The following is a 230,686-nucleotide window of genomic DNA, read 5'->3' on the forward strand; positions in this document are numbered from 1 at the left end:
TGGTGTCAGTCGATCCTCGGACGCATTTTGTGAAAGCGATGGTCGGCGGGGTTGATTACGAAAAAAGTAAGTTTAATCGGGCAACCCAATCGCGACGCCAGCCAGGATCTGCCTTTAAACCTTTTGTTTACTACACGGCGTTCGCGACTGGCAAATATTCGCCCTATTCCACTGTCTACGATTCGCCAGTGAGCTATCGAGATGGTGGCGGCTATTACTCTCCCAAAAACTACGGCGGCGGCTACTCCGGTGCGATGAGCATTCGCCAAGCCCTCACGGTCTCCGCTAACGTACCCGCTGTGAAGATTGGGCGGGCTGTGGGGTTGGATAAGGTGATTGAAACCTGCCGGACGATTGGCTTTAAGAGTCCGATTGAGCCGGTGATTTCTTTGCCTCTGGGAGCGATTGGTGTGACGCCTTTGGAAATGGCTGGCGGCTATGCCACGTTTGCCAGTAATGGCTGGCATTCTGATACCACGTTTATTGTCCGGGTAACAGACAGTAGCGGCAATGTGTTGCTCGATAACACTCCTAAACCCCGTCTGGTTTTAGACCCGTGGGCGACGGCTTCTCTAACCCAAGTGCTGCAAGGGGTGATAAATGGCGGTACGGGGAAAGCGGCACAGATAGGTCGTCCGGCTGCTGGTAAGACGGGTACGACTTCTTCAGAGAAAGATGTTTGGTTTGTGGGCTATGTTCCGCAGCTGGCAACAGCTGTTTGGATTGGGAAGGATAACAACCGCAGCTTAGGTGGTGGTGTTACAGGGGGTCACTACGCCGCTCCGGTTTGGCGCGATTTCATGTCAACCGCTATGGCTGGTGAACCCGTGCAATACTTTCCATCGCCTTCCAAATTTGAACGACCCCGCTCATAATTTGAGATTTTGGATTTTGGATTCAATCCAAAATCCAAAATCTTTAGGTTTGCTTGGACAGTTCGGATTTCATCCGCTCTAGGGTGAGGTTCATTTGGTCAAACATTTGAGCTGGAGTGATGCCAAATTGACCAAGCTGGGTATGTAGCTGCTGCACTGTCATTTGAGCCATGAAGTCATCAGATAGCTCGAATCGCTTCATAAAGATGCGATAGCGATCCATCATGGCTTCCATTTGCTCAATGAAAATCTTTTTTCCTTCAAGATCAAATTTGCCGTAGTCGCTTCCCAGTTGGATCAGGGATTGATAATCTTCAAACAGCTGCTTGGCTTCTTGCTGAACAATTTCTGAATCAAAAAATCCCATAGCCTTTTCTTTTCCCCGTTAATGGGCTTCCCCGCCAAGGGGAAGTTTACTGCTTTGAGTATCATTTTAGTGCAGCCCAAAGTTTCCGTTATATTCGGTTTTCCGTATTAACGGCGATCGCGCTCTAAATCTTCGATCGCTTTTTCCCAATACTATTCGTCCGATCTCCCAGGATGCCTCTGTTTTGCCAGACGGCATCTAATCACCTAGCTTCCATTGACGATCTTTTAGTAAAGCCTATCCAGTTTCTGAGTAATGTCAGCGCCAAGCATCTACAAGCCGTACCAAGGGAAAAAATCAATATTATGGAAGAAGACAAATGCTTCCATCGCAAGTAACGTCTCGACAGGAGAATCCTCTGCTTTCCCTAAGCTTTTTTCGGGAAAATATGGCAGCGGCATCGGGAAGCAGGAAGTCAGTCTGCAAGGAGGAGCCAAGGGGTCATAAAGTGGTGCGTTTCATGTTAACAAAGGCAAAAAATCGAAAAGTTGCAGCTATCTTGGCGTTGGTGGGAACGGTGATACCCGTGGCTGGATTTCATAAATTTTATCTCGGACAGCCGCTGTGGGGTCTCGCTTATTTGCTCTTGTCGTGGGGAACACCGATTCCTCGGATTGCCAGCGCGATTGAAGGGTTTTGGTATTTAGTCCAAGACGGGGATGAGTTTGACCGTAATTTTAATTTGGGCGTGGAACCGGCTGTTTCTTCCGTTGGCGTCGATCCCGATCGGGTAGGTGCGATCGCAGATGCCTTGCGCCAACTGGACAGCCTGCGGGAAGAGGGACTGATTTCAGAATATGAATTTGAGCAAAAGCGCCGTCAATGGCTCGATCGCATAGCTTGATATCTATGGCACTTTTTGAATGGCTACCACCGACAGCTCGATTAAATGTGAATTTGCAGTCAATTCGGGGCAAGATTTTGAACGATCCCTACTACCGCCTGCAATCAACCCAAGAAATTGCGATCGCAGCTGAACTAGGTATCAAGATTGATGCGAATCAGGCAAGTGTAGACGATTGGCTGAGATTGCCGGGGTTATCGATTCATCAAGCGCGATCGCTTGTTTCCTTAGCTCGATCTGGCGTTAAATTTTTCTGCATAGAGGATATTGCGGCAGCACTAGGTATGCCGCCAGCTAGGCTAAAACCTCTAGAGGCAGTCATCCGATTTTGTTACTACGACGACTCTAGTTTGGCGACGCCGCAACTCATCAACCCTAATACGGCGTCTGTAGAAGAGTTGATGCAAATTCCATTTATTGACTCGGTTCTCGCCACCACAGTAGTGCAAAATCGTCTCGTTGCGGGGTCTTACCGCAACCTAGTTGATTTCCAGCAACGGCTGTCGCTTCCAGGAAATCTAACTGCCCAACTAATGCATTATTTGCGATTTTGAGTAAGTTATTGGGAAGAGTTATGAGTTTTAAGTTTTGAATTGAAAACATATAAAACTCAACATTCATAACTCTAAACTTTGACTTAAGTGAGACTAATCCGACTAAGAGGCCAGAAGCGGAAAAAGGCGCGACCAATGATATTTTTCTGGGGTAAGAAGCCCCAAACGTGGGAGTCGTTGCTGTTATTACGGTTATCTCCCATGACTAATACCTGGTCTTCAGGCACCAGCGCTGGCCCCCACTGATATTCTGGGGGTTCTGCGATGTAGTCTTCCTGGAGGGGCGAGTCATCCACGTAGACCTTGCCATTTTGAACTTTAACGACGTGACCCGGTGTGCCAATCACCCGTTTAATAAAGGCTTGGTCTTTAGCGTAGCCTTGAATTTGCAGTTTCTGGGGAGGGTCAAAAACTACGATATCGCCGAGGTGAGGTGCCTGAAAGCGATAAGAGATTTTTTCCACTACCAAGCGATCGCCCACCTGCAAGGTCGGCAGCATAGAATCAGAGGGGATATAGCGGGGTTCTGCAACAAATGTTCGGATAAAAAGTGCTAAACATAGGGCAATCAATAGAATTTGCAGATTTTCTCTTAATTGTTCCCATATTCCGCCTGCTACTGCATTTTTCCCTTTGTTTTCGCCAGGATCTACACGTTTAGGTTGCCCTTGTTCTGTCTTCTCAGCAACAACTACCTCAGTTTGATTGACTCCATCCTGGGAAGAAGCATCTGCCTGAAGCTCAGGCGGAAGTCCCAGTTGGGTCGAGTTTGAAGTAGCAAATTGTGGAGACTCGTTGACGGCTGCCAAATCCTTTTCCTCAGATGCCATAGAAGTTTCAACTAAAAATATCTGGCGTTGTTAGCCACAGAGACAGTCTTGGCTTGTTTCAGCTCTCAGCCAAGATACCACGCGACCTCCGGTTTAGATCCATTGGATTCCAGCAGGCTGTAATATTTCTCAATTTTTAAAGATTCTTCTTGTTCTTGTTTAACTAGATTTACTGAGTCTAAAAAGTAACCTCTATATTTTTATAAAAAAGTACTGACTTATATATACACTTTTATAATATTTTTTCGTTTTTGGGGTTTTGGCAAAACCTCAAAGTTCCGAGAAATTATCTAGAGACAATCAATAAGGTTACTGTTACAAATTAGGGAGGGACACAAATTTAGGGCAAAAAGGAGTTTTCATAATATGAAATTGCGTAATATTGCAACCTTAATAGCTGGTGCTACGGCAACTCTGTGCTTGATGTCTGCGACTGGGCAGCAGGCTAACGCAGGAACGATCTACAAAGATTGGAACTATGGAATTGATGCCTTTAATGATGGCTCTGGTGGCTCTGGTTATGAAATTAAGGGTATGGCAATAAGGGAAACCAGTGACAGCATTTTTGTAGCTCTGACTGGTGGTACGCCCTTGACAGGAACTTACGCTAGTGGCGCTGCTGACAAAAACATTGGTTGGGGAGATTTATTTTTCAATTTCACCGATCAAACTTTTAAAGCTGCCAGTGATACAAACAGTTTGTTTGGGATTCGCTTTGCTGGAACTAACGATTCAATGGCTTCCAGCACTGGCGTCTACAAAAATGTCCAAGCCACTACCGTCACTGGAGCGAACCAGGGATATAGTACTTTGAAGCAATACTATGATTATGGATGGAATCGGGAGAATACTCAAGGCACAGATATTGCCACCAAAGCTGATGCTTATGCCTACTTAGGTCAAGGCTCCATTCTGAATGTAATTGGCTCAGGTACAAAAGTGGGTGACATTACCATGCTCACCGCCTCTGCATTGAGTGCCGCTGGACTTGACTTTAGTCACTTTTTGGCAAGTGGAGAGCAAACCATTGGGTTCCAGTTGAACAAGTCTCTTCTTGGCTTTGGAGACTACGTTGCTAATATATTTCTTGAGTGTGGCAATGATGGCGTTGCAGTTGCTGGAGCAATTTTGCCACCAGCCCCAGCGCCTCACGAGGTGCCAGAGCCTACTGGAACTGCGGGTATGGCTTTAGTTGCTTTAGCGTTTGTAGGCAGTCAACTGCATAAGCGTTTTCAGGAGAAAGTGACGCTAGAGTGAGACTCTTAGAAAAATGTTATAGCTATTGAAAGCAACTAACAGGAACTTAACCAGGAACTGGAAACCGTCTTCTACTATCTGCGCTAGCGTAGATAGTGAAGATGTGTTCTCCAGTTTTTGCTGTGTTATTTTCTAAACGTCCTGTTATACTTACCGGATTTATCGGTTGCCTGCTGATTTCCTTAAGTGCTTGCGCTAACAGTCCTAATGGTGAAGCGCTAGAGCGATCGCTCGCAGCAGACCCTAAACTTAAAGACAATCCCGCTACGTTTGGTTTGCCATCTCAAAACAACTCTCAGAACGAAACGCTTGTCGCACTCCCCTCTGATTTCCCATCTGAGATTCCCGTCTATCCAGAGGCTCAGCTGCAAGAAGTCACGCCACCAACAGCCGATTCTAATCAAGGACAGAGCCTCCGTTGGACGACTTCTGACCCCAGCAACTCTGTCCAAACCTTTTACCAGAAGGAATTTCAATCGAATAACTGGGAAATTGTGAGTCAGCCAACTGAGACTGCCGAAGGTACTGCTACCCCGACAGATATCTTAGTAGCTCACCGGAATAACCTGAAAGTTACCGTATCCATCCAGTCGGGTTCCGGTAGTAATAGTTTTATCTCAACGCCCTCGCCGACTCAACCTACTGCCGCTAATAATGCAGCTAGTACCACACAATTTACCATTCAGTATGTCCGCGACGGCAGCGAAGCAACAGCACCGTCACCGAGTAATTCAGATGTCGCCAGTCAGCCAACTACTGAGGCAACTACCGGCAAGCCTGAGTCTCCCTCTGAACCCTCTGTATTTACAGATATCAACAAAGCACCCCAAGAATTACGTCAGCACGTAGAAAACCTGGCAGCATTGGGTGTACTTTCGCTCAACTCTGGTGGTTCCAAGAGTAATTCCGCCGCAGGCGAACAGTTTGAGCCAAATAAAACCATCACCCGCCGCCAGTATGCGCGTTGGCTGGTAGCTGCGAATAATCAGATTTATGCCAATAGTCCGGGTAAGCAAATCCGTTTAGCATCAGCAGATGTCCAACCGGCTTTCCAGGATATTCCCCGCAGCGAACCTGATTTTCCAGCAATTCAAGGTTTAGCAGAAGCAGGTTTAATTCCCAGTCGGTTGACGGGTGATGCTACCGCTGTGTTGTTTCGCCCCGATGCACCGCTTACCCGCGAAAACTTGATTCTCTGGAAAGTGCCCCTAGATACGCGCCAGACTTTGCCCACCGCTTCGGTTGACGCAGTGAAGCAAACGTGGGGATTTCAGGATGCAGGCAAAATTGAGCCGAAGGCGTTGCGGGCGGTATTGGCAGATTTCCAAAATGGAGAATTGGCAAATATCCGGCGGGTTTTTGGGTATACGACGCTGTTCCAGCCGAAAAAACCCGTGACGAGGGCTGAGGCGGCGGCGGCGGTCTGGTACTTTGGCGCTGAAGGTGAAGGGGTATCTGCTCAAGATGCTTTGCAGAGCCAGCGTCAACAGAGCCAGCCATCAGCGACATCTACGCCGGAGCCTACACCGTTAAGTTCTCCGAATCAATAAGCTTGACAATCAAAAGCAGTCAATGAAGCGATCGCAATTAGGCAAAGCCCTTGCTGGAGGTAAGCGATCGCTTCGTGCATTCTTTGGAATACAACAGCTCCCCTTTGAGAAGCGTAGGTGGAGGCAGTGTCAGAATCTATTAAAAAAATCTTAAAAAATAAATTATAGTACTGCCCCTGTGGGTTTTCACTGGAATTAGCCTTAAATTCACATAAACTTTACATTATTTGGCGATAAATTTGCAAGAACTTCATCCAAAACTCTATAGAGTTGGGGAAAACGTAGCAGAAAATACGGAGAAAAAGATAACCATGAAAAAGCAAGTTCTAGCCACAGGATTTGTGCTTTTTTCTTTCCTATTGCCACTTAAAGCAGTAGCGGCGTCCTTTGATAAAATTTACGTCTTTGGTGACAGCCTCTCAGATACTGGCAATGTGTTCAATCTTACGCAAGGATTCTTTCCCCAAACTCCACCCTACTATCAGGGACGTTTTTCTAATGGCCCGCTCTGGGTGGAGGCTTTAGCCGATAAGTTGGGATTAGCTCCGGCTCTGTTCACTAACCTTGGAGGAAGTGCTAGCTCTAGCGACGGCATTAACTTCGCTTTCGGTGGTGCTACCTCAGGAAGCAGTAACGTCGCTGGTTCGCTTTTACCGGGATTGCAGACGGAAATCAATTTCTTTAAGAGTGGTTTGGCGGCAACCAATCAATCTGCTGACTCAGAAGCTCTATATATAGTCTGGGCAGGTGGCAATGATTACCTCGGTGGTGGCGTTACAAATCCGACTGAGCCAGTCAAGAATATATCGGCGGCGGTGACATCGCTTTTCAACGTTGGCGCTCGAAATTTCCTCGTGGCTAACTTACCAGATTTGGGAAAGGCTCCCATCGGTCTTAGTGGTGGTAGTAATGTGTCCAACGGTCTCAGCCAGTTGACCGGATTACATAACTTGGGCTTGAGCCAGACTCTTGCTAGTTTGAGCCAGTCATTAAACGGAATCAACCTCAAATCTCTCGATATCAATTCTTTATTTAACAATGCGATCACAAATAAAGAGAAATTTGGTTTCACAAATGTGACTGGCTCTTGCCTAACCAACTACAATTTTCCCTTTGATTTGAACTACGATGTATGCGATAACCCAGACAGTTTTTTGTTCTGGGACGACATCCATCCCACAACCGCTGGTCATAAGCTAGTGGCAGACTTAGCATTTGCAGCGCTGACACCAGCGCCCGAACCTCAAAAAAGCGTTCCGGAACCGGCTTCTGCATTGGGGATATTAGCCTTCGGTGCTTTAGGGGCGAGTTCGCTGAGGCGGCGCAAACAGAAAAAAGCCAGCTCAATAAAGACTGAAGTATAAAGGATGAAGGCTCAAGGATGAAGGAGTTCATGTTAAGGCTAAATTTCACCGTTCATCCTTGATATTTCACACTTCATACTTTTAAGCATGACTTTGTTGGATTACGACAATCTGTTTAACACTATTGAAGAGTTAGTGCTGCACCATTCTCCCAGCGGTGCGGAGGAAGAAATTGACCAATTGTTGATGAGTCGATTTAAAGCGCTGGGAGTGGAAGTTTGGCAGGATAATGCCGGAAATATCATTGCCAAAATAGCCGGTCAAAAGCAAGAGAGAGGCATCGCCATCACTGCCCATAAAGACGAAATTGGCGGCATTGTCAAACAAGTCGGCGACGAGGGACGGGTGGAAGTACGGAGGCTGGGCGGCGCGTTTCCGTGGGTTTATGGCGAGGGCGCTGTAGACTTACTGGGAGACGAGCAAACAATTACTGGGATTCTCTCTTTTGGATCGCGCCACATCTCCCATGAATCCCCCCAAAAATCCCAGCAGGAAGACAAACCAGTGCGCTGGGAAGATGCTTGGGTGGAAACCAAATGCACGCCCGAAGAACTAGAAATAGCGGGAATTCGACCGGGAACCCGAATGGTGGTGGGGAAGCATCGCAAGCGTCCCGTGCAGTTGAAGGATTGGATTGCCAGCTATACGCTGGATAATAAGGCGTCTGTAGCGATTTTGTTAGCGCTGGCTGAAACGGTAAAGCAGCCTCCAGTTGATATTTATCTGGTGGCTTCTGCGAAGGAGGAAGTTGGCGCAATTGGGGCAATGTACTTTACTCAGAAGCAACGTGTGGATGCTTTGATTGCGCTGGAAATCTGTCCTTTGGCTCCCGAATACCCAATTGCCGATGGGATTGCGCCGGTGTTGCTTTCCCAAGATGGCTATGGAATCTACGATGAAGCTTTAAATCGTCAGTTGCGGCAAGTTGCCAAGAATCTGAATATCCCTGTGCAATTGGCGACGTTGAGTGGTTTTGGCAGCGATGGCTCAATTGCTATGAAGTTCGGTCATGTCGCCCGTGCTGCGTGTCTGGCGTTTCCGACGCAAAACACGCATGGCTATGAGATTGCACATTTAGGCGCGATCGCTAACTGTACACATATCCTGTGCGCCTACTGCGAAACCGACTTTAGCCATTCGTCAACAGCACCTGATAACTGACAAAGGACAATTGATCCCTGCAATTCCTTACAATTAAGCCAGTGATCCTGTGATAGCAGTTAAGCCTTGTATGCCCAAAACTGTAGCCGACGTTATGAGCCGCGACCCGATCGTGGTACGGACTGAAACACCTCTCAAGGAGGCCATCCAAATCTTGGCGGAACGACACATCAGCGGTCTGCCAGTAGTCGAGCAAACTGGCAAATTGGTGGGCGTTATCTCGGAAACTGACTTGATGTGGCAAGAAAAAGGGGTGACTCCCCCGGCTTACATCATGTTTCTAGATAGCGTGATTTACCTGCAAAATCCAGCCACCTTTGAACGAGACTTGCACAAGTCTCTGGGGCAAACGGTTGGGGAAGTGATGACCCACGATGCGATTACCATTACAGCGGACAAACTTTTACGGGAAGCCGCTGCGCTGATGCACGAGCGAAATGTTCGCCGCTTGCCGGTGATTGATAAAAATGGTCAGGTGATTGGTATCCTCACCCGTGGGGATATTGTGCGGGCAATGGCATCTGAGATCGATTAATCCTGGTCATTAGTCATTGGGAGGAAGCCGCAAAGGACTAATGACTAATGACTCATAACGAGTGACAACTGAAAACTAATCAATAATCAAATAATAATGAGCATTACCCCTGAGTCTGTTAGAGAATTGCTGGGTTCAGAAAATTTTGGCGATCGCATTCGTGGCATTAACCAGCTGCGCCAGCTGGAACGGGCGATCGCATTTGAGCTGGTACAACCAGCCGTGACGGACAGCAATACCCGCGTCAGATATGCCGCTGTCAGCCAGATGGATACCCTGGGACAAGAAGATTTACAAAAATCTTTGACCGTTTTGCGCGATCGCTTGTTCAATGACTCGGAAGCAGATGTCCAAGCTGCCGCTGCTGATGCTTTGGGAGCGCTACAGTTAAAAGAAGCCTTCGATGACTTGCAGCAAGTTTACAACCAAACCCCTGAGTGGCTCGTCAAGTTCAGCATTGTTGCTGCTTTGGGAGAAATGGGCGACAGCAGAGGGTTTGAACTACTAGAAGAAGCTCTCACCTCTGGTAACGACTTAGTACAAACTGCTGCTATCTCTTCTCTGGGAGAATTGGGAGATCCGCGTGCAGTTCCCCTCATCGTTCCCTATTCCACCCATTCGGATTGGCAGATCCGCTACCGGGTGGTACAGGCGCTCAATCGCCTGGGTGGAGCAGAAGCACGCTCGACATTAGAAGCTCTAGCGAATGATCAAGTCGAGCAAGTAGCCCAGGAAGCACAAACTTGTTTAAAATCCGCTTGAATAGCCGGTTAAAGTAACCCTAAAATTTCCCTAGTCTGATAGAATCCGTTTTCTTTGCTGGAAGTTGAACGGGCGAAGCATTCCTCTCCTTAACCAGGGGTTTATCCCCAAATTGGGAAAGGCTTCGCCCGTTTTTGCATCCATTTTTTTAAGTATTTTCTCCTACTAACTATTAACTCCAGCCGTTTTCAAAGCCATTTTCTCAGTATTTCCCGCAGTTAAACTATTCCGTTGTCAGTAATTTCTCGGTTATTTTATTTGGCTCTTCCGTAGTTGGTATGCTAAATTTATAGTCAAGAAGCGCCACAAGCTATACTAGCCATGAATTTAAGCCAATTTAGCGTTTATTAAATAGAAAATACAGTCCAAAATCGTTATACCTTGCTAGGTAAGCCTTTCAAGTTTTGGAATCAACTTTTTAGCATACCAAGTAATGAAGAGCCTTTTATTTTCTTTAAATAATAGAAATTTAGTAAGCCGTAGTTTCCCGGAAATTTTATAGATTGTTTTTATTTAATCGTAAAAAATCCGGATACATATATATTCTTAGCCCCAGACCTTTACTTCACTCCAGCTTTACAAGTTTCTGTAGAAACTACGGGTGATGTTAAAGAGTCAGTAAAGATACGTCCGAATGATTGCTATCCGCTCGGAGGATTCCCTATATTAGGAATAACAAAGCCAAGCATATTTACGCGGTCTCCTGAGTTTGCTACTAAAAGCTAGAGTCATCTCTTAGATAACCATTCTTCGTTCATCAGGTGCTTAAGTAGTTTCCAACAAAATCATCCGGAACACTCAAGCAAACTACTAGGTTCAACTAAAAAATAGCAACAAAACTCAAACGCTGAATATGCGGAAATTTAAAATCCTAAACTTCGGATCAATTAAGGTGAACCAGATGAAACTTCAACAGACTTCAGCCTTCATCAGCTTAATGGCTGGCAGCCTTCTAGCTTTTGGTGCAACTTCGGCTCAGGCTTTTGCTCCCTTCACGTTCGATACCACCTTTTCTCCAAATCCTGCTGACCCCAAAAAGGATATCAAGCTAGAGGCAGTTACTTTTGATTCCACTACGATCAAAGACTTCTCTCTAGTTACAGGTGCCAAAATTATCCAAAATGACCTGAAAAATTTCGGTCCTGGCAGTTCCGACCACGGAGATGATACTGTAAGCGATCCGTATCTGCCGGAGGGACCTAGAAAGGAACACCCCGCTGCTGCTGATATCGTTGCTAGCCTAGGCAACTTGAATCTCAACAGCATCATTGACACTGAAGATGACTATGGAACATCTATAATCGAAGTTTTCTTCGGGAAGGCAACAGACACATTCTTCTTCTTTGAAAGAGGCAATCCGAAGCCTGGGGCTACTCAGACAGCTGGGAACAGCGATCTAAAGGTTGATTCTCTGGATAAATTTGGAAACGTGCTAGAAACGTTCACGATTACCAGAAATATGTGGACGGATGCTGGCTACAGTATCAACACCAAAGAAATCAACGAAAATCAGAAGGTTGGTTCTTTAGGTCTGAAGGGGTCACAGAAGGCTGTTGGTCTCCGGCTGTCAAGCTTCAAGGGCTTTAACGGTCCTGACTATAAGGTAGTAGCTACCAAAGACGTGCCTGAACCAGCAACCTTGGCGGGTTTAGGAATGGTAGCAGGTGCTTTAGTGGTTTCTCGCCGCCGCCGTCAAGCTGCTAAGGTTTCCTAATTCTCAATTTTTTAAACAACGCACATATTAATCGGGATTAGATGCTGAACAAGCCTTCTAGTCCCAATTTTTTTTGCCAATTTAGAGAGGATTGGGGTGAGGCAGATTGGTACACCCCAGATATTGTCATTTTGAGATCAGCCTAGACAATTGCTGGTAGCGACGACAGATGTGTTGCTGGATGAGTAGATTTTAGCGATCGCGTTTCTTCTAGCCGCTAAACTATCAGACACTGAATAGTTTAGATGCATGAAAATTCGAGATATTGGAGAACAAGGTTTATTAGAAAGATTGCAGCGCTTTTGTCCGCCGGAAGTTGTGGGGGATGATGCGGCGGTGATGACCATTCAGCCCGGTCAAGAATTGGTAGTGACGACAGATTTACTGGTAGATGGAACTCATTTTAGCGATCGCACCACTTCCCCAGAAGACGCTGGTTGGCGTGCCGCAGCTGCCAATTTATCCGATCTAGCCGCAATGGGGGCACTTCCTCTAGGCATTACTGTAGGTTTGAGCGTCACTGGTGATACACCTGTCACCTGGGTTGAGCGACTCTATCAGGGACTCACCGAATGCCTGCAACAATACAACACAGCCATCGTCGGCGGCGATATTTGCCGCTCATCGGTGATTACCGTCGCGATTACCGCCTTTGGTCAAGTTTCCCCAACTCAGATCCTTCGGCGCTCAAATGCTCAGGTAGGGGATGCCATTGTCGTCACTGGCGTTCACGGAGCCTCACGAGCTGGTCTAGAATTACTGCTTCACCCAGAGTTGGGTCAACACCTCAGTGACACTGAGAAAGCATCTTTAATCGAAGCTCACCAGCGTCCCAAGCCCAGGCTAGATGTGTTGCCGCTTTTGTGGGAAATTTTAGATTCCCCATCCAAAATCCAAAATCCAAAATCTAAAATGCTAGTGGCTGGCATGGACAGCAGCGACGGTCTAGCAGACGCCATTGTGCAAATCTGCCGGTGTAGTCGAGTGGGCGCCTATGTCGAGCGCGGTGAGATTCCCCTGACTCATGCCCTTACTCAGCTCGTGCCTGCCGAACAAGCTCTGAACTGGGCTTTATACGGTGGTGAAGACTTTGAACTGGTGCTGTGCTTACCTCTAGAAAAAGCCCAGGCGTTAATAAAACGACTGGGCAAAGGAGCAGCTGTGGTCGGCAAAATTACTACCGGCTCAAACGTCTTATTAGTAGACTCCACCGGCGTCTATCCCGACCAACAACTCACCCTAAGCCAAGGATTTCAGCATTTTTAAGCTTTCCACTTCTGACCCATCAGTTCAGCCAAGTCTACAACCCGCTGACTGTAACCCCACTCGTTGTCGTACCAAGCGATAACTTTAACCAGGTCTCCGCCCATAACCATCGTCAGACTGGCATCCACAATGGAAGAAGCATCGCTACCCCGATAATCGCTGGAGACTAGCTCCAGTTCGTTGTATTCCAGAATGCCTTTCATCGGGCCTTCAGCAGCAGCTTTCAGCGCTTGGTTCACTTCATCAGTGAAGGTCTGCTTCTCGACTTGAATCACCAAATCCACTACGGAAACGTTTGGAGTTGGCACCCGCAAAGCAATCCCATTCAGCTTGCCCTTCAGCTCTGGCAACACCAAAGCTACTGCTTTGGCGGCACCCGTTGAGGTGGGAACAATGTTGAGCGCTGCCGCCCGTGCCCGCCGCAAATCCCGGTGAGAAGCATCCAGTAAACGCTGGTCGCCGGTATAGCTGTGGGTGGTGGTCATCGTGCCTTTGATAATGCCGAACTGTTCGTGCAGCACTTTGGCAACGGGCGCTAGGCAGTTGGTGGTGCAGCTGGCATTGCTGATCACAACATGCTTGTCGTGGTCATAGTCTTTATCGTTGACGCCTACCACAAAGGTGCCGTCATCGTTTTTACCGGGAGCGGTAATCAGAACTTTCTTAGCTCCAGCGTTTAAATGCTTGGATGCCCCTTCCTTGCTGGTAAAGACGCCAGTTGATTCGATAATTAGGTCAATTTCCCAATCTTTCCAAGGCAAGTTTTCTGGGTTGCGATCCGATGTGCATTTGATCGTTTTGCCGTTAACAGTGATGGAGTTGTCATCGTAACTGATATCAGCGTTAAACTTCCCCAGCATGGAATCATATTTCAGCAAGTGGGAGTTGGTTCTTGGGTCAGAAGTGTCATTGATAGCGACGACTTCTATATTGCTATTTTCCCGACCCAGCCAGCATCGCATAAAGTTACGTCCGATGCGTCCAAAACCGTTGATCGCTACTCTAATCACAGCGTCTTGCCCTCTGTCTGGTGACCTACAGTATTTTCCTGTTAATGACCCCAATCATATCGCAAAGGCTGAACAATTCTACCTAGTGGTTTGCAGCGATTCTCCTCAATCGAATTTGGTTGGGATCTCGCAAAGGAGCGTTTTTACCGGGGAGAGGACAAAAGTTGGGGCAAGAGGGCGACGAGCAGCGTGTTACATAGCATCTCGATCGCATACAATTTTGCGGCAGTTCTGAAATCCCATCGCCAGAGATTAGGGGAAGCGTAGCAAGTCGAGGCTCAAATTAACCTATTCAGAAGCTTTTGCAGATTAAATTTTGGTCAAAACTATTATTTTGTTAGTTTTTTCTCGCATTTAAGCGATTAAGCTTTTAATTTCATTGCGTATTTTCTTGTTAGTCTCTACAAAAATTCGTAGCTATTTTTAGAATGAATAGCACCTAAAAGCATACGATGAAGAATTTCAATTTTTTGCTGGCGGTAGCATTAGGAACTCTGATAAGTACAGAAATGGCAAGCAATCGGGCGCTGGCTTAGATGCCAAAATCTAATATTACCCGCCGTTCAACACCTACCGCGAAACTTGTTACTTAAGGTAGAGGTGCTGATGAGTTGTTTAAGCTACCTAGCAAGTTGCGGCGACTAGGTAAGTATAAACAAGCGAATGCGAGTAGAGCGCACGCTTCGCTATCGCAGCTTTTGACTAGGGGCTAAAACTAAAGCCAGATTATTCGCTAGGTATTTGTGAGGCTACACGCTTAGTAGCTTAGGACAGTATCCAGAAGCGATCGCCTCCCTGCTATGACGAAACCATATAGCTCCAGCCTAATTACCCGATCTTGAAGCACGATTGGTGAGTAATCCGATTCCGATGCAGATGGCGAATGTGCTATCAAATCATTTGAAATGATATCAAGAAGCGATCGCCTTCTATGACTTAGTGCTTAAAAGTGAAACTCAATGACCATCAAGTTGAATTCGCCAAATAAATAACAAAAAACGGGTTTCGGCAGAAGATCTACGGGCAATGTAAGCCCAGTATTGTGGAATGCAAGAAGAGCTGAGTGCAATGGAGGTAAGAGTTCGCCCATTCAGAGGGACGCGACAGGCATCAGACACTGTTCAGCATTGTCTATGCAATAAAAATAAAAAATAATTCATTCTTAATTTTTAATTCTTAACTCCTCCGTAGAGGTTGTGGGTGGAAATATATACTCTGACGGCTTCTGGGACTAAATAACGAATTGAGTGTCCTTGGCGACAGTAGTGGCGAATCAAACTCGATGAGATGCCCACTTTTGGCATTTTCAACAACTGCCAGCGAATAGTCAACCCTTGGGCGGCAAGCTGCTCTTGCACCTGGTGGCACAAATTCTCCTGAGGATCATCCATTGAGGCAAGTGATTTTGAACGCGGTGCTACTAACCATTCACAAGCTGGTACAAGTTCCTGACGCCGATACCAACGGGGTAAGTTTCCAAAAGCGTCCATGCCAATAATCCAGTACCAGTGGGTACTGGAGTAGAGATTTTGTAGGTCAAGCAGTGTATGAATGGCATAATCTGGACGGGTACAATTTGGCTCCACAGGCAAGAGGACAAAGGCTGGATGGTCTGCGATCGCCTGTTGCACCATTTGAGCGCGATGCTCAAATTCCACCGCCACTTTGTAGGGAGGACAACGACTCGGTACCCAAATGACCTGGTTCAGAGACGCTTGAGATAAGGCAGTTTCCGCCATCAACAGGTGTCCCCAGTGAATGGGATCAAAGGTGCCACCCAAAATTCCCAAGTTTTGCATACAAGATCCGTTGTGGCTTGTCTCCTATTCTCCAGCTTAAGCAGTAAAAATGCGGATGATCTGCTACTGTCTTGGTGTTAGTCTTTGCAAGAAGTTTCCGGACTGAAATGCATTTTGACGTGTAAAGATAAAAACCATCCCATGATAGAAGCCGCTCTTTTTAGAAATGACCTAAAGTGCAGTTAAGCGAAGAAAAGTGCATTCTGCGATCGCGCTTTTGGGATTGTGCTGTAAATCTTGACAAGGTTGTATCAGGAAAAATCAATTCTTGATATGATAGCGCGTGTTATCCGTGCAGCCTGGTGTGTGTGGTGTGTAAGGAGTTAAGATGCCGAATACTGTTGATTTTACCGGGAGGCCATTTCATTTCATCGGCATTGGTGGAATTGGAATGTCAGCTCTCGCCTACGTTCTAGCCAAGCGTAAGCTGCCTGTATCTGGATCGGATATTCATTCCAGCCATATTACTAAACGTTTGCAGGCCGTTGGCACTCATGTTTTTGGAAGTCAAGACGCCTCAAACTTGGAATTTTTTCAACCAACCGAGGACTCAGTCTACGAAGCATTACCAACGGCAGTTATTGGTATAAGCGATCGCCAGGAACCATCCTGGGAACCTGTAGAAACTGGAGCTACCCGGTCTAGTCGAGGGTCATCTGCAAAACTTAGAGCAATGGCTCTACCCCAAGTGATTTGTTCAACCGCAATCAATCCGGCAAACTCTGAATATCGGGCAGCCATTGAATTAGGCTGTCCGATTTTTCATCGTTCGGATTTATTAGCAGCTTTGATCCAGCATTACCAAAGTATTGCTGTCGCTGGTACTCATGGGAAAACCACAACCAGTAGTTTGATTGGGTATTTACTGCTACAAGCAGGATTAGACCCAACAATCGTGGTCGGCGGTGAAGTGAATGCCTGGGGAGGCAACGCGCGGTTGGGAGACGGCCCCTATCTGGTCGCGGAAGCGGATGAATCAGATGGGTCTTTATCGAGACTCTCAGCCACAATTGGCGTGGTTACAAACATTGAACTGGATCATCCAGATCACTATGAATCGCTCGAAGAGGTGATTACCACCTTCCAGATATTTGCCAAACGCTGTAAAACCTTGGTGGGGTGCATTGATTGTGCTGTAGTCAGAGATTGTCTGCAACCCACGATCGGCTACAGCTTGCGGCGAGATTCTGGGGCTGATTATACAGTCGATGAGGTGGATTATCGGGCTGATGGCACAGAGGCACAAGTCTGGGAACGGGGAGAAATTTTGGGGAAGCTCTCCTTAAAGTTGCTAGGAAAGCACAATCTCAGCAATGCCCTAGCAGCCGTGGCTGTGGGTCGTCAGCTGGGGATGGATTTTGAGGTAATTGCAGAGGCGATCGCTACTTTCGAGGGTGCCCGCCGCCGATTTGAGCTGCGGGGCGAGCGCAATGGTATCTACTTTGTGGATGATTATGCTCACCATCCCAGCGAACTTCTGGCAACACTGTCAGCGGCGCGCTTGCAAGTGTTGCCGCCGCGACGGCTTGTCGCTATTTTCCAACCGCACCGCTACAGCCGGACGCTCGCTTTTTTACCGGAATTTGCTCAATCTTTTAAAGATGCCGACATTGTGGTTCTGTGCGATATTTATAGCGCCGGAGAACCCAATTTGGGGCAAATTAGCGGTGAACAGGTCGCGGAATTAGTTGCGGCTAATCATCCGAACGTGCATTACCAACCGTCTCTGCCGTCAATCTGTAAGTTACTTACAGAAATCCTCCGACCGGGCGACTTGGCTCTGTTTTTGGGGGCGGGGAACCTCAATCAGATTATTCCTGAGGTCATGGCGTTCTATCAAAAAACTGACGAAGCCAGCCTCAAGTAATCGGTGATGACTGAATCCGTTAGCTGAATTGAAGTCGTACTTGTGAGTAAAGTAAGTTCCCAGCTAACAGATTCATTCAAAATTACTCAAAACTCATGTTGTGGCCTCAGATGTCTCGGCATTCAAAATTGTGATATTGATATGACTCTCTCTTATGATCCACCCAGCGTTGTAGACGCTTCTTCCCCCCAGAAAAAATCCCCCAAGTCTTCTTCACCCCTTTACCTACCTGGAACCGATTGTATTGTGCGATCGCAAGCTCCCCTCTCTAGCTTGACCTCTTTTCGGGTCGGAGGCCCAGCCGAATGGTATGTAGCTCCCCGCCGCACCGAAGAACTGCAAGCCAGTTTTGAGTGGGCGCGGTATCAAGAATTGTCGATCACTCTCTTGGGAGCCGGTTCAAATTTACTGGTGAGCGACAAAGGTCTTCCCGGTTTAGCAATCTGTACTCGCCATCTCCGCCACACCCACTTCGATCCGGAAACGGGTCAGGTGAGTGCAGGTGCCGGAGAACCCATTGCCCGCCTCGCATGGCAGGCAGCAGAACGCGGCTGGCAAGGGTTGGAATGGGCAGTTGGCATCCCCGGCACAGTCGGCGGCGCAGTGGTGATGAATGCAGGCGCTCACACCAGCTGTACCGCTGATATTTTAGTCAACGTCCAAGTCCTCTCACCCAGCAGAAAAGCTGAGATTTTGACACCCCAACAACTGGGATTTGCCTACCGCACCTCAATCCTGCAAGGAGGCGATCGCTTGGTGACGCAGGCAACCTTCCAACTCCAACCGGGAGCCGACCCAGCCCAAGTTATGGCAACAACCGCCAAACATCTAGAGCAACGGCGAACCACTCAGCCCTACCATTTGCCAAGTTGCGGCAGCGTTTTCCGCAATCCTGATTCCCACAAAGCCGCCTGGTTGATTGAACAAACTGGACTCAAAGGCTACCAGATTGGCGGTGCCCAAGTCGCCCAGCGCCATGCCAACTTTATTCTCAACTGCGGCGGTGCTACAGCTAGCGATATTTTCCATCTGATTCGCTATGTTCAGCAGCAAGTGGAACAGCATTGGTCTCTGTGCTTAGAACCAGAAGTGAAAATCTTAGGTGAGTTTCAGCCTGCTTAAAGGTGTCGCCAGACGCCAAGGATACTAAGATTGAAATTGGCTTGCAAGTCTATCGCATACGGCATTAATAGTTATGACACAAAAAGGATTTGGCTTTGGCTTAGGCAAAATGAAAGAACTAGCCGAAGCTTTTAAAAAAGCGCAGCAGGTTCAAGAAGGTGCCAAAAGGCTTCAAGAAGAATTGGAGCAAATGGAGATTGGGGGAGAGAGCAGCGGTGGAAGCGTTAAGGTGTTCCTCAGCGGCAATCAAGAACCTCTGCGAGTGGAAATTTCAGCAGACGCCTACAATCAGGGAGCAGATGCTCTGGCTGAACTTGTAACAGCGGCAATGAAAGATGCCTACGAAAAGTCCACTGCAACAATGCGATCGCGCATGGAAGACCTCACCAGCGGACTCGATCTGCCACTGTAACCCCTAAAGGATTTCCCAAGAATCAATCGAACGATCTTGTAAGGCAGGCGTCTCGCCTGCCACCCAGTTAATCGTAGGCAAAACGGCGATAAATAGTTCTTGGGTTGGCAATCTTTTAAGATAGGCAGAGAAGCTTCAGGAGCAGAGGAGAATTTGGCTCTACACTCTTGTTTTCTCCCCCGTTCCCTTGCTTATTGCGGTGGCTTTGCGGGCTTTATCTGTAGCTGCGGTAACTCCAAAAACGTTTTGTAGAGTCGATCTGCCAGCACCGTATTGGCTTCATCCGTCAAGTGAATGGCGTCTGAAAAAGCCTGACCGGGAAAATTCTGGTAAAGCTTGTAAAAATTCAGCACTTTCACATTTTGCGGAAAACTTCGCTGTAACTGCCCAGTCGTTGTTTCTAATTGTCCATAACCGGCTTGCACTCGCTGAGTATAGGTTGAACCGAGTTCGTTTAAAAGCTCTCGTTCTCTTAGGGAAAGATTATTCGTTGAGCGCCCGGTGATTTCTGGCTGAACTACCAAAACCAAAGGCATCTGTGCCGCTGCTGTCAGACGAATCATCTGTGTCTGGTGATTTTGATAGCGCTTAACTCGACGCTCCAGCTCAGTTGTGTTAGCTGCCAGACGTTGTGCTAAAGGGACGCTTTCCTCACTCACTGCCATACTAAGCCGCTCCACAGACGGTTGCGGCTTTAACAGCCAATATTGTGTTGCTTTCACTAAATAGGTTTGATTGAGCCAGCGCTTCATGTCCTGATTCAGCTCAAACCATAGATGCCCTGCTGCGTTGTTCAGAAAGTTTTCTACATGAGGGATATTTGTTTCGTTTTCAGTGCTGGGTAGCATTAAATCTGCATACCCATTCAAAACCACAATCGCATCGGGCTGGTAAGGCAAAATCTGGAGGGCAAACTCAGCCAGTTCGTTCCCGGAAGTATAGCCGGGAACCGCCGCATTAATGACACGATAGTTGCCTTCCCGAATCCGTAGTGGCAAGGCAAGTGCTTTCACCCGTTCTGGTTTGTAGTAGGGCAAGAAATCCGGGCGAAATTTCTCTGGGGAAGCTTTCTGCTGCTTTACCCGGATATTGAGGCTACCTTCCAGTTTATTGGCAAACGTGGTGGGGTTATTGGAACTCATTTGACCAAAAGCTGTGGAACCGCCCAAAATGAAAACCCGAATTTCATCTTTGGGTTTCGCTTTGGAAACCGGCTGGTCATCACGAAAACCCTGTTCGTTAATGCGCCAGAATTTGCTCTGCTGATTTCCTGCCAGCTGATATCCCACTGATAAACGCCGTTTGGCAACCAGACGCCCGTCATTCGGTAACCCCCCGTAGGGTTGCTGGTTTTGATCGAGGAATTTAAGACCGTAGGCGGTAACTTCTGCTGGCTCACCTTCATAGGCTGTCAATTCAGCATTTTTGCCCGCAACGCCCACAACAATCCGTGCAAGCAGTTCCAAGAGAATCAAAATCAGGGGCAGAGCCAGGAGTAGGATCAGAAGCGAAGGCGGCTGGCGGCGTTTTTGGTAAGGTTTGTAGCGGGACTTCTTAAACATTAAGTAATGAACCTCAAATGACCAACGAACAAAGGAAGTAAAAGGCGAAAAAGGGATGATTAAATGTTTGCCTTTCGCTTTCATGAGTTGCCGGTGGAGTAAGGCGGAATAACAAAGCCAAAGATTAGCTCGATCCCGGCATCCGTTATTCCACCGCGATCGCAGTATGCAACAATTTCGTTGCTAAACTTAACACCGGGGTAGATGACCACTTATGATGAATGGGTTATACCGATTGACTTTTCCCTAAATGCTGGTGCGGAATTAGGGACTTGTGAGTGGGGAAGTGTATCAATCATTAAACGTACAAAACTAGACATCTTATCATCAAATGTCCTACAAGTTATTATTCGTTTGCCTGGGTAATATCTGCCGGTCGCCTGCGGCAGAGAACATCATGAACCATTTAATTGAGCAAGCAAACTTAGAAGAACGCATTGTCTGCGATTCTGCCGGTACCGCAGGTTATCACATTGGTCGTTCCCCCGACCGACGCATGACAGTAGCCGCAGGACATACAGGAATTAAACTCCAAGGTCGGGCGCGGCAGTTTCAAAAGTCTGACTTTGAGGATTTTGACTTGATTGTGGCAATGGATCGGGAGAATTACCGCGATATCCTCTCCCTTGACCCATCTGGGAAGTATCGGGACAAGGTGCGGCTGATGTGTGACTTTTGCACCCGCCATACTGCGACTGAGGTGCCTGACCCCTACTACGGTGGCCCGGAGGGGTTTAACCAAGTCATCGATTTACTTTTAGATGCCTGTGAGGGTCTGCTACAACACGTTAGTCATGTTAATAACTAATGCCTAATCAAATTCAACAATTAGCGATTAGCGATTGACTATTCCACTAGATGATGCTCTAAGGCAAAACGCACTAGTTCGGCTCGGTTGCTAGTTTCCGTTTTTCTCAGCAGGTTGCTGACGTGCTTTTCCACTGTCCGAGGACTGAGGTGCAGCTCGTTGCCGATGTCGGCGTTAGATAAACCCTTGGTGAGTAAATCTAGAACTTCCTGTTCTCGCGGAGTCAAGTTGAATGAGTTTGAAGGAGTATGTTGGGGAAGCCGAGGAGCTTCAACTTCCTTCTCTGGTGTGGCAACAGCATGAATAAGCGATCGCCATTCGACTTGAATCATCTGCGATCGCTCTAAAAGATTGCGAATCACTGCCCCTAACTCATCCAACTCAAACGGCTTGGGCAGATATAGATCGCAGCCTAATTGGTAGCCCCGAATCCGTTCTGAGGTACTCGCACGCTCCGTTAAGAAAATCACTGGCAATAAACGAAACGCTGGGCGTTGACGGAGACGCCGCACCAGTTCATAGCCATCCATCCGGGGCATCATAATGTCTGTTACCAGCAAATGAGGATGATATGACTCAACTAAACTGAGAGCTGCTTGACCATCCTCAGCTGTAATGACTGAGTAGCCAGACATTTCCAGATAATCGCATATAGAAAGCCGAATTCCTGGATCGTCATCGGCAACCACGATGAGCAAAGGCATGGGCACAGAGGAAGAGCGTACATAACCCCTAGAATAGGTCAAGTCCATCCTAAAAGTGGGAACACTGTTCTGCCTCTTAAGGTGAAAACTGACCAATGCGTGAAAACCAACTAAAACGAAAACTCAAGCGAGGTGAGGTCGTCCTCGGCCCGTTCATCAACTGCGCCTATCCAGCGTTTATAGAAATCTGCGGACACGCAGGATTTGACTTTGCCGTGATTGACATGGAACACGGTGCCCTCAACACACTGGTTGCCGAAGACCTGTGCCGTGCAGCCGACTGCGTGGGATTGGCACCGATTGTACGCATCCGCAAGAACGACACACCGCAAATTCAACGGGCACTGGACATCGGCAGTGCCGGTGTCCAAGTGCCTCAGATAGAAACTCAGTCCGACGCGGCGGATGTTGTGCGTGGTGCCAAATATAGCCCTCTTGGTTCGCGTGGACTTTCATTTTACACCCGTGCTGGCGTGTACGCAGCAGCAGGGACGCAAATTACAAATCAGCTCAACGAAGAGTCTCTGATTGTCATTCACGTCGAAGGGATTCGCGGCGTCGAAAATATCGAAGAAATTGTCAGCGTGCCCCACATTGATGTCATTTTTCTCGGTCCCTATGACTTGTCGCAGTCCTTGGGCATTCCGGGGCAAGTGCAAGACTCGCGGGTGCTTGAGCTGATGCAAAAATGCGTCACCACTATTCGCAATGCTGGGAAATCTGCGGGCACATTTGCCGATAATCCTGAAACGGCGAAGCAGTGGATTGATGCCGGGGTTCAGTACATCGCGCTTGGTGTGGATGTCGGTATTTTCCTGCGAGCTTGCGAGGCGTTGGTAAAAGCAGTGCGAACTTAAGGTTGCCGATTCAGTAAAATCCCAGAGAAGGAAGGAATATGTAAAACTATATCTAAATTTTTACATTTCACCGAGTCGTGGGGAGGGAATATTTATCAAAAATTTGCATTAAGTTTGTATCATGAACAACCAAATTCAAAATTCTAAGTTTATGCTTAAAGAATAGTCTTCCTTAAGTAGGAAGAAAAACTGGGGATCGAAGCGTATTGGAGAAAAAACAATGCAAACGCTACCGGGATCGACGGATTTGGCTTATGCCATGATGTTTACCTTACACAAAGTCCATTCCGTAAAAATAGAAGGTTTTAAGCCATTCTTTAGCGATCTTCCTGTTGACCCTTACATCAAAAATAATTATCGTTTCAGAAGACTATCTCGGTTCAAAGTATTTGGAAATGAGTTAATCAAGCTACCGCATGGTTACTTGTTTCAAAGCAAGCAATACAATCCCTTAGTGGGTGATATCAAGCGAGAGTATGCCGAACTAGATGACGCCATTACTAAGCTTGAAGATTTCAAAAAACTTGTTTTGGCATTTATTGATTACTGCCAACTCGACTCAGAAGCCGTTGAAATAGGAGTTCATCAAATTAGAACTACCTGTTCGCCAGATAATTATGGAAACCCAGCGCCTGAAGGGATTCATCGAGATGGGACTGATTTTGTCGGCATATTTTCTGTAGGACGGGAAAATATTCAAGGTGGAGAAACCCATCTTTACAAATCCAAAAAGCATGACGCGGTTTTTTCTAAAGTTCTCCATCCGGGCGAACTGCTATTAGTCAACGATCGGGAATTTTTTCACTATACAACTCCCATTCAGCCGCTATTTCATGGTGAAGGAACAAGGGACGTATTTGTTCTGACTTGCCCCAGTTTATTGACAAATTAAACAGGAGAAGGATTTAATTTCTCAGTTTCAGATGCTGAGTGGGGGACGCCTAGGGGAATTGTTACCGCGATTGGAACCTATGGGATAGCGATCGCTTAAAGGAATGTACTGATAGCATCGGCGCGAGCAACACTACCAGCACAAAACTCCCTCGCACTACCAGCATTGTTTCGTGACTGGACTGAGGGGATGTAAAACTCAGCCACTCCCCTCTTCACGGAAGCTAGCGGACGGATCTCAATCCCCTTGATTAGAGCCATATTCAGGATCCTTCGAGTTGAAGGTTTGTCTTCGCTCTAAAATGCCAAATTTAGGATATTTGTCAGAGCCGTTTAAGTGGCGGCAACCATCAAACTGCTAGGTTCGCCCAAATTACCTTTTAAGACAACACTCCGCTGATTGGCATCAAGATGGCGCAGAATTTTGTAAATTGCCTCAATTTGATCGGAGGCACCCGCTTTCTGGGCCAAGTCAGTCAAAGAAAGGGGAGCGCCTTCCTCTTGTAGCGCCATCAATACTCGTCTTTGCAAGTCGAGAATGGCGGCGGCAGCTTTTTTACCCGCTTCTACCCCTGGCTGGTGATAAGCATTAATATTGACCAGGAAACCATAAAGTCCTACAGCCCGCTCATACAGAGCAATTAACGCACCAAGCACACGGGGATTTACCTGAGGAATCGTCACGGTGACAGAATCTCGATGGTTTTCATAGAGAGCTTGTCGGGTTCCCTGGAGTAAACCAGAGAGATAGTCGCCGGATGTGACTCCCGGCTCGACGACGGGGGAGTCACCCTGCCGGTCTTCTAAGACTTCAATGAAAGTGAGGAAGAAATTCGGGACACCCTCTCGCAGCTGCTGCACGTAAGCGTGTTGGTCGGTTGAGCCTTTGTTGCCATAGACAGCAATCCCTTGGTAGACAATATTTCCATCAAGGTCTTTTTCTTTGCCCAAAGATTCCATTACTAGCTGTTGCAAATAGCGGCTGAATAGCAGCAGGCTGTCTTTGTAGGGCAACACCACCATATCTTTTTCGCCCTTGCCGTTTCCCGCGAAGTACCAGCTCATCGCCAGTAGTGCGGCTGGATTTTTCTTAACTTGGGGCAGGCGAGTGGCAGCGTCCATTTCTTTGGCACCGGCAAGCATGGCGCGGATATCAATGCCCTGCAAGGCGGCTGGGAGCAATCCTACCGCTGACATCTCCGAGGTACGTCCTCCCACCCAATCTTCCATCGGGAAGGTTGCCAGCCAGCCTTCTGAGTTCGCCTGCCGATCTAATTTGCTGCCTTCCCCAGTGATGGCGACAGCTTGAGGGGGAAAGTTCAGATTCCGCTCGGCAAAGGCTTTTTGCACTTCTACCATGCCATTGCGGGGTTCTGGCGTTCCCCCAGATTTGGAGATGACTAAGATGAGGGTGCGGTTAAGCCGATCTTTGAGCTGGGTGAGGATACGGTCAATGCCCGCCGGATCGGTGTTGTCAATGAAGTGGATTGCTAGGGGTGGGAAGTCTGGGGCGATCGCTTCGGCGACAAACTGAGGTCCCAGCGCCGACCCGCCGATGCCAATCGAAACAATGTCGGTAAATTTTGGAGCATTGGGCGGATGAATTTCGCCACTATGGATTTTTTGGGCAAACGCTTCAACCTGCTCTAAAGTTTTGACAATCTGTTGTTTGATTTCCGGTGTGGGGGCTAAATCAGAGTCGCGCAGCCAGTAGTGACCCACCATGCGGTTTTCATCAGGGTTAGCTATTTCGCCTCCCTCCAATGCCTCCATATTCTTGAACGCCTTCTCAAACCTCGGCTGCATCGCCTCGACAAACTGATTATCAAACCGCATCCGGCTGACATCAAGGTAAAATTCTAACCCCTCATGGTAGTAGAGCCATTCCTGGTAACGTTGCCAAAGTGCAGCAGCATCCATAAGTAAATCTCAATAAGCGTGTTTTCAGTCAACACAAGTTTAAGGTAAGCTTCAGCATCACTTTTGACGAATTAGCCTGTGAATTCAGCAATTGTGCAATTCCACTCCTACCAAATCGAGATTTAGAATGGCTTTAGACTCCTGTACGGGCAGATTTATCTGGGAAAATCCACCCGATCAATCCACCCGTTACAACGACCGACTTCTACCACGTAAGCCTCCTAAAGACGCGGTTTGGGCAGAACCCGCAGAAATTTAACGAGATGCCCTGTCACTTCAATCGCAATCAGATAGTCATCTATCGTAAAGCGGTAGAAGATATTATCAGACCCGATTCCCCTGAGTTCCGGCAAGTCGGTAATTCGATCGATCCGCATGAACTCCTCAAAGACGAATTCATAGATCCGCTCTCTAGCTGCGTATTCTAAGTTCTTCAGGTCTCGCAGAAAAGACCGGGCATAGCGCACTTCTAGTTTCACAGGGCAACTGGCTCTTACTCCAAATGGCAGATACTTTTTCTTTTTACTGTGAAATTTGGATAAAAGCGCTTTTTACCAGTTGATGCCACTGGCGAACAGGAGAGAACTTAGGGGAAGTGCAACATCCGGAGAGCTTCTTCGCGGGTTAGGGTTTCCCCAGGCTGTACGGTATGCTTCGACTCTTGGATGGCTTTGAGGATATACAGGTCATAATAAATCTGTTGTAGAACTTTCCAGGCGTCATCCAAGTTGTCATCAGCGAGTTGATCGATTAACTCAGGCAGCTGAGCGGTTAAGCGTTGTAATCGACCTCTGAGAAAATTCATAATTAAACACCAGCGAACAAAGTAACATTCCCCAGAGCCTTCTTGTTAGAGGGATCTTGGACAATCTAAAGTTTAGAGTTGATAGTTTATAGTTTATTGAGTCTCACAAGCGTGGCATGGCTGGCTATCTGATTTTTTTGACAATTTCTACGACAATTTTTGCCCTGTTTAGCTTGGGTTTAAATTTACAGTGGGGGTTCACAGGACTGATTAATTTTGGGCATATTGCCTTTATGACAGTGGGTGCATACACCACTGTGTTGTTGAGCTTGCAGGGGGTTCCCCTGATTTTCGGGGTGGTTATCGGTGCTGTTTTAGCAGCGCTGTTAGGACTGTTGATCGGTTTATCAACTCTGCGGTTGCGGGAAGATTACTTAGCAATTGTGACCATCGGCGTTTCCGAATTGCTGCGTTTGGTTGTCAATAATCAGCCGTTGCCAATGGGCAAAGAATTCCGGCAAGGATCGTTTGGGGTATATGGGTATGCCTTGCCACCGGGAGATAAGCTTGGGTTGATGGTGTTGTCGCTGCTGGTATTGGGGCTGACGTTTTGGCTGCTGGAGACGTTGGTGCGATCGCCTTGGGGTAGAGTGCTAAAAGCTATCCGAGAAGATGAGCAAATTCCCAAAGCACTGGGAAAAAATGTCTTTTGGTACAAACTACAATCTTTTATGCTGGGAGGAGCGATCGCCGGTGTCGCTGGTGCTTTTTTAGCATGGCAGACGACAACGGTTTACCCGAATAACTTTGAACCGCTGACCACTTTCTACGCCTGGACGATTGTTGTATTGGGCGGTGCTGGTAACAACGTGGGCACGATCCTGGGGGCGGTGATTTTCTGGGGTTACGATAGTTTAACTCGCTTTTACTTACCTCAGTTGGTGCATCTCGATGCCTCGCGGGAAGGGGCATTTAGAATCATGGTGATTGGTTTAATCATGATGGTGCTGATGGTTTGGCGTCCACAGGGTATCTTAGGGAAAAAAGAGGAACTGACCCTTGGCAAATAACTCGCACATTCCGCCCAATCGGTTCTCTGAGGGGTCTTTAAACGGTGGCGGCAAGCATCTCGAAGCAAGCCCAAATTTAGTGGAAGCAGACCAAAAACCCCAACCCTCAGAAATCTCTTTATTAGCTGCCAGCGGACTCTGTAAAAGCTTCGGCGGAGTTCGGGCTGTCGATAATGTTGAGATTATGGTTCCTCTTGGCAGTATCACGGGACTGATTGGCCCGAATGGTGCTGGCAAAACGACGCTGTTTAATCTCCTATCAAACTTCATTCATCCAGACAAAGGGCGGGTGATTTTTGACGGCGAACCGATTCATCAGTTGCAGCCATATCAAATTGCTCAGATAGGAATGGTTCGCACATTTCAGGTAGCGCGGGTGCTATCGCGGCTTTCGGTAATGGAAAATATGCTGCTGGCAGCTCAAAAACAAACGGGGGAAAACTTTTGGAAAGTTTGCTTTCAACCCCATGTGGTGGCGAAGGAAGAACGGCAGCAGCGAGAAAGAGCCACGATTCTGCTGGAATCGGTGGGGTTGGCAGCGAAGGCGCAGGATTACGCTGGGGCGCTATCTGGAGGGCAACGCAAGCTGCTGGAAATGGCACGGGCGCTGATGACGCAGCCGAAGCTAATTTTATTGGATGAACCGGCGGCTGGAGTGAATCCGACGCTGATTAAACAAATCTGCAACTACATCACCCAATGGAATCAGGAGGGCATGACCTTTTTGATTATTGAACACAATATGGACGTAATCATGTCCTTGTGCGATCGCGTCTGGGTTGTCGCTGAAGGTCGCAATCTTGCTGTGGGGACTCCCATTGAAATTCAGCGCCATCCACAAGTTTTAGAAGCTTACCTGGGGCAATAGAGCAGCCTATCATGTCCCATTGGCTTGCGGTAATTATCCAGACGTTAGTATTGCTCTTGAGTGGCGCGGCACTTTTCTTGAGTTCCTGGATTGTGGTTCCAGCGCCCACGATGTCCCTACTGCCATTAGGGGTGGGGGCACCAGAAGTGAGTCCTTGGTTGGTGGTGCTAAACGCGATCGCTAGTCTGTTGGCACTGGTGATGATACGTCGCACTCCGTGGCAATTTCTGGCTTTGGGTGCTAGTTTGTTGGCACTGCTTTTGAGTGTCTTGCCACTGTTGCAGATGCCAGCAACACAACAGCATCTAGCAGTGGCAATGCAAAACGGTCTCGGCGATTACAGTGTAAATTTGCCCAATCGTCAGCAAAAAGGGATGCGCGAACAACCGTTCGTGCTGGCTGATGTGTTTCGAGGCATCAATCCGGGTGAGAGTCGCTATACCTCTGGCATCGTCTTTTCAAAACCAGACGGTGTCCCGTTGAGCATGGATCTCTACCGACCGCCACAAGTCGGCAATTATCCAGCGCTAATTATCATCTACGCTGGGGCATGGCGGAGCGGCGACCCCACCCAAAACGCTGATTTTAGCCGTTATATGGCAGCGAGGGGCTATAGTGTCTTTGCCATTGATTACCGACACACGCCGCGCTACCGTTTTCCGGCGCAGCTGGATGACGTGCGTGCTGCCTTAGCCTTCATCCACCAACACGCCGCTGAGTACGAGGCTGACCCAGAACGGATTGCAATGGTTGGACGTTCTGCTGGCGGACATTTGGCAATGCTGGCGGCTTATGAGCCGGATGCACTGCCTGTAAAAGCAGTGGTTAGCTACTATGGCCCGGTTGATCTGCCTGGAGGCTATGCTAACCCGCCACGTCCCGATCCCATCGATACGCGAGCGGTTTTAGAAACATTTATGGGTGGAACGCCTGCTACAATGCCCGATCGGTATCGTCTTGCTTCACCGATTAGCTATGTTAGGCGATCGCTACCGCCAACTTTATTTGTACATGGAAGTCGCGATCATCTAGTGCAATTAAAATTTATCCAGCAAATGCATCAACGCCTGCGTGCAGATGGAAATATATCTGTTTTGCTTGAAATTCCTTGGGCTGAACACGCTTTTGATGCTGTCTTTCAAGGGCTTAGCAGCCAGCTAGCGCTCTATCATACTGAGCGATTTTTAGATTGGGCACTGCGTTAATTAAACAATGACAATGTTCGCTAATTTTGATGTGGCTAAAATTGATACCACTGAAGCTAGAATCAATTTGGTCAAGGCGGGATCTGGTCCGGCGCTACTGATGCTGCACGGCTATCCCCAAACCCACGTTATGTGGCATAAAATAGCACCTCGTCTAGCTGAGAATTTTACAGTAGTGGCACCAGATTTGAGAGGCTACGGCGACAGTTCTAAGCCGGAAGGCGAACCGGAGCATCGGAATTATTCAAAACGAGCGATCGCGCAAGATCAAGTCGAGGTAATGTCAAAATTAGGTTATGAAGAATTTTATCTAGTCGGTCATGACAGAGGCGCACGAGTCGCTCATCGCATGGCTCTCGATCATCCTAACCGAGTTGAGAAACTGGCATTATTAGATATCGCGCCCACGCATAAAATGTACGCGACTACCGATCAAGATTTTGCCACGGCTTACTACCACTGGTTTTTTCTCATTCAACCCGATGACTTACCGGAAACTTTGATTGGAGCTAATTCTGAATATTACCTACGCACCTGTTTAGAAAGATGGAGTCAGGATTTTTCTGCCTTTGTTCCTGAAGCCTTGGCTGAGTATATTCGGTGCTTTAGCGATCGTGCTGCGATTCATGCCACCTGCGAAGATTATCGCGCCGCTGCTACCATCGATCTGGAACACGATAACCTAGATATAGAACAAAAAATTCTCTGTCCGGTGCTGGCTCTTTGGGGTGGAAAAGGAATTATTGGACGCAAATATGATGTTTTAGAAACCTGGCGCGAACGAGCAATTGATGTACGCGGTAAGGCTATCAATTGCGGTCATTTTCTACCCGAAGAAGCGCCAGAAGAAACTTATCTTGCCCTCTATGAATTCTTGGCAAGTTGAAAAACAATTTCCGGCTCTATAGCACTCCTAAATGATTCTTGAAGGCGAGATACCCGACTTCTCTAAAAAGTCGGGTATCTGAAGCGCTGGCTTACAACTAAAATAGGATTGCTATAGTGCAAATTTATATTCTCATCCTGCAAGAATTGCTACATTGATTCCCAAATATTTAAAGAACTTATGCAAAAATTAGTTGCGGGGCTGGTTTTCGGAATGCTTGTCCTTGGCGCTGGAGGCTGCGATTTGATCCCTAATCCTGATGGCTACATTCCGCCAGCCGAAGAATCGCTAGCCACCCCATCCCCCAGACCGGCTAGTTCTCCCAGTACTTTCCTAACCTTGGAAGAGTATACTCACCAACTGATCAATCAATATCGAAAGTCCCAAAATTTGCCACCTCTGACGCTAGATGCTCGAATTAGCAAAGAAGCGAGGGCACATAGTCAGGCAATGGCAAATGGTGAGGTTCCTTTCAGTCATAATGGGTTTGAGCAGCGAGTTAAGGCAATTGGTAAATCGATTTCTTATGGCGCTGCTGCTGAGAATGTGGCGTACAATCAAGGCTTTAGCGATCCAGCCAAGCAAGCAGTTGAAGGTTGGCTAAAAAGTCCCGGTCATCTGAAAAATATTCAAGGTCAGTATGATTTAACTGGGGTGGGTGTTGCCAAGAACGCAAAGGGCGAGTATTACTTAACCCAAATTTTCATTAAACGCCGCTAAGGAGAGAGAATTGGAAGATTTTCAGGTATGCGATCGCGACCTTTCCGAGGAGATATTGTCTCAATATCTGCAAGAGTCAGCGATCGCTGTGGATACTGAAACGATGGGATTGTTACCCCAGCGCGATCGCTTATGCTTGGTGCAACTGTGCGACGCCCAAAACCGAGTTACAGTCGTGCGAATCGCCAAAGGACAGATAGACGCTCCCAACTTAAAACAACTCATGGAAGCCACCAATGTCCTAAAACTATTTCACTTTGCCCGTTTTGATGTCGCCCAACTACGGCACAATTTGGGCATCCACGTAGCTCCCATTTTTTGTACTAAAATTGCCAGCAAGCTTGCTCGCACCTATACTTCCCGCCACGGTTTGAAGGATTTGGTGCAAGAGCTAGAAAAGGTAGAACTTGACAAAACGGCTCAAAGTTCAGACTGGGGAAATGCGGCAAATTTGTCCGAAGAACAACTCCGCTATGCAGCGAATGATGTTCGTTATCTACTCAGCGTGCGACAAAAACTAATTGCAATGTTGCAACGCGAAGGACGCTGGGAAGTGGCTCAGCAATGCTTTGAATGTTTGCCCACGGTTGTCACTTTGGATTTGCTGCAATATAAGGATATTTTTGAACACTAAGAAATGAAAATTAAATAACTTACACTCATTCACGTCCTGTTGGGGCATGGTACTGCCCATTAGTGTCAACTTAAGCTTTGGTGACTGGAAGTCGCGGCTAAACAAACTAAGTCCGCTTGGCGGGGACTAAGGAAAAATCATAAGTTTTAAACCTGTTCTCGGTAGGTGCGAGTCTCTATAGCTGCGGTTTCAACCGCCAAGCCAACCTTAAGTTGACACCAATGGGTACAAACACGCCCCTACACAAGGAATAGGGGGTTAATAAATCCACGTTCCTAAGCTATTGGCTATTAGCCATTCACGATTCGTTAACAACTAGTACTGAGAATCGTCTCAACTGGATAGCCTACTGCTTTCCATGCCGCCACACCACCTCTGATTTCAGACACTTCTTGATAACCAGCTGCACGCAGTTTTGTAGCACCAATTGCTGTTTCTTCATCGGTTTCACCGTAAATGTAGATATCGCGGGTGAGTTCCAAATTGGTGAGGGCGCGATCTACTAATTCGTTCATCGGCATGGGGATGGCTCCCATGATGTGGCTAATATTAAATTGGCTGCGATCGCGCACATCAATAATCGTCAAAGCCGGTTCACCCCAATCTAGCCGCGCTTTCAGGTCATAAACACGAGATTGGGCTTGCAGCGTTGGCGGTGACGGAATAATCCAAAAGAACTTATTCATCGTTGGCTATCATCTTCTATGGCGTTGTCTGAAATCTAACAATAAGTTTTAAGATTTGCAAATTTTTATAGATGAAGTCTTTACACTTATCAAAATTTATGCCTATTTATATAGGTGAAATTACCTAAAAAGGATAGGCGTCAAATTTGGCGATAAATTACAGAAAGAAACCTAAAATTTTCTTTCTCCGTATTTACTGATTACCAAGTATTTTTTAAAATGTATGTTTTCTATAAAATTTTAATCTTATTGAACGCCAAATAACCTTGAATAAAGGCATTTTAATAGAGTTATAGGAAAATTTTTCACAAAAACCTGAAATCTTTAGCCGCGATTCAAAAAAAAGAGCGGTTTAGGCAAATATTCTTGATGTAAAACGCTGCAATAAGATTTAAAATATAGGATGTTTAAGGATTGCCATAAAGTAAAAACGTTAAATTATATCAAATCCGTTTTATTATAAAATAACTTCACCCCGCTTGCGGAGTGGGGTTAGGTTCCAAGAATTGCCGGTAATCAACCAAATTTGATATTAGAAATATTGCCGGAAGAATCTAATAATTTAGCAAACATTAAATTTAAAATATTTAATGTTTGCTAAATTATTAGATTTTGAAATTATTATTCATTCTGCTTATTGCTTCTGAAATCACGGTTGCCGTGTTAAGATCGCTATCGGCTAGATGAGCTTTAGTAGTGGTGCAATAAAATGGAACTCAATGAACTGTTAACCTTAGCGCTGATGCTCAGTCCCGGTCTTTTACTGTCAATTTTGATATTGGTTGCCTTTGCGGCTGGCGGCTAAGACTATGCGTGGATTTTAGATGGGAAATCTGAAACCGGAAGCCACTTGACTGGTTGCTAACTATGCGATCGCAAGTTGGTAATGGAATGGACAAGTTTAATCGAAGCGATCGCCTAAAATGCCAAAAATAGGCGATAACTTCTCATAAAGACAAGACTCTCTCTTGAGCTAGAGACAGAAGTGCGGTGGATGACATATCGCTGATAAGTTGACTGGATTTAATCAGCGAATTTTTCGCCGTTAGAAGGTTTGTGAGACAGGGAAGAAGAACCAGTCAACGCTTCATCCAGATGCATCCGTTGTTCGAGCTGACGTAAGAAATAGCCAGTCATCATTGCTGACGCCAACAGACCTGCTAAATTTTCTCTGTCGGTCGTAATTTGAACGTTAAAATTCTCTGAGGGAAGCATTCCCACCAGTCCCTGAACGTTCTGCGAGATGATTTGCTTAATGTCAGGCGTGACAGATTTTGCAACCCGCGCTAAAACTTCTGGAGATTGGTGCTGAATATATTGGAGGAGCTGATTGACTTGTGCATCTTCAGGCTCGCGGTCGAACAATTCAGGGTTAAACACCATTGGAATAAAAAGATTTGAGTAGCTTCCTTTCTACTGTAAACGATTGTGTTGTTTGGCTACTCCCTACTATTGCTTATCAGATGTAAGCCGATAGAGAGATTTTAAATAAAAGATGCTTTCTTAAACATCAAGTGGCTGGTTTTACGGTGCATCCTGCTGAGTCAGTTGGGGGAGTTGTTCGACTTCAAAATATTGATGAAATTTTTCTGTAACCTGTAACCAGTAGGAGCGACCATCGGCTTGTGGGCGCTTGCTGATAAAACCCCGTTCGACAAGTTCCTGAACGTGCTGATAAGCTCCCGAACCGCGCAAATCGACCAACTCAGATTGGGTAATGGGACCTTTGAGGGCGATCGCTGCCAGCGTCCTCAAGGCTCCCACACCTAAGTCTAGCGGAACTAACGCCTCCACCAAACCTTGAAAGGGCGATCGCAATTGTAAGGTAAAGCCTTCGGGCGTTTCCACCACTTCCAGGGCGCTATCCCGATGGGCATAGTCAGTCATGAGTTCAATGAGGGCATCTTCGGCGTTATGGCGATCGCATCCAGCATATTCGGCAATTTCGCTAACCGAGATCGGCTTACCCTTGAGATAAAGAATGGCTTCAATTTTCGAGGCGAGGCGAGGCATCATTAGTCATTCGTCATTAGTCAGTGCATTCGTCATTCGTCATGGGTAAGAGACTCTGAACAAAAGACGAATGACTAAATTGGTTAGTCTAGCTGGCGTCCTGTGAGTTCAACGAAAATATCTTCTAGATTGGACGGGCGAACCATCATACCAGTTTTATCGGGTGCGGCGTCAAGATAAGCGTTGGCTTGTTCCAGATTGGGGAAGAATTTGTATTCCCAGCGATCTCCTTGTTGTTTCATTACCAACCCTTCGCCGTGTTTAGAGCGCAGCTGTTCCAAGGTACCTAGTTCAATCAACTGACCGGCATCCATGATACCAATGCGATGCGCCAAAGGCGCTACCGCTTTGCTACCGCACAAATATTCAGCGACCTCAATTTGACCCTTGCTGGGTTTTGTCAATGTGGTCAGCATCCGAATTGTAGTGGATTTTACCGCACCGTTGGGACTGAGGAGTCCAAACATCTCTCCAGATTTAATCGTAAAGGAGAGGTCGTTGACAACGGGGACTTTGTTGTAGAGTTTGCGGACGTTCTCAAGGGAAACAGCAGTCATAGGAATTATTAAAAATTAAAAATTAGGAATTATTAAATTTTCAAGATTTAATTCGCTGTTTTCTTCATTTTTCTCCATTTCTTGTACAGATTGCCAACCAGCTTGCCACTGCGAGGGATTTTTTAGCAGCTTGGCGTTGACCCAGAAACGCACGTTTGGGTCGCAGGAAGCGACCATTTCTGCAAAGACAAACTTGCCTTGATTTTTGCGATTAACTACTTGAAAATGTCGCCATCCCCACGTTTTTTGCTGGGCTGTCCATTTGGAACCAACTAGGTAGGGAAACTTCTGCTTTTTCTGCATTTACTATTCAATCAAATATTTTTCCAGCCAAACCCACCAAATCATCTTGCTAATTTTTTGGCGCTTCTAAATTAGGCGTTTTTGCACAGCGTTATTGGGACAAATTTGCTCTTAATTTTATGCAAGCAACAGACGGATGAAGAAGGGAAGGGTGCGATCGCTTTCCCCACGCCTCACAAGCGCGATCGCACCCTACTACTGGCTTTACTCAATGGGGTGTTTTGAATCACTCTCAGCCAAGTAAACATTTTCAAGAGATTCTCTAGTCGGGTCAAGCTGCTCTTGTGTCGTTTCCGCTGGCGATTCGACTTCGCCTTCTTCAATTTGCTGCTGGAATTCTAGCAACGTCTCATACATTTCTTCGTTAATGTTGAATATCGGTTCATCTGGCATGAATTAATCTCCATTTAAAAATTGTGGCTTTAGACTGTTCCCGATTCTCCCTGAGAGGTAAGCTGGGCGATCGCTTGCTGGAATTCTTCCACAGAGTTAACGGTAATTGCCTGCTTCAGAAGCTGTTTTAGCAAAGCTGGATCTTCTATGCTATTGACGCTCTCGACTATTGAGCTAGGCACCGTTTCAAACCGCGTCTCCAGAACTTCGATGACATTCTCTCTAGAAGTTTGTACGATTCCCTTGCGGATGCCTCTGCGCTCAATTGGCGTGATAAATGGCATTCTCCTTTCCTCCTCGTAACGATTCAGTGTTTCTTCAAAACCAAACTGCAATTCCTCTGGTAGCACCATCATCCACTCAATCAACCGGAACAACTCTAGAATGTTTTCCCGGCTATACCCCCGTTCGTACAGACCTCGAACTAGGCTCAATTTCCACTGTAACCGTCCTTCGGGATTGCGGCGCGTTGCCTGTGCTTTTAGATGAGCCATGATGATGACGGCAAAAGGATTGGTGCTTTGCTCTAAACTTTGCCACTGTGCTTCATAGTCCAACAGTTTGACAGTGGGAAACTGCAAACTAACTCTTGCACCCCAAATTTCATAGTGATAACTCTGGGGACGCCAAGACGCTTGTTCGTCTGCTAAAACTGCTAAGCTGGCAACTTGCCGCCGGTATCGGTCAAAAAGGCGGTAATTATAGACATACATCCGTTCGGCAAAATTAGCATCGACTTTGCTTTGAATTTCGATGTGAATCAGTACCCAAGTTTCTTCGCCGTTTTGTCGCCAGACTTTTACCAGTTTATCGACTCGCCGCCGCCCCAGTTCTGCATCTCGGACGACTTGTTGCAGTTCGGTATCGAGAAATTCGTAGCCCTGCGACCAGTTAATGTCAGCATGAGCTTGCGGGAAGAAGAAAGCCATGAAGTCGGTAAAATAGTTCTCCAAGGCTTCCTTCCAAGGGCTATCGTAATCAGCCTGGGGGTTGGTCATGATTCAAGGTCAAGATTAGCGATCGCAACTGGCTCAACTGGATCGGCAAGCTCAAACCGGAAGACGCGAGAATAAAAGTAAAATTCCCCATCAATAGCGCGTTTGATATTCTCGGCGCGGCGAAAACCATGCTGTTCGCCCTCAAAAGGAACATAGGCGACAGGCAATCCTTTGGCTCGTAGCGCTTCTACCATCATCTCCGCTTGGTTGGGCGGGACAACTTTATCTTCTAGCCCTTGAAAGAAAATAACCGGACAAGAGAGACTGTCAGTAAAGTGGATAGGCGATCGCTCTTGATAAATATCTTGCCGCTGTGGGTAAAGACCAATCAGCCGATCCAGATAGCGCGATTCAAATTTGTGGGTATCTCTGACTAGCGCCTCTAAGTCGCTGACGCCGTAGTAACTCGCACCTGCCTTGAAGACATCGCGGAAAGTCAGGGCGCACAGAGTCGTGTAGCCACCCGCACTCCCACCAGCGATCGCCATCCGGTTTTCATCCACCAAGCCTTGCTGCGCCAGATACCGCGCCCCATTCACGCAATCATCCACATCCACAATCCCCCACTGCCCATCCAGCCGCTGATGGTAGGCGCGTCCATAGCCGGTGCTGCCGCCATAATTGACATCTAGATAAGCAAATCCGCGACTTGTCCAGTATTGAATCCGCAAGTTCAGCTGGCTAGAGGTGGCTGCTGTCGGTCCTCCGTGGCTTTTTACGACTAAGGGCGGCAATGAATCTTCTGGTGCCGTATAGTCGCGGTTTTGGGGCGGATAGAAGAAGGCGTGAGCGGTTAATCCGTTCTCGGTAGGAAATTCAATCGGTTGCGGGATAGACAAATATCCGGCGTCAATTTCTAACTGACTCGATCGCTGCAACACTTCTATCTGCCGCGTAGCCATATCCATTTGGATAATCGAGCTAAATTTGGTCGGTGAACCCGCAATGAACCCCACACGACCCGCAGATGCTTTTAGAGAGGAAATCTCAGTGTAGTCCGTCTCAATTTGCTCCAGCTTTTTTGTCTGTGTGTCGAGACTCGCCAGATGCCAAATGCCTTGCTGAGTGTAGGTGCAGATAATGCGATTAGCAGATTCAAAGGCATAGGTGGACATCCCAAAAACCCACTGCGGAAGCCCAAATTCAGCCTCCATCTCGCACAGCGGTTCAACGTCTTTGCCCCCCTTACCAAGGGGGGTTAGGGGGGATCTGGATTGCCATCTGTAGAGATTCCACCAGCCACTGCGATCGCTAACAAAGTGTAAGATGCCATCCGGCGACCATTCAGGCTGAAAAATCGACTCATCAACGCCACCAGCAACCCGTTGGCTTTCACCCAAGGAACCATCCGCCTTCATCTGTGCAACCCATAATTCCGTCCCATCCCAAGGCAGATTCGGATGATTCCAAGTTAACCAAGTCAGCTGAGAACCGTCAGGACTGAGGCGTGGAGATGAGTAAAAGTCGTTTCCAGACACCAACACCCGAATATCGTCACCATCTTCCAAGTTGATGCTAACCAAGGTATTGACTGGTTCGCGATCGCTACTGGTGTAGTCTTCGCGCACAGCATACATCCGCCCCTGTTTCCGGTCAATTACTCCATCTGCATAGCGGAAAATTCCTTCTGGTGTCAGCGGTTGCGGTTCTGCACCTAAAGTCTGCCGATAAAGGCGCTGATCCGCAAAATTGGAAAAATAAATAGTGCCATCAGCGACGCAGAAGGCACCGCCGCCGTATTCATTGACGCGGGTGCGGACGTTGAAGGGAGGTGGCGTGACATCAATGGTTTTCCCCTCTGGGGTACGTCGCACAATCACACTCCGTCCGGCTTCTGCGGGTCGCCCCTCAATCCAGTAAACATCCTCGCCATCAAGGGCAATCTGCCCCACTCCAATTGTTTCAGAAACAATTAAGTCAGAGGTGATGGGCGATTTCCAGGAACCATAAGGTGCTACTTGTGCTTGGGTCATTTTTTTACTCCAACGGGGAAATATCGATGAATGTGTTTACTTTAGGGCAAAATTACTTTCTTCCTAGTATTAGATTACTGGAGTTTAGTAGGCTGGTTCCTGGGAACGAAACCCAGCAAAAGGGTTGGGTTCCGCTATCTTTCAACCCAAGCTACAGATTCAGTAATTTGGGTCAGAAAGAAAGTTTGCCAAGAGACGAAATGTGGCATCTCTATCACAATCCTATTTGAGTTTTGAGATGCTATCGGTTCAGATACCCGACTTCTTAAAGAAGTCGGGTATCTCGTATTCACGAATTATTGAGGACTACTCTACAAAGTCTATATAACAATCCTATTTAAGTTTTACGCAAGTATTCGCCTTAGTGTAGAAGACTTGCGGTTATCGCGTCTCTACAGGAGTTCTCGAATCATTTAGGATTGCTATAATCCCAAGAAACTCTAGTGAAATTTTATCTCCAACAGCTTAACTTCTATTCAGGAGGAAACTGCTGCTCATTGACGATGGTAAACTCCGAAGAAACTGAGCCGTAGGAACGAACTTTGTCAAGGATTTTTACTAATTCCCTTGAACCCTTCCGGGTAGAAATCTTCTGTCGAGACCTTTTTTGAAAATTAAATACTTCTATGGGACCTGGTTCGCTAGGATTCTCGCAGGCAAAAACTATCTCGGAAGATGAAATAAATCCTAAATAGGAATTGCTTTCAAATCCTTCACAATTAGAAAAAGCCAATATTTTATAACTGTTAAGAGTATCTACAATTAGATGATTAACCCAAGAGTTATTCAATCCATCGAAAACATCTAATCTTAGCACTAAATATCTATCGTCTGGGGAAAAAGAAACCGGATTGGCAATAACGTAGTTATGAATATTGTTACTTAAGCCAAGAATGTCTCCTAGCCTTTTTTCACTCAATATCCCCTCCTTTTCAATTACTAATTCTCCAATAACTTTATCGGCCGTGTTGGGATTACATTTAATCAACAAGTTGTCGTTTCTCCGACTGTTGAATTGACCAACTCTGCTAATATTCATATTCAGATAAACTGAATTGATGCCATTCGGTGAGGTCAACTTCTGGGATTGATAGCTAACTTGCGTAGAACCCTGACAATTTCCATTCAATCTGCTAATAATTTCCCGACTTAAAGTGGCAAAATCGGAATCTTGAGCCGATAATTTATTAACATAGCTCGAAAGAAATCCCAGAATAATTGCAATATAAATTAACGTTGATTTTAGCGATCGCATCCGAAATTCTCTCCAAAAGCAGCTAAGTCGTTCGCAGACGGCTATCATGCTGCCAGTTCTAACTCTAAAACGATTATCCTGACAACCGGATGGCAGAGCATTGCGGCGATCGCGCGTTCGTGAAAGCGGGTGTTCCTCTAAATGTGGCTCAAAGTGGCTCAAATACCATCTGAGGAACCAGCAGATAGCCAGTTTCTGAGGCAAGCAGGCAGCCTATACCCAAAAAACGACCATCTTCATCGTGAAGCCGCAACTTTCCCTCTTCAGCGCCCGTCAAGGCAGGAAAGGAAAGGGGGCGAAAAGGAATGCGCTGACCTTGGCACCAGGCTTTAGCGTCTGTTGCTTGTAAGGTGACAGCTGGGAGATGCCCCAAAGCCGCCGACGCTAGAATTGGGTGAAACGTTCCTTGTTTGAGCTGTTCTTCCAATTCTTCAAAAGTCAGGCTATCTGCTAGCTGGAAGCCGCTACTCTCAGTGCGAGTCAAGGCAGCCAGGGTGCCGCCGGTTGCACACGCCGAACCTAAATCGCGAGCGATCGCTCTAATATAAGTTCCAGGGCCACAAGCGATCGCTACATCTAATTCGGGAAAATCGCGATCGCGCCACTCCAATATTTCTAGCTTATAAACTTCCACTTCTCGCGCTGGAACTTCAATAATTTCACCCGCCCGTGCCCTATCGTACAGGCGTTTTCCCTCAACTTGAATGGCGCTGTAACTGGGCGGCACTTGCTGAATTTTCCCCTCAAATTTCTTTAGCGCTGCTTTCACTTGTTCTAAGGTTAATTCTGGCACTGGCTGGGCGCTGATAATTTCCCCTTCCAAGTCATCAGTCGCCGTGCTTACCCCCAGTCGAATCGTCCCCCGATAAGCCTTATCCTGCCGCAAATATTGCAACAGCCGCGTCGCCTTACCCAGCGCAATTGGTAACACCCCAGTCGCAGCCGGATCTAAAGTTCCCGCGTGTCCCACACGCTTGAGGCGCAAGAGTTTTCGCACCTTGGCGACACAATCGTGAGAAGTGAATCCAACTGATTTGTTTAAGTTAAGAAATCCTTGCATTTAATCCTATAAGTTTTTAATTAGTGGCACTGCCACAGAAAAGCAACTTGTTCCTTATGTTTGGGGCATTGGATGAGATATCCTGCGCCCATATCTCCCCATGTATAAAGAATATTATCTTCTGAATCAATTTGAAAAATAAATTGATTCATTTTGTAGTTACAGCTAGGACATGGATATTTAGAAGATTGTACCCAACCAGGATCTGTGTAGCCGCAATATTCCATTCGCAAAGGTGCTTTGTGTTTTCCTTTGTGTCTTTGCGTTTTTGTGGTTCATTCTTCTTAAACTTTAGCGCTATAAGGTTCGCTCGACATACTTTAAGGGGTGGGAGATGGGATTGGCTGAGCGGCAGAAGTATTGCTGACTCCCTTCAACTGTTCCTCTGTCAAGGACTGAATCAAAATCAAAGGGATCTCATCTTTACTGATAGATTGAGCGTAAGAAGCATTCAGATATCGTTGATATTCTGGCTCGTTAGAAACATAGGTTTTAAAAAAAGCTAAACTCAATGCTTTCACATATCCAAAAGCAGTCACGGGATTTGGTCCCGCAACTTGCGGAGGAATCTTGACTATACCAGTACCTTCAAACGCTTCTCCTAAAGTGGAAAAATGCGTTGCCTTTTTCATCAAAACCAGATATTTGTTGGGTGTTGTCAACCAGGTGAAGGGTTGAATTTGTTCTGATAAAGCGGGTGCAGCGGTATCGTTACTGCTGGAAAATAACATCACCGGAATTTTGATGTTGCTCAGCTCAGTTTTTCCGAAGATGCTACTATCAACTGGATTGATCGCGATCGCTGCCTTAATTCGCTCATCCTGCAACTGATAATCAACTTGCGGCAACAGCAGCGCCCGACATTGGAGCAACAGCGACAGATTCAAGGAATTATCTATGGCAGCGCAATCTTTTTGGAGTTTCTCAAAATTAATTTCTGCACCAGCCAGCGCCAACGCCGTGTAGCCGCCAAACGATTGACCAAGGACGCCGACTTGTTGCATATCCAGTCGCCCTCCATAAGTAGCTGCCAGTTGATCCAGCAAATATTTCATATCCAGAGGACGGTCAACCGCCTCGCTGGGAGGAGCCGCATCGCTCGTCAGACCGCTAATCAGAGCCTGCAATTGCTCGGAATTACTGCCTGGATGCTCTGGTAGAGCCACTGCAAATCCATAGGAAGCTAGGTGTTTCGCCAGATAGCCATAGGATAAGCGATCGCTTCCCAGCCCGTGAGAGATTACAATTACGGGTGCGGCTCGTCCGCTCAACTGAGGCAGATAAACATCGACTGGGAAGGTACGGCTGCGGCTGAGGTCATTGAGCGTCAGCGTTTGCATTTCCCAGCTTAGGGGTCCTGGTTCCTGTAAATCTCGCCCTGCGGGAATATTAGACGGTATTGCCAGTGGTGACGCCTGAAATGGCAACTGAGTTGATGACTGAGTTGAGATTTCAGCCAAGGCTTGCTGTTCAACGGCAGCGATCGCTCCTTGCGTTTTCCCGATCAGGTTGCTCAGATCGTCAATAATCTCAAACCCCCGATCCGAATTAATCCGAATTGCGTAAGTCGGGAACTTTCTCAGTACATTCAGTGGCGTCAACCCTTCCGGATCGGCAGCAGCTTGAATTAAAGCAGCTCGAATTGCATAAAAACCCGGTTGAAACGCTTTTGTTTGAATAATTTCGCCCACTCGTCGCAGCAGAATTTCCCCCTGCGGCGTGTAGAGAAATTGAGCCACTGCCACCGGATTCACATTCGCACGAGTTTGCAAAATCCTCCGTAACTGCTCCATTTGTTCTGGCTTGAAAAATTGAGCATAAAACCCTAAATCCTGATTAATTTTGCCTTCTCTGGCATATTCTTCCAGCGCCGAAACGGGAAGAGATAACTGTATAGGTCCATAGGAAATAAATATTTCTTCAGCACTCAAAACTCGACTCGGCATCAAAGTCGTTACAGAAGGTAAAACCATTCCCAGGCAGAGACTTGGAAGACTTAAAAGCAGGCGTTTAATCAAAGGATTGGTAATCCGGGGTGCAGGCTGTCTTTGCACCCCACTTTCCCAGCCTTCTTCCCTTTTCCTTTGCCTAAAATGCCTCCTCGAAAGACTCAATCCCGTCCCATCTTTCATCTGTTTCCCGTTTTTGTAATCTCTGACAACGTTTAACATAGAGGCTAGCCGCTTTATCCTGATTATTTTGCTCTAAGACGTTCTTGAAAATTTGCTCCGCAGAGGCATACTTTTTACTGTAATAGAGATGGATTCCCCATTCAAAGGAGCTTCTGGTTTTGCTTTTTAGTTCTAAATTCTCTAAGCTAACACCATCGAAAACTTCAAAAATAGGCGATAAATCTTTACGACCTTTAATATGGACTTTATCCAAAAACCTATAATTATATTGGGTGGGATCTTCTAAACCCAGCAAAGTCTTTTCACTAATAATAATAGAAGCTCCGTAGACTTTGGTCAAATCTTCCAGGCGAGACGCCAGATTCACAGCATCTGAAATCACTGTCCCTTCCATACGCTGTTCATCTCCAATCGTGCCCAGCATCAAACTGCCGCTATGGACGCCAATGCCGATAGCAATAGGCGGTAAATTGTTTTTTTGGCGTTCCACATTATACTGCAAGACTTGTTTTTGCATTTCAATCGCTGCCCGCAAAGCATCTTCAGCGCTTTCCGGAAAAAGCGCCATCACCGCATCTCCGATATATTTATCTATAAAGCCATTATTATTCCGGATAACTGGACTCACCCGACTCAAGTAAGAATTAATAAAATTAAAGTTCTCTTTGGGTGACATCGCCTCTGAAAGGCTAGTAAAGTCACGAATGTCAGAAAAGAGAATTGTCATTTCTTTCTGTACTTGGTCGCCCAGCTTTACATTAACAATACTTTCTTCTCCCAGTAAACTAATAAATTGCCGAGGCACAAACCTACCATAAGCAATATTTATTTTGGAAAGCTCAAGATGAGTCTTTATTCGCGCTATCAGTTCGTGTTTTGAAATAGGTTTAGTTAGATAATCATTGGCTCCAGAACCAAAAGTTTCTAATAAATTAGCAACGCTATGCGCTTCTGTCACAATCACAATCGGTAATTCATTCGCGGGGAAAGTTTGGCGAATTATTTTGCAAACTTCATAGCCTGACATCTTTGGCATCATTACATCAAGTAAGATTAAGTCAGGCTTTAAACCTTGCTCAATGGCTTCTAAAGCAGCTATACCATCCCTTGCTTGAAAAACGGTATAATTTTCCAAATAGAGATAATTGTTAAGAATCTGAAGATTAACCGGATCGTCATCTACAATTAAAATTTTAAAGTTTCCCTCTTGGGGTGCAGGTTGTAGGTAATTTTGTAACCTTTCAACCTGGAAGTTTTCAATCTTAAACTCCTTCAAACTGACCTCTTGGAAAGGAGTTTGTTGTACAACTTCTAACTTTTCTGACAGCGGTAGCGTAAAAGTAAACCGCGAACCTTTTCCTAGGGTGGACTCTACGCGAATTTTGCCGCCATGCAACTCCACCAGTTGTTTGGTAACTGCAAGCCGGATGCCCGTTCCCACGTAAGGTCTAATAATAGATTCTTCGGTAAGTTCAAAAGCATCAAAAATGGTGTCCAGTTTACTGATTGGAATACCGCTGCCGGTATCTGCAACCGTAATTTCCATGTAATTATCCACAACCAATGACAACACTTCTACACCACCTAGATCAGTAAATTTAATCGCATTACTAACTAGATTATGCAAAATTTGTTGAACTCGATTTTCATCGGCATATACCAGTGGGGCTGTAGGATCAATTTGATTAATCAAATGCAAAAATTTGATATCTGCGAAAGGTTTAGAAAGAGTTAAAACAACATCAATAACTTCTCGCATTCCCACTGGCTTGAGTTTTAATTCCAGCGTTTTATGTTTAAGTTTTTCTAAGTCAACAATATCGTTAACCATATTTGCTAGCCGCTGACCGCTTTGAACAATCATTAACAAATTTTGCTCTTGGATTTCCGATAGTTGTCCAGCCGCTCCCTCTAAAAGAGAGTCGGCAATGCCGATTATTCCATTTAAAGGGGTTCGTAGTTCTTGGGAAGTATTGGCTAAAAATTCATCCTTTAGTTGGTTTATTTGCAATAAATCTTTATTTTTAGATTCCAGATTTTGGGCATAATCCCGTATCTCAGTTACCATCGAATTAAAGGCATCTGCCAGTAGTCCCAGCTCATCTTTGCTTTTAACATCTATAAAGATGTCAAAGTTGCGATCGCATACTTTCTGAGCACCTTCTAGTAACTGTTCAATCGGGTATCCCAACCAACGCGCCAGCAAAAATGCGACTAGCAGTGACAGAACTAAACTAATACTGATAATACTAATGCAAATATACCGTAATTTCTGGACTTGATTGATTTCGTTGGTACCGTCGTACTCCAAAACTAAAACAGCGATTACTTGCTCTTGCTCATCTTTGATGGGAATTGCTGCTTTCAGAAAAGTCCCAACTTTATCAGTGTAAAATTTTTTCCCTGCTTGTGCTTCCCCTTCAAAAGCTTGTTGCAGTTCTTTTTGATCAGTTGCGTATATATTACCAATAGAGTTTTCTTTCTGAGCTAGTGTGTTTTCGTAATCGGTATGAGCTAGAAATTTTACAATTTGATATTCAGGTGATTCTGGTATGCTAACGATAAGATAGGTTGAGCGAATGAGCGGAATATCGACTGTGGCTTCCGGTTCCTGTCTCAAAAATCTCACTGGAAATACTTTTCTCCGGCTGCTATTTCTGATTTTTATCAAAATTTTCACAAGGTCTTGATAATCCTGGGATTTTATATATTCTTGGGCAATTTTAGGCAGCAAGGAAGCAGTGATTTCTCCAGGTTCTAGCGTCCTTATTTTTTCGCTGACAGGCAGAGAATTTTTTTCAAGAGACTGGCGAAGCCGCTGAATTCTTTCTTTTTCGTCTTGCTCTAATAAAGATGCTCCTTGACGACCTACATCTTTAAGCCGTTCTGACATCTGGTTCAAAACAATTTGGTTTGTTTTTGAGTAGAAAAAATAAACGCTAGTGCTAGTGACTCCAACTGAAAGAAGCGAGATAGCCAGTCCTATTTTCACCGCGAAGGGAAATTTCATATTCGGGATTCTAGAAAAGTTATATTTCTGTGATATTTCTAATCATTTTTCTGAATCACCCATTACCTTAGTAAATATACTTAATCGGCTTAAGGTTATACTAAAAATTTTAAGTGTAATCAACCTAACCGACATACATCAGTTTGTTAATTCTTGCAACCTAATTTCTGGGTAGGGGAAACAGGCTGAGCATTCCGCTCACTTTTTTGACTGGGAGGAGACAAAGCGAACCTTTACCATACCGACGCCTTTATTGTGGTTGATTTTGTCTTTATTGTGGTTGATTTCTAGGTTGAAAAGATATTTTTCGAGAATTGGGGGTGAAAGAGACTGGGAAGCATAAATTTGGGATTTACAACTCTTTATTAAGCTGCTGAGCAGAAAAAACATTTACCCTTGAAACCCGTTAATTTCTGCAAAAATGGGTTGCTAGCCCGAAGGTTTTACCCCAAATGTCGCCGGGAACCCGCCTAGTTACTCATGAACTTGTCCTTACAATTGACAAAACTCCTGAACCCTTGAAAAATCGTAGGTTGGGTAACGCGATCGCGTTACCCAACAAACTGCACCAGTGCTGAGTAACGTTGCCTCAAAGGGAGCCTACACATCCGAGATTTGGATAGTCTTTCAGCTACAATCCTCTGCCACAGCTAAGTCGATAAAAATCTGGTAGGGTTTTAAAACGGTATAACAAGAGCCAAGTTGAGTCAAAACGACGCGATACGTTAGGACTCACGCTACAAGAACGCATTTTACTTCACTCATCGGGGATAAAAATGGAAGCATTGAAAGGACGAGATTTCCTAAGTCTGGCAGACCTCAGTGCTGAGGAAATGAAAGAACTTTTGCATTTGGCAACCCAGCTGAAGACGCATCAGCTAAGTTGGCGCTGCAATAAGGTGTTAGGGCTGTTGTTTTATAAAGCGTCTACACGGACTCGCGTCAGCTTTTCAGTGGCAATGTACCAACTGGGCGGTCAGGTGATAGACCTTAATCCTAATGTTACCCAGGTGAGCCGGGGAGAACCGTTGGCGGATACAGCACGGGTGTTGGCTCGGTATCTAGACATCCTAGCGATTCGGACATTTGAGCAGCAGGATCTGCAAACTTTTGCGGACTATGCCAGGATTCCGATTATCAATGCGCTGTCGGATTTAGAGCATCCCTGTCAGGTTTTAGCTGATTTGTTAACTGTTCAAGAATGCTTTGGAACGCCAGATGGGCTGACTTTGACTTATCTGGGAGATGGCAATAATATGGCTAACTCGCTGCTTTTGGGCGGCGCGTTGATGGGGATGAATGTGAGAATTGCTACACCTGCGGAGTATCAACCCGATGCGGCAATTGTAGAGCAGGCGAAGAAGATTGCACAGGGGAACACTGAGGTCACAATTACTAACGATCCCGAAGCTGCCGCCAAAGGTGCCCACGTGCTTTATACCGATGTTTGGGCAAGTATGGGGCAAGAGGAACAGGCGGATGCCAGAATTCCCATTTTTCAACCTTACCAGGTGAACGAGCAGCTGTTGAGTATTGCCGATCCTGATGCAATTGTGCTGCATTGTTTACCTGCTCATCGGGAGGAAGAAATTACCGATGCTGTCATCGAAGGTTCTCAGTCGCGGGTTTGGGATCAGGCAGAAAACCGAATGCACGCGCAGAAAGCTTTGTTGGTCAGTCTTTTGGGAGCAGATTGATAATTTGTTAATCGCTAATCGCGAATGGCTAATAGCTAATTGTTTAAAAACCATGATTCTATTAACCACTGGACAGACGTAGATTTTAGTAGTACGAATGTTCTATAGGACGTAGATTAGTATCCCCCTATTGTTTTATGGAACCCCTAACTGATGCTCAACAGCAACTTTATAATTGGCTGGTGGAATATATCGGTCAATATCAACACGCGCCTTCAATTCGGCAGATGATGTGGGCAATGGAACTGAAGTCGCCAGCGCCGGTTCAGAGTCGCCTGGAACACTTGCGTGCGAAAGGCTATATTGACTGGACGGAAGGAAAAGCCCGCACGATTAGAATTGTGCGCTCTGGTGCGGGTGGAGTGCCGGTTTTAGGAGCGATCGCTGCCGGTGGTCTTGTCGAACCTTTCACCGATACTCTCGAACAGTTGGATTTGTCTTCCCTGTTTCGTCAGCCAGATTATTATGCCCTTCGGGTGGTAGGAGACAGCATGATTGAAGACCAAATTGCCGAAGGCGATATGGTGATCATGCGACCCGTACCCGAACCGGATCGGGTGAAAAATGGCACGATTGTGGCAGCACGAGTCGAAGGACACGGGACAACTTTGAAACGCTATCACCGTCAGGGAGAGCAAATTACGCTCAAACCCGCGAATGCCAAATACGACCCCATTAAGGTAAAGGCTAACCAAGTGGAGGTGCAAGGTGTCTTGGTAGGCGTCTGGCGCGGCTATGATGCTGCCATAAAATCGGTATCTCGAAGGCGATAGCACTGTTCGCGTTACCATGCCGCTAAGTCTCCGGGAAAAGGTTTCTCTCTATGGGATGATGTCTCAAGTCACAGGAGTTATCTGAGCTAGGGAGCAGCCTTTTTAGTCGTGAAAGCAACTCAACCCTTCTTGCAAGTTTTCCAGAGTCGCAAGCTGGCGTCTCTGCTGTTATTAGGTTTTTCGTCAGGTTTGCCCCTTTATCTAACTAGCAGAACTCTGCAAGCTTGGATGCAAGACGAAAAAGTGGATTTGGCATCAATTGGGTTGTTCAGCTTAGTTGGCTTGCCTTATTCGCTCAAATTTCTCTGGTCGCCGTTGCTCGATCGATTTGTACCGCCTTTTTTAGGACGGCGGCGGGGTTGGCTAGTTTTAACTCAAGTAGGGCTGTTGTTCGCGATCGCGGCAATGGCCCTCCAGCAGCCACGAAACGCCCTGCAATTTCTCGCCATCAATGCCTTAATCGTTGCTTTTTTGAGCGCGACTCAGGACATTGCCGGTGATGCCTACCGTACCGATGTGCTAGAAGTACGGGAATTAGGTATAGGTGCATCAACTTGGGTTTTAGGCTATCGAATTGCCATTCTGGTGACGAGTGCCGTAGCGCTGATTTTGGCAGATCGAATCCCTTGGTCAGGGGTGTATCTACTGATGGCAGCTTTAATGGGAGTCGGGCTAATTACCTCTTTCTGGGCACCTGAACCGAAAGGAAATAGCGATCGCCCACCAACCTCTTTGACTGATGCCGTATATCTACCTTTTGAAGAATTTTTTCGGCGACTAGGACTTGGTGCAGGTAGCCTCACTCTGCTGTTTGTCTTGCTCTACAAAGTGGGTGATGCCTTAGTCGGAAATATGGCAACCCCATTTTTGCTAGCGATAGAATTTACCAAAACTGATATTGGGGCAATCCAGGGCGGCATGGGCTTCTTAGCCACAACCGTTGGTGTAATCGGTGGCGGACTCATCGTGACTCGGATTGGCATCAATCGCTCCCTTTGGCTCTTTGGTGCCCTGCAAGCATTCAGCAATCTCGGCTATTTTGCCCTAGCAACCGCAGGCAAAAATTACTCTTTTTTAGTGCTGGCAATTAATCTCGAAAATTTATGTGCCGGATTGGTAACAGCCGCCTTTGTTGCCTATTTAATGAGTCTTTGTAATCAACGCTTTTCCGCCACTCAGTTTGCTTTACTCTCCAGTTTGATGGCAGTATGCAGTATCATTCTTGCTGCTCCTGCCGGACACTTAGCAAAGGCGACAGGTTGGCCTGGGTTCTTTCTAATTTCTTTAATTGCAGCTTTACCTGGATTATTGCTGTTGCCCTTTGTTGCTCCCTGGAATCCGCGCTTTGTGCCAGAAATACCTAGAGAGGCACTAGATGATGAAGACGATGACTCTCAACAGTTGTAGGATAGAAACAGAAAGCTTAACAAATCTTAAGCACAATTCTTAGAAAAGTCTTTTGCTATGACTATCCTTCGTCAGTACATTGCTCCATTGATTGCGGTGTTGATCTTTTTTGTGGCGCTGGTGGCAGTTAGCGCCCGCATCTTTTTACCATCTGATATGGCAGCACCCGCACCTATTGAGGAAGTCGATTCCCCAGGGGAACGCGCTCAGGCACCGGCATCTGATTTTAGCTTGGGAATGATGGATTTAGGATTCATCTCTAATCTAAAATCGATAGTCTAAAATGCCCTGTCTGTTATTGCCTGGTTATCAGCTGCGCGAAGGATCGAGTCTGAATCGAGCAAGTCTCGTGAAATTCATGCAGCTGACTTACCAAGAGCTTTTTCCAGAACAAAAAGATTTTTCTCATCTAGCGGAAACGGTTGAGCAATACTTTTCTAAAAAAACACCTCTGTGGTGGGTTGAACTAAAGGAGGAAGGAGGAATAAAAAAGGAGGAAACAGATTCTTCGATTCCTGGCTCATCCGTTCATCATCCTTCCCAAGTGGCTTGTCTTTGGCTGGGGAATGCCGTGGATCAGGTAACAGGCGATCGCCATGCCCACATTTTTTTGCTCTATGTCTTGCCAAAACACCGTCGGCGTGGTATAGGAAAAGCTTTGGTCAATCATGCCGAAGACTGGGCGCGGGCAAGAGGCGATCGCCAAATGGGTCTGCAAGTCTTTCAAACCAATCAACCCGCTTTGAATCTTTACCGCCGCCTCGGCTACCAAACCCAGTCTTTGTGGATGCTGAAACCGCTGTTTCCTGAGACACCGCAGCCATAAGGAAGACCAACAAAGCTATTTTCTTTTGGGCCGTCCAAAGCCTTTTGCCTGTTTCTTACCTTTGCCCTTAGAAGCTTTTTCAGGCACACCAGGAACGCTTTCCGTCTCTGGCAATTCCTGAGCTTCAGATGTTAAAGAAGGGTTTATTTGCGTCTGCGGCTCGGCATTTTCCTCAACAACATCAGCGGCAACAAACTGTTTCCCACAGTCTTTACAAACATATCTTTGCTTGTTTTTATAGTGCCCATTTTTCCGAACCTCAGTAGCGCTGCATTTGGGACAGATAATCTGAGGCGTCTCCATTTCTGGGGCTTCTGAGGCGGTTGCGGGTGCTGATTCTACAGCAGGTTCGTTCTGGTCGTCTGCTTCTGGCTGCTGGTTGAAAACAGCTACCACTGCCTCAAACGCCGATGCTGCTCTATCTAATAGAGTAGGCTGAGGGGCGTCTCGTTCATCGTTGGGAGCGATCGCCTCCTCCGGCGACTCACCAGCAGCCATCTCCTCATCTGGTTGAGCTGACACTGGAGCTTCGGCGGTTGGTGTTTCGGTTTCGACTTCCGATTCCCTGGGGATATCTTCGACTGGAACGGGTGTAGCCGCTGATGTTTCGGCTTCGGCTTCTGGAGGTGCTGGTTTTAGAGCAGGCTCTTTTTGGTCGGCATCTGGTTTGTCGAAAACAGAAACCACTGCCTGAAGCGCCGCCGCCGCCCTGTCTAATAGAGTCGGTTGTTGGGGATCTTTTAGTTCCTCTTTGGGAGCGATCGCCTCCTCTGGCAACCCAGCCTCAGCAGCAGTCGTCTCCTCAGGTTGAGCTGACACTTCCGGTGCCGCCGTTGGAGTTTCAGAGATTGCTTCAGAGATTGTTTCTGGGACGGCGCTGGGCGTCTCCTCGACTGGTTCGGGTACGGGTGCTTTAGCTTCCGTCTCTGGAACTGAACTGGGCGGTGGCTCAACTTCCGGTGCCGCTGCTGGAGTTTGGGCTTCTGCCTCTGGAACTGAACTGGGCCGTGACTCTACTTTCGGTGCTGCGACAGCTGAGGAAGCCGTAGAACTCGCGTCTACTGGCTTCTCCCAGTCAGATACTGGAGTGGTAGGCTGCCAGTTGGGGTCAGGCTGGGGAATTTTGAATGCTATAATTTCCGGCGGTTGCGATCGCGTTAGTTTGGCAGGAGCCAGTCGGCTGATGCGATCGCCGAGATTTTCCGCGATCGCATAGGTCACGGGAAGCACCGTCGCTTTCGAGACTGCCTCCCGCACCAACCCGGTAACGTGTTCGGACGGATCGGGGGCAGGTCCAGAAGCAGGTGGAGGAGCAGATGGCACTGACGGTGATAAATTGACCTGCGGCAATGGCATCACCGGCTGCTGAGATGGGTGGGTTGGTCCCAAGGCGGGAACGAATCGAATGGAACGAACCATCCGGCGATATGGCTCTAGGTGGTCTGTCACATTACTCCCCCTGTTATCAAGCATCACAATAGAAGGCTCTTGGTGTCGTGTACTATACCAAATTCAACTTTTTGATCGGGTCTAGCAACTCATAATGTTAGTTTTCTTAACTTTCGTGCCTCTCTCAAGCAGGCATTGCCAGTAGAGACTAGAGGAATGGGAGCGGTAGTGGTACTTTATTCAAATATGTATGACGACGATGACGATTTGAGCTTACTCGATCCAGAGATAGAGCTAGAAAGCCCCCTGGATCAAATAGAGCCGCTCGATGCCGACGGGGAGAGCCAGCCTAAACCAGATCCAGAAGCGATGCTGGCACTGTTGGTGGCTCCTGAAACGCAGCAACGGATGCTAGCAGCACGAGCTTTCTGCGAACTACAGGATGAACGGGCGATTCCTCATTTAATCCGCTTGCTGAGCGACCCCTGCCCGTTGGTGCGGGTGAGCGCTGCTTATGGGCTGGGGCGCAATCCCAGTTCTACAGCCGTAGTGCCATTGATTACCCAGCTCAACCACGATTGGAATGGCTACGTCCGCAAAGGCGTTGTTTGGGCTTTGGGAAACTGCCGCGATCGCCGCTCCTTAGAACCCCTCACTGACGCCTTAAAAACCGATATTTCTGCCGTGCGTCTGTGGGCAGCCAGTGGGTTAGCTCAAATGGCTGAACTGGGCTACGAAGCCATTGTGGCATCAATTCCACCCCTGATTGAAGCTTTAAGGCAAGACGCGATCGCCGCAGTCCGTAGCAACTGTGCCTGGTCGTTAGGACAACTCTGCCGCGAAATGCCTTCTAATGCCGTCTACGCCGGTGCCATTGATGGATTAATTGAGGCATTCGCAGAAGATGAAGAGATGGGTGTCCGAGAAGATGCTAAAGCGGCACTTTTGAGAGTCGGCGATCCACGAGGTCTTCAGCTAATTGAAACCTTAGAACAGGAAGGACTGGTTTAAGCGGACAAAATTACGCTGGAGAACTGCGGATTTCATCCAACTTTGCCCGCACCGCTTGCATATCCTGCCACATCAACCATTTGGGGCTGCCCGGTTCGCGGGCAGGATTCCGCAGCAGGTAGGCTGGATGGAGAATCGGCATACACAGGCGTCCTTCCCACTCGATCCAAGTGCCGCGAATTTTAGTAATGGCTCTTTTATCGCCAGTCAATCCTTTCACTGCTGTAGCGCCCGTTAATAGAATAATTTTCGGGTCTACCAGGCGAATCTGTTCCCACAAATAAGGTTTGCAAGCGGCGATTTCATCGGGGGTGGGTACCCGATTGGCGGGGGGACGGCACTTATTAATATTGGCGATGTAGACATCCTGTTCTGTATTTAGCTGCACCGACGCGAGTATTTTCTCTAGCAACTGTCCCGCTTTCCCGACAAATGGCAAGCCGGTTTCGTCTTCATTTCGACCGGGCGCTTCCCCCACAATCATGATGGGTGCCTGGAGATTGCCGCGTCCAACTACAGCGTGTGTACGGGTGTCTCCCAATCGACAGCGATGGCATTGGTTGCAATGCTCACTCATCTGAGCCATTGTTTGATAGGTGCCAGCAGGAATGGGAATTTTGGCACTTGTAGGAATCAGTTCTGGTGCTTGAGGCTGGGGTGTGGCAGATTCGCTAATCCCTGAAGTGTCAAAAAGGCTGAGTTGGTCTTCGCTGGGCATGAATTTGGCGGCTAGTCTATTGTTTTTCCGAAATAATCTTAACAATATTGACACTCCGCTGACCTAAGCCGGAAGGTCGCCCTTCCGACTTAGGTCAGCATGGGGCTTCCGCCCTCTGAGCTTCCGGTTATTCTCAGGCTAAAGGTGGCTTCACACTTTCCCTTTGATAGTTCATACTTTGGATGGACTCTCGATTCCTGACTTATTTGGCGAAAATCAGCCATTATAGAGGCGAGCGCACTGCCAACTTCTGGAGGGTGCCATGTCATCTGTCCCCATTTTTCGCGATCGCATTACTGCCGGTGAGCAGCTAGCTCAGCCTATTCTGGCAGAGATTAACCAGCTCCAAGCTCAAGGATTGAGCGTTCAGCCTATCGTTTATGCACTGCCTCGCGGCGGCATTCCTGTGGCTGTGCCGGTGGCACGCTGTCTGGGTTGCCCGGTGGATATCATTGTCGCTAAAAAAATTACTCGTCCCGAAAACCCAGAACTGGCTATCGGTGCTGTCACGTCAGATGGGCACGTCATCTGGTACCAGCCAAAGCGATCGCGTAAAGATGAAGAAAATAATCAGCTGCGGGAAACGGCGCTGCACCAAGCCCAAGAAAAAGCTGCGGCGCTATACAGTCAGCTTTCTCCTAGCTGCTTGTCCGTGAGTCCTCGCGGTGCGATCGCTATTTTGATTGACGATGGCATTGCTACCGGCATGACAATGGCAGCCGCCGCTTATGCTTTGAAAGCCCAAGAACCCGCTGCTGTTTGGGTTTGTAGTCCAGTGGCACCGATAGGATTGAGTGATTGGCTATTATCTTGGAGCGATCGCGTTATTATCCTCCAGACGCCCGATCCTTTCCTCAGTGTCAGCCGCTTCTATGAAGAGTTTCCCCAAGTTGAGACAGAAGAAGCCCTCGCTGACTTGCAGCAGCACAATCAGCAGATTTTCCCCGGCACTCTCCCGCCAGATGCGCCTCTGAGCAGATAGCCAAACTGTTTAATTTTGATTATCTTAGCTAGTAGTCCGGCATTGATAATTTTTTTATTAGCGATTAACTAACAGTTAATTGCTCATCGTTAATGGCTCTTTTAACAACTAACAACTGATCGATGAGACCTTTACAATTTTGGTGGCGCACTTTAGTTTTTTCTAGCCAGTACAATCCACCTTGGTTCGTTGAGTTGCTGATGACTGGGTTAGCCATCGGTTTACTGATGAGCTGGGAAATTACCAAAGACTGGCCTTATTTGGTTTTAAGTTCAAGCTACGCAATTGGAGCTGCTATGTCAATGTGGGTACGCGAAAGTCTCATGCCCTCGCCCCATTTACGGATAATGCAGGTTCTCGCAGTCCTGTTACTAATCTATAGTTTTTGTAGCTTTTCTGACTTAGCTGTTTACCTAAAGTAATCTGGGGCTTAAATTTAGATTCTAAAATCTAAATTTCCACACCATTTAATATTTTAAATTATGCAAATTCAAAAAACTCAAGCGATGCACCCGCCTAAAAAATCAGCTAAGAGTCAAAGATGCTAACAAATAACAAATGCCTGGTGAAGAATTAGCCGATTTCCTAGGGGATCGTAGGCATAGATTTCTCTGCCATGAGAAGCTATAAAAATTTCTCCTGGTGGTGGGTATCCGAGGGCGGTTAGGTGAGAAATTGTCCCTTCTAAGTCAGTCACTTCTAAACACAAACTCATTCCATTTTTAGCTGAGTTTTCAAACTCTGAGAAGTGCGTTTCCTTGGGTCTAAAGATTCCTAGTCGCAATCCAGGTAACTGAAATTCAGCGTAAATATTTGGGATGTATGGATTCGGGTTTTGGCTGAGCAAATTGGTATAGAAAAGCACCAAAAGTTCAATGTCAACGGTTGCCAAAGTGACGAGTGCGGTGGTGCATTGGAAAATCATATTTGCCAGTAATCGCTTGGAAAAAAGGCAGGGCTGTTTCATTCTCTAAAAGCTATAATCTGCCAGCCAGGGGTTGAAACCCCTGTCTCATAGCTAAAGTCGTCTAAAGACGACTGTACATTAGTATTTGAGTCGTCTTTAGACGACTTGGGCTTTTAGCCCGTGGACTTAAGTCCCTGGCGGGTTTCAGGAGAATGAAATAGCCCTGGAAAAAAGGTTAAGCCTTAATAAAGTAAATAACCTATCTAGAGACAGGTGAAAATAAACTAACAAAAATATTAATTCTGAGAAGAAATGAGAGAAATCAGCCGGGTAAGCCCATGCCAGATGCACATGATGATAACGCAGCGGAGAATCGTCGCCAAGAGATTCTGAACTGGAAGCGCAGGCAGTTTCTGCAACGACTCGGCGTTTTGGGAGTCGGAGTAGCGATCGCCGATCGGATCTTGCTACACCCACACCAACAAGTCAATGCTGAGACGAATCTATCGCCAACCTCTCAGGCGACACCGATAAAACCAGGCGAAATCCCGCGCCGAAAACTCGGACGTACTGGCGTAGAAGTTTCGGCGCTGACACTTGGCGGCTTTCATCTAGGGGTTCCGAAGGACGAACAAGAAGCGATCCGGATTGTTCAGGAAGCGCTGGATGCTGGTGTCACCTTTATGGACAACGCCTGGGAATATAACGAAGGCGTCAGCGAACAACGGCTGGGTAAGGCGCTGCAAGGTAGGCGGGATAAAGCTTTTGTGATGACAAAAGTTTGTACCCACGGACGCGATCGCCAAGTCGCCATGCAGCAACTAGAGCAATCTTTGCGGCGTCTCAAAACGGATTATATCGACCTGTGGCAAGTTCATGAAGTCGTCTACGACAACGACCCGGAAAGGCATTTCGCTAAAGGGGGTGTCATCGAGGCTTTAGATGAAGCCAAGCGGCAGGGTAAAGTTCGGTTTGTCGGCTTCACAGGTCACAAAGATCCGGCAATTCACCTGAAAATGCTTTCCTATGATTATCCCTTTGATACTGTGCAACTGCCGCTGAATTGTTTTGACGCCAGCTTTCGCAGCTTTGAGAAGCAAGTTCTCCCAGAACTCAACAAGCGCGGGATTGCCGCTATTGGCATGAAAAGTCTCGGCGGTGGGGGCGAACCGATTAAAGCAGGCGTTGTCACCGTTCAAGAAGCGCTACGCTATGCTATGAGCCTTCCCGTGGCGACGACGGTGAGTGGGATTGACTCGCTACAAGTGCTGCGCCAGAACTTGAATATTGCCAGGGGTTTCACGCCGATGACGGCACAGGAAATGCAAGCAGTGCGATCGCGTTATGCGACCTATGCTGCTGATGGGCGCTTTGAACTTTACAAAACCTCAAAGAAGTACGACGGGCCACCGGGTAGAGAACAGCACGGATTTCCACCTAAAGAGCAACTCGAAACTTGAAGCGTTACGCTAGCTTTTAGGAGGGTTCTCTGATTGATTAAAGACAGGTGGTAATTGGAAAATTTGGAGTGATGAGTTTTGAATAAAGCATTTTAAAATCAAAATTAAAAACGCGCTACGAAGAGCAAAACTCTCTATTTACTACCCCTCTTGCCTGCATCAGCACTGCCCACCAAAACTAAAGTTTTGAGGAAAACTGCTATGACTGCTACGCTATCTATGCCCAGTTTTCTGGAGTCGAATCTTGGTAAAGAAGCAGAAGACCTCCTGACTCACAAAGCGAAGGTTTCCAAAGATTTACTGCATCTGCCGGGACCTGATTTTGTAGACCGAATTTTTGCCGCCAGCGATCGCAACCCGCAAGTGCTGCGGAGTCTCCAGCAACTGTATTCGAGTGGGCGTTTAGCCAATACTGGCTATCTTTCCATCCTGCCAGTAGACCAAGGGATCGAACACTCAGCCGGGGCTTCTTTTGCACCCAACCCGATGTATTTCGATCCTGAGAATATCGTCAAACTAGCGATCGCTGCCGGTTGCAATGCCGTTGCCACCACTCTGGGCGTTTTGGGCATGGTTTCTCGCAAGTATGCCCACAAAATCCCCTTCATTGTCAAAATTAACCACAATGAATTACTCACCTACCCCAATCAATTCGACCAGATAATGTTTGCCTCCATTGAGCAAGCTTGGAATTTGGGGGCAACTGCGGTCGGGGCAACGATTTACTTTGGTTCGGAGGAATCCACCCGCCAAATTCAGGAAGTCAGCCAAGCTTTTGAACGCGCCCATGAATATGGGATGGCAACCATCCTTTGGTGCTATCTCCGGAACAACGCTTTTAAGCAAGACAAAGACTATCACGTAGCAGCGGATCTCACGGGTCAGGCTAATCACTTGGGCGTGACCATTCAAGCAGACATCATTAAACAAAAGCTCCCTGAATGTAACAACGGATATGTGGCGGTTGCCAAAGTCACGGGTCAAAGTTACGGCAAAACCAACGACCGGGTTTACACCGACCTGACGACCGACCATCCGATTGACCTCACCCGCTACCAGGTGCTGAATTGCTACTCTGGTCGCGCTGGATTGATTAATTCTGGAGGTGCGTCGGGTAAAAACGACTTTGCCGAAGCCATCCGCACCGCCGTAATTAACAAACGGGCTGGGGGTACTGGATTAATTTCCGGTCGCAAAACCTTCCAGCGTCCGTTTGAGGAAGGAGTGAAGCTATTTAACGCTATCCAAGATGTTTATCTGTCACCAGATGTAACCATTGCTTGAGCGAATAAGCCCGGAGTCTGTTAAGGTACAACGACACTAAAATGGAAAACTTTGTGTTTCCTTAGTGCCACCCGTGCCTTGGTGGTGAATCGTCAGGATGCAGGTAAGAACCAGGAATCAGTTGAAAAAGTAAAAAAAATGGCAACAGTAGAGCCTGATTGCAGGATACTCTGAAAGACTAGAGAGTTACCAAGTGCGATCGCGATGAGCTAAGTTACTTTGGCAACAGCTCTCTAAGTTAGTCTCAAGAGTGGGGTAAGGATGAAGCTGGCAGCACGAGTGGAGCAAGTACAGCCTTCTTTAACATTGGCGATCGCCGCCAAAGCCAAGGCAATGAAGGTGGATGGAATTGATGTTTGTAGTTTCAGCACTGGGGAACCAGATTTCGACACCCCGACGCATATCAAAGCCGCTGCCCAAAAAGCTCTAGACGAGGGCAAGACCAAGTATGGGCCAGCTGCTGGGGAACCGAAGTTAAGGCAAGCGATCGCTCACAAGCTGCAAACTGATAATGGACTCGGCTACACGGCTGAAAATGTCATCGTTACCAACGGTGGCAAGCATTCTCTCTATAACCTGCTGATGGCGCTGATTGAGGCGGGGGATGAGGTGATTATCCCCGCTCCCTACTGGCTGAGTTATCCGGATATGGTGATTCTGGCGGGTGGGACTCCGGTGATTGTCCAGACGGATGCCTCCAGTGGCTATAAAATTACGCCGGAGCAACTGCGCTCATCTTGTACGGATCGGACTAAGCTATTTGTCCTCAATTCCCCTTCTAATCCTACCGGCGTCGTCTATACGCCAGCAGAGTTGGCAGCGCTGGCAGAGGTGGTGGTGGAGAAAGATATTCTGGTTGTCTCTGATGAGATTTACGAAAAGATTATCTATGAAGGAGTGCAACAGATTAGTATTGGTTCGCTGGGGCGAGAAATCTTTGAGCGCACCCTCATTAGCAACGGGTTTGCTAAAGCTTACTCAATGACGGGTTGGAGAATCGGCTATCTAGCGGCACCCGTAGAATTGATTAGAGCAATGAGTATTATCCAAGGGCACAGCACCTCGAATGTGTGTACGTTTGCACAATTTGGCGCGATCGCTGCCTTGGAAAGTTCTCAAGAGTGTGTGGAACAAATGCGCCTCGCCTTTGCCGAACGGCGACAGGTTATGCTAAAGCGCCTCAACGCCATTTCTGGACTCAGTTGCGCCAAGCCTGACGGTGCTTTCTACTTGTTTATCAATATCGGCAAGACGGGTTTAACTTCTCTAGAATTCTGTAATGCCTTGCTAGAATCTCAGCAAGTTGCTGTCATTCCGGGGATTGCTTTTGGTGCCGATGACCACATCCGCTTATCTTATGCGACGGATATGACCTCGATTGAGAAAGGAATGGATAGATTAGATAAATTTGTGCGATCGCTAGTTTAGTCTAAGGTTGGCGACAAACGATCTCGTAACTCAATGACTGACAAAATCGGCAAAGTGGCACCCGCGAAACCCTGAGAATCGCGGGTAACAATGGCATCAAGACGCTCGGCGAGCGCACAAGCTAATTGGAGTGCATCTTCAAAATCTCTCAAATTAGATGCGATCGCTCTCTCCAGTCTCAGACGGTCAACAAGGCACACTTCCATAACTTCTATAGCAATCCTAAGTGAGTTTTAATTTCTCTTTTCTTTCTCTGCGCTCTCTGCGTCCTCTGCGGTTCGTTATTCTTCACTAATCAAATAGGACTGCTATAGTGTCTCAATTACAGCAAGTCTCGCCCGTTCAAGGTTCTGTGTCTGCTTTCTAACAATGTAGAAGATATCAGTTACAGTGGTTGCTGTCACATACCCCTGAATCTGCCCTGAGTAGATAGCCTGGAATAAAGCGTCGGCATCCCTGATAAAAGGGTCTCGCTCTAGCAGAAAATCTAGAACAATGTTGGTGTCCACCAAGACCATCATTTTAGATATTTCTCCACTAGACGTTCTTCTAACATTGCCTCAACTTCGGCATCAGTCGGGGGTGGCGCATCGGTTTTCGCTAGTCCCCGCATCCGCTCTATTGCGCCTTTGCGATCGCGGGGGGGTCGGAGTTCGTGTCGAAGCGACTCGACGAGCGCACTCACCAATTCCAAGCGATCGCTCACCGATAATTGATATGCTTGATTTTTTAATTCTTGCAAAGACATGGTTGATCTTTCCTCAAATATTTCCTGACAACTTTAGTGTAGGCGGAAGATAGCGATCGCGTCCGGATGTTAACGCTGTTCGGCAATTTAATCTCTAAAAGCGATCGCTTTGTCTAGCATTGGGTACGGGCAAAATACGGGGACGCTGCTTCTTGTGATTTGCATCACATAAACGGAAGATAGCGATCGCATTCTATTTAGATTGTCGTCACTCAGCCGAGTGCGCCTTATTACTCTTATTTATTAGTTTCATCACTCATTAGGCTGATAAATGTCACTTTTTTTGCAGACAGTTATCACTTATTCCGACATAAGCCGTAGTGCATAGTAATAATAAGAATACAGAATCTCACAAACGGAGATAAATAAAATGTTAGCTACTTCTAATTTTTTATATTCTCACAGCCGCTACCACGGTGATGTAAAACCAGAAAATTTGGTTTTTAATGCAAATCTACAGGAATTTGCTCAACGAGTGACTTATATCAGCTGTCTGGCAAGTAATGGAAAAATTCCTCTAGAGAAAGCCTTCCAAGACGTTGAAATGCTTTGGAAACAGTTGGAAGATTCAAAAAAACAACTGGGTGTGGGCGAACATCCCTTCCCAGCAGGAGAAAGAAACACTTAGTTATTAGTATCGGTGAGAGTACTTTCACCGATATAGCAATCCTATTTGATTTGCGAACCCCTGTAGAGACGCGATTAATCGCGTCTCTACACTTAGGCGAATACTCGCGCACAACTCAAATAGGATTGCTATACTAAAAGCGCCTGCGATCGCGAAGCGCTCCAAAAAGTCAGTTCGCACTCTCAAAAAACTGTTTTTTTTATTTTAGTTTTTCGTAGGCAGCTAAAATAATCTTTTCTGTTTCCTCCCAACTAATACATTTATCCGTCACCGAAACCCCATATCTTAATTCCTCTAATTGGCTGGGAATGGGTTGATTTCCTTCGTACAAATTCGATTCTAGCATCATGCCAACGATCGATGAATTCCCCTCCAATATTTGTTGAATAACATTTTCAAAAACTGCCGACTGTTTTTTGTAGTCTTTATTTGAATTTCCGTGACTACAGTCGATGACAATTTTTGGAGGTAAATTAGCTGCTTTTAATTTTTCCTCCGCAATTTTTACATTCGCCGCATCGAAGTTAGGCTGTTTGGCACCGCCCCGTAGAATAATATGACCGTAAGCATTTCCTTTCGTTTTAAAAATGCTCACCTGTCCCATCGGATTAATCCCTAGAAAATGGTGAGGTTTTCTAGCTGATTCCAGAGCATTTAAAGCTACTTGAACGCTACCATCAGTACCATTTTTAAAACCCACAGGCATTGAAAGTCCGCTTGCCATTTCGCGGTGAGTTTGCGATTCGGTTGTGCGTGCCCCAATCGCCGACCATGCAATTAATTCGCCAATATATTGCGGGACTATAGGATCGAGAGCTTCTGTAGCAGCGGGTAATCCCAATTCAGTGATTTTGATTAGCAAACTCCGTGCGGTTAATAAACCCTTTTCTATGTGGAAAGAATCATCCATATCCGGATCGTTAATTAATCCTTTCCATCCCACAGTAGTTCTGGGTTTTTCAAAATACACTCTCATGATCAGCAGCAGCTTATCATTGACTCGGTCAAAAAGATTTTTTAGCCTATAGGCATATTCTTCAGCCGATTTTATATCATGGATAGAACAAGGGCCAACAACAATAAATTTTCTACTATCTTTCCCATCTAGGATATTCTCTATTTCATTCCTAAAGTTTAAGACGGTTTTTTCTGCCTCATCTGTTAAAGGTAATTTTGATTTAAGTTCATTTGGAGTTAAGAGAATATGTGACTCTTCAATATGAGTGTTGAATAATTGGGTTTCCATCGGGTAAAATTCCTGATTTTTGTAGGCGCTAAGGATTGAAGTCCAAATGTAATGTTATAGAAAGGCTGAAAAAATTTATCTAATTTAGATAAAAAAATTAATAAAAACACGGAACCCTAGTTGCAAGCATTCCCCACAGCACACCCTGCTGAAGCGATCGCTACCTGGACGTACCCGCACCCAAGCTGAGAGCGATCGCTCTGGATGCCCTAAATTAGGGTAATAAAGCCAAGATTAGGATAGTCAAATGACGCCTGAACTCAAAAAGCAAGCGCTTTCAGTGCTGAGGCGATCGCTCAATAATCCAGCAGCAGACTTTCGGGATGGTCAATGGGAAGCTATTGCAGCCCTAATCCAACAGCGATCGCGTTTACTTGTAGTTCAACGCACTGGCTGGGGCAAAAGTCTCGTCTATTTTTTAGCGACTCGTTTACTGCGCGATCGCGGTGCAGGTGCCACTCTTCTTATTTCACCCCTGCTTGCCCTCATGCGGAACCAAATTGCCGCTGCTGAACGAATAGGAATTAGAGCCGCTACCATCAACTCCAGCAACACAGACGAATGGGAACTTGTAAAAACTCAGTTGCTAGCAGGAAATGTCGATATTCTGCTAATTTCCCCCGAAAGATTGGCAAATGAACAATTTCGGGAAACAGTTTTGTTACCAATATCTCAACGAATTGGGTTATTTGTAGTCGATGAAGCACACTGTATTTCAGATTGGGGACATGACTTTCGCCCTGATTATCGACGCATTGTGCGAGTTTTACAAGCACTTCCCCAAAACATTCCCGTCTTAGCTACAACCGCCACGGCTAATAATCGTGTCGTCAATGATATCGTCACCCATCTGGGACAAAACATCAGGGTTTTTAGAGGACTTTTAACCAGAGAAAGCTTACATCTGCAAAACCTTTATCTGCCACAACCAGCTGCGAGAATAACATGGTTAGCCCAACATCTTCCCACCTTACCTGGAAGCGGTATTATTTATACTCTTACTGTTAAAGATGCAGAACGAGTTGCCACTTGGTTACAGTCGATGGAAATTCCTGCTAAAGCCTATCACAGCGCTCTGGATAATGAAGAACGTTTAAAATTAGAAGACCAACTGCTCAAAAACGAAATTAAAGCATTAGTCGCAACTACAGCACTGGGAATGGGTTTCGATAAACCCGATTTAGGATTTGTGATTCATTATCAGCGCCCTGGTTCTGTAGTTCATTATTATCAACAAGTCGGACGTGCTGGCAGAGCAGTAGATCAAGCTTATGGCATCCTCCTCAGCGGTAGTGAAGACGAAGATATTACTAATTATTTCATTCAAGCAGCATTTCCTCCCCAGGCTCACGTCCAGCAAGTTTTGAGTGCATTGAATCAGGCAGAAGATGGTCTGTCTGTGCCAATGTTAGAGCAACAACTAAATCTTTCTAAAGGACAAATTGACAAAATATTAAAAATCCTGGCGCTAGAGTTTCCCTCACCAATCACTAAGCAGGGAAGCAAGTGGTATGCTACCGCAATTACCTATCAACCTGACACTGAAAAAATTGCCCGCTTGACACAAATTCGCCGCAATGAACAAGCGCGAATGCTGGACTATATGCAGAGTCAGGAATGTTTAATGGCTTTTCTGGCTAGAGAGTTAGACGATCCAAATCCAGTTGCTTGCGGCAAATGTGCTGTATGTTTGGATAAACCTCTGTTGCCAGAAACTTACTCGCAAGAAATCGTCAATCAAGCGATTTTATTTCTCCGTCGTAGCGACCAAATTATTGAACCCCGCAAGCAAATACCATCAAACGCTTTGTCATCTTATGCTTTGAAAGGAAGAATTGCAGATAATCTTCGAGCAGAACAAGGAAGGACTTTGTCTTTGTGGGGTGATGCTGGTTGGGGAGAAATGGTCAAGCAAGGCAAATATCGGGATAATAAATTAGATGATGCCTTGGTGCAAGGTGCTGTAGAGATGATTCAGAGATTCCAACCCGAACCTTTTCCCACTTGGGTAACTTGTATTCCTTCCCTCAATCGTCCAAACTTAGTGCCGGATTTTGCCCAACGACTGGCAGATAAACTAGATGTGCCTTTTGTGCCAATTGTGAGGAAACTTCGCCAGAATAGACTCCAAAAAGAAATGAACAACAGTTATCAACAAGCTCACAATTTAGACGGGGTATTTGCAGTTGATAGCTGGACAAGAATGGGCAAAGCTGTTTTCTTGATTGATGATATAGTTGATTCCGGTTGGACTTTCACTGTAGTAGCGATGCTCTTGCGTCGTGCTGGCAGTGGTAAGGTTTTCCCACTCGCACTAGCTCTTAATTCACTTAGCGCAGAAGCTTAACTGATGTCAACTCATGTGCTGATGCCAGATACTCAAGCGATTTTGTTGTTGTGTGCCAGCTTTGGTCAAAATCGACAAACAGAGCCGCAACCTTTGACGCTGAGCGAGTACAATAACTTAGCTAGTTGGCTCAAGGAAAACAAGTTGCGTCCAGCTGATTTGCTAACACCAATTGGTAAAGACCAATTGCCAGAAATTACAGGGATAAAGTTAAACCCTAACCGTCTTATCGCTCTGCTAGAAAGAGGTGTCATGTTAGGGTTAGCTGTGGAAAGTTGGATTAGTCAAGGACTCTGGATATTAGGGCGTAGTGACGCTGAATATCCCAAGCGTCTGAAAAAGCATCTGAGGCATTTAGCACCCGCAATTCTCTATGGTATTGGCAATATAGAATTACTCTCGATTGGAGGGCTAGCGGTAGTCGGTTCTCGTGATGTGGATGAAGAGGGAATCAACTATACCCATAGAGTTGCCCAGACTTGTGCCCAACAAGGCATTCAGATTGTTTCTGGTGGAGCGCGAGGGGTGGATCAAGTGGCAATGCTAGGCGCTTTAGAAGCAGCCGGGACAGCTTTGGGGATGCTGGCTGATAGCTTGACTAAAGCTGCTGTTGCCAGCATGTATCGCTCAGCTATCCGGGAAGGTAGACTCACGCTAGTTTCTGCCTACGATCCTGACGTTGGCTTCAATGTGGGTAATGCAATGGGGCGAAATAAGTATATTTATGCCTTAGCTGATTATGCCCTAGTTGTTAGCTCCTCGTTTGCTAAGGGTGGCACTTGGGCGGGTGCTGTCGAAGCGTTGGAAAAGCAAAAGGATCTTCCAGTTTTTGTCCGGCTAGAAGGAACTATTCCTGAAGGTAATCAGCAGTTAATTAATAAGGGGGCAAAGTCGTTTCCTAAACAACCCTGGAATGATTCATTGAGAACGCTTTTGGATTCGGCAATTAAAGCTAATAAGACTGAAATAGAATTAACTACAACTAATATAACAGTATCCCCGATTGATGAAACCAAATCTATAAGGGCATTGCAGAATGATGTAGAAGCGATCGCTATCAACGATCTACCCTCTGAACCAGCTACAACTGCTCTGGGTGAAGTAAATCAATATTGCCCTCAAGACATTTATGAAGCTGTTATACCATTCATCTTGAAAAGCTTAGAGCAACCAAAGAGTGCAAAGTCTCTGGCAGAATGTCTGGATGTAAGACCAGGGCAGATACAAGATTGGTTAAAAAGAGCTGTTGCAGAGGGGAAGGTACTCAAAACAAAAACCGGGTATCTTGTGAATCAAGAAGGCTTTCAGTTGTCTTTATTGCCTTAAACCAACTGATTAGGCTATGATTAATAATCTATGTATTGATAGCTGAATCTATTCTGTATTTTCTACTAACTTTATACAAATAACTTTTATATCAGATGACTAAAAAAACTCACGGGGTGATTGCTGCTGGACATCAAAAAACTGCCGAAGCTGGAATTGAGATGCTCCGATTAGGGGGGAACGCATTTGATGCGGCAGCGGCGGCAATCCTAGCCTCTTGCGTTACTGAAACTGCCCTGACATCTGCCGCTGGTGGTGGTTTTCTTTTAGCCCATACTCAGGATAACCAAAATATTTTGTTTGACTTCTTTTCTCAAACGCCACGGCAGAAAAAAAGTCAGGAACATCTTAATTTTTATCCAGTTGGAATTAATTTTGGCGATGCAGTCCAAGAGTTCCATATTGGTCTTGGCTCAATGGCGGTGCCAGGAAACCTCAGCGGCGTTTTCCACGTTCATCAAAAATTGGGTAGATTACCTTTTAAGGTAGTTGCTGAACCTGCCATTCGCTATGCAAAGACTGGTGTCGAACTAAATGATTTTACCTATTACTGTTTGACAATCCTCAGCCCCATTATGCTTGCCTCTAAAGAGATGCAGCAAGTTTTTGCCCCAGATGGCAAACTTGTGCAGCCTGGAGGAACAGTCTTGATGAGTAATTTTGCTGATACCTTAACTTATTTAGTTGAAAGTGGAATTAGAGAATTTTATGAGGGTGAAATTGCTCAACGTTTAGTCAAAGATTGTCAAGATTATGGAGGTTACTTAACCTTAGAAGACCTTAAAAATTATCGAGTAATTGAGAGAAAGCCTCTTGTTATCAATTACCGGGGGAACACCTTCTTAACGAATCCTCCACCCAGTTCTGGCGGCATTCTGATTGCTTTTGCTTTAGAACTGCTTTCAAAAGTTAATTTGGCTGATATGGAGTTTGGCAGTTCTCGCCATTTAGAAATATTAGCTCATGTGATGCGTCTAACAAATGAAGCGAGAAAGGATAGATATAACGCTTATACTCATACAGAAGATATTGCCGATACTTTTTTATCATCTGAACATTTAGCTATCTATGAAGATCAATTAACTGAAGTTGTCAATAAATGGGGCAGCACTACTCATATCAGTGTGGTCGATAGCGAAGGTAATGCGGCGAGTGTTACCACTTCCAACGGAGAGGGGTCTTCTTATGTGATTCCGGGAACTGGCATCATGGTTAATAATATGCTAGGAGAAGCCGATTTAAATCCGCATGGATTTCATAACTGGGAAGAAAATACTCGGATTTCTTCAATGATGACTCCGACTATCGTGCTTAAGAATAATCAACCAGAGATTGTTTTGGGTTCTGGTGGATCGAATCGGATTAGAACCGCAATTTTACAGGTAATTTCCAATATTATTGATTTTCAAATGGACGTTGATACAGCGGTGAATAATCCTCGCGTTCACTGGGAAAATGATATTTTTAATCTTGAACCAGGCTTTAGCGAAGAGGAACTTAAAAAGCTGATGCTTCCGGGTAGTAATGAATTAGTTTTTTGGAAACAGAAGAATATGTTTTTCGGTGGCGTTCATAGCGTCATGGAAAATTCGCAAGGATTGATAACAGGCGCAGGCGATCGCCGTAGAAGTGGAGTCATCGCCACCTGCTAAAATTGTCTCTATCGCCACATTTCACACCCGCGCAATCCTTGTGGCGTTTCGTACTCAACCGCCACATCTTTCACCACAGCAGCGGCTGGCCCTTTGTGACACCATTGAATTATCTCTTCAACATCTGCCTTGCTTCCTTCAAAAACAGCTTCTACACGCCCATCAGAGAGATTCCGCACCCAGCCGCTGACGCCTAGCTGGATCGCTTCATCCAACGTTGAAAACCGAAAACCAACTCCCTGAACGGTTCCTGACACGATTACGTGGACGCGGATTTGCCCTGGCGGGGGTGATGAATTCTGCATCAATTTTTCCCTGTCTACGACAGCTTTTTAGCTCAAAACTATTGCCTGGGTTCATTTTAAACAGGAATGGCGTCAGCTATTGAGCTAATGCTATTTAATTTTTTGACTAACAATATGTTTTTCAACGCCAAGGGTGCAAAGGTTTACGCAGAGGTACGCAGAGTTTAAACTTACTTGTATGTACCTTTTGTGCTACGTTTTTCATTTAGACAAATTTTTTTATGCTATTGGCGATTTTTGACCTTTCCGAGAAAGCTACTTAACGAAAAAGGCTCTCGCTAGCAGAATTTTATTTTAGAAAAATATCTATCTGAGGAAATATTTTTAATGGTTGATGCGTATATTAGTAATGTGCCAGCGATCGCAGCGCTATTTGAGTTTTCGGTAGATGCGATCGCGCTTTCCCCAACTCTAGGAATCGTCCATCGCTTAATTACAGCCGTCTCTACAATTCCTGATGCCCAGGCTTGGCTATATTCCGCTGCATTGGTACTGATATATGCCCTAATTTCACTACCTATCGGATTCAAACTGGGTTTTCTAAAACTTGATGTAGAAACATCTTGGCAAATCATTGTCGGCGTAATGGCACGTTGTCTGTTGTCTCCCGCCATATCTGAGGAGTTATTTTTTCGCATCTTACTACTCCCTCATCCCACAGAAAATGCTACCCCTGCTACTCTGTGGTTGTGGGGATGTATCAGTTTGGTAATGTTTATTATCTACCATCCCCTCAATGCTGTAACTTTCTACCCAGATGGACTCCAGACTTTTTTTAATCCGATTTTTCTATTCTTGGCAGCACTTCTAGGCGTTATTTGTACCCTTGCCTATTTTCAAAGTGGTTCTCTATGGATGCCGGTGGCAATTCATTGGCTAATTGTAGTGGGCTGGCTACTTTTATTGGGAGGATATAAGAAATTGAATCCTTAACATCTTCGTCTTGAACATTTATCAACGACAACATCCAATTTGCAACAAATTTAAAGGCTCCCTTTCTGATTCCCCATTACCCTTACTAGCCCCAAAAAGTATATAAATTAAATGGGCGACAGCTTATGATAATGCTGTTGGTTAATCTTGGGTTAGTTTATTTAATCTTTTAAGATTGTTTGTTCCTAGGGATATCAAAATTATTGTTGCTAGTATCTGGACCTTAACGGAATTTTTATGATATAATGAGTTTGATAAGGAAGAACTAGGTAGTAATAATTTATTGGAAAAATTTGTATTATTTAAGTAAATCCCGAACAGCGCCAACCTTTAGTCACTAAAACCTAATTTAGATAAAAAAATGAGTGTACAACCTTGACATGAGGCTTTTTTTCAGCATGATAGAACAAGTCTCACACCCTGAAGGGTAGGGCTTGCGCGTGCAAAGCCTGCCTACACAGCCTGAAGAATTTTAGCCTGCTTCCGGCGCAAGTTTATGTAGCCCCAAGCTTCAAGAAAGTGCGGGCGTGTATTTGCAATTTCACGGGATGCTTCCGTAAGGAAATCTAGTCTGCCTGCGGTACTCCGGTTAGAGTTGTCGTAACTTAGAAGATGAAAAGAAGCTAAAGGGTGTTCTGCTTGTCACAAAGGTATCGCTAGAAACAGTAGGAGAGATTCGATGAATCTGCAAGACTCCAGTGTAGATAGGCGTACTATTCGCCAGTCAATTGCAAAAAGTCTAGCAAAAGTTATTCAGATGCTGAATAAGCAGACGATTCTGGTTTTGACACTCCTATTGTGTGCTGGAGTAGCGGGAGCTTTGTGGAATATGTCTCATCTCTCGTCAAACCTAATTAAATCACAAGCACTTCAGAATGCAGCCTTGTATGCCCAAGCGATCGCAGAGGCACGCACCCTCTACAGCTCGGAGGTTCTCAATCGTATAGACGCAGTTCCTGAAATTACGATTACCGACAACTACACCGCTAAAGAGAAGGCAATCCCCGTACCAGCGACATTTTTGATAGAACTCAGTCAGCGCCTCGTTCAAAAAAACCCTGGGATGTCAGTCCGACTGTATAGTGAGTATCCCTTTCGCCAGCGGCAAGCTACAGGTGGTCCTAAAGACAATTTTGAGTGGGAAGCGCTTCGCTCATTGAGGCAAAATCCCGATAGACCCTTTGTGCGCTTGGAGAATTTTCAAGGACGCCTGTCATTGCGATATGCACAAGCCGATCTCATGAAAGCTAGCTGCGTTGCTTGTCACAACACTCACGTTGATAGTCCCAAAAAAGACTGGAAAGTGGGGGATGTCCGAGGGGTTTTGGAAATCTCCAGTCCTCTGGATGAGTTCATGGCAAAGACTCATGCAGGACTGCGAGGAACTTTCGTAATGTTAGCGCTACTGTCTCTATTGGGGCTATTAGGAATTGCCCTCGTGATCGGCAGACTGCGCCAAACTTCCAAGGAGCTAGAGTTGCGCGTCATTGAACGCACGGCGCAATTGCGGGAGGCAAATCAGCAACTAATGGTGGAACAGGAAAAGTCTGAAAACCTGTTACTTAATATCTTGCCAGAGCCGATTGCCAGACAACTCAAAGACGGGCAAAGTAACATTGCCGATGGATTTCCTGAAGTGACGATTTTATTTGCCGATTTGGTTAACTTCACTCAGCTTTCAGAAAAGATATCGCCTAAAGAACTTGTCTGGTTGCTTAACGAAATTTTCTCCAGCTTCGATCGCCTCACCGAACAGCATAACTTGGAGAAAATCAAGACAATTGGCGATGCCTATATGGTAGTAGGAGGTCTTCCCAAACCCCAACCCGACCATGCAGAAGCGATCGCCCAAATGGCAATCGATATGCAAAAAGAAATTGCCCAATTCAATACCAAACATCACCAAGCACTCAGCATCCGCATTGGCATTAATACTGGCCCGGTGGTCGCTGGAGTCATCGGCACTAAAAAGTTCATCTATGACCTCTGGGGGGATACGGTGAACATCGCCAGCCGGATGCAATCCCACGGGTTGCCAGGTGAAATTCAAGTAACGGTTACAACTTACGAATGCTTACGTAGTCGATATGCGTTAGAGCCAAGAGGCTCGATTCACGTCAAAGGCAAAGGGGAAATGGTAACTTACCTTCTGAAGGGCAGAAAGCGTGAGGTTTCCCTTACTTAAAAACTTGCCGTTTTTGAATCACCGCTTGCCGAAATCCCAGCACAATCAAAATATTAGAAAGCGTCAGAAAAACCTCTGCGCCACCGTGCAGCCAATCGACATTTGCTAAGGACTCACCATAGGCAACTTTGGCATAAATTCCAGCCGGAATCGTAACGCCGACAAAAACCAAGGTCATGTAAAAACCAATCAAGGCTAAACGCGGCATCTGCCCACTTCGAGTCAGAAACCAGAGAAAGCCTAAATAGGGGAATAGAGAGAGTGCAAAAAGGGTTTCTTTAGAAATCATTACCGTGATTTAGAAGAGACAATTGGCGCATCGTCTTTTTGATCGGCAACGGGCGATGAACGCCAAATCCACCAAGCAGCTGCCAAAAGGGTGAAGTTACCCAGCAAAGTCATCGCCGCCTGAAGCGTAACCAGCCATTCTAAAGATTCTGGGTTGTCAAAATAGTGCCAAGTGCAGGCACACATGGCGCTGACTAATGCCGGTAGCATGGCGAAGGATAACGCCCACCAAGCCCGGTTGCGAGTCACTTCGCCGTAGATCCAGATCAACCAAATGGCGGCAATCCACTCGATGACGCTGGAAACGTGAATAATCCAGGTAGGAATTGAGAGTGCGTGCATAAAGAAGTTTTTGAGGGTTGAAGAATGAAGTTTTGAATTAGAAGTCTTAACTCAACCCTCAAAATTCAAAACTGATCGCTCTTTTTCTTATAGTACCGCTCGGTTTTGCTGGTAAAGTTTGAGCATGGGACAGATTCGAGCAGTTTTGTGCGGATATTATGGGCAAGGCAATGCAGGTGATGAGGCATTGCTAGCATCGCTGCTGCAAATGTTACCGGCTTATGTGACGCCGATTGTGCTTTCTGGGAACCCCAAAAAAACGCGCGATCGCTATGGCGTTGAAAGTTGTTCGCGCAAAGCTTTCTTGCCAGTGCAGCAAGCACTCCGCAAATCGGATGTTTTCATCTGGGGCGGCGGGAGTCTGATGCAAGACGCCACCAGTGCCCTAAGTCCCCTCTATTACGCAGGATTGATGGGATTAGCCCAGCAGCGAGGATTGAAAACTATTGCCTGGGCGCAGGGAATTGGCCCTTTGAACCGCAATTTGACTCGCTGGATAACGCGAAAAGCGATCGCCGGTTGCCATGCCGTCAGCGTCCGCGATCGCGCCTCTGCTGCCCTGCTAATGAAGTGGAAAATCCCCTATATCCAAGCCCCAGACCCGGTTTGGGCGTTAGACTCGAAGCCAGTGAAGGGACTGTGGGATTTACCGGCACCCAGAGTCGCCGTCACCTTGCGATCGCATCCCCAACTGACTCCCGCGCGACTTGCCAACTTAACTCGCGCCTTGATTGACTTTCAAAAAGCCACTCAGACCTGCATTTTACTGGTGCCATTTCAAGCGAGTCAGGATCTAGCGATCGCTCAGTCAATTCAACCGCAATTACCGGGTGCCAGCCATATTTTTTCTCTCAAAGACCCTAGAGAATTGAAAGGATTATTTCAGGGCGTCGAAATGGCAATCGGGATGCGCTACCACAGCTTAATTATGGCGGCGGCTCAAGAATGTCGCTGTTTCGCCCTCAGCTACGACCCCAAAGTTAGCTTGCTGATGGAAGAACTCAATATGCCAGGGTGGGACTTAACTCAATTGCCTGACGACCCCAACTCGATTAGTCAAACTTGGTTAGAACACTACGTCAACGGCGACCCCCTCTCACCCCATCAAATACAGTCTTTAGTTGACCGGGCATTGATGCATCAAGATTTGTTGAGTGACGCTTTAGCGAAGGAATAACCCCTTCAGGCGGACTGTATTTGTGTAGCCCCATTCAGAATTTTGTTAGTGAATTCCACCGAAGCCATTACCGAAGGGAGGTGCGGCAAGAATCAACCAAGGCATATACTTCTTCTGCGTGTCGCACCTCAAGTAATTTGAGTTCGATTTCCTCGTCGATGCGAAATTTGAAAATGGTAGAGTGACTCCGAGAGCGTCGTGGAATAATCTTATTAGAATTATTGCCATCTAGGCGCAAATAAAGCTGTGAATTGATAAAGCTACAGCAAGTCCATTCCAAGCACCCATGACCTTCTCTTAAATCAGAGCAATGAGTGAAGCTGACACCCCCCAAGAAGCTAACCAGTCCCAGTCCTTCCCCGAATCAACCGATCCTCCAATGGACGATCCTTTGCAGGATGAAACAGATTCTGACCTTCATCCTGCACAGGAGGAGCCTCTCGTGCAAGCAGAAGTCGTCAGCTTAGTGCATCGCCCGCCTGCGCTAGTGGGCAATGAGGCTGGTGCAGTAAAGACAACTGATGATGGGGTGCATCGGGAAAAGTCTGAGCCGCTTTCGTCGCCAGCAGAGGCGGGAAATTTGTTTCCACTCATGGCTGAGTTGCGTCAGCGCAATCGGGACTTGCTCAAGCGAGTGAATCACCTAGAGAAAACACTGGGGGATTGTCAGGAGGCGTTGCAATTGCAAAGACAGCGATCGCAAGCTCAAGAAACTATCCTCACCTCTACAACCCAGGAACTCAATGGGACTCAAGAACAAGTTACCCGTCTGTTCCGAGAACTGGAATCGTCTCATCAAGCAGCCCAGCGCCAACAAATCTTAATTGAAACCGTAACAGAACAGCTGGAAAGCAGCCAAGAACGCATCGCCCAGCTTGAACGGGAATGTGCCTTCACCCAGCAACGCTACAACGAACAATCTCATGCTCTGTTGCAAAGCGAAAATACAATCCGCGAACTCCGCACCCGCTTGCAACGCCAGCAGCGCCAAACCCTGCAATTCAAGTCGGCGCTAGAAAAGTGTCTGGAAATGCCTCCCCCCACCCAAATCAATCCAGATACCAGACCTTCCTCTACCTGGGCGCACCGCCATCTCAAAAACGCCCACGATTCCCAATCTCTCCTCCCCAAAGCGCCGCCGATTCAACCTTGGTCAGCGCAACCGGCATTTCTGGAAGACCCTGCCCAGAGTGAGGAAAACTGGGAGATTTCAGTACCGTCTCCTGCTTATTCACCGATTACAGACGCAACCGCCTTCGTTTCGACGGAATGGGAGCCGTTAGAAGAAATACCCGCCTCTGAAAGCCTCGGAGCCACCGATGAAGAGGAGATATGGCAATGGGGAATGCTAGAACCAGACTCCGATCCGGTCATGGATGATTTTCTCATGCCCCCTGAGCTGGAAAGTTCTGGCAATGACGATTTCACCGATGAATTAGCGATCGCTTCTGCCCAGGAAAGTATCGCAATTGAGAACGAATTGGAAGAACTGCTGCTGGCTGTAAGTTTCGATCCAGATGAGAACGATGAACCTGGAACGATGTATGCCCCAGAAGATGCCGAATCAACTTCTCCATCCTCTTTCATCTTTGAGCCTTCTGAACCAGAGTCTCTCTCAGAGGATGCCAGTGCGAACAACGCTGAACAAGAGGAGGTATCCCGCCGAGAATTTCCGGCTGCTGTGCCCGCCCAGCGCCCTGATGCCATCCTCTCTCAACCCAACTGGCCCTCACCCCTGCTTTATCCAATGCGTCCCCCCAAAGGGCGGAAATCGTTGGCGTCGATAGAATTGCCAACGTTTCCTAGAAAAACGGGCGCGTAGAAATTAAAAATTAAAAATGCTTGCATTAAAAAAGAACAATTTTTAATTTTGCATTTTTAATTTTTAATTGAGGACGCCCCATCCCAGCAGTGAGAGCATAGCTCTGAGTCAGCAGCCACAACCACAAAGCGGGATAGCGTTCTTCCAGCGAGGGTTGTAGACGCCGGATAGCACCCGGAAACCAACCCCCCAGCAACCAAACAAATAGGGCATGGCGTGTAAAGTTGAAATAGCTGCCCAGCCAGCGGAGGATATCTTTAGCACCCGCGAGTTCCCAAATCCATAGCAGCAAAGCTGGATTGATCCAAGCGGCTTTCAACGCCAGCCGATTGAAGGTTAGCCAATTCACTCGGTCTTTAATAAACGTGTCTGCCACCTCTGGGGGTTCTGTCGCCAAAAGCCCAAAAAAGGTATTCAGCATTGAGTTAATTCGCTGCGGCGGTAAGTAGGTGCCAGTGGGAACCATCATGCCTTTAGAAAATAGCCAGGTAACGGAGACATTGCTTTGATAAGCGCGAATTTGGTTTAAATGATGGGCTTGGAGCAAGTCATGTTTGAGGGCAGTATCTAGAAGGTTGGTTAAACGGGAGAGATTGCGAACCAGGGAACCAAAGCCGGTAAAGACGAGGGGAGATTGGAGAGAGGCAGCATCGCCAATGCCAATCAGCCGATCGAAGGCGACAGTGCGATCGCGACTTCCAACACTAAAGTGACCCGGAATATACCCAAATGTAGGCTTTTTCCACACCAGCTTCTCCATATCGCAGCGGCGATACTCCGGCAAAATGTTGAAAAAATCTTCATACATTTCTAACAATGAGCCGGGGTTATCGGGATGCACTTGATGATAGTGGAACAAGTAGAAGGTAACTTCTTCACCTTCGGCGGGGAATAACTCCCAAATCAGCTGCCGCCCCCGCGAAATATCGCCGTGACTGTTCAGCACATCCCCGTATTGGGAATCCCACACTCCCGGCTCAAACCCGCTGGCAATCACAGCCCCGACGGTTGGGCAAACACTATCAAAAGTGCGATCCCCATTCAACTGCCATGCAATTGGCGAAGCGGTTCCCATCGCATCTACCAGCAGGCGTCCGCTGGCTTGGCGTTGAGCTTGGCTGGGCAGATGCTTGGCTTGCACGGTAACTTGCTCTTGCCCAATATCAGCCCGGATAAACTCCGTCTCATCCCAAATTTCCCCACCCGCTTTGGTGAGCTTTTCCCCACACAGACGCAGCAGTTTCTCGGCGTCCAATCCCACATTCAGCACCGTTGGCGTATGCAATACCTGTGCTTTTAGCTTGGGCGGATTATTGGCATCGAAGAATTTGTGAAACCCATCTACATACTCCGCTGCAATAATGCTTTCAAACTCCGCTGGGGTAAATAAGCCCAAATCAATCAAGCTTTGAAATTCATCGCGGGAAATATTCCATTCCCGGTTCATGCGCCCGAAAGGTAGCCGTTCCAGCAATAGCACCCGGTAGCCGAGTTGAGCCATGACGGCGGCGTGGATGACGCCCAAGGCACCGCCCACATAGATAAGGTCGTAGGATTGAGGACTGAGGACTGAGGGCTGAGGGCTGAGGGCTGAGGACTGAGGACTGAGGACTGAGGGCTGAGGATTGAGGACTGAGGGCTGAGGATTGAGGACTGAGGACTGAGGGCTGAGGGCTGAGGGCTGAGGGCTGAGGGCTGAGGACTGAGGGCTGAGGGCTGAGGGCTGAGGGCTGAGGGCTGAGGGCTGAGGATTGAGGATTGAGGACTGAGGGCTGAGGACTGTAGGCGCTTCGCCTTCCCGAAGGGTGGATTGAGGACTGTAAGCGTTGCGGTGCGAAGCACGGACTGAGGACTCAGTGAAGGATTCGTCTCCCTTTTTATTACCTATCTCTTTCTCTGCTAGGAACACAACCTGCCTTGGCTGCTTCGGATTGCGGACACTCTCGCGCCAACGTTGCTCCCACCAATAGACGCGATTGAGGTCATATTCCCCGTTTGGCATTTTTTGAAAGAAGCGGACTGTTTCCGGGTAATCGAGAGTCAAAGCTTCAAAGATAGATTGCTTTGACAAATCAATCGCCGGTGGTTCTGGATATTGTTGGGGAAATCGGCTTCTCAGACTGGAGCTGAGTTGTTTGAGGATTTTTCTTTCACCGGGGACAGCCTTCTGTGTCCAACGGAAGACCTTCAGATACGTGGTTCGCTGCACCGACCAAATAAAAATCGAGAGTTCGGGTTGCGGAATCGCGGGATTTTGGGTTGTATCCGTTTTCCTAAGGTTCCCAGGAGCGGGAAATTGCAGCCTGATGCCGTCGGGCGTGAGCATTTTCTCCCCTGAGCCTGGATCGTACTCCTCGTGCAACCAGGCGAGGACGGCGACTATATCCGAGGTAGGAACTTCTAAGTAAAGTATTTCTCTCATATTGGCGATCTGCATTAGGGAACCTATTCCTGACAAAGACAGAGTGAACCGTGGTCAAAGTACGCTAAACTTCCGGATACGAATTGCTTAGAATTGATTAAAAAACTTTACACAATTCTCATTTTCTGAATGTACAGGGGTGCAACTGTTGGACGGGCGGGGAACCGCTCACGACGAAAGCCCTGAGCGATGAATCCTTTAAACCCGCCCATAGGCTATGACCTACGCCATGAATTATCCCATCCCAGCCAGTCCTCAAGAAATTGTCGCCCTGCGGCAAAAGCCCGTTGATGAAGAATTAGTCGCGGCAGCGATCGCTGGAGTCGTTCAAATTGCCCGTCGAGAGGGGCAGTCTTTAGACGAATTAACCGCCCAAGTGCTAGAAGAAGATAGTCTGCTGGATCAGGCACAAAGACACTGGCTTAGCGACATCGTTGCCCAAGCTTGGGCTAGCCTCTAGGAAGTTAGAACCACCAGATCATGCGCGAAATTGCCAAGCGAATTATCTCCGCGTTGCCGCAGTGGTGGCGATCGCACCTGTTGCCCCTGTTATTTACGATTCGAGCGGCGGGTCTATTACTTGCCGCCCTAGGGCTGTGGGGATTTGCCCAAATTGCTGACGAAGTCTTAGAAAAAGAAACCCAAGCCATTGATACGGCAATTTTACTGGGTATCAGAAGCCTGCACGCGCCGCTGCTCGATCGGATAATGCTGGGATTCACATTTGTGGGAGAACCGACGGTGTTGCTGGTCATTTGCTTGGGCTTCGGGTTTTGGCTGTACCAACGCGGTCAGCGATCGCAAGCCATGACACTCGCGATCGCTGGAGTGGGTGCGATGGGCTTAAACTATTTACTCAAAGTGCTATTTGGTCGCGCCCGTCCAGCACTCTGGGATCGGGTCGTTGATGTGGGTCAATACAGCTTCCCCAGCGGTCATGCGATGATTTCGATGGTGGTTTACGGCACGATTGGCTATTTGTTGGTCAAGCACTTGGGTAGATGGCGGATAGCGATCGCCAGCGGGACACTGCTATTGGTTACGGGTATTGGTCTGAGTCGGCTTTATCTCGGCGTCCATTGGCCTACGGATGTCGTCGCTGGATATGCAGCAGGGATTGTGTGGTTGATGACCTGTATCCTCAGCCTGGAAATTTGGCAAGAATATCGCCAGCCAGCCAGTCGAAAAACGCCCATTCCTAACGATGAAAAATCCAATATTACTAACCGCAGGTAAGGGGATAACACACCTAATTCACGCGGTGTAGAACTTTCTGTATTTCTCCCCCAATTCATCGGGCGGTTCATACGGCAAACCTAAATCAGTGTGTGTAGAAATGAAATTAATGAGCAGCACAGTTTCTGACATCGCAGTGAAAACTATCAACGGTGAAGATAAGCAACTTTCCGAGTATGGCGGAAACGTAATTTTAATCATGAATGTGGCTTCCCAGTGCGGCTACACACCTCAATACAAAGGATTGGAGCAGTTAAACCAATAAGTATCGGGATAAGTGATTGCACCTACGGGAAATGTTTCTTGTTTTGAGAAATTCTTAGCCAGCAAGCAAGGTGAAGTAGTGGCTCGATTTAATAGCAGCGTGAAGCCAGATTCACTAGAATTGATTGCAGCTATTGAGCGGGAATTAGCCAAGTAAGGCAAGAAATTTATGTCTATCCAAAATTCGTCAAATTTAACTGTTCAACAAGCGCATAAAATTCTCAAAACTTTCGACTGCCTGAAGATAAATTCAAGTGAGAATGCACCAAATAAAGATTCAATTCGTCAAGCGCTACTTTTGGTAACTGAGCTTTCTGATAACCAAATACTAGGAATTTGTGCCGATACAGCAGAGCAAGGCATTGGAGTTTTAAAAACCTATGCAACTGCTTTGGGTTATGAAGTTAATCAGGATTTAGCTACTATTGATGGCTCTGTTTATATCAAATTTAACCCCAAAACTAACTTGTGTTATCTCGATTCTTACATAGGAGAACATCGCGGAGTTTTGGTGTCCTGCCAGTCTGCGGATGAAGACGGAATTAACGAGATGTACGGTCATTTGCCCCTAGATTTATTTACATCGGAATCTTCATGAACGTTGCAATTATTGGCTGTGGTTATGTGGGTAAGGCAGTTGCCCAATATTGGCGTCAAGAGTTGGGATTTACTGTCGCCGCAACCACAACTTCTCCCGAACGAATTTCAGAATTAGAAGCAGTTGCCCAACGAGTCGTAGTCGTAAAAGGCGACGATTTCGCAAGTCTACAATCGGTGCTGGAAAATCAGGATACTGTACTGCTGAGTATTGGAGCAAAAAATGCCCATGTTTACGAACAAACTTATTTAAAGATTGCCCATAACTTAGTCTCAGTCTTGAAACAAACTCCTTCGGTGCGACAGCTAATCTACACAGGGAGTTATGCTGTCTATGGCGATAAAAATGGGGAGTGGGTGGATGAAGAATCACCCGTTGCACCTGCTAACCAAAATGGTCATATCCTCTGCGATACCGAGCAAGTATTGCTATCAGCATCCACTGAAAAGCTAGGCGTTTGTATCCTCCGTTTAGGCGGGATTCATGGGTCAGGTCGTGAATTATCTAAAATATTTAGTCGAGTTGTCGGTACAACTCGTCCTGGAAACGGCGAGGACACAACAAATTGGATTCACCTGGATGACATTGTTGCTGCTATCGAGTTTGTCCGCAAGCACCAATTGCAAGGCATTTACAACTTAGTGGATGATGCACATTTGACCTATCGGGAACTTCTTGACCGAGTGTGCGAACAACATAAGCTACCCAAAGTTTTTTGGGATGAATCCCAGAAAAGTGTTCGACCTTACAATGCGCGAGTGTCAAATCAGAAGCTAAAAGCAGCCGGGTTTGAATTAAGTCATCCGGAAACGATATGAATGGAAAGTTGGTGATTGATGCTATGTGAAACTTTCCGGGTTCCCTCCTTTTAAACTGGATTAGGTGGATTTAAGTTTGTGTAATTGACATTTTGATCCCTCCAACCCTCCTTTTTAAGAGGGATCAGAAAAACGTAATTATCGAATTTTGAATACTATGCAATATGCACAATAAACCCTAAATGATGAGTTTTTTATGCTTACTGAATCTTCTCGGATGCAGGCGGTACAGTCGCCAATTATTCCCGTTATTGGAGAATTGATTCGTAGCTGTCCGGGAACGATTTCCCTGGGACAAGGCGTTGCTTATTATAGTCCGCCGCCAGAAGCGATCGCGCAACTGTCCCATTTCCTGGCAGATCCGGAGAATCACAAGTACAAACCCGTGCAAGGTATCTCGCCGTTGCTGGAGGCGATCGCTCAAAAATTAAAATTTGAGAACGCTATTGACATAAATGCTGAGAACTGCATTGTGGTCACGGCTGGTAGTAACATGGCGTTCATAAATGTGGTGTTAGCGATCGCAAATCCTGGCGATGAGATTATTCTCCAAACGCCTTATTACTTCAACCAGGAGATGGCAATTACAATGGCGAGTTGTCGTCCGGTTCTTGTAGCGACGGATGAGAATTATCAACTACGTCCGGAGGCGATTCGGCAAGCAATTACCGAAAAAACGCGGGCAGTTGTGACAATTTCACCCAATAATCCCACAGGAGCCGTGTATTCGGAAGCAGCATTGCGGGAAGTGAATCAAATTTGCCGCGATCGCGGCATCTATCACATCAGCGATGAAGCGTATGAATACTTTACTTACAACGGCGTGCAGCATTTTTCGCCAGCAGCAATCCGAGACAGCAACCTCCATACAATTTCCCTCTTCTCGCTGTCTAAAGCTTACGGTTTTGCATCCTGGCGCATCGGGTATATGGTCATCCCAGAACACCTTCTCATCGCCGTCAAGAAGATTCAGGATACGATTTTGATTTGTCCGCCGGTTATTTCCCAGTATGCCGCATTAGGGGCATTGCAGGCGGGAGTGAGCTACTGCAAGGAAAAGTTGGAAGCGATCGCCTCTGTGCGAGAAATTGTCCTCAACGAATGCGATCGCATCCCACATTTATGCACCATTCCCCCAGCAGATGGAGCTTTTTATTTTCTGCTGAGAGTTTATACAAAATTGCCCGCAATGGACTTGGTAGAACGACTCATCCGCGAACATGGCGTCGCTGTCATTCCAGGTACAACCTTTGGCATGGAAGACGGGTGCTATCTGCGCGTTGCCTATGGTGCCCTGCAAAAAGAAACCGCATCCGAGGGAATTGGGCGATTCGTGAGGGGTTTGCAGGCGATTTTAGGCGCATAATCGTCAAGGGGGCATTTAGCGAAGAATTACACCTTGCTCACGGCGGCTGGCAACCTGTCTTAGACAGGACTTACGCAACATCACCAGGTCTGCCACCGCAACCACAGGGGGATTGAACCCGAAAAAACGCTATATGTATAAGCTTTGCGTAAGTCCTGTTAAGAGATGCTAGACACGTTGACCCAAGTAGCGAAATATGAGAAAACAATTTCTCAGGTGGCTTTAAACTGGGTTAAGCAATACCAGGCTGTTGCTGCTGTCATCTCAAGCTTTACTCAAGATCGTCAGCAGATTCAAAAGAACGTAGAAGCTTTAAGTTTCCAACTAGACAAGGAGGATCTGCAACTGCTTTCAGATCGTTCATCTACTCTATTCAAGCAACCTGGAGATATTTATTCTTACGAGCGATAGATGAGCTGAGCTTTGCCAGGAGGCACTGTTAAGTTAACTCAAAATTTAGCTCATCAACCCAAAAAATGAGCAGAGTGCATCCCATTTTTCTAAATATAAGCCTACAAGCTGAAACCGGCTCTCGTCAGGCTTCGTTTGTATAGCCGCAACTTTAGTCGTCAGGCGTTTTTAGTCTCATTGGGATGCTCCTAACCTTAATTTCTTTCTGGATAACTATGCAACCCTTATCTTCAACTCAAAATTCACCAACTTCTGAAACTGAAACCGTAACTACCCCGCAGTTTTACACTTGGAAAAACTATCGCTGCGCCTACGAAGTTCATAGTGCAATTAATCTGAATACAAATGACGGTACTCCCCTATTATTGATTCATCCCATTGGTGTAGGATTATCCCGGAAATTTTGGCAGCGATTCTGTCGAGAATGGTATGAAGCGGGTCGCCGGAATCCAATTTACAATCCAGACTTACTAGGATGTGGTGAGAGTGATATGCCTCATGTAGGTTATACTCCCCTTGATTGGGCACAACAATTGCAACATTTTTTGCAGACTGTAGTACAAAAACCTGTAATTGTAGTAGTGCAAGGTGCTTTGCTGCCGGTAGCAATTGAGTTAGTTCGTCTACAAACTAATTCTAATTTTATTCGAGCCTTGGTGCTGGCTGGTCCTCCCGCTTTGGCGTTGATAAGTAAACCTAGAGCAAATTGGCGGCAAAAATTTACCTGGAATCTGTTAAACTCTCCTTTTGGGAGTGCCTTTTATCGCTATGCGCGGCGCGAACAGTTCTTACGTTCTTTCTCAACTAAACAACTCTTTGAAAAGGCTGATTCAGTCGATCGGGAGTGGCTGAAAACTCTGGAGAAAGGTGCGACAGATCCAGAGACTCGCCATGCTGTTTTTTCTTTTCTAGCGGGGTTTTGGCGGCAAGATTATCAAGACGCGATCGCATCTATCTCTCAACCCACTCTGGTAGTCGTAGGCGAGACGGCATCAAGCATTAGTCAAGCTGGCAAAGGCGAAACTCCCGATGAACGCTTGGCTGACTATCAGAAGTCTTTACCCAATGCTGAGGGAATCAAAATGTTAGGTCGTAATGTTTTACCCTATGAATCAACGGTTGAATTTGTCAATGTAGTTACCAATTTTGTCGCTAAACATTCTTAATTAATTACATCAGAGGATGCTATCTAATGTCCGATGCAATAACGTCTGAAATAAGCGATCGCATTTGCGCTCACATGAACGACGATCATGCTACTGCTGTCGTTCTTTACGCCCAAACTTATGGCAATTCTCCCGATGCAGCAAAGGCAGAAATGGTTTCAGTAGATCCAGAAGGCATGAATCTCATGGCACAAGTCAAAGGTTCGGATGTGCCGATACGCATTCACTTCGATCATATTCTCAAAGATGCCGAAGATGCTCACCATACGCTCATTGCAATGGTGAAACAAGCGCGTTCTAATTCAAAATAAAACCAAAATAGAACATTGAGTAGGGTGGGCATTGTCCACCTTACTTCTATCCCCGTACAATTTAAACTTGTTGATTAATCTGTGACTTATCTAGTCCCTCTTTGATCCAGTTAATACACTCTTGTTCACTTTCAAAGATTTTTGGCGCGGCAACATTATTCAAATTCTCCGGTTTATAATGATCGTAAAAATATTTACTTGCTAATTGATAAACAATAATTAAATTATCTTGATAAATATATCTATTTTTAAAATAATCGTTTTGGCTGACAACATCTGAATTCTCCTCAAGATGTTCTTTTGCAACCTCAATAATCGTCTCAATATAACTTGAATAAATACAAGCCGGATTTTCCAATTTATGAAATTTACCTTTATGTCCTAACTCAGAAAGTAAACTATAAGAGTAAATATTTTGCCCATCCGCCATTCCAAAAATAAATGGGACGATCAGATATCCTTTATATGAAACTGAATTTTCGTAGAGTAACCGACTCATTTTTATCCTCCGTACTGACTATTTCACGCTTCATTTCTTCAAAACGGTGTTTTCCTTCTTAATGGGATTGTATCATTCGGCTTTTTCATATACGTCAGCGCGATCGCACTAAAGACTCTTGTAGTGGCAAGTTTAACCATGCCACCTAAAGACATGGCAAAAAAACCGTCCGTCCGTACCTTTAGCTAAAACTGACTGATTGCTAGTGCCGAAATATTGCAACTTTTAGCACAAAAATTATTCAGACTTAGCTGTATCTGGCTGAAAGTAAAGAGCCGATTTATACAAATCTTGTTCTTGGTGGGTTAGCAGCGTGCAATCCGACAGCGGATAAGCCACACAGGTAACAGTGTATCCAGCCTCTAGTTCTTTTGAACGTAGAAACTTTTGTTCGCCTTGATCGACTTCACCACTCACCAGCTTGGCGATACAAGCCGAACATTCCCCTTGTTTACACCCAGAAGGTAATCGAATGCCCGCGTCTTCAGCCATATCTAGAATATACTGATCGTCTGGCACTGAGATGGTACGGTCAAGCGCGATCGCTGGATTCACCAGCCGGACTTGATAAACTGCCATTAAAACGACTCCTTTAAAATTCGTATCTTCTGCCAAGCCAATAGTCCCAGTCTGCTATTGCTTCCAAGTGTTCTTCGTCGTTATAGGCATCGACGATTATCTCCATTGCAATGCGATTCTCTCGGCTTTCGTCTTCCTCAACATTAGGCATAAGACATTGGCTCAGTATAATTAAACTTTGAATATAATAAATCTTTTGAGCGATCGCGTTCTCAATTCTTCTCAAACATTGTCGTCACGATGCTCTATTTGCTGTCTTACCCAAGCGCGAAAAGACCGAATCATAGGGATTTCCCCAATTCTTAAGCTTTCTTCCAAAAAGTGTGGAATTTCTGTTGTTAAGGGTAGATTTGCAAAAGTATAAGAAACAGCGCCAGGAACATACACTCCATCTCGCAATTGATAAATTTGCATCACTGGTTCGTCATAACGCCAAACCTCCGGAACACCCAAAGCAAGATAAATTGAGAGTCTGTCAACCGAAGCGCTAGTGTAGTCCACCTCTATTGCTAAGTCAGGAGGTGGGTCAATCGTTAAGTCAATATCCCTTTTCTGTCTGATTAGCGGTTCATTCTGGATGTAAAAGCAAGAATCCGGTTCAACACCCCGCTGTAAGTCTGGACGCTTACAAGTGAGAGATCCAGCGCTTCTGAGGTTGAGGTGAAGTTCCTCAGCTAAAGCATCAATCATCTTCTCTACCAATCTTTTATTGCTCTCATGTGGCATTAAAGGGGTCATAATTTCCAGCATTCCGCGATCGTAAGCCAGTCGAGTGTTACGATCTTCCCCCATCTCTGTAAGTATTGTTTCAAAAGTTTGCCAACTGATGTTTCTAAGTACACCCCGCCCTTGAGTAGTTTTCGCTGTCGTCACCATAGAACTTAACCCCGCGTTTTCTACCACGATATCAAGTTGAGTGGGTAATGTGGATGCGTGAAGCGAAGCGGCTGTCTTCAGCGTCGCATTAATGAGGAGAGAGCGATCGCATTTTTTAGCTACAAGCTTGCACCTCTACCATTGATACAGTTGCAGGTTTAATTCCTTGCTTACGTCCCCTTGCTTACGTCCTCAGAATAGAAAAGACTTCTTGCACAAACTGCTTGTATTTTGTTGAGTCTTCGCTCACAATTTCCGTCAAGTTAAAATAGGTAGAGATTGTTGAATCATTCTGAATACGAGTATGCACCTCAGAGGTAATACAGCTAGCAACGAGAATAGTTTTAACTTGACTATTCCTGCGAAAAGCTTCCTCAAAAGATTTTTTTGCCGCACCATAACGCTCAAGTGCGCCAGCGGGGTCAGCACCTCCTTTAACCTCAATTACACCAACTGTTGTACCCTGATTACCCAGCAGTGAAATATCAGGCTCACTGGAAAAGAGCATTGAGGTTTGATTAACTAACATCACACCCCGATAGCGCTCAATATTTCCTAACTGTTCCTCAAGCTTCTCAGGATTGTATAATTCAATTGCCGTACCCACTCGTGGGAGCAGAGCCGCAAGAAAGTTGCGCGCTTTAGCCTCTTTCACGAGAAGACGTTGAACAACTTTTTCTGCTTCTTCCCCAATAGCATTACGCCAGGAGCCGTCAATTTGCGTCCCCGTTGATGCTAGCAATATTCCATATAATTCATCTTCTGTAATACTTTCTATAGAACTGTCAATGATGAGCGAGATGTGTTCATTAAAAAGCTGGGCAAGTCTCTTGGCTTGGTCTTCCTTTAGAGAATAATGATTTTCTTCATTAATTTCAATCTTCTTAACATCTATACCTACTAAATACTTAACCGCTTTCTGGGAAAGCGCAGCAATATTACGATAGTAGCCTATTAGTATAGAGTGTTCGCGAATTAACCTGGGGTGGCAAAATACTTGAATGAGCTGTAAGTTATCATGCCCGTTGATGTAGGCAAAAGCATCCTTGCCAATGCCCCAATCAGCCCAACCTTGCCAACTGTATAGATGCTTTGCGGGTAATATTTCATCAATTTTATTGCGGAAAGATAGCGTCTTGTATTCCTTTAGTTTGCGATAAAAAAACGTTGATCGTAGTCGATAGTTTATACGGTTTGATTCAGCTAAGAGTGAGGCTTCATCTGATGTCATGGAATCGCTTCTTTTTCCCAAATATATACACATTTCCGAAGCTCAGACCGACCTCTATCTCTCATTTGCTGACTACTATTGCCCTTGCCACGATCCAATGTCCAAATGTATCGAGTTGTCAACCCGAAAGACTCTGCCATATCAGATAAAATAAGGTCTACAGGTATCTCCTCACCAACATACTGAACGTTGTCATTTACTATTGCCACTATGCCCCCCGGCTTAAGGCTTCGAGCTAATTCATAAGTGACAAAGCACATTTCGTAAAAGTAATTATACACCATTCTGGCAATGTTGACGTTATTTAATTTTCCTTCTTTTTTAGCAGTTTTCAAAATTGTCAAAACTTCTTGTAACGCTGTCTGTTGTTGGAAAGTGGAATCGATTTTCAAAAAATCCTGAGCGCGTCCTATACTTGTGTAATACTGCTCTAGTTGAGTGCGTTTATCTCGATTCTCTACAGTGCATGAAAGCATTGCCTGACGTAGCTGCTTTACTTTCTCTTCAGTGCATCCCAGAAAGACTAGCTCAAGTGCATACGTGCGAGTGTAATCATATCGGTTCAAATAGGGCGGCGAAGTTATTACAAAATCAATAGTGCTTTCTTGCAGAGTGGGAAGAATTTCGAGGCAAGAGTTTTGGTAAAGTATAGGCTCCGGATTTTCAACATGACCAGGCTTTACGGTTGCCAATCCAGATAATAGACTATCACCAAATAAATCTAGTTGGATTGAGCAGACATCTAAATCTGATGTTATCTGCTTAAGTTTTTGGTAAATTGCATCAGAAAAAGTTAATATTTCTCCTTTATTAAAGGTTTTCTTTCCCTGAGAACGACCAGAACGGCCATCCCAACGCAAATATTGTCCATCTTTCCTGGTATAGCTAATATCCTCAAGTATACAAAAAGCAGCATATAGAAGTAAAGTGCGAATATCGTCATTCGTGACCAACTTGTGACAATAGGAAATATAACCAACCAGTTGTTTTTCTTCTAATGAAGGAAATGCCCCACGAGTAATCGCAATATGATGAATTTGGTAGCAGGGGTTATAGTAATCTGCAAAGTTGATTTTTATTGTTTCAGTAACTACAAAATTAAACTCTTTAATATTGATTTTATTAGCTAAAATTCGAGATTGTATTGCATAAATGCCGACAGGCAAAAGTTCAATCCCTATATTTTGCCACCCCAAGGAACTTGCAGCAAATAAAGCTGCACCACATCCCGCAAATGGATCGAGCAAAATACCCGGTTGTCGCTTGAAGTTTTGCAGGAGATAGGTAACTAATCGTTCTGAAAATCCTTCTTTATATTTAAACCAGCTATAAAATGGAGTTTCCTTATTGGCCTGAAAACTAACCAGCCTTCTGTTCAAACAAGGATTAGGAATGATTTTTGTCTTGAATTTTTCATAGAGAGCCGTTCTTGCTACTGAAGAATGAAGGGCTTGTGCAGAGTTAGTAATAGTGGAATTATTAACCCTATTCCCCTGTATCATCTGTTTCATCACTTATCAAGGCTCTCGCAAGGCGGAATGATAATTGTAATATTGTAGGGCAAAAGCTGCGTATCTCTGGTGAAAAGCGATCGCATTCCCAGCAAAACGCGATCGCGCCCCAAACAGCCTATACTACCTAATAGTATGACTCTGCGTAGGATATGGCTAAAATCTCTATCTCATTGCCAGAGAAATTGCTGACTTACCTTGACCAAAAAGTTGAAAATCGCAGTGCTTTAATTGAATCTCTCTTGCAACAATGGCGACAGCAGCAAGAAGATGCAGCATTGGCTCAGGCTTGTTCCCTGGTAGATGAACTTGAATTAGGTTGGGAGTACGAATGGCAGAAAGCAGCGATTACAGATCGGGAAGCATCTGGATTCAAGCCTTCGATCCATCCGTAGACATTAATCTAAGCACAGCACAATATAACATAGCTAAGGTAGCCAAATATCCGGTAAGAATGTTTTGCCGAAACCGCGTAGTGTTTGGTTAATTGACCGACCAATTTGAATATGCGCCTCATCTGCTTCAACAGGTAGAATCAAAGCTTTACTCCCACGTCCAAAGCGTGAAATCACCAAATTTGCAGTCTCCAAACCTGTCACATAAGCCTTTTCTTGCGACCAGGAACCGTGACGGGTAACAATCCAATCACCGCTCATAAAGACATTCTTGATAGTCGTCTCTCCTGGCAACATATACTGATAGCTACCAGGGAAAAAGTGAGTCACCGCACGCGGTAGGCGGATTACACTACTGTCGATTACTTTCGCATCCCGAAAAGCTGGGATACAAGTTGCTAAATCTTGTTGTACAAGCGGCACAATTTCCTCATTACTTAAAGGAAGAAACTGATTCGCGTGATAAAAATCTGCCTCAATAACTGTCCCTGGTTCATTGCGGTACTCATCATGCAAGGCATTTAAATTGAAAAACGTCCATCCAGTTGTTGCATTAAAACCAAAACAGGCATTAGAAGGACGAGGAATATTAATTTTGCGGTCAAACCACAGGCGAGTTGCTAACACATCAACCGCGCCCAAGTTGTGAATGTCCCGAAATTCCTTACGGTTTTGTAAGCTAGGGCTACCTGACACAATCTTCTTCATGCCGCTAATACCAACGGCAAAAATAACCGCATCTGCCTCAAACACTTCATCTCCACAGACAACCGCTGTCGCTTGATTATTGCTATCAACAATTACGTCACTGACTCGTCGGTTGGCGAGTAATTTTCCCCCAGCTTGTTCAATTCGTTCCACCCAAGGACGAAATATCATTTCTCCGACCGTTCCCCGGCACCAGACGACATCAAAATCCGGTTGGTGAGCCAAAATGAAGTAATAAAGCATACCCAGCGCGGCGGCGGCTGAACACTGCTCTCCTGGTGCAAACAAGCCCACCAACAGCATTGGCTCAAAGGAATCGCGGTAAAGTCGCGCCGAAACCCCAAAATCTTTGAAGAGTTCTCGTGCCGTTACAGAGTCATAGCGTCGCCAAGCTTCGTCGCTATTGTCAAAATCAATAACTGCGTAGAGTAGAGGTAAAGCTGAGAGGCGATCGCTTAATGGCAACCGCTTAAATTGCGTGTAGAGAAAAGTCCCCAGCGGGGTGGGAAGTCGCGGTAAGTCTTGGAAAATGGGCGATTCTACTTCTAAACCAGCTGGAGAATACTGGGAGGAACGAGTCCAAGGCGTGAACGGATTCAGCCCTAATTCTTTTACCAGGGAGAAGATATTTCGGTAAGGATACCAGAAACCATGAATACCCGCTTCTACAGAGCGCCCCGCTGCTGTCTTCCAGCCTGCCACCAAGCCACCCGGATAGGAACCAGCTTCTAGAAGAGTTACGTCGTAGCCTTGACGCGCTAAGTGGTAGGTAGCCCCCAACCCTGCCCAACCAGCACCAACGACTACTATTTTTGGGGTTTGTGTTTCTGTTGGCATCGCGCACATCTCCATTCTTTGTTCAGGATGAAAAGAACCCCACCCCCAAGCCCCTCCCCGCAAGCAAGGAGGGGGCTAAGAGAAGCTTTATCTCGTTACCAGACTCAGCCTGGTAACGAGATAACGATTCTTGCTTTTCTCTAGGGGCGAACCGATTGAGGAGGGTTTTACTCTACACCGAGCTTCTCAGTTCGTTGAGTTTGGCTCTAATGGTTTCGATTCTGTTACGGTTCACCCCCAAATCCGACTGTCCCAAGCGGGAGGCTGAACGAACCTGGATGACTTTTGCGCCTTCATCCAGATAAAATTCCACATCATCGACAAACCCCATAAGCGCACTGGTGAATTCCGCGTAGAGGTAATTTTCAGTTTCGGTGATAATTCTGGTTTTCGGGAGGGACTCGATAACTGTCTTGAGGTTAGCGATCGCTTCCGCTGGAGAAGAGTTGTACGTCAAAGGCTCAATTTTATTCTGGGCATCTTGGCTTTGGCTGCTGACACAGTTGGGCGTACTAGGACAGGGCGCTAGTTGACCTGACTGGACACCGAGATTAGTGGGTGGTTTTCCGGCAAACACGATCGTTCCTCCTGACAAAGCGGTAGTTGCCCCTATCCAACAGATAGCTGCTAAACATAAGGATAGAGAGATTAGAAGCCAACGCGACCGACTGGAAGTGATATTCATGAATGAATTCTCTATTAATTCGTTACTAGAAGACCTAAAAAATCCTGATGAAAACGTCCGCTATGAGGCTACAGCAGAGCTATGGCGCGTCTGGTTTCATCAAAAGGGAGCGGTGGGGTTTGAACTGCTTGGGCGATCGCAGACAATGCTGGAGGCAGGAGAGCTTGCCAAAGCTGAGGAGTTACTGACTGACCTGATCGAGACTCAACCAAATTTCGCGGAAGCCTGGAATAGACGAGCCGTTCTTTACTATATTCTTAGGGAGTACAAAAAGGCGCTCCAAGACTGTCAAATGGCTGTTAAGCTCATCCCGTTCCACTTTGGGGCGCTGCATGGGATGGGGTTGTGCCATGCCGCACTGGGAGAATACAGCGCTGCCATTCAAGCTTTTCGACAAGCGCTGGAAATTCAGCCTTACGCCCTAGAAAATCAAAGATTGATTCTTGAATGTACAGCACAGTTGAGCTGAGGAATTTTCAGCAACAAGCAACAGCACTTGTCACTCAAAAAACCCATACAATAAGAACTTTGGCAGCAAATGGCTACCTGACGGGGAGTAAATCAACTCCAAAAAAAATCGGTCGCCTTTGCTGAGACGACCGAGCCAAGATGCTATGCGTTCAATGAAGCTCGTTTTCAGGCGATCGCTTGTTGCACCGGGAAGCAGCACCGAATCTCTTCTATGACTGGGTCATCAGTCCCCCAAACAGGGACAAGAACTTGCCACGAATTTTATTCACCGCCACTCTTTTGTCTCAAATGGTGAACTAGAGCGTGTAACCCCAAGCGGTAACTCTCTGCACCAAAGCCACTGATTTGCCCAATTGCAACGGGTGCGATATAAGAATGATGTCGGAAAGCTTCTCGTCGGTAAATGTTACTCAGATGCACTTCTACAGTCGGAAGGTTAACAGCCGCGATCGCATCCCGTATCGCTACGCTGGTATGAGTATATGCCCCAGCGTTCATTAAAATTCCTTGGTGCTGCCCAAAGGCATTCTGAATCGCATCCACTAAGACGCCTTCATGATTTGACTGTAAAGTAAATACCTTACAGTCGAGCGTTTGCCCTTCTTGTTCTAACAGGCGATTAATCTCATCCAACGTCACAGATCCATAAATCCCTGGTTCTCGGAGTCCCAATAGATTCAGGTTTGGTCCGTGCAGCACCAAAATAGTAACTGTGCCCAAGGTTTCAGCAGCAACTCAATAGACTAACTACGACGGCGCGACGATCTCTCATTCACTGGAATTGGAATCGGTTCGGGTTCCGGCTCAGCTTCCGGTCCCAGGAGCGTTTCGATGAGCTTGCGTGCCCATTCTTTGAGCTTTTCCAACACATTTTCTATATAGTCCATTGAATTGAAAACTCCTGCAATACAACCAGGATGAGTACTTAACAACAGGGCAAACGTGAGAGTTTATGAATCCTATTGTAGTTAAGATTTATTCTAACCCTAGCACATTGGGAAAGAGGTGAGTAGTCTCACTATGGATGTGTGTGCCTATGCAGCGTCTATCCGTCTTAAGATAGATCCGTAGTTAACTTTCTGGTTAATAATTTTCGCCGCAGTTGGTCAAGGGCAATACAGGCGCTGGCGTACCGAATAGAGTCTCGCTCTCGATTTTGACCCAGATGCTGCCTAAAACTTTCTACCGTGTCATCCGGCCCCGCTAGACCAATATAAACTAATCCCACCGGCTTGGTTTCCGTACCGCCTCCCGGTCCAGCGATGCCTGTGATACTGAGTCCCCAGGTGGTCGAGAGGCGCGTCTTTACGCCCACAGCCATTTGCTTGGCTACCGTGTCACTCACCGCTCCCATTTGGGCTAAGTCTTCTGGATTGACGCCCAAAAGGGAAATTTTCACCGAGTTGTCATAAGAAATGACGCCGCCCAAAAAATAATTGGAACTCCCGGCGACACTGGTTAGCATCTGCCCCAATCCGCCACCCGTACAGGATTCTGCTACCGAAAGCGTTTCACCGGCTTCTTGCAACCAAAAGCCGACAACAGAAGCTAGCGTGTCAGTGTCGGTGCCATAGTAATCCAGCCCTCCTATCTGTCGTAGTTGTTGCGCCACTGGCTCAATCAGTCCTAGCGCTTCCGGTTCTGACACCGCTTTTGCTGAGACTCGCAGCCTCACCTCTCCCTGAAGGGCATAAGGAGCAACTGTGGGGTTGGGTAGGTCGAGAAAGGGCGCGACTTTTTCAGCCAGAGCCGATTCGGCAATTCCCCAAAATTTTAACATCCGGCTGTAGATGATTTCTTTGCCCCAGCCTTGACTCTTGAGATAGGGGATGGCAGTTTCTTGCCACATCCGCTTCATTTCTGAAGGGACGCCGGGAAAGGTGAGAATCGTCAGACCCGTGCGGGGTTGCCAGATGATACCGGGGGCTGTACCGCCTGGATTGGGTAAAATTGAGGCGTCCTTGGGAATTAGCGCTTGTTTTCGATTGCTGGGGGTCATTTGACGCTCGCGCATGGCGTATTTGCGAGTAATGTCTGCGACGATTTCCGGTTGTTCTACCAAGGGAACGCCAAAAAAATCAGCGATCGCTTCCACTGTCAAGTCATCGGGAGTGGGACCCAGACCGCCGGTAAAGATCAGTAGATGGGATCTGCCGCTGGCAATTTCCAACACCTGCTTGAGACGCCCAGGATTATCTCCCACCACCGTTTGATAGTAGTGGGGGATTCCCAGAAAGGCTAGTTGCTGCGCCAAAAATTGGGCGTTGCTATTGAGAATATCGCCGAGTAGCAGTTCCGTACCAACACAAATAATTTCAGCACTCATGCAAAAGTTTTTTATTTTTTAATTTTGTATTTCTCCTCATTCCTCACTCCTCATCCGCGAATTTCGCCAAACTTGCCAGCTGGTATACCCCAGTAATAACGTTGCACCCATCGCATAAGCCACTCCGCTTGGTATTTTAGCCAACGCTAGCGCTAAACTTCCCACCCAGAGAGTCAAAGCGTAGATAAATAAAACTATCAAACGTTGCGGCAGACCCGCTTGCAGCAGCCGATGATGCAGATGGAATTTATCGCCAATAAAAGGCGAATTGCCGCGCCACAGCCGTTGCACAATCACCGCTGACATATCCACAATTGGCACAGCCAGAATCAGGTAAGGCAGCAGCACCGCAGTGACAGCAGTGCTTTTTACTAAGCCAATCACCCCGACACCGGCAAGGGTAAAGCCCATGAAATAGGCTCCGCCATCCCCCATAAAAATCTGAGCGGGGTTGAAATTATATCGAAGAAATCCCAATGCGCCACCGGCAAGCGCTGCGGCAATCAGTGCTGCCGCCGGTTGGTTCATAAACAAACTTACAATCAGCATCACCACGGCAGCGATACCAGAAACACCAGCAGCTAGACCGTCTAGACCATCAATCCAATTGATGGCATTAGTCATACCTACTAGCCAAATGACGGTAATGGGCCAGCTAATTGTGTCTGGCAATGTTACCAATCCAGCGAAGGGAACTGTGAGGAAGTCAATTTGGACGCCGAGGTGCCAAGCCCAGCTGGCAATGATGATTTGCATAAACAGCCGCAAGAAAGGCGACAAACTAAACAAATCATCGGCTAAGCCAACCAGGAAAAAGCCAAGACCACCCACGGTAACGCCCCAAACTTCTAAGGATTTATCTGCGCTTAAAGCGCCAAATCCCCCGGTTCCCCAAACAATCAGTAGGGCAATAATGGTGCCTGCAAAGATAGAGACACCTCCCACCCGCACGATAGGATGCTTATGGACTTTGCGTTCGCTGGGTAAATCAACCAGTCCCTTTTGGAGGCCAATTTTGTTCACAACGGGTGTTGCCCAGAGGACAACACAGGCAGATACGAGAAAGGCAACCAGGTGATACAGCTGGGGGGGCATCTGAAATTAAGTAGGGTACTAGACATCAGAAGGCAGAAATCAAAAAAAAGCTGTTAGCTGATTGCTAATCGCTATTGATCTTTCATCCTTCAAAACCATCGTCAGGCAGAGTCTACTACATTTCAGACGGGAAGAGGCACGTTTGGTGATGGGGAATTGGCAGTGGGGAATGGGTAGTAGGGGCATGGTCGCCCCTACTATTTCTATGCCAAGGCTGGTACGGGAATTGTCAGGTGGGGGTACAGGGGGAAGCGATCGCACAATGCTGCCACTCGCCGCCGACATTCCGCCGCCACTGCTTCATCTTCTGGATTCAGCAGCCGTTCGGCAATAATATCCCCAATTTCTGTAAATTCAGTAGTGGACATCCCGCGCGTCGTCATGGCTGGCGAACCCAGCCGCAAGCCGCTGGTTACAAACGGCGACTCTGGATCGAAGGGTACGGTATTTTTATTAGCGGTAATGTTCACTCCGCTCACTAGCTGATCGGCTCGCTTGCCAGTCATGCTGATAGAGCGCAAGTCTACCAGCATCAAGTGATTGTCAGTCCCGTCAGAAACAATCTTGAAGCCGCGTTTTTGCAGCTGGGTTGCCAAGGCACGAGCATTTTCAATCACTTGCGCCGAATAAGTTTTAAATGCGGGTTGCAATGCTTCCCCAAATGCCACCGCCTTACCGGCAATGACGTGTTCTAAGGGACCCCCTTGAGTACCGGGGAACACGGCTTTATCTAGTTGCTTGCCGAGTTCCGGGTCGCTGGTCATAATTAAGCCACCTCTGGGACCGCGCAGGGTCTTGTGGGTGGTGGTGGTGACGACGTGGCAGTGGGGGAGAGGATTGGGGTGATGACCTGTGACAACTAAACCCGCAATATGGGCGATATCGGCTAATAGATAAGCGCCGACTTCATCAGCGATCGCCCGGAATTTCTCAAAGTCAATAATGCGCGAATAAGCTGAATAGCCGCAAATCAGTAACTTAGGACGGTGTTGTAGCGCCAAATCCCGAATTTGATCGTAGTCTAGCTGCTCGGTTTCCTGACTGACTCCATAGTGACAAACCTTAAACCACTTCCCCGACACATTTACCGGCGAACCGTGAGTTAAATGCCCCCCGTGGGACAAATCCATCCCCATAATCGTGTCTCCCGGCTGCAACAGCGTCAGGAAAACGGCAAAATTTGCCTGTGCCCCCGAATGCGGTTGCACATTCGCGTGAGCCGCCCCAAATAGCTGTTTGGCACGGTCAATCGCCAATTGCTCAATTTTGTCGATAAAGTCACAGCCGCCGTAATAGCGTTTCCCCGGCAACCCTTCGGCATACTTATTCGTTAATACCGAGCCTTGTGCTGCCAGCACCGCTGGGGAGGTGAAGTTTTCACTAGCAATTAGCTCCAAGTGGGCGCGTTGGCGCTGGAGTTCTTCTTGGACAAAGCTGGCAACGGCGGAATCGGTTTCGGCTAGAAAGTCTAAGTTTGTTTTACTCACAAAGTGAACCCCTAGAAATAGTGTCAGTCTTCCTTTCAAACTTTGATTCGGGTGCGCTTTCGGTCAACGCCATGTCCGCGATACTAGCTCATGCCAGTATTTTCTGGAGTCTTCAATCTTAACGCTGTTGGAGTCGTGTCTATCCCAACTTTTCTGCTAACACTTGAAGCTGACAACTTTTGGCAACCTTTAATTCAAACTACCTAACCTGGCGCGGTATGCAACTTTCTGTATTTCTCTCGCCCATTGATGGAGGGCTAGGGGGAGCTAACAAAATTTGCTTGACATTTGATCCCCAACCCCCGATAAATTGGGGCTTAGAAAAAGTTGCACATGACGTTAATCTTACCCACTTGGCAACCGATGCAATTACAAACTGCAAGACTTTAGAGGGATTAGACGCCCATACTGTTCAGATCCCAAACTTAGGTGCCAAATTTATTTCCTTCCCGCCTTTCTTCTAGCACCCGCAAAGCGCTGCTCCGCTAACAATCCTCAGTCCTACTTTTAGCAGAGGACATTAAGCTGTATGTTAATTTACCATATCTCGCCGAAAACCTAACCTAGAATGGATGAGGGCGGATTAAAGCTCTCGCGGAGGTATTAAATGTTAGTCATTCTTACGGATGAGCAGATACTCTCCCCCAAGCAAGTTTGTCAGACCTGTTTACTTGCCGATCAAAGCGGTCAACCGCGCTGGCGTCATGGGCGACTCCGCTGCGCTCAAGCGATTCACAAGCTTACCGAAAATCAACCCGATCAATACGAGTGTCTAATGGGCTTCCGTATTGCCAAGATTGAGTAATCTCGTTTTGCTCAAGTTTCAAGTTTGCTGAGGGGCTATCTGCGATTTGCCGATCAATAGCGATCGCTACTTTCTCTAACGGACAAGGCTACGCTACAGGCTCTATGCATCTGGTGGGACACGCCTGACCCAGGGGTGTCCTGGTTGACATAACATCTGCGTTATCCTGAACTTAGTAATAACTTGCGATAAATACATTATTTCAGGAGAACGCACGATGACTTGGCGTGGTTCAGCGACAACGAAAGACCGGATTTTCGCTTGCCTTCCTTATTTGCTCCCTTTGCTTTCTGTGCTTCCTTTTGGGGCGTATCTGTTTAGACAATTTCCTGTCTTGGCACTAATTTTATTGCCGCTACAACCGTTGCTAGCAATTTACACTATACCGTTTGCAAGTTTAATAATTTTCTTTGTCTTGTTCTTAGGCGTAGTTAGAAACGAAAAGATTAGCCATTTTATTCGTTTCAACACGATGCAGGCACTCCTAATAGACATTGCTCTATTTTTGTGTACTATGGTATTGAGCATTTTGACTCCAGCGCTAGGAACTGGCTTGGTAGGACAAACGCTATTTAATGTTGTTTTTCTGGGCACGCTTGCTGCCTGCGCCTATTCAGTTGTGCAGTCAGTGCTAGGACGTTACGCAGAAATTCCTGGGATTTCGGAGGCAGTTTACAGCCAAGTCCCCTAGTTTCTTTCTTGCCGCAGGCAGGGCTGGGTTAGGGCGCTGCTGGGGTGGGGCGTGCCACAATTGTGTTTTCCATGTGACCGATGCCTTCAATTTCGATGCGAACGCGATCGCCCACCTGCATAGGACCAATGCCTTGGGGCGTTCCAGTCAGCACCACGTCTCCCGGCAACAGCGTCATCACCTGAGAGATGTAAGACACCAGAAAATCGGGCGCAAACACCATCTGATTAATCAGTGCTGACTGCACTGGCTGGGGATCGTCGTTGAGAAAAGTTTGCAAGCGGGCAGCAGGACTCAACTCGCGGACAATCCACGGTCCCAAAGGACAAAAAGTATCAAATCCCTTTGCCCGCGTCCATTGCAGATCCCGCTTTTGCAAATCGCGGGCGGTGACATCATTGGCAATGGTGTAACCCCAAATTTTAGTTTGTGCCTCCTCTGGCGTGCAGGAATGAGCGCGATCGCCAATGATTAAAGCCAATTCGCCCTCGTAGTCTACTCGCTGCGACTGCGGGGGGTAGTGAATTTCTGTTCCCGCTGCGGTGACAGAAGTGGGCGGCTTGAGAAATAGTAGCGGTTCTTTTGGCACATCCGTCCCCATTTCAGCGGCGTGGCTGGCATAATTTTTGCCCACCGCGATAATTTTAGACGGGGCACAAGGAGCCAGAATCTGATAAGTATCTGGTTCTAACTGCAAATCCGTAGGTTGCCCGTGTAACCAGGGAGGCGCATCAAGCACCTGAACACCTCGGCTTAGTTGCAGTAAACCGTAGTAAGTCTGCCCTTTTGCGGTTCGGACTCGGACGTAGCGCTGCGCCATAATGTTGACTGGTGTTTGATTATGCTGATGTGTGGTCTGGACGGTGATGTGAATTTACCCTGGTAACTTTGTACAATTGATGGACTGGTAGTAAGATTTTAATTCCTTGCTTCTTCATCTTTAGACGCTATAGGCTAGCGATTTGAGATTTTCAAGGGGCGACTTCCATGAACCTATCCCAAACTTCCTAGCCCCAGTGCTAGAAGAAGCCGTCTTGTCCATAAGGAGATTAACAGCAATGCAGATCGTTTATGAAACTATGTACATCCTCCGTCCCGATTTGGGCGAGGAACCTGTAAACTTGGCGATCGCCAAGTATCAGAGCATCTTGAGCGACAATGGGGCACACGACATTGAAATCCAGCATCGGGGTCGGCGGCGTCTGGCTCAAGATATCGGCAAGCATCGGGAAGGCATCTATGTTCAGATGAACTACAAATGCAATGGCAGCCAGGTAGCGCCGATGGAACGGGCAATGCGTCTGTCGGAAGAAGTGATCCGCTACCTCACCATCAAGCAGGAAGTGCGCGAACCGAAGCCAGAGCCAGTTGAGGCAGAAGCATAAGCTGTAGGGGTGGGGTCTCTCCGCCCGTGCTGAGTCACAAGGTGGGCGTTCATCCTACCCTACTTTCCCTCCCTCCCAATGGGGATGGAATTTTTTTTATTAGCAATCTTGCAATTAGCCATTGACTACAGATTGTTATACTGGCGTGTGAGACACGGTATTCGACTGAGATTCGTTTTATAAAATGCAGCCTACTGACCCTGCCAAGTTTACCGAGAAAGCCTGGGAAGCCATCATCAAATCTCAAGATGTGGCGCGTCGATTCAAAAATCAGCAGCTAGAGGTAGAGCATTTAACGATCGCGCTTCTGGAAGACCCAGAAGGGCTGACAAATCGGATTTTGAGTCGAGTCAATGTAGACATCCAGGCGTTAAAGTCGCAACTCGAAGCCTTCACCCAACGCCAGCCCAAAGTCGCTGTCGTTGACCAGCTATACCTGGGTAGGGGCTTAGATGTCATGCTAGACCGGGCTGAAGCCTCAAGAACTACCTTGCAGGATGAATTCATCTCGGTAGAACATCTATTAGTCGGCTTCGCCGAAGATGACCGCATCGGACGCCGGTTGCTCAAAAGCTTCAACTTCGATCGCCAAAAGCTAGAAGCAACGATTAAAGAGGTTCGGGGTACCCAGAAAGTAAAAGACCAAAATCCAGAGGCACGCTATGAAGCCTTGGAGAAGTATGGGCGCGACCTGACAGAACGAGCCAAATCCGGTAAGCTTGACCCAGTGATTGGGCGAGATGAGGAAATCCGCCGCGTCGTGCAGGTGCTATCCCGCCGGAGTAAGAACAACCCGGTGCTGATTGGGGAACCCGGTGTCGGGAAGACAGCGATCGCAGAAGGTTTAGCCCAGCGCATCGTCAACGGCGACGTACCCGAATCTTTGAAAAACCGCCGCTTAATTGCCCTAGATATGGGTAGCTTAATTGCGGGAGCAAAATATCGGGGAGAATTTGAAGACCGCCTCAGATCGGTGCTAAAAGAAGTCATCGATTCAGTCGGTCAGATTGTCCTGTTTATTGATGAGCTGCACACGGTGGTTGGTGCTGGTGCCACGCAAGGGGCAATGGATGCCAGTAACTTGCTCAAACCGATGCTGGCGCGGGGAGAACTGCGCTGCATTGGGGCGACGACCCTAGACGAATACCGCAAGCACATTGAAAAAGATGCGGCACTCGAACGCCGGTTTCAACAAGTCTATGTCAAGCAGCCCAGCGTAGAAGACACGGTTTCGATTCTGCGGGGGCTGAAAGAACGCTACGAAGTCCACCACGGCGTGAAAATTACCGATTCTGCCTTAGTTGCCGCCGCCAGCTTGAGCGATCGCTACATCACCGAGCGGTTTTTGCCAGATAAAGCAATTGACTTGGTAGATGAAGCCGCTGCCAAGCTGAAAATGGAGATTACTTCCAAGCCTGTAGAACTAGAGGCAATTGACCGACGGGTGATGCAGCTTGAGATGGAAAAGCTCTCCCTGCAAGGAGAAGGTCAACGGACGGGTTTAGCAGTTGTGGGTGCCTTCCGTTCTTCTCAGGAGCGCTTAGAGCGCATCGAACAAGAGATTGCCTCCCTGAGTGAAAAACAACTTCAACTCAGTTCTCAGTGGCAATCAGAAAAACAGCTGCTGGAAGACATTAACACGGTGAAGGAGGAAGAAGATAAACTCCGGGTGCAAATAGAGCAGGCAGAACGCGCCTACGACCTTAACAAAGCTGCTCAGCTGAAGTATGGACGTTTGGAGGTTTTAGGACGCGACAGGGAAGCCAAAGAAGCCCAACTGTTGGAACTGCAATCTCGCGGTGCTGCCTTGTTGCGCGAAGAGGTACGCGAAGAAGACATCGCCGAAATCGTCGCCAAGTGGACGGGCATCCCGGTTAACCGACTGCTAGAGTCGGAACGGCAAAAGTTACTCCAGCTGGAATCTCATCTCCACGAACGGGTCATCGGTCAGCAAGAAGCCGTTGCTGCCGTTTCCGCCGCCATCCGTCGCACCCGTGCGGGGATGAAAGATCCCGGTCGCCCGATCGGTTCTTTCCTGTTCATGGGACCAACAGGAGTGGGCAAAACAGAGCTAGCCCGCGCCTTAGCTCAGTTCCTGTTTGACAGCGATGACGCCCTGGTGCGAATTGATATGTCCGAGTACATGGAAAAACACGCCGTCTCGCGGCTGATTGGTGCCCCGCCAGGGTACGTCGGCTACGAAGAAGGCGGTCAGCTATCCGAGGCAATTCGCCGTCGCCCCTACTCGGTCGTGCTGCTGGATGAAGTGGAAAAAGCTCACCGCGATGTTTTCAATATCTTGCTGCAAGTGCTGGATGATGGAAGAATTACTGATTCCCAAGGCAGGACGGTGGATTTCCGGAATACGGTGATTGTGATGACGAGCAACATCGGCAGCGAGTATATTCTCGATCTGACAGGCAACGAAGACCAATACGAATTGATGCAAAAGAAGGTGACGGATGCCTTGCGATCGCACTTCCGCCCCGAATTCCTCAACCGCGTGGACGACATTATTCTCTTCCACAGGCTGGAAAGATCCGAACTGCGCCAGATTGTCACCATTCAAATCAAGCAGATTGAGAAGCTGCTAGCCGATCAAAAAATCACCATCGAACTATCAGCATCAGCCCAAGACCACTTGGCGGAAGTCGGCTACGATCCGATCTATGGTGCCCGTCCTCTGAAACGTGCCATTCAGCGTGAATTGCAAAATACACTTGCCACGGCGCTGCTAGAAAACACCTTCGTGAGTGGCGACACCATCTTGGTTGATTGTTTGGACAATACTCTGACTTTCAGTAAAAAACAGCCCGTCAGCCTCCTCGAAGCTCAAATCATTTAAAAATCATCAGTAGAGACGTTGCCTCCACACGTCTCTACTGTTAGTCTGAAAGCAATACAACATCCAAAATTGATGCGACAACGCCAAGAACATATCCGTGGACTTTACTGTAGCAATTTGCACATATAACGGTGCAGAACGTCTGCCCGAAGTTCTAGATCAACTGCTTCATCAAGTTGGGACAGAGGATATTGGATGGGAAGTGCTGGTTGTTGACAACAATAGCAATGACGATACTGCTGCCGTTGTTGCTCGCTATGCGGCAAACTGGCGTCAAAATAGCCAGTTGAGATATGTTTTTGAAGCTAAACAAGGCGCTGCCTATGCGCGATATCGAGCCGTGCAGGAAGCTAGAAGCAGCGACTTGATTGGATTTTTGGATGATGATAATCTACCAGCAGACAACTGGGTAGGTGAAGCTTATCGCTTTGGTTGCGATCGCCCCCAAGTGGGAGCCTACGGTGGAATTATTCATGCCAAACTCGATGAACCACCACCGCCCTACTTTGAGCAAATAAAAGGGTATCTTACTATTTATAACCGAGGTTCAACGGCTTTCCACTACAAGCGTTCGGATAAACCGCGCCGAATTCCTGCTGCACCCGGTTCAGTCATCCGAAAGCAGGCATGGCAAGACGCCATTCCTCCTCCAGAAAAACTTCTAATACCTGGCAGAGACGAGAAAACAATGGCTGCCGGTGAAGATGCAGAAATAATGTTCTATATTCAAAATAGTAAGTGGGAAGTTTGGCACAATCCCAAATTGGAGATTTGGCACCATATTCGCCCAAATCGCTTAGAACAAGCCTATCTACTCAGACTGGCTCGTGGATATGGTCTTTCCAATCATCTAACACGAGTCGCTCGCTTTTATCGCTGGCAGCGCCCCTTCCTACCTTTTTTGATACCATTCTTTACATTACGAGATGGTTTCAAACTATTAACTTACTACCGGCAAAATAAAGATTTTCTCTCTAATGATTTTGTTCAAGCTTGTGAATTTCAGTCCCAATTAGGTCGATTTTATAGTCCTTTTCCAAAATTTTATAAAATATTTGTTAAAAATTAGTCGCTGAAAACTTGATAAGAATAGCACAAGCTACCAACTAGAATATTTTTCATAGTTATATTCGGTCTAGAAAATAATACTTTATTAGGGACAATTACTGGAGAAAAAAGCATTGGGATTTAGGTCTAACCCTTGTAATACATAGGCGTCAAGCTGAAAAAAGCAACAAGTCTATATCAACTGAAAACCAATACTAGAAAACAGGCAATGAAAATAGCATTTGTCACTCAATATGACTTTCTAAAAAAAGGAAACGTTCCTCCTCATCTACTAGGTCACTTTGGAAGTAGCTGTTATATGTCTAAAGCGCTGGAAAATCAATTTGATTTTTTTGAGTGTTTTGATGCTTTAAAAGAAAAACATTCACTACTAGCAAAGTTTAAAAATCGCCTATATAAATATATAACTAAAGCTCCTTATCATTATTGGGCAGAACCATCTGCTAGCAAGAATTACGCTAAGCAAATTTCCCGGAGGTTATTAAATAGCAATCCCGATGTAATTGTGTCTCCAAATATCAACTTGATTGCTTATCTAGAGTCCAAGCAACCTATTGTTCTATGGACAGACTCTCTTTTCTCTGGAATTATGAATTCTTTTCCGGATGGAGTTCCTTGTAGGGAATCAATTAAGAATTTAAATACTATGGATGTATTAGCTTTAAAAAAATGTGAATTAGTTATATTTTCATCAGAATGGTCTGCTCAAGCAGCAATGAAAACTTATAAGGTTAATCCATCAAAAATAAAAGTAGTTCCTAGCGGAGCCAATATAGAATGCAACCGAACGTTAGATGATATTAAAAATATTTTAAAAGAAAAAACTTCAAAGATATGTAAATTACTTTTTTTAGGCATTAATTGGTTTAGAAAAGGCGGTGATATTGCTCTAGAAATTGCTAAAGAGTTAAACAAATCAGGCTTAACTACTGAATTAATTATAGCAGGCTGTCAACCTATCAGTGATGAACCTTTACCAAAATTTGTGCGATCGCTTGGTTTTATAGATAGATCGAAAAAGGATGGTCAGCAAGTACTGGAACAATTATTTGTAGAATCACATTTTCTTATTTTACCTTCAAGAGAAGATTGGACCCCCGCTGTTATTCGAGAAGCAAGTTCATTTGGATTGCCATCCATATCAACAAATGTCGGTGGTATACCAACGATTCTTCGAGACAATTTGAATGGTAAAATATTTGCATTAGATGCTAGTATTGCAGATTATTGTAGTTATATTTTACAAACATTTACTCAAGTTTATGAATATGATAAAATAGCAATTTCTTCATTTAACGAGTATCAGTCTCGGTTAAATTGGAGCGTAGCCGGAAAAACTGTCAAAAGTCTGTTAACAGAATTACTGTAGCTTAAGTGATAAATCAACTTGGTTTCATATAGCATAAAAGTAGGATAGAATCATGAAAGTTGCTTATGTAACAACTTTTGAACTAACCAATTATTCTAAGCCTCCCAAAAATCATGTAGGGATATGGGGAGCAGCTCATTACATTTCAAGAAATTTAGAATCTCAATCTATCATATTAAATCATATTAGTCCCTTGAAGAAAAAGTTTACACTCATAACCAAAATTAAGTGGAGCTTTTATCGATATTTATTTAAGAAAGATTATTATAGCTGGTCAGAACCATTAGTGGTAAGAGATTATGCGAATCAAGTTTCAAAAAAAATATCTGGTTTAAACCCAGATATTGTGTTGTGTACAGAAAATGCACTGCCAATTGCCTATCTTAAATGTGAGCAACCTATTGTGCTGTGGATAGATACAACTTTGGCAGGATTGATTGATTTTTATCCTTATTTGAGTAATTTATGTGATAAAACCAGAAAAAATATATATGATTTAGAAAAATCTGCATTAGATAGATGCAAGCTAGTAATATTTTCATCAAACTGGGCTGCTCAAATAGCTATTAAACTTTATGGTATTAATCCGTCTAAAGTACAAGTAGTTCCTTGGGGAGCTAATATAGAGTGTAATCGAACAAAGGATGATATTCACAAAATAGTGGAATGTAGAATTCCCCGCCCATGTAAATTACTATTTGTGGGTGTTGACTGGCTCCGGAAAGGGGGTAACATTGCCCTAGAGGTAACAAATCAATTAAACCAAATGGGTTTGAATACAATATTAACAGTAGTTGGATGTAAACCGACCCTTAATGAGCCTCTGCCCAATTTTGTTGAAGTTCAAGGATTTATTGATAAATCCACCCAAGAAGGATTAAATAAATTGAATAGACTTATGACTGAATCTCATTTTCTAATTTTACCTACTGTGGCAGATTGTTCCCCCCACGTTTTAATTGAAGCAAATTCTTTTGGAGTACCCTGTTTGGCAAGTGATATAGGCGGTATTACAACTATTATCACAGAAAATGTGAATGGTAAAACTTTTTCAATAGATGCTAGTATCTCAAATTACTGCAACTATATAGTGTCTATTATGGAAAATCATGGAAATTATAAAACACTAGCTATGTCAGCCTTTGATGAGTATCAATCTCGGTTAAATTGGGCTATTGCTAGCCAAATCGTTAAGCAATCATTTATAAACTTAATTTACTAGAGAGGATAAAGTGAAACTTAAATTATATTGAGAGTTAGGCTGCGTTGATGTTCGTCATCAACAGGTCTATGTCTATAATGAACAGCAGTGAATATTTAAAAAGAACAGTTCATCTATCATAGCAAAAAAGCTTTGACGGATGAACAATACTGGCAGATGAAGCTAAAAGTTCACTTGAAAAAATAGGTCTGACATTTGAGAAAAAAATATCGCTCTCTTGAAACTCTATAACTACTTTTTCGTACTGGAAAAGAACACGAACAATTAGCATTCTGAGTGGGGATTGAGCGATCGCGCCCAGTTACAATTTCCCTTACTAAACTAGAAAGTAGGGAAATCCGCATCTCCGGCGGGTGGGAATCCCGTAGGTTTAGACATCCCTTACCCCTACTCAGAACCAACAGCGATCGCTCACAATCAATATTTAAGATACTCGAAGCAAGCGAACTAGAGACTCATAACTATGCTGGAACAAGGCACAATCACGATTCATACCGAGAATATTTTCCCGATTATCAAGAAATCTCTCTACACAGACCACGAAATCTTCTTGCGGGAACTGGTTTCAAACGCCGTGGATGCCATCCAGAAACTCAAGATGGTTTCCTTCGCAGGCGAATTTACCGGCGAACTGGGCGAACCAGAAATTAAAATCGCACTTGACAAAGACAAAAAAACCCTCTCCATCTCGGATAACGGTATCGGCATGACCGCAGAGGAGGTTAAGAAATACATCAACCAAGTTGCCTTCTCTAGCGCCGAAGAATTTATCCAGAAGTATCAAACCAGCGCCGAGCAACAGATTATCGGTCACTTCGGTCTTGGCTTCTACTCCTCCTTCATGGTGGCGCAAAAAGTCGAGATTGATACCCTCTCTTACCAGGCAGGGGCACAAGCAGTTCACTGGTCTTGCGATGGTTCACCCGTATTTCAGTTAGAAAACTCACCGAAAACTGAACACGGCACCACCATCACCCTCACGCTTCAGGATGAGGAGATGGAATATCTGGAACCGATGCGGATTCGGCAGTTAGTGAAAACTTACTGCGACTTCATGCCAGTCGCTATCCAACTGGATGGGGAAGTCATCAACCGGCAAAAGGCACCTTGGAAGGAATCGCCCCAAAACCTGACCAAAGAAGATTATCTAGAATTTTACCGTTACCTCTACCCCTTCCAAGAAGAGCCGCTGCTGTGGGTGCATCTCAACACCGACTATCCCTTCATCCTGAATGGGATTCTCTACTTCCCGAAGCTCAAGCCGGATGTGGATACCACCAAAGGGCAGATTAAGCTGTTCTGCAATCAGGTTTTTGTCAGCGACCACTGCGAAGAAGTGATTCCCAAGTTCCTGCTGCCGCTGCGAGGCGTCATTGATAGCACGGATATCCCCTTAAATGTCTCACGCAGTTCCTTGACCAATGACCGGACGGTGCGGAGAATTGCCGATTACATTGCCAAGAAAGTGGGCGATCGCTTGAAAGAACTTTACCGCGAAAATCGCGACGAGTACATCCGCTGCTGGCAAGACGTGGGCACTTTCGTTAAATTCGGCTCCCTCAACGACGACAAATTCAAAAAGCAAGTCGAAGACATACTGATTTATCGCACCACTGCCAACCTTACACAAGCAACTCCAGAAACTCCCCAAACCGATATCCCAGCCGTTGAAGTGCAATCTCAAGAGGGCGATGTCTGGCAAGAAGTCACCCCAACTCAAACCCCGGCTTCACCACTCAGTCCTCAGTCCACAGTCCTCAGCCCTAACTACACCACCCTCAAAGAATACCTGGAGCGCAACAAAGATCGCCATGAAAATCGAGTCTTTTACTGCACCGATGAAGTCTCCCAGGCGACCTACGTAGAACTACACAAAAAACAGGGGCTGGAAGTCCTGTTCATGGACTCCTTCATAGACTCCCACTTCATCAGCTTCTTAGAGCATGAACATCCGAATGTCAAGTTCTCCCGCGTAGACTCCGACCTCGACAAAACCTTGCTTGACCAGGATAAAGCAGGAGAAATTGTTGACCCCAAGACCAACAAAACTCGCTCAGAACAGATCAAAGAGTTATTCCAGAACGCCCTCAACAAGCCCAAACTGAACATTCGTACCGAATCGCTAAAGTCAGATGACCCGCAAGGAACCCCACCAGCAATGGTACTCTTGCCAGAAGTTCTGCGGCGTCTGCGGGAGATGAACGCGCTGATGCAGCAGCAAAATGTTGAATTTCCGGAAGAACATACCTTAGTTGTGAATACCGCGCATCCACTGATCCAAAATCTGGTTCAGTTGAGCCAAGGCAGTATTATTCAAGGTGAGGGGCGATCGCCTACAGGCGATTTGGCTAATCTGATGTGCCAGCATATCTATGATTTGGCGCTAATGGCTCAGAAAGGATTTGACGCTGAAGGGATGAAATCCTTTGTAGAACGGTCGAATCAGGTGCTAACTCGTCTTACGGAACGCTAGGCGAGTATGGGTGGGCAATTACCCACCCAAGCAATAGCTTAGGTACAATAGACTTCTTGCAATACCAGGGCGACTGAAGTCGCGGCTACACAAACTAAGCCTGCCAGCAGCAGGCTACTACTAATCAGTCCGCGCAGGCGGACTTTGTTTGTGTAGCGCCAGACTTTAGTCTGAGCGTATTAACGAAACCAAAATCTGGAGACTAGACTATGTCGCGCAAATGTCAGCTAACCGGCAAAAAGGCTAATAATGCCTATGCAATTTCTCACTCTCACCGGCGTACCAAAAAGCTACAGGAAGCAAATCTGCAATGGAAGCGGATTTGGTGGCCTCAAGGGAATCGCTGGGTGAAGCTACGGCTTTCCACAAAGGCAATCAAGACCCTAGATTTAAAAGGTCTACAAGTGATGGCTAAAGAAGCGGGAATTAACCTGAATCGTTATTAGTACAGCTTCTAGAGAATCCCTGAGTGCTTATGGCTTCTAGTAGAGACGTTGCCTGCAATGTCTCTACAGTTTGTTATTTATGTGCTGCCTGATACCCCACTTCTGGTACGGGTTGGGCAGTTTCTTTATTTTTTTTACTAGAGGTGATAGGTTTTTCGCAACATCTGGGTATCCTAACTACAGTGAATCTACCCCAAATATTCGTTAAGTTGTGTTAAAGCTAAACGCTATTGCAAAGACAGTTTATAGAGATTCTTAAATCTATCCCTTGAGGGAAGCGCACACCTAGCCTTTGTTTCACAATACGGGACGGACGCCTCTGCTCCGGAAAGGTACTGAAAGATTTAACAAGCGGTTGAACATCTGAGTGCGTAGTTTCCCGGTTGCCTATCAGAACTTGGGTTGTTAAGACAGAGGAGAAGTGCCAAACTATAAATTTTTGATGAAGCTTCCCCTCACCTCATAAAAAGCAAAATTTCAGGCAATCAGCCTTTTCTCAATCCTTTCGACGCCAGTTCTTAATTTTTTAAGTTTTACACTCTTTATTCCACCTATCTCTCACCTTTGCCAGGAAAGCAGCCATGTCATCCCGCAACAAGCTAGTTAAAGCTATCCAGAATCTTTTCCGACAAATGATGCAGCTAGCAAGAGTGATTACCAAAACGCTCATGAATTGGCTCTTGCGGAGCTTGCTGATCATCGGTCGTCGATCAAAGCTTACTACGGCAGGATTTCTGCTGCCAACCGTCACAATGGTGATCTTGGTGGTCATATTGCTCACCACTGCCATGATGTTCCGAGCCTTCGATCGGTCTAAAAACGCCAGCAATATTCGGGTAGATACAGCTGTTCTGGCGGCTGGGACTCCGGCAATTGACCGCGCTAAAGCTAAGATAGCAGCTTTATTTACTGACCCCACCCTGCCGCGCTCAACGCCTGGAGATAGCCCACTATACGAGGCTTTGACCAGCAATATTAAAGCATATACGCTGGGTGATGAGGTTCCGTTGAAGCTGGGTTTTGATATAGATAAAAATGGCGGTGCGTTAAATGAAATAGGTCAGCTGGAAAAGCAAGAAACCTTAAAAACTGCATGGAGATATCCAGTAGATACAGATAACGATGGTAAGTTTGATAGTTTCACACTATACGGCATCTTCTTTCGGAGTCCTACTCGCACCTCTGGGAACTTTGATCGACCCCGAAAGCCTCTAGAAGCCAGAACCCCGCCATTGGATGATAGCTCAAGCAGCGCTCAATGTCCGGCAGCCCAAGGCACTAGCGCTAGTTTAGTAGGGGACACGAACTGGCAAAAACTAGGCTCGAAGCTGAAGAAAAGCTTCTATGTTTTCACTGCTACTGTACCGATTACAGATAAAGCGAAGGTGGTTCTCGGTCCGGATACGGATACGAATAAATATCAAGAAGCAAAAACCAAAGGTTTTTCAGCTCTGGAGTTTCAACAAGATCAAACTCGCATTCCCCTCACTAACAATGCGGTTGTGTATGAAGACGACCTAGAGATTGCACCAGGCGCTGGTTTAAAGCTGAATGGACGTATCGTTGCGAATGCTAACTTGCTAACTGGTAAGGTTTTTGAGGATATCAAGCTGTATCAGGTTAGTAGTCCAGATTCTTGTTTTTTTGAGGAAGAAAATAGCCGAATTGTTGTGGGTGGTAATGTAGGCAATGGTCGTATTACTGGTGAGGGAGAAGGGAATGCGGTTCAGGTAGATTTATTTAACCCAGATGCTAAGGTTGGTGCCACTCCGGTTAAAGTTGATATTAATAGTACTAATAAGTCTGTTACGGAAGCAGCAACTGACATAGCCTATAACAGTCAAGCGTATGCTGAGCGGTTGAACTTATTAGTAGTTGCACAAGTTCCTAAAGCTGATACAACAGATCCATCGGAAGTTAAGAATAATATTAGCAAGCGCCAAACAGCGGCTGGCAACACTTTAGACCCAGTCAACTTACGGCGAGAAGAACTGGAAATCTACTTTGGGAAACGCCTGCGCCGCGTTCCATTTAAGGAAGTTGCTTTTGGTGCCAGTGGGGTAGGTACTGAAACGGCAGGCACTGTGCTGCTAGGTAGCGGCGATTCTTTAAGACCCCTGGATAAGTGGGTATATCCGTTTGATTTCACAAATAATAATACTTCTAATACGGGTTTGACATTGCAGCTTAATAAGCTAGCGGCGACAGAACCGCAAAAACAGCAGGAGGTTTATAAGGGTCGGGAAGATAAGATTGGCGATCGCATTTTGGTCGGTAACAACCTGCCTTTCCTCTGGTATGACACCGCAACAACAAAGTTCATCGGGAAAGACTCGCCTCAAAAAGTTCTACCTACGAACAACTGGGATGACGTGGGTAACAACCCCGCTACTCAGGCTCGTACCCGCACCACCCGCGTCGATAAGCTTACGAATCTAAATGCGGCTGTCACGGAACGGGACGGTTTAATGGAACAAAAAGCCGCTGAGGCAAAGCCGAATCCGCTGGATAATCAGGGTGGGTTGCGTATAGTCACGGGTGCAGGAATTTATGTCGATGATGATGGGGTTGTTTTAAAGGGAGTACCCATTAAACCACGCGTCCCAAACTCCTTTTTGCCGACTCCTGCTCTTAATACAGGTGTGACTCCGCCGCTTAACCTTAATAAATCTCCTGCTTTTCCAAACATCTATGTCTGGCCTGATTCCATGCCCATGACAGTTGGAGCTGTAGGGGCAGTAGGGGTAAAGGGCGACCTGCTCATGAGAGCCACGGCTGTTTATCACTACACGCAGGGAGCGGGAGCTGCTCAGCTACCAATTGCCTGTGTGAGTAGCTACTACAATCCTACAAATGCGATTACTGCCCAAAACGAAAAGGCTCTGTTAGCAAACTGGATAAATCCTTCAGCTGACAAAACCGCAGGCACACTCGCAAGTCCGGGTGGATTGGAGAATGGCAAGTCCAACAACGGCATCGTTTATGCTTTTCCTGGCAGAAATATCGCCGCCAATTTGCCTCAGTTAAACCGGCAGGCACAACTGGTATTTCCTGATGGGCGGATTGCTAATGAACCATTAAGAAATGCTTTGGAAACAAATAGTCTGGGTAAGGCACTGTCGCTAGCTGAAAATTCAGCAATTGATACAGCGATTTGTGCTATAGAGCTTTTAAAGAGTCCTAGCCCCGCGCCGATGGGCGCTCCGCCAGTCCCTCATGGAGCTATCTACGAAACAACATTCCTTGACGCCAGAGAGATAAAATCCATTGGGACTGCCGTAGACCCATTCAGTACAAACTACGATCGCAGCCTTGAATTGCGTCAGCCTCTAGAAGTTCGGGCTACGGTATTAGATGTAAATTTACTGCGGACAAAAACAATTGCAGGTGGCCCTGGTGGTCAAGAGTATCTGATACCCAATAGCGGCATTATTTATGCTACTCGTGATGACGCATTACTAGATAAAAGCGACAACAGCAAGCTAGTAAGCCCAACTGACTATAAGCTCGACCCAACCCGCCGTCCCAATGCGATTGTATTAACAAATGGCAGCAATTTAAGCCGCCAGACGGGTTACAGACCCGAAGAAAAAGGGTTTATCTTGGCTAGTAATTTGCCCGCTTACGTAAAGGGGGACTTTAATTTACATAGCAGCGGCGAAGAGTTTAAAGGTGGCAGCTTGTTGGCAGATACTTGGAGCAATTTCTACGCTCGTACCGCTGCGACTATAAACGACAACTTCGCCTGTCGCACGGGCGATCCTAGGCTTCCTAACGACAAATGCACAACAGGTGATACGTGGCGTTCGGCAACAGTTTTAGCAGATGCTGTCACCCTGCTTTCTAATAATTACAGGTTTGGTTTCCGGAATGAGGGAGACTTTGACCTGAGAAATAATGTAGGCAACGCGCCTGTTGGCTACGACTTTAATGGCAACGGCAGTATCTCCCCAGCAGACCCAGTAAATGAGACTGTCGTTGGCTTTGACCTCAATGGGAACAAGAACAGTACTGACATTAGCGTTCTTGAGACACAAATAACAGCCACAGCAGTTCAGAAACTAAATGGCTTCTTTGACAATAACTTTCTCAGCAGTGCTGATTGGTTTCAGCCAGCAGATGGCTTTCCTAAAGACTTTGATATAGCTGCTACTGCTACTGGAATTCAGGGCAGTTCCTATGTCAACAACTTTGTCACCCCAATTCAGCGACGGGTGGTAGGTTTCCCAGAGTATTTGATGGAAATGTGTACGAAAGTGCCTGTTTCGAGCTGTACACCTGCTGACTGGAGTGTTGATGGTGCAGGAATGAAAGCATCAATTCAAATAAATGCGTCGTACGACGTCATAGGAATGCATAAGGCAGGCACAACAGCGGATCTTGCCTACGACTCAGACTTGGCTGATTCAAATCCAGAATTCCGACGATATGCTCGTCGCGTGGCTTTTCAAAGGACTGGCGGTAACCTAAACCTTGATGCCAATAAGCATCCGATTCCTCTGGGAATTGATGGTGTAGGTAAAATTCAGGCATTTCCCGGTGCTGGTGTCCTACCTCGGATCAAACCTAATGCCCCGACTCTGTGGTATCAAACGACTCCTAAAGCTTCGTACAGTGGTATCCCGCTACCGGCAACAACTAATTACGCTGCAACTAATCCACTGTTTTACAAAACAGCTAATGGACTAAAATTAATCGGAAACGATCCGAAAGAACAGCCACTGTTAGTACCCGTTCTGCAAATACACACACCGACTGGTACCCCCGGTAGCTCTAGCTTCAATCCACTGGGTATATCTACAGATACGGGCAAAAACTGGATGCAGACAGCTACTGAGACAAAATCTAATTTAGTAGCGATCGCTGGCGATACACCTGCACGTCCCACAGAATCAAACGGCGGTTTGGAAAACTTTGTGCGTTTCTTAGAAAACTGGGAAAACGTTAACAGCCGGATTAGTGGTTCATTGATCCAGTACAAACGCAGTGCCTACGCTACAGGTCCTTGGCAAACAATTCAACTAACTGGTTCTACCCCCAAGGGAGAAACAACTTTGTTCGGCACAGACTACCGACAGGTTTATAGAACTAGAAATACCCCACTCTCCGGGAGCAGCACTGAGGGGATGTCGCCCTTCTACTACCCACCTAACCGCCAATGGGGTTATGATGTGGGGCTGCTGTCTCAGTTGCCTGACTTGATTACGCAACAATTCACGCAACCGCCTACCACTCCCCCTAGCGAATACTTTAGGGAAGTAAATCGGGACGATCCGTGGATTGAAACATTATTGTGTGCGGCAACAGCCGATGCTCAGGGTAAAGCTGCGGGAGCAGCCATTAATGCAAACCAGCGTCCCAGTAACTGCCCCACCATTCCATAACAACTGACAGAGCCTTGTCCAGAACCTATGTGGATCTAGCTAACCATGATTAAGCGCAAGCACAAGCAAGTTTCCTCACCGTCAAGCGAGACTGGTTTCACCCTGATTGAGTCGTTACTGGCTATTATCGTGGTTGCGATCTTGATGACAGCGATCGCGCCAGTCATCGTTCTCTCCACAGCAACCAGGCTACAGGCTAAACGGGTGGAATTGGCATCTAAAGCCGCCTCAACCTACATTGATGGTGTCCGTTCTGGAACTGTTAAGGCTCCAACTGTCAGCACAACTATGAAGTTAGAGGCTTTACCTCCTCCCACTTCCGGAACTTTGACCTGCACCAATATCGTAAATGTAGGTTATTGCACTTCACCAGATAACTTATACTGCGTTAATGGTGACAGTGTTGATAAACCTGGCTGTACCACAGATAGCCTTCAAGACATGATAGTTCAGGGATTTGGGTACTCTAATACAAGTGATGCCAGCAAAGGCTACAGCCTTGGTGTGCGAGTTTACAGAGCAGATGCCTTTAAGAGCGGTACGACGTTGGAAAAAGGTCAAACCCAATCTAGTTTTGGTGGGGGAGTCACAGCTACAAAACCACTCGTAGAAACAACCACGGAAATTGCCCCAACAGGTAAATCCTCTTTGAATGATTTGTGCGCTCGCACCAACGGTTGTAAGTAGAGGCTGGTTTGGAGTAAACAAAGCGAATTTCAAATTCTTTGACTGCTCTATATTGGTCAGCAAAAGGGGAAACAGCAGCATGATTAGTCCACTCGAATTTATTCTTAATACTCAGCTAAAACTAAAGCGCTCTTATCTGGGTCGGAAAACAGGCGGCTTTACCCTGATTGAACTGCTGGTAGCTATGATTATGGCAGCTCTAGTAATAACGCCTTTGCTAGGGTTCATGCTCAACATCTTGGAAACAGATCGCAAAGAACAGGCAAAGGCAAACACTGAGCAAGAAATTCAATCAGCGCTTGGCTACATCGCCCAAGATTTGCAAGAGGCAGTTTATATCTACGATGCCGATGGGTTAAATAAAATCAAAGCCCAATTACCACCCGCATCTGGCACCTCCCCTGGTTGTGCTACTGGTAGCAACTGTACCCCTGTCGTCGTATTCTGGAAGCGGGAAGTAAAAAAAGGTGTGATCCCTGTAACGGGGGCAGCTAAAACTCAGAGTGATGATGCTGTAGTCTATTCTTTGGTTGGCTACTATCTAATTAAAACTTCTGACAATACGTGGTCTAATAAGGCTCGGATTGGGCGATTTCAAATTGAGGATAGAATAAAAAATCCCAAAAATACTGTGGCTCTGGCTAGTAATTCCTCAGCGTATCTTGGTACTGAAAAGGCTGAAAATAAGGGTTTTAAGATGTTTGACAGCACCCTGTCGGGTGGCATCACAAGCATCATGACTCAGTGGACAAAAGGCGCTGCTGCGTATGAGGCTCCTACACGCATCCTAGTTGATTATATTGACTCCGATTCAGCTATAGGAATTTGCCAACCTACTACAGGACAGCCGACAGTTAAACCTATTGGAATAAACGGCTTTTATGCTTGTGTCGTAGATCCAGCTCAAGCCCTAGCACAAGTGTTTATCAAAGGAAATGCCACAGCTCGATTTAAACCAGATGCTACTTGCGATACCAGCACGCCTGGTACATCTTGTCCATCTGTAAGTGTCCAGGTAAAAGGTCGAGGTTCGCTGGGTCTTTAATAAGCAAAGAGGAAATTATGAAAAGCTTAGTTATATCAAAGATATTACAGCGATCGCGTCTAGTAGAAGTAGCAAAGAAAGATTGGCGTAGGGACAAGCCAACTGCCTCTAACTCTGGATTCACGATGATCGAGTTACTGGTAGTAATTATAATCATCGGGGTTTTGAGCGCGATCGCAGCTCCTGGCTGGCTTGCTTTTGTGAACCGTCAACGGATGAATGCAGTTAATGATAGTGTCTTGCGAGGGCTTCAAGAAGCGCAACGAGAAGCTAAGAGGACAAAACTCAGCTATAGCATTAGTTTTAAAACCCTGCCCAATCAACTCCCAAAATTTGTCGTTTATCCTGCTGGCACTACCCCCCTTACTGCTAGTACTCCCCCTGCTGACAATGACCCTCGATGGAAGACTTTAGCAGAAAATCAAGACATCAAGCCCGATCAAATTAAAGTTATTGCTAGTCCAAACTCATTCACATTTGACTATCAGGGCAGAGTCAGCGATCTAAACAATCTACCTGCCCCCGAACCAGATCCTCTATTGAAAGTCACTGTATCTGTTGCCAACAGCTCTAGTGTAAAGCGATGCGTCAAAGTGAGGACTCTTGTAGGGACAATTCAAACTGGAAAAGATGCTGCTGAATGTAATTAGTTAAAAAACTAGGGTTATCCCAAAAATCCGTGAAGCTACGGAACTCAAAAGACACACCGAAAGAGGAAACTTGAGAAGTTGGGTGCGTCTTTTTTAGTTCTAGCTAATGCGTAAAAAGTTATCTAATTGCTCCAGCGGTGGGTTCACGCTGATAGAGAGTTTAGTCGTAATTTTAATAATAGGGATCTTGAGCGCGATCGCTGCCCCAAGTTGGCTAGCATTTTTAAATGCTCAACGCCTTAGAGTCGCCCAAAACCAAGTTTACCGCGCGATGCGAGAAGCCCAAAGCAATGCCAAGCGAGACAAAGTTGCTTGGGAAGCCAGCTTTCAACAACAAAATGAAGTCGTTCAGTGGGCAGTTCACCGTGCCGGTATCAACCCTAGCGCCGGACAATGGCAGAATTTTGAGCAAAATATTCAAATAGACGCTCCTAATACCACCTTAGCTTCACAGTCATTAGGTAGTCCGCGCCGAGTCCGGTTTGACTACAGAGGTTGCGTGATTATGAATCCGCAAGAGAACTTATATCTGGCAAGGCTAACACTGAACATTAAGAATGGTGGGGAAGTCAAACGGTGTGTATTTATTTCGACCATTCTGGGAGCGATGCGAACAGCGCAAGATAAAAGTTGTAAAGTGTAATCTGTGCGATCGCGATGATGGCTCAGTAGTAGAGAATGCGATCGCGATGATGGCTCAGTAGTAGAGAATGCGATCGCAATTATGGCTCAGTAGTAGAGAATGCGATCGCGATTATGGCTCAGTAGTAGAGAATGCGATCGCATCCAGATTTTCGTTCCCAGAACAGTTATCTGGGAACGAGAAACCCTATTATGCCTGAGATAGGCGAAGCTGCATCGCTGTTGCGGTCTTTTCTCGGTCGAGCTTCAAAATCAGCACTCCCAGCGGTGGCAAACACAAGTCTAGCGAATAAGGACGATTGTGGAACGACCACTCATCCGTCCACTTACCGCCTAAATTGCCCATGTTACTTCCGCCGTACTCGCGGGCGTCACTGTTAAACAGTTCGGTGTAGAATCCTGGTTCGGGGACGCCTACACGGTAGTGGCTATGCGGCTGAGGAGTAAAATTGCACACAGTGACAATAAACTCTTCCGAATCCTTCGCCCTACGGATAAACGACACCACACTATGGCGGTTGTCGGTGCAATCAATCCACTCAAAGCCTTCTTGAGCGAAATCCTGAGTAAAAAGAGCCGATTCGCTGCGGTAGACATGGTTGAGTTCACTCATAAACCGCTTCAGCTTTTGATGCGACTCATGCTGCAACAAATGCCACTCCAAGTCACCCCAGACATTCCACTCACTCCACTGCCCAAACTCCATGCTCATAAACAGAGTCTTCTTGCCAGGGTGAGTAAACATAAAGGTGAACAGACAGCGAACATTAGCGCACTTCTGCCACTCATCCCCCGGCATCTTGCCAATGATATTACTCTTGCCGTGAACTATCTCATCGTGAGATAGCGCCAGCATGAAATTCTCGCTGTGGTTGTACCACATACTGAAAGTAATATTGTTCTGGTGAAACTGGCGGAACCAGGGGTCCATGTGGAAATAGTCCAGCATATCGTGCATCCAGCCCATGTTCCACTTCAAATTAAAGCCCAGTCCCCCTACGTAGGTAGGCCAAGACACCATAGGCCAGGAAGTTGACTCTTCCGCAATCGACAGGGTGCCAGGGTAATAGTTGAAAATCGTATGATTTGCCTGACGCAGAAAATCAGCCGCCTCAATGTTTTCTCTGCCGCCGTACTGGTTAGGCAACCATTCCCCATGCTCACGGCAATAGTCTAAGTAAAGCATCGACGCCACAGCATCCACACGAATCCCATCAATGTGGTACTTGTCAAACCAGAACAGGGCGTTGGCAACCAGGAAGTTCCGCACTTCATGGCGGTTGTAGTTAAATACTAGAGTGCCCCACTCTTTGTGTTCGCCTTTGCGGGGGTCGGCGTGTTCGTAAAGGTGGGTGCCATCAAAGAAGGCGAGACCGTGACCATCTTTAGGGAAGTGACCCGGAACCCAGTCCACTAGCACCCCAATCTCGTTCTGGTGGCACTGGTCAATAAAATACATTAAGTCCTCAGGTGTCCCATAACGGGAAGTGCAGGCATAGTACCCTGTTACCTGATATCCCCAAGAGCCATCATAAGGATGCTCAGCGACTGGCAATAATTCAATATGAGTAAATCCCAGCTCTTTAACGTAAGGAATCAGCCGTTCTGCCAGTTCCCGGTAGGTGAGGAAACGCGCCCCTGGTTTGTAGTCAGAGACGACTACAACTGGCTCTGTTTCTCCATTTGGCAACCGCGCCGGTTCAGCGGAGGAAGCGTGCAGCCAAGACCCTAGATGCACTTCATACACAGAGATAGGATGGGCTAGCGGGTCGGTGTGGCGGCGCTTTTCCATCCAATCTTGGTCATTCCATTGGTAGGAATCTAAGTCAGTGACAATCGATGCTGTTTTAGGACGCACTTCATGTTGGAAGCCGTAGGGATCGGATTTTTCGTAAATGTGACCGTCGGCGTTTTTGATTTCATATTTATAGTGTTCCCCAATGCCCAAACCGGGGATGAACAGTTCCCAAATGCCGGTGGAACCTTTACGCATTTGATGTTTGCGACCATCCCAGTTGTTAAAATCCCCCAAAACAGAGGCGTTGCGGGCATTGGGTGCCCAAACGGCAAAATAAACTCCTGTCACCCCATTAATTTCCGTCGCATGGGCACCTAGTTTCTCATAGATGCGATGATGATTCCCTTCTACAAACAGGTGCAGGTCAAAGTCTGTCAGGCGGGGAGAACGGAAGGCGTATGGGTCGTAGATAACACGCTCGTGTTCCCCTTCTTGAATCCGCAGCTGATAGTTTGCCAGTTCTGGCGTCTCAATGGTGCATTCAAAAAAATGAGGGTGATGCACTGCTTGCATAGGATATTCTGTCCGTTCTTGGGGGCGAACTACCCACGCGGCGTTGGCATTGGGTAGGTAGGCTCGCACTGCCCAGACGGTTTTGCCATTTTGCTGAATGGGATGGGCACCCAGGATTTCAAATGGATCTTGATGTTGATTCCAAACAATCCGCTCAATCTGTTCGGGGGCGATGGTCATGGACATAAACCTACTTATCCTAAAGGTCTTGAATGAATGGGTTCTCGATAGAGCTTTTTGGACGCGCCAGCGCGATCGCTCGGATCATTGGCAAGTGGGCGCGTAGCGTCTGCCCTGTTCCCGTATGGTAGGGCTATAGCAGCTAGCGGTTGAAGATAGAGCATCTCCCTCTGGTTAACAGCACTTTAATATTTATATACATTTTTTGATTTTTGTATATTTTGTCATCGGTAGCAGGACACAGTTGTTTCTCTTACCTGGGACAATGTAAATAAAAGTGCATCGTCATCTAGCCTGAAACTGACCGCTTTTAGAATTACCGCGATCTACGTCTTCATCAGAGTACTGAGTTAAGAGTAGGAGCAAGCAAGTAGGTATAGCAAACAAAGGCAGATTTTAAGTGGGGTGTACGCAGTTTATAATAGCGACTTACTTAGGCAAACGCTTTTCTCGTTGCTATTACCATCACCAGGAACGCGAATATCTATAGTAGTTGCCGCATTTACTTGGGAGTGGGGATACCAAAGGTACGCAGCAGTCGCCGCACGCGGAGCAGAAAAACTAATTCTCGCAGTTTGGGATTCACCTGGGATGTTGCAGAAGGGCGGGTTTGCAGAGAGTTCTGCAATTGGGCATACTCAGCAGCAGTGAGTCGCTTGCCGTCGATAGGCGATCGCGCCTCGGTAATAATCTCTGTCCGCAATACTTCCTCAGGGATATCCTCCGGTGGTGGCAATCCCCTAGCAGGCATCACCCCCAGCAGTTGAAATGAAAATTGCAAAATCCATAGTGAAAAAATGGGCTTTTTCATTTCTATTTTTAATATTTAGTGTATTTTTAATTTTTAATTTCTAATTTTTAATTTCCCAGTCCGGGGGGTAGCTGTTCCCGGCAAAGAACGTGAATCTGCTCAATGCGCTCAAATAACCAGGGATAATCTTCGCGGTATTGAGGAATCAGCGCCAGAGGACTGAGTAAAGCTGCGGCGGCGATATCTGCAACGCTTAAGCGATCGCCCACCAGGTAGAGGTTATTGAGCCACCGGCTGGACAACACTTCCATTGCCACCTTCAGCCGATTTGCTGCCAGTTCCACTGTTGCCTGGTTAATTCCATATTGCCGCCGCACCACCTGGATCACCAGCTGACTAAACGGTGAAGGGTCGATTTGCTTACCAGCACCGGCACGAAAATCATAGTATACAAAGCGAGTCGCCGTACCGATGCTTTCATCCAGCCAATCTTCCAGCATCAAGGCTTCTACCTGTAACTGGCGCTCCGGTAGTGATAGTGTTGGTTCTGGACGATAGCGATCTAGAAATTGTAAAATCCGCGTCGAGTCAGCGATCGCTTGCAGTTCATGCCGAGTCTCTAACGCCGTAGCTTCGCTGACTGCCTGCATATCTTCTACCTGTGGCAGAAGCACCGGCACTGTCGTGAGTCCGGTGAGTGGCTTGAGTTTGAGGATATGTAGCCCTGGGGTTAAATTTTCAACTTGATAAGCAATTTGCTTGTAACCTAGCCCCAGTCTGGCTTTTCGACAATAGTGAGAAGTACTAAATTGCAGTAGTCGCATTTTATGCCAAAGCCGCCTACCGCAACAACATATAAACATAGTCAGCCATTACCCAGACTCTAGGTAAGCCAACCAATGCTTTTGACGCCAGTTGTCTTCCCCAGTCAGTTGTTGCCAATATAACAGTTGTCTTGGGTGTCAATATTCAGAGATACCGAGTGAATGTGTGAGGAGCAATTACCAGATCGGCGGTTCAGGTGCGTCAGAACCCCATCCCAGCTTTTATTCCCATTCAGGGATGAATTCCCTTAAGGAAAGTCAGGCTGGAAAACTAGATCGCTAAGGGGATGTAGTGGGAGAAGGGCTGGGAGAAGTAGCAGCAGGCGAAGGGCTGGTAGTTGTTCCACCATCGCCCGTTCCTTCCTGACAAGCTCCCAAGGTGGTAGCTAAGCCGAGAACTAAAAGCAGACTCACTATTTTTTTGTTCATACACTCCTCTTTAAGAGATTGCAATCAAAGGAATCGTTTGCTATTTAATCACAATATTGCGGTTTTTGCTTGGACGCTCCCGCCGGTGAAACCTGGGATTCTTGGTTTTACCTGTCCTCTTAGCTAGTTTTGGTTATCCCAAACGACTAGAGGTTCCTTTCTCCCCAAGCCTGAATTCCGTGCGTCCCACCGGATTCTTCAGGTTTCGTACTTAGGAAAGAATACTCTCGCTCTACTGGATTCACACTCACTCCTGAGAGTGATATTGCTTTGGGTTTTTTCAATTTTTTTTTAGCAGAATCCCCAAAGAACCCTTCTGAAAAACTCTACCAGTTAGGGGAGATTCTGTCTATGCGATAATTTTCGATAACTTCCACATTGAGGAGCGAATTCAGTTTTCTCAGTCAAAGCAAGCCAATGAAACTAGAAAATCAACCTTTATGGAGATGTGGAGGCTCAGTATCAGTGATTCTGAATACAATTTATGACCGAAGTGACTGATAAGCTAACAAAGCTTACGAGTTGCTAATGACTTGACAACAGGACGATTGACCGCTGCCTAAAATTTTAAGCAAACTAGACGCGCAAGAAGATTTCAAGGGAGGCGGCGTGTTTCCTCTTGTGGCTTATATCAGCAAATTACTTCCAGCCTGGATTCAGTACCCGCGAAAGCATTGGGCACTGCTACAGAAAATCGTGGATCGCATCCGCAACTCGTTGGAGTTGCAAGTGGTGCTACAAACGGCAGTGGACGAAATTGCCACGTTGCTACACCTAGATAGGTGTTGTTTTTTGTGGTATTTCGAGGATACCAAGCGGGTACAAGTTGTCTGCGAGCGGATCAATGGGCAAAAGAATTCGCAACTGGGATACCATCCATTAGAAACTTTTGGCGCACTGGAGAGTGCGATCGCTGCCGGAAAATTAATCATCAACAGCCAAACAGCGGGTTCTCAGCCAACGACAGTAGGGATGATGAATCGATGGCTTTCCTGGCTAAGGCGGAGCAATCGGCAAATCGAGAGCAGTGGACGCTCCCAAGGTGCGTCCCCTTGGGACATGGCTAACTTATTCGTTCCGGTTAAGCGAAAAGAAGGGTGGGTGGGCTTTATTGTCTGTATTTCAGAGCAACCCCGCACCTGGTCAAACTCCGAAATTGAATTTCTGCAAGCCATTGCCCAGCAGCTAGAAATTGCCATTTGTCAAGCTCAGCTTTACGAGCAAACCCAGAAACAAGCTCAAAGAGAGCAACTGGTGAATCAGATTACCAGTCAAACCCGGCAGAGTTTTAACTTAGAAACAATTCTGAGTGAAGCGATCGCTCATCTGATGCAGGCGCTGTCAGCAGATCGGTGTCTAGTTCATCTGGTGGAACATAGCGACACTTTGGAAGAGGAGTACAGAAGCCGGGAAGCTGGGAAGCAGCTTGTAGAGACAAGAATTATCGCGTCTGGAGCCGGGGAGCAAACGGATAAAACTTCCTTGCTGCACCCCTTGCCCGCTGACGGTGCCGCTTTTAGGCGGAAATACCTCTTTGAGGTGTGTCGGAAGCCTTTTCCCTCTACCATTGATGACTTTGATACTCACGGGCCACTGACCCAATGGGCGATCCAGCATCGTCAACAAGTGAGCATTCCCGACATCAAGCAAGATGCCCGAATTGGGGAAGCAAACGAAGAGTATCAAAAAGCCCAGATAAAATCTTCTCTGGTAGTGCCAGTGCAGGCGAACGGGACACTCAACGCAATTCTTTATCTCAATCAGTGTTCGCAGATCCGGTATTGGTCGAAAAATGACCGGACACTTGCCCAAGCGGTTGCCGATCAACTGGCGATTTCTATTCGACAAGCCAACTTATACGCCAAAACTCAGCAGCAGGCAGTAGAAAGCGCCGCTCAAGCTAAGGAACTCGCCCAAACGCTGATCGAACTGCGGCTAACGCAATCCCAGCTGATTCAAAGTGAAAAAATGTCAAGTCTGGGTCGGATGGTGGCTGGCGTTGCCCACGAAATTAATAATCCAGTGAACTTTATCTACGGCAATATTTTTTATGTAGAAAAGTATGTAGATGACCTGATTCGGTTAGTGCGCGGCTATCAAACGCTTTATCCCAATTCAGATGCTGAATTACAAAAGCTAACTGAGGAAGTAGAGCTAGATTTCCTCCTGAGAGATTTACCACGCATTTTGAATTCGATGCAGACAGGTGCCCAGCGGATTCACGAAATTGTTAAATCATTGCAGAACTTTTCGCGCCACAATCAAGCGTCCCTGAAACCAGTAGATATTCACGTAGGGCTGGAAAATACGCTGTTCTTGCTGCACAGTCAGCTAAGCAATGGGATACAGGTAGTGAAAAACTATAGCGACTTGCCCTTAGTGGAGTGTTACCCGAAGCAACTCAATCAAGTCTTTTTGAGTATTCTGATGAATGCGATAGAAGCGCTCAGTCGGGGGTCATCAGAAGACAAAAAAATCGTCTTGCGTACCGAATTGGTGCCGAACTGCTCTCAGGGAGTCGCTGGCGTGCGGATTGCGATCGCTGACAACGGGCCAGGAATTCCTTCAGAAATTCAGTCGAAAATCTTTGACCCCTTTTTTACGACGAAAGACGTTGGTCAGGGCAGTGGATTGGGTTTAGCAGTGAGTTATCAAATCATCGTTACCCAACACAAAGGCACGCTACAATGCCACTCCCAACTCGGTCAAGGTGCAGAGTTTATCGTTGAAATTCCCCTGATGCCGCCCAAACCCTTGTCACGGGGTGAGGAGAAGGACGCTACCATTCAGGAGTCAGCAGCCAAAAACTCGGAAGAAGAAATTCATCCCTCATCCTATCCTGTAAGTAATGCGAGCTGCTCCCCAGCCGCTTCCCTAAGCATCCCAACGCCCTACATCCTTCATCCCGCTTCACCCGTTCATCTCAAAACAATGGCGACGACTTTACCAAAAGACGCAATGGGAGAGTGATAAGCTGTGGTTGCGTTGAAGGTAGCTTACTAGGTCAACCTTCGCTATCGATGAGCCATCTCGACAAGAATGCTGCATTCGATGCGAGAAAATATGGACTATGGACAGCTCTTGTGTCTAGAGTTTAAATTGATTGGTTTATTGTCCTTTGTCAGTGCAGTGACAGTCAGTGGCAAAGCAAACTGACCTTGAGCGGCGAAAAATCTCGTCTCTAGCAACTGACAACTGATAACTAATAACAAGAACTACTTATGGCTGCTGCCCCTCACTCCCTGACTCCAGATCGTCACCGTCCGGATAGAAGAAGCGCTGTTTCTTCGCGGCAACCCAGAGGGAACGCGATGCCGTCGCGTTCCGCAAGCCGTTCATCGTCTAGAACCCGTAACAGAAGCTCCCAACAGCGGGAATTTCAGGCACAAACACCCGCATGGCTGCGATCGCTGGTGACATTGCAGCGCACCTCCAACCTGGTATGCTTCTTGCTGATTGCCAGCACCCTGGGAGTTTATGCCTGGACGGTCTATACTCAGCAGATGTGGAGCCAGGAGTACCGCAAGTTGGAAACTTTGCAACGCCACGAGCGGCAAATGACGGCGGCAAATGAAGCCCTGAAAAACCAGCTGGCTCAAGAAGCTGAACTTCCGGGTACGGGTCTGGTTGCTCCCAATCCAGCCAACACCATCTTTCTGCCGCCAGCGCCCCAGCGCCAGTCACTGCCCAAACCAGCCGCGACTCCTAACTCAGAAACATCCCCAACTACGCCACTGGGCTATTAACGAGGAATGGAAAAGTCAGGAGTCAGCAATCGTAGGGCGCTGCCTACGCAAAAGGTTTCTGGAACTGCCAAAGGGACGGGCGAGTTGAACCAGAATGGAAGTGGAATGCCAGAGTCAGTGAAAAAACTGCCTCGAAAACCCACTCGGAACGGCAAAAGTCGTCAGTCATCAGAACCAAAGCAAGGCGGCGAAAATTGGCAAGAGGAGAAGACATCGCCACAGAAGTCTTTTGATTGGAGCCTATTGCGCTCTCCATCCTTGCTGCTGGGTACTTCATCCTTGCGGCTGCTGCTTGTTTGGCTAATCATGTCTCTGGGCGGGCTAGGACTGGCGATGAATTTGTATCGCCTACAAGTGGTGCAGGCACCGAGCCTGCTGCAAAAAGCGCGACAGCAGCAGATGGTCTATCTGCGCCCGTTTGTTCCCCGCCGCTCGATTGTGGATCGCAGTGGTAACGTTTTGGCGACTGACCGTCCCGCCTATACGCTGTACGCCCACCCAAAGCTGTTTAAACAATCTAAACAGGCAATTGCGGCGAAATTGGCGGTGATTTTGGGAATTTCTGCCGACGATTTGGTTAAGCAGTTCAACCAGCGGGAAAGTGGAATTCGGGTTGCCTACGCCCTGACGGAAGAAGAAGCTGACGATATTTCCCATTTGCGAACCGATGGCTTAGAGCTGATTCAACATTACGCCCGCCTCTATCCTCAGCAGGATCTGGCAGCAGACGTGGTGGGCTATGTGGATGTCGATCATCGCGGTCAGGCGGGTGTGGAATATAGTCAGGAAAATTTACTCGTCCGCGCTGTCCGCACCGTCCGACTCAGTCGCACTGGGAACGGAACGTTGATGCCGGATCGCGTACCTGCAGGATTGCTGCATTTTGATGAGCTGCAACTCCAGCTGACAATTGATAATCGCCTGCAACGTGCGGCTCGTTCTGCCCTCAAGCAACAGATGGAGTTGTTTAGTGCCAAACGGGGCACTGTTATTGTGATGGATGCGCGGGATGGTGCGGTGCTGGCACTGGTTGCAGAGCCGACGTACAACCCGAATGAGTATTCTAAAGCTGACGTGGGTTTGTTTAAGAACTGGGCGCTGGCAGACCTTTACGAACCGGGTTCGACGTTTAAGCCGCTCAATGTAGCGATCGCGCTGGAAGCTGGAGCCATCAAACCCGACACTGTATTCTATGACCGAGGTCAGATTCAGGTGGCTGGCTGGCAGATCAAAAATGCTGAAGGCGGCGGTCACGGTGCCCTGACGATTTCTCAGATTCTACAACAGTCGAGCAACGTCGGCATGGTACAAGTCATGCAACAACTGAAGCCGAGTATCTACTACGGTTGGCTGGAACGGCTGGGACTTGGGCAAGCGGTTGGCATCGATCTGCCCTTTGAAGCACCCGGACAAATGAAAAGCTCTGAGCAGTTTACGTCATCTCGGATTGAACCAGCTACCACCTCCTTTGGTCAGGGATTTTCCCTCACCCCCATCCATCTCGTTCAGTTGCACGCTGCTCTCGCCAATGGCGGCAAACTGGTGACTCCCCATCTCGTCCGGGGGCTAATCGACTCCCAAGGGCAGATGTACTGGCAGCCAACGCTACCCACGCCGCGCCCCGTCTTCTCTCCAGCGACTACTCAGACGGTGTTAGAAATGATGGAAACGGTAGTCACGAAGGGTACGGGGAAAGCAGCACAAATCCCAGGTTATCGAATTGGGGGGAAAACGGGCACTTCCCAGAAAGCCAGTTCTACAGGGGGATATTCTAGCTCTGCCAGAATCACTAGCTTTGTTGGCGTTTTTCCGGTGGATGCTCCCCGCTATGTCGTTCTAGCTGTTGTCGATGAACCGAAGGGAAAGGTCTATGGTTCCACCGTAGCCGCACCCCTAGTGAAATCAGTGATGGAAGCCTTAATTAGCCTTGAGAAAATTCCGCCTTCTGAAATTAAAAATTAAGTAGGTGAGTGTAAAGAAACCTATGTTGAGGCTGTCATTAGTTATTGGTAATAATTCAGGGCTAATAACTAAGAACAACCACCCGTTACGGTTAGTTCTGCAAATCTACTGGTTCTGGCATTTTTAATTATGACTGAGGACAACTGCAAGCACAGGCGATCGCGCAAAATTTATATTAAATATTACTTTCTTAATTGGGTTCTTCAAGGTATACTTAAATAATGGAAATATATCCAATAAAATTATCAAAGCCTAGTTCTTCCTTATCAAGTTCATCATAACAGAAATAAAGCAGAAAGTCTATATAGCATTCCTAAATAATTTGTGAATGCAATGCAAGATACCCGACTTCTCCTAGAAGTCGGGTATCTGAACCACTGGCATCTCACAATTAAAACAGGGGAGATGCGCTACATTAACGATCCCCGAACCGCCCCTTTTAAAGGAGGCTAAGAAGTCTATATGTTGCAAACCAAAAACAAAATGGGATAACGACGAAGGTGAAATTAAAAATTAAAAAAGAAGAACTGAATCTTACATTTTTAATTTCTAATTTGGTATTGTTAATTGCGAATTTGACTTCGCTGCACTTGTTCCCACATTTGGTCGCGGCTTTGGGGAGGTTCCAGACAAGATAGGGCTTGGCAAACTAACCCCACCGCCCCCGATGGCAGATTCGACTCTGGCATAGATACGGTTGTAGGCAGATATTGAGCAACCAAAGAAGTAAGGTGGTCAACAGTGGTGCGAACCAGCGTACAGTGATGATACCAATCCAGGGCGGTAAACAAACTGGGACAAGCTTGAGGTGACTGATGCATGACGCTGCTGAAGGCTTGCAAAGCTTGTTCGCTGCGGTCGAGATAGGTAAGATTTTCGGTGAGTAAAGCCAGACGCACCAAGTTAGCGATCGCTACCCCATTCGCCGCTGGTGTGGCATTATCCACATAGCTGCGTTCTCGCACTAACAGATCGCTACTGGCATCGCTGGCGGTGTTATAGTATCCACCCAGTTCCACACTCCAGAGGAATTCGTCAAATTCTTCTTGAAGGGCGATCGCTTTCTCCATCCAGAAACTAGCGTGAGTCACTTGGTACAAATCTAGCAGCGCTTTGATAAACAAAGCATAATCTTCCGACTGCGCCAGTACCAAAGGTTTCCCGTCGTAGTTGAGACGGTGGAAGCGCCCTTCCACCCACTGACAATCCAAAATGAAATTAGCAGCCTTTCCAGCTAAGGACAGATATTCTTCCTTCCCAAATACCCCGTAAGCTCTAGCTAAACCTGAAATCATCAGGCTATTCCAAGCCACAATCATTTTAGTATCCGTCACGGGCGGAATTCGACCCGACCAATTGCCAGTTTTTGCCTCCTGGTTATTGCGGGCAGGAGGAAAGGTTTCTAGGACAGCGGGTGGCGTACCGTAACGGGCTTCAAATAGCTTTGCGAGTGCCGTTTCCACTGTTTCGCTCAAAATCCCCGGATGGCGGCGCTGCAAGACGTTGAGACCTTCAAAGTTGCCCCCCGGCGTCACGGTAAATTGCAGTTGAATTTCCTCTAACTCTTCTGGAGTCAGCAATTCTACTACTTCAGGGTAAGTCCAGACATAAAATGCCCCTTCCTCTGGTTCTGCTTCCTCTGGATGGGTAAAATTATCCGCATCTTGGGCAGCATAGAAATAACCCTCCGGTGCCGTTATTTCTCGCTTTAGCCATTGAAATGTACCTGCGATCGCTCTTTCAAATGCCGGTTCTTGTATGCCAGCACTCCACAAATCAGCCAAATACTCGACAATCTGCCCATTGTCATAGAGCATTTTTTCAAAATGCGGCACCGTCCAGGTGGGATCGACCGTGTAGCGGTGAAAGCCGCCGCCTACATGGTCGTAAATACCGCCCAGTGCCAAATCTAAACCGCGCTGGGTACACGCCTGCTTAGCGTCGTATTTGGATTCAAAATTAAATCGAATTGCTCGCAGCGCCAACTCGGCATAGGGCATCATGGGGAAACTAGCGCCACGTTCGCTAGAAGTCACTACCCCGGTATTCATTTCTAACCCCTGCTGTAGCAAATCCTTGTTTGTCAGGGCAGGTTTTAAACCCGTCCCCAAACCAGTTTGCAGAATGGCTGCTTGCTGAAGATGACTGAGAAGTTCTTCTTTGACAGCGTCCAACTTCGTCTTGTCTGTATCGTAGTAACGACGAATCGCTTGCAGCACTTGTAAAAATCCGGGACGCCCGTAGCGCGGTTCTACCGGAAAATATGTACCGCCATAAAACGGCACCCGATCCTCAGGAGAGAGAAAGACATTCAGGGGCCAACCGCCTTGACCGACCATCATCTGTAACGCCTGCATATAAATACTATCAATGTCAGGTCGTTCTTCCCGGTCTACCTTGATCGGGATAAAGTTGGCGTTCATGTACTCTGCGATCGCCTGGTCGGAAAACGCTTCTCCTTCCATCACCGTACACCAGTGGCAGCTGGAGTAGCCAATTGATAGGAAAATTGGCTTATTGTCACGCTTGGCGGTTTCTAGGGCTTCTTCACACCAAGGCCACCAGTCGATGGGATTTTCGGCGTGTTTGCGGAGGTACAGGCTTTCAGCTTGATTCAGGCGATTGGTCATGGGGCTAATAGCAGAACTCGATATGAGTACGTTTTCACCTCTAGCAGTTTAGCGTGAGGAATAAAGCGATCGCTCCATCCGACGCTAGATTCTGGTCAATCGTGACCTAGCGACTGCATCAGTTAACCGAACCTTTGATCGAAGCGTTATTTTCTTTAATTTCTATATCGTTTATTTTTAAGCGTCCCAGTTCAAGTTCCAGTTTCAATCTTTGTTCAATCTTCTCTTTAGGAATTCCCAGTCGCTGGGAAAGTTCTGATGTCGTAAAACTCAAATTCCCCACTTTAATTTTTGTTTCTTCCTCAAGTTTTAATTGACCGTCTTCTACCCTTGGCTTACCTTCCACGCCAATATAAACTTCCTTGTCTTCTAAGAAGGGGAATGTTTCGATTACCTTTTCTAACAATTCTTTCTCTTGTTGATTCAGTTCCTCTTTTGGAACATCTGAGATATTGAAGACAAGTCCACTTTCTAAATGTCCATTTTTGATAGTTGTATTGATATTGGTAGATGCCAGTAACTTACTATTGTTTTTATCTTTAGCAATTGTTGAAATTACCAAATCATTCACTTCATTTTCGCTCAAATCAATTTCTATATTTTGACTACCTAATTCCGCTTGAGTATTTTCGGGAATTTTATCAATAGCAGTCTTCTCATCGCCTCCATTCCGCCTGCCTAATTTTGGTTGCAACCCTTGGCTAGCCTCAATACTATTTTCTATTTTGGTATCAACCTTGCTTTGCAACCTTGCTTTAACTGTTTTGACTTCAGCTTCATTGCGAAAGTCAATTTGTGTAGTTTGAGTTGTAGTTTTTTCTTTGCTAGTATACCACTCAGGAAGTTGGGTCGCCTGTTTCCAATAGTAATAAACTACTGAGAAAGATCCTAAGGCTAATAGCAAAAATAGAAAAATACTTTTTTTCATGTTAGATCAACTTTCTTTCGTCATAAAATATGACATTGATATAGCAATCCTAAATGATTCGCGAACCCCTGTAGAGACGCGATTAATCGCGTCTCTACACTAAGGCGAATACTCTCGCACAACTTAAATAGGATTGCTATATATAAAAATTATACGATCGTTCATGAAATAATCAGTTGCTCTTTTTTCTTCTTTATCTTTAAATTGCACGGTCAGATCGGGCGACTCCTTTGTTAATCAGGACGCAGTTGTGCAGAAGTCGATCCAAATCGCCTCACCATTGGTGTTGAATTTGGCTGTTGAGAGCGATCGCGCTGGCGTCTGAATTGCTGTCGGTACGCTAAGTGCTGCAAGTACATTGAGCAAAAAGGTAATCGTGACAGCTTGCAGAAGTCTTTTAGACATGACTCGGTTCCCTCCATCCCAGGATAGTTTTAACAGTACGATTTGCTGTAGCGATCGCACTTCGTCCCATTGATTCACCCAGTCGGGCGATTGTTTCCTGACGAGGACAACAAGCAATATGCGATGCTTTGCCCTTTTTCGCTGAAGAAAGTAACAAAAGAGGGCTAGGGTTTTATCGGTAGTATTTCCAGCACCCGGTACTTTCTCCTACAATCGCTAAAATTAAGAAAAATCACCCGAAAAAGCAGACTCCATGATTCCTACCGTTATCGAACAATCAGGTCGTGGCGAACGTGCCTTTGATATCTACTCCCGGCTCCTCCGGGAGCGCATCATCTTCCTGGGACAACAGGTTGATTCCGACCTTGCCAACTTAATCGTGGCTCAGCTGCTGTTTCTAGACGCCGAAGACCCGGAGAAAGACATTTACCTGTATATCAACTCTCCTGGCGGTTCCGTCACCGCAGGTATGGGCATTTTTGACACCATGAATCAAATCCGCCCCGATGTCTCCACCATCTGTGTCGGATTAGCGGCTAGTATGGGCGCTTTCCTCCTCAGCGCCGGTGCCAAAGGCAAGCGGATGAGTCTGCCCCATTCCCGGATCATGATCCACCAGCCTCTAGGCGGCGCTCAAGGTCAAGCCACCGATATTGAGATCCAAGCCAAGGAAATCCTGTACCACAAAAAACAGCTGAACGAATACCTGGCTAAACATACAGGTCAGCCCATCGAGCGGATTCAGGACGATACCGAGCGCGATTTCTTCATGTCATCAGAGGAAGCCAAGGACTACGGCTTGATCGATCAGGTGATTAAACGGAGTCCCTCAGCTATCAGCACCCCCGTCGCCGCTGTATAAATAAAAATTAACGGGATGTGCAACTTTTTGTTAGCCCCTCAATTGATAGGGGGTTGGGGGGAGCGAAATGTCAAGCAAAGTTTGCCAGATCCCCTTAGCCCCCATCAATTAGGGAAGAAATACACAAAGTTGCACATCCCATAAATAAAAAATGGAGCATTCCCCCATTTTTTATTTTCAATTTTGCCCAGTTACTTTTCTGGTGTTGGTAGAGATTCAAGATAACGCAGGAAATCCAGCAATTGTTCCTGATTCAGCTCCGAACGACCTCGCTTACCGTAGGTTCGCTTCAGATAATCTTTTCCTTGCTCGGCAGTCCAGCGCAAGCGCTTAATTTCTACCGTGGTTCTAGCCATCGCTTCCGACAAGTCCATCTCCTCGGCAGCAGAACTCGTGCCACCGATGGTCATATCCATCGGACTCGGCTGAATGACCTCTTCGCTGGCGTGATAACCAGGCGATGCGGTCATTGACTGATTGTACTGACTGCCAAAGAAGCCTCCCGATATTTCCTCTGGTGTCTCGCTTGCAGCATCGTCCCCATAAAGCTCGGTATCGGCAGGGGAATACTCCTCAGCAAACGGGACATCCTGATTCGAGGGCACGACGGGAGGTGGTGAAGCGGCTGCTTTTTGCCCCCGATCTGAGAAGGACATTTCAGCCATGTCATTGAAGCTGGCTGGATCGGAAAACATCCGATTTGAGCTTGGCTGTGGAGAGCTTTCTGACGGAATGACGGTTTCGCGTTTGGGGTTAGCGATCGCCCCCACTGGCACCTCAACCGCAACAGTCTGTGTAATCTGAGCATCAGACTGCGTGACCGGAGCGTTGCTTTGGGTAGAAATTCCTGCTGGAATTCCCAAACAGTTCAACGCTCTGGTTGTTGCCTTGTCTTCTGCCAGCTCAATCTCACCTGCCGCTGCCAAACCTGTCGCCAGGATAACACCTTCGACTTGAACAGCGGCTTTGACCACGTACTTTCCTTCATGAATGGTCAGTAACTCGGTGGTCAGGCTGCCTAAGGGATAACGAACTCGGAATTGAGAAAACATAATACTCCCACCCCCTAAACCTAGTGGGATTTTTTGGCTCCCATCAACGTTAAGTATAGTACGCTCCCTGAAAAACGATTTTAGAGAAGGTACCGCGAGAAACTAAAATAATTAGAGACTGTTCATCGGTATGGTATAAAACCATTCGCTACTGCCCGCTACGCTTGCAAGTCACCGAGTCCGTTTCACAGCGGTTGACTTGAAAAAAGGCAGTAAGACAAAGTGCTTGTCGTCAAGCACCTGAACAGAGAAAGCACTGGTTGCTGCCAGTCGCTGGTTGCATCCGGAGTTCTTGTTCGGGACATCTGCTTGATACTAGCAAAGGCGGGGTGAAGGAGGGATGGTTGCCTGACGATGTTCCCTTGACGCTCAACTGTGGACTGTGGATTCAAGACTAAAAACCGTGGACTAGAGACTCCCAAACGCAGCCGTCTGTTGTCCAAAATCTGTAAAGAGACAAAATTTTGCCTGTTTACAAAGTCTAAAATCGATAGTCCAAAATCTTCCGCTCGCGTAGCGTATGCCGCGATTATCTGCGACTCCTCGCATAGCGTATATCGCCATATGTGTCTCCTCGCGTAGCGCTAAGGCTAGAGCATCGCCGTTCGGTGACGATGACAATGTTTCGCTTACTGTAGGGTGAGAAACGCGCCACCAACGTAGCAGCGAGGCAGCTCTTAAAAAGGCGGCGAATTTGGCGCTGCCACATCAGGGTAAAAATACCCATGCTTTCCGGGCATGGCGTCAGGATAACAAGGAGAAAAGTCGCTTTCAGACGTCAGCAGTCAGCAGTCAGTGGTCGGTGGCAAGAAAGAAGCAACTGTCGTAGAGACAAGGTTATCCCGTCTCTACCAACTGACAAATTTAGACAAACAGAATTGTTTTTATGGTGGAGGCAAACTCATAGCTGCATGGAATTTTCAATCGCTACACTACTTTCTAATTTCACGGATGACAAATTAGTAGCTCCCAAGGTTTTGGAAAAAAAACTGCATTGCCAGGATGAAGAGAGCTTAACTAAACTACAAATTGCCTTGGATGCCTTAGAAAAAATTGGCATTTTGGTCAAAGAGCGCGGCAAGTATCGGCGCGTCCAAGAAGAAGATGTCGTCGAAGCAAAACTGCGCTGTTCAAGTAAGGGGTTTTGCTTTGCCATTCAGGAGGTAGAGGGAGCGGAGGATATTTACGTCCGGGAGAGCCATCTAAGTACAGCCTGGAATGGCGATCGCGTTCTGGTCAAAGTCACCAAAGAAGGAAACCGCAAACGCTCTCCAGAAGGGGAAGTGCGGCTGATTCTGGAACGAGCCAATCCCTCAGTCTTGGCAAGAGTTAAGCAAGCCGAAACCGGCTTTAGAGCCGTCCCTCTAGACGATCGGCTGCTATTTGAACTGAATCTGGTGCCGAACGGTCAAAACTTGGCGGAAGCTATCGATTACCTGGTTCACGTCGAAGTTTTGCGCTATCCCCTGGCATCCCAGCCGCCGATTGGCAAAGTCGCTCGCATTCTCGGTAGCAATGCAGAAGCAGCCGCAGACACCGATATTGTCTGTTGCAAGCACGACTTGCCTCGCAACTTTCCGGCTGAGGTGCTGAGATCCGCAGAGGAATTGCCCAAACAGCCGAGTCAAAAAGATTTCAAGCACCGGCTGGATTTGCGTAATTTGTTAACCCTTGCCTTTATTCCTGAGCCTTCAGGAGCCAGAAGTGAGAACGAAACCACTCAGCACGTTACAGAAAACGCTCTGACTTTGAACAAAACACAGGCTGGACTGTGGCAGTTGGGCGTCCACATCACGGATGTTGCCCACTACGTCGAGCCTTCAGAAGCGCTGGATCGGGAAGCTCGCAAGCGAGGAAACACCGTCTATCTGGGAGACATGGTGCTGCCGATGCTGCCGGATGCCGTTGCAAGTTGCTGCTCTTTGGTACCCGGTGAAGCTCGTTTAGCGATCTCGGTACTGCTAACCCTAGATTCCGCCACCGGACAAATGGTGGAGTATGAGATTCAACCCACCGTGATTCAGGTGGATCGCCAACTGAGTTATGACGAAGCTACGGCAATTTTAGAGCGTCATCAGGATGCCGAACCGGCAGTGTTTGAAATGCTCAGTCAGTTATTTTACGAGCTGAGTCCGGCAGTAAAAGCACAGCGCTTAGGTAGGGGAGGATTTGAACTAAATCTGCCCGGTACTCAATTGCACTACAACGATGAAGGCATCCTGGGAGCGATTGTATTTTCGGGAGGAGTGCGTTCTTTAGTCATAGAGTTGATGCTCCTGGCAAATCAAGCGATCGCTACCCATTTGCAAGCGCTCTTTCTGCCTGCAACGTATCGTATTCAGCCTTCTCCAGACCCGGAGGATGTGCAGGAATTGATGAAGTTGGCGAGTAATCTGGGAATGGAACTGCGCCTAGAGCAGGAAGAAGCGGTGACATCGCGGGATTATCAACGTTTTACCCAAATGTTCGCTCAATCCCAGTCGGAGCGAGTCTTGATGTATCTGTTGCAGTCCACGCTGAGATCGTGTGCTTACAGCACGGCTCCAGGCTCTCACTTTGGTTTGGCTTTGGGGATAGGCGATGACGAAAGCCCCTACACCCACTGTTTATCCCCGCTGCGACGCTACGCAGATTTACTGATGTCGCGGGTATTGCTTGCCGTGTTTGAGAAAGGACGCGATCGCCGGACTACTCGTACCAAAGAAAGTGTGAATCTGCGTCATAGTTCCTCCCACGGAAATATCAACTGGAATGTCTTGCCGCCAGACGTGCAAGAAGATTTAGAAAGCCAGCTACTGGGTATCGTTGTGCATCTCAACGAGCGTGAAAAGCTGACCTCAGATGCACAAGCGGATCTGGAAGGACTCAAAAAAGCCGAGCTAATGAAGGAGCGCACGGGGGAAGTCTTCCAGGGGTTAATTACCGGCGTCCAGTCTTACGGTTTCTTTGTGGAAATTGAGGACTTGCTAGTGGAAGGACTGGTACACGTCAGCTCTCTTAAAGATGACTGGTACGAGTTTCGCTCCCGTCATGCTTGCTTGGTAGGACGGAAAAGCCGCGTTTCCTATCGTCTAGGCGATCGCGTGGAAGTCCAAGTCAAGAGCGTTGATTACTACCGTCAGCAAATTGACTTGGTCATTGTCGGTGGTGGTAGCGAAGCTAGCAATGAGGATATAGAGGCAGATCCTTCTGTTGATACTGAATTGGATGACTAGCTAATGATTAATGGCGAATGGCTCTTGAACAATTCGCCATTAATCATTAGCCAATTACCCATTACCCATTACCTAATGACCAAACCCCTTATCCTCGGCATCACGGGTGCCTCCGGCTTAATTTACGCCGTGCGTGCCTTAAAATTTCTGCTCCAAGCTGAGTACAGCGTCGAACTGGTTGCCTCCAAATCTACTTATATGGTTTGGCAGGCAGAGCAGAATATCCGGATGCCTGTAGAAGCAGTGGCACAGGAACTATTTTGGCGACAGCAAGCTGGAGTGGAAACGAAGGGTAAACTTTACTGCCATCCTTGGGGCGATGTGGGAGCCAATATTGCCAGTGGTTCCTTCCGCACCCTAGGGATGGTAATTATTCCCTGTAGTATGAGTACCGTGGCGAAGCTGGCAGCTGGCTTAAGTTCCGACCTTTTGGAGCGGGCAGCAGATGTACAACTCAAGGAAGGGCGTAAACTGGTTATCGTGCCCCGCGAGACACCCTTCAGTTTGATTCACCTGCGTAACCTGACCGCTTTGGCAGAAGCCGGTGCCAGAATTGTCCCAGCAATTCCCGCCTGGTACCACAATCCCCAAACAATTGAAGACTTAGTGGACTTTGTGGTGGCGCGTGCCTTAGATCAGCTGGATATTGACTGTGTCCCGATTAACCGATGGGAAGGAAAATGAAAAATTAAAAATGTAAAATTAAAAATACAAGCAGAAATTCTGCATTTTTAAGCTTTAATTTTTAATTTTTAATTGATATGCCTGCGATTCGGATTTTACTGCTGATGTTGGTGCTAGGCTCCGTAGCACTACTTGCTTTACAAAATTTGTCGCCGGTGCTAGCGCTGGTGTTTTTGGGCGCGAAGACGCAAGCGCTGCCTGTAGGGGTTTGGATTTTGGCAGCGATCGCAACGGGTGCCCTGACTGGCAGTTTCTGGCAATTGTTGAGCTATCTGCAAAGGCGTCCCTTGCAAGCACGCATCCGCAAACTAGAAGCCGCAGCGCCTCGTTCTAGCCAGTCGCGGCGTGAAACTGCCCAATCTACCTCTACCACTCAACAAACCAGTTACACACCTCCCCCGCCGCCGGAGACAACTAATACCGATGCGGATGGAGATGACTGGGAAGAGGAGGTTGCGGACGACGATGACTGGGATGAATCGGAGGAACCACGCGATCGCACTCCGAGTCCGCAACCGTTGGGAAAAGAATTTGTAGAAGAAAATCGTACAACCTACGAGCGTCAGCAAGAACCGAAAAGCGCCTCTCGATCGGGTTCCGTTTATTCTTACAGCTACCGGGAACCGCGCAATTCTGGGGTTGGAAAAACTGAAGCGGTTTATGATGCCAGTTACCGGGTGATTACACCGCCCTATCAGGAACCTGAACCTGTACGGAAAACCAATCAGGATGAGGACGACTGGGGATTTGAAGACGAGGACGACGAGTTTGACAAGGATTGGAAAGAGCAATAAGCCTAGAGAGTGACTTTTTTTGCTAGGATTTGCCTCAACCCCGCTCCTCAGAACCATTCACACTCTTAATTGTCAAGTCATTGACTCTAAAAATTAACCCCGAACCACTGCTTATAACCGCATCAGTTCGCGCGATTGCTGCTTGACACGACCTGCCATTGCGGCTTGCTGCAAGGTCATGAAGGCATTAAAATCCTCGTGGTCATACTTTTTTCTTAATAACTGTCGCAGTTGATCTTCAGCTTCAACTGTTAAATATCCGATAGTAAGTGCTTGTTCGACAAGTTCGCGGATCAACATCATAATTTTTTATCAACTCGCTCAACGGCAGGAGAAACCATTAGGTTTTGAAATACGGAAATCACTTCAGTTTATTTACGGATGCCTTCTCTGAGGGCAGGGCAATATAATTAAGCCGCAGGGTAGGCAGATGCCGTTAAAACCTTGGAAAACCATTGCTTCACCTTCTTTTCCCTCCAAAAAAACTGTGAAATTTTAATGAAATTTAGATGAAAGTTTCATGAAGTCTTCCTAAAATTTAAGGATAGCCAAAATATTCAGAAAAATTCGCCTAACAATCGTTATTAAATTCGTTATAACTTCATCGTAACTTCGTTAGTATTTCATAATTAATCCGTTAGAATCAGGCGTTGATAGCCTTTATTAGGGATAGCAATGCAAGGGAATGGCATCAACTGTTGAGCGGCAGGACGACGAGTTTGCAGAAGCAGCAAATAATTGGCATTTAGAGAAGCTTTACATAGATTTGGGATCTGCCAAAGGAAGGAGTCTGACACCTGTTGAGAAGAAATTCTTAAGAGGATTGCTGTGTGGCTACAGTCCAGCAGAAATAGCAGACACTGTCTACAAAAGTCGCACTAGCAGTGCCGTTAGAGTTTACTTATCTAATGGGCTGTACAAATACATTCAAGAACTCCTGATTCGCCAGACGGGTGACGTAATAAAAATAAAGAACTGGAGCCGCGTCACCAACTTGCTCTCAAAAGCTGGATATAAAAAAGATTCCGCTAACTTACCCGAAGAAAGTCAAGCTGAGACATCTGCCATCGGGGCAGCGATCGCTTCCCAAGATTGGGAAGAAGTGATTGATGTAGCAGCTTTCTACGGCGGCGAGGAAGAACTGGCAACCTTAGAGCAGTGGATTGTCCACGACAGCTGCCGCTTAGTGGCATTGTTGGGGATGGGGGGAATCGGAAAAACTGCTCTCGCCGTGAAGCTGGCAGAACAGATTCAGCAAGATTTTGAGTTTGTCATCTGGCGATCGCTACGTCATGCTCCATCAGTTCAAGATTTGGTGGCAAACTTGGTTCACTTTCTGTCTCAAGGGCAGGAAATAATCGGCGACGCCACCGCAGATGAGGGAATTTCCCAACTGATGGCTTATCTGCGATCGCACCGCTGTCTGATCATCCTAGATCGAGCTGAGGAAGTTTTGTCCCCCATCCAACACGCTGGGTACTATCGTCCCGAATATGAGGGATATGGGGAACTGTTCCGGCGTCTGGGAGAAGAACGCCATCCCAGCTGCCTGGTTCTCACCAGTCGGGAGAAACCGAAAGAAATTGCCTCCCTGGAAGGAGAAAACTTACCCATTCGTTCCCTAGAACTGAGGGGGTTATCAGCATCCGATGGACAAGAGTTACTGCAACTCAAAGGTTTAGTTGGCTCAGCCGAAGAATGTAGAGTCCTGATCAACCGCTATGCCGGAAATCCGTTAGTTCTGAAAATCGTGGCAACGACGATTCAAGATGTCTTTGACGGGAATATTACCGACTTTTTAGCAGAAGGTCTGGTTGTTTTCGGGGATATCCGCGACCTATTAGATGGGCAGTTCAATCGCCTCTCGGATTTAGAAAAAAAAGTCATGTACTGGCTGGCAATTCGTCACAAGTTAGTTCCCATCCGTTCCTTGCCAGACGAGGGGGTACCGGGAGTATCGAAACGACAGCAGCTAGAAGCAATGGAATCTTTGCGACGGCGATCGCTGATTGAAAAAACCTCGACTAATTTCACCCTGCCGCCTGTCGTCAGGGCATATCTCGCTGACAAATTAGTTGAGCAGATTTGTGAAGAAATGACTACCAAAGACGTGGCTCTTCTATTAAGCTTGGGGCTAATTAACGCTCCATCTGGGAGATACGAAACAAGCCGTCGTCTGAGCTTACCGGGTTAACAGGGGCTGGAAAGGACGATTTTTCGCTGACGCTTGGCTTAGCCGCTAGCATCACGGCTTTTCGCATTCCTGTCCGGAGTAGGCAGCTATATTATAGGGAACTGAAACTCCCACAGGAAAGCCGCTGGGAAAGGGCGAGTTCGCGAGACTCTTGCCTCACTTGGCCCAGCATTGCCGCTTGCTGCAACTGCATAAAGGCCTTGAAGTCTTCCATTCCATACTTAGTTGTTAAAAATCCCCGTAGCTGCTCTTCTGCGGCAACAGTTAGGTAGCCTGTACTCAAAGCTTGTTGGACGACTTCGCGGATATTGCTGAGGTTATTTTTCATGGTAGAACACCCAACCTTGATAAACCTAAGTGAAATTACCCGTGCTTTACAATTTAACCTTATTAGGCAACCGTAGCATTACTGAAATTGAAATAAAGCAATTCTAAGGTAATTTCAAAGTAATTCAAAGCCAATTTGGCCGCTCAAATCAGCAGTTGGCAGGAATTTTTGACCACAAAACTCCAAATTTGGTCTGAAATAAGCAAAAAGGTCTATCGGTATCTATATGGCTGGTGGATTTGAACTCAGAAGAAATAACAGTAACGTTTTTTTGCCCGCAAGCTTAAAGAAAAAGCTACATGAAGAATTCAACAGAAAGTACAAGCCTGAAGGCAAACGTGCCCTAATGCAAGACTTTTTGAGCGCGTGGCGTAAACAACTCCATACACTTGAACCCTCACGCCAAGCTTTACAAGCGATTTTGAACTTGGATAGCCGCCAAACCTGCGAGTATCGGATTGCTAACGGCTTATGTCATCTGTTACTGAACTGTTCCTATGATGAATGGAGCGAGTTTTCCAAGAATGCTCCAGACACTTCTCAGGACTTGCTGTCCTGTCCAACTGTCGGGGAAGGGGTTGTTACTCAAGACTGCTTGTCTACCACTCTTGTCGGATGCTGGGAGGCGAATCAAACCCTCAGCGCCCCAGCCGATGCGCCACCAGATCGGGACGAAAAACGCCATCGGGGCTTATTTATCCCGAATCCTCGCTGTCGGATGGTGTGGGGGCGAGAAAGCTTCATTCAAGAAGTATTGAACCGTCTGGACGATCCCGCCGAACTTTCTATTTTTTCCCTCAGCGGCACTCCGGGGTATGGGAAATCCGAAGCTGCAAGCCAAATCGCTAAACAAGCACTTGACAGAAATCTGTTCGCGGATGTGCTGTGGGTGACAGCGAGGCAAAGCGAGTGGGTGGATGGTTACATCAGCCAGGAAAAGCAGTTTGAGGCGCTGACGTGGAAGAAATTTTTAAATGAAATCGCCCATCAACTGGATTGTCCCCCTGAGCGAGTTCACCAGCGTTTGAGAGCAGAAAAACTGCTCGTCGTCTTAGACAATGCCGAAACTGCACAAGTTGAAGATATTCTGGCGAACCTCGTCAAAATGCTCAACCCCAGTCGGGCGCTGATTACCAGCCGACACCGCACCAAACCTCCCTATGTGGGATTAATTGAAATCCCAGGACTCGAAGCAAGATGGTCGTCTAAATTGTTGGATGACGAGGCAAAATACAACAACATTTCGGTACTAAGACAGGCAAGCAACGAACAGCTCTATCAAATGCATCAATTATCTCGCGGCGCACCCTTAGCACTGCATTTCCTGGCTGGGCGGGTATTCCACGATCAAGCACTTGAGCCAATTTTGTCGGAATTAACGCTTGCCAGCCGACAAGTTGAGACATTCTACCGCTTCTGTCTGGAGGCAGCGTGGCAGCGAATCGATGTGGCAGCACAAAGTATACTGCGTTACATGGGTGGGGTGGATGCAACGATTAGCAGAGCCGAGTTGTCTAAAGTTGGGAAATTGCTAGATTCAGACTTGGACGCAGCACTGGCGGATCTGAGACGATGGTATTTGATTGAAGACGTACAAGATGAGCTAGGCAATCCACGCTACGATCTGCATCCTTGGGTGAGAAGCAGCGTGCGCGGGGGATTGGTGGAGAAGTGGCAATCGTCGCTTGAAGACCTGGAAAAGATATAGCAATCCTATTTAAGTTGTGCGCGAGTATTCGCCTTAGTGTAGACACAAGGGTTATCGCGTCTCTACAAGGGTTCGCGAATCATTTAGGATTGCTATAGCTACCTGGAAATTTGATATCTAGGTAAAGAGTCAATTTCTTCAGTTGATGGCTAAACTAGGACGAATGACACTGACTTAACGAGAATTCAATTCTATTCTTTGGTTGGGTTAAGGTCACGAAATCCAACCAAAACAAGGAAATCGTTGGGTTTCGCTTCACTCAACCCAACCTACAAGTCTTCAGTTGATGGCTAAACTAGGACAGCGATCGCTCCTGCAACTGTAAATATGGAAAATAGCAATCAGAACGTGCGCGACCGACTCAAGGGCATCAATGTTTATCTGATTGGCATGATGGGTGCTGGGAAGACAAGCGTGGGAAGCTTATTGGCACAGCATCTAGATTATCGTTTTTTTGATACCGATGCTGTCATTGAGCAAGTTGCCAAAAAATCGATTAATGATATTTTTGCTAGTGACGGCGAAGAAAGCTTTCGGAAGTTGGAAAGCCAAGTGCTGTCGGAATTGTCGGCTTATACGAAGTTAGCGATCGCTACTGGCGGCGGTATTATCCTGAAGCGAGAAAATTGGAGCTATCTACAAAACGGTCTAGTTGTATGGCTGGATGTGCCGGTGGAACTTTTAGTCGCCCGTTTGCAACACGATACCACCCGACCTCTGTTAAAAAACTCTGACATAGCTACCGAATTCCCAAAGCGTTTTGACCAACGGAAGCCACTTTACGCCCAAGCCGATTTGCACATCACCGTTAGCGAGGGACAAACTCCCGAACAAATTGCTACGCAAGTAATCGAAGCAATTCCCACAGTTCTGAAGTCACGAGGCAATAACGGTCAGTGAATCTTAAAACAGTCGCCGCCAATCGTGCCACAGATGCCAGTATGCACTAAACTTCTAGAAAACCATAACTGGCACCATTCTGCTAAGTAATGTTCAACGATAGCGAATACCTCAAGAAAGCTGAAGCAACTCGCGTTCGAGTGCTAAGCGAAGCACTACCCTACATCCAGCACTTTGCCGGTCGCACCGTTGTCGTCAAATACGGCGGCGCGGCGATGAAAGACGCTTCGCTCAAAGATAAGGTAATGCGCGACATTGTATTCTTATCCTGTGTAGGCTTGCGTCCCATCGTGGTACATGGTGGTGGCCCAGAAATTAACTCTTGGCTGGCTAAACTAGGAATCGAACCACAATTTAAAAACGGCCTGCGCGTGACCGATGCCGCCACGATGGAGGTGGTGGAAATGGTTTTAGTGGGTCGGGTGAATAAAGAAATTGTCTCCTTAATTAACCGTGCAGGCGGTTCCGCCGTGGGACTTTGCGGCACAGACGGCAATTTGATCAAAGCCCGCCCAGAAGGGGCTGAGGGCATTGGGTTTGTGGGGGAAGTCAACAGTATTGATATCAAGCTTTTGCAGTCGCTGGTCAGTAGTGGATACATCCCCGTGGTGTCTAGCGTGGCAACAGACGAAACAGGACAAGCTTATAACATCAATGCTGATACTGTAGCTGGGGAACTCGCGGCGGCTTTGGGGGCAGAAAAGTTGATTTTGCTTACGGATACGCCAGGGATCTTACAGGATTACAAAGATCCATCCACTCTGATTGCCAAGGTCGATATCGCAGAAGCACGGCATCTGATTGAGAAGGGTGTAGTGGGCGGTGGGATGATTCCCAAGGTGAAATGTTGCGTGCGATCGCTTGCCCAAGGCGTTCGGGCTACTCATATTATTGACGGTCGCATTCCCCACGCACTGCTATTAGAGATTTTCACCGACGCCGGTATCGGCTCGATGATTATCGCCTCCGAATATGACTTAGGCGTGCGCCTTTAGCGAATAATAATCCGCCTTGGCTGGTTGAAGTGTCTGCGATACCCTTGCGGTCTCACAATCACTGGATTAATCAGGATGGAATCCCGAATCTGGGGATTGATCAGGGTGGGGTTGATCAGTGTCGAATTGTTTACTCTCCTGTTCGATCCTATCGGGTAGCTGGGATAACTGGGATAGGAGTTGGGATAACCCTGGTAGTAGTCAGGATAACTAGGATAGGAGTTGGGATAACCCTGGTAGTAGTCAGGATAACTGGGATAGGGGTTGGGATTAAGTCGATAGTAATTGCTCGATCCGCGATCGCTCATCCCCGTCGTTGGGTTTATCGGAATCGGACTGGGAATCGGACTGCCATAAATAAAGCTACCCACTGACTGCTGGGGAACTCCATAAGTAGGCACGCCTTGCTGAATGATTAATTGTGCCTTGGCTGGGGAAATCGCCCCAGTTAGTACCGTAACGCCCAGCGTCAAGGGTGCTAAGGCGGTGGCAAGGCAAAACCGCTGAAAACGATGCAGCGACAGAGGTAGTGTTTTGAGCATAGTTTTACATCCTGATATTTTGGATGGTACTAAGTATGAAATTTTGAATTACTTCTTAAGGTAAGCCCTGGCAAAGCGAGGAGAATTCCCCTCGTTGATTCACCTGAAAGGGTGATGTTGAAACAACGAAACCGAAAAAACCCTTTACTGACTGCTGACAACTTCTGTCTTCAGATGCTCGCTAAAACCCTGGAAAAAGCAATTTATCTCAGCCGTCTTGATTTCAGGATAATCCGCTTCGCTAAAATTTAAAAGGGCTGTCGGTGTTGACGTACAGAGCGAAAAAAAGTTCTCTTTAAATTCGATTGGCAAAGTGAATTCAGAAACCCACGACATTATTAAAACCGAGTACCAGACTGGCAAAGCGGCATTTGAGCGTGGAGATTACCGCCAGTCAGTGCAGCATTTAGAGAAGGCGAGTAGCTTGGTTACTCGTAACTCCCGATTGGGAGGAGAAATACAGATTTGGCTGGTGACGGCTTACGAAGCAGCAGGACAAACAACAGAAGCGATCGCTCTGTGTAAACAGCTGCGGCGTCATCCCGATCCAGAAACCAGCAAGCAAAGCCGTCGCTTACTCTACATTATGGAAGCCCCGCAACTCAGCAGGCGTCCAGAATGGCTGACTGAAATTCCCGATCTCACAACTCTCGCTGACAGCGAAGCTGAATTTCGCCGGGGTAGCAATGTTAAGAGTGCCACGAAAACTCCTCAAAAGCGTCCAGAACCGGAACCTATCGATCTGGGCCAAGTAAATACCAAGGACAATTTGTTTATTTGGGTTGCCTTGATTGCCATTGGTTTGACACTAGGCGGATTGGCTTGGTTTAATTTTTGAACGCCTAATTTTATACTTGATTTGGTTTTTGTTTGGCTTCTCGTCAGCCTTTTCTCTATGACCAATATGGCGTGACTGGATGAGCTTTTCTGGCTCGGTTCTTCATGTTGCGTTTAGTGCTGCCAGATTAGAAAACACTTGATGTCTTGGGATGCGACGATTGTGGCGAACCTTGAGGCTAGTGGCATCTTAAATTAGTTGCAGATCAAATATTCAGGGGTAGGCACAAGACCTACCCCTGAATATTTGTAGCGTTTCACCCATTATTTCAGATTTAGAAAGGGTGGGCAATGTCCACCCTTTGTCTAAACGTGGTTAGATGCGATCGCGATCGCTGCGGATATTTTGATCCTGAATTGGAAGATCGTTGTTCTTCACATCCAGCTCTTCTCGACGAAGCTGTTCTTCGGCATTAACCGTGTCACGATCTACTTCTTTTCTGATTCTGACTTCCTCACGCACAAAGGCTTCCTTTTGAATGTTAGGAGTCTCTTCGTAGATTTCCATCCGTGCAGCTTCCCCTTGCTGGAAAGCAGCCTCGCCAGGAGCAACTGCTCTTCCTGCGTCTGTTGGAGTCACGCGCTCAACAATCACTCGCTCCTTTTCAATGGGAACTGAAACTCGTGCCGTTTCAGTTTCAACGCGCTTGCCAACCGCTACCTCACCAGTTTTCTTGCGAGTTTTATTGGCAATCAACCGTTCTTCGTACAATTTCAGGGTTTGATGATCCCGATCGTTCATATCGTACAAAGATGGCTCTTGCTGATAATTGTAGCGATCGCGATCGTAAGCTGCATAGTTATCCTCAGCCGGTACAGCGCCTGTCATCGGAGCCGCGTAACTAGGTTCCACAGCAGGTGCCCCTAAAGGTGCAGATGCGTCCAAAGGTGTTGCTGTGTTGATAGGTGCCGATGTTTCCACAGATGGCTCTACCGCCGAGTTGCGATAAACTCCCCTTACCTGCTCTTCGTAATCGTAATCAACCTTCAGGTCGTCGCCAAACTCCGGTAAATTTTCTACTTGCTCTTTGCTAAGTCCGATAGCGGAAACACGCCGATTGTCATAGTCGATTCGAGAACGACCCACTGGTAGCAATACTTGCTTACCAAAAACCCAGAAGCCCGTATCCACAACCAGATACCGGAAATTTCCGGCTTCATCAACTAAGATATTTTTGACGCTGCCAACCTTGTCATCACTTGTATCTGAATAAACATCAAATCCTTTGATGTCTTCACCGCCAAAAGTGTCCTGATAGTCTGTGTCAAAATCCTCAAGCTTGTAAAGAACCATGTTTTTCTTTTCCTCCAATATTCCTTGCATCTCTTACTATCTACGCTAAAAATCTCTACGTTCGCTCCATCTAGCTAGCGACTGAGTTCAATGAATTAAATACATAACTCCTAAAGAGGATGCAAAATAATGGAGCATTTCCTCAAACTCTGTAAATTAATTGTAAATGTTGATAAAAATAAGTTTTTTGTAACTGATAACCAATAATTCTTGTATATCTGCTATAGCAATCCTATTTAAGTTGTGCGCGAGTATTCGCCTTAGTGTAGAAGACTTGCGGTTATCGCGTCTCTACAGGGAGAGTGCAAATCATTTAGGATTGCTATAGATGTGTAGGCTCTCTTTGAGTTCACGTTCCCCAGCACTGGTAGAGTTTGTCCTAGTTACTCTCCCTTGAAGGCTAAAGCCTTACGGCATGAACGCGCCTACGCTTCCGCTCTACCATTCCCTACGATTTTGCAAGGGTTTCAGGAGTTTTGGATAGTCTTTCAGCTGATAACCAATGATTCTTCTATATCTGCTAGTAAAAACAGCAACTTTTAATTTTTTCTTTCTTCAGATAGGCATTTATATATTTCAAGGGATAGATGTTAAATTTTACAATGAACAACTCATAAATTTAAATTCTTCTTAACCTAAGACTAGCGTCTAAAATTTGTTGAATGAATTACTCTGAGCAATCTTAAATAAGTTGTGAAACCAACAAACTGCTTCTTATCTTTCCTGGAAACTATTTGCGTCTAAAACGAAGATCGCGTATGGCAACGCTTACGCGGTTTTTTGAATTTCACAAGTCGAATAGAATTGCTATCAAGACTTACGCAAATATCACCACATAGTAAGGGCAACCACAGGGGGATTGAACCCGAAAAAACGCTATATGTATAAGCTTTGCGTAAGTCCTGACAATGTTCGTTGTTTGTTCCATGATTCCTTTCTCCAGCCAGAGCGCGATCGCTTCCACTTTATCGCCAAAAAATGCGATCGCTAGACTCTTTCGCCCCTCTCCGTTGACGGACAGGGGTTAGACTTTAGGTTTATGTTTATGGAGTTAAGCGGATTCGAACCGCTGACCCCCTCAATGCCATTGAGGTGCTCTACCAACTGAGCTATAACCCCTTACGGTGCTTTATGATTATGCCTTAAAAATTCGCAACTCGTCAAGTAGAATTTCAGCAAAGCAACTTTAAATTATTAAAACGAGCAGGGGTGTTGAGCAAGATGGCTGATATAACCCATGTAGCTGTTCATCAGGAAATATACGACTAACATGGCAGCTGCCGATAGCGCTACTAGGGTGCCAGCGAGCATTAAGGAAAACTCCTGTTGGTCGAACGCTTCCTGCATCAGGTGCAGCGACCAAGCCACCAGAGCCACATCAAAAATTAAAATACTAACTAACATAATTTACGATTTGTAACACTTCATTTATTCTAATATATACAACCGAACAGATTGATGCTACAAAGCCAAAGCCGCTTCTTCCAGAAGGAAGAAGTTGCCCCTTTACAAGAGCCGTACTGGTACTTGATGCTCTACGAGATAGTTTTTAATTTCTGATACAGTGAGTTCTCCGTAATGCAGGAGGGAAGCCAACAGGGCGGCTTCCGCTTTGCCTTCCGTTAAGGCGTCATAAATGTGACTCGTGTTGCCAGCACCACCGGAGGCAATCACGGGAATTTGTACCTGTTCCGCTATGGTGCGTATAAGCTCTAAGTCGTAGCCTGCCTTGGTTCCATCGGCATCCATACTGGTGACGAGCAATTCGCCCGCGCCGCGTTGCTCGACTTCTTGTGCCCAATTAATCGCATCGATGCCTGTGTTTTCCCGCCCGCCCCGCACGTAAACATCCCAACCAGGATTGCTGGGATCTTGGCGTTTGCGTGCATCAATTGCTACAACGATACACTGATTCCCGAAGCGATCGCTCGCCCGATTTATCAGCTCTGGATCGCGTACCGCCGCCGAGTTAATGCTAACTTTGTCTGCGCCAGCCCTTAACAATTGTTTAATATTTTCTAAGGATTGAATTCCCCCGCCCACGGTTAGGGGAATAAACACCTGCTCAGCCGTGCGGTATACCACATCCAGAATGATGCCCCGGTCTTCGTGAGTGGCAGTAATATCCAGAAACACCAACTCATCCGCACCCGCCTGATTATAAGCTTGTGCCAGTTCCACCGGATCGCCAGCATCCTGAAGATTGACAAAGTTAACCCCTTTGACAACTCGCCCCGCTTTTACATCTAAGCAAGGCAGTATTCTTTTTGCAAGCATGACAATCCTCTAAGTTAGCGATGTAATGATAATGAGAGCCTATACACTCTAAACCTTCTGTGTCTTCCTGCCATAGTGGTTTTTATTAAAATAAATTTTTAATCATGGCAATAATTTCTTCTAAACAACAGCCTCAAGAACCCAACAAGCAACCTCAGGAACGCCGAAAGCCAGCGGGACGCCGCAAGTCTCAGCCAGAAGAGACGGTTGAAGAATTGTTGCAGCCAACTGTGGCGATGGATGAAACCGACAAGCAGGAAGAAGGTCTTCGACCCCAGCGACTGGCTGACTATATCGGGCAAAAAGACCTCAAGGGCGTTCTAGAAATTGCTATTCAAGCAGCAAAAGGCAGAGGCGAGACGATGGATCACTTGCTGCTGTATGGCCCGCCAGGTTTGGGAAAAACCACGATGTCGCTGATTTTGGCGACGGAGATGGGAACTGCTTGTAAAATTACCTCTGCACCAGCTTTGGAGCGTCCCCGCGATATTGTGGGGATACTGATGAGTTTAAAGCCTGGAGATATTATATTTATTGACGAAATCCACCGCTTGGGTCGGATGACAGAGGAATTGCTTTATCCGGCAATGGAGGACTTTCGCTTAGATATTACGATTGGTAAGGGTCAAAGTGCTAAAACTCGCAGTTTGCCGCTACCGCCGTTTACTCTGGTGGGAGCAACGACGCGGGTAGGTTCGCTGTCGTCACCGTTGCGCGATCGCTTTGGTTTAATTCAACGGTTACGCTTTTATGAGTTGGATGAACTGATTTTGATTGTGCAGCGGACTGCTGAAGTTATCCAAGCCCCGGTTACGCCTGATGGTGCTGAAGAAATTGCCCGTCGTTCCCGTGGAACTCCCCGAATCGCCAATCGCCTTTTAAAACGGGTGCGAGATTTTGCTCAGGTAAAAAAGGTTGGGGAAATTACCCAACCTGTGGCGGTGGAAGCTTTAGAAGTCTTCGGTGTAGATCCGATGGGTTTAGATTGGGCAGATCGTTTGATGCTGAGTGTCATGATAGAGCAATTTAATGGGGGACCTGTGGGTTTGGAAGCGATCGCCGCAGCGACTGGGGAAGATGCCCAAACGATTGAAGATGTTTATGAGCCGTATTTATTGCAGATTGCCTATTTGCACCGAACGCCTCGCGGTCGCATTGCTACTCCAGCAGCCCGAAAGCATTTAGGATATGACTCCTCATTATTCTAAGGACAATGAGCTAAAGACGAATGACGAATACAGCAGTAGGATGGGCATTGCCACAGATTAGCTTTCTGCTGGACAGCGCCGATGCTACCAAATTCTAAAAGCCAAAATAATATGATTCGTTGGATTCTGACTTTACTGAGTGTTCTGCTTATTACTGTTTCAACTGGGTTCGTGAATGTGCCGCCAGCGATCGCCCAACAACAACCTTCCACTTACACTGAAGCTGAGTTGCAGCAAGGAGATGAACTAGCGGCTAAAGCGTTTACCGCTACGAATGCCGGTGATTTTGTCACGGCTGAAGGGTTTTGGACTCAGCTGATTGAGCGATTTCCTAGTAATCCGGCTATTTGGAGCAATCGGGGAAATTCTAAGGTAAGCCAAAATAAATTGTCAGATGCGATCGCCGACTTTAATAAATCCATTGAACTTGCCCCGAACGCCACCGATCCCTATCTGAATCGCGGTACTGCATTAGAAGGACAGGGGAAATATTTGGAAGCGATCGCCGATTACAATCGGGTGCTAGAAATCGATCCCCAGGATGCAATGGCTTACAACAACCGGGGGAATGCCAAAGCGGGATTGGGAGAGTGGGAGGACGCGATCGCTGACTACAAAAAAGCAGCCGATCTGGCTCCCAATTTTGCGTTTGCCAGAGCCAATTGGGCGATCGCCCTGTATCAAACGGGTGAGCAAAAAGAAGCGATTCGCAATATGAAGAATATTGTTCGCAAATACCCCCAGTTTCCTGATATGCGGGCTGCCCTAACCGCTGCTCTTTGGGAACAGGGAAAGCGGGGTGAAGCCGAAAGTAACTGGGTTGCCGTTGTCGGAATGGATCGCCGCTATAAAGATATTAACTGGGTAAAAAATGTCCGTCGTTGGCCTCCAGTCATGGTTGCCGCCTTAGAGAAATTTCTGAGTTTACAATAAAGGCGATGGCAATTAGCGCCAAGGTTTGTGCAACAAAAATCAGAAACCCACGCTTCCCCCTCGCTAGCGCCAGGTTAAAAGGAATCACCCATTCAGGTTATCGATCGTGGAGCGATCGCATATTTTCTGCACAATCTTAGAAGCAGTAGATGCGATCGCCTTTTTTAACAGTCGATAGACGCCGGAGGAATCATCAGAAAACTCAAAAGCTCAAAGAAAGAACTTTTACCTTTTGTCTTTCTACCCGATCCCCGCCATGACTGGGTGGAAGTAGAAAGCCAACCCCAAAATTGCATAAGCAGCCAATAGCAGCGTGCCTTCTAACCAGTTCGACTTGCCATCAGAACTAATCGAATTGGCAATTAATACTGACACTGCCACTGCCACCAATTCAAAGGGGTTGAAGTCCAAATCCATTGGTTTATGCAGCACCCAACCTGTCAGAACTAGAACCGGAGCCACAAATAAGGCAATTTGCAAGCTAGAACCCACCGCCACCGAGATAGAAAGATCCATCTTATTTTTCATCGCCACGCTGACAGCGGTGGCGTGTTCGGCAGCATTGCCAATAATCGGCACCAGGATCACCCCCGTAAACAGTGTCGTCAGACCCAGTTGGGAGGTGGCTTCTTCCAGCGAGGCAACCAATAGTTCCGACTCCGCCGCAACCAGTAGCGTTGCGCCTAATAGCACCCCAATCCATAAGGGCAGGTTAACTTTGTGTTCGGGATCTTCTGGAGCGAGATTCGACTCAGCTAACTCAGTGAGTACCTCCTGTTCTGCCACACCTGCATCGTAGAGATAGCTGTGGGTCTTCATAGAAAATAGCAGCGTCAACCCATAGACTCCGATTAACACTACGGCAACGGCGACCGAAAGTTGCTGGACTACAGCTTCGTCGATCCCAGTGGAGGTATAGTCCATCGCAGTTGGTAGCAGCATCGCAATCACTGCTAGATTCATTGCAGAGGCATTTACCCCGGCTATCATTGGCTGAAATTGCTGCTCTTTGTAGCGCAAGCCCCCCAACAGCATGGAAAAGCCCATGACCAGCAGTAAGTTGCTGATAATAGAGCCGGTGATACTCGCTTTGACGACATCCACCAGCCCCGCGTTGAGGGCGACTAGGGAGATAATTAGTTCGGTTGCGTTGCCAAAGGTGGCATTCAGCAATCCTCCCAAGGAGGGACCAAGAACAACCGCGATTTCCTCCGTAGCGGTGCCCATCCAAGCGGCAAGAGGAATGATCCCCAGACAAGCGGTGATGAAGACAACTGACGATCCCCATTCCAGAAAATGGGCCGTAATGGAAATGGGGATAAACAACAAAAGAATGGAAAAAAACGTGTTTAGAGACAGCATCCAAATTTTTCGTATTTAGCTCGTGTCTAGGATAGCCGCTTGTTGGGTGTTCTGACTTCTTTCAGTTTTTGAGTATGTAACGGAATATTTCTTTAGATGCAGGATTCCTTAAGCAAAGTTAATTTACTATTCATTTGCATGAAGTTAGTGTTCCAAGCATGGGAGCATTGCGCTTGAATCATGTAAGTAACAAGTAACTATCCTGGCTTTTCAATTTTGTTCATTGACCGTCACCTGCATGGGGCACAGGCTGTTGCTCATCGGTACGGGCAAAATATTTGGATGTTAAACTGATTGCTTTGATCCCCCAATTCAAGGAGAGAAGGCTTCGCCCCCAAGAGTCTTTGCCATGTTTGGGTGGCTAGTCTTCGCCTTCTCCAGATGGACTGAGTTAACCTGCTTTTTCCCTGGCGTCAAAGTAAACGCTGGGATGTTCAGTCTGGCTGGATAAGTTATTGACCCTAATTTTTTACTAATTTTGGATGCGATCCTATGACTTCTGCTGCTGATAGACCGGCTTCACAGTATTCTGGTGAGGGAACAGCAAACACCAGTGTGGCGACCGATCCCCTGCAAACGGCTACCGGCGTTTATGTCACCGTTCACGGTCATTTTTACCAACCGCCCCGCGAAAACCCTTATCTAGATGCGATTGAACGCCAGCCGAGTGCGTCTCCGTTCCATGACTGGAATGAACGGATTTACCATGAATGCTATCGCCCGAATGCCTTTGCCAGAGTGCTAAATGACCGGGGCGAGGTTGTGGGAATCGTGAATAACTATGAGTATTTCAGCTTTAATATTGGTCCCACATTGATGTCGTGGCTGGAACGCTACGACGTGGAGGTATATCAGCGAATTCTGGAAGCAGATCGTAAAAGTAGCGATCGCCTGAACGGACACGGCAATGCGATCGCGCAAGTTTACAATCACATCATCATGCCGCTTGCCAACGAGCGGGATAAATACACCCAAATCCGCTGGGGCAAAGAAGACTTCCGCTCCCGATTTGGACGCGATCCCGAAGGAATGTGGCTGGCTGAAACTGCCGTAGACTATGCAACCTTAGAAGCATTGGTTGCAGAAGGAATTAAGTTTATTGTTTTAGCACCTTCTCAAGCTGAACGTTGCCGACCGCTCCCCACAGACGAGCAGCCAGTGACTCAGTGGTTGGAAGTGGGCGGTTCTCAGATCGATCCTACCCGTCCCTATCGCTGTTATCTGAAACCCACACTCAGCAATCCAGATTCACCCCTCAGCACTGAGTATTCATTCCCCACCAACCAAACCCCAGATAGCCCTTACATCGATATCTTTTTCTACGATGGCCCCATCTCGCGGGACATGGGATTTAACGATGTACTGGGCTGGGCGGGTACGCTGGCTGGGCGCATCGGTTCAGCAGTGCGCGGCGATCGCCGGACTTCGCAGCTGATCTCCGTTGGCACTGATGGCGAAACCTTTGGACACCACAAAAGCGGTACAGAGAAAACCTTAGCCTTCGCCTTTGTGGAAGAGTTTCCCCGGCGCGGCTGGACTGTCACCAACTATGCCCATTACCTGAGTCTGAATCTTCCCACCTGGGAAGTGGAACTGAAGCCTGTCACCGCTTGGAGTTGCGCTCACGGGGTGAATCGATGGCAGGATGATTGCGGCTGTGGTGGCGAAGGTGGAGTTTGGCACCAGCAATGGCGGCGTCCGCTGCGGAATGCCCTGGATTGGTTGCGGGATCAGTTAAGCAAAGTCTATGAGGAAACGGGACGCCAGTTTTTCCGCGATCCTTGGGCTACACGGGATGAATATATCCAGGTGATTCGCGATCGCTCTCCTGCCAATGTAGAGCGCTTCCTTGCCCGCCATCGCACCCGCAAACTAACACCATCGGAACAGGTAGACGCCCTGCGCCTATTGGAAATGCAGCGCCATAGTCTGCTGATGTACACCAGTTGCGGTTGGTTCTTTGAAGAACTCTCAAGACCCGAAGGAACGCAGATTCTCCGCTACGCCGCTAGAGCCTTGGAACTTGCCGGTGATGTCTCTGGCGTGCAGTTGGAAAAAGGATTTATCAAACGCCTCTCCCAAGCTCCCAGTAATGTTGATTTATTCAAGCACGGTGCTGAGGTGTACCGGCAGCTGGTGGTAAGTGCCCAGATCGGGATGGAGCAAGTGGCAGCACACTATGCCATCAGTTCCCTATTCACCACCTATCCCCAGCAACAGCGGGTCTACTGCTACGATGCCCATCAGTTGGATTATCAGATGCAACGCATGGGGTCGCTGACTCTGGCTGTGGGGCAACTGCGACTGACTTCAGAAATTACCTGGGAAAGCAGTCATTTAGTCTTTGCCGTTCTCCATTTGGGCGGCTGGGATTTCCACTGCTGCATTCAACCGTTTGCCGGTCGCCGCACTTATAGCCATCTGAAGGAAAAGCTGTTTGCGGCGCTGCAACAGGCGAGTGCTGCTCACGCGATCCTGACGATGTCCCAACTGTTTGGGGGTACTTCATTCAATTTGCAGAAATTATTTGCTGAGGAACGGCACCGGATTATGCGGTTGCTGAGTCAGAAAACTTTAACGCGCTTAGACCAGCTTTATACACAGGTTTACCGCGATAACTACGGTATCTTGATGGCATTCCAGCGGGATGAACTGCCGGTTCCGCAAGAGTTGCAAGTAGCGGCAGAAGTGGCAATTTCTAACCGCGCCCGGATGTCTCTACGGGCACTAGAGCAAGAAAACGGCGAACCCCAGCAAGGTTTGAATCAACTGGCAGAACTGGAAGCGATCGCCAAAGAAGCGAATCAGCTGCGCTGTCAGCTGAATATCCCCGATGCCAAGCAAACTTTAGAGCAGTTGATCTTGCGATCGCTCTGGAAGCTTCTACACGACTCTAACCCAGCCACCCTAGAGGCAGATATTCAACGTTTAGAGCGGATGATTTCTGTGGGCAATCAGCTGCACCTTGGCTTATCTTTGCACCGCGCTCAAGAACTCTACTTTAGCTGCCTCCACAGCAAAATTGTGCCTCTATTGGCATCAGAAACTAACGGCAATTTATCTCAGCTACGTCAGTTGCTACTGCTGGGTCAAAAGTTAGCCGTAGATGTCAGTCCTTGGTTGAACCAACTGCCATAAAGGGAACTGGGTCATGGGTAATTGGAAATTGTCTATTGACTAATGACCAATTACCAATACCCAGAAGAAATTAACGTGAGTTCGGGCTAACTCTTTTTTCAGGACTCGCCGCACATCACCACATCTGCCACCGCTATATTCGGGAGATAATCTTCGGCAAAAAGCGCTCAGTACAATACTGGCAAATCACCAGAATTAAGCCATCAGTATCTGAAAGCGATCGCACCTTTTAAAATTTATTTCTCAAGTAGACTTGCTCAAATTTGCTTGGTTCACGGACACTAGAAAATTCCAGCATCAGTCGTAGAACAATTAGCAGCAGTTGGTAAAATTCCTATCTGTATTTACGGCGGTATTGCAACGAGTCCCTCTGGTAGCTTTAAGATGAGTATGGGTGAAGCTGGAGAACCTGAGATGGTGACTGATGCGACGCTGGAGCAGATTCTAAAATTGGCGAAGGGACGAACCGACTCCGCTGAGGTTTACTATCTATCAAGCCAAGACACACCAGTTGAGTTTGAAAACAATCGCTTAAAATCTCTGCAAACCAAAGCCCTGCAAGGAGTAGCGCTGCGAGTGCTACACGAGGGGAGGCTGGGTTTTGCCAGTTCCACTGACTTGACGCGGCTAGAAGATTTGGTGGATGCTGCCGTACAAACTTCAGAAATTGGCGACAAGGCTGAGTTTGAATTTGCTGCTGATGTACAGGTGACGGAACCAGAAAAAAAATACACGCCGCCAGCAACCCAAGAATTAGTGGAAGTTGGCGATCGCTTAATTTCCCAAATCCACGACTACAACTCCGATATTCTGGTAGATGTGGGGTTTCACGTCCGCACGGGTAACGTAAAGATTGCAACCAGTGCGGATGTCTACGCCTCGCGCACCAGCCAAGTTGTCAGTGCCAGCCTTTCTGGGAATTTAGTACGGGGTGAAGATTTTCTCCAGGTTTATAGCTACGATATCGCCCGTGAAGGTGTCCCGGATTTTAATCGCCTGCTTGAAGATTTATTACAAAAATACGCTCTAGCAGAGCAGCCAGCAACCATTGAGAGCGGATATTTCCCCGTTTTATTTAATCCTACCGCCGCTAGTGCCATCGGACGCTTATTTAAGACAGTTCTCTCCGGTCAAAGTATCGTCCAAAAAGCCTCTCCCTTGGTCGGTAAACTAGGCGAAACCCTATTTGACGAACGCTTAAATTTATTTGAAGACCCCAGCATCGGGTCATCTGCCTGTGCTTTTGACGATGAAGGCACGCCCACCCATCGCAAAATGTTTATCGAGCAAGGCACGGTGAAAGGATTTTACTGGGATCGGCGCTGGGCAGCAAGGGCTGGCTGTGAGTCTACAGGGAACGGCTTTCGGGGTGGTTTGTCTCGCCCCAGCCCGGATTTGGTGAATCTCTGCTTTGCGCCTGGGAAGACATCGAAGGCGGATTTGATTGCCAGCATGGATGAGGGTGTGATTGTGGATCAGGTTCTCGGTGCTGGACAGTCGAATCAACTGGCTGGAGAGTTTTCTGTCAATCTGGATTTAGGCTACAAGGTAGAAAAAGGTCAGATTGTCGGTCGAGTGAAGAATACGATGGTGGCTGGTAGTATTTTTGAGGCGTTTAAAAATCTGGTGGATTTGGGAGATCAGCCGGAATGGGTAGGCGGGGGTAGTTTCTTGCCGAGTTTGTTGTTCCAGCAGTTGAGTGTGGCGGCGCGACAAGGGTAACGAACTGCTTCCGGCAAGAGAGAACGCAACCAGAGGAGTAAGGAGGAGACAAAGGCGTGAAGTTAGCTGTTTTGAGTCGGAGTTTGAGGGGATTTTTCGGTGAGGTATTGCCGAAAATGCGGGTTCTCTGGGCGATGCTGTTAGCGGTAGTGTTACTGTCGGGCTGCGTTCAGTATGATGCTGGGGTGAGGTTCGAGAATCCGAACCGTGGCGAGATTGTCCAGCATATCAAGTTGGGCGAACAGCTGACGGCATTGAGCAGCGACCAGGCACAGGAATGGTTAGATAGCCTTCAGAGTCGGGCGCGACAATTGCAAGGGAAAACGAAGCGCATCTCAAACCAGGAAGTTGTGGTGACAATTCCGTTCGCTAGCGGCGCGGAACTGGAGGAGAAGTTTAACCAGTTTTTTAATCCCCCTGCAAAGAAAGGTTCTCAGGCGGCGACAGATACAGATTTACCGAAGATTAACTCCCACCTGAGTCTGAGACAGGGGAATTTCCTGTTCTGGATACGGAATCGCTTAAGCTACGATTTGGATTTGCGATCGCTCGGCGTTCTTTCTACTAACGGTAACGTTATCGTTAGTCCCGGTTCGCTGTTCGATCTGGACTTTAGCTTGAGAACCCCTTGGGGCGCGAGGAGTGTTGAGAAGGCGGAGAATGCTATCAACCCGGTTGTCTCTGAGAAAGGACATCTGCTAATTTGGACGCTCAAACCAGGTGAAGTGAACCATATTGAGGCAGTCTTCTGGCTTCCCAGTCCCCTCGGTATTGGTACTCTCGTGATTATCTTGTTAGTAGTGGCAGGGTTTTATTTGAAATACAACCGAGGCACGGGAAGCGGTATCAGTTCTGCATCTCCATCGGTGCCAGTGCAGTAGAAAAGCGATCGCGCGCGCTTTGTTCGTAGCTATTCTTAGCTAACAGACTGGGACTCTAGGACAGCTTACTTGCCATTAGGAAGCCTCTTCTGGGAATCCCAGTCTGTTAGATTGCTATCAGGCTCAGTCGGCGATTTGCGGACTACCAATGTATAAATTTCGGTGGGTATCTCAATCTCCGCCTTGTGCAAGGCTTCTTTAATCGCCTCATTTGCTTTGGAAGTGGTTTCTAAAAACTCCAGACGCCGGGAACTCACCCAAAAGCGGATTTCCAAATTCACCTTCCCAGCATCCAGTTCCCGCACCAGGACTTCTGGTACTGGTTTTGACTGCACGCCTTTGACTTTGAGAACCGCATCGGTAATTACTTGTTTAGCAGTAGAAATATTGGCACCATAGGCAATGCTAACCGTAACCGAACTGCGGCGGTGCTTGAAAGCCGTGTTATTGATAATGCTGGCGAGGAAAACTTCTTGATTGGGGATATACACCTTCCGCCCATCATAGGTATTTAGAGTGGTTGCCCGCAGTTGAATTTGGGTGACGGTTCCCTCAAAATCTTTGATCGTCACTTGATCTCCTAACCGAAAAGGTCGGGCGGCAAGTAAAATCATCCCGGAAATGTAGTTACTGAAAACCTCTTTGAGGGCGAAACCAATCGCTACGCTGGTGAGTCCCAAGGCTCCCAGCAAAGCTCCAATGTCAAGCCCCAAGACACCTAGAGCGATGACTGAGCCAATGACCCAGACTCCGCCGTATCCCACCCGCCCCATCAGAATTTCAGTGCTGCGATCGCCTTCTGTCTCTTTCTGCGCCCATTTCAAGGCAATGTAACGCACGCCTCTAGCGCCTACCCAGGTGATGCCAACGACTACCAGCGCCCCTAAAATGGAGGGCAAGCTGCTGATGGCGTCCCGTACCAGATCGCGCACGGTAATATAAAGTCGTTGTCCGACATCAATGGCTAGAGGCGGTTTTTTGAAAGCTTGATTTAATTGGTTCGCCCATTTCTCGCCAAGCACCTCTACGGACACACCAAAGTCGCGGGCGTCCTGTTGAGTTACGGTCATTAATACTCGGTTATTTAGTTGTAAGGTGGCTATCTTCCGTGGATTGTCTGGTTTAACGGTAACTTGCCCCAAAGCCTCCGATTGCAGGAGTATGCTGGCAATCCGCCGATTGATAATTTGCGATCGCTCTTGGGCACTGATTCCAGATAAACTACCAACTTGAAAAACTGGACGTCCTCTGACAACAACATCAGCAAAATATTGTTCTTCAGTTGAAATCCTCACGGGTGTAGATTTTGGCGAGGCAGTCTCCTGGGCGAGTCCCGATGGAATGTTAACGAAGAAAATACTTGTGATGACAATTAAAATCTGGACTCGCTGTGAGCCTTGCTGCCAAGTGGAACGATGAAAAAGGGTTTTCATATCCATTCCCAAGGACAACCAAATCTAGCATAATTCGCGCATTTGGCATCTGAATTCTGACTGGAGATAGGTAATCTTACTCTAAATTTCAGTTGTTGCATTTCTCTTACCCATGCTTGACTTGTTTTGCCTCTGTAAAATTTGATGAGCGATCGCGCTTGAGTTATTTATCCATCATGTATCTATCTTTAGGCAGAAAAAACTTGCTAATTAACAATTTCTATTTTTAGTAAACGGCAACACTGAATGGTATTACCAGTTCTGCTACTCTGTTTAAACAAAAATCATTTCAATGGAGAAGAGCAGTGCAAACTTCAACCAAATCCTATCTTCCAGAAGAGTTATGTAAGGCTCCAGATTATCATTTAGCTGAGAATTATCCAAAAGATTTACCAGAAGTTGAAACGGGTTCTACTAAATCTAAATATTTAGATTCCTTAGCACCCATTAGCGCCGTGCAAGTTTTTGAAGACATACCAGGTATAAAAAAATCCACTTTCTCACTTGATACAGAGACTTCCTTTGAAGTTTGGACTATCCTACCCAATCGGGTATTACTTCCAGAAGATTTAGAGTTTCTCAAGCAAGACAAGCATCGGGTAGAGTCAATCGCGAAACAACTGGTTGAGATTGGTGATTCCTGGCTGAATTCACAAATATTCGACAAAAAGCTAAAAGTTCAGAACTGGGAAGATATTCTGAAAATTTTGGGCAAATATGATTACGGCTATGAGTTAATAGATATCGTTGAATTACCTTATAAAATTAGTAAAACAAATTTAACAAACACATGTAGTGAGAAAGCTAAATATTGGAGTGTATCGCCACCGAGTTGGAATATTTCCCTTAAGAAAACTCGCGGTTTTAATGGATGTTATATCGTAGATGACTACAATTCATCTTATAATTTTTCGATAGAAGTTTGGATAGGAATTCCCTTTTTGAGAAATATTCAAACGGGAGAAGTAATTACAAGGGAAAATTTACAGTGAAAGCGCGATTCTCCTGGAGAGACGGTAGACTCCAGCACGGCAGATGTTGAGAGAACACCATCTAAGGCGCGATCGCCTCTACTATAGAAATCATGCGCTACTCTCTCTTAAGTCGGTTTCGCGGCACCTTATTGGGGGCTGCATTCGGGGATTTCACACCTCAGGGCAAAAAACAGTCACATCCGTCTACTAGCTGGGGAAAAATGGCGGTTTGGGGTGCAGAAAGCTTAATTGGGCAGGGTAAATTTGATTTGGAAGACTGGCGTCACCTCACGGAAAAATTCTTAGAGGAAAAATTCTTAGATATAGACGCGAACAGTGCTGACGCGCCTACGCCAGGAGCCATTATTGCCACACTGCCGATTGTGCTGTTCTCCCACGAATATAAAGCCAAACTGCGGCAAAATTTAGAACAAGTTGTCAGCATCTGGCAGGATGAGCCAGAGTTGAGAGATGGGGCGTTAGCAGTGGGATACGCGATCGCCCAATCCCTCCGAGAAAAACTCAATCCCGCCACTTTGATTCCCAAAATCCTTGCCTTCTTAGGAGATTCCCAGACGCCTCTAGTGCAACAATTGGAGCAAGTCCAAATTTTATTAGAAGAAAATGCTGGCTTAGAATTGGCGATCGCTCAGCTATGTCGGAATGCCCAGCCTCAGAGTACCCCCATCGCTCTCAGCTTTTATTGCTTCCTGAGTACGTATGAAGATTTTCGCCTGAGTGTCGCCCGTGCTGCCCGTAGCGGCTATCAACCGCCGATTACCTGCGGCATCACGGGTGCTTTGTCAGGAGCGTATAACAGTACAGTGGGCATTCCTGCGGGATGGCGGCTATCTTGGAATCAACCGAGGTGGGGAATTACCTCAGATGCCCAGTTGTGTCAACTAGCAGACAATCTCCTCGCTGTTTGGTCTGGTGTTTATGATGCCTCAACAGCAAAGCCAGTCCAGCAAATGAGCGCCGTAGCAGCTCCCCATGTAATTCAACCGCGTTAATCTTTTGTTAATGCCTGCGATAGATGCCCATGTCAGCTGGTCAGATAAATTAAATCTAATGGGAGAAATCCCCCAGGGGGGATAGGCATTTTGGGCAGTGTTTTGTAAGGTAGGATGAAGCCAAGAACTGGGTGCCGCCAAGGGTAAAGATTGCTGTAAGGTGCCTTTTATCAATGCCAATCTGCTTTTCGCTCCTATCACTCCTGTCGCCTAAAACGACAGCCATACTATAAACATGAAGACGCTTCAGTCATTGACACACCAGCTTGATCAATGGCGGCGAACGTACCAGCCCCTTCGCAGTCTTTTACCATCCCGACTTTTTGATTCGCCTGCCGCTACACCGGCGCAAGGTCTAAGATTAGGTCTTAATGCGACTCTCCAAAACCGCAGAAACCGTCCCCGGATTGTTTGGCTGCTGGCAGTGGTGTCCCTCACCGGAACGATGGGGCAGCGCTACTACAATGCGCCAAAGCTCGCCGTAGGCAAGATCGCACCGCAGACCATTCGGGCACCGTTTGACGCTAGTGTGGTAGATAGTATCACCACGGAAGAAAAACGGAAAGCAGCCCGCACGGGTGCCGTACCCGTCTTGACGATCCAGCAGGACGTAACCGAACAAGTTTACGAGGATTTGGAGCGATCGCTTCGTACCGCCGAAGACCTCCGACAGCTCGTCGGTTCTTTCCCGATGGTTTCGACTGCCATATTGTCTGCTGCGACTCAGATTGACCTCCGCAAGTGCGCGGAGTGGGAGTGGCGCTCCATATTGGCAGCGGTTGACACCGACATTAAAGTGAATCAATCCCAGTCAGTGTCGTTGCCGGATGCTAACGGGCAAGCGAATATTTCAGCAACACCTGCTGTTGTCGAACTCCAAGCTTACCATCAGGTCGCAAGTCCCCAAGAATTTTCAGCCCTGATTGCCACCATTAACCAAGCCCGCGAGCAATACGCCAAAGCTGTCGCCGCCTTCTCAGATGGCAATCCAGAAAGGCGCTACGATGCCTCCCTGCTTGACTTGTCGAATGAAACTTGGCAGCAAACAAAAACCGGCATCCCCCAGATTGCCGAACGAATGCTCACCCAAGGCATTCCCCCAGGCTTGCCTGACAGTATCTTGCAGGAAGCGCTGAGAGTGCAGATGAATTTGCTCGTTCCCCCGGAGGCTGAGTCGGTGGCAACCCAAATGTTGCTCTGGGGACTGCGCCCCAACTTAACAGAAGATCAAGAACAAACGAAACAACTGGCAGAACAGGCGGCAAAAGCGGTGGAACTGCAAATGATCGCAGTTCGGCAAGATGAGGTGATTGTCGGCGCTGGCGAAACCATCTCTCAGGCAGATTTTGTGCTGTTAGAGTATTTTCAATTAAGTCGCCGGAGCCTCAGTTGGTCTGGATTGCTTGGTTTTGGAATTCTCGTCACGGGTGCCGTGGGTACGTTCTGGCTGGTGGAACGGCGATTTCATCCCCAAATCCGGCAACGAGATCACTTGCTGATATTGCTGCTGACTTTGAGTACGCCGGTGCTAGTGAGTTTGGGTGTTCGCTATACGAATTTGCCAGCAGTTGGTTTATTGGTGGGCAGTTTTTACGGTTCTGCGTTGGGTGTCACCGTTGTGGGACTGCTGAGTGGCGTGTTATCGATTAGCCTGCCCATCACTTGGGATTATTTGCTGGCGGGTGCTGCTGGTGGAATCATGATGAGCTTACTGGCGGGGAAAATGCGATCGCGCGAAGAACTCGCTTTCCTTGGCGTTGGCGTCGGATTAACTCAAGGCACTGTCTACCTGATTGTCAATCTGATTCTTAGTGCCGCAACGGGTTCAATTTGGTACACCGTACTCCAAGAAGCTGCCTTATGCGGTTTTTCCGGTTTAGCCTGGAGTATTGTGGCACTGGGCTTAAGTCCCTATCTAGAACACGTATTTGACTTGGTGACGCCGATTCGTCTGGCAGAACTCGCTAACCCCAACCGTCCCCTGTTGAAACGTTTAGCCGCTGAAGCTCCCGGAACTTTTCAACATACGCTGTTCGTTTCCACCCTAGCAGAAGCCGCAGCGCGGGAACTAGGCTGTAATGTGGAACTCGTTCGAGCTGGTACATTATACCACGATATTGGGAAGATGCACGATCCATTAGGATTTATTGAAAATCAGATGGGCGGTCCCAACAAGCATGATGAAATTGATGACCCCTGGAAGAGTGCCGAGATTATCAAAAAGCACGTTACTGAGGGCATAGTGATGGCGCGGCGATGCCGATTGCCCAAGGCAATTCAGGGGTTTATCCCAGAACACCAGGGAACAATGTTGATTGCCTATTTTTATCACCAAGCGCAGCAGATAGCCCAGAAAGACCCCACTAAAATCGTGCGGGAGGAAGATTTCCGCTATGACGGGCCGATTCCCCAGTCGCGGGAAACGGGGATAATGATGTTGGCAGATTCCTGTGAGGCAGCATTGCGATCGCTTAAAGATGCCAATCCAGAACAAGCCCTTTCCATGATTAACAAAATTCTCCGCACCCGTTGGCAAGACAACCAGTTAGCTGATTCTGGGTTAACACGAGAAGAATTATCCCGCATTGCTGAAGTTTTCGTCCAAGTCTGGCAACAATATAATCACCAACGCATTGCTTATCCCAAATTAACGGTTAGCTCAGAAAAAGGATGTAAAGCATCCGTTTAATAGAAGACTATTCGTGTAGCTGCGCTCTACTTCGCAGACCGAGAAAAACACAATTAGCAATTAGCTGCTAATAAATACCGTTGAAGCAGTCCAATCACCACTTCTGGTTGCTCCAAATGGGGTAGCACTCCCGTTCCCACAATTGGCTGAAACCCGCGAATTGCTTTTGGATTCAGTCCAGCCAAACGCTTCCCCAGATTCACACTGGTAAATTGTGCCTGTTCGCCCCACAGGATAAAAGTCGGCACCGTTAATTGCTGGATATACAGGGCGAGATCAAAATAAAGGTCGCTCCGCAAAAACGCCAGCGCCGCATATTCTGCATTCGGCTGCTGCGCTGACGCCAAATAAGCCTCTACTATCTCTTCAGACAATCGTTCTCGCTTAGCAAATAGGAACCGTTCCAGAAAATTCCGCACCGCCACTTCGTTTGTCGCCCCCAGCGTATAAATTAGCTTATCTAACAGCGGAGTTCCAATTACTTGAAGCGGTAATCTGCGCCCAGCATCTTGCCCAAAATCAGCAAACCCAGAGGGACATACTAAAAACAGCGACCCAAATAACTCCGGACGTTCAATAGCGAGACGAACTGTAAAAGCCGCTGTCAGCAAAGATGCCACCACTTTTACAGGAGTAAAGCTTTGCTCTCCTCCAGAAATAGCAATTTTTTCAATAAACTCCGTCAGCGTCTTCAAATAGTCTGCAATTTGATAATCTCGGACTGGATGATCCGACTCTCCCCAACCAATTAAATCTGGGGCGAATATGCGGTGAGTGGTCGCAAAAGCCGGGTACACCTTCGACCACTCGTATGCCGAGGCTCCGCCACCAAAGCCATGCAGGAAGATTAACGGTGGCAATTCAGCTTGTAGTTGCCCTAACCACGGTTCCTCTACTGCGGTGTAGTAAACCATCGAACCCAGCGAGGTTTCTATAACTTTTTGCCCAAAACCAGGCGGTTGAAACTGAAGCATAGGCACTAACAAATAACCTTAATCTTACATCTTTCTTTGCGTACCATTGCGCTTACCTTTGCACCCTTTGCGTAAAAAAAAACAGCCTATTTTGGGCTAAAAAAAATAGTAGCCTAGAAATCTGCATTTGCTGGAGCAAAATCAATTGTAATTACAGTTGCGTAAGCATCGATAACTGATTTTGGCATAGTAATTGTTAACTCACCCAGCGGATCGGGATTGAAAAGCGAGTCAGCGATCGCACAACGAGTAGTGTAGTCTAATTCGCGTCCGTCCGCTAAAACTTGTACTGATTTCACCTGTTTTATCGGCACCCCACGCACCGAAACCGTTTCATAAGGCTTCATCAGCAAGTGTAGATAAATTCTGTCTCCCTTGCGCGTAGAAGTTCCATAAAACTGCCAAGGCTCCAACCCTGCCTCAGTTAAATTTATGACGCTAATTTTAATGCCAAGCTGGAAGAAGATTTACTTTATTTGATAAAATTCAACTTACAAGTATTTTCATCTACTAAATAAACGTGCGAACTGATAAAATATTTTATAGCCTATTCCAGGCATTTCCCAGAATTTTCTTTGAACTGATTGGCAATATGTGGATGCCAATGTCTATGAATTCGCCTCTATTGAACTCAAAGAAACAGCTTTTCGGATTGATGGGGTATTTCTGCCAAGTCGCAACTCTACCAACCAACCAGTTTACTTCGTCGAAGTCCAGTTTCAGCAAGATTCAACGTTCTACCGACGCTTATTTTCAGAAATCTTTATTTACCTGCGTCAAAACGAATCGGTTAACTTTTGGCGGGGTGTCGTCATCTATCCTACCCGAAGTTTGGAGCCAAGCGACGTAGAGCCGTATCGATTGCTTCTAAACAGTACACAAGTACAGCGGGTGTATTTGGATGAGTTAGGTGAAGCAGCAGAAAACTCTCTGGAAGTGGCAACTGTACAGTTAATTGTAGAAAGTGAAGATACAGCCATCGAACGAGGCAGAGAATTAATTTTGCAAGCGCGACAGGAACTTGAGGATGAAGCAACCAGACGGAAAGTTTTAGAATTAATAGAGACTATCTTGTTGTACAAATTTACCCAGTTAAGCCGCCAGGAGTTAGCAGCAATGTTAGGAATAGACGACGAATTCAGACAGACAAGAATGTATCAATCCATCAAGCTAGAAGGCAAGTTAGAGGCAGTACCCCAGTTATTAGCATTGGGGTTGAGTGTGGAACAGGTAGCACAGGGGTTGGGTTTGACAGTAGAGCAAGTTCAGCAAGCGCAACAGAATCAGTCTAGCTGATGGCAATACGCCTTTTTCCAGTTAAGCCGCCAGGAGTTAGCAGCAATGTTAGGAATAGACGACGAATTCGAGACGGACAAGAATGTATCAATCCATCAAGCAGGAAGGCTTGGAAGAAGGCAGGCAGGAAGGCAAGCAGGAAGGCTTGGAAGAAGGCAGGCAGGAAGGCAAACTGCAAGCTAAGTTAGAGTCGGTGCCTGGGTTGTTTGCATTAGGATTAAGTGTCGAACAAATAGCCGGTGCGTTAGGTTTGACGGTAGAGCAAGTGCAGCAAGCCGCTCAAGATCAGTCTAGCTGATGGCGATCGCATTCTCATTCCCATCCCTTCAAACCTCAGTATCGCCATAGGTTTGTCTCCAGCTTTCTGCTTGCTGAAATTTGATACCTGCGGCTTTTGCTGCATTCCTGTCATCAGAGCGATCGCCAATCATTAAAACCTTGTCTGGCAAGTGCTTTTTTATCGCCAAATTCAGCATTCCTGGATTCGGTTTGCGAAACTTTCCAGATTCAGGGTGCTTGCTGTGGTTAACAACATCGCTGCGAGTTACGCAAAAACACTTTTTTCCTTCAAAGTCTGGACAGAAATAAATTTCTTCTATCTGTGGTAATAATTCCAAAGTGTACTGCTGCTCTTTGATGCAACTTTGCAGAGATTTTTTGCCACTGGCGACACCCGCTTGATTGGTGACGCCGACAATTTTCCAGCCAGTCGCGGAGAAGTAAGCGATCGCTCTCTCCGCGCCTTTAATAATCTGCTGATCGCCGGGACGCTCGATAAACTTATTATCTGAGAGTGGCGATCGCACTGTGCCATCGAGATCGAGGATAAGTAAATTAGTTTCAGCATTGACGGCTGAACGATCTTGCTCCATTAGAGAGTTGTTTGGAAGTCAGTTAGCTATTAAAAAATATAAGGGGAAAAGTAAGATAAAAACGTGGTTACAAGAAGATGACGAATCAAAATAACCGATCTAAATGGGATTTCGGCAGATTTTTGCAAACGCTGACCTATTTCGAGGTAATTCCTTTCTTCAACTGCCTTCAGCGGTTGCTGCAAGGTCGTGCCAAGGATAATAAAGACAAACCTATTGGAGGAAAGCGCGTGGGAGTGATACTGGTCGCTGGGGCAACGGGTGGTGTCGGTAAGCGAGTCGTGCGGCGACTGGTTGAACGGGGATATCAAGTGCGTGCCCTCGTCAGAAATACTCACAAAGCGCGAGAAATGCTTGGCGACAACGTAGAACTCTTTGAGGGAGACATCACCATCCCAGAAACCTTGACTGCGGAAATGATGCCGAACGTCACTGCTGTAATTTGTTGCACTGGCGTTCGGGTGCAGCCAGTCGGGGGAGATACACCGGATCGGGCTAAGTATTATCAGGGTATCAAGTTTTATATGCCCGAAGTTGTAGACAGTCCGGAAATCGTGGACTATCAAGGCATCAAGAACTTAGTGCAAGTTGCTGCTAACTACTTTACCCCTCTTACTGAGGGGGGATCTGACGAAAAAGTGGTATTTGATTTTACTAATCCATCAGATGACATCAAAAATACTTGGGGTGCGGTGGATGATGTCGTTATGGGTGGTGTAAGCCAGAGTGGGATGCAACTGGTGGAAGGCACAGCGCTGTTTGCTGGCAACGTGTCAACCGACAACTCTGGTGGCTTTGCTTCCGTTCGCACCCGCAACTTTGACACTCCGATTGATTTGGCAGGATACAAGGGTGTGGAATTGCGCGTTAGAGGCGATGGAAAGCGCTACAAGTTCTTCATCCGCACAGAAGCCAGATGGGATGGCGTTGCTTATTCTTATTCCTTTGATACCGTAGCAAATACCTGGATGAATGTTCGCGTTCCCTTCGCTGACTTAATTCCCGTGTTTCGCGCCAAAACTTTGCAAGATGGCGAACCAATTAATCCCAGCAAAATTTGCTCGTTCCAGTTGATGCTGAGCAAGTTTGAATACGACGGAGAACTAAATCCAAAGTTTTCACCAGGCGGCTTTGCTTTGCAGGTGGAATTTATCAAAGCTTATGGCGGCGCGATGCCTCAATTTATCATGGTCAGTTCGGCGGGTGTGACTCGTCCCGGTCGTCCCGGCATTAATTTAGAAGAAGAACCGCCAGCGGTGAGAATGAACGATCAACTAGGAGGAATCCTTACTTGGAAATTGCGCGGGGAAGAGAGTGTCCGTGAAAGTGGTATTCCTTACACAATTATTAGACCTTGTGCTTTGACTGAAGAACCGGGAGGCAAGGCGTTAATTTTCGAGCAAGGTGATAATATCCGGGGCAAAGTCAGCCGAGAAGATATTGCCGAATTGTGCGTGCGATCGCTAGAACAACCCAAAGTGTGTAATCTTACCTTTGAGGTAAAAGAGGCAGAAGATACTCAAAGTTCTCCCGACTGGGAAAGCTTATTCTCCAGCTTGCACGATCGCATCGCCGCAATCAAATCCTAAAACAAATAGACTTCTTGCATCTGCGGTTTCATCAGAAAATCAACTGCGTGCAAGAAGTCTACTAATCTTCACAAATATTTGCCTCTCCCTACTTTATTCCCTCAAATTGTCCTAGAAAAGTTGGTTGAGGACGGATAATCTTAACCTCCAAAACGGCTTTCACAGTCGCTAGTGCTTCCCGCGTCGTATAGGATTTCATCACCCGATCTCCATACCGTCCCCAATCGGGTGTGCCCAAGCCGATCGCATTTACACCTAATTGACGGCAAGTATACACGGCGCGTGACAGGTGGAACTGCTGCGTGATGACAACCGCCTGCGTCACACCAAAAATCTCTCGTGCGCGATAACAACTTTCATAAGTGCTGAAACCAGCGTAATCCAGAGTAATATCCTTAGCAGGTACACCGCGATCGCTTGCGTAACGCTGCATCACGCTCACCTCATCGTAGTCGGTGCGACTATTATCCCCCGTCATCAAGAGTTTTTTGACGCGACCCATCTGATAAAGTTGGATAGCAGCTTCCACCCGATCGGCTAGCATCGGCGTTGGGCTACCGTCGGGCAACACTCCTGCACCAAAGACAATGGCGACGCGCTCAGCCGGAACTTGGGAGGCATCGGTGTAGCGATCGCTTCTGGTGACTGCACTCACATAGTAGATCGTCGCGGGAGCGATCGCGGCACTTCCCAACACTAGGAGCAGGAAAACACGACGCCAGTTAGACAAAAACCATTGACGCACGCTCAATCAAACTCCCCCCAAACGTTATCCGAAATCTGTTCTAGCTAGCCTCAAGGAATTGCATCCCAACTCCGGAAAACATCAATAGGTCAAAAAACCCCTCAAAAAGAAAAACCCCTGGCTTGTCTCCAGGGGTAAACATCAGGGTGCATCTACTAATCTTTGTTTTACATCAGCAAGGTAGCTGTATCCGGAAGAAATCTAATTTCTATGCTCCTATGTCTTAAGTTCAGGACTTACGCAGAAAAGATCCCCCAACCCTCGATAAATTGGGGGCTTTAGAGGTTCCCCCCAATTTATCGGGGATCAAGGTTTGAAGGTTTCAGTGCGTAAGTCCTAAAGTTGTTATTCTCATCAGAATCAGGACTTACGCAAAGCTTATACATATAGCGTTCTTGTCGGTTCAATCCCCCTGTGGTTGCGGTGGCAAATGTGGTGATGTTGCATAAGTCCTGAAATCTCTCGTGCGCGATCGCTTTCGGGTCGAATTCAGGAATCTTAGAACTGAAAATAAAGCCAACAGTGGCACCGATCTGTTTCTGGCTGGATAGCGTGTTTTTAGAAATCTTTGCGCGATCGCCCTGTTCCTGAAACGCCACTAACCTTTGACGCCGCTACCTGTATCTGTCGGCACAATATATCGCTGCAAAAACAGGAAAACAAGCAGCACTGGGGTAATGGAAATGACAGAACCCGCTGCAACCAGTCGCCAATCCAGGGATAATGCTCCGGCAAGGGTGGCGACGCCTAAAGGCAAGGTGTAATATTCGGGTCGGTCGAGGACAATCAAGGGCCAGAGGAAGTCACTCCAAGAACCGATAAAAACAAAAAGAGCCAAGCAAACCAGTGCTGGGCGAATTGCCGGAAGCATGACGTGCCACCACAAGCCTAGCTCAGAGCAACCATCCATTCGGGCGGCTTCTTCCAGTTCTTTGGGAACACCCTGAAATGCTTGCCGCAGCAGGAAAATCCCAAAGGCAGAGGCGACGCTTGGCAAGATAACTCCCAAATAGGTATTTCTCAAACCCAGCTGCACGGTCAAGATGTACAGGGGAATCATCACGATTTGGAACGGAATCATAATCGTGGAGACGACAGCTGCAAAAACCATGTCTCGTCCCCGAAAATCTAGCCGTGCCAACGGGTAAGCGGCAAGCGAGCAGAACAGCAGATTTAAGCCCACAGTCAGCACTGCCACCAAGGTACTGTTGAACAAATACTGACCAAAGGGATTGGTTTGCCAAACTGTGATGAAGTTCTGGAATGTCGGCTCTCGTGGCACTAGCTGGGGTGGGAACTGAAAGATATTTTCATTTGGAGATTTTAAGGAGGTACTGATCAGCCAAATTAGGGGAAAGAGCATCACTAGCGCGATCGCTCCCAGTAACCCATACATCCAAAGAGTTTTAACTTTTGAGTTTTCAGTTTTAAAAAGGCGATAAATCGCGTTTGAGTTTTGAGTTTTGGAATTCATCATTTGGCGACAGTAGCTAATTTTTTGTAATTTGAATTAATAAATAAGAAAATAAACAACTATCACTGTTTTTGCCAACCATTTATAATGTTTATTTTGAAAAAATACTTGACTTTAATATTATTAGGTCATATTATAGTAATTGTATTGGTCTAACCAAATGCTTGCTAAAAGTAGGTGGTTGGAGCGCAGAGGACATTGTCCTCTGCGCGGAAATTAAAAATTTAAAATTGAGGATTTGATATTTCATCGCATCATCCTCAATCCCGTTTCTGTACAAACAGCCTGCAAAGATTTATCCCAATTATCAATCGGCAACTCTTGGTAGCAAGCAAAGTCAAAGATAATGCCGATAGTTAATTTGGTCGCCCATTCACCTGAACTGAGCAAGCGATCGTAATAACCTCCACCATAACCTAAACGATATCCCCGCACATCACAAGCTACAGATGGCACAAGAATTAAATCTACCTCAGTTGGCTGTAAAATGGGGGCATCTGGGTGCGGTTCAAGAATACCATAAGCACCCTTTTGTAGGGATTCTCCGGGTTTCCAGAGATGCCAGATGAGAGTATCGCCAACACAGCGAGGAAATCCCCATTGGCGACGATCGGTAATTAGGGGGCTGAGGTCAGGTTCTTGTCGAAAACTGAAATAAGCTAAGACAGTTTTCGATTGGGTAAATAGGGGCGAAGATTCGAGGTAGGTACAGATGCGATCGCTCTTTTCTCTCCATTCTTCCACAGGCATCAATTGCCGTGCTTTGAGAAGCGATCGCCTCAATTTCAGTTTATTCAGTTGATTATCGACTTTGTTCACAAGCCTTATAAATATAGGTTTATTACGAGGTGATGCTAGCGTCTATCCCCTGGTCTCGATATCCTGGGGACTTGTTTTGCGATCGCTAACGCGATTTTCGCTCCTGAAAACACAGAAACCCGTTTTGCTAAACAAAACGGGTTTTTCACACTTGCGAGTTTTTCACATTTACTCAGCGTGTTGCCGATACCAATCGATCGTATTCTTCAGTCCTTGCTTGAAGTCAACTTGGGCAGTGAAGCCAAACTCTCGGCAAGCCCGTTCTGTATCTAAGCAGCGGCGCGGTTGACCGTTCGGCTTATCAGTTTCCCAGATAATTTCGCCCTGATAATCCATCAGTTCGCAAATCAGTTCTACCAAAACCTTGATAGAAATTTCATAACCCGTTCCCAAATTGACGGGTTCTGCGCCATCGTAGTCCTGCGTACCCATGACGATACCCAAAGCAGCATCCGTTGAGTAGAGAAACTCGCGGGTAGGACTCCCATCGCCCCATACAGGTAGATGCTTGTCGCCTCTAGCTTGAGCTTCGTGTACTTTGCGAATTAAAGCTGGGATCACGTGGGAACTATTGGGATCGAAGTTATCTTCTGGTCCGTACAAGTTCACTGGCAACAGGTAAATGCCGTTAAAGCCGTACTGCTGCCGGTAAGATTGGAGTTGCACCAGTAAAGCTTTCTTAGCAACGCCATAGGGGGCGTTGGTTTCTTCCGGATAGCCATTCCAGAGGTCATCTTCTTTGAATGGCACTGGCGTGAACTTGGGATAAGCGCAGATAGTGCCCACACAAACAAATTTTTGAACCCCTGCGTGATAGGCAGCATGAATCAGTTGAGCGCCCATCATCAGGTTGTCGTAGAATAATTCAGCGGGTTTTATCAGATTCAGACCGATGCCACCGACGTGAGCGGCGAGGTGAATCACGACATCCTGCTGCTCAACGGCGCGTTGACAGTGTTCTAAGGAGCGGAGATCGGACTCGCGCGATCGCGGTATTGTAATCTTGTTTTGATCGGCTCCGGCTTTACACAACCGATCTATCACCTGACGTCCCAAAAAACCAGCTCCGCCAGTGACGAGAATCCGTTTATCGCTCAAATCTAAAGTTGCCATATCTCTTGCCATCCTCCACTGGATTCAGGATATCTCCAAAAATTGATGAGTGATGAGTTAATTCAAAACTCATCACTCATCACTCAGTAGGGCACGGGGATCGCCCTTGCCCCTACAATTCAAAACGATTTAATCGTGCATACTACCTACATTCTGGCGAATCGTGGCAAGATCCAGAGGCGAGTGCAAACCGTTGCCATTCGGACAAGTCAAGCCCAAAGCTTGCATATCCGCTTCCACCATCAAGCGAACTAATTCTTCAAAAGTAACCGATGGTTTCCAACCCAGCTTTTGGTTTGCCTTAGTGGGATCGCCAATCAGTAAATCTACTTCAGCTGGGCGCAGATAGCGTTCGTCAAACTCCACGTATTCTTGCCAATCTAGGTTGACGTGTTCAAAGGCAATATCCAGAAACTGACGAATTGAGTAAGTTTCTCCCGTGGCTACAACGTAATCATCCGCCTCCTGTTGCTGTAGCATCAGCCACATTGCTCTTACATAGTCTTTTGCATAGCCCCAATCCCGCTTGGAATCGAGATTACCCAGGTAGATTTTTTTCTGTTTACCAGCAATAATGCGGGCGATCGCTCTGGTAATCTTGCGCGTTACAAACGTCTCTCCTCTCCGTGGACTTTCGTGGTTAAACAGTATTCCGTTACACGCAAATAGTCCGTATGATTCCCGATAATTCACCGTTTGCCAGTGAGCGTAAAGCTTCGCACAGGCATAAGGACTGCGGGGGTAAAACGGTGTGGTTTCCTTCTGAGGCACTTCTTGTACCTTACCAAACATCTCAGAAGAACCCGCCTGATAAAACCGTACCTCAATGCCGGTACGCTGCTGGTAGTCCCGAATCGCTTCCAAAAGGCGCAGCGTCCCCATCCCGACTGCATCAACCGTATATTCCGGCGAGTCAAAACTAACGCGGACGTGGGATTGGGCACCTAAATTATAGATTTCTACCGGCTGGACTTGCTCTAAAATCCGGCGTAGCGTCGTGCCATCGGTTAAGTCGCCGTAGTGCAAAAACAACCGCACACCCTCTTTGTGAGGGTCTTCATACATATGATCGATTCGGTCTGTATTAAACGTAGAAGTCCGGCGAATGATCCCGTGAACCTCATAGCCTTGCTCAAGCAAAAATTCGCTCAAGTAAGAACCGTCTTGTCCCGTAATGCCCGTAATTAGCGCTCGTTTGCGTTGCGTCATACTTAATATTCCCTATAGCCTGTGACGAAACAATCGTCTTAACAGTAACTGGTAATTCTCCTGTGAGTTTTCTCTCGCTAATGTCGCAGCAAAAGTCACTCGCACCCAAATTTATGAAAAATCCCTCTGTAAGCAGAGGAAATTCTTAAGTCACTCCTTACGTTAACTCAAAATCTCTGGCGCAACATCAGGAATATACGTAGATTCTGCTAAGCATCGGCAATAAGACTTACGTATTTCAACGGTGGACTGAATGTTAATCAAACAGGAGGAGAAAAGCTTCTTGCAAGAGTACGTACAACATCTGCTGCATAAGTTCCGAGCCACACACATTGATTAATCGCCATCACGGCAACCCACTTATCTAGACCGTGAAATTAGACATGAAGAGTTTACCCGCTGTCGAGGCAAGCGTAACTCCCACTCTTCTACAACTCATCAAACAATGACTGGCAAAGTACTACAGCTCTCTCCACGCCTGGAGGAAAGCTGTAGGAGTCGTTCAAAGAACTTTATTTGAGGGATGGATTGCCGAACATCGGCTATGTTTCAGTAGGCACCATTGTCTTTGGGAGAAACGACAACGCCAATTGTTTTTACAACCAGCCACAAATCCAGCCAGAAATTCCTGGCATTGACGTAATAGACATCTATCTGCACTCGGCGCGGATAAGGGATGTCATTGCGCCCAGAAACTTGCCACAATCCGGTGATTCCAGGTCGAATCGTCAGCACTTTGTCAATGTGATGCCCGTATTTTGACAACTCCTCGGCAACCAGAGGTCTTGGTCCGACAACGCTCATGTCCCCTTTAAGAACGTTCCAGAATTGGGGAAACTCATCCAGGCTAGTCACCCGTAGGAATTTACCAATCCATGTAATTCGAGGGTCGTCTTTGAGTTTGAAATTATCCTCGAATTCCTGACGCAGATGGGGTGAGGTTGCCATCATTTGCAGCAACACTTCGTCTGCATTTGGCACCATCGTTCTGAATTTGAGACAGCCAAAAGGCTGATGATTTTTCCCTACCCGTTCCTGGACATAAAAAATCGGACCTCGTGTGCTAAGAGCAATCAGCAAGGCCAACAGCAGGTAAACGGGAGAAAACAAAATCAAAACCGATAGCGAAAACAGAACATCAAAACATCGCTTAGCGAAATCTCGGTCTAGACGCTGTAGGGGGAGGTCTCGCTGTTTGCTCAAACCTCTGGGCCTACCTGTCGGCGCGAGTGGTTGAAAACCTCGCTTCACGAACGCCCACAACATCTTGCCGGAGATAAGTTGGCTTTCGGCAGTCATCTTACTCCTTCACTTCACACCACACAGTCCCGATCATAAAGCCACAAGACGCCTGAAGACAGCGAATGGAGTCCCAGAAAGTAGAATTCGGTCATTAGTCATTGACCATTGGTCATTGGTCATGGGTTTTTAGCAACCGGCTAACATACCATGACTGATGATTAGGAACGAATAACTGAGGATGACTGAAATTCTTGATAACAGCGCTCTAGAAAGGCTAGATAGCGCTTCTGGAAAATTTGAGGGGCGAACTGAGAAGCGCGTACTCTAGCAATCTCTGGATTAAACAATCCTTGCGACGCCTCAAAGGTTTTTACCGCTTCTATCAAAGCCGCTTCTGTTTGGGCTGGAAAAAATAAGCCAGTCCCCTGTGTCGGGTGTTCCCGAATATCCAGAACGGTTTCTAGCGCCCCACCAGCACCATAGGCGATCGCAGGAGTGCCACAAGCTTGGGCTTCTACCAACGCCATGCCAAAGTCTTCACAGGCTGCATATACAAATGCTTTTGCTTGAGCCATATACTGCTCAACAACATCATCTGGTTGTGACCCTAGCACTTTTACATTGGGTTTCGCTAGTTGGCGCATTTCGTCAAGTTCCGGACCCGTGCCAATCACCACAAGCGGGCGTCCCAGTTGGTTAAAAGATCGGACAATTAAAGATACTTGCTTGTAACTCACCAGCCGGGAAACGGTGAGGTAAAAATCTTCTTTTTGGGGCTGAAAGGAAAACCGCTCGATATTGACGGGTGGATAAATGACTTCTGCTTGACGCCGATAGCAGCGCCAGATACGACGTGCGGTGTGTTGGGAGTTGGCGATAAAATAATCAACACGGTTTGCGGAGAGGACATCCCACTGACGCAGTTGATGGAGGAGATACCGCGTCAGGATGCCTGGGAGACCCCGTCCTAGTCGGCTACTGTCTAGGTAATCAAAAGTTAAATCCCAGGCGTAGCGCATGGGCGTATGGCAGTAGCAGATATGCAGTTGTTGCGGACTGGTGAGGACTCCTTTGGCGACGGCGTGGGCAGAGGAGAGAATTACGTCATAGTCGCGTAAGTCCAGCTGTTCAATCGCTAGCGGCAATAGGGGGAGATATTTTTGGACGCCATTGCGGGCTTTCGGGAAGTGTTGCAGGAATGTGGTGCCAATGGGGCGATTGAATAGATAACTTTCGGGATTGGTGGATTCAAAGTCAATTAGGGCATAGAGGTCGGCATCAATGTGCTTGAGGATTTCTCGGACAACGAGTTCTGACCCGCCAGTAGCTTGGGGGGTCAACCATTCATGGACGAGGGCATACTTTAATGACAAAGCTGACTTCACAGTTGCGCGTACTTAAGGGCTGAGTGTAAATTTTACTCACTCCTCAGCCAGCGATCGCTCACCAGAAGCGATCGCTTTCGATTTGCCACTAATTATTTCCCTTGCTGGCTTTGCCCTTTGAATAAATCAGCACCGTTGAGCATGGGAATAATCCCGTTGCCGCTGAAGACAGGCAGCTTGCCGTCCCACTTTTGCATTTGTTCGTAACGAATTAAATCGGCAGTGATGCTACGCGATAAAAGTTGGTTGGCTTCCGCCTGTGCCTTCGCCCTTACTTTGATCGCTTCTGCTTCTCCCTGGGCTTCTACTTTTACCTGCTGGGCTTTGATTTTAGCTTGTTCGTAGGCATAGTTCTGCTGTTCTGCGGCTTGTTGCGCCTGAATTTTGGTGTCGAGAGCTTGTTGCAAAGAAGCAGGCAGATGAACTTCTCGAACCCCGAAGGAGACGAGTTCTAGATGGCGTTTGCTAAATTCCCGACTCAGTTGTTCAGAAACTTGTTGGGCAATCTCGCCGCGCTTACTAGCGGTGATTTGTTCCCAGCCATGCTGAGAGACAATAACGGGCACCTGCGATCGCGTGTACTGTCGCACTACCCGATCTTCCACTATTTCGATTGGGGCACCTCCCCAGTCTTGGTACAGTAAGTTGGCTTCGTTCCGTTTTACTTGATACTGAATTACCACATCTAAATTCAGCTGTTGCCCTTCGTTGCTTTGCACTTTAATCGAGTCATCCCCTTCCATCTGCCCCTCAGTACCTTTTTGCACCATTGAATAGGTTTGAATAGTGATGGGATACTCTTGGATATCCTGGGAAAGCGGGTTAATAAAAGCCCAACCAGGCTCTAAAGCATTGGTGACGACTCGGTGGGATGCTTTATCAAACAAAATGCCGACGTAACCGGGGCGAATGGTGCGCCACACGGTTTTTAGCAGCATTAAACCCATAATTAGAGCCAGAAAGGTAAGTCCGGCGACAACGACTGGCCCGGGGGCAATGGGCGTAACAAATCTAGGAGGTTTAGGAGAGCGATCGCTCTTTAACGGAGGAGGAATGTCAGGACTGTTTGACGACATAAAAGTGAAAATCCCAGTTGATTGATTAGGGATGTATTCCGCCGATTGCTACAATTCTGCCAGTTCCAATGCAGTAATCCTGGTAATTTGTAAGGATATTTCAAGAAATTGCCGTAATGGTCAGTGGGTAGGTTAGCCCGACCGTGCTAACCTACTTGTCAGTTGTTGGTTGTTTCTTTCTTTCGCTACTGACCACTGACACTTGAGTGATTCTCCAATCCCCAACACTTTTTCGGGCAAAATCTGGAGTTTGAGGCGGAGGTGTCGGTGGCAGTTGGGGAAGCCTGCCAGAATATAACCCATTCTCACTTGTTTGATGACACCTCCGGGACACTCTTGCTGCCGTGTCTCTACGAGGATTTGTATTGCACGCTCCTAAAAGAACCGCTTCATAGCAATACTAAGTGATTCGCCTTCCAACTAAAAATGTCCGACGACTCGCATTCGCGGCTAAACAAACAAAGCCTGCTCTCGTCAGGCTTCATTCTTCTAGCCCCAGGCTTCTAGCCTGTGGGTGTATATTTGCTGCCATCGGGATGCTCCCGATGGGTTTCGCTTATGCTCTACCCATCCTAAAAATATTAGCTCCATCTACTTACCAGAACAGTAGCTATTAATTGCATTCACTAAATCTTTCTCTGGACTATAGGCTTTTTGCAATTTTTTAAATCCGGCATCAACTGCTGGGAAATCCCTTTTTTTAAGAGCTGCAACATATTCGCGGGTTGCTTTACTACTATCTCGATACATTCTAATAAAATCAGCTTGAAACTTTTTAAGCTTTGCATCGTTGACTCTGATATTTGTCATTCCTTGAGCTGATTTATCCCAAATATCGGCTGTTTTGACTAGCGCTTCGGGAGAGCTATTCTTACCTCCATTGGTAACGGTTTTGGTTTCATTAACCGTTTCGTTGGTAATCTGGAATATCTTTTGACACTGAGTGATTTTGCTGTCGCTGCAACTGACGCTCAAGAAACTGACGGCGGCGATCGCGGGAAGGATGACAGCATACCGACGAAGAAAGTGCATGAAAACTCTCCTGATGAGTTGATGGGTACTTCCACTTTATTTCCCTGGGATTGACAGCCAATCGGGATACGATGGCGGCGCGAGAGACTGAGATTAAGATTCAGTCTCTTCGGTTGCTTCGATGGCATCCACAAGGCGTTGTAAAGCTTCTGTCAGTTGCATCAACCGCACCAGAGAATCATCCTGGGTTTCTGCCAAGGTTTGCACCGCATCGCTTAAGGCAAAGATTTGGTAGTGTTGCTGTTGGACTTGATGCCCCTGTTCTTGTACTTGAATGGTGAGGGCATCCACTCGGTCAGCAAGGCGGTCAATTGTCTCATTGGTGGCAAGTACTGCCTCTCTAAGATTTCCCTGTTGTTGTACTTGAATGGTGAGAGCATCTACTCGATCGGCAAGACGGTCAATTGTCTCAGTGGTAGCGAGTACTGCCTCTGCAATTTGTTCAACAATCGATTCTAAACGACTTAATCTAACTTCCACTCCAGAATTATCCATGACGATGCTGATGCCATTGCCAAGCGTCAGCAACGATTTTACTCAGGTCTGCGTATTGCGGACACCAACTGAGGATTTTTTTGGCTTTGTCGCTGCTGCCGACTAAAATAGGGGCGTCCCCGGCACGGCGATCGCGTTCTACTGCGGAAATCTCTCGACCCGTTACTGCCTTGGCTGTCTCAATCACTTCTCTAACTGAGAAACCGTTGCCATTCCCTAAGTTAAAGACATCGCTCATTCCCCCTTGCAGGAGATACTCTAACCCTAAAACGTGGGCATCTGCCAAGTCGCTGACGTGGATGTAGTCCCGAATTCCGGTGCCATCAGGTGTCGGGTAATCGGTGCCGAGAATGAAGATCGATTCCCGTTTGCCCAAAGCTGTCTGGAGTACCAGGGGAATTAGGTGCGTTTCTGGTTCGTGATCCTCACCTAGCAAACCGTCGGGATTCGCACCAGAGGCATTGAAATAGCGGAACGCCACGGACTTGAAATCGTAGGCGACATCAAAATCCGCCAGAATTTTCTCTACCATCCACTTACTCGTCGCGTAAGGACTGAGGGGATTTTGGGGATGGTTTTCGGTCATGGGAACTTCCTGCGGCATCCCGTAGATAGCGCAAGTAGAAGAAAAGACAAATTTCTTCACGTTTGCCGCCACCATTGCTTCTAGCAGTGTCAGAGTGCCGGTGACGTTGTTGTGGTAGTATTTCGCGGGATCGGTGACGGACTCTCCTACAGCAATATAAGCAGCAAAGTGCATGACTGCCGCAATGTTGCGAGTGGCAAAGAGTTGGTCAAGTAGAGCGCGATCGCTCATATCTCCCACTACCAGCTCTACCTTGAGTACGTCATCCACCAATTCCCGATGTCCGTACACCAGGTTATCCAATACCACCACCCCATAGCCTGCCTCGATCAGCGCCAGTACGGCATGGGTTCCAATATATCCAGCTCCACCCGTCACCAGAATGGTTGGTTTGACTTGCGACACGTTCAATCCCTTCTCAAAACTTTGATATCAATGCTTTATAAGGATAGCTAACTGAGGGCAAAGCGTTCTTCTAAGTAAGAGAGCCTGTTTTCCTCATCAACACTTTCCTTCACCAAACTAGCGATCGCCTACCTCTTTCATCTGAAAATCGCCCAGAAATGCGGAAGCATCCGTATTTCTGGGCGATTCAAAATTATATCTTAGAGATTTTTGAGGCTGGTGAGGTTACAAACAAGCGCTTTAGCGACATTGATTACTTTTGATGGAGTGCGCGATCGCTTTGTGGGTGTCGTGGCAATACCGCTTTAGAGGTTTCTGCTGGCTTGTCAGGGCGTTCTTGACAGCGAGGCAACCTGTGTAAAATCGGCAGCTTTTCATCTTCGAGACTCTCTACCGTACATAAAATCGGTCTTTTATTGTCCGCACCTTCTACTGGTACGGGTGAGAGTGTATTTCCTTGAAAGTCTGTCAGAATTTCTGTCTTGGGTGGTTGGTTCCCGGTTTCCGGTTGGGGATTTGAACTAGGGACAGGGGTAGGAGTTGGTGCGGGAGTTGGCGCGGGAATTGGCGCGGGAATGGGCGGTGGAGGAGTGGTGTTGATGGTAATATTGCCCCGAACAGTTCCACCTGGGAAAGATTCGGGGGGCGAAATCGTAGAAGTGCCCGTGGTGATGGCTTGGGCAGTTCCATTCGTTGTGGGATCGCCAACGACAAAAGGAGTTGCGGGGACTGGGACTCCCCCGTGATGGTTGATATTAATGGCTCCACCCCCACCCGTCCCCGTAGTGTTAATGCTGGGGTTGTTGTAAGTAAAAGTTACGAACTTATTATCTACGGTGAGATTTTGTCCCGCCGCGATATTTACATCACCGCCTTTGCCACTGCCAAGACTCTGAGCATCGATGATTTTGGCGGCGATATCATTGCCAGCAATCAGCGTGATGTCACCGCCATCGCCAGAGGAAGAGCAAGAATTGCACTTAGAACTGGAATCTATCGTTTCAGTCTTGATATTGCTTCCTGCTGTAATAGCGATCGCGCCGCCAGTCCCAGAAGCCGTCGTGCCAAAGTTATCAGAAGAGGAAAATATATCTCCGGTTGTGATATTTCCCGATGGGGCGCTGAGGGTAATTGCACCCGCGTTACCGGGGCGATTCCGGGAGTCTAAATTGTAAACTTGATTGACTGGATCGGCGGCATTGATAGAACCATTAGTGCTAGTGATACTAATATTTCCCCCAGACGACTGAATCGTTCGGACATTAATATCACCCGGTGCTGACAAGGTAACATTTAATGGTTCGGCTGGCCCAAATAAATCATCAGATTTGATAGTTCCTGCAACCGTAATCGTTCCCGGCGAGGCAGGAGATTTCACAAATGTTGTGTAGGAGGGATTTGCGCCTGCGTCGTCAAAATATTCGGGAGATGCACCCGGAATAGGTTCGGTGAAGAGTACGTTATCGGTTGTACCAGCCGCACCCGCTTGTAAAATCAAGGCACGGCTAGAAGGGTCTACCTCTGGATCGATCGCATTAATGACGACATCTCCACTAATCGTAATTTTTCCGGCTGCTATTATCTTGAGCGAAGCACCCGTATAAGAATCCAGCATGACATCGCCATCGGAAGTAATGATGGGATCGTAGATACTTTGAAACTTGCCGCCTGCTCCCGATAAGTTGAGAATTGAGAAATTCCCACCTGCTGAATAGTGAGCATCTCCAGAAATCACTCCATCACTGATTAAACTGAGGTTGCCGCCACTTTGAAAGGGTGTTTCTGGGTGATTCAGCGCCAAAATATCAACCGCTTGATTGCCTTGAACGGTAAGATTACCTCCCGCCTTCGCCACAAAAGGAGTCGCTACGCTATCTCGCACTCGCACGGTATCTTTTGCCAGCAAATTCATATCTCTAGATGTCTGCATCTGGCTTTCAACTAAGGTTAAATTGTGGTTTGCTGAAAGAGTAGCTGTTCCCGAATTGAGTTGACGGACTACCACGTCCCCCGCTTCTACTTTGATACCAGAACCCGTTAGTTCCACCTCTCCTTTGCTATTTGTAGTGAGTCCACTGGCATTTCCCGCTTTGCTACCCGTTAGTAGCTGAGGTAGCGAGGAAACTGTTCCGGTTGAAGACTGACTAGCATTAGGAGAAATGGGTTGAATCTCTAAACTTAGCAATTGTCCGGGTTGACTAATCCGTAATGTATTCTGTCCTGGTACCGCTGCCACAATCAGTTTACCGCCTGGTGCTGACAGAGTTCCCTGACTGACAACAGTGCCACCCAGCAGGGTGAGATTTTGTCCTGTTTTAACAGCTAGTTCTCCAGAGTTGACAATGGCACTCGGTTGAGCAGTATTAAATGAAAAACTGCTGGGTGTTCCCTTTAATGCTGCGTAATTATTATCGCCGATAGCATTAAAAAAATTAGAGCCAAAATTAATACTTGTAGCACTGGTTGCGGTGAAGCTTCCCGGCACATCCAATCTGGCATTGGCACCAAATATAATCCCCGAAGGATTCATTAGGTATAAATTTGAATTTCCTCCGCTGACTTTAATTAAGCCATCAATTGTAGAGGAATTGCCACCTACCACTCTGCCTAAAATATTTTCAATCTTGGGATTAGAAATAAAGTTAGCTATTTGGTCTGCATTAAGGTTAAATTGCTCAAAGCTGTGGAAAAGGTTTGCTCCATCACCAGAGAGTTTTCCTCCGCCAATATCGATTGTATTGCCTTCGGGAACGGCGATAGTGCCTGTACCATCTTGAGCTGGAACAATCGTTTCTGCCTGTGCCGGTTTCACAGCGATCGCTGGTGCAACGGCAAGTAACCCAAGCAATACGCCAGAACTTTTAAAAGCTAATTTCATCTGGTGTTAACCCATCGGAGTCATGATTTATCCTGCTCCTCATTACCAGGATTTATGGAACCATCAGGATTTCAAAAACACCTAATCAATAGATAAATAAAATATTTTTAAAAGCAAAATATTTGAAGATTTATTTCCGTAAATTTATGGGTAAAATTATTTTTACCTACGCATAAATACGAATCTTTTACCCAGTTTACGGTCAATCATTATTTTTGCTTTTGAATAAAAATAAATTTTTGATTCCGCGATACTTTAGCACTATAAATTTTGTGTAAATTTACTGAAAATTGAACTACTTTCCGGATTAACAGCCAAAAACCACGAACTATCTAATAAGGATTGTTCTAGGGCAATTTTGCCAAATAAAAGTTACGTATATTCTCGGAGGATTAAATTGCTCAGTTTTGGTAAAGAGTCTATCTCTGGTTACAACTCTTTTCCTAATTTCAGTATTGCCAGATTTTTTAGGAACCCGATAAATGTTTAATTTGCCAAACATCTAGGTTAGAAGCTAAGCTAACAATCTTTCTAATTCCCGACTCATTTTTGCAATTGCACAATATTTAGTATCTAAAAAAAATAAGTTCATTTAGATACCACTTAGCTGAGAAATTGCCAACACGAGTATCTGCTTTAATTTTGAACAATGAGGTTTTTGGTATGAAACAACCGCTCTATTTTTTCACTCTCGCTTTCTGCGTCGCCTTAACGATCTCCTCCCATCAAAAAGCTGATGCGGCTGGAATTGTCGGGAATGGAACCGCTGCAAGTTGTACTGAAGCTGCTTTAGATACTGCTTTAGTTGGCGGTGGGACTGTAACCTTTAATTGTGGCTCCAGTCCGCATACGATTGTAGTTAAAGAAAAGGTACTTTCCGCTAATACGGTAATCGATGGACGAAGTGTAGTGACTCTCAGCGGAAATGGAACTAATCGGATTTTATCCACTGATAGTCTCGTTCAACTGACACTTAAAAACCTCACCATTGCTAATGGTTTTAGTACCGAAAATGGCGGCGGTATTTATAGTGGCTATAGAGGTAAGTTAGTAGTGCTTAACTGTATCTTTAATAACAATAAATCAACGAAGCCAGGAGAGGCTGGAGGCGGTGCAATCTATAGTAAGAGTGAAAGTACAATTATTATAGATAAAAGCACTTTTACAGGAAACCAAGCTAGCCTCGGCGGTGCAATCTATGACTTGCTCAGCGATTTAACCGTAACTAACAGTACTTTCACGGCAAATAGCGCTGGAATTGTCGCTCCTGGTGGGGCGGGTGGTGCCATTTATAATGATGGTGCTAATGGCAATCTTGGCAAAATTATCCTGCGGAATAACACCTTCACAAACAATACTGCCACCAATCAAGGTGGTGCTTTCTTTAACCAACTTTATAACAACAATACGACAGTAATCGAAAACAATACCTTTTCTGGGAACAGCGTTACGGGGACTGGGGATAAAGGATTTGGCGGTGCTATTTTTGTAGTTGGTGGCACTACGACTGCTCCTAATTACAGTGCTGGGACAAACAGCACTGTTTTTGTGGTGAGAAATACTACTTTTTCTAGCAACATTTCTGCTAATCAGGGCGGGGGGCTTTGGACTGGAAATGACGTAAGCGCAGAAGTTACTAATACTACTTTTTCAGGCAATCGAGCGGTGACTCCAGACGCGAAGGGAGGTCTGGGCGGTGCAATTATGAGAACTAGTGGCAAGATGACCATCAATAATGCCACGATTGCTAACAATTATGCTGGGTTTATGGGCGCTGGTATTTTTGGCGGCAAAACAGATGTAACGGTGAAGAATACAATTATCGCTAACAATAAGGCGGATAATGGGGGGAATACCTGGAATATTAAACAGAATTGCTCTGACGAAATGATCGACGGCGGCAACAATATCCAATTTCCCGCCAAAAACCCGAACGATCCCAGCGACAAAAACTGCACGGTTGGCATCACTATTGTTAATCCAAAGCTAGGTGCGCTTTCTGCGACTGGTGGTTTGACTCAGACTCTACCACTATTAGCAGGTAGTCCAGCGATTAATACAGGAAACAATGCGACTTGCTTGGCAACCGATCAACGGGGTGTTGCCAGACCGCAAGGTGGTGTTTGTGATATCGGAGCATTTGAAGCAAAATAATCAGATCGGTAATTGGTAATGGGATCTAATTTACCAATTACCGATTTTTTTTTAAACTATCTGTTGCCCAGAGCAAACAAGAAGAAGAAAAAGCGTTTTTTTCTTCTTCTTGTTTTTGGCTCCTGTATTTTTATGTATAAGCTTTGACATTTGGGGATGTTTGCTGAGTAGTCAGCTCAATAAGTGCAAGACTAGGAGATAGTTAAAGGTACGGGTCTTCTCTAGTCAAGATTATGCTAGATACGCTGGATTTGGATCTTTGTCTCGATAAAAATACTTATGAGTCTCAGATTGAGACGCTAATGCGTCAAATGCGATCGCTCCAAAAGGCTTGCTGGGACAAAAAGCTACCCATGATTGTGGTGCTGGAAGGTTGGGCGGCGGCGGGGAAAGGTGCTTTAGTCAAGAAAATGGTCAATTACATGGACCCGCGAGGTTTTACGGTTCACCCGATTTGGCCTCCCAACGAGCAAGAGCAACAATACCCCTTTTTGTGGCGCTTCTGGCGGAGACTGCCAGTAAAGGGCAGTATTGGGATTTTTTATCACAGCTGGTACACCCATGTTTTAGAAGACCGACTGTTTGAACGAATCGAGGACTCAAAAATCCCAACGGTGATGGCGGAGATTAACGCCTTTGAGCGGCAACTGGTGGATGATGGAAATGCGATCGCTAAATTCTGGATTCATCTAAGCCGCAAAGAATTAAAGCACCGGCTAAAAGAATATGCCAAAGATCCGTTAGACTCCTGGCGAGTGCGTCCGGAAGACTGGAAACAAGAGAAACACTACGGCAAATATGTAGATTATGCCGAGGAAATGCTCGTCCAAACCAGCACTGGCTCCGCCCCCTGGACATTAGTTGAGGGCAACTGCCAACGCTGGGCGCAGGTAAAAGTCCTCACCCAGCTCGCTGCCACCCTCACAGAAGCCCTCGACCGACTCCACATTCGGACGCCAATTCTCCCCCCAGCATCCCCTCAAGAACGCCTCAACCCAGCAGAACCGGATCTTTTAGCTCAAGTCGATCTCAATCTCGCTCTCTCCAAGGATGAGTACAAAAAGCAGTTACGCGACGCACAAGTAGAACTGCTGAAACTTCAGATGAAGATTCACAAACATCAGGTGCCCGTCCTGGTGCTGTTTGAAGGCTGGGATGCTGCCGGTAAAGGAGGAGCCATCAAACGCTTAACCGATGTTCTCGACCCCCGCAGTTATGCCGTTCATCCCTTCGCAGCACCTACGGATGAAGAGAAAGCCCATCACTACCTCTGGCGGTTCTGGCGGTGGTTGCCAACAGCAGGGACAATTGCCATTGATGACCGCAGCTGGTACGGACGAGTGTTAGTAGAGCGCATTGAAGGCTTTGCCACAGAACTGGAATGGCGCAGAGCCTACCAGGAAATCAATGAGTTTGAGAGCCAACTCACTAATGCTGGCTACGTTTTGGTCAAGTTCTGGCTGCATATTAGTCCTGAAGAACAGTATCAGCGGTTCACAGTGCGTCAGAATGACCCCTTTAAACAATACAAACTCACCGCCGAAGATTGGCGAAATCGGGACAATTGGGCTTTCTATGAGGTGGCAGTCAATCAAGCGATTCAGCGTACTAGCACTCCTAACGCTCCCTGGACAATTGTTGCCGCGAATGATAAATACTATGCCCGTGTTAAGGTAATTCAAACCGTAACCGAGGCGATTCGAGCCGAATTGAAACGTCGATAAGAGCTAATCGGTAATCGGTGGTAAATAGTCATTAGTCAATTACCCGTTACCCATTACCCATTACCCATTAGCAATTACCTACTATGTTTTTACTACTAACGCGAGTTCTGCTGTGGCTGCTGATTGGCACTTTAGTCTACTTTTTGTTGGTGCGATGGATTCCCAAACAATATCTAGCTTGGTTGGGCGGGCTGCTGTTATTTGTCATCATGGTGATGGCGTTTTACAACCCCAACGAGAGGCTGGTGGCAAGTGCCTGGAACATTCTCTCCTTTCCGCTCAAACCGCTGGGGTTGTCGATTATGCTTTTGTTTTTCGCCATCGGCGGGGTGAAAAAGGGAGGGATAGCAGGCGTAGCTTGGAACCAACTTAGGATAGCCTTCATAGTTTTGCTGTTGTCCAGTTTGCCAATTGTTGCCTACTGGATGGCTCAGCAAGCGGAACTGGAGGCGATTCAACTGGAACAACGACGCCAGCTAATTTGCCAAACTCAATGTCCTGCTGATATTACGCCAACCGGATCTCAAATTGTGGGAGCAATTGTGGTGCTGGGACGAGGGACGACACAACCAAATCTTCCCTACCGGACGCAGATTCAATTGACTGATACGGGCGATCGCATTCTATACGCCGCTCAGCTGTATCAAGAACAGCTACAAAACGGCAATGACCCCTTGATAATTGTCAGTGCAGGACCCAGAGCGGAGCTGACAGGAAATCAAGATAGTATCACCGAGGCTAACGATGTCGCTACGCTGCTCGTCAGGATAGGCGTGCCCCGAAACCGGATTGTGATTGAACCTCGTGGAGTTGACCTCCGCACCAGCGCGGTCAGGGTTGAGGAAATCTTGAGGCAGCGCGGTATTCGATCGCGCCGCATTATCCTCGTTACTTCCGGTTTAAATATTCGCCGTGCCAACCTATCATTTGCAAATTTGGGCGTCACGGTCATTCCCAGAGCCACAGATTTTTATACATTTCAAACGGGGGCAGTGCCCTCCCGACGCCTCCGCATTACAGATTTTGTTCCCAGTGTGGAAGCGCTAGTCACGACAACGCGAGTGGTAGAAGAATATCTCACCTTCATCTACTACTTCTTACGCGGCTGGTTGACACCCCTCGTTTTATAGAAGCAGTACGAGCAACAATTCGTCTACGATGGTTGAGGGTTGGGTGTTAGGCTAGAGCCTCTTGCAGGTTGCAAGGAAGTTTTATTGCCTGTCGCCTTTTCTCTGTCCGTGCTTCGCACCGCAACGCTTGACAGTCCTCAATCCTCAATCCTCAATCCTCAATCCTCAATCCTCAATCCTCAGTCCTCAATCCTCAGTCCTCAGTCCTCAGTCCTCAGTCCTCAGTCCTCAATCCTCAGTCCTCAATCCTCAATCCTCAGTCCTCAATCCTCACAGAATGGCTCACTCTCGACTGCAAAAATTGGGTGCTTATCTGCGTCCCCACTGGCGGCAGGCTACCTTAGGCGTCATCGCTCTGTTTGTTGTGAATGCAGTGGGCGTTTATATCCCTTTGCTGATTCGAGATAGCGTTGACGAACTCCGCCAAGCGTTCGACTTCGCTCAAATCTGGCACTATGTAGCGCTGATCCTGATTCTGGCTTCGGCGATGTGGGTAGTGCGGATGGTGTCGCGCATCCTGCTGTTTGGAGTCGGGCGACAAGTAGAATTTGACCTGAAACAAAAGATTTTTCAGCATCTACTCACCCTGGAACCGGCTTATTTTGCTAGCAACACAGCGGGAGATTTGATTAACCGGGCGACTAGCGATGTGGATAATATCCGGCGTCTCCTGGGATTTGCTGTGTTGAGTTTGGCGAATACGATTTTTGCCTACGGACTGACATTGCCGGTGATGCTGTCGATTAATTTGCGGCTGAGTTTGCTGGCGATCGCAGTCTATCCGTTTATGCTAATCTCTGTGCAGCTGTTTAGCGATCGCCTGCGGAACGAACAGCTGGCGTTGCAAGAGGAACTCTCCAGCGTCAGCGAACTGATTCAAGAGGATATGAGCGGGATCGCTCTGATCAAAATCTATGCTCAGGAGGAGAACGAGCGCCGCGCCTTCTCTCGGTTAAACAACCGCCTGTTGCAAGCAAATATCAAATTGGCGAAGACGAGAAATACCTTGTTTCCCATCATTCAAGGGATGGCTTTTATCAGCTTACTGATATTGCTATGGGTAGGAGCGCGGTCAATTGTGGCGGGTGCAATCACGATTGGCGATTTTCTGGCGCTGATTCTATATACCGAACGATTGGTTTTCCCCACCGCTTTACTAGGTTTTACGATTACTGCCTACCAACGGGGTGAGGTGAGTATCGACCGAATTGAATCGATTCTCATGGTAGAAGCCAAAATTAAAGATGCCCCGACGGCAATTGCATTGCCAGTTGAACAGGTAAGAGGTAAGTTAACGGCACGTTCGCTGAGTTATACCTTTCCGGGAGCCGCAACTCCCGCGCTTAAGAATGTTAGCTTTACCATTGAACCAGGGGAAACCGTGGCGATTGTAGGGCCAATTGGCTCCGGCAAATCGACGCTTGCCAATGCCTTGCCGCGATTAGTGGATATTCCGAGCGAGACTTTGTTCGTAGATGGCAATGATATTACGCAGATCAAATTGCCCGATTTGCGGGGAGCGATCGCTTATGTCCCTCAAGACAGCTTTCTGTTCAGCACCACCATCAAAAACAACATTTGCTACGGCAATCCTCTGAGCGAACAGCCAGAGATTATGAATGCTGCCAAGCAAGCGCAAATTCACCCAGAAATTCTCAATTTCCCCCAACAATACGAAACCATTGTGGGAGAGCGAGGTATCACCCTCTCAGGCGGACAGCGACAGCGGACTGCTCTCGCCCGTGCGTTGCTGATGGATTCCCCGATTCTAATTTTGGATGACGCTCTCTCCAGCGTCGATAATCAAACTGCCACAGCCATTTTGAATAATCTCTCGGAAGGCATCCAGCGCAAAACGGTTATTTTTATCTCCCACCAACTCTCTGCCGCTGCGACTGCCGATCGGATTTTTGTGATGGATCGAGGTCAGATCGTGCAGTCTGGTACTCATGCCGAACTTTTGCAACAACCTGGACTTTACCGTTCGCTTTGGAATCAGCACGAGCTAAAGGAAATCCTCAGCTAAGTCAATCTAAGGTTGGCTTGGCGGTTGAAACCGCAGCTATACAGACTCGCACCTGCCTTCTCCGGTTCAAAACTGATGATTTTTCCTTAGTCCGCGCTAGGCGGACTTAGTGTATAAATGCGAAGCAACTTCTGCCCCCCTTCTTCTTGAAGGGGGGTAAGGGGGGTTGGCGTAGCCGCGACTTCCAGTCGCCAGGGCTTAAGTTGAGTGCCATGTCCCTACTCAAAGGTGAGAAGAGCTTAGTGCAACCAGCCCCAATTCAAGCTTTGGACTTTCGAGGTAGCAGCTTTTTGACTTTTATTTGGACTTGTTTTTACCTTTAAACCCTTAATTAGCTGTTCGTTGTCATCAACGATCAGAATGTCTTCCAGCGCCTCATTGATTTCACCCGCGTTTGGAGCGGCAGCGATGCGCTGAGATAAACTGGCTAATTCAGTATCGAGAATGTCTTGTGCTTCCGCGTCATTTTTTGCCTTGGCGAGTTTAACTTGCAAATTTCCTAGTCCATCTCGCAGGACGAGAGTTTCTGAGGAATTTGGCAGATTTTTAACTAACTGAGCGATCGCTACTTGGGTTTCTTGAGCCAATGCAACTTGATTCGCCGAGTTGGATGGCACTTCGGAAACGCTGGGTGTAAAAAACATTAAAGCCGAAACTAGCAGACAATTAACGCACATTTTCCGATTCCTCCTCAAATAAAGCGGCTCTTAGAGTTAGCTATTTGAGGTTCATTTTACCCATACTTTTTAAAATGCCAGCACTGAAGTGATATGATTGCCCTACTCAATCGGTTCTGGTGGGGAGCAGCCACCAGAGGCAACGGGGAAAGTTCGGTGTAGAGCCGTCGCTGTCCCGCAGCTGTAATGAGATCGGTCGTTATGGTCTCAGAGCCAGAATACCCGCCGCGAGAAATTAATTTGCGAAATCTGCGAGGTACAGAATATGTCTAAAGATAGACGCTATGCTTTCTTGAATCTACTACTAAGCCGAGCGGTCATTGCATTTTTTGTTTTAATTAGCACTTTGCTATGTGCCCAACGTGCGATCGCTCACCATGCGACGGGTGGCAAGACGCCGTCTAATTTCTTTGAAGGATTCCTTTCAGGGCTAGCCCACCCCTTGCTTGGACTGGATCATTTTGCGTTTGTGGTGGCGATTGGATTACTGGCGGTTGGGCAAGTACGAGGCGCATTTATCCCCGCAGGGTTTGTGTCGGCAGCACTGGCGGGAACTGGGATTCATTTACTCAAGCTAGATTTACCGGCATCTGAGATAGCGATCGCCGGTTCCGTCATTGTCTTTGGCGCGCTGCTGGTGACGCCAAATAAACCAAACTGGCTGATTCTGACAGCGCTGGGAGCGATCGCTGGTTTATTTCACGGCTACGCTTATGGCGAGGCAATCGTCGGTGCTGGCATGACGCCGCTAGTTGCTTACCTTCTGGGTTTTACTTTAATTCAGTATGGCGTTGCCTTAGTTGCCTTGCTGATTGGCAGTGCAGTGAGCCGGAAATCTGCCACCCAACCTTTATCCTGGCAGCGATTTGCCGGTTTGGTTATCTGCTCGATTGGAGTGGTTTTCTTGGGTAATTCTATCCTCAGTTAATTTTATTTCGGGCAAAGACGCAAAGTTTTTCTTAGCGTCTTTGCCCGAAATTTAACCGAAAATCATCCTGATTGGGCAACACCAAAGTTTAACTGTGAAACGGTATAGTTACCAGAGGCAGAAACCCCAATATTATCCAATGCCAAGACCATAAACTTGATGAAGCTGACTCTTCTGGCACAGCCAGAAGTGCATCTATACGCTCCTGCAAACGGTTTCGAGGGGCAACCGAGCTGAACGCCGCACAGAAACTTTCAGACTGTACTGGCGGGGCACTCACCACCAACAGCAGTGATTCCGCCAACAACAAAGGGTCTACTTGTTGCGCCGCCCAACGATCCGCACGTAGTTCGCGCAATAATAAAAGTTCTTGCCATAAAGCTTCTGTATTTGGCAACCAAGCTGTTATCCGGCGCACCCAACCGAGCCAGAAAAACCAAAACGTATCCCGATAATAGTAATGCGCTTGCTCGTGGGCGAGAACTGCCTCCAGATGATCTCGATCGAGGGTTTGTAACAAACCCTGGCTGACGACTAATTCAGGCTGCCAGAAACCAATCTGGGCACTAAATAGAACGCTGGCATTGAGAAGGCGGCTTTGTCTACCTTCAAGCTCGATTTGGGGATAAGTGCGTGTCTGTTGCACGGCAAGCCATCCCTCACTTGCCAGCTTCAGACATAAAATTCCGGCAACGCCTAAAAATACCCAGGCAAGAGAGTAACTGAACCATCCGGCTTGCAGTCCTCCCATTTTTCCGTTGGCACCCATACAAATGAGAGCGATCGCTGTCACGATCAATAGCAGCGGTGGAAACAAAAATAATCCAAAGGCTCGTTGCCAGCGTTGCGTCCAATTTCCAGATGGATCTGATCTTGTGCATCTCAGACACCACGCCAATCCTAACGCCGTCATAATCATCGCTAGATGCATTATTTTCCCTCCTCTCTCGCTTTGCGTGCGGATTGAAGACGAAGCGCGATCGCTTCTATTTGCTCTACGCTAGCGCTGTCCAGGCTATCTGCAAAGGCGGCGACGACATCCGGGTTCCCCACTGCCAGAAACTGGTGTAACTGTTCGTGAGCTTTAATGACTTGCGCTTCTTCCCGCGAAACTAAGGGTTGCCAGCAGAAGCTACGTTCTTGTTTATCGCAAGCCAGCCAACCTTTCTGGGTCAGGCGACGCAGCACCGTTGTTACTGAAGTATAAGCTAACTCCCGATCTGGGTCAGCCAGAATGCGATCGTGTACATCCTTAACCGTGGCAGAACCGAGTTCCCAGACGATATTTAAAATCTCCGCTTCCAAAGGGCCAAGGGAAAGTTGTTTGGGACGGTAGTTAGGTAGAGGAACCATACATCTAAACTTTATGCCTTGTGCAATCTTTGAATAGCTTACACTCCAAACTTGAACAAGAGTGCAAGTTTGACAGCTTGTCTTTTGACGCCGACTGCGACTCAACTCAAAATGATTGGCGTATCCGTGCTTTCTAAACGTCTATGTTATGAGTCGCCTTTCCCGCATTATTATCATCTTCAGCATTGTAGTGGCACTGCTGAATTCGCCACCGATGGCTCAAGCTCAGGCATTACAAATCATGCCAACGGCGAGTACCTATACAGCTCAAATGAGTGCTGAGGACTTCTTCAAGCGCGGAGTTTACAAGGTATTGAGCGGAGATTACAGTGAAGCGATCGCGGATTTAACCCAAGCAATTCGTCTCAATCCCGATAATGCTCAAGCTTACACGAATCAAGGTCTTGCCCGCGCTGCCGCTGGAGATACGCAAGGAGCGATCGCTGACTTTAGCCAAGCAATTTAGATCGATCCCAGCCTTGCTTTAGCTTACTATAACCGGGGTTTTGTCCGCTCCCAACTACAAGATTATCAGGGAGCAGTAGAAGACTTTAACCAAGCGATTCAACTCAATCCTCAGGATGGCGACGCCTATCACTGTCGATGTCTCGTCCACTACACGCTGGGAGACAAGCAGGGAGTAAGGGAGGATTTTGAGAAAGCCGCCGATCTCTACTTACAACAAGGTAAGCGAGAGCAATATCAAAGTTTACTCCAAGTGCTTAAAGAGCTTCATTCGTCAACCCATTTTCCGGTTTCTTAATCATTTGTTGCATTGAATCATCAATGCGATCGCTAAACCTCGAATCAATTTAACAGAGATCAAATAAAAAAGTTAGAGGAACCCCTTTTTAACTTAACTTTTGTCAGGAGAAAATATCGTGAGTAAACAAGTATTATTCAATAGCTTTTTGATAGCGAATACTGTAGCATTATTCGTTGCACATCCAGTTCTAGCTGAAGTTACGCAAGTCACTAACATTCGGTTAAATCCAACACCCAGCGGCATTCAGGTAATTTTAGAAACTACGGGTGGCACGCCTTCTCAAATTTTGACATCCAGCGATAACGATATCTTTGTCGCTAACATCATAAATGCTCAGTTGCGTTTACCTTCTGGTAATCGTTTCTATCAGAATAACCCTACTGATGCAATTACTGCTGTATCTGTTACTCCTTTGGATTCTAATAGTATTCAGGTAGTCATAATTGGAAAAGCCGGGATTCCGGCAGGAGAGTTTACTCAAAGTAATTCCGCGCTTATTTTCAACTTAAATGCTACTACTAATGCTATAGCGTCTGAGCCTGACAACGAGGCGGATGAAACGCCTGAAGCAGTTGAATCGAGTGAAGTGACAAATGAGCCAGAAGTTCAAGTAGGAACAAATGAGGAAATTAAATTATTCGTGACAGGAAAGAGAGAAATTTTCCCGGAAACGTCTACTCCCGTATATACAATTAATCAAGAACAAATTCAAAAGCAAGGCGCTAATAGTGCAGCAGAAGTATTGAGAGGACTCCCTGGATTTGCCATTAACGATGCTGGTTTTGGCGCAGATATTCATACGGGTACTTACTACAGAGGACATTCAATTAATCAGTCTGTTTTTCTCCTCAATGGCAGACCTATCAACACGAATATTAATACTTATCATGGTGCTACCGACCTCAATAGCATTCCAGTAGAAGCAATTGAACAAGTGGAATTATCCAGCGGCACCAGTTCTACTTTATATGGTTCGGAAGCCTTTGGAGGAGTTGTTAATATCATCACCAAACAGGGGCAAGAAGTTCCTATACTCAATGGTTTAGTGGAATATGGCTCTTTCAATCAATCTAACTATCGGATTAGTTACGGGGGTTCTGCGGACAATCTAAGATTTAATCTTGGCTATGAAGAGTACAAGGCAGATAACCGTTATGCTGTCCCGAAAGGTGCAGCAAATCGGGATTCTGAAGGTCTTTTATTTAATGGAGATACCGCAACTAGCAACTACTTCGGCGGGATTGCACTAGATTTAGGTTCTAGAAATACCCTTAGTTTAGATGCTTCCAAAATTAGCAGCCGTCGGGGGTTACTTTATTTTGGTTTTCCTCTGCAAACAGACAGATTAGACCACGATGCTTTTAATATTGGTTTATCTTGGAAGACCTTGCTAGGAGAAGGTGAAGATTCTGTTCTAAGAACTACACTTTCGTACAATCAAGATTACTTTAACACGTATGGCCCGACTCAAAATATCTTCTACCGGACTGGTAACCTGAATTCCCAAGCTCTCAATGCTAGGGTAGAGCATCAGTGGCAAACATCTCCTCGCAATACTCTAACCTGGGGGTTAGATGTGCAAAATAGCTACTTAAATGGGGATATTTTAAGTACAGCACCTAATCAGCTTGCCCTTAACGAAACTGAAAATAGAGATAGGTTTCATACAGCAATATTCGCCTTAAATACTTGGAAGATAAGTGACTCATTACAGGCAGATTTTGGTCTGAGACAAAACTTTAATAGTGACTTTGGGAGTTATTTGAATCCCAGTGTCGGGGCACGGTGGGCTATTACTCCAGCGGTGGCTGTGCGGGGCAGTTGGGCTTCAGTGCAGCGCAATCCTGGATTAGATCAATTGTATGTTTTTGATACGGTTCATAATTGGTTGCCAAACCCGGATCTAAATCCAGAAACCGGATCTTCTTGGACGGCTGGAGTCGATATCCAATTTTTAGAAAATTTGACAGGACAGTTTACCTATTTCGGCAGTCGTTTAAACGATCGCCTCGGAGTTCTATCAGGACGCTGGGCGAATATTGGTTTGGTTAATACAAATGGTTTAGAGGCGGCACTGCGGTGGCAAATGACTCCGCAATGGTCAACTTTCCTCAACTATACTTATACAGATGCGCGAATTGAGACAGGCTTGGAGAAGGGATTTCAATTAGGTTTAATTCCTTATTCAGTAGGACAATTCGGTATCGGTTATGCTAGTGGAGGATGGCAGTTGAATCTATTTGCAAGTTACCACGGTGGGGCACGAAGAGCTTTCTTTAATAATCCTGGTGAGAGTAACCAAGATTTTTCACCGTCTTTCTTAAATTTGGATTTGAGCGGTCGGATTCCGATTACTAAAAATTTTGGTATTACAGTGAATTTAGAAAATTTGGCTGATGTAAGGTACGAGAAAGCCAATCGAATTTATCACCCCGGTTTAACTTTACGAGTTGGTTTACAGTCCAATTTCTGAAAATTTTGGATGGAGTAAGAGTAAAATTTTACTGCTTGTTGTCAGAGCGATCGCTCTGACAAGGGACTTTTAACGCAGCTGCATAGCTGTCACCTTCAAGATTTTCGCAGCTTAATGACAATTATTGACAATAATTCCTTTTGCAGCTATATTCAAAGATTATCAATACGTTACTAAAAATAGTGTTGATAACACAGGCTGTAGAAGATGGCTTCAAAGGAGAGCAAACCTATGTGCAGGTAGTGGTTTGAGAAGTTGTTTGTGGTAAGTTGAGAAACTGTTCTTAGTTACCTAGTTAAAAAATATTGTCAATATAAGATTTTATTGAGGAGTAATCTGGTGAAGCGTCGAAAGTTTGTGTTTTTAATGGGACTAGCAACTGCGAGTGGTGGGTTAGCGATCGCCTGTTCTGACAACCAGAGTGCCACTACTCCCAATGCAACCTCCCCAACCAGCAGCCCTGCCAGTACAACTGCCAGTCCAACTGCCGCCAGCGGCCCATTGGAAAAAGAACTGGTGGTCTACTCAGGTCGCGAAGAGAAACTGGTTAGCGACCTGATTAAACAGTTTGAACAGGAAACTGGGACGAAAGTACAAGTCCGCTATGGCGACACCGCTGAGTTAGCAGCAGCCATTCTGGAAGAAGGCAAAAATAGTCCGGCTGACGTTTTCTTTGCCCAAGATGCCGGGGCACTCGGAGCAATGCAAAAGGCAGGTAGGGCATCTCAGTTGCCAGCGTCACTGCTCAATCGGGTAGAAAGCCGCTACCGCTCACCCGATGGGAAGTGGGTAGGAATCACGGGTCGAGTGCGGACAGTAGACTACAACACCCAATTAGTCAAGGCAGCAGATTTACCCGAATCAATCTCTGGCTTTACCGATCCAAAGTGGAAAGGAAAAATTGGTTGGGCACCCACGAATGGCTCTTTCCAGTCCTTTGTCACCGCTCTGCGCGTCTCACAAGGGGATGAGAAAGCCAAACAATGGCTAGAAGGCATTAAAGCCAACAACCCCAAAACTTATCCCAAAAATGCGGCAATTGTGGAAGCCCTATCCCGTGGAGAAATTGAGGTTGGATTTGTCAATCACTATTACCTGGAAAAGTTCAAGCAAGAAAATCCCCAAGCTCCCGTGGATCATCACTTCACCAATGATGTTGGTTCCCTGGTTAACGTGGCGGGCGTGGCAATTTTAGATGGTGCAAAACATCCCAATATTGCCCAGAAGTTTGTGGAATTCATGTTGGCTCAGGATGCTCAGAAATACTTTGCAACCAAGACTTATGAGTATCCACTGGCTTCGGGAATTGCTCCGGCGGGGAACTTAAAAGCACTCAATGGGATTCCCAGCCAAGCGACTGCCATTGACTTGAGCAATCTGAACGACTTGGATGCAACGTTGAAGCTTTTGCAGGAAACACAGGTAATCTAAGCCGTTTTTAAGCAGGTATGGGGAATTTGAAATTAAAAAGAAGTTTTGCTAACTCAAAACTCATAACTCTCATGAACCATGACTATAGCAATCACAAATAAGTTGTAAAATTCTCTTTCCTCAGTTTCCTCTGTGGTTGGTTGATTTTCACAAATTAAATAAGACTGCTATAACATTCAAAAGTGATGTTTATCTCCACCGTTTTGCTGAGCGATTGATGGTTAATTAAAACGTCGATGAATTGATTGGAGAAAGCAGCTCGACCCCCTTTATTTCTGACTTTAACCGCAGCGGCAGTAGCGATCGCGATCGCTCTGCCTCTGACTTATTTGGTCATCCGCACGGCTGGTGTAGGCGGGGAAGCGTTCTGGGAATTAATTTTCCGTGCGCGAACTCTCACCATTTTGCTCAACAGTGCAGCGATGGCGGCAATTGTGACCCTGTGTTCGGCATTGATTGCCGTGCCACTGGCGTTTTTAACCGTGCGAACCGATTTACCCGGACGCCGATTTTGGCTGATAGCCACTACCTTACCCTTGGCAGTTCCCAGCTATGTAGGGAGTTTTACGCTGATTGCCACCTTTGGGCCACGAGGTAGTTTGTTGCAGTTGTTGTTGGAACCTTTGGGGGTGCAGGAATTACCTTCCATTTACGGTTGGCCTGGGGTGATTTTAGCACTTACCTTATTTACCTATCCTTATTTGCTGTTGAGCGTGCGTTCTGGATTGCAAGGGATTGACCCAACCTTGGAGGAAGCCGCCCGGAGTTTAGGTCAAAGCGGTCAATCTACTTTCTTTCGCGTCATCTTGCCGCAGTTACGCCCGTCATTGGTTGCTGGGGGTTTATTGGTGGCTTTGTACTCGCTGCGGGACTTTGGAACGCCGTCGCTGATGCGGTTTGATGCGTTTACGCGAGCGATTTTTTTGCAGTATAAGGCAAGTTTTAACCGCAATTCGGCAGCGGCTTTGGCGTTGGTATTGGTGGGACTGGTGCTGTTGATTTTGTGGTTAGAGTATCGGGCGCGATCGCGTGCGGCATACTACAGTCGCGGCTCCACCTCCCAGCGACCCCCTAAAGTCGTGCCACTGGGTCGTTGGAAGTGGCCTGCGGTGGCTTTTTGCGCGGTCGTGACGGCGATCGCTTTAGTGCTTCCTGTTGGCATCACCGTGTTCTGGCTGATTCGCGGACTCCATAACGGCTACAGCCTTCCGAATCTGGTACCGGCTGCACTCAATTCCATCTTGGCGTCAGGAATTACAGCAGGTGTCGCCACTTTTTTTGCCTTACCTGTCGCAATTTTATCGGTGCGGTTTCCTGGGCGAATCACCTCCATGATTGAACGCTGTTCTTACATTGGCTTTGGTTTGCCTGGAATTGTGGTGGCGCTGTCACTGGTATTTTTTGGGGCGAACTACTTGCCACAGTTGTATCAAACTTTGCCTATGTTGGTGTTTGCCTATCTTGTTTTGTTTCTGCCCCAGTCGGTGGGAACTGTGCGGAGTTCGCTTTTACAGGTGAATCCGCAGCTGGAAGAATCGGCGCGGAGTTTGGGCAGAACTTCCTGGCAAACCCTCAGAGAAGTTACGCTTCCTCTGGTGCGTCCCGGCGTCATTGCTGGCGCAATGTTGGTGTTTCTCACAGCAATTAAAGAATTACCCGCTACCCTGCTGCTAGCACCGATTGGGTTTGAAACCCTGGCTGTAAAGATTTGGAAAGCCACGGAAAATGTTGAGTTTGCTGAGGCAGCAACTGGCTCCCTATTCATGCTGTTAGTTTCGATTGGCTCGACTTTATTACTGTTATCTCAAGAGCGTGTAAGGAGCTATAGCAATCGGAAATGATTTGTAAGAGGTTTTTTTAACGAACCGCCAAGGACGCTAAGGACGCCAAGAGAGAGAAGGCAGAGAATTTTATGAATTGCTTAAGATTGCCATAGAGTTTTATAAAATTATTTGTCATCCCAAAAAGATATTTGATCAAACTGCCCCTTTTAAGTTTTAAATTTTGAATTTTGAGTTATGCAACCACAGGCAATTTTACGCTTACAGAATGTAACAAAGCAGTTTATTCAAAATACAATTCCTGCTGTTGAAGATGTAACATTGACTTTGCATCCAGGGGATTTGTTGGGATTGCTGGGGCCATCTGGCTGCGGTAAAACTACCTTGTTGCGGCTGATTGCCGGTTTTGAACGACCTTACAGAGGAAGTGTGGAGATTGCGGGACGAATGGTTGCAGATTCTCGTTGTTGGGTGCCGCCAGAGCATCGGGACGTGGGAATTGTCTTTCAAGATTATGCCCTGTTTCCTCACCTGAGTGTGGCGGAGAATGTGGCTTTTGGGTTGCAACAGTTGAGTAAACAGCAGGTAAAGGAACGCACGGCAGATGCGATCGCCCTCGTCAGTCTGCAAGGATTAGAAAAGCGTTACCCTCACGAACTCTCTGGCGGTCAGCAGCAACGGGTTGCCCTCGCCCGTGCCTTAGCGCCGCGACCAAAGCTGGTTCTCTTAGATGAACCTCTGAGCAATCTTGATATCCAAGTGCGTTTGAGGTTGCGCGAAGAAGTGCGAGACATTCTTAAGGCAATCGGCACTTCGGCAATTTTTGTCACCCACGACCAGGAAGAAGCACTTGCCATTTCTGACTGGGTCGGTGTTATGCGTCAAGGACATTTAGAGCAATTGGGCACGCCGGAAGAAATCTACACCCACCCCACCTCGCGGTTTGTTGCCGAATTTGTCACCCAAGCGAACTTCCTTCCCGCCCAACGCCAAGGCGATATGTGGGAAACAGAAGTCGGTTGTTTTGATGTCGCAATTAACCGACGGCAAGACCCCATTTCTAGCCTTACCGGCGAACTAATGATTCGCCAGGAAGACTTGATCCTACAGCCATCTCCTGATGCACCCGTTATCATCCGAACCCGACGCTTTTTAGGGCGCGAGTACCGATATTGTCTCCAAACTCCCTCTGGCAAGGAACTGCACGCTCGCACGATGACTGACACTGCCTTGCCGGTGGGAATGCGAGTGCAGCTATCGATTGCCGGTGATACTGTTCGAGTTTTCCCCAGTTAAAAGTGGGCATTGCCCTAATCCGGTTCTCTTAACACATTGCATCCAACACACATCTTCAGGACTTACGCAACATCACCACATCTGGGGGGCAACCACAGAGGGATTGCCCCTACAAAACGCTATATATATAAGCTTTGCGTAAGTCCTGATCTTACACCAGTTGCAATAACCCGCCAGAGATTTTTTTAATCTCTAGCTAATAGCCAAAGTCCTCTTGCATAGGACTTGTATGCTGACTAGATGAAAATTTCAGTCTATTTTAATAGACTTTTGCTATTAGCCAAGAAATTTATTTCTTGGCGGGTTTCGAGGCTGACCCTTGAATGGTGCAAGATGTCAGATTCAACACATTTGATCCCCTTTAAAAAGGGGGGGAATTGCTCATAGCCCCCTTTTTAAGGGGGTTGGGGGATCTCCAAATAAAACGTCTGAAAGCAACTTAGTCTCAACAGCGACGCAAGCGAGTGAGTAGCAGCACAATTTCGTCCGTCGCCTGCCGTATTATCGGGGCAGATTGGTCGGATTGATTGACGAGAATGCTAAAAACAATCGTTTGATACTCTGGGTGACTCATATACCCAGATAGAGAAACGACTCCACTCATGGTTCCTGTCTTCGCTTGCACAATGCCTTGGGCTGGGGTATTTTGAAAGCGACTTTTCAAAGTGCCGCTGACACCCGCAACAGGTAGAGAGGCGCGATAAATTGCTGCTTCTTTAGTTTGCGCGATCGCTTCGAGAGTTTGCACCAGTGCTTTTGGACTCACTAAGTTGTGACGAGACAACCCCGAACCATCAGCCATCACGTAACTATTGGGATCGATTCCTAATTCAGTTAAAGCCTGTTTAACAGCAGCCAACCCCATTGCAGCAGAATTCTGTGAAGACGGGGTTTCCTCGCCCTTACTGGTGGCACCCAGGGTTCGCAATAAAGCTTCTGCATAGAGATTATTACTGTTCTGATTCGTCTCCACCAACAGAGTCTCCAACGGTGGCGACTCCACAGCAGCTAATTCCCGTTCGTCCCCGCTTTCTTTGCCAGATCCCACCTGTGACTGTGCTACAGGAATCCCCGCAATTACTAAAGCACGTCGGAAGTGCTGCAAAAAATACTTGGCGGGATCGAGAACTGCCACACCCAAGGATGCAGGTTCGGCATCCGCAGGCAGCTGACCTTTAATTTGCAAGACTGGTTTCCCCAGTACAGCGCTAACTTCAATCGATGCTGGTGATTTCGCTTCAGATGTCACCGCATTATTTTCAATTCGCCATTGCGCGATCGCTATAGGATCGATCCAAGCGGTTTGTAGAGGTTGCCCAGGCGATCGCGGTGATAGGGTCAGCACGGTGGCATTTTGATTCAAAATTAAACTATTAACGGGTGCCCCATAAGGTGCTTGAAGGTCTCCCCATTCCCAACTGGGATTTATTGCCTGTCCTTGAAAGTAATCATCCTCGACAATTAGCTGCTGCACCTGACTAATTCCCTGGCGCTTTAGCTGTTGTGCCAAACTTCTGATCTGGGTATCGCTGAAACTGGGATCGCCTCGTCCCACAACGCGCAATTCCCCACCATTTGTGCCATAAACAGAAGTGCGAATCCGAAATTGAGAACCTAATTTGTTTAAAGCAGCTGCTGTTGTCAGCAGCTTCGTATTCGATGCGGGGATAAAGTAACGCTCTGGTTCGCGGCTGTAGAGGTTGCGTTCTGGCAGTTTTGAATTTGTAGATAATGGTTCTATTAAAATTCCCCAACGAGTGCGGGAAAATTCCGGACGGTTGGTAACAGCATCAATCGCGTTTCCTAGTTGGGCGGGACAAATCAACGCAGAAGATTGAGGCTTTTGGGCTTGAGAAACCTGCGTTGAATTAATCGAACTCTTCGGAGAAACAGCGGGATTATTTGCCTTCGCCTCTTCCTGCCAGAATAGCAATTGTGTTAGGAGCAACAGGAAGCTAAGGCATTTACTGATTTTAGTAATTTTTAAGAATAAGTAGGGGCGCGGGGAAAATCTAAAACTAGCAGGACTTACGCAAAGCTTATACCTATAGCATTTTGTAGGCGCAATCCCCCTGTGGTTGCCCCCAGATGCGGTGATGTTGCCTAAGTCCTGAATAGATAAACTTGTTTTTTTAAAACTACAGGTTTTTTTATACTGGGATGAACTGATACTTTCTTTGAACAACCTACTTACCATTCAGATTTTTCCAAATGAAACTGCTTCAGCAATAAAAATATTACCTTAGATAGGTGCAAAAGCACAAATTGGTTTAGCAATAAAAATATTTCTAATGGTAGAGCTGATTCACTCGGAACAAGTGAATAAAATACAGAATAATCATAGCTTTTTTGTATTTACAACCGTAAAAAATAGGTAATTATAATCATGGCACTTCAAGAGCGCGATTTTGATAAAAGCAATCGCCGTACAGAGGCACCCCGTCGGAACAATGGTAGTAAATATTTTTTGATGGCTCTAGTGAGCGTACTTTCGACGTTGGGTTTAGTGGCTGCTGGCTGGTGGCGGTATCAGCGAATGCAAGTAGAAGATGCGATGCGATCGCTCCCGCAGAAATTCCAGTGACGACCGCTAGCCCAACTGTCAGTTGCTACTGACTCACGATCCATTACCCCTTACCAAAACGGTATGAGCAATTTTTTATCTGGCATCGCAGTTGTACTTTCGATTTTGGCTATTATTGGCAGTGGCTTCAGTGCCTATCAAGTTTTTGAACTGCGGGAGGAACTCAACGCTAGAGCTAATTCAAAAAGCGGTTCGACGCCTATCGGAGAGCCAACATCTAGCCCAACACCAGATGCAGACAGCACTCCCGCAGTCAGCCCCACCAGCGCCGCCTCTCCAGTGCCTACTACTACTGCTGAGGCGACCAGCACCAACCCCAAAATTCAACCAGGACAGTTTGTGCAACCGGCTTTCAACACCAAGGCGCAAGTAGAGTTACTCTCGGTAAGGCGAGTTGCAGATCCAGAAACTGGTTCGCGGAATGTCGTGAATGTGCAATTTCGGATGCGACGGGTTGCAAGTCCGACAGATCCAGATAGAGACGTTTTAGTGCCATCTGCGATCGCTGCCCGCAATCCGAATACGAACGAGACTTACAAAGCGGTTTCTCCTAAACGTGCGACCCCTGCGGTGGATTTTGGCAGTATTGGACAAGGTGCCTCAGCCGATGCCTATGTTTGGCTACAAGTTCCGCAGGGAATCAATACGTTAGACATTTATATTCCCAATACACAGCCATTTAAAGGCGTGCCGGTTTCTAATTAATTTGGCGAGCGTAAATGCAAGGTTCGGATAAGATGGTTCGTTAAACAGCATTGAATTGTAGAGACGCGATGCATCGCGTCTCTAAGCAGCGAAAATTATTGCGTCTTTTTACTAAAAAAACTGTATTGAGTCCTATTGGGTTTATCAGAGATTTTTTTGAACAAATCGCCTTGGCAAAGCCATGCACGTCAACGCTATACAACGCAGCAGACAAGGGAGAAAGGGAAAGAAGAGGATTTTATAAATTACCGATATAAATTTTTAAAGTCAAGACAAAAACTTAGGATAAAACAATGATAATAAGCAATACGCCTAAAAATACAAACTTGCATCTCACTTCCACAAAATCACCACCCGAATTAGGGTTGGTATGCATTACGGTGTCTGACAAAGTGCGTTACCGCGCCTTGACGCGCAAACGACTATTGCAGCTAGCAACAGCGGAACAGCAGCAAGTTTTGCGAGAATTATATATTGACAACTTGCAACGCCTGAATAATGCGCTAGATTTCTGCGTAGAAAATAATCTCAGGCTTTACCGAGTGACTTCTGCGTTGTTTCCCTTTGCGGATACCGATTTGGGTGAGGCGGTGCTGGAGGAGTTTAGGGAACAGGTGAAAGCAACAGGCGATCGCGCAACGGTTCTTGGCATCCGATTAGTGGTACACCCAGATCAGTTCGTTGTCCTCAGTTCCGATACACCCTCTGTCATTGAGAACAGTATCAAGATTCTCCAGATGCACGCCCAGAATATGGATTTATTGGGGCAACCGCGATCGCCTTGGGCGATGATAGAGATACATGGTGGTAAGGGCGATCGCGCTGAGCGACTGATCCAAGTCATCCGCGATTTACCCGATGAAATTCGCTTAAGATTAGCGCTAGAAAACGACGAATACGCCTATAGTGCAGCAGAAATTCTCGCTGTTTGCCGCGAAACTAGCGTGCCAATGGTCTTTGACGCCCACCACCATGTCATTCACGAAAAGCTGGACAGCTACGAACACCCCAGCGTCGCCCAGATGAAGGCAGCGGCGCGGACTACTTGGCCCGTGCCAGAATGGCAGCTAGTCCATATCTCCAACGGGCGGGAATCGTTTGGCGATCCGCATCATAGCGATTTTATCACCGTGATGCCCAGTGCCTACTGCAACGTTCCCTGGATTGAGGTAGAAGCGAAACTGAAGGAAGAAGCGATCGCTAAATTGCGAGAAGAATGGTCGCCTGTCTTCGGTACCGCACCCCTGCCCAAACCACTAGAAGAAAAGCCACTGGACAAGGTTACTCAACCGAAAACTCAGCAAAAAAAACGCACTTCTAAGAAAGTTGAACAACCCAAGGACAAAGTTTTGAGTTCAAACTTGGACGATGAGTAATATTCCTTGGCGTACCTTTGCGTTGAATATTACAACTTATTTTTTAACGCAAAAGTTCGCAATGGTAATCGCCAAGGTTCGCAAAGGGATGTTGGGTGTGTTTCCAGTTGCCACGATCTAGAAGGCAATTTAGTCTTTTGTTTTTAAAATTTTTCTTTTTCTGCTGGATCGGATGGTTGTAAGGAAGGTCGCTCTATAGGGCTAGAATCACCTGTTGTTGTTGAACTTATAAAACGACCTGTTTGTGCATCATAAGTTACTGTCTGTGTAGCATTTTTAAAGAAACCTCCCCTAGTTTCTATTCCATCTGGAAAAGCTGCTTTCACTACCCATACCATCCGCTCGGTTGAGACATCATGCAAACGAGCATTCCGAAAAGTTTCTTTTTCATGCTCTCCCCAAGGCTTCAAATCTGCGGAAATTAACCGAGCATTTTTTTGCAGTGTTCCAATTGCCTGTTCTCTAGTAATAAAACGGTCTATTGGCAAATTATTATTTCCAGGAAGGGTAGGAATTGGATTGTCATTGTAAGGTTGTGGTTTATTAAGGTCTACAGGTGCAGGAACAGGATGTGGTAGTGCAGGTAAGTTTTGATTACTTGGCACTTGTCCCACAGCTTGTTGCATAGACCAGTTAAGTTTTATCGTGATTGAACTAATAACACCTGCAACTAAGACAAAAAAGCTGAGTCTAATCCCTAATTGTTTTGTTAACTTCATACAACAATCCTCTTATATTTTTTCTGTAACTAAGGATGACTATAACGAATTAGATTAGTGCTGTTAGAACTATTATATGAAAAACTTGATGACCAGTTTAGATTGTTGGAATCTCCATTTACAGCCATAGTAGACAAGTGCCAAATATCATTAGTATCTTTGAGCTGCCAATTTGAAGCAAAAGTGCCACTTAAAAAAGATGAAGTAGTTTCATTCGTTTCAATTCCCACTTGTACATATTTAGACGATGAATAAGGCACAGGACTGATAGTCAATACTCTCGCATAATCAGAATAAACAACCCATGTATTAGAACCAATATATGTAATTGAAAAGTTGTGTGTACCAGTAGGGTTTTGAGACCCATACGCTACTTCATGATACTCATATTGATTAGCTGAGCTATTATATAGTTTGTAAGCTACAAAATGTCCTTGCCAATATGATTTGTTTGAAGAACCAGGATTAGGTGTTTGAAGACTGTTGGATACGGGACCTTTTGTAGCTCCAGTTTCAATCCACTCGTTGTCATTCAAGAAAACCCACATTTCTTTGTTAATAAAACCAATACTTTTGTTAGTAGATGGAGCAATCAAATCTTCTTGACCGTATGTAGAAGAGAAAAATGCTCCACGAGTAGTTATAGTTCTATATTGATATGTGTAAGCACGAGGATTGAGTAAAGTTGCTGATACAGTTGGGCTATTTGTAAAACATATCAAGCTAGAAATAATGGCTAGCGATATTCTTTTACAAATTTTTTTATGAATTTTTGTGCCTGTTAACCAATTTTTTATCTAACTTGACTGGCATTAATTTAGCCTAATTACTTAGAACGGATATACTACTTTTAAGATTTTAGCACCCCCTTCAGATAATAAGTGCCGCAAAAAGTGTACCTTGGCAGAATATATTAGAAATATGGGTGCAATCATCTGGTCTATAGTTCGCACCGTTCCTGTCGCACCGTTCCTGCCATGAGTAGTCCCATCGCACCAAATAGGATACTGCCTAAGAAAATAAGCGGCAAAAATAGCAGCAGATGCCAGCCGGAGTACAATCCCTACAAGACCGATACAATGCCAGTAAGAGTGCCTACGATCGCGCTTTCTCCCCTGTTGAGGGTGAAATTTACGCCTTGGGCAACCGAGCGCTCACCATAGAATTTCCACAACTCGTACGCGACTAGCGCCATCGGTTCGGTATTGAATCTAGATGCTTCAAATAGCTGCCCTTGCATTTAATTTGCCTGATGCGACTATGAGTGGGTAATCGGTAATGTTAGTTGTTATGAGTCATTATTCATTAGTTTCTTGCAACTGACTAATGACTCATGACTCATAACCAATTACCCAAATAGCTATTTGCTATCGCCTTGACCTGTTACTTTCTCAACCAGTTCTTTGGCTCCTTCAACTAAGCCATTCTCTGCCTGTGGCCCTTTGTTTGCTTTTACACTTTCGTTGTAAATCTCATCCTGCTTATCTGGATTCCGAGCCTGTTCTGCGGCTTCTTCGTAAGCTTCTTCTCGCATACTAGCGTCTTCAGTAGGGTCTGAAGTACGGTTAATATTTGCACTTGAGCTTGTCGCTGCATAAGCAGGCTGATTTGCAAAAATGAATAAATTGGAGAGGCTAAGCAAACTCACCGTAACCAGAATCAAAATGCTGTTGCGAAATGCTTGCCCTAATGCTGAAAAAATGCGCTGCATTATTTAATTCTCCTTGTTGTTGTATTTTGTAGAATCTGGCGATATGCGAGAATCGCTGACCATCAAGGTCATTTATAAAAACCAGGGGTCAATTGATTAGACCAGAAAGATTTTACGGGTATGGCGATCGCACACCCTTCTGCCGCAAGATATATTCAAGGAGTCAAAATAATTAAAGATTGTTACAAGTCATCGGTCATGGGTCAGTAACAAAGAACGAATGACCCATGACTAATGACTTACTAGCCTCAAACAAAGTATTTTTTACTCTGGTACCGCAGAGAACAATTGCCCAAAGGCATCCAGGAGCTGCTTAGGGATCGCTCGTGGACGCATTGCGGCAAGATCCACCCACACCCACAACGCCTCCGCTGTCACTAATAGCGGAGCTTCTCCTTGTTTGCGGATTTCATAGCGGCGGATGGCACGGGTTCCTTGAATTTGGTGTAGCCAGGTGGTAATTTCTAAGCGATCGCCTGCAACAGCAGAACGCAAATAGTCTATCTCGATCCGCCGCATCACGAAGCCGCCACCGAGTTCTTCGTAGAGCTTGTGGTTAAATCCCAGATGTTCTGAGTGTTCGACTGCTGCCTGTTCCAGGTAATGCTGGTAAACTGCGTTGTTAACGTGCCCCAAGGAGTCCATCTCGTGGTATCGCACGCGCAGCCGGGTTATGAACTTTTGCATCCGTTAATCAGAATGTTTTTTCCAACTTTCAGGCTAGCCGATGGAAAAGCCACTTTTGCATCCCTAAAGCTATGTGCCAAAACCGATACCGCTAGTCCCATCTTTTATGCCACTTTGTTCATTCTTGTGTTCATTCTTCGGTTTATTGTTGATATCACTTTCATCGCGCGGCTGCAACAACGCTAGGTGAAAGGCTTGCCGTGTTTGGGAATTTAAGTAACGCTCTTGTAGGGGTTGCCACTCTTGCCAAGCTTCGTAAACGGTTTGATCCAGCTGTTCGGTCAGCGTCGGTAGTTGATGTTTGAGCTTGGAGTGCAAGACATCACTCAGCACTTCCCCTAAAACAACGCAGTCTTGAATTTTTCCTAAAGTTTCCTGAACTAACTTTACATCTTGCAGATAACCTGCATAAGTGGGGCCATAGAAGTCAGAAAATAGTTCCATTTGGTAGCGCACCCGCTTGGCTTCTTTCCGCAAGCTGTGCAGAACTTCCCCATCATCTGCTAAGAGTTTCGCTACGGCTGATGGTTCCAGATCCTTCCCAGTTTCCATCTGTCCCGCTTTAAATTCAACCCCTAGCAACCAACCTGGATGCAGCAACAACTGACTAATTTCTGGCAACAGTAAATCTGGCAGAACCGGGTCTACTGGCATCCGCGCAATTTCTTGATAAGTCGGATGCTTCAACCACCCTTGCAACGATTGCTTGAGTTTGTGGTATTGCTGATCATCCAGGGTTTTCCGGACTTGTTCTAGCGCATGTTGGCGCTGCTTATCCAGAGCATCCATCGCTTCTTTTAAGGATTTCTGTTCTTTGGAAGGTAAATTCGGATGGTAACGGTTTTTTAGGGCATCCTGAAGCACGTCTAAATCCCGCAAACCCCCAAGACTATGACCAATTTTACCAATCTTGTTTTCTTGGGTTGACTTGGGAAGATCCAGCGCCGGTGCAAAACCCTTTACCGCCGAACGTAGGCGACGAATTCCAACGCGCATCTGGTGTAACGCTTCTGGATCTTTGTCTTTGATAACATCAGATTCGTGCTTAATCGTTTTCTGAAAGTGTTTTTCAATCGCTAGGTATGCCCAGTCACCTAAAGTCTTGGCTTTTTCTTCGGTACGCTTTTTCATGGCAATATTGGCTCTAAACGCGATGGGTTAATTAATGGCATTGAGTTGAACGGTTAAAATATCACATTTTTACCCATATTTTGGTATTGGCATCTTATTGCATCCAGGGAGTATTTGTGATATATCCTGGATAGGAAACCCACAAGTCATATCGGGTGACAGCTTCGCCGGTTTGTAGGTTTTTGAGGAATGGCTTGCCAGTCCAGATTTGGCAGCTACAGAGGTTTTTCACTTCCTGAATCTCAAAAAATTCAGCTTCAGCGGGTTGTAGCCGAAAAAACTCAATATGCCAATGAGCGGGTTCAACGGCAACATGAGTGATAGAGAGAGTATTTTCAGTTAGCTGGGAATTTCGGTTATCCAGCTTAATGGCGCTGGGTAGAAAATCGATATCCAGCACATAAGATTCAAACCCGTGCTGTCGGGCAAATTCTATTACTTGCTGCCAATCATAGACGGGTTCTTGCTCTCCCTGCTGGGGAGTATTGTCTCCAAAGCAGTAACCGCCAAACAGCCAAACCAGTTTTGAGAGGATCGATTCTAGGCGGAGGCGATCGCTTTCTAAAAGTTCCATATCTTCCGCTAGCAAGATGCGCCCTGGAACACACCACCAGTATTCCCAGAAAGTATTCGCATCTAAGGAAACTATCCGCTTGACGACTCCCGGAATGCGATCGCGTTGTTGGATCTGACGAATTTTTTCCTTAGATGCGCTTTGTGCAACCGGAATCGGCAAATCGAAATTTGCTGCTAGGGGATGTTCGGGCGCAAGCGTCATTTCCTGAGGGAAGAAGGAGTCAAAGTTCAGCACAGATATTCTCTCACTACACCTAATGCAGTGTTCCATTCTAGATCCTAGAATAGACTCTCTGATCTAGAGATTTGTATACCTTTGGTTTAAGCTTCCTTGGCTGTCCTTGGAGACAAAGGGAAATCACGCTAACTTAGAAAATAGGACTGTTAGCGTAGCAGCGCTCTACTCGCAGACTAAAGACTAAAGAATGGACATTAATAACTTTCGTAAATTAGGGACATGGCGTTGGGAGCATCCCGATGGCAGCCAATATCCAACCACAGGCTAGAAGCCTAGGGCTAGAAGAACCAAGCCTGACGAGAGCAGACTTTATATTAGCCTGACGAGAGCAGGCTTTGTTTGTTTAGCCGCGAATGCGAGTCGTCGGACATTTTTACTCACTCTACAAATAATTACGGCTGCCTACTTATATGAATCGGGTAGAATTGTATGAGAATAAGATGAGGTAATAGGCGGGTGTTAGAAATCTTCCTAATTTTTGCTATTAGTCTAATACCAGGGCTACTTTCAGTGTGGCACGTCCGCAGGTTAGAAGCACGAAGCAGAGCGGGTTTGCAAGCAGCAATGCGAATGTTAGAAGCTAGGCAACTGCAAAGAATGCAAATGCCTTTAGATCAACATTACATTGAAGGCGTGGGTTATTTAATTGGAGATATTACTTGTCAGTTTAATGCTCGTTCTCCTTACATCCGTTGTGCGGTAAACCCCTTTAGTTCTTGCCAAGAATGTTTCCATTATCAATCCAGAGAATACAATTAAGTTGACTCTATAAAAACATGAATGCGTCAGATATGGGAATCAGGAAAAAATCTAACTAATTTACCATTATCAGCTTCTAGAAATTTAATTTATTTTCATCGACTTGCTTAGCAGCGCGACGAGATAAAAAATCCAATCCCAAGAAAATAGCAGCAATCGTTCCGGAAACGCAAATTTTCCTGTGGGCGATTGTTTCCATAACTTCGGAAATAGGAATTAATACAACTTCAATATCTTCAGTGATATCTAGCATTTGTTGGCTGCTTTTATGAACATTTCCAGCTAAAAACAAATGGATATCATTTGTATCTTTCGGTGGGTTATCATATAAAGTTGCCAGTTTAATGAGTTGCTCGGCAACATATCCCGTTTCTTCTTCTAATTCTCTAGCGGCTGCTACAACACTATCCTCTTCCTCTGGATTAAAAGCACCCGCAGGAAGTTCTAATAAAATTTCTCCTACGGCATGACGGTATTGACGCACAAAAACAATTTCTTTTTGCTGAGTGATTGGTAAAATAACAGCAATATCAGGTCGAATATTCACAAAAAAATCATCGATGATTTGTCCGCTGGGTAATTCGACTTCATCTTGCCTGACTTTACACCATTGATTGTTAATCACCATTTTAGAATTTAAAATTTTCCACTTGTTAAGATTTTTCATAAACTAAGTCTTGAAAGTAGATTCAAAAATCATCAAGCATACAACAATGCAGATTAGCGTAGAAACCTTCACGGTAAACAAGCGATTTCCTTTAACCATCAGTCGCGGCACGACAGCGCAAACCATGAATGTGTGGGTACGCGCGATCGCAGATGGGATTGAAGGTTGGGGAGAAGCAACGCCTTTTTCCATTGGAGTGGGAGAACAGCGGCAAACCACGGAGATTCTCTTGGAGGCATTGCAAGGCATTGCGCCGCTGTTGGAGGCATTTAGCCCTTGGGAAAGGCAGAAAATTGAGGAGGTGTTGGCGGCACAGCAAACACCTTCTGCGGCGTGGGCGGCAATTGATATGGCGTTGCACGATTGGCAGGGAAAGCGGCTAGGCTTACCGTTGTGGCGTCTGTGGGGATTGGATCGAGATCGGATTGTTCCCACCTCTGTGACGATTGGGATTAATTCTCCATCTGGTGCTTTACAGCGATGGCGCGACTGGCGGCAGGTGACAGGGGCAAATGTTTTGAAGGTGAAGTTGGGTAGTTCCGAGGGAATTGAAGCGGATCAAGCGATGCTGATGGCAATTCGGGAGGCAGCACCCGATGCTCAGCTAAGCGTCGATGCCAATGGAGGTTGGAGTCTGGAAGACGCCGCGATTATGTGCAGTTGGCTGGCAAAGATGGGCGTTAAGTATGTGGAACAGCCGCTAGGACGAGAAGCAGAAGTCGGAGTAATGGGAGAATCGCCGTTTAAGGAATTGTACAAGCGATCGCCTCTACCCATTTTTGTGGATGAAAGTTGCTTTACAAGCAAGGATATCCCGCAACTGGCAGACCGGGTTCATGGCGTTAATATCAAACTAATGAAATGTGGCGGTTTAACGGAAGCGATTCGCATGGTACATACAGCGAAAGCTTGTGGATTGCAGGTGATGTTCGGTTGCTATTCTGACAGCGCGATCTCTAATACGGCGGCGGCACAACTCTCACCCTTAGCGGATTATCTAGATTTAGATAGTCACCTAAATATTATCGACGATCCTTTCAGCGGCGCATCAATACAAGATGGACGGTTGCTACCCAATGATTTACCCGGATTGGGAGTTATCTACAAGGACGAAGGATGAACCATGAATTTCTGTTCCCTATTTTCTAAAAAGCTGTGCATTTGACATCTAAACATCGAGTGGCAATTCTGCTACATGAAGGGATTCGCGGCATCAACGGCAAAACCGGACTGGCGCTATTACGCTACACTGAAGCGCTAGTGGTGGCAGTCATCGATCGCCAGTGTGCGGGAGAGTCATTGCGAGAATTGACGGGTATCCCGCGTGCGGTGCCGATTGTAGCTTCCGTGGAAGAGGCGCTAGCTTACACACCCGATATCCTGGCGATTGGGATTGCGCCACCTGGGGGTGCCCTCCCAGAGGAATGGTGGCAGGAAGTGAAACAAGGGGTAGCAGCGGGGTTGTCAGTCGTGAATGGACTGCATACCCCAATGGCGTCCCATCCAGAAATGCGGGCATTATTGAAAGATGGGCAATGGATTTGGGATGTGCGTCAGGAACCCGCAGGATTAAAGATAGGAAGTGGACAGGCGCGATCGCTCTCTTGCAAACGGGTTCTCGCCGTCGGTACGGATATGGCAATTGGCAAAATGTCAACCAGTTTGGAACTAAATAAAGCCGCGTTACAGCGCGGTTTGCGTTCCAAGTTCCTAGCTACAGGTCAAGCGGGCTTAATGATAGCGGGGGATGGCATACCGCTGGATGCCGTGCGGGTTGACTTTGCTGCGGGTGCTATCGAGCAAATGGTGATGCTTTTTGGCGAGGAGCATGAGATTCTGTTTGTTGAGGGACAAGGTTCCCTGTTGCATCCCGGTTCAACGGCAACGCTGCCACTGATTCGCGGGACTCAGCCGACGCATCTAGTGCTGGTACATCGAGCGCAACAAGCAACCCTTCGCCATCATCCCCACGTTCCCATTCCGCCGCTGCCAGAGGTCATTCAGCTTTACGAGACAGTAGCATCGGCGGCGGGTGCATTTGCGCCGGTGCGAGTGGTAGCGATCGCTCTCAACACCGCCCATCTCGACAGCGACACTGCACAACGAGCAATCGAGCAGACACAAGCAGAAACAAAGCGTCCCTGCACCGATCCGGTCCGCTTTGGTGCTGACACACTATTAGATGCCGTAATGGCTTAATACTGTTAGCCATTTAAAAACCTAACCGCTAGTCCCCTTTCATCGAGGAAACTAGCGGTTAGGTTCTTCTGTCGTATTGCAGTCAACCGAGAACAGCTAGATTTTTTCGGGACTTACGCAAAGCTTATACATATAGCGTTTTTTCGGGTTCAATCCCCCAGGGGGATTGCGGTGGCAGATGTAGTGATATTTGCGTAAGTCCTGTTTTTGTCAGAGCGATCGCGCAGGATAACGCCAAATTCGGCATTAATCGCTTAAATTTAGCCTAAATTGCCTTTAGCTTTGATTACCGCTTATCTCCTGGGAATTAGGGCATCAGAAGCAACTTTATTTCTCAAGAACGATACCCCAGTTGGATGAAAAGGAGAAAATACTGCTCGAAGCCTTTTCTCATCAAAATTCCAAACACTTCTATGGCAACTCCGATTGAATTTAATTTATTTGCTCCCTATAACAAAGGAGCTGCTTTAATTGGGGATTTTTCTAACTGGGAAGACATCCCAATGGAAAAAGGTAAGGATGGTTATTTCCGTACCAAAGTTGAACTGGAAGATGGAGTTTATCAATATAAATTCCGCATCCAATCCAAATCTTGGTTCTTTGAACCGGATCAATGGGTAGAAGTAGTTGACCCCTACGCCACCGATATTGATAACCCCACCCAAAACGGTGTTGTGCGGATTAAAGATGGCGAACGGATTGTGGATACATACGTTTGGCAACATGACGATAAGCCACTGCCGAGCGATCGTGAATTAGTCATTTACGAATTGCACGTTGGCGACTTCTCCGGCGGTGAGGATGACCCCTACGCACGCGGCAAATACGAACACGTTGTGGAAAAATTAGATTACCTCTGCGACCTGGGAGTTAATGCCATTGAGTTGATGCCAGTTAAGGAGTATCCAGGCGACCATAGCTGGGGTTATAACCCGCGCTACTTCTTTGCCACAGAATCTAGCTATGGCACAACTGAAGGGTTGAAGCATCTGATTGATGAATGTCATGGTCATGGAATTCGCGTCATCATGGACGGGATTTTTAACCACTCAGAAGCAGAAAGTCCACTGACGCAAATAGACCACGATTATTGGTATCATCATGCTCCCCGCGACCCAGATAATAACTGGGGACCAGAATTTAACTACGAACACTATGACGAAAATCTAGATTTTAAGCCTGCATGGAAGTTTGTCGGCGATACCGTGCAATTCTGGATTCAGGAATATCACATTGATGGCATTCGCTACGATGCAGCGCGGCAAATGGCCAACTACGATTTCATGCACTGGATTGTTCAGGAAGCCAAAAATGCAGCTGGACCAAAACCCTTTTATAACATCGCCGAACATATTCCTGAAACCACCAGCATTACGAATGTAGAGGGTCCGATGGATGGCTGCTGGCACGATAGTTTCTATCACTGCATTCTGGAACATATCTGCGGCGATACCTTTGATTTAGAGCGCCTCAAGGATGCGATTGACTGCAAGCGGCAAGGCTTCATGGGTGCCACGAATGTTGTGAATTACCTAACGAATCACGACCATAATCATGTTTTAGCAGAGTTAGGCGATCGCGGCATTTTGGATGAGGAAGCGTTTAAGCGGAGAAAGTTAGGTTCTGTCATCAATATGACAGCAGTCGGCGTACCTCTGCTGTGGATGGGCGAAGAGTTCGGAGAATATAAATACAAAACAAGCGAACAAGCAAAAATCGATTGGACGCTACTCAGCCATGACCTCAATCGCGGTATGTTTGAGTTTATCAAAGGCTTGATTCATCTTCGTAAAAATAATCATGCCCTCTACACCGAAAATATCGACTTTATCCATGAAGATCCAGAAGCGAAGGTATTAGCCTACAGCCGCTGGAATGGTGAGGGTTCTCGTGTCGTCGTTGTAGCGAACTTCTCCGACAACTTCCTAGGCGGCTATCACGTTCCTAACTTCCCCGAAGCGGGAACCTGGCACGAATGGACTGGCAATTATGATGTCGAAGCTGGAGAGGATGGTATCCATCTCGACTTAGGAGGTTACGAAGCCAAAGTATTAGTTTGGCAGTAATCGAAACTCACTACAGTCCTTAACATTAGATTGTCTTTACTCCTTTGTAAAAGGAGTAAAAACAATCTAATTGGGTACCTCACAAAAGTTGCACCATTTTGTTTTTTATTGGCAACATATGGAATTCTTCGCCCTCTTTTTTCTGATGCTTTTAAGCGCTTTTCAGTTGCTGACCCTGCGTACTGGGTGCCAAAGCCCAACCTTCGCATCTTAATTTCTGGTAGGTTGCCCAACCCTTAGAACCTCCAGGAACCGGATAGTCTGGTACAGCATATTCTGGAAAAGCCGTATAAGGTCGCCACGGTTGATGGGGTGCCGTTCGTAAATGCAACAACTTTTCTCCGCTGACTCCCATTGTTGGCAACCAACACATTTGTTTCAACATCTGAAACTCCTTAATTCAAATTAGAAATAATTGATTAATCAGACAAGCTTCCCATATAGGAAACTAGATAGTAACTGCCGCAAAGCAATAAGCAAGCATGATAAATGCAAGACCGAGACTAAGAGTGTAAATGAGAGGAATCCATTGTAATGTACCCATTTTTCAGCTCCTTTGAGCTGTTAGTTATGACCCGATCCTCTCGGTTCATCCCTCAATTGACATCTCTCCCTAGAATTATTTACACGCTTTTTAAAAATATCTCCAAAGTTTCAAGCAACAGCTTTTATCTATTTCTAGAGATATAAAAAAACAGATAATTAATCAATTTTGTTTTTGATTATACAAACTTTATTTAGAATCAACTATTTCTAAAGACGGATAATTTAGTATAATTTATTACTAAAGTTAAAATTAGAAATGCAAACTTAAAAAATGTTTGCAAATAATCTTTGCTGAACAAGCAAATCAACTTCATCAAAAGGTTTTATGGCAAGTTCAATCGAATTCAATTTATTTGCACCTCGTAACAAAGGAGTGGTATTGATAGGCTCTTTTTCTGACTGGAAAGGAATTCCAATGGAAAAAGGTGAGGATGGCTATTTCCGAACTCAGGTTGATTTGGAGGATGGCATTTATCAATATAAATTTCGCGTTCAATCGAAAAGCCCGAATTTTGAACCCGATCGATGGGTGGATGTAATCGATCCCTACGCTACAGACGTTGATGAAGCAAGAGACAACGGTATAGCGCGGATCAAAGATGGTAAGAGGATTGTTGATGCTTACGTTTGGCAGTATGACGACACTCCCTTGCCAAATAATCACGAATTAGTCATCTATGAAATGCACGTTGCGGATTTTTCGGGCGGTGAGGATGACCCGCACAAGCGAGGAAAATACCAAGACGCGATCGCTAAATTAGATCATTTAAGCGAACTCGGAATTAATGCCATCGAGTTGATGCCAGTGAATGAGTATCCCGGTGATTACAATTGGGGCTATAAAGTGCGTCACTACTTCGCTACAGAATCCAGTTACGGCCCTACAGAAGATTTGAAGCGGTTTATTGACGAGTGTCATCATCGAGGCATTCGCGTTTTCATGGATGGGATTTATAACCACACAGATGAAGAATGCCCATTAATGCTGATTGACCGGAATTACTGGTACTACGAGCATATGCATTATCCGGAAGATCCGGCGAATTACTGGGGACCAGAATTTAACTACGACAACTACGACGAAAAGTTAGACGTTAAGCCTGCCTGGAAATACGTCGGGGATGTGGTGCGGTTTTGGGTTCAGGAATATCACATTGATGGGATTCGCTTTGATGCAGTGCGCCAATTGGCAAATTATGAATTTTTGGATTGGCTTGCCAAGCAAGCCAAGAAAAATATTGCGCCTAAGCCGTTCTACAACATTGCTGAACATATTCCCGATACAAAAACCGTAGTTTATCCAGAAGGTCCACTGGATGGTTGTTGGCATGAAAGTTTTCGCTACTTTGTGCTTCCACATATTTGTGGCGAAATGTTTGAATTAGAAAAACTGAAGGAAGTTTTAGATCCGAGAAGGCAGGGTTATACGGCGACTACGAATGTAGTGAATTATTTGGCGACTCACGATCGCCAACGTTTGATGAGAGAATTAGGCGATCGCGGGATTTTTGACGAAGCCGCATTTAGGAGAGCCAAGTTAGGAGTTGTTCTGTTAATGACGGCGATGGGTGTGCCAATGCTCTGGATGGGAGAAGAGTTTGGAGAACACAAGCGCAAAAGCGAAACCGTGACTCAGCCAAAGAAAATTGCTTGGTCTTTGTTGTCAAGAGACTTAAATCAAGATTTGTTTGAGTATTACAAAAAATTAATCGCTCTACGGAAAGAAAATCCAGCTCTTTCTAGCGACAACATTGAGTTTTTCCACGAAGATCCAGAGGCAAAAGTGTTGGCATACGTGCGCTGGAACGATGGAGGTTCCCGTGTTGTCGTTGTGGCGAATTTCTCAGATAAGTCTCTGTCAGGGTATGGCATTCCTAAGTTCCCATCCTCTGGGACGTGGCAGGATTGGATGAATAACTTCCCGGTCGAAGCTGGAGAGGATGGCTTGATCGTTGACTTGCCAGAGTACGAAGCGAAGGTGTTTGTCTGGCAGTAAGCGAACGCATCGCTTTGATGAGTCTTCACACCTCAAGTAGGAACAATTGATAAATTCTCCCTACTTGACGTATGTCGTCTCTACAACTCTTGTGCCGTGATATCCTGATTTTTGCAAGCTACTTCCCCACTGTCTGCAAACTTTGGGGTTGGAGTTTCTTAGTTCACAATCTCGCGTTGATAGCAGCATATCTGCAATGTTCTCATCCCAACCCCCTGAAGAGAATGGGTCTTCCGTCCAAACCGTCTCGCTGACGGATGAAACCGGGCGATCGCTTAGTTGTTACATTGAGCATTCGATAGAAGTAGAAGGTGAAGAATACGTCATCCTCCTGCCGGTAGATTCACCTGTAGAAATTGTGGCGTGGGACGAGGAGAAGGAGGAGGAAGAAGCCACCCTGGTCGAAGACGACGCCGAAATTGACGAAGTTTTTTCCACGGCTCAAGCAGTCCTGGCAGAGCGAAATCTCGTCCTGAAGCGAACCGCATTTGCTCTGACTGTTGCAGGTGAACTGCCTGCGGTTGAAGAGGAAGAAATTCTCACTCTGGAAATCGAAGATGACGATACTCAGCTCGAACCAGAGGAATTTCAGTTTCTAGCCAGCTTTTACCACAAAGAACAAGAATACACAATATACACGCCTCTAGATCCGTTGCTATTGTTTGCGCGGATCAATAGTGCGGGTGAACCAGAGCTACTTTCCCCTGAGGAATTTAAAAAAGTGCAACCGCTGTTGGAAGATCAGCTATTTGATGAAATGGAATAGGCAAGGAATTAAAAATTAAAAATGCAAAATTAAAAATTAAAAAAGAAAATTCTTCATTTTTAATTTATAATTTTTAATTTTTAATTTCATGACAGCGGTTGTTATCGGCAATCAAGATGAAAGCAATCCAACGCATCTCCAAATGGACGTTTTATCTCGCCTTAATCCCAGCAACGCTTGGACTCTGTGCATGGCAGGGTTGGGCGTGGTGGAGCTGGGCGAGTGCGCCCCCCGTTGCCGAAACTCAGCCGTCAGCGAATGCTAGAAAAGATGCATCGGTGCTAATCCGGATTCCTCAAGGAACTTCGGCGCAGCAGATAGGGCGCGATTTGGAAGCAGCAGGGTTGATTCGCTCCGCTGATGCTTGGAAGCTATGGGCGTTTTGGTTGGACTTGCAAAAGCGACCGGGTGGGTTTAAAGCTGGGACTTACCAGTTGTCACCCACCCAGCCGCTGAGTGCGATCGCTGATAAAATTTGGACGGGCGATGTGGTGCAGATGTCCTTCACAATCCCCGAAGGATGGTCGCTTCAGCAAATGGCGGCTTACTTTGAATCTCAGGGATTTTTCAAAGCCGAAGAATTTCTCACAGCCGTAACTCAGATTCCCAAAGACCAGTATCCTTGGCTACCTTCGGATTTGCCTTATTTGGAAGGTTTTTTGTACCCGGATACCTACAAGCTAAATAGCGATCGCATCACGCCCCAAGCCGTCATCAAACAGATGCTAGATCGCTTTGAGCAGGTGGCACTCCCCATCTATCAACAAGCGCCAAAAACCCAGATGCCCCTTCTTCAATGGGTGACATTAGCTAGCATCGTCGAAAAAGAGGCAGTAATTCCTACCGAACGCCCTCTGATTGCTGGCGTTTTCACGCAACGACTTCAGAAGGGGATGAGACTTGAATCCGATCCCACGGTTGAGTACGGACTCGGCATTCGGCAAACGGCGGATCAGCCCTTAACTTTGGCTCAGGTGAAGACAGCTTCCCCCTACAATACTTATCTCAACTCAGGATTACCGCCCACTCCCATCGCCAGCCCTGGCTTAGGGAGTCTCAAAGCCACACTCAATCCTGAAAACACAGACTACCTCTTTTTTGTGGCTCGCTACGATGGCACCCATATCTTTAGTCGGACGCTACAAGAACACCAAGCCGCTACAAACGCGATTCGCCAACAACGGCAACAAAGCCGCTAACAACAGCGCCTCGATTGGTCTAGTCGCCGTGCCCACAAGTCTAGTTAAAATCGGGGCAGTTGGACTTGCAGCCACTAGCAATCCACATTTATAGCTTTGCCGGGTTGAAAAAGCTCTTACCTGGGAGTTCTCCTAACAACTCACACCTACAATTAAAAACTGCTTATGTCCTGGGTAACACGGTTACAGCCTGACTTAATTCTGGGCAGACCTGTTGTAAGTCTGACCCCCGATCTTCTTCAGCAATATCATCTTAAAGGTCTAGTCTTGGATGTCGATGACACGCTAGTACCCCTGAAAGCAGCCGAGGCGTCTGAAGAACTCGTGCAGTGGGTGAAGCAAATCAGACAAGTGGCGACGCTATGGCTGGTGAGTAATAACTTGAGCGAAAACCGAATTAGTGGCATCGCTCGCTCGTTAAATTTGCCCTACATTACCAGCGCTGCCAAGCCGTCACGGCGCAAGCTGCGGCAGGCTGTCACCGCGATGAACCTTCCCGTCGAACAAGTGGCAATGGTGGGCGATCGCTTATTTACAGACGTTTTGGCAGGCAACCGACTCGGTATGTTTACCATTCTTGTCGAACCGATGGTTGACCCGGCGCTAGCCGTGCGTTCTTATCCAGTCCGCACCTTTGAAGTCTGGGTGTCTCAAGCCTTGGGCGTCTCGCTCACAGCAAAGCAACAAAACTTAAAAAATCCAGATAAATCCTGAAAAACCAAAATATAAAGAAATAATTAGGAGATTCTCGATCGTCAAAAATTCCTGGCATTCTATAATATGGTTCAAATGGGGTCAGCCGATATAAAGACCCTAAACATTAATCCCCGTGAATACCTGTGTAAAGCGTCAGTTCCCCCGACAGAGGAGCTGGCGTTTTACAATTTGGAATCGGTAATGGGTAATGCGAATGGAAGAATGGCTAATTGCCAACTCCCCGGCTCCAAACGCGATAACCGCAAGTCTTCCACAAGCTGCTCTTCCTCCTCCCTGTTCCCCTGCGCCCCCTCTCTGTTGTGAGTCAAACCCTTGTCGTCAAAATTGGTACTTCCAGCCTGACATCGCCTGAAACAGGTCATCTAGCTCTGTCCACCATTGCCGCCTTAGTAGAAACCCTCACGGATTTGCGGCAGCAAGGTCATAACGTGGTGCTAGTTTCTTCGGGTGCTGTGGGAGTGGGTTGCGCCCGCTTGGGACTGCGCGATCGCCCCCGCACGTTGGCACTGAAACAAGCGGTAGCAGCAGTCGGTCAGGGACGCCTGATGCGCGTATACGATGACTTTTTTACAACCTTAGAACAACCCATCGCCCAGGTTCTCCTGACTCGCAGTACCTTCAAAGAACGCTCAGCTTATATCAACGCCTCCAACACCTTCCGGGAACTGTTGCGGTTGGGCGTTATCCCCGTGGTGAATGAAAATGACACCGTAGCAGTAGAGGAACTGAAATTCGGGGATAATGATACGCTTTCAGCCCTAGTTGCCAGCTTGATAGAGGCAGATTGGCTATTTTTAATGACCGATGTAGACCGACTTTACTCCGCCGATCCGCGCCAAGTCCCGGATGCTCAGCCGATCGCCCTGGTGAACCGCATTGATGAGCTGGAAGAATTACAAGTGCAAACAGGCTCTAGCGGCTCTCAGTGGGGCACAGGCGGCATGGTTACAAAAATTACTGCTGCCCGCATTGCTACCAGCGCCGGAGTTCGGACAGTCATCACCGAAGGGCGATTTCCCCGCAACATCCAAAAAATCTTGCAAGGAGAACCCCTCGGCACTCAGTTTGAACCCCGCGACACGATGGGCAACGCCCGTAAGCGCTGGATTGCCCACGGGTTGATTCCTGCCGGAAAGCTGTATCTGGATAAGGGAGCGATCGCGGCAATTTGTCAATCGGGAAAATCCCTCTTAGCTGCTGGGATTACCGTCGTTGAGGGAGACTTTCAGGCGTCAGATGCCGTGCAGTTATGCGACTCCCAAGGACGAGAAATAGCCAGAGGGCTGGTGAACTACAGCAGCGATGAGCTACAGCAAATTCGCGGTCGCCGTTCAGCAGAAATTCCCGCCATTTTGGGCTACGCCGGTGCAGAAACCGTCGTCCATCGAGATAATCTTGTGATTAGTTAGTCAGCAGTCAGTTGTTTTTTCTGCCAAAGACCAATAACGAATGACTAATTAACGACTAATTGCTTCTGGTGGAGCAATATCAGGTCCAACCGCCACTCCCTTCAGACTCGCCTTTAAGCCGGGTTTCGCAGCAGGTTTCACAGGACGATGCGACTCAGAGGCAGATGAGTTGGTAGGAACATCCGGTGGAGAATCAGCAGACGCCGATGATTGCGAATGGTTCGACATCAAAGCGAGTCCTCCCACTGCCCCTGCCACCAGCGCCGCATAGCCCACGTACAAGTGAACTGTGTTGAGCTGAAATCCGAACCCTGACGTTGATTTCGGTCGGTACCAGGAGGGCAGCACAGATTTTGTAGGATCAGGTGCGGGTAAGGAAGCAGCCATTGCAGCACCATCTAACCCCAACGCGGCCCCCATCCGGCGAATAAAACCTCGGACGTAGACATCCTCCGGCAATTGCTCGCAGCAACCGACTTCCAAAGCCTGAATGTGATGAAGCGGCACGAACGTTTGATTGTGAAGTTGGCGCAGGGTCATTGACTGTGCATGACGTGCCTGCCCTAATTGCTGACCAATTTGACGCAGACGCTCTTGCCGCTGTTCATCTGCCACTTGCGCTGCCAGTTCAGCCTTGGAGAGCTTTTTGGATGGTTTGGGAAAAACCGGATCTGGACTGGTTGGGAGAGGCAGTGGCTTAGCGTCTATTAAATCGGCAGGTGAGTTATCGATCCTGCATCCTTGGTCATTCGTTAAAGTCAAGTCATTCGTCGTTGATTCTGGGTGATTAACTGATGACTGCTTGCTATCGACTGATGATTCTTGAGAGTGACTGCTGACTTGCTGCTGTTGTTGATTGTTCCCAATTTCTGGAGATGTGACTGGGACAACCTTATAAGTTCTTGCAAACTGCTGGAACGCTAGCCGGATGGCTTCTCTACCCACTGCCTTAACCATAATCTGGGCACTCCCAGCAGCTTCTCCCAAGATCGTCTGTAACCCAGCCAAAGCGCGATTGTAGACTTCGCTGCTATGGAGTTCAGATTCTATTCGACTCAGGATAGACCGTAATACTTCCTGCGAAATTTCAATGGTTGGGCTTTCGGTAATACCGCGACCATACGCCGATTGTAATGCCATGACTTTTCTTGTCGAGCGTGCTTGAGGAAAACCAAACTTATGCGATCGCTCACGAGCGTGCTTTCCTGGGTGTCTAAAAGGACTTCCCACGTCGGTTATGGGTGCTTTCTTTACCCATAACTGACGCTGAATTCACGGGCTGCTTGAGCTATCTGAGTAAAGTATTCGACAAGCGGGAACTGAATTCCGGATCGAGCAAAAGTCAATTTTCTCTGTTCAGTGGCATCGCTGAGTAACTTAACTGCCTTTAAACTTAATAAATTTAAATAACAATCCTCGCCTTATTTAGAATCCAGGAGTCAAACTGAAGATAGATTCTGGCTCCCGGATTCTGTAGAGACCATGTGGTGGTCAGTCTCAACTTGGCTCCTGACAACTGAATGCAATTTAGAGGTTTAGTGCTGACGGCGGTTTCCCGGCTGGTAATCTTTAACCCAGCAGCGTTCCAAAAGGTGAATTCTGTAACGGTACGAGAAGCGGCGGGGATTGAGTACCAATTTAGTTTTGGAACTAAACAGGGGCTGGTTGAGAAACTGCCATAGAGGGAACCGAATCTTGCCGTGTTGTGGAGCCATAGTTTGAAAAGTCCAGATAGCAGTAGTACAAAACAGGGGCACCGTGCATCTATCTATGGTGACATCTGCTTGGTTAATATTACCTTGCCAAAGGTTACTACAAATTTGCTTGGGTTAGATTACGGAATCTCCAGAAAGTGTTTTCACAAACTCTGTACTTCCACGGATGCGCTGTTGAACTGCCCACTTAGAGTCCTCTGCTACTAGGGCGTAAGCGTTATGTAAGCGTTCTTCTAGAGAGCGTGTGAAGGTATTTCAGGGAGCGGTTCAATAATGTTAGGCACTTATACTTAATAGGTGTAGTGAAATTTTTCTACTCCTACCAAAGACAGAGAATTATGGTTCTTCATTACTTAGTATGCTTATTCAATAATTTAAATGCCAATTAAGCAAGCATCTAATTCGGTAATTTTCAAAGTTCCTAAACCCGTAAGCAGAGCGTTTGATCAACTTAAGTTTATTGTTGATGCCCTCTACAACACCACTCGTAGTCCTGTTATCAAAGTAAGCAATAATTTCCAGACAGCCAACGAATAATAGTGTTCTGACTATCGGGAAAAGATTTTTCGCGCTTGCTAGCCATATTCCCAGTTTAAATAATCCTGTCAACCAATTATTAGTCTGCTCAAAAATCTTTCTTATTTGCTTTTTTAATTCATGCATTCTCTTCAGGTTACTAGACACCTCTTTAACCTGACTCAGTTTACTTTCTTGCTCTTCACTTAGGTCTTTCTCGTTCTTCAGTAAGACATATTTACTTTTCTTTAATCTCTCTAATATTTGTTCTTGTTTTGCTTTCTCTTTCGGCGTTTCTACTGATTGATGCTGGCGCGAGGAAATAACACGGCTTTTCTGCTTGACCTGGAAAAAAGGAGACTCAAGTATCTAGGAGGACTGGCAAAAAATCGCCAAGTTATAATTGCTCAATCAGGAAACTCGACCGAAGAAATTCGTTTAGACAATTTAGCTCAAACGCTCAAGAGTGAAGCTTTCACTCAAGTCCAACTCAATCTAGAAAAACAAAATACAGTTTGGGTGGCAACAAAGGAAGTTGAACTATCACGGCTGGAAGGGAAGAGAACAATTGCTATAGTCATGAATGCCTTAACCTTCGATTCATCTAGTGATATTGACTATTTTATTACCAATGTTGATTCATCCATTGCCACAGCCGAGTGGATAGTAACGACTTATTCTCAAAGAAACTGGGTAGAAGTGTTCTATCGGGAAGCTAAGGGCTGGTTAGGGCTGTCTGAATATCAAGTGAGAGACTCTCCGCAGTCTGATGAGACATTTCGTTCTTGTATAAGAGTGCCTATACTTTCATCTTATGGCACACCTTAACCGGAGGACTCAGACGCAGGTGAGCGTTGAAACCTTTGAACACTTTTACTGAAGCCTTGGAAGCATTTCGTACAGCGATGTCTTGTCGTTTTATTGAGTGGTTGAACCATAACAGGGATGTATTTACCGCTTATAAAACTAGTTTAGGCTTTGTTTGGGCTTGAAATTTGTTTAAGTCCCACTAACCCGAAAGAGCAATCTAGCATTACTCCACCCAATATCGAACAAGTTAAACGAGTTGCTAAAGAACAAAATGCAACTCTTGTTGAATATTCGATTATTTACGATAATTTCAAAGTTCAAGGGAAAGAACAAAACCCTAGAATCAGAACTCTATATTTGGGTCATCAAACCCACAGGTGAAGTGACGTTTCGGACATCTGACCTCAAACCCCTGTGGCAGAAACAGAATCTTTCGCTACAAGACCTCGTTGCCAACACCCGTCAATCTATGGAAGTAAGGGGCGCGGCGGTGTTGTAGCGGAACTGATAGAGGAAGAAAGCCTGACCAAACGATTACAGCAACTCTATCAACTGCTGATGATGCTGACAACCCTGAAACAACACCCCGACCCCAGAGACTGGGCGGCTTTTACCTTAATTGGTGAATCCGACTGAGCTGAATACCCAATAAGGTGGACACTTGCCCACCTTACTTACTCTCATCTCCCGTTTCCTATCTAGAAAGGGTGCGGAAACCCCGCCCCTACTATTAGGCGTTTGTGTTGATAGTCAGCAGCACCTCACCTTTAATCATCCGTTGGGCGGCATCAAGGAGCGCTTCTTCCAGATAAGGCTTGGTAAAGTAGCCCTTAGCTCCCAGATGAGCTGCCATTTGCTGGTGCTTGCTAGCGCCGCGAGAAGTTAGCATTGCTACCGGCAGATGGTTGAGGCTGGGGTCTTTCTGAATCCGTGACAGCAACTCCAGACCGTCCATGCGAGGCATTTCAATGTCGCAGAAGACGATCTCGCAAGGCAGACCCGACCGAAGTTTATCCCAGGCTTCCTGACCGTCACGGGCTTGTTCCACTCGGTATCCTGCCTTGTTAAAGGTCATGGAGAGGAGTTCGCGCACCGTAATCGAGTCATCCACAATCAAGACCATCGGATCGGTCTTCACCGGTGGAGCCTCCACAGGAAGGGAAACACCTGCCTTATCCCACAGAGAAACGCCACGGTCTTTGCCAATCCGACCCGTCGCCAAGTCAATCAGCTCTAGAACGTCAGCAATGGGCATGATCCGACCATCCCCCAAGACAGTAGCACCAGCGACGCCTAGGGGCTTGGGCACGGGGCCTTCCAGTTGCTTAATCACAATTTCCTGTTCGCCCAGCACCTGATCCACTTGGACGGCGATAAAGTTGCCAGAACTGCGTAGCACGACAACCGAAATCATGTCATCTTCACGGTTGCCACCATAGACTGTGCCTCGACTGAGGTGACGCTGGTAGGTCAGCAGTTCCGCTAAGGGTTGGAAGGGCATGAGGGAGTCGCGCCAAGAGATACAGGTCTGACCTTCCGAGTTCGTTTGAATGCGGTCTTGGGGTATATCCAACATATCTTCCACCCCATCCATTGGGAAGGCAATGCGAGCTTTGTCGCTCAGGCAACAGAGTGCTTTGCAAATACTTAAGGTGAGGGGCAGACGAACGGTAAAGGTAGTTCCCTTACCCAGGGTGGAGTCTGTCGTAATCACACCGCGAATTTCGTTCAAGCTGGTGCAAACCACGTCCATCCCGACGCCGCGACCTGAGAAGTCATCGGCTTTGTCTTTGGTACTAAAACCGGGATGGAAGAGCAGATCGTAGACTTCCAGACGGGTCATGGATTTGGCTTCAGATGAGGTAATCAGCCCTTTTTCGATGGCCTTTGCCTTTACCCTTTCTGAATCAATGCCTGCGCCATCATCCGAGACAGAGATGACGGTTTGGTTGCCTTGGTGGAAGGCTCGGATGGTAATCCGACCTATGGGGGGCTTACCGGCGGCTTTACGCACTTCTGGCGGTTCAATGCCGTGAGTGATGGCATTGTTCACCAGGTGCGTCATCGGGTCGTAGAGGTGTTCCAGGATCACTTTATCGATCAAAGTTTCCCGACCCTCAATTTGTAGTTCGGCTTGTTTGCCACACTTGAGAGAAATCTCGCGCACGGCACGGGGCAAGCGGTCGGCAGTTTGGGCAAAAGGCACCATGCGCGATCGCGTCAATCCCTCTTGCAACTGACTCGTCACCTGCCGCAGCATCCGGGCAACTTGGTCGGTTTCATCGACTAGGAATTCAATGTCAGCCGCCGACTCTCGGACGCGGACAATTAGCTCGATGATTTCTTGGGAAAGGCTGTGGAAAGGCGTAAACAGATCGAGTTCCAATTCACCCAAACCAAACCGGCTGTTGGCGGGAGCCTGATCCGCTGCCGATGTAGGGTCAGGTCGGGCGTTGAACCGATTGCTTTGACGGCTGGCGAGTAGAGAGCTTTCTAGGAGCGATCGCTCGTACCGATCCTGCATCCTCGCACCCACATCGCTGAGTTGCTGTACCTGGTGCAGCAAGTTATCCAGAAATTGTCGCAGGCGCTCTTGATCCTGTTCCAAAGTGTTCCGGTTCACCACTAATTCCCCCACCAGGTTGCTGAGGTTGTCTAGGTGCTTAACCGGCACCCGCATGGTCTGCTCAAACACTTTAACCGGGCGGGGACGATTAACCGGGCGAACCTGTCCTGAACTGGTTTTCACGCTGCGTGGCCCGCCCATCGTCTCCTCAGCCTGTCCCAGCAGTTCCTCCAGATCCCCGAATCCATCGTCAAGGGTGTCTGCGGATGCAGCTTGTTCAGCCATCGGCTTCGTGGGAGAACGCTGCGATTCAGCTAATTGAGGAACAAGCTGAGGTTCATCATCCCCCAAGAGAGCTTCCAAGTCAGCAAACTCATTTATGTCTGCTCCATCAAAAGCCGCCGGGACGGATTCCTCTTCACCCAGCATTGCTTCCAACTCGTCAAACTCATCGTTACTTGCCAAGTTAGATGCCGGTTCCCCGAACACTTCCTCACCCAACATTGCCTCTAATTCGTCAAACTCATCGTTTTCCACCAATGAGAAGGCTAAGTCCCGATCTTCTTCCCCAAATGTCTCTATCAAAGACAACTCATCCGCAACAGCAGTCTCTGAAGTATTCGCAATCTCTTGTTGTTCTGTCACTAAGTCCCAGAGAGATTCAACTTCCTCCAACTCATCTGCGTCTGACGCTTGGTTTTCTGAAGGAATTTCCCCAGTCAACAGATTCTCCTCAAAAGCCAATGCATCTCCAAACCCTACTGGTTCACCACCTAAGAGATCCTCTAGCTCGGAAGCTGCCTCTTCAGAAACCGCTGCTGAGTCGATTCCCCAGTCGGCAGCTTCCATGTCGCTGCCAAATAGGTCGGCATCGGCTAATTCCAGCGCTTCTGGAGTGGATACGGGTGCTTCCCCAAACATCGCTTCCATGTCGCTGCCTAATAGGTCGGCATCGGCTAATTCCAGCGCTTCTGGAGTGGATGCGGGTGCTTCTTGTTCCCCAAACATCACTTCCATGTCGCTGCCAAATAGGTCTGAATCTGCTAATTCCAGCGCTTCTGGAGTGGATGCGGGTGCTTCTTGTTCCCCAAACATCGCTTCCAGATTTTCTGCCTCGACAGGCACTGCCGCTGAGTCGATTCCCCAGTCAGCTTCCATGTCGCTGCCAAATAGGTCTGAATCTGCTAATTCCAGCGCTTCTGGAGTGGATGTTGGTGCTTCCCCAAACATCGCTTCCAGATTTTCTGCTTCTTGAGGCACCGCCGCTAAGTCGATTCCCCAGTCAGCTTCTATGTCGCTGCCAAATAGGTCTGAATCTGCTAATTCCAGCGCTTCTGGAGTGGATGTTGGTGCTTCCCCAAACATCGCTTCCAGATTTTCTGCTTCTTGAGGCACCGCCGCTAAGTCGATTCCCCAGTCAGCTTCTATGTCGCTGCCAAATAGGTCTGAATCTGCTAATTCCAGCGCTTCTGGA

At 46.8% G+C, this 230,686-nt stretch carries 207 protein-coding genes, 1 tRNA gene, 6 pseudogenes and 1 riboswitch (2 of these 215 only partly in view); of the genes and pseudogenes, 120 read left to right on the forward strand and 94 right to left on the reverse strand.

The annotated features are described in order from the left end of the window. Nucleotides 1–875, forward strand: the end of a protein-coding gene (locus AC2VDX_RS08840) for a transglycosylase domain-containing protein (RefSeq protein WP_378182380.1). Its footprint begins 1,045 nt before the window's first position; the window shows 875 of its 1,920 coding nt (coding positions 1,046–1,920); its start codon lies beyond the left edge, outside the window; its stop codon occupies nt 873–875. Between the two features lie 43 nt (nt 876–918). Here AC2VDX_RS08840 and AC2VDX_RS08845 read toward each other — a convergent pair whose 3' ends face one another. Then, nucleotides 919–1,242: a DUF1825 family protein gene (locus AC2VDX_RS08845; RefSeq protein ID WP_378182383.1), complete on the reverse strand. Its 324-nt coding sequence runs from the start codon at nt 1,240–1,242 to the stop codon at nt 919–921. 460 nt (nt 1,243–1,702) lie between these two features. Here AC2VDX_RS08845 and AC2VDX_RS08850 point away from each other — a divergent pair, with 460 nt between their 5' ends. Then, nucleotides 1,703–2,086: an NINE protein gene (locus AC2VDX_RS08850; protein WP_378183025.1), complete on the forward strand. Its 384-nt coding sequence runs from the start codon at nt 1,703–1,705 to the stop codon at nt 2,084–2,086. 5 nt (nt 2,087–2,091) lie between these two features. After that, entirely contained in the window at nt 2,092–2,640 is a 549-nt protein-coding gene (locus AC2VDX_RS08855) for a ComEA family DNA-binding protein (RefSeq protein ID WP_378182386.1), read from the forward strand. A gap of 83 nt (nt 2,641–2,723) precedes the next feature. Here the strand turns inward: AC2VDX_RS08855 and lepB are convergent, their stop codons facing one another. Continuing rightward, nucleotides 2,724–3,248 (reverse strand): signal peptidase I, encoded by a 525-nt coding sequence (lepB, locus tag AC2VDX_RS08860; RefSeq protein WP_378183028.1) that lies wholly within the window; start codon nt 3,246–3,248, stop codon nt 2,724–2,726. Between the two features lie 588 nt (nt 3,249–3,836). Between lepB and AC2VDX_RS08865 the strand changes: the two genes are divergently transcribed. The 8 genes from AC2VDX_RS08865 to thiL all read left to right on the forward strand — a co-directional run bounded on the left by AC2VDX_RS08865 (nt 3,837) and on the right by thiL (nt 13,079). Next, entirely contained in the window at nt 3,837–4,727 is an 891-nt protein-coding gene (locus tag AC2VDX_RS08865) for an XDD3 family exosortase-dependent surface protein (protein ID WP_378182389.1), read from the forward strand. 101 nt (nt 4,728–4,828) lie between these two features. Then, nucleotides 4,829–6,277, forward strand: a complete 1,449-nt coding sequence (locus tag AC2VDX_RS08870) for an S-layer homology domain-containing protein (RefSeq protein ID WP_378182392.1) — start codon at nt 4,829–4,831, stop codon at nt 6,275–6,277. A gap of 311 nt (nt 6,278–6,588) precedes the next feature. Further along, nucleotides 6,589–7,641, forward strand: a complete 1,053-nt coding sequence (locus AC2VDX_RS08875) for an SGNH/GDSL hydrolase family protein (RefSeq protein ID WP_378182395.1) — start codon at nt 6,589–6,591, stop codon at nt 7,639–7,641. Between the two features lie 87 nt (nt 7,642–7,728). After that, nucleotides 7,729–8,802, forward strand: a complete 1,074-nt coding sequence (locus tag AC2VDX_RS08880; protein ID WP_378182398.1) for a M42 family metallopeptidase — start codon at nt 7,729–7,731, stop codon at nt 8,800–8,802. 70 nt (nt 8,803–8,872) lie between these two features. Then, nucleotides 8,873–9,337, forward strand: a complete 465-nt coding sequence (locus AC2VDX_RS08885) for a CBS domain-containing protein (RefSeq protein ID WP_378182401.1) — start codon at nt 8,873–8,875, stop codon at nt 9,335–9,337. A gap of 96 nt (nt 9,338–9,433) precedes the next feature. After that, nucleotides 9,434–10,099 (forward strand): phycobilisome degradation protein NblB, encoded by a 666-nt coding sequence (nblB, locus tag AC2VDX_RS08890; protein WP_378182404.1) that lies wholly within the window; start codon nt 9,434–9,436, stop codon nt 10,097–10,099. 901 nt (nt 10,100–11,000) lie between these two features. Beyond that, nucleotides 11,001–11,813 (forward strand): exosortase-dependent surface protein XDP2, encoded by an 813-nt coding sequence (locus AC2VDX_RS08895; protein ID WP_378182407.1) that lies wholly within the window; start codon nt 11,001–11,003, stop codon nt 11,811–11,813. A gap of 249 nt (nt 11,814–12,062) precedes the next feature. Further along, nucleotides 12,063–13,079, forward strand: coding sequence for a thiamine-phosphate kinase (gene thiL, locus AC2VDX_RS08900; RefSeq protein ID WP_378182410.1), 1,017 nt, complete (start codon nt 12,063–12,065; stop codon nt 13,077–13,079). On the opposite strand, the gene AC2VDX_RS08905 is transcribed toward thiL, so the two are convergent. Both AC2VDX_RS08905 and nadD read right to left on the reverse strand, forming a co-directional pair. Further along, nucleotides 13,076–14,089 carry a type I glyceraldehyde-3-phosphate dehydrogenase gene (locus AC2VDX_RS08905; protein ID WP_378182413.1) on the reverse strand — a complete coding sequence of 338 codons (1,014 nt, stop codon included), beginning with the start codon at nt 14,087–14,089 and terminating at the stop codon, nt 13,076–13,078. The two genes, thiL and AC2VDX_RS08905, sit on opposite strands and share 4 nt — an antisense overlap. Before the next feature lie 1,169 nt (nt 14,090–15,258). After that, entirely contained in the window at nt 15,259–15,888 is a 630-nt protein-coding gene (nadD, locus tag AC2VDX_RS08910; protein ID WP_378182416.1) for a nicotinate (nicotinamide) nucleotide adenylyltransferase, read from the reverse strand. A 328-nt stretch (nt 15,889–16,216) separates the two neighbouring features. Between nadD and murC the strand changes: the two genes are divergently transcribed. The 3 genes from murC to AC2VDX_RS08925 all read left to right on the forward strand — a co-directional run bounded on the left by murC (nt 16,217) and on the right by AC2VDX_RS08925 (nt 19,289). Then, nucleotides 16,217–17,755, forward strand: coding sequence for a UDP-N-acetylmuramate--L-alanine ligase (gene murC, locus AC2VDX_RS08915; RefSeq protein ID WP_378182419.1), 1,539 nt, complete (start codon nt 16,217–16,219; stop codon nt 17,753–17,755). Between the two features lie 141 nt (nt 17,756–17,896). Beyond that, nucleotides 17,897–18,877, forward strand: coding sequence for a UDP-N-acetylmuramate dehydrogenase (murB, locus tag AC2VDX_RS08920; protein ID WP_378182422.1), 981 nt, complete (start codon nt 17,897–17,899; stop codon nt 18,875–18,877). Between the two features lie 73 nt (nt 18,878–18,950). Further along, nucleotides 18,951–19,289 carry a YbaB/EbfC family nucleoid-associated protein gene (locus AC2VDX_RS08925; RefSeq protein ID WP_190410563.1) on the forward strand — a complete coding sequence of 113 codons (339 nt, stop codon included), beginning with the start codon at nt 18,951–18,953 and terminating at the stop codon, nt 19,287–19,289. Between the two features lie 191 nt (nt 19,290–19,480). Here AC2VDX_RS08925 and AC2VDX_RS08930 read toward each other — a convergent pair whose 3' ends face one another. Beyond that, nucleotides 19,481–20,851 carry an SGNH/GDSL hydrolase family protein gene (locus tag AC2VDX_RS08930; RefSeq protein ID WP_378182425.1) on the reverse strand — a complete coding sequence of 457 codons (1,371 nt, stop codon included), beginning with the start codon at nt 20,849–20,851 and terminating at the stop codon, nt 19,481–19,483. A 331-nt stretch (nt 20,852–21,182) separates the two neighbouring features. Between AC2VDX_RS08930 and AC2VDX_RS08935 the strand changes: the two genes are divergently transcribed. Beyond that, entirely contained in the window at nt 21,183–21,659 is a 477-nt protein-coding gene (locus AC2VDX_RS08935) for a low molecular weight protein-tyrosine-phosphatase (RefSeq protein ID WP_378182428.1), read from the forward strand. A 38-nt stretch (nt 21,660–21,697) separates the two neighbouring features. Here AC2VDX_RS08935 and AC2VDX_RS08940 read toward each other — a convergent pair whose 3' ends face one another. Next, nucleotides 21,698–22,363: a response regulator transcription factor gene (locus AC2VDX_RS08940; protein ID WP_378183031.1), complete on the reverse strand. Its 666-nt coding sequence runs from the start codon at nt 22,361–22,363 to the stop codon at nt 21,698–21,700. A 95-nt stretch (nt 22,364–22,458) separates the two neighbouring features. Here AC2VDX_RS08940 and AC2VDX_RS08945 point away from each other — a divergent pair, with 95 nt between their 5' ends. Together AC2VDX_RS08945 and AC2VDX_RS08950 are read left to right on the forward strand one after the other, a co-directional pair. Further along, nucleotides 22,459–23,220 carry an HpcH/HpaI aldolase family protein gene (locus tag AC2VDX_RS08945; RefSeq protein WP_378182431.1) on the forward strand — a complete coding sequence of 254 codons (762 nt, stop codon included), beginning with the start codon at nt 22,459–22,461 and terminating at the stop codon, nt 23,218–23,220. A gap of 220 nt (nt 23,221–23,440) precedes the next feature. Further along, entirely contained in the window at nt 23,441–24,112 is a 672-nt protein-coding gene (locus AC2VDX_RS08950; RefSeq protein WP_378182434.1) for a 2OG-Fe dioxygenase family protein, read from the forward strand. 95 nt (nt 24,113–24,207) lie between these two features. Here AC2VDX_RS08950 and AC2VDX_RS08955 read toward each other — a convergent pair whose 3' ends face one another. The 4 genes from AC2VDX_RS08955 to AC2VDX_RS08970 all read right to left on the reverse strand — a co-directional run bounded on the left by AC2VDX_RS08955 (nt 24,208) and on the right by AC2VDX_RS08970 (nt 26,836). Beyond that, complete coding sequence (locus tag AC2VDX_RS08955) at nt 24,208–24,372, reverse strand: hypothetical protein (RefSeq protein WP_378182437.1); 165 nt, start codon at nt 24,370–24,372, stop codon at nt 24,208–24,210. 72 nt (nt 24,373–24,444) lie between these two features. After that, nucleotides 24,445–26,031: a glucose-6-phosphate isomerase gene (locus AC2VDX_RS08960; RefSeq protein WP_378182439.1), complete on the reverse strand. Its 1,587-nt coding sequence runs from the start codon at nt 26,029–26,031 to the stop codon at nt 24,445–24,447. Nucleotides 26,032–26,252: 221 nt separating this feature from the next. Continuing rightward, nucleotides 26,253–26,510: a cytotoxic translational repressor of toxin-antitoxin stability system gene (locus AC2VDX_RS08965; protein ID WP_378182442.1), complete on the reverse strand. Its 258-nt coding sequence runs from the start codon at nt 26,508–26,510 to the stop codon at nt 26,253–26,255. 107 nt (nt 26,511–26,617) lie between these two features. Next, complete coding sequence (locus tag AC2VDX_RS08970; RefSeq protein WP_378182445.1) at nt 26,618–26,836, reverse strand: hypothetical protein; 219 nt, start codon at nt 26,834–26,836, stop codon at nt 26,618–26,620. Between the two features lie 116 nt (nt 26,837–26,952). Here AC2VDX_RS08970 and AC2VDX_RS08975 point away from each other — a divergent pair, with 116 nt between their 5' ends. The 6 genes from AC2VDX_RS08975 (at nt 26,953) to AC2VDX_RS09000 (ending at nt 32,159) form a co-directional block, all read left to right on the forward strand. Then, nucleotides 26,953–27,846 (forward strand): branched-chain amino acid ABC transporter permease, encoded by an 894-nt coding sequence (locus AC2VDX_RS08975; RefSeq protein WP_378182448.1) that lies wholly within the window; start codon nt 26,953–26,955, stop codon nt 27,844–27,846. A 79-nt stretch (nt 27,847–27,925) separates the two neighbouring features. Next, a complete protein-coding gene (locus tag AC2VDX_RS08980) occupies nt 27,926–28,714 on the forward strand; it encodes an ABC transporter ATP-binding protein (protein WP_378183034.1) in 789 nt (262 codons plus the stop codon). Nucleotides 28,715–28,725: 11 nt separating this feature from the next. After that, nucleotides 28,726–29,919, forward strand: coding sequence for an alpha/beta hydrolase fold domain-containing protein (locus AC2VDX_RS08985; RefSeq protein WP_378182450.1), 1,194 nt, complete (start codon nt 28,726–28,728; stop codon nt 29,917–29,919). A 13-nt stretch (nt 29,920–29,932) separates the two neighbouring features. Then, nucleotides 29,933–30,805: an alpha/beta fold hydrolase gene (locus AC2VDX_RS08990; RefSeq protein WP_378183036.1), complete on the forward strand. Its 873-nt coding sequence runs from the start codon at nt 29,933–29,935 to the stop codon at nt 30,803–30,805. Between the two features lie 180 nt (nt 30,806–30,985). After that, complete coding sequence (locus tag AC2VDX_RS08995) at nt 30,986–31,525, forward strand: CAP domain-containing protein (protein ID WP_378182453.1); 540 nt, start codon at nt 30,986–30,988, stop codon at nt 31,523–31,525. Between the two features lie 10 nt (nt 31,526–31,535). Then, entirely contained in the window at nt 31,536–32,159 is a 624-nt protein-coding gene (locus AC2VDX_RS09000; protein WP_378182456.1) for a ribonuclease D, read from the forward strand. Between the two features lie 308 nt (nt 32,160–32,467). Here AC2VDX_RS09000 and AC2VDX_RS09005 read toward each other — a convergent pair whose 3' ends face one another. From AC2VDX_RS09005 to AC2VDX_RS09025, 5 genes are all read right to left on the reverse strand, one after another. Further along, nucleotides 32,468–32,845: a rhodanese-like domain-containing protein gene (locus tag AC2VDX_RS09005; protein ID WP_378182459.1), complete on the reverse strand. Its 378-nt coding sequence runs from the start codon at nt 32,843–32,845 to the stop codon at nt 32,468–32,470. Nucleotides 32,846–33,868: 1,023 nt separating this feature from the next. After that, nucleotides 33,869–34,228, reverse strand: coding sequence for a DUF760 domain-containing protein (locus tag AC2VDX_RS09010; protein ID WP_378182462.1), 360 nt, complete (start codon nt 34,226–34,228; stop codon nt 33,869–33,871). A 141-nt stretch (nt 34,229–34,369) separates the two neighbouring features. Beyond that, entirely contained in the window at nt 34,370–34,858 is a 489-nt protein-coding gene (gene scpB, locus AC2VDX_RS09015; protein WP_378183039.1) for an SMC-Scp complex subunit ScpB, read from the reverse strand. A gap of 83 nt (nt 34,859–34,941) precedes the next feature. Next, entirely contained in the window at nt 34,942–35,415 is a 474-nt protein-coding gene (locus tag AC2VDX_RS09020; protein WP_378182465.1) for an ATP-binding cassette domain-containing protein, read from the reverse strand. Between the two features lie 15 nt (nt 35,416–35,430). Continuing rightward, nucleotides 35,431–35,718 carry a TIGR02450 family Trp-rich protein gene (locus tag AC2VDX_RS09025; protein ID WP_378182468.1) on the reverse strand — a complete coding sequence of 96 codons (288 nt, stop codon included), beginning with the start codon at nt 35,716–35,718 and terminating at the stop codon, nt 35,431–35,433. An 81-nt stretch (nt 35,719–35,799) separates the two neighbouring features. Between AC2VDX_RS09025 and AC2VDX_RS09030 the strand changes: the two genes are divergently transcribed. Further along, the gene (locus AC2VDX_RS09030) at nt 35,800–35,943 is read left to right on the forward strand and encodes a hypothetical protein (protein WP_378182471.1); all 144 of its coding nucleotides are present in this window, start codon (nt 35,800–35,802) and stop codon (nt 35,941–35,943) included. Here AC2VDX_RS09030 and AC2VDX_RS09035 read toward each other — a convergent pair. The 7 genes from AC2VDX_RS09035 to AC2VDX_RS09065 all read right to left on the reverse strand — a co-directional run bounded on the left by AC2VDX_RS09035 (nt 35,923) and on the right by AC2VDX_RS09065 (nt 46,539). Then, nucleotides 35,923–36,111 (reverse strand): hypothetical protein, encoded by a 189-nt coding sequence (locus AC2VDX_RS09035; protein ID WP_378182474.1) that lies wholly within the window; start codon nt 36,109–36,111, stop codon nt 35,923–35,925. The genes AC2VDX_RS09030 and AC2VDX_RS09035 overlap by 21 nt on opposite strands. Nucleotides 36,112–36,140: 29 nt before the next feature. Continuing rightward, nucleotides 36,141–37,109, reverse strand: coding sequence for an RpnC/YadD family protein (locus AC2VDX_RS09040; protein WP_378182476.1), 969 nt, complete (start codon nt 37,107–37,109; stop codon nt 36,141–36,143). After that, complete coding sequence (locus tag AC2VDX_RS09045) at nt 37,106–39,082, reverse strand: S9 family peptidase (RefSeq protein WP_378182479.1); 1,977 nt, start codon at nt 39,080–39,082, stop codon at nt 37,106–37,108. Before AC2VDX_RS09045 ends, AC2VDX_RS09040 begins: the two co-directional genes overlap by 4 nt. Before the next feature lie 472 nt (nt 39,083–39,554). Next, a complete protein-coding gene (locus tag AC2VDX_RS09050) occupies nt 39,555–40,541 on the reverse strand; it encodes a hypothetical protein (protein ID WP_378182482.1) in 987 nt (328 codons plus the stop codon). Continuing rightward, nucleotides 40,486–41,397, reverse strand: a complete 912-nt coding sequence (gene truB, locus AC2VDX_RS09055) for a tRNA pseudouridine(55) synthase TruB (protein ID WP_378182485.1) — start codon at nt 41,395–41,397, stop codon at nt 40,486–40,488. Before truB ends, AC2VDX_RS09050 begins: the two co-directional genes overlap by 56 nt. Nucleotides 41,398–41,717: 320 nt before the next feature. Further along, nucleotides 41,718–43,451: an alpha/beta hydrolase gene (locus AC2VDX_RS09060; protein ID WP_378182488.1), complete on the reverse strand. Its 1,734-nt coding sequence runs from the start codon at nt 43,449–43,451 to the stop codon at nt 41,718–41,720. A gap of 34 nt (nt 43,452–43,485) precedes the next feature. Next, nucleotides 43,486–46,539, reverse strand: a complete 3,054-nt coding sequence (locus AC2VDX_RS09065) for a response regulator (RefSeq protein ID WP_486928139.1) — start codon at nt 46,537–46,539, stop codon at nt 43,486–43,488. A 776-nt stretch (nt 46,540–47,315) separates the two neighbouring features. On the opposite strand from AC2VDX_RS09065, the gene argF reads away from it, so the two are divergent. The 5 genes from argF (at nt 47,316) to AC2VDX_RS09090 (ending at nt 51,242) form a co-directional block, all read left to right on the forward strand. Next, entirely contained in the window at nt 47,316–48,236 is a 921-nt protein-coding gene (gene argF, locus AC2VDX_RS09070; RefSeq protein ID WP_378182494.1) for an ornithine carbamoyltransferase, read from the forward strand. Between the two features lie 137 nt (nt 48,237–48,373). Beyond that, on the forward strand, nt 48,374–49,009 hold the full coding sequence (gene lexA, locus AC2VDX_RS09075) for a transcriptional repressor LexA (protein WP_378182496.1): 636 nt from the start codon (nt 48,374–48,376) through the stop codon (nt 49,007–49,009). A 108-nt stretch (nt 49,010–49,117) separates the two neighbouring features. After that, the gene (locus AC2VDX_RS09080) at nt 49,118–50,416 is read left to right on the forward strand and encodes an AmpG family muropeptide MFS transporter (protein WP_378182499.1); all 1,299 of its coding nucleotides are present in this window, start codon (nt 49,118–49,120) and stop codon (nt 50,414–50,416) included. A 57-nt stretch (nt 50,417–50,473) separates the two neighbouring features. Then, a complete protein-coding gene (locus AC2VDX_RS09085; protein ID WP_378182501.1) occupies nt 50,474–50,698 on the forward strand; it encodes a hypothetical protein in 225 nt (74 codons plus the stop codon). A 1-nt stretch (nt 50,699) separates the two neighbouring features. After that, nucleotides 50,700–51,242, forward strand: coding sequence for a GNAT family N-acetyltransferase (locus AC2VDX_RS09090; protein ID WP_378182502.1), 543 nt, complete (start codon nt 50,700–50,702; stop codon nt 51,240–51,242). A 183-nt stretch (nt 51,243–51,425) separates the two neighbouring features. Here AC2VDX_RS09090 and AC2VDX_RS09095 read toward each other — a convergent pair. Continuing rightward, nucleotides 51,426–51,545 (reverse strand): annotated as a pseudogene (locus AC2VDX_RS09095) (transposase); the annotation flags it as partial. A 1,332-nt stretch (nt 51,546–52,877) separates the two neighbouring features. Here AC2VDX_RS09095 and AC2VDX_RS09100 point away from each other — a divergent pair. Beyond that, nucleotides 52,878–53,642 carry a HEAT repeat domain-containing protein gene (locus AC2VDX_RS09100; RefSeq protein WP_378183042.1) on the forward strand — a complete coding sequence of 255 codons (765 nt, stop codon included), beginning with the start codon at nt 52,878–52,880 and terminating at the stop codon, nt 53,640–53,642. Between the two features lie 10 nt (nt 53,643–53,652). Here the strand turns inward: AC2VDX_RS09100 and AC2VDX_RS09105 are convergent, their stop codons facing one another. Continuing rightward, nucleotides 53,653–54,360: a uracil-DNA glycosylase gene (locus AC2VDX_RS09105; protein WP_378182504.1), complete on the reverse strand. Its 708-nt coding sequence runs from the start codon at nt 54,358–54,360 to the stop codon at nt 53,653–53,655. Nucleotides 54,361–54,622: 262 nt separating this feature from the next. Here AC2VDX_RS09105 and AC2VDX_RS09110 point away from each other — a divergent pair, with 262 nt between their 5' ends. After that, nucleotides 54,623–55,342 (forward strand): phosphoribosyltransferase, encoded by a 720-nt coding sequence (locus AC2VDX_RS09110; protein WP_378182506.1) that lies wholly within the window; start codon nt 54,623–54,625, stop codon nt 55,340–55,342. A gap of 122 nt (nt 55,343–55,464) precedes the next feature. Next, nucleotides 55,465–55,764, forward strand: a complete 300-nt coding sequence (locus AC2VDX_RS09115; RefSeq protein ID WP_378182509.1) for a hypothetical protein — start codon at nt 55,465–55,467, stop codon at nt 55,762–55,764. 122 nt (nt 55,765–55,886) lie between these two features. Here the strand turns inward: AC2VDX_RS09115 and AC2VDX_RS09120 are convergent, their stop codons facing one another. Continuing rightward, nucleotides 55,887–56,267, reverse strand: a complete 381-nt coding sequence (locus tag AC2VDX_RS09120) for a VOC family protein (RefSeq protein ID WP_378182512.1) — start codon at nt 56,265–56,267, stop codon at nt 55,887–55,889. A 320-nt stretch (nt 56,268–56,587) separates the two neighbouring features. Here AC2VDX_RS09120 and AC2VDX_RS09125 point away from each other — a divergent pair, with 320 nt between their 5' ends. The 3 genes from AC2VDX_RS09125 (at nt 56,588) to AC2VDX_RS09135 (ending at nt 60,421) form a co-directional block, all read left to right on the forward strand. After that, on the forward strand, nt 56,588–57,709 hold the full coding sequence (locus AC2VDX_RS09125; protein WP_378182515.1) for an aldo/keto reductase: 1,122 nt from the start codon (nt 56,588–56,590) through the stop codon (nt 57,707–57,709). Nucleotides 57,710–57,910: 201 nt separating this feature from the next. Beyond that, nucleotides 57,911–58,993: a class I fructose-bisphosphate aldolase gene (locus AC2VDX_RS09130; protein WP_378182518.1), complete on the forward strand. Its 1,083-nt coding sequence runs from the start codon at nt 57,911–57,913 to the stop codon at nt 58,991–58,993. Nucleotides 58,994–59,254: 261 nt separating this feature from the next. Then, a complete protein-coding gene (locus AC2VDX_RS09135; protein ID WP_378182521.1) occupies nt 59,255–60,421 on the forward strand; it encodes a pyridoxal phosphate-dependent aminotransferase in 1,167 nt (388 codons plus the stop codon). On the opposite strand, the pseudogene AC2VDX_RS09140 reads toward AC2VDX_RS09135, so the two are convergent. Both AC2VDX_RS09140 and AC2VDX_RS09145 read right to left on the reverse strand, forming a co-directional pair. Next, a pseudogene (locus AC2VDX_RS09140) lies at nt 60,418–60,942 on the reverse strand (PIN domain-containing protein). The gene AC2VDX_RS09135 and the pseudogene AC2VDX_RS09140 sit on opposite strands and share 4 nt — an antisense overlap. After that, nucleotides 60,939–61,169: a hypothetical protein gene (locus AC2VDX_RS09145; RefSeq protein ID WP_378182524.1), complete on the reverse strand. Its 231-nt coding sequence runs from the start codon at nt 61,167–61,169 to the stop codon at nt 60,939–60,941. Before AC2VDX_RS09145 ends, AC2VDX_RS09140 begins: the two are co-directional and overlap by 4 nt. Nucleotides 61,170–61,539: 370 nt before the next feature. Between AC2VDX_RS09145 and AC2VDX_RS09150 the strand changes: the two genes are divergently transcribed. Next, nucleotides 61,540–61,797, forward strand: coding sequence for a DUF7219 family protein (locus AC2VDX_RS09150; protein ID WP_378182527.1), 258 nt, complete (start codon nt 61,540–61,542; stop codon nt 61,795–61,797). A 199-nt stretch (nt 61,798–61,996) separates the two neighbouring features. Here AC2VDX_RS09150 and AC2VDX_RS09155 read toward each other — a convergent pair whose 3' ends face one another. After that, entirely contained in the window at nt 61,997–63,043 is a 1,047-nt protein-coding gene (locus tag AC2VDX_RS09155; protein ID WP_378182530.1) for a 3-deoxy-7-phosphoheptulonate synthase, read from the reverse strand. A 247-nt stretch (nt 63,044–63,290) separates the two neighbouring features. Between AC2VDX_RS09155 and AC2VDX_RS09160 the strand changes: the two genes are divergently transcribed. The 3 genes from AC2VDX_RS09160 (at nt 63,291) to ggt (ending at nt 68,368) form a co-directional block, all read left to right on the forward strand. Beyond that, nucleotides 63,291–65,390: a RecQ family ATP-dependent DNA helicase gene (locus AC2VDX_RS09160; RefSeq protein ID WP_378182533.1), complete on the forward strand. Its 2,100-nt coding sequence runs from the start codon at nt 63,291–63,293 to the stop codon at nt 65,388–65,390. 3 nt (nt 65,391–65,393) lie between these two features. Continuing rightward, the gene (locus AC2VDX_RS09165) at nt 65,394–66,716 is read left to right on the forward strand and encodes a DNA-processing protein DprA (RefSeq protein WP_378182535.1); all 1,323 of its coding nucleotides are present in this window, start codon (nt 65,394–65,396) and stop codon (nt 66,714–66,716) included. Nucleotides 66,717–66,811: 95 nt separating this feature from the next. Next, nucleotides 66,812–68,368: a gamma-glutamyltransferase gene (ggt, locus tag AC2VDX_RS09170; protein ID WP_378182538.1), complete on the forward strand. Its 1,557-nt coding sequence runs from the start codon at nt 66,812–66,814 to the stop codon at nt 68,366–68,368. 8 nt (nt 68,369–68,376) lie between these two features. On the opposite strand, the gene AC2VDX_RS09175 is transcribed toward ggt, so the two are convergent. Continuing rightward, a complete protein-coding gene (locus AC2VDX_RS09175) occupies nt 68,377–68,673 on the reverse strand; it encodes an acylphosphatase (RefSeq protein WP_378182541.1) in 297 nt (98 codons plus the stop codon). A gap of 327 nt (nt 68,674–69,000) precedes the next feature. On the opposite strand from AC2VDX_RS09175, the gene AC2VDX_RS09180 reads away from it, so the two are divergent. Continuing rightward, nucleotides 69,001–69,606, forward strand: coding sequence for a CPBP family glutamic-type intramembrane protease (locus AC2VDX_RS09180; RefSeq protein WP_378182544.1), 606 nt, complete (start codon nt 69,001–69,003; stop codon nt 69,604–69,606). A 679-nt stretch (nt 69,607–70,285) separates the two neighbouring features. Next, complete coding sequence (locus tag AC2VDX_RS09185; protein WP_378182547.1) at nt 70,286–71,791, forward strand: adenylate/guanylate cyclase domain-containing protein; 1,506 nt, start codon at nt 70,286–70,288, stop codon at nt 71,789–71,791. Here the strand turns inward: AC2VDX_RS09185 and AC2VDX_RS09190 are convergent. Next, nucleotides 71,784–72,080 carry a DUF3593 domain-containing protein gene (locus tag AC2VDX_RS09190; protein WP_378182550.1) on the reverse strand — a complete coding sequence of 99 codons (297 nt, stop codon included), beginning with the start codon at nt 72,078–72,080 and terminating at the stop codon, nt 71,784–71,786. The two genes, AC2VDX_RS09185 and AC2VDX_RS09190, sit on opposite strands and share 8 nt — an antisense overlap. Beyond that, a complete protein-coding gene (locus AC2VDX_RS09195; RefSeq protein ID WP_378182553.1) occupies nt 72,080–72,421 on the reverse strand; it encodes a DUF2499 domain-containing protein in 342 nt (113 codons plus the stop codon). The genes AC2VDX_RS09190 and AC2VDX_RS09195 overlap by 1 nt, the downstream gene beginning before the upstream one ends. Nucleotides 72,422–72,545: 124 nt before the next feature. Here AC2VDX_RS09195 and csaB point away from each other — a divergent pair, with 124 nt between their 5' ends. After that, nucleotides 72,546–73,598: a polysaccharide pyruvyl transferase CsaB gene (gene csaB, locus AC2VDX_RS09200; RefSeq protein ID WP_378182556.1), complete on the forward strand. Its 1,053-nt coding sequence runs from the start codon at nt 72,546–72,548 to the stop codon at nt 73,596–73,598. A gap of 310 nt (nt 73,599–73,908) precedes the next feature. After that, on the forward strand, nt 73,909–75,420 hold the full coding sequence (locus AC2VDX_RS09205; RefSeq protein ID WP_378182559.1) for a hypothetical protein: 1,512 nt from the start codon (nt 73,909–73,911) through the stop codon (nt 75,418–75,420). A 25-nt stretch (nt 75,421–75,445) separates the two neighbouring features. Here the strand turns inward: AC2VDX_RS09205 and AC2VDX_RS09210 are convergent, their stop codons facing one another. Then, nucleotides 75,446–77,422: an NAD(P)/FAD-dependent oxidoreductase gene (locus AC2VDX_RS09210; protein WP_486928147.1), complete on the reverse strand. Its 1,977-nt coding sequence runs from the start codon at nt 77,420–77,422 to the stop codon at nt 75,446–75,448. Between the two features lie 649 nt (nt 77,423–78,071). Between AC2VDX_RS09210 and AC2VDX_RS09215 the strand changes: the two genes are divergently transcribed. The 9 genes and pseudogenes from AC2VDX_RS09215 (at nt 78,072) to AC2VDX_RS09255 (ending at nt 84,012) form a co-directional block, all read left to right on the forward strand. Beyond that, on the forward strand, nt 78,072–78,302 hold the full coding sequence (locus AC2VDX_RS09215; protein WP_190410909.1) for a hypothetical protein: 231 nt from the start codon (nt 78,072–78,074) through the stop codon (nt 78,300–78,302). Nucleotides 78,303–78,322: 20 nt separating this feature from the next. Then, nucleotides 78,323–79,078, forward strand: a complete 756-nt coding sequence (locus AC2VDX_RS09220; protein ID WP_378182562.1) for a phosphatase PAP2 family protein — start codon at nt 78,323–78,325, stop codon at nt 79,076–79,078. A 109-nt stretch (nt 79,079–79,187) separates the two neighbouring features. Further along, nucleotides 79,188–79,499: pseudogene (locus AC2VDX_RS09225) on the forward strand (hypothetical protein). A gap of 12 nt (nt 79,500–79,511) precedes the next feature. Then, nucleotides 79,512–79,940: a DUF1824 family protein gene (locus AC2VDX_RS09230; protein WP_378182565.1), complete on the forward strand. Its 429-nt coding sequence runs from the start codon at nt 79,512–79,514 to the stop codon at nt 79,938–79,940. Then, complete coding sequence (locus tag AC2VDX_RS09235) at nt 79,937–80,758, forward strand: SDR family oxidoreductase (protein WP_378182568.1); 822 nt, start codon at nt 79,937–79,939, stop codon at nt 80,756–80,758. The genes AC2VDX_RS09230 and AC2VDX_RS09235 overlap by 4 nt, the downstream gene beginning before the upstream one ends. Nucleotides 80,759–80,954: 196 nt before the next feature. Continuing rightward, nucleotides 80,955–82,124 carry a pyridoxal phosphate-dependent aminotransferase gene (locus AC2VDX_RS09240; protein WP_378182571.1) on the forward strand — a complete coding sequence of 390 codons (1,170 nt, stop codon included), beginning with the start codon at nt 80,955–80,957 and terminating at the stop codon, nt 82,122–82,124. A 165-nt stretch (nt 82,125–82,289) separates the two neighbouring features. Further along, nucleotides 82,290–82,535, forward strand: coding sequence for an aldo/keto reductase (locus AC2VDX_RS09245; protein ID WP_378182573.1), 246 nt, complete (start codon nt 82,290–82,292; stop codon nt 82,533–82,535). Nucleotides 82,536–82,750: 215 nt separating this feature from the next. Continuing rightward, complete coding sequence (locus AC2VDX_RS09250) at nt 82,751–83,701, forward strand: alpha/beta fold hydrolase (RefSeq protein WP_378182576.1); 951 nt, start codon at nt 82,751–82,753, stop codon at nt 83,699–83,701. Between the two features lie 26 nt (nt 83,702–83,727). Next, the gene (locus AC2VDX_RS09255; RefSeq protein WP_378182579.1) at nt 83,728–84,012 is read left to right on the forward strand and encodes a DUF2470 domain-containing protein; all 285 of its coding nucleotides are present in this window, start codon (nt 83,728–83,730) and stop codon (nt 84,010–84,012) included. A gap of 61 nt (nt 84,013–84,073) precedes the next feature. On the opposite strand, the gene AC2VDX_RS09260 is transcribed toward AC2VDX_RS09255, so the two are convergent. From AC2VDX_RS09260 to AC2VDX_RS09285, 6 genes are all read right to left on the reverse strand, one after another. Continuing rightward, nucleotides 84,074–84,511 carry a hypothetical protein gene (locus AC2VDX_RS09260; RefSeq protein ID WP_378182582.1) on the reverse strand — a complete coding sequence of 146 codons (438 nt, stop codon included), beginning with the start codon at nt 84,509–84,511 and terminating at the stop codon, nt 84,074–84,076. A 237-nt stretch (nt 84,512–84,748) separates the two neighbouring features. Continuing rightward, nucleotides 84,749–85,090 (reverse strand): 2Fe-2S iron-sulfur cluster-binding protein, encoded by a 342-nt coding sequence (locus AC2VDX_RS09265; RefSeq protein WP_378182585.1) that lies wholly within the window; start codon nt 85,088–85,090, stop codon nt 84,749–84,751. A gap of 13 nt (nt 85,091–85,103) precedes the next feature. Continuing rightward, nucleotides 85,104–85,241, reverse strand: coding sequence for a hypothetical protein (locus tag AC2VDX_RS09270; RefSeq protein WP_378182588.1), 138 nt, complete (start codon nt 85,239–85,241; stop codon nt 85,104–85,106). Between the two features lie 71 nt (nt 85,242–85,312). Beyond that, complete coding sequence (locus AC2VDX_RS09275) at nt 85,313–85,966, reverse strand: Uma2 family endonuclease (RefSeq protein WP_378183048.1); 654 nt, start codon at nt 85,964–85,966, stop codon at nt 85,313–85,315. A 184-nt stretch (nt 85,967–86,150) separates the two neighbouring features. Next, entirely contained in the window at nt 86,151–87,197 is a 1,047-nt protein-coding gene (locus AC2VDX_RS09280) for an XcyI family restriction endonuclease (protein ID WP_378182591.1), read from the reverse strand. Continuing rightward, nucleotides 87,194–88,708: a class I SAM-dependent methyltransferase gene (locus AC2VDX_RS09285; RefSeq protein WP_378182594.1), complete on the reverse strand. Its 1,515-nt coding sequence runs from the start codon at nt 88,706–88,708 to the stop codon at nt 87,194–87,196. The genes AC2VDX_RS09280 and AC2VDX_RS09285 overlap by 4 nt, the downstream gene beginning before the upstream one ends. 152 nt (nt 88,709–88,860) lie before the next feature. Between AC2VDX_RS09285 and AC2VDX_RS09290 the strand changes: the two genes are divergently transcribed. Further along, nucleotides 88,861–89,103: a hypothetical protein gene (locus AC2VDX_RS09290; protein ID WP_378182597.1), complete on the forward strand. Its 243-nt coding sequence runs from the start codon at nt 88,861–88,863 to the stop codon at nt 89,101–89,103. A gap of 33 nt (nt 89,104–89,136) precedes the next feature. On the opposite strand, the gene AC2VDX_RS09295 is transcribed toward AC2VDX_RS09290, so the two are convergent. Both AC2VDX_RS09295 and AC2VDX_RS09300 read right to left on the reverse strand, forming a co-directional pair. Continuing rightward, a complete protein-coding gene (locus AC2VDX_RS09295) occupies nt 89,137–90,648 on the reverse strand; it encodes a hydroxysqualene dehydroxylase (protein WP_378182600.1) in 1,512 nt (503 codons plus the stop codon). A gap of 172 nt (nt 90,649–90,820) precedes the next feature. Further along, nucleotides 90,821–91,333, reverse strand: coding sequence for a DUF1499 domain-containing protein (locus AC2VDX_RS09300; RefSeq protein ID WP_378182603.1), 513 nt, complete (start codon nt 91,331–91,333; stop codon nt 90,821–90,823). Between AC2VDX_RS09300 and AC2VDX_RS09305 the strand changes: the two genes are divergently transcribed. Further along, the gene (locus AC2VDX_RS09305) at nt 91,332–91,802 is read left to right on the forward strand and encodes a tetratricopeptide repeat protein (RefSeq protein WP_378182606.1); all 471 of its coding nucleotides are present in this window, start codon (nt 91,332–91,334) and stop codon (nt 91,800–91,802) included. The genes AC2VDX_RS09300 and AC2VDX_RS09305 overlap by 2 nt on opposite strands. 263 nt (nt 91,803–92,065) lie before the next feature. Here AC2VDX_RS09305 and aroQ read toward each other — a convergent pair whose 3' ends face one another. The 5 genes from aroQ to glyA form a co-directional block, all read right to left on the reverse strand. Next, nucleotides 92,066–92,524 (reverse strand): type II 3-dehydroquinate dehydratase, encoded by a 459-nt coding sequence (gene aroQ / locus AC2VDX_RS09310; protein WP_378182609.1) that lies wholly within the window; start codon nt 92,522–92,524, stop codon nt 92,066–92,068. A 23-nt stretch (nt 92,525–92,547) separates the two neighbouring features. Continuing rightward, entirely contained in the window at nt 92,548–92,691 is a 144-nt protein-coding gene (locus AC2VDX_RS09315; protein ID WP_378182612.1) for a hypothetical protein, read from the reverse strand. A gap of 167 nt (nt 92,692–92,858) precedes the next feature. Beyond that, the gene (locus AC2VDX_RS09320) at nt 92,859–94,130 is read right to left on the reverse strand and encodes a competence/damage-inducible protein A (RefSeq protein WP_378182615.1); all 1,272 of its coding nucleotides are present in this window, start codon (nt 94,128–94,130) and stop codon (nt 92,859–92,861) included. A gap of 36 nt (nt 94,131–94,166) precedes the next feature. Further along, nucleotides 94,167–95,225, reverse strand: a complete 1,059-nt coding sequence (locus AC2VDX_RS09325) for a glycosyltransferase family 4 protein (RefSeq protein WP_378182618.1) — start codon at nt 95,223–95,225, stop codon at nt 94,167–94,169. A 203-nt stretch (nt 95,226–95,428) separates the two neighbouring features. Beyond that, on the reverse strand, nt 95,429–96,712 hold the full coding sequence (glyA, locus tag AC2VDX_RS09330) for a serine hydroxymethyltransferase (protein WP_378182621.1): 1,284 nt from the start codon (nt 96,710–96,712) through the stop codon (nt 95,429–95,431). Nucleotides 96,713–97,319: 607 nt separating this feature from the next. On the opposite strand from glyA, the gene AC2VDX_RS09335 reads away from it, so the two are divergent. Then, nucleotides 97,320–97,517, forward strand: a complete 198-nt coding sequence (locus AC2VDX_RS09335; protein WP_378182624.1) for a hypothetical protein — start codon at nt 97,320–97,322, stop codon at nt 97,515–97,517. Between the two features lie 217 nt (nt 97,518–97,734). Beyond that, nucleotides 97,735–98,208, forward strand: a complete 474-nt coding sequence (locus AC2VDX_RS09340) for a Tic20 family protein (RefSeq protein WP_378182627.1) — start codon at nt 97,735–97,737, stop codon at nt 98,206–98,208. Nucleotides 98,209–98,236: 28 nt separating this feature from the next. Here the strand turns inward: AC2VDX_RS09340 and AC2VDX_RS09345 are convergent, their stop codons facing one another. Then, nucleotides 98,237–99,028, reverse strand: a complete 792-nt coding sequence (locus tag AC2VDX_RS09345; RefSeq protein WP_378182630.1) for a fumarylacetoacetate hydrolase family protein — start codon at nt 99,026–99,028, stop codon at nt 98,237–98,239. Nucleotides 99,029–99,266: 238 nt separating this feature from the next. Between AC2VDX_RS09345 and rpsF the strand changes: the two genes are divergently transcribed. The 13 genes from rpsF to AC2VDX_RS09410 all read left to right on the forward strand — a co-directional run bounded on the left by rpsF (nt 99,267) and on the right by AC2VDX_RS09410 (nt 117,624). Beyond that, nucleotides 99,267–99,593, forward strand: coding sequence for a 30S ribosomal protein S6 (gene rpsF, locus AC2VDX_RS09350; RefSeq protein ID WP_378182633.1), 327 nt, complete (start codon nt 99,267–99,269; stop codon nt 99,591–99,593). 184 nt (nt 99,594–99,777) lie between these two features. Further along, entirely contained in the window at nt 99,778–102,438 is a 2,661-nt protein-coding gene (gene clpB, locus AC2VDX_RS09355; RefSeq protein WP_378182636.1) for an ATP-dependent chaperone ClpB, read from the forward strand. 97 nt (nt 102,439–102,535) lie between these two features. Further along, entirely contained in the window at nt 102,536–103,507 is a 972-nt protein-coding gene (hpsE, locus tag AC2VDX_RS09360) for a hormogonium polysaccharide biosynthesis glycosyltransferase HpsE (protein WP_378182639.1), read from the forward strand. Between the two features lie 207 nt (nt 103,508–103,714). Beyond that, nucleotides 103,715–104,875, forward strand: coding sequence for a glycosyltransferase family 4 protein (locus AC2VDX_RS09365; protein WP_486928140.1), 1,161 nt, complete (start codon nt 103,715–103,717; stop codon nt 104,873–104,875). Between the two features lie 52 nt (nt 104,876–104,927). After that, complete coding sequence (locus tag AC2VDX_RS09370; protein WP_378182645.1) at nt 104,928–106,097, forward strand: glycosyltransferase family 4 protein; 1,170 nt, start codon at nt 104,928–104,930, stop codon at nt 106,095–106,097. 463 nt (nt 106,098–106,560) lie between these two features. Continuing rightward, entirely contained in the window at nt 106,561–108,570 is a 2,010-nt protein-coding gene (gene htpG, locus AC2VDX_RS09375) for a molecular chaperone HtpG (protein ID WP_378182648.1), read from the forward strand. Nucleotides 108,571–108,779: 209 nt separating this feature from the next. Next, nucleotides 108,780–109,016, forward strand: coding sequence for a 50S ribosomal protein L28 (gene rpmB / locus AC2VDX_RS09380; RefSeq protein WP_378182651.1), 237 nt, complete (start codon nt 108,780–108,782; stop codon nt 109,014–109,016). Nucleotides 109,017–109,597: 581 nt separating this feature from the next. Continuing rightward, nucleotides 109,598–114,400: a hormogonium polysaccharide biosynthesis protein HpsA gene (hpsA, locus tag AC2VDX_RS09385; RefSeq protein WP_378182654.1), complete on the forward strand. Its 4,803-nt coding sequence runs from the start codon at nt 109,598–109,600 to the stop codon at nt 114,398–114,400. A gap of 45 nt (nt 114,401–114,445) precedes the next feature. After that, nucleotides 114,446–115,087, forward strand: a complete 642-nt coding sequence (gene hpsB, locus AC2VDX_RS09390; protein WP_378182657.1) for a hormogonium polysaccharide secretion pseudopilin HpsB — start codon at nt 114,446–114,448, stop codon at nt 115,085–115,087. 79 nt (nt 115,088–115,166) lie between these two features. Further along, nucleotides 115,167–116,132 carry a hormogonium polysaccharide secretion pseudopilin HpsC gene (gene hpsC, locus AC2VDX_RS09395; RefSeq protein WP_378182660.1) on the forward strand — a complete coding sequence of 322 codons (966 nt, stop codon included), beginning with the start codon at nt 115,167–115,169 and terminating at the stop codon, nt 116,130–116,132. A gap of 17 nt (nt 116,133–116,149) precedes the next feature. Beyond that, a complete protein-coding gene (locus AC2VDX_RS09400; RefSeq protein ID WP_378182663.1) occupies nt 116,150–116,782 on the forward strand; it encodes a pilus assembly FimT family protein in 633 nt (210 codons plus the stop codon). Between the two features lie 106 nt (nt 116,783–116,888). Continuing rightward, on the forward strand, nt 116,889–117,425 hold the full coding sequence (locus AC2VDX_RS09405) for a prepilin-type N-terminal cleavage/methylation domain-containing protein (RefSeq protein ID WP_378182666.1): 537 nt from the start codon (nt 116,889–116,891) through the stop codon (nt 117,423–117,425). A gap of 67 nt (nt 117,426–117,492) precedes the next feature. Further along, complete coding sequence (locus AC2VDX_RS09410) at nt 117,493–117,624, forward strand: hypothetical protein (RefSeq protein ID WP_378182668.1); 132 nt, start codon at nt 117,493–117,495, stop codon at nt 117,622–117,624. Here the strand turns inward: AC2VDX_RS09410 and glgB are convergent. The 4 genes from glgB to AC2VDX_RS09430 all read right to left on the reverse strand — a co-directional run bounded on the left by glgB (nt 117,615) and on the right by AC2VDX_RS09430 (nt 121,919). Beyond that, complete coding sequence (gene glgB / locus AC2VDX_RS09415) at nt 117,615–119,921, reverse strand: 1,4-alpha-glucan branching enzyme (protein ID WP_378182671.1); 2,307 nt, start codon at nt 119,919–119,921, stop codon at nt 117,615–117,617. The two genes, AC2VDX_RS09410 and glgB, sit on opposite strands and share 10 nt — an antisense overlap. A 496-nt stretch (nt 119,922–120,417) precedes the next feature. Then, nucleotides 120,418–120,726: a hypothetical protein gene (locus tag AC2VDX_RS09420; protein ID WP_378182674.1), complete on the reverse strand. Its 309-nt coding sequence runs from the start codon at nt 120,724–120,726 to the stop codon at nt 120,418–120,420. A gap of 47 nt (nt 120,727–120,773) precedes the next feature. Next, complete coding sequence (locus tag AC2VDX_RS09425; RefSeq protein WP_378182677.1) at nt 120,774–121,490, reverse strand: glutathione S-transferase family protein; 717 nt, start codon at nt 121,488–121,490, stop codon at nt 120,774–120,776. A 279-nt stretch (nt 121,491–121,769) separates the two neighbouring features. Next, nucleotides 121,770–121,919, reverse strand: a complete 150-nt coding sequence (locus AC2VDX_RS09430; RefSeq protein ID WP_378182679.1) for a hypothetical protein — start codon at nt 121,917–121,919, stop codon at nt 121,770–121,772. A gap of 609 nt (nt 121,920–122,528) precedes the next feature. Here AC2VDX_RS09430 and AC2VDX_RS09435 point away from each other — a divergent pair. From AC2VDX_RS09435 to AC2VDX_RS09445, 3 genes are all read left to right on the forward strand, one after another. After that, on the forward strand, nt 122,529–124,889 hold the full coding sequence (locus AC2VDX_RS09435; protein WP_378182682.1) for a GAF domain-containing protein: 2,361 nt from the start codon (nt 122,529–122,531) through the stop codon (nt 124,887–124,889). Between the two features lie 251 nt (nt 124,890–125,140). Beyond that, on the forward strand, nt 125,141–125,665 hold the full coding sequence (locus AC2VDX_RS09440) for a hypothetical protein (protein ID WP_378182685.1): 525 nt from the start codon (nt 125,141–125,143) through the stop codon (nt 125,663–125,665). Between the two features lie 105 nt (nt 125,666–125,770). Continuing rightward, on the forward strand, nt 125,771–127,627 hold the full coding sequence (locus AC2VDX_RS09445; RefSeq protein ID WP_486928148.1) for a peptidoglycan D,D-transpeptidase FtsI family protein: 1,857 nt from the start codon (nt 125,771–125,773) through the stop codon (nt 127,625–127,627). 563 nt (nt 127,628–128,190) lie between these two features. Here AC2VDX_RS09445 and AC2VDX_RS09450 read toward each other — a convergent pair. From AC2VDX_RS09450 to AC2VDX_RS09460, 3 genes are all read right to left on the reverse strand, one after another. Next, nucleotides 128,191–130,257, reverse strand: coding sequence for a thioredoxin domain-containing protein (locus AC2VDX_RS09450; RefSeq protein WP_378182691.1), 2,067 nt, complete (start codon nt 130,255–130,257; stop codon nt 128,191–128,193). 118 nt (nt 130,258–130,375) lie between these two features. Further along, nucleotides 130,376–131,185 (reverse strand): hypothetical protein, encoded by an 810-nt coding sequence (locus tag AC2VDX_RS09455; RefSeq protein ID WP_378182694.1) that lies wholly within the window; start codon nt 131,183–131,185, stop codon nt 130,376–130,378. A 237-nt stretch (nt 131,186–131,422) separates the two neighbouring features. Further along, nucleotides 131,423–131,707, reverse strand: coding sequence for a hypothetical protein (locus tag AC2VDX_RS09460; RefSeq protein ID WP_378182697.1), 285 nt, complete (start codon nt 131,705–131,707; stop codon nt 131,423–131,425). A gap of 133 nt (nt 131,708–131,840) precedes the next feature. On the opposite strand from AC2VDX_RS09460, the pseudogene clpP reads away from it, so the two are divergent. Beyond that, a pseudogene (gene clpP / locus AC2VDX_RS09465) lies at nt 131,841–132,452 on the forward strand (ATP-dependent Clp endopeptidase proteolytic subunit ClpP); the annotation flags it as partial. 191 nt (nt 132,453–132,643) lie between these two features. Here the strand turns inward: clpP and AC2VDX_RS09470 are convergent. Next, nucleotides 132,644–133,504: a hypothetical protein gene (locus tag AC2VDX_RS09470; protein WP_378182700.1), complete on the reverse strand. Its 861-nt coding sequence runs from the start codon at nt 133,502–133,504 to the stop codon at nt 132,644–132,646. A gap of 260 nt (nt 133,505–133,764) precedes the next feature. On the opposite strand from AC2VDX_RS09470, the gene AC2VDX_RS09475 reads away from it, so the two are divergent. From AC2VDX_RS09475 to AC2VDX_RS09490, 4 genes are all read left to right on the forward strand, one after another. Next, nucleotides 133,765–133,902, forward strand: coding sequence for a hypothetical protein (locus tag AC2VDX_RS09475; RefSeq protein ID WP_486928141.1), 138 nt, complete (start codon nt 133,765–133,767; stop codon nt 133,900–133,902). Between the two features lie 513 nt (nt 133,903–134,415). Continuing rightward, nucleotides 134,416–136,719, forward strand: a complete 2,304-nt coding sequence (locus AC2VDX_RS09480; protein ID WP_378182703.1) for a ribonuclease R family protein — start codon at nt 134,416–134,418, stop codon at nt 136,717–136,719. 75 nt (nt 136,720–136,794) lie between these two features. Next, complete coding sequence (locus AC2VDX_RS09485; RefSeq protein ID WP_378182705.1) at nt 136,795–137,403, forward strand: flavin prenyltransferase UbiX; 609 nt, start codon at nt 136,795–136,797, stop codon at nt 137,401–137,403. 77 nt (nt 137,404–137,480) lie between these two features. Next, a complete protein-coding gene (locus AC2VDX_RS09490) occupies nt 137,481–138,197 on the forward strand; it encodes a LapA family protein (RefSeq protein ID WP_378182708.1) in 717 nt (238 codons plus the stop codon). A 111-nt stretch (nt 138,198–138,308) separates the two neighbouring features. Here AC2VDX_RS09490 and AC2VDX_RS09495 read toward each other — a convergent pair whose 3' ends face one another. After that, complete coding sequence (locus AC2VDX_RS09495) at nt 138,309–138,500, reverse strand: hypothetical protein (RefSeq protein ID WP_378182711.1); 192 nt, start codon at nt 138,498–138,500, stop codon at nt 138,309–138,311. Between the two features lie 382 nt (nt 138,501–138,882). Between AC2VDX_RS09495 and AC2VDX_RS09500 the strand changes: the two genes are divergently transcribed. Continuing rightward, entirely contained in the window at nt 138,883–140,391 is a 1,509-nt protein-coding gene (locus AC2VDX_RS09500; protein ID WP_378182714.1) for an NB-ARC domain-containing protein, read from the forward strand. A 91-nt stretch (nt 140,392–140,482) separates the two neighbouring features. Here AC2VDX_RS09500 and AC2VDX_RS09505 read toward each other — a convergent pair whose 3' ends face one another. After that, a complete protein-coding gene (locus AC2VDX_RS09505; protein ID WP_378182717.1) occupies nt 140,483–140,719 on the reverse strand; it encodes a hypothetical protein in 237 nt (78 codons plus the stop codon). Between the two features lie 271 nt (nt 140,720–140,990). On the opposite strand from AC2VDX_RS09505, the gene AC2VDX_RS09510 reads away from it, so the two are divergent. The 3 genes from AC2VDX_RS09510 to argB all read left to right on the forward strand — a co-directional run bounded on the left by AC2VDX_RS09510 (nt 140,991) and on the right by argB (nt 144,322). Continuing rightward, complete coding sequence (locus AC2VDX_RS09510; RefSeq protein ID WP_378182720.1) at nt 140,991–142,427, forward strand: NB-ARC domain-containing protein; 1,437 nt, start codon at nt 140,991–140,993, stop codon at nt 142,425–142,427. A 327-nt stretch (nt 142,428–142,754) separates the two neighbouring features. Beyond that, the gene (locus tag AC2VDX_RS09515) at nt 142,755–143,327 is read left to right on the forward strand and encodes a shikimate kinase (RefSeq protein ID WP_378182723.1); all 573 of its coding nucleotides are present in this window, start codon (nt 142,755–142,757) and stop codon (nt 143,325–143,327) included. An 89-nt stretch (nt 143,328–143,416) separates the two neighbouring features. After that, nucleotides 143,417–144,322 carry an acetylglutamate kinase gene (gene argB, locus AC2VDX_RS09520; protein ID WP_378182726.1) on the forward strand — a complete coding sequence of 302 codons (906 nt, stop codon included), beginning with the start codon at nt 143,417–143,419 and terminating at the stop codon, nt 144,320–144,322. On the opposite strand, the gene AC2VDX_RS09525 is transcribed toward argB, so the two are convergent. Further along, entirely contained in the window at nt 144,319–144,864 is a 546-nt protein-coding gene (locus AC2VDX_RS09525; RefSeq protein ID WP_378182729.1) for a hypothetical protein, read from the reverse strand. The two genes, argB and AC2VDX_RS09525, sit on opposite strands and share 4 nt — an antisense overlap. 313 nt (nt 144,865–145,177) lie before the next feature. Between AC2VDX_RS09525 and AC2VDX_RS09530 the strand changes: the two genes are divergently transcribed. Then, a complete protein-coding gene (locus AC2VDX_RS09530; protein ID WP_378182732.1) occupies nt 145,178–145,702 on the forward strand; it encodes a hypothetical protein in 525 nt (174 codons plus the stop codon). A 315-nt stretch (nt 145,703–146,017) separates the two neighbouring features. Here AC2VDX_RS09530 and AC2VDX_RS09535 read toward each other — a convergent pair whose 3' ends face one another. The 4 genes from AC2VDX_RS09535 to hisF all read right to left on the reverse strand — a co-directional run bounded on the left by AC2VDX_RS09535 (nt 146,018) and on the right by hisF (nt 149,272). Continuing rightward, entirely contained in the window at nt 146,018–146,995 is a 978-nt protein-coding gene (locus AC2VDX_RS09535) for a DUF2382 domain-containing protein (protein ID WP_378182735.1), read from the reverse strand. Between the two features lie 1,046 nt (nt 146,996–148,041). After that, a tRNA-Ala gene (locus AC2VDX_RS09540) sits at nt 148,042–148,114 on the reverse strand. Nucleotides 148,115–148,189: 75 nt separating this feature from the next. Beyond that, the gene (locus tag AC2VDX_RS09545; protein WP_378182738.1) at nt 148,190–148,399 is read right to left on the reverse strand and encodes a hypothetical protein; all 210 of its coding nucleotides are present in this window, start codon (nt 148,397–148,399) and stop codon (nt 148,190–148,192) included. A gap of 102 nt (nt 148,400–148,501) precedes the next feature. Beyond that, on the reverse strand, nt 148,502–149,272 hold the full coding sequence (gene hisF / locus AC2VDX_RS09550; RefSeq protein WP_378182741.1) for an imidazole glycerol phosphate synthase subunit HisF: 771 nt from the start codon (nt 149,270–149,272) through the stop codon (nt 148,502–148,504). Between the two features lie 104 nt (nt 149,273–149,376). Here hisF and ruvB point away from each other — a divergent pair, with 104 nt between their 5' ends. After that, complete coding sequence (ruvB, locus tag AC2VDX_RS09555; RefSeq protein ID WP_378182744.1) at nt 149,377–150,480, forward strand: Holliday junction branch migration DNA helicase RuvB; 1,104 nt, start codon at nt 149,377–149,379, stop codon at nt 150,478–150,480. Nucleotides 150,481–150,591: 111 nt separating this feature from the next. Then, on the forward strand, nt 150,592–151,413 hold the full coding sequence (locus tag AC2VDX_RS09560; protein WP_378183054.1) for a tetratricopeptide repeat protein: 822 nt from the start codon (nt 150,592–150,594) through the stop codon (nt 151,411–151,413). A gap of 240 nt (nt 151,414–151,653) precedes the next feature. Here the strand turns inward: AC2VDX_RS09560 and cax are convergent, their stop codons facing one another. Then, nucleotides 151,654–152,775, reverse strand: a complete 1,122-nt coding sequence (gene cax / locus AC2VDX_RS09565; RefSeq protein WP_378182747.1) for a calcium/proton exchanger — start codon at nt 152,773–152,775, stop codon at nt 151,654–151,656. 492 nt (nt 152,776–153,267) lie between these two features. Here cax and AC2VDX_RS09570 point away from each other — a divergent pair, with 492 nt between their 5' ends. The 3 genes from AC2VDX_RS09570 (at nt 153,268) to AC2VDX_RS09580 (ending at nt 158,516) form a co-directional block, all read left to right on the forward strand. After that, a complete protein-coding gene (locus AC2VDX_RS09570) occupies nt 153,268–155,913 on the forward strand; it encodes a DUF3536 domain-containing protein (protein ID WP_378182750.1) in 2,646 nt (881 codons plus the stop codon). A 384-nt stretch (nt 155,914–156,297) separates the two neighbouring features. After that, nucleotides 156,298–157,635, forward strand: coding sequence for a TldD/PmbA family protein (locus AC2VDX_RS09575; protein ID WP_378182753.1), 1,338 nt, complete (start codon nt 156,298–156,300; stop codon nt 157,633–157,635). A 56-nt stretch (nt 157,636–157,691) separates the two neighbouring features. After that, a complete protein-coding gene (locus AC2VDX_RS09580; protein WP_378182756.1) occupies nt 157,692–158,516 on the forward strand; it encodes a DUF3153 domain-containing protein in 825 nt (274 codons plus the stop codon). 65 nt (nt 158,517–158,581) lie between these two features. Here the strand turns inward: AC2VDX_RS09580 and AC2VDX_RS09585 are convergent, their stop codons facing one another. Beyond that, a complete protein-coding gene (locus tag AC2VDX_RS09585; protein ID WP_378182759.1) occupies nt 158,582–159,949 on the reverse strand; it encodes a mechanosensitive ion channel family protein in 1,368 nt (455 codons plus the stop codon). Between the two features lie 305 nt (nt 159,950–160,254). Between AC2VDX_RS09585 and AC2VDX_RS09590 the strand changes: the two genes are divergently transcribed. From AC2VDX_RS09590 to AC2VDX_RS09600, 3 genes are all read left to right on the forward strand, one after another. Beyond that, nucleotides 160,255–160,941: a hypothetical protein gene (locus AC2VDX_RS09590; RefSeq protein WP_378182762.1), complete on the forward strand. Its 687-nt coding sequence runs from the start codon at nt 160,255–160,257 to the stop codon at nt 160,939–160,941. Between the two features lie 92 nt (nt 160,942–161,033). Then, complete coding sequence (locus AC2VDX_RS09595; RefSeq protein ID WP_378182765.1) at nt 161,034–161,936, forward strand: ADP-ribosylglycohydrolase family protein; 903 nt, start codon at nt 161,034–161,036, stop codon at nt 161,934–161,936. 235 nt (nt 161,937–162,171) lie between these two features. Continuing rightward, complete coding sequence (locus AC2VDX_RS09600) at nt 162,172–164,625, forward strand: HD family phosphohydrolase (protein ID WP_378182768.1); 2,454 nt, start codon at nt 162,172–162,174, stop codon at nt 164,623–164,625. A 53-nt stretch (nt 164,626–164,678) separates the two neighbouring features. On the opposite strand, the gene AC2VDX_RS09605 is transcribed toward AC2VDX_RS09600, so the two are convergent. After that, nucleotides 164,679–165,599 (reverse strand): alpha/beta fold hydrolase, encoded by a 921-nt coding sequence (locus AC2VDX_RS09605; protein WP_378182771.1) that lies wholly within the window; start codon nt 165,597–165,599, stop codon nt 164,679–164,681. A 113-nt stretch (nt 165,600–165,712) separates the two neighbouring features. After that, entirely contained in the window at nt 165,713–166,012 is a 300-nt protein-coding gene (locus AC2VDX_RS09610; RefSeq protein WP_378182774.1) for a hypothetical protein, read from the reverse strand. Between the two features lie 107 nt (nt 166,013–166,119). Between AC2VDX_RS09610 and AC2VDX_RS09615 the strand changes: the two are divergent. After that, a pseudogene (locus tag AC2VDX_RS09615) lies at nt 166,120–166,895 on the forward strand (Rpn family recombination-promoting nuclease/putative transposase). A gap of 82 nt (nt 166,896–166,977) precedes the next feature. Beyond that, entirely contained in the window at nt 166,978–167,193 is a 216-nt protein-coding gene (locus AC2VDX_RS09620) for a hypothetical protein (protein WP_378182777.1), read from the forward strand. Between the two features lie 28 nt (nt 167,194–167,221). On the opposite strand, the gene AC2VDX_RS09625 is transcribed toward AC2VDX_RS09620, so the two are convergent. Continuing rightward, nucleotides 167,222–167,767, reverse strand: a complete 546-nt coding sequence (locus tag AC2VDX_RS09625) for an HAD-IIIA family hydrolase (protein ID WP_378182780.1) — start codon at nt 167,765–167,767, stop codon at nt 167,222–167,224. 77 nt (nt 167,768–167,844) lie between these two features. On the opposite strand from AC2VDX_RS09625, the gene AC2VDX_RS09630 reads away from it, so the two are divergent. Further along, on the forward strand, nt 167,845–169,356 hold the full coding sequence (locus tag AC2VDX_RS09630) for a CIA30 family protein (protein ID WP_378182783.1): 1,512 nt from the start codon (nt 167,845–167,847) through the stop codon (nt 169,354–169,356). A gap of 88 nt (nt 169,357–169,444) precedes the next feature. On the opposite strand, the gene AC2VDX_RS09635 is transcribed toward AC2VDX_RS09630, so the two are convergent. The 13 genes from AC2VDX_RS09635 to AC2VDX_RS09695 all read right to left on the reverse strand — a co-directional run bounded on the left by AC2VDX_RS09635 (nt 169,445) and on the right by AC2VDX_RS09695 (nt 183,815). After that, a complete protein-coding gene (locus AC2VDX_RS09635) occupies nt 169,445–170,101 on the reverse strand; it encodes a SanA/YdcF family protein (protein ID WP_378182787.1) in 657 nt (218 codons plus the stop codon). A 296-nt stretch (nt 170,102–170,397) separates the two neighbouring features. After that, entirely contained in the window at nt 170,398–170,700 is a 303-nt protein-coding gene (locus AC2VDX_RS09640; RefSeq protein WP_378182790.1) for a hypothetical protein, read from the reverse strand. Then, nucleotides 170,700–171,578 carry a carbohydrate ABC transporter permease gene (locus tag AC2VDX_RS09645; RefSeq protein WP_378182793.1) on the reverse strand — a complete coding sequence of 293 codons (879 nt, stop codon included), beginning with the start codon at nt 171,576–171,578 and terminating at the stop codon, nt 170,700–170,702. Before AC2VDX_RS09645 ends, AC2VDX_RS09640 begins: the two co-directional genes overlap by 1 nt. Nucleotides 171,579–171,821: 243 nt before the next feature. After that, nucleotides 171,822–172,394 carry a 5-formyltetrahydrofolate cyclo-ligase gene (locus tag AC2VDX_RS09650; protein WP_378182796.1) on the reverse strand — a complete coding sequence of 191 codons (573 nt, stop codon included), beginning with the start codon at nt 172,392–172,394 and terminating at the stop codon, nt 171,822–171,824. Nucleotides 172,395–172,562: 168 nt separating this feature from the next. Beyond that, nucleotides 172,563–173,507, reverse strand: coding sequence for a GDP-L-fucose synthase family protein (locus AC2VDX_RS09655; protein ID WP_378182799.1), 945 nt, complete (start codon nt 173,505–173,507; stop codon nt 172,563–172,565). A 129-nt stretch (nt 173,508–173,636) separates the two neighbouring features. Further along, entirely contained in the window at nt 173,637–174,716 is a 1,080-nt protein-coding gene (gmd, locus tag AC2VDX_RS09660) for a GDP-mannose 4,6-dehydratase (RefSeq protein WP_378182802.1), read from the reverse strand. 549 nt (nt 174,717–175,265) lie between these two features. After that, nucleotides 175,266–176,015 carry an undecaprenyl-phosphate galactose phosphotransferase family protein gene (locus tag AC2VDX_RS09665; protein WP_378182805.1) on the reverse strand — a complete coding sequence of 250 codons (750 nt, stop codon included), beginning with the start codon at nt 176,013–176,015 and terminating at the stop codon, nt 175,266–175,268. Nucleotides 176,016–176,176: 161 nt separating this feature from the next. Beyond that, a complete protein-coding gene (locus AC2VDX_RS09670; protein ID WP_378182808.1) occupies nt 176,177–177,343 on the reverse strand; it encodes a glycosyltransferase in 1,167 nt (388 codons plus the stop codon). A gap of 92 nt (nt 177,344–177,435) precedes the next feature. Then, complete coding sequence (locus AC2VDX_RS09675) at nt 177,436–178,419, reverse strand: prohibitin family protein (protein WP_378182811.1); 984 nt, start codon at nt 178,417–178,419, stop codon at nt 177,436–177,438. A 591-nt stretch (nt 178,420–179,010) separates the two neighbouring features. Next, on the reverse strand, nt 179,011–179,451 hold the full coding sequence (locus AC2VDX_RS09680; RefSeq protein ID WP_378182817.1) for a hypothetical protein: 441 nt from the start codon (nt 179,449–179,451) through the stop codon (nt 179,011–179,013). Nucleotides 179,452–179,544: 93 nt separating this feature from the next. Then, entirely contained in the window at nt 179,545–179,946 is a 402-nt protein-coding gene (locus AC2VDX_RS09685) for a hypothetical protein (RefSeq protein ID WP_378182820.1), read from the reverse strand. Then, on the reverse strand, nt 179,939–180,937 hold the full coding sequence (gene galE / locus AC2VDX_RS09690) for a UDP-glucose 4-epimerase GalE (protein ID WP_378182823.1): 999 nt from the start codon (nt 180,935–180,937) through the stop codon (nt 179,939–179,941). Before galE ends, AC2VDX_RS09685 begins: the two co-directional genes overlap by 8 nt. A gap of 253 nt (nt 180,938–181,190) precedes the next feature. Further along, on the reverse strand, nt 181,191–183,815 hold the full coding sequence (locus AC2VDX_RS09695) for a two-partner secretion domain-containing protein (RefSeq protein ID WP_378182826.1): 2,625 nt from the start codon (nt 183,813–183,815) through the stop codon (nt 181,191–181,193). A 663-nt stretch (nt 183,816–184,478) separates the two neighbouring features. On the opposite strand from AC2VDX_RS09695, the gene AC2VDX_RS09700 reads away from it, so the two are divergent. From AC2VDX_RS09700 to AC2VDX_RS09715, 4 genes are all read left to right on the forward strand, one after another. Further along, nucleotides 184,479–185,969 (forward strand): choice-of-anchor Q domain-containing protein, encoded by a 1,491-nt coding sequence (locus AC2VDX_RS09700; RefSeq protein WP_378182829.1) that lies wholly within the window; start codon nt 184,479–184,481, stop codon nt 185,967–185,969. Nucleotides 185,970–186,202: 233 nt separating this feature from the next. Then, nucleotides 186,203–187,693 carry a polyphosphate:AMP phosphotransferase gene (gene pap, locus AC2VDX_RS09705; protein ID WP_378182832.1) on the forward strand — a complete coding sequence of 497 codons (1,491 nt, stop codon included), beginning with the start codon at nt 186,203–186,205 and terminating at the stop codon, nt 187,691–187,693. 83 nt (nt 187,694–187,776) lie between these two features. Further along, nucleotides 187,777–188,823 (forward strand): YdcF family protein, encoded by a 1,047-nt coding sequence (locus AC2VDX_RS09710; protein ID WP_378182835.1) that lies wholly within the window; start codon nt 187,777–187,779, stop codon nt 188,821–188,823. 277 nt (nt 188,824–189,100) lie between these two features. Further along, a complete protein-coding gene (locus tag AC2VDX_RS09715; protein ID WP_378183056.1) occupies nt 189,101–190,849 on the forward strand; it encodes an ABC transporter ATP-binding protein in 1,749 nt (582 codons plus the stop codon). A gap of 239 nt (nt 190,850–191,088) precedes the next feature. Here the strand turns inward: AC2VDX_RS09715 and AC2VDX_RS09720 are convergent, their stop codons facing one another. Then, nucleotides 191,089–191,526, reverse strand: a complete 438-nt coding sequence (locus tag AC2VDX_RS09720; protein ID WP_378182838.1) for a hypothetical protein — start codon at nt 191,524–191,526, stop codon at nt 191,089–191,091. 92 nt (nt 191,527–191,618) lie between these two features. Next, a riboswitch (cobalamin riboswitch) is annotated at nt 191,619–191,770 on the forward strand. A 21-nt stretch (nt 191,771–191,791) separates the two neighbouring features. Between AC2VDX_RS09720 and AC2VDX_RS09725 the strand changes: the two genes are divergently transcribed. Continuing rightward, nucleotides 191,792–192,454 carry a HupE/UreJ family protein gene (locus tag AC2VDX_RS09725; protein WP_378182840.1) on the forward strand — a complete coding sequence of 221 codons (663 nt, stop codon included), beginning with the start codon at nt 191,792–191,794 and terminating at the stop codon, nt 192,452–192,454. Nucleotides 192,455–192,542: 88 nt separating this feature from the next. Here the strand turns inward: AC2VDX_RS09725 and AC2VDX_RS09730 are convergent, their stop codons facing one another. Further along, nucleotides 192,543–193,385: a M56 family metallopeptidase gene (locus tag AC2VDX_RS09730; RefSeq protein WP_378182842.1), complete on the reverse strand. Its 843-nt coding sequence runs from the start codon at nt 193,383–193,385 to the stop codon at nt 192,543–192,545. Beyond that, a complete protein-coding gene (locus AC2VDX_RS09735) occupies nt 193,385–193,807 on the reverse strand; it encodes a BlaI/MecI/CopY family transcriptional regulator (protein WP_378182845.1) in 423 nt (140 codons plus the stop codon). The genes AC2VDX_RS09730 and AC2VDX_RS09735 overlap by 1 nt, the downstream gene beginning before the upstream one ends. A gap of 148 nt (nt 193,808–193,955) precedes the next feature. Between AC2VDX_RS09735 and AC2VDX_RS09740 the strand changes: the two genes are divergently transcribed. The 6 genes from AC2VDX_RS09740 to AC2VDX_RS09765 all read left to right on the forward strand — a co-directional run bounded on the left by AC2VDX_RS09740 (nt 193,956) and on the right by AC2VDX_RS09765 (nt 201,554). Next, nucleotides 193,956–194,273, forward strand: coding sequence for a tetratricopeptide repeat protein (locus AC2VDX_RS09740; protein ID WP_378182848.1), 318 nt, complete (start codon nt 193,956–193,958; stop codon nt 194,271–194,273). Then, nucleotides 194,274–194,570 carry a tetratricopeptide repeat protein gene (locus AC2VDX_RS09745; RefSeq protein WP_378183058.1) on the forward strand — a complete coding sequence of 99 codons (297 nt, stop codon included), beginning with the start codon at nt 194,274–194,276 and terminating at the stop codon, nt 194,568–194,570. A gap of 118 nt (nt 194,571–194,688) precedes the next feature. Beyond that, nucleotides 194,689–197,046, forward strand: coding sequence for a TonB-dependent receptor domain-containing protein (locus tag AC2VDX_RS09750; protein ID WP_378182851.1), 2,358 nt, complete (start codon nt 194,689–194,691; stop codon nt 197,044–197,046). Nucleotides 197,047–197,385: 339 nt separating this feature from the next. Next, the gene (locus tag AC2VDX_RS09755) at nt 197,386–198,477 is read left to right on the forward strand and encodes an iron ABC transporter substrate-binding protein (protein WP_378182854.1); all 1,092 of its coding nucleotides are present in this window, start codon (nt 197,386–197,388) and stop codon (nt 198,475–198,477) included. Nucleotides 198,478–198,722: 245 nt separating this feature from the next. Then, a complete protein-coding gene (locus AC2VDX_RS09760; protein ID WP_378182857.1) occupies nt 198,723–200,318 on the forward strand; it encodes an ABC transporter permease in 1,596 nt (531 codons plus the stop codon). 177 nt (nt 200,319–200,495) lie between these two features. After that, nucleotides 200,496–201,554, forward strand: coding sequence for an ABC transporter ATP-binding protein (locus AC2VDX_RS09765; protein WP_378182860.1), 1,059 nt, complete (start codon nt 200,496–200,498; stop codon nt 201,552–201,554). A 445-nt stretch (nt 201,555–201,999) separates the two neighbouring features. Here AC2VDX_RS09765 and dacB read toward each other — a convergent pair whose 3' ends face one another. Further along, nucleotides 202,000–203,502 carry a D-alanyl-D-alanine carboxypeptidase/D-alanyl-D-alanine endopeptidase gene (gene dacB / locus AC2VDX_RS09770; protein ID WP_378182863.1) on the reverse strand — a complete coding sequence of 501 codons (1,503 nt, stop codon included), beginning with the start codon at nt 203,500–203,502 and terminating at the stop codon, nt 202,000–202,002. A 438-nt stretch (nt 203,503–203,940) separates the two neighbouring features. Between dacB and AC2VDX_RS09775 the strand changes: the two genes are divergently transcribed. The 3 genes from AC2VDX_RS09775 (at nt 203,941) to uvsE (ending at nt 206,219) form a co-directional block, all read left to right on the forward strand. Further along, nucleotides 203,941–204,138, forward strand: a complete 198-nt coding sequence (locus AC2VDX_RS09775; RefSeq protein WP_378182866.1) for a hypothetical protein — start codon at nt 203,941–203,943, stop codon at nt 204,136–204,138. Nucleotides 204,139–204,201: 63 nt separating this feature from the next. Beyond that, the gene (locus AC2VDX_RS09780; RefSeq protein WP_378182869.1) at nt 204,202–204,843 is read left to right on the forward strand and encodes a hypothetical protein; all 642 of its coding nucleotides are present in this window, start codon (nt 204,202–204,204) and stop codon (nt 204,841–204,843) included. 293 nt (nt 204,844–205,136) lie between these two features. After that, complete coding sequence (gene uvsE / locus AC2VDX_RS09785; protein ID WP_378182872.1) at nt 205,137–206,219, forward strand: UV DNA damage repair endonuclease UvsE; 1,083 nt, start codon at nt 205,137–205,139, stop codon at nt 206,217–206,219. A gap of 143 nt (nt 206,220–206,362) precedes the next feature. Here the strand turns inward: uvsE and AC2VDX_RS09790 are convergent, their stop codons facing one another. Together AC2VDX_RS09790 and AC2VDX_RS09795 are read right to left on the reverse strand one after the other, a co-directional pair. Further along, nucleotides 206,363–206,938, reverse strand: coding sequence for a hypothetical protein (locus tag AC2VDX_RS09790; protein WP_378182875.1), 576 nt, complete (start codon nt 206,936–206,938; stop codon nt 206,363–206,365). Between the two features lie 29 nt (nt 206,939–206,967). Then, nucleotides 206,968–207,660 carry a hypothetical protein gene (locus AC2VDX_RS09795; protein ID WP_378182878.1) on the reverse strand — a complete coding sequence of 231 codons (693 nt, stop codon included), beginning with the start codon at nt 207,658–207,660 and terminating at the stop codon, nt 206,968–206,970. A 320-nt stretch (nt 207,661–207,980) separates the two neighbouring features. On the opposite strand from AC2VDX_RS09795, the gene AC2VDX_RS09800 reads away from it, so the two are divergent. Further along, complete coding sequence (locus tag AC2VDX_RS09800) at nt 207,981–208,127, forward strand: hypothetical protein (protein WP_378182881.1); 147 nt, start codon at nt 207,981–207,983, stop codon at nt 208,125–208,127. Nucleotides 208,128–208,298: 171 nt separating this feature from the next. Here AC2VDX_RS09800 and AC2VDX_RS09805 read toward each other — a convergent pair whose 3' ends face one another. From AC2VDX_RS09805 to AC2VDX_RS09820, 4 genes are all read right to left on the reverse strand, one after another. Further along, nucleotides 208,299–208,649 (reverse strand): hypothetical protein, encoded by a 351-nt coding sequence (locus AC2VDX_RS09805; RefSeq protein ID WP_378182884.1) that lies wholly within the window; start codon nt 208,647–208,649, stop codon nt 208,299–208,301. A gap of 264 nt (nt 208,650–208,913) precedes the next feature. Then, a complete protein-coding gene (locus tag AC2VDX_RS09810) occupies nt 208,914–209,336 on the reverse strand; it encodes an acyl-CoA thioesterase (RefSeq protein ID WP_378182886.1) in 423 nt (140 codons plus the stop codon). Nucleotides 209,337–209,405: 69 nt separating this feature from the next. Beyond that, a complete protein-coding gene (locus AC2VDX_RS09815; RefSeq protein WP_378182888.1) occupies nt 209,406–210,467 on the reverse strand; it encodes a CHAD domain-containing protein in 1,062 nt (353 codons plus the stop codon). Between the two features lie 94 nt (nt 210,468–210,561). Continuing rightward, entirely contained in the window at nt 210,562–211,278 is a 717-nt protein-coding gene (locus tag AC2VDX_RS09820; protein WP_378182891.1) for a hypothetical protein, read from the reverse strand. Between the two features lie 459 nt (nt 211,279–211,737). Between AC2VDX_RS09820 and AC2VDX_RS09825 the strand changes: the two genes are divergently transcribed. Further along, the gene (locus tag AC2VDX_RS09825) at nt 211,738–212,040 is read left to right on the forward strand and encodes a DUF6464 family protein (RefSeq protein WP_378182894.1); all 303 of its coding nucleotides are present in this window, start codon (nt 211,738–211,740) and stop codon (nt 212,038–212,040) included. A 76-nt stretch (nt 212,041–212,116) separates the two neighbouring features. On the opposite strand, the gene AC2VDX_RS09830 is transcribed toward AC2VDX_RS09825, so the two are convergent. Next, nucleotides 212,117–212,707 (reverse strand): NUDIX hydrolase, encoded by a 591-nt coding sequence (locus AC2VDX_RS09830; protein WP_378182897.1) that lies wholly within the window; start codon nt 212,705–212,707, stop codon nt 212,117–212,119. Between the two features lie 46 nt (nt 212,708–212,753). Here AC2VDX_RS09830 and AC2VDX_RS09835 point away from each other — a divergent pair, with 46 nt between their 5' ends. The 3 genes from AC2VDX_RS09835 to AC2VDX_RS09845 all read left to right on the forward strand — a co-directional run bounded on the left by AC2VDX_RS09835 (nt 212,754) and on the right by AC2VDX_RS09845 (nt 216,972). Further along, nucleotides 212,754–213,827, forward strand: a complete 1,074-nt coding sequence (locus AC2VDX_RS09835) for a dipeptide epimerase (protein WP_378182900.1) — start codon at nt 212,754–212,756, stop codon at nt 213,825–213,827. 35 nt (nt 213,828–213,862) lie between these two features. Then, the gene (locus tag AC2VDX_RS09840) at nt 213,863–214,906 is read left to right on the forward strand and encodes an N-acetyltransferase DgcN family protein (protein WP_378182903.1); all 1,044 of its coding nucleotides are present in this window, start codon (nt 213,863–213,865) and stop codon (nt 214,904–214,906) included. 413 nt (nt 214,907–215,319) lie between these two features. Continuing rightward, a complete protein-coding gene (locus AC2VDX_RS09845; protein WP_378182906.1) occupies nt 215,320–216,972 on the forward strand; it encodes an alpha-amylase family glycosyl hydrolase in 1,653 nt (550 codons plus the stop codon). A gap of 151 nt (nt 216,973–217,123) precedes the next feature. Here AC2VDX_RS09845 and AC2VDX_RS09850 read toward each other — a convergent pair whose 3' ends face one another. Further along, nucleotides 217,124–217,357: a hypothetical protein gene (locus AC2VDX_RS09850; protein WP_378182909.1), complete on the reverse strand. Its 234-nt coding sequence runs from the start codon at nt 217,355–217,357 to the stop codon at nt 217,124–217,126. A gap of 486 nt (nt 217,358–217,843) precedes the next feature. Here AC2VDX_RS09850 and AC2VDX_RS09855 point away from each other — a divergent pair, with 486 nt between their 5' ends. From AC2VDX_RS09855 to proB, 5 genes are all read left to right on the forward strand, one after another. Then, nucleotides 217,844–219,514 carry an alpha-amylase family glycosyl hydrolase gene (locus AC2VDX_RS09855; RefSeq protein ID WP_378182911.1) on the forward strand — a complete coding sequence of 557 codons (1,671 nt, stop codon included), beginning with the start codon at nt 217,844–217,846 and terminating at the stop codon, nt 219,512–219,514. A gap of 196 nt (nt 219,515–219,710) precedes the next feature. Next, complete coding sequence (locus AC2VDX_RS09860; protein WP_378182914.1) at nt 219,711–220,280, forward strand: DUF3727 domain-containing protein; 570 nt, start codon at nt 219,711–219,713, stop codon at nt 220,278–220,280. Nucleotides 220,281–220,396: 116 nt separating this feature from the next. Then, nucleotides 220,397–221,479, forward strand: a complete 1,083-nt coding sequence (gene mltG, locus AC2VDX_RS09865) for an endolytic transglycosylase MltG (RefSeq protein ID WP_378182917.1) — start codon at nt 220,397–220,399, stop codon at nt 221,477–221,479. A gap of 165 nt (nt 221,480–221,644) precedes the next feature. Next, the gene (locus AC2VDX_RS09870; RefSeq protein ID WP_378182920.1) at nt 221,645–222,193 is read left to right on the forward strand and encodes a YqeG family HAD IIIA-type phosphatase; all 549 of its coding nucleotides are present in this window, start codon (nt 221,645–221,647) and stop codon (nt 222,191–222,193) included. 302 nt (nt 222,194–222,495) lie between these two features. Next, a complete protein-coding gene (gene proB, locus AC2VDX_RS09875; protein WP_378182923.1) occupies nt 222,496–223,605 on the forward strand; it encodes a glutamate 5-kinase in 1,110 nt (369 codons plus the stop codon). A 48-nt stretch (nt 223,606–223,653) separates the two neighbouring features. Here proB and AC2VDX_RS09880 read toward each other — a convergent pair whose 3' ends face one another. Further along, nucleotides 223,654–224,745: a helix-turn-helix domain-containing protein gene (locus AC2VDX_RS09880; RefSeq protein WP_486928142.1), complete on the reverse strand. Its 1,092-nt coding sequence runs from the start codon at nt 224,743–224,745 to the stop codon at nt 223,654–223,656. A 380-nt stretch (nt 224,746–225,125) separates the two neighbouring features. On the opposite strand from AC2VDX_RS09880, the gene AC2VDX_RS09885 reads away from it, so the two are divergent. Next, nucleotides 225,126–225,287: a hypothetical protein gene (locus AC2VDX_RS09885; RefSeq protein WP_378182928.1), complete on the forward strand. Its 162-nt coding sequence runs from the start codon at nt 225,126–225,128 to the stop codon at nt 225,285–225,287. Nucleotides 225,288–225,686: 399 nt separating this feature from the next. Here the strand turns inward: AC2VDX_RS09885 and AC2VDX_RS09890 are convergent, their stop codons facing one another. Then, entirely contained in the window at nt 225,687–226,205 is a 519-nt protein-coding gene (locus AC2VDX_RS09890) for a transposase (RefSeq protein WP_378183060.1), read from the reverse strand. Here AC2VDX_RS09890 and AC2VDX_RS09895 point away from each other — a divergent pair. Then, nucleotides 226,155–226,828, forward strand: a pseudogene (locus tag AC2VDX_RS09895) (transposase); the annotation flags it as partial. The gene AC2VDX_RS09890 and the pseudogene AC2VDX_RS09895 overlap by 51 nt on opposite strands. Before the next feature lie 232 nt (nt 226,829–227,060). Next, nucleotides 227,061–227,282, forward strand: coding sequence for a hypothetical protein (locus AC2VDX_RS09900; protein WP_378182931.1), 222 nt, complete (start codon nt 227,061–227,063; stop codon nt 227,280–227,282). A 94-nt stretch (nt 227,283–227,376) separates the two neighbouring features. Here the strand turns inward: AC2VDX_RS09900 and AC2VDX_RS09905 are convergent, their stop codons facing one another. After that, on the reverse strand, nt 227,377–230,686 hold the end of the coding sequence (locus AC2VDX_RS09905) for a hybrid sensor histidine kinase/response regulator (protein WP_486928143.1). 3,719 nt of this gene lie beyond the right edge of the window; 3,310 of the gene's 7,029 nt are visible here — the last part of the coding sequence; the start codon falls outside the window, past its right edge; its stop codon occupies nt 227,377–227,379.

The sequence above is a fragment of the Coleofasciculus sp. H7-1 genome, assembly GCF_057473865.1.

What these genes read in the sequence shown, in the direction of transcription:
- AC2VDX_RS08845 (WP_378182383.1), bottom strand. Translation starts at nt 1,242, where the DNA reads ATGGGATTTTTTGATTCAGAAATTGTTCAGCAAGAAGCCAAGCAGCTG.
- AC2VDX_RS08850 (WP_378183025.1), top strand. Translation starts at nt 1,703, where the DNA reads ATGTTAACAAAGGCAAAAAATCGAAAAGTTGCAGCTATCTTGGCGTTG.
- AC2VDX_RS08855 (WP_378182386.1), top strand. Translation starts at nt 2,092, where the DNA reads ATGGCACTTTTTGAATGGCTACCACCGACAGCTCGATTAAATGTGAAT.
- AC2VDX_RS08865 (WP_378182389.1), top strand. Translation starts at nt 3,837, where the DNA reads ATGAAATTGCGTAATATTGCAACCTTAATAGCTGGTGCTACGGCAACT.
- AC2VDX_RS08870 (WP_378182392.1), top strand. Translation starts at nt 4,829, where the DNA reads ATGTGTTCTCCAGTTTTTGCTGTGTTATTTTCTAAACGTCCTGTTATA.
- AC2VDX_RS08875 (WP_378182395.1), top strand. Translation starts at nt 6,589, where the DNA reads ATGAAAAAGCAAGTTCTAGCCACAGGATTTGTGCTTTTTTCTTTCCTA.
- AC2VDX_RS08880 (WP_378182398.1), top strand. Translation starts at nt 7,729, where the DNA reads ATGACTTTGTTGGATTACGACAATCTGTTTAACACTATTGAAGAGTTA.
- AC2VDX_RS08885 (WP_378182401.1), top strand. Translation starts at nt 8,873, where the DNA reads ATGCCCAAAACTGTAGCCGACGTTATGAGCCGCGACCCGATCGTGGTA.
- nblB (WP_378182404.1), top strand. Translation starts at nt 9,434, where the DNA reads ATGAGCATTACCCCTGAGTCTGTTAGAGAATTGCTGGGTTCAGAAAAT.
- AC2VDX_RS08895 (WP_378182407.1), top strand. Translation starts at nt 11,001, where the DNA reads ATGAAACTTCAACAGACTTCAGCCTTCATCAGCTTAATGGCTGGCAGC.
- thiL (WP_378182410.1), top strand. Translation starts at nt 12,063, where the DNA reads ATGAAAATTCGAGATATTGGAGAACAAGGTTTATTAGAAAGATTGCAG.
- nadD (WP_378182416.1), bottom strand. Translation starts at nt 15,888, where the DNA reads ATGCAAAACTTGGGAATTTTGGGTGGCACCTTTGATCCCATTCACTGG.
- murC (WP_378182419.1), top strand. Translation starts at nt 16,217, where the DNA reads ATGCCGAATACTGTTGATTTTACCGGGAGGCCATTTCATTTCATCGGC.
- murB (WP_378182422.1), top strand. Translation starts at nt 17,897, where the DNA reads ATGACTCTCTCTTATGATCCACCCAGCGTTGTAGACGCTTCTTCCCCC.
- AC2VDX_RS08925 (WP_190410563.1), top strand. Translation starts at nt 18,951, where the DNA reads ATGACACAAAAAGGATTTGGCTTTGGCTTAGGCAAAATGAAAGAACTA.
- AC2VDX_RS08930 (WP_378182425.1), bottom strand. Translation starts at nt 20,851, where the DNA reads ATGTTTAAGAAGTCCCGCTACAAACCTTACCAAAAACGCCGCCAGCCG.
- AC2VDX_RS08935 (WP_378182428.1), top strand. Translation starts at nt 21,183, where the DNA reads ATGTCCTACAAGTTATTATTCGTTTGCCTGGGTAATATCTGCCGGTCG.
- AC2VDX_RS08940 (WP_378183031.1), bottom strand. Translation starts at nt 22,363, where the DNA reads ATGCCTTTGCTCATCGTGGTTGCCGATGACGATCCAGGAATTCGGCTT.
- AC2VDX_RS08945 (WP_378182431.1), top strand. Translation starts at nt 22,459, where the DNA reads ATGCGTGAAAACCAACTAAAACGAAAACTCAAGCGAGGTGAGGTCGTC.
- AC2VDX_RS08950 (WP_378182434.1), top strand. Translation starts at nt 23,441, where the DNA reads ATGCAAACGCTACCGGGATCGACGGATTTGGCTTATGCCATGATGTTT.
- AC2VDX_RS08955 (WP_378182437.1), bottom strand. Translation starts at nt 24,372, where the DNA reads ATGGCTCTAATCAAGGGGATTGAGATCCGTCCGCTAGCTTCCGTGAAG.
- AC2VDX_RS08960 (WP_378182439.1), bottom strand. Translation starts at nt 26,031, where the DNA reads ATGGATGCTGCTGCACTTTGGCAACGTTACCAGGAATGGCTCTACTAC.
- AC2VDX_RS08970 (WP_378182445.1), bottom strand. Translation starts at nt 26,836, where the DNA reads ATGAATTTTCTCAGAGGTCGATTACAACGCTTAACCGCTCAGCTGCCT.
- AC2VDX_RS08975 (WP_378182448.1), top strand. Translation starts at nt 26,953, where the DNA reads ATGGCTGGCTATCTGATTTTTTTGACAATTTCTACGACAATTTTTGCC.
- AC2VDX_RS08985 (WP_378182450.1), top strand. Translation starts at nt 28,726, where the DNA reads ATGTCCCATTGGCTTGCGGTAATTATCCAGACGTTAGTATTGCTCTTG.
- AC2VDX_RS08990 (WP_378183036.1), top strand. Translation starts at nt 29,933, where the DNA reads ATGTTCGCTAATTTTGATGTGGCTAAAATTGATACCACTGAAGCTAGA.
- AC2VDX_RS08995 (WP_378182453.1), top strand. Translation starts at nt 30,986, where the DNA reads ATGCAAAAATTAGTTGCGGGGCTGGTTTTCGGAATGCTTGTCCTTGGC.
- AC2VDX_RS09005 (WP_378182459.1), bottom strand. Translation starts at nt 32,845, where the DNA reads ATGAATAAGTTCTTTTGGATTATTCCGTCACCGCCAACGCTGCAAGCC.
- AC2VDX_RS09010 (WP_378182462.1), bottom strand. Translation starts at nt 34,228, where the DNA reads ATGGTGTTTAACCCTGAATTGTTCGACCGCGAGCCTGAAGATGCACAA.
- scpB (WP_378183039.1), bottom strand. Translation starts at nt 34,858, where the DNA reads ATGCCTCGCCTCGCCTCGAAAATTGAAGCCATTCTTTATCTCAAGGGT.
- AC2VDX_RS09020 (WP_378182465.1), bottom strand. Translation starts at nt 35,415, where the DNA reads ATGACTGCTGTTTCCCTTGAGAACGTCCGCAAACTCTACAACAAAGTC.
- AC2VDX_RS09025 (WP_378182468.1), bottom strand. Translation starts at nt 35,718, where the DNA reads ATGCAGAAAAAGCAGAAGTTTCCCTACCTAGTTGGTTCCAAATGGACA.
- AC2VDX_RS09035 (WP_378182474.1), bottom strand. Translation starts at nt 36,111, where the DNA reads ATGCCAGATGAACCGATATTCAACATTAACGAAGAAATGTATGAGACG.
- AC2VDX_RS09040 (WP_378182476.1), bottom strand. Translation starts at nt 37,109, where the DNA reads ATGACCAACCCCCAGGCTGATTACGATAGCCCTTGGAAGGAAGCCTTG.
- AC2VDX_RS09045 (WP_378182479.1), bottom strand. Translation starts at nt 39,082, where the DNA reads ATGACCCAAGCACAAGTAGCACCTTATGGTTCCTGGAAATCGCCCATC.
- truB (WP_378182485.1), bottom strand. Translation starts at nt 41,397, where the DNA reads ATGCAAGGATTTCTTAACTTAAACAAATCAGTTGGATTCACTTCTCAC.
- AC2VDX_RS09065 (WP_486928139.1), bottom strand. Translation starts at nt 46,539, where the DNA reads ATGAAATTTCCCTTCGCGGTGAAAATAGGACTGGCTATCTCGCTTCTT.
- argF (WP_378182494.1), top strand. Translation starts at nt 47,316, where the DNA reads ATGGAAGCATTGAAAGGACGAGATTTCCTAAGTCTGGCAGACCTCAGT.
- lexA (WP_378182496.1), top strand. Translation starts at nt 48,374, where the DNA reads ATGGAACCCCTAACTGATGCTCAACAGCAACTTTATAATTGGCTGGTG.
- AC2VDX_RS09085 (WP_378182501.1), top strand. Translation starts at nt 50,474, where the DNA reads ATGACTATCCTTCGTCAGTACATTGCTCCATTGATTGCGGTGTTGATC.
- AC2VDX_RS09090 (WP_378182502.1), top strand. Translation starts at nt 50,700, where the DNA reads ATGCCCTGTCTGTTATTGCCTGGTTATCAGCTGCGCGAAGGATCGAGT.
- AC2VDX_RS09100 (WP_378183042.1), top strand. Translation starts at nt 52,878, where the DNA reads ATGTATGACGACGATGACGATTTGAGCTTACTCGATCCAGAGATAGAG.
- AC2VDX_RS09105 (WP_378182504.1), bottom strand. Translation starts at nt 54,360, where the DNA reads ATGCCCAGCGAAGACCAACTCAGCCTTTTTGACACTTCAGGGATTAGC.
- AC2VDX_RS09110 (WP_378182506.1), top strand. Translation starts at nt 54,623, where the DNA reads ATGTCATCTGTCCCCATTTTTCGCGATCGCATTACTGCCGGTGAGCAG.
- AC2VDX_RS09115 (WP_378182509.1), top strand. Translation starts at nt 55,465, where the DNA reads ATGAGACCTTTACAATTTTGGTGGCGCACTTTAGTTTTTTCTAGCCAG.
- AC2VDX_RS09120 (WP_378182512.1), bottom strand. Translation starts at nt 56,267, where the DNA reads ATGATTTTCCAATGCACCACCGCACTCGTCACTTTGGCAACCGTTGAC.
- AC2VDX_RS09125 (WP_378182515.1), top strand. Translation starts at nt 56,588, where the DNA reads ATGCCAGATGCACATGATGATAACGCAGCGGAGAATCGTCGCCAAGAG.
- AC2VDX_RS09130 (WP_378182518.1), top strand. Translation starts at nt 57,911, where the DNA reads ATGACTGCTACGCTATCTATGCCCAGTTTTCTGGAGTCGAATCTTGGT.
- AC2VDX_RS09135 (WP_378182521.1), top strand. Translation starts at nt 59,255, where the DNA reads ATGAAGCTGGCAGCACGAGTGGAGCAAGTACAGCCTTCTTTAACATTG.
- AC2VDX_RS09145 (WP_378182524.1), bottom strand. Translation starts at nt 61,169, where the DNA reads ATGTCTTTGCAAGAATTAAAAAATCAAGCATATCAATTATCGGTGAGC.
- AC2VDX_RS09150 (WP_378182527.1), top strand. Translation starts at nt 61,540, where the DNA reads ATGTTAGCTACTTCTAATTTTTTATATTCTCACAGCCGCTACCACGGT.
- AC2VDX_RS09155 (WP_378182530.1), bottom strand. Translation starts at nt 63,043, where the DNA reads ATGGAAACCCAATTATTCAACACTCATATTGAAGAGTCACATATTCTC.
- AC2VDX_RS09160 (WP_378182533.1), top strand. Translation starts at nt 63,291, where the DNA reads ATGACGCCTGAACTCAAAAAGCAAGCGCTTTCAGTGCTGAGGCGATCG.
- AC2VDX_RS09165 (WP_378182535.1), top strand. Translation starts at nt 65,394, where the DNA reads ATGTCAACTCATGTGCTGATGCCAGATACTCAAGCGATTTTGTTGTTG.
- ggt (WP_378182538.1), top strand. Translation starts at nt 66,812, where the DNA reads ATGACTAAAAAAACTCACGGGGTGATTGCTGCTGGACATCAAAAAACT.
- AC2VDX_RS09175 (WP_378182541.1), bottom strand. Translation starts at nt 68,673, where the DNA reads ATGCAGAATTCATCACCCCCGCCAGGGCAAATCCGCGTCCACGTAATC.
- AC2VDX_RS09180 (WP_378182544.1), top strand. Translation starts at nt 69,001, where the DNA reads ATGGTTGATGCGTATATTAGTAATGTGCCAGCGATCGCAGCGCTATTT.
- AC2VDX_RS09185 (WP_378182547.1), top strand. Translation starts at nt 70,286, where the DNA reads ATGAATCTGCAAGACTCCAGTGTAGATAGGCGTACTATTCGCCAGTCA.
- AC2VDX_RS09190 (WP_378182550.1), bottom strand. Translation starts at nt 72,080, where the DNA reads ATGATTTCTAAAGAAACCCTTTTTGCACTCTCTCTATTCCCCTATTTA.
- AC2VDX_RS09195 (WP_378182553.1), bottom strand. Translation starts at nt 72,421, where the DNA reads ATGCACGCACTCTCAATTCCTACCTGGATTATTCACGTTTCCAGCGTC.
- csaB (WP_378182556.1), top strand. Translation starts at nt 72,546, where the DNA reads ATGGGACAGATTCGAGCAGTTTTGTGCGGATATTATGGGCAAGGCAAT.
- AC2VDX_RS09205 (WP_378182559.1), top strand. Translation starts at nt 73,909, where the DNA reads ATGAGTGAAGCTGACACCCCCCAAGAAGCTAACCAGTCCCAGTCCTTC.
- AC2VDX_RS09210 (WP_486928147.1), bottom strand. Translation starts at nt 77,422, where the DNA reads ATGCCAAACGGGGAATATGACCTCAATCGCGTCTATTGGTGGGAGCAA.
- AC2VDX_RS09215 (WP_190410909.1), top strand. Translation starts at nt 78,072, where the DNA reads ATGAATTATCCCATCCCAGCCAGTCCTCAAGAAATTGTCGCCCTGCGG.
- AC2VDX_RS09220 (WP_378182562.1), top strand. Translation starts at nt 78,323, where the DNA reads ATGCGCGAAATTGCCAAGCGAATTATCTCCGCGTTGCCGCAGTGGTGG.
- AC2VDX_RS09230 (WP_378182565.1), top strand. Translation starts at nt 79,512, where the DNA reads ATGTCTATCCAAAATTCGTCAAATTTAACTGTTCAACAAGCGCATAAA.
- AC2VDX_RS09235 (WP_378182568.1), top strand. Translation starts at nt 79,937, where the DNA reads ATGAACGTTGCAATTATTGGCTGTGGTTATGTGGGTAAGGCAGTTGCC.
- AC2VDX_RS09240 (WP_378182571.1), top strand. Translation starts at nt 80,955, where the DNA reads ATGCTTACTGAATCTTCTCGGATGCAGGCGGTACAGTCGCCAATTATT.
- AC2VDX_RS09245 (WP_378182573.1), top strand. Translation starts at nt 82,290, where the DNA reads ATGCTAGACACGTTGACCCAAGTAGCGAAATATGAGAAAACAATTTCT.
- AC2VDX_RS09250 (WP_378182576.1), top strand. Translation starts at nt 82,751, where the DNA reads ATGCAACCCTTATCTTCAACTCAAAATTCACCAACTTCTGAAACTGAA.
- AC2VDX_RS09255 (WP_378182579.1), top strand. Translation starts at nt 83,728, where the DNA reads ATGTCCGATGCAATAACGTCTGAAATAAGCGATCGCATTTGCGCTCAC.
- AC2VDX_RS09260 (WP_378182582.1), bottom strand. Translation starts at nt 84,511, where the DNA reads ATGAGTCGGTTACTCTACGAAAATTCAGTTTCATATAAAGGATATCTG.
- AC2VDX_RS09265 (WP_378182585.1), bottom strand. Translation starts at nt 85,090, where the DNA reads ATGGCAGTTTATCAAGTCCGGCTGGTGAATCCAGCGATCGCGCTTGAC.
- AC2VDX_RS09270 (WP_378182588.1), bottom strand. Translation starts at nt 85,241, where the DNA reads ATGCCTAATGTTGAGGAAGACGAAAGCCGAGAGAATCGCATTGCAATG.
- AC2VDX_RS09275 (WP_378183048.1), bottom strand. Translation starts at nt 85,966, where the DNA reads ATGGTGACGACAGCGAAAACTACTCAAGGGCGGGGTGTACTTAGAAAC.
- AC2VDX_RS09280 (WP_378182591.1), bottom strand. Translation starts at nt 87,197, where the DNA reads ATGACATCAGATGAAGCCTCACTCTTAGCTGAATCAAACCGTATAAAC.
- AC2VDX_RS09285 (WP_378182594.1), bottom strand. Translation starts at nt 88,708, where the DNA reads ATGAAACAGATGATACAGGGGAATAGGGTTAATAATTCCACTATTACT.
- AC2VDX_RS09290 (WP_378182597.1), top strand. Translation starts at nt 88,861, where the DNA reads ATGGCTAAAATCTCTATCTCATTGCCAGAGAAATTGCTGACTTACCTT.
- AC2VDX_RS09295 (WP_378182600.1), bottom strand. Translation starts at nt 90,648, where the DNA reads ATGCCAACAGAAACACAAACCCCAAAAATAGTAGTCGTTGGTGCTGGT.
- AC2VDX_RS09305 (WP_378182606.1), top strand. Translation starts at nt 91,332, where the DNA reads ATGAATGAATTCTCTATTAATTCGTTACTAGAAGACCTAAAAAATCCT.
- AC2VDX_RS09300 (WP_378182603.1), bottom strand. Translation starts at nt 91,333, where the DNA reads ATGAATATCACTTCCAGTCGGTCGCGTTGGCTTCTAATCTCTCTATCC.
- AC2VDX_RS09315 (WP_378182612.1), bottom strand. Translation starts at nt 92,691, where the DNA reads ATGGACTATATAGAAAATGTGTTGGAAAAGCTCAAAGAATGGGCACGC.
- AC2VDX_RS09320 (WP_378182615.1), bottom strand. Translation starts at nt 94,130, where the DNA reads ATGAGTGCTGAAATTATTTGTGTTGGTACGGAACTGCTACTCGGCGAT.
- AC2VDX_RS09325 (WP_378182618.1), bottom strand. Translation starts at nt 95,225, where the DNA reads ATGCCCCCCCAGCTGTATCACCTGGTTGCCTTTCTCGTATCTGCCTGT.
- AC2VDX_RS09335 (WP_378182624.1), top strand. Translation starts at nt 97,320, where the DNA reads ATGTTAGTCATTCTTACGGATGAGCAGATACTCTCCCCCAAGCAAGTT.
- AC2VDX_RS09340 (WP_378182627.1), top strand. Translation starts at nt 97,735, where the DNA reads ATGACTTGGCGTGGTTCAGCGACAACGAAAGACCGGATTTTCGCTTGC.
- AC2VDX_RS09345 (WP_378182630.1), bottom strand. Translation starts at nt 99,028, where the DNA reads ATGGCGCAGCGCTACGTCCGAGTCCGAACCGCAAAAGGGCAGACTTAC.
- rpsF (WP_378182633.1), top strand. Translation starts at nt 99,267, where the DNA reads ATGCAGATCGTTTATGAAACTATGTACATCCTCCGTCCCGATTTGGGC.
- clpB (WP_378182636.1), top strand. Translation starts at nt 99,778, where the DNA reads ATGCAGCCTACTGACCCTGCCAAGTTTACCGAGAAAGCCTGGGAAGCC.
- AC2VDX_RS09365 (WP_486928140.1), top strand. Translation starts at nt 103,715, where the DNA reads ATGAAAATAGCATTTGTCACTCAATATGACTTTCTAAAAAAAGGAAAC.
- AC2VDX_RS09370 (WP_378182645.1), top strand. Translation starts at nt 104,928, where the DNA reads ATGAAAGTTGCTTATGTAACAACTTTTGAACTAACCAATTATTCTAAG.
- htpG (WP_378182648.1), top strand. Translation starts at nt 106,561, where the DNA reads ATGCTGGAACAAGGCACAATCACGATTCATACCGAGAATATTTTCCCG.
- rpmB (WP_378182651.1), top strand. Translation starts at nt 108,780, where the DNA reads ATGTCGCGCAAATGTCAGCTAACCGGCAAAAAGGCTAATAATGCCTAT.
- hpsA (WP_378182654.1), top strand. Translation starts at nt 109,598, where the DNA reads ATGTCATCCCGCAACAAGCTAGTTAAAGCTATCCAGAATCTTTTCCGA.
- hpsB (WP_378182657.1), top strand. Translation starts at nt 114,446, where the DNA reads ATGATTAAGCGCAAGCACAAGCAAGTTTCCTCACCGTCAAGCGAGACT.
- hpsC (WP_378182660.1), top strand. Translation starts at nt 115,167, where the DNA reads ATGATTAGTCCACTCGAATTTATTCTTAATACTCAGCTAAAACTAAAG.
- AC2VDX_RS09400 (WP_378182663.1), top strand. Translation starts at nt 116,150, where the DNA reads ATGAAAAGCTTAGTTATATCAAAGATATTACAGCGATCGCGTCTAGTA.
- AC2VDX_RS09405 (WP_378182666.1), top strand. Translation starts at nt 116,889, where the DNA reads ATGCGTAAAAAGTTATCTAATTGCTCCAGCGGTGGGTTCACGCTGATA.
- AC2VDX_RS09410 (WP_378182668.1), top strand. Translation starts at nt 117,493, where the DNA reads ATGCGATCGCAATTATGGCTCAGTAGTAGAGAATGCGATCGCGATTAT.
- glgB (WP_378182671.1), bottom strand. Translation starts at nt 119,921, where the DNA reads ATGTCCATGACCATCGCCCCCGAACAGATTGAGCGGATTGTTTGGAAT.
- AC2VDX_RS09420 (WP_378182674.1), bottom strand. Translation starts at nt 120,726, where the DNA reads ATGAAAAAGCCCATTTTTTCACTATGGATTTTGCAATTTTCATTTCAA.
- AC2VDX_RS09425 (WP_378182677.1), bottom strand. Translation starts at nt 121,490, where the DNA reads ATGCGACTACTGCAATTTAGTACTTCTCACTATTGTCGAAAAGCCAGA.
- AC2VDX_RS09430 (WP_378182679.1), bottom strand. Translation starts at nt 121,919, where the DNA reads ATGAACAAAAAAATAGTGAGTCTGCTTTTAGTTCTCGGCTTAGCTACC.
- AC2VDX_RS09440 (WP_378182685.1), top strand. Translation starts at nt 125,141, where the DNA reads ATGGCTGCTGCCCCTCACTCCCTGACTCCAGATCGTCACCGTCCGGAT.
- AC2VDX_RS09445 (WP_486928148.1), top strand. Translation starts at nt 125,771, where the DNA reads ATGCCAGAGTCAGTGAAAAAACTGCCTCGAAAACCCACTCGGAACGGC.
- AC2VDX_RS09450 (WP_378182691.1), bottom strand. Translation starts at nt 130,257, where the DNA reads ATGACCAATCGCCTGAATCAAGCTGAAAGCCTGTACCTCCGCAAACAC.
- AC2VDX_RS09455 (WP_378182694.1), bottom strand. Translation starts at nt 131,185, where the DNA reads ATGAAAAAAAGTATTTTTCTATTTTTGCTATTAGCCTTAGGATCTTTC.
- AC2VDX_RS09470 (WP_378182700.1), bottom strand. Translation starts at nt 133,504, where the DNA reads ATGTTTTCTCAATTCCGAGTTCGTTATCCCTTAGGCAGCCTGACCACC.
- AC2VDX_RS09480 (WP_378182703.1), top strand. Translation starts at nt 134,416, where the DNA reads ATGGAATTTTCAATCGCTACACTACTTTCTAATTTCACGGATGACAAA.
- AC2VDX_RS09485 (WP_378182705.1), top strand. Translation starts at nt 136,795, where the DNA reads ATGACCAAACCCCTTATCCTCGGCATCACGGGTGCCTCCGGCTTAATT.
- AC2VDX_RS09490 (WP_378182708.1), top strand. Translation starts at nt 137,481, where the DNA reads ATGCCTGCGATTCGGATTTTACTGCTGATGTTGGTGCTAGGCTCCGTA.
- AC2VDX_RS09495 (WP_378182711.1), bottom strand. Translation starts at nt 138,500, where the DNA reads ATGATGTTGATCCGCGAACTTGTCGAACAAGCACTTACTATCGGATAT.
- AC2VDX_RS09500 (WP_378182714.1), top strand. Translation starts at nt 138,883, where the DNA reads ATGGCATCAACTGTTGAGCGGCAGGACGACGAGTTTGCAGAAGCAGCA.
- AC2VDX_RS09505 (WP_378182717.1), bottom strand. Translation starts at nt 140,719, where the DNA reads ATGAAAAATAACCTCAGCAATATCCGCGAAGTCGTCCAACAAGCTTTG.
- AC2VDX_RS09515 (WP_378182723.1), top strand. Translation starts at nt 142,755, where the DNA reads ATGGAAAATAGCAATCAGAACGTGCGCGACCGACTCAAGGGCATCAAT.
- argB (WP_378182726.1), top strand. Translation starts at nt 143,417, where the DNA reads ATGTTCAACGATAGCGAATACCTCAAGAAAGCTGAAGCAACTCGCGTT.
- AC2VDX_RS09525 (WP_378182729.1), bottom strand. Translation starts at nt 144,864, where the DNA reads ATGCTCAAAACACTACCTCTGTCGCTGCATCGTTTTCAGCGGTTTTGC.
- AC2VDX_RS09535 (WP_378182735.1), bottom strand. Translation starts at nt 146,995, where the DNA reads ATGGTTCTTTACAAGCTTGAGGATTTTGACACAGACTATCAGGACACT.
- AC2VDX_RS09545 (WP_378182738.1), bottom strand. Translation starts at nt 148,399, where the DNA reads ATGTTAGTTAGTATTTTAATTTTTGATGTGGCTCTGGTGGCTTGGTCG.
- hisF (WP_378182741.1), bottom strand. Translation starts at nt 149,272, where the DNA reads ATGCTTGCAAAAAGAATACTGCCTTGCTTAGATGTAAAAGCGGGGCGA.
- ruvB (WP_378182744.1), top strand. Translation starts at nt 149,377, where the DNA reads ATGGCAATAATTTCTTCTAAACAACAGCCTCAAGAACCCAACAAGCAA.
- AC2VDX_RS09560 (WP_378183054.1), top strand. Translation starts at nt 150,592, where the DNA reads ATGATTCGTTGGATTCTGACTTTACTGAGTGTTCTGCTTATTACTGTT.
- cax (WP_378182747.1), bottom strand. Translation starts at nt 152,775, where the DNA reads ATGCTGTCTCTAAACACGTTTTTTTCCATTCTTTTGTTGTTTATCCCC.
- AC2VDX_RS09570 (WP_378182750.1), top strand. Translation starts at nt 153,268, where the DNA reads ATGACTTCTGCTGCTGATAGACCGGCTTCACAGTATTCTGGTGAGGGA.
- AC2VDX_RS09575 (WP_378182753.1), top strand. Translation starts at nt 156,298, where the DNA reads ATGAGTATGGGTGAAGCTGGAGAACCTGAGATGGTGACTGATGCGACG.
- AC2VDX_RS09585 (WP_378182759.1), bottom strand. Translation starts at nt 159,949, where the DNA reads ATGAAAACCCTTTTTCATCGTTCCACTTGGCAGCAAGGCTCACAGCGA.
- AC2VDX_RS09595 (WP_378182765.1), top strand. Translation starts at nt 161,034, where the DNA reads ATGCGCTACTCTCTCTTAAGTCGGTTTCGCGGCACCTTATTGGGGGCT.
- AC2VDX_RS09600 (WP_378182768.1), top strand. Translation starts at nt 162,172, where the DNA reads ATGAAGACGCTTCAGTCATTGACACACCAGCTTGATCAATGGCGGCGA.
- AC2VDX_RS09605 (WP_378182771.1), bottom strand. Translation starts at nt 165,599, where the DNA reads ATGCTTCAGTTTCAACCGCCTGGTTTTGGGCAAAAAGTTATAGAAACC.
- AC2VDX_RS09620 (WP_378182777.1), top strand. Translation starts at nt 166,978, where the DNA reads ATGTATCAATCCATCAAGCAGGAAGGCTTGGAAGAAGGCAGGCAGGAA.
- AC2VDX_RS09625 (WP_378182780.1), bottom strand. Translation starts at nt 167,767, where the DNA reads ATGGAGCAAGATCGTTCAGCCGTCAATGCTGAAACTAATTTACTTATC.
- AC2VDX_RS09630 (WP_378182783.1), top strand. Translation starts at nt 167,845, where the DNA reads ATGACGAATCAAAATAACCGATCTAAATGGGATTTCGGCAGATTTTTG.
- AC2VDX_RS09645 (WP_378182793.1), bottom strand. Translation starts at nt 171,578, where the DNA reads ATGATGAATTCCAAAACTCAAAACTCAAACGCGATTTATCGCCTTTTT.
- AC2VDX_RS09655 (WP_378182799.1), bottom strand. Translation starts at nt 173,507, where the DNA reads ATGGCAACTTTAGATTTGAGCGATAAACGGATTCTCGTCACTGGCGGA.
- gmd (WP_378182802.1), bottom strand. Translation starts at nt 174,716, where the DNA reads ATGACGCAACGCAAACGAGCGCTAATTACGGGCATTACGGGACAAGAC.
- AC2VDX_RS09665 (WP_378182805.1), bottom strand. Translation starts at nt 176,015, where the DNA reads ATGACTGCCGAAAGCCAACTTATCTCCGGCAAGATGTTGTGGGCGTTC.
- AC2VDX_RS09675 (WP_378182811.1), bottom strand. Translation starts at nt 178,419, where the DNA reads ATGTCGTCAAACAGTCCTGACATTCCTCCTCCGTTAAAGAGCGATCGC.
- AC2VDX_RS09680 (WP_378182817.1), bottom strand. Translation starts at nt 179,451, where the DNA reads ATGCACTTTCTTCGTCGGTATGCTGTCATCCTTCCCGCGATCGCCGCC.
- AC2VDX_RS09685 (WP_378182820.1), bottom strand. Translation starts at nt 179,946, where the DNA reads ATGGATAATTCTGGAGTGGAAGTTAGATTAAGTCGTTTAGAATCGATT.
- AC2VDX_RS09695 (WP_378182826.1), bottom strand. Translation starts at nt 183,815, where the DNA reads ATGAAATTAGCTTTTAAAAGTTCTGGCGTATTGCTTGGGTTACTTGCC.
- AC2VDX_RS09700 (WP_378182829.1), top strand. Translation starts at nt 184,479, where the DNA reads ATGAAACAACCGCTCTATTTTTTCACTCTCGCTTTCTGCGTCGCCTTA.
- pap (WP_378182832.1), top strand. Translation starts at nt 186,203, where the DNA reads ATGCTAGATACGCTGGATTTGGATCTTTGTCTCGATAAAAATACTTAT.
- AC2VDX_RS09710 (WP_378182835.1), top strand. Translation starts at nt 187,777, where the DNA reads ATGTTTTTACTACTAACGCGAGTTCTGCTGTGGCTGCTGATTGGCACT.
- AC2VDX_RS09715 (WP_378183056.1), top strand. Translation starts at nt 189,101, where the DNA reads ATGGCTCACTCTCGACTGCAAAAATTGGGTGCTTATCTGCGTCCCCAC.
- AC2VDX_RS09720 (WP_378182838.1), bottom strand. Translation starts at nt 191,526, where the DNA reads ATGTGCGTTAATTGTCTGCTAGTTTCGGCTTTAATGTTTTTTACACCC.
- AC2VDX_RS09725 (WP_378182840.1), top strand. Translation starts at nt 191,792, where the DNA reads ATGTCTAAAGATAGACGCTATGCTTTCTTGAATCTACTACTAAGCCGA.
- AC2VDX_RS09730 (WP_378182842.1), bottom strand. Translation starts at nt 193,385, where the DNA reads ATGCATCTAGCGATGATTATGACGGCGTTAGGATTGGCGTGGTGTCTG.
- AC2VDX_RS09735 (WP_378182845.1), bottom strand. Translation starts at nt 193,807, where the DNA reads ATGGTTCCTCTACCTAACTACCGTCCCAAACAACTTTCCCTTGGCCCT.
- AC2VDX_RS09740 (WP_378182848.1), top strand. Translation starts at nt 193,956, where the DNA reads ATGAGTCGCCTTTCCCGCATTATTATCATCTTCAGCATTGTAGTGGCA.
- AC2VDX_RS09765 (WP_378182860.1), top strand. Translation starts at nt 200,496, where the DNA reads ATGCAACCACAGGCAATTTTACGCTTACAGAATGTAACAAAGCAGTTT.
- AC2VDX_RS09775 (WP_378182866.1), top strand. Translation starts at nt 203,941, where the DNA reads ATGGCACTTCAAGAGCGCGATTTTGATAAAAGCAATCGCCGTACAGAG.
- AC2VDX_RS09780 (WP_378182869.1), top strand. Translation starts at nt 204,202, where the DNA reads ATGAGCAATTTTTTATCTGGCATCGCAGTTGTACTTTCGATTTTGGCT.
- uvsE (WP_378182872.1), top strand. Translation starts at nt 205,137, where the DNA reads ATGATAATAAGCAATACGCCTAAAAATACAAACTTGCATCTCACTTCC.
- AC2VDX_RS09790 (WP_378182875.1), bottom strand. Translation starts at nt 206,938, where the DNA reads ATGAAGTTAACAAAACAATTAGGGATTAGACTCAGCTTTTTTGTCTTA.
- AC2VDX_RS09800 (WP_378182881.1), top strand. Translation starts at nt 207,981, where the DNA reads ATGCCAGCCGGAGTACAATCCCTACAAGACCGATACAATGCCAGTAAG.
- AC2VDX_RS09805 (WP_378182884.1), bottom strand. Translation starts at nt 208,649, where the DNA reads ATGCAGCGCATTTTTTCAGCATTAGGGCAAGCATTTCGCAACAGCATT.
- AC2VDX_RS09810 (WP_378182886.1), bottom strand. Translation starts at nt 209,336, where the DNA reads ATGCAAAAGTTCATAACCCGGCTGCGCGTGCGATACCACGAGATGGAC.
- AC2VDX_RS09815 (WP_378182888.1), bottom strand. Translation starts at nt 210,467, where the DNA reads ATGAAAAAGCGTACCGAAGAAAAAGCCAAGACTTTAGGTGACTGGGCA.
- AC2VDX_RS09830 (WP_378182897.1), bottom strand. Translation starts at nt 212,707, where the DNA reads ATGAAAAATCTTAACAAGTGGAAAATTTTAAATTCTAAAATGGTGATT.
- AC2VDX_RS09835 (WP_378182900.1), top strand. Translation starts at nt 212,754, where the DNA reads ATGCAGATTAGCGTAGAAACCTTCACGGTAAACAAGCGATTTCCTTTA.
- AC2VDX_RS09845 (WP_378182906.1), top strand. Translation starts at nt 215,320, where the DNA reads ATGGCAACTCCGATTGAATTTAATTTATTTGCTCCCTATAACAAAGGA.
- AC2VDX_RS09850 (WP_378182909.1), bottom strand. Translation starts at nt 217,357, where the DNA reads ATGTTGAAACAAATGTGTTGGTTGCCAACAATGGGAGTCAGCGGAGAA.
- AC2VDX_RS09855 (WP_378182911.1), top strand. Translation starts at nt 217,844, where the DNA reads ATGGCAAGTTCAATCGAATTCAATTTATTTGCACCTCGTAACAAAGGA.
- AC2VDX_RS09860 (WP_378182914.1), top strand. Translation starts at nt 219,711, where the DNA reads ATGTTCTCATCCCAACCCCCTGAAGAGAATGGGTCTTCCGTCCAAACC.
- mltG (WP_378182917.1), top strand. Translation starts at nt 220,397, where the DNA reads ATGAAAGCAATCCAACGCATCTCCAAATGGACGTTTTATCTCGCCTTA.
- AC2VDX_RS09870 (WP_378182920.1), top strand. Translation starts at nt 221,645, where the DNA reads ATGTCCTGGGTAACACGGTTACAGCCTGACTTAATTCTGGGCAGACCT.
- AC2VDX_RS09880 (WP_486928142.1), bottom strand. Translation starts at nt 224,745, where the DNA reads ATGGCATTACAATCGGCGTATGGTCGCGGTATTACCGAAAGCCCAACC.
- AC2VDX_RS09885 (WP_378182928.1), top strand. Translation starts at nt 225,126, where the DNA reads ATGCAATTTAGAGGTTTAGTGCTGACGGCGGTTTCCCGGCTGGTAATC.